Annotated in this window: 231 protein-coding genes, 7 tRNA genes and 1 pseudogene (1 of these 239 only partly in view); 106 read left to right on the forward strand and 133 right to left on the reverse strand. The window is 64.4% G+C overall.

Annotated elements, in window-relative coordinates:
• Together IB274_RS01515 and IB274_RS01520 are read left to right on the forward strand one after the other, a co-directional pair.
• Positions 1 to 1,049, forward strand: partial view of a 5-guanidino-2-oxopentanoate decarboxylase gene (locus IB274_RS01515; protein WP_192430352.1) — the 3' portion only. Its footprint begins 553 nt before the window's first position; 1,049 of the gene's 1,602 nt are visible here — the last part of the coding sequence; its start codon lies beyond the left edge, outside the window; it ends in the stop codon at positions 1,047 to 1,049.
• Positions 1,050 to 1,247: 198 nt separating this feature from the next.
• Positions 1,248 to 1,973 carry an MBL fold metallo-hydrolase gene (locus tag IB274_RS01520; protein ID WP_192430353.1) on the forward strand — a complete coding sequence of 242 codons (726 nt, stop codon included), beginning with the start codon at positions 1,248 to 1,250 and terminating at the stop codon, positions 1,971 to 1,973.
• 75 nt (positions 1,974 to 2,048) lie between these two features.
• Here the strand turns inward: IB274_RS01520 and IB274_RS29795 are convergent, their stop codons facing one another.
• The 4 genes from IB274_RS29795 to IB274_RS01535 all read right to left on the reverse strand — a co-directional run bounded on the left by IB274_RS29795 (position 2,049) and on the right by IB274_RS01535 (position 5,721).
• Positions 2,049 to 2,183, reverse strand: a complete 135-nt coding sequence (locus IB274_RS29795; protein WP_263866324.1) for a PA1414 family protein — start codon at positions 2,181 to 2,183, stop codon at positions 2,049 to 2,051.
• A 175-nt stretch (positions 2,184 to 2,358) separates the two neighbouring features.
• Positions 2,359 to 3,297, reverse strand: coding sequence for a DMT family transporter (locus IB274_RS01525; protein ID WP_192430354.1), 939 nt, complete (start codon positions 3,295 to 3,297; stop codon positions 2,359 to 2,361).
• A 184-nt stretch (positions 3,298 to 3,481) separates the two neighbouring features.
• On the reverse strand, positions 3,482 to 4,579 hold the full coding sequence (locus IB274_RS01530; RefSeq protein ID WP_192430355.1) for an extracellular solute-binding protein: 1,098 nt from the start codon (positions 4,577 to 4,579) through the stop codon (positions 3,482 to 3,484).
• A 101-nt stretch (positions 4,580 to 4,680) separates the two neighbouring features.
• Positions 4,681 to 5,721, reverse strand: coding sequence for a histone deacetylase family protein (locus IB274_RS01535; protein ID WP_192430356.1), 1,041 nt, complete (start codon positions 5,719 to 5,721; stop codon positions 4,681 to 4,683).
• Positions 5,722 to 6,015: 294 nt separating this feature from the next.
• Here IB274_RS01535 and IB274_RS01540 point away from each other — a divergent pair, with 294 nt between their 5' ends.
• The 3 genes from IB274_RS01540 (at position 6,016) to IB274_RS01550 (ending at position 10,381) form a co-directional block, all read left to right on the forward strand.
• Entirely contained in the window at positions 6,016 to 8,433 is a 2,418-nt protein-coding gene (locus IB274_RS01540) for a DUF3772 domain-containing protein (RefSeq protein ID WP_412548409.1), read from the forward strand.
• A gap of 199 nt (positions 8,434 to 8,632) precedes the next feature.
• A complete protein-coding gene (locus tag IB274_RS01545) occupies positions 8,633 to 9,679 on the forward strand; it encodes a class I SAM-dependent methyltransferase (protein WP_192430358.1) in 1,047 nt (348 codons plus the stop codon).
• 132 nt (positions 9,680 to 9,811) lie between these two features.
• Positions 9,812 to 10,381 (forward strand): hypothetical protein, encoded by a 570-nt coding sequence (locus IB274_RS01550; protein ID WP_192430359.1) that lies wholly within the window; start codon positions 9,812 to 9,814, stop codon positions 10,379 to 10,381.
• A gap of 78 nt (positions 10,382 to 10,459) precedes the next feature.
• Here IB274_RS01550 and IB274_RS01555 read toward each other — a convergent pair whose 3' ends face one another.
• The 4 genes from IB274_RS01555 to IB274_RS01570 all read right to left on the reverse strand — a co-directional run bounded on the left by IB274_RS01555 (position 10,460) and on the right by IB274_RS01570 (position 14,224).
• Positions 10,460 to 10,672, reverse strand: coding sequence for a DUF3079 domain-containing protein (locus IB274_RS01555; RefSeq protein WP_192430360.1), 213 nt, complete (start codon positions 10,670 to 10,672; stop codon positions 10,460 to 10,462).
• A 147-nt stretch (positions 10,673 to 10,819) separates the two neighbouring features.
• A complete protein-coding gene (locus tag IB274_RS01560) occupies positions 10,820 to 11,839 on the reverse strand; it encodes an AraC family transcriptional regulator (RefSeq protein ID WP_192430361.1) in 1,020 nt (339 codons plus the stop codon).
• Positions 11,840 to 12,062: 223 nt separating this feature from the next.
• Positions 12,063 to 13,244 carry a vWA domain-containing protein gene (locus tag IB274_RS01565; protein ID WP_192430362.1) on the reverse strand — a complete coding sequence of 394 codons (1,182 nt, stop codon included), beginning with the start codon at positions 13,242 to 13,244 and terminating at the stop codon, positions 12,063 to 12,065.
• A gap of 134 nt (positions 13,245 to 13,378) precedes the next feature.
• Positions 13,379 to 14,224 carry an AAA family ATPase gene (locus IB274_RS01570; RefSeq protein WP_015476360.1) on the reverse strand — a complete coding sequence of 282 codons (846 nt, stop codon included), beginning with the start codon at positions 14,222 to 14,224 and terminating at the stop codon, positions 13,379 to 13,381.
• Positions 14,225 to 14,518: 294 nt separating this feature from the next.
• On the opposite strand from IB274_RS01570, the gene cysK reads away from it, so the two are divergent.
• From cysK to IB274_RS01585, 3 genes are all read left to right on the forward strand, one after another.
• The gene (gene cysK / locus IB274_RS01575; RefSeq protein WP_192430363.1) at positions 14,519 to 15,493 is read left to right on the forward strand and encodes a cysteine synthase A; all 975 of its coding nucleotides are present in this window, start codon (positions 14,519 to 14,521) and stop codon (positions 15,491 to 15,493) included.
• A 211-nt stretch (positions 15,494 to 15,704) separates the two neighbouring features.
• A complete protein-coding gene (locus tag IB274_RS01580; protein WP_081520319.1) occupies positions 15,705 to 16,799 on the forward strand; it encodes a polyamine ABC transporter substrate-binding protein in 1,095 nt (364 codons plus the stop codon).
• Between the two features lie 621 nt (positions 16,800 to 17,420).
• Entirely contained in the window at positions 17,421 to 18,323 is a 903-nt protein-coding gene (locus tag IB274_RS01585) for a DMT family transporter (RefSeq protein ID WP_192430364.1), read from the forward strand.
• Positions 18,324 to 18,512: 189 nt separating this feature from the next.
• Here IB274_RS01585 and IB274_RS01590 read toward each other — a convergent pair whose 3' ends face one another.
• Both IB274_RS01590 and IB274_RS01595 read right to left on the reverse strand, forming a co-directional pair.
• Positions 18,513 to 19,418, reverse strand: coding sequence for a DMT family transporter (locus IB274_RS01590; protein WP_192430365.1), 906 nt, complete (start codon positions 19,416 to 19,418; stop codon positions 18,513 to 18,515).
• A gap of 85 nt (positions 19,419 to 19,503) precedes the next feature.
• Positions 19,504 to 20,001: a GNAT family N-acetyltransferase gene (locus IB274_RS01595; RefSeq protein ID WP_192430366.1), complete on the reverse strand. Its 498-nt coding sequence runs from the start codon at positions 19,999 to 20,001 to the stop codon at positions 19,504 to 19,506.
• Positions 20,002 to 20,177: 176 nt separating this feature from the next.
• Between IB274_RS01595 and aceK the strand changes: the two genes are divergently transcribed.
• On the forward strand, positions 20,178 to 21,926 hold the full coding sequence (aceK, locus tag IB274_RS01600) for a bifunctional isocitrate dehydrogenase kinase/phosphatase (protein WP_192430367.1): 1,749 nt from the start codon (positions 20,178 to 20,180) through the stop codon (positions 21,924 to 21,926).
• A gap of 101 nt (positions 21,927 to 22,027) precedes the next feature.
• Here the strand turns inward: aceK and IB274_RS01605 are convergent, their stop codons facing one another.
• From IB274_RS01605 to IB274_RS01620, 4 genes are all read right to left on the reverse strand, one after another.
• Positions 22,028 to 22,552 carry a DUF2937 family protein gene (locus IB274_RS01605; protein WP_045212366.1) on the reverse strand — a complete coding sequence of 175 codons (525 nt, stop codon included), beginning with the start codon at positions 22,550 to 22,552 and terminating at the stop codon, positions 22,028 to 22,030.
• A gap of 90 nt (positions 22,553 to 22,642) precedes the next feature.
• Positions 22,643 to 23,416: a class II glutamine amidotransferase gene (locus IB274_RS01610; protein WP_192430368.1), complete on the reverse strand. Its 774-nt coding sequence runs from the start codon at positions 23,414 to 23,416 to the stop codon at positions 22,643 to 22,645.
• A 3-nt stretch (positions 23,417 to 23,419) separates the two neighbouring features.
• The gene (locus IB274_RS01615) at positions 23,420 to 23,866 is read right to left on the reverse strand and encodes an HIT family protein (RefSeq protein ID WP_192430369.1); all 447 of its coding nucleotides are present in this window, start codon (positions 23,864 to 23,866) and stop codon (positions 23,420 to 23,422) included.
• A 64-nt stretch (positions 23,867 to 23,930) separates the two neighbouring features.
• Positions 23,931 to 24,401: a hypothetical protein gene (locus IB274_RS01620; protein WP_017518502.1), complete on the reverse strand. Its 471-nt coding sequence runs from the start codon at positions 24,399 to 24,401 to the stop codon at positions 23,931 to 23,933.
• Positions 24,402 to 24,500: 99 nt separating this feature from the next.
• Between IB274_RS01620 and IB274_RS01625 the strand changes: the two genes are divergently transcribed.
• Positions 24,501 to 26,561 carry a S9 family peptidase gene (locus IB274_RS01625; RefSeq protein ID WP_192430370.1) on the forward strand — a complete coding sequence of 687 codons (2,061 nt, stop codon included), beginning with the start codon at positions 24,501 to 24,503 and terminating at the stop codon, positions 26,559 to 26,561.
• The gene (locus tag IB274_RS29800; protein ID WP_192430371.1) at positions 26,561 to 26,896 is read left to right on the forward strand and encodes a CPCC family cysteine-rich protein; all 336 of its coding nucleotides are present in this window, start codon (positions 26,561 to 26,563) and stop codon (positions 26,894 to 26,896) included. Before IB274_RS01625 ends, IB274_RS29800 begins: the two co-directional genes overlap by 1 nt.
• Positions 26,897 to 26,904: 8 nt before the next feature.
• On the opposite strand, the gene IB274_RS01635 is transcribed toward IB274_RS29800, so the two are convergent.
• A complete protein-coding gene (locus tag IB274_RS01635) occupies positions 26,905 to 27,354 on the reverse strand; it encodes a YcgN family cysteine cluster protein (RefSeq protein WP_192430372.1) in 450 nt (149 codons plus the stop codon).
• Positions 27,355 to 27,601: 247 nt separating this feature from the next.
• Here IB274_RS01635 and IB274_RS01640 point away from each other — a divergent pair, with 247 nt between their 5' ends.
• Positions 27,602 to 28,195: a nitroreductase family protein gene (locus IB274_RS01640; protein WP_192430373.1), complete on the forward strand. Its 594-nt coding sequence runs from the start codon at positions 27,602 to 27,604 to the stop codon at positions 28,193 to 28,195.
• A 133-nt stretch (positions 28,196 to 28,328) separates the two neighbouring features.
• On the opposite strand, the gene IB274_RS01645 is transcribed toward IB274_RS01640, so the two are convergent.
• The 3 genes from IB274_RS01645 to rnd all read right to left on the reverse strand — a co-directional run bounded on the left by IB274_RS01645 (position 28,329) and on the right by rnd (position 30,994).
• Positions 28,329 to 29,261 carry a D-2-hydroxyacid dehydrogenase gene (locus IB274_RS01645; protein WP_192430374.1) on the reverse strand — a complete coding sequence of 311 codons (933 nt, stop codon included), beginning with the start codon at positions 29,259 to 29,261 and terminating at the stop codon, positions 28,329 to 28,331.
• Between the two features lie 249 nt (positions 29,262 to 29,510).
• Positions 29,511 to 29,804 carry a YcgL domain-containing protein gene (locus tag IB274_RS01650; RefSeq protein ID WP_045212389.1) on the reverse strand — a complete coding sequence of 98 codons (294 nt, stop codon included), beginning with the start codon at positions 29,802 to 29,804 and terminating at the stop codon, positions 29,511 to 29,513.
• Positions 29,805 to 29,854: 50 nt separating this feature from the next.
• On the reverse strand, positions 29,855 to 30,994 hold the full coding sequence (gene rnd / locus IB274_RS01655; RefSeq protein WP_192430375.1) for a ribonuclease D: 1,140 nt from the start codon (positions 30,992 to 30,994) through the stop codon (positions 29,855 to 29,857).
• Positions 30,995 to 31,128: 134 nt separating this feature from the next.
• On the opposite strand from rnd, the gene IB274_RS01660 reads away from it, so the two are divergent.
• Entirely contained in the window at positions 31,129 to 32,190 is a 1,062-nt protein-coding gene (locus tag IB274_RS01660) for an SMP-30/gluconolactonase/LRE family protein (protein WP_192430376.1), read from the forward strand.
• Between the two features lie 23 nt (positions 32,191 to 32,213).
• Here the strand turns inward: IB274_RS01660 and IB274_RS01665 are convergent, their stop codons facing one another.
• Positions 32,214 to 33,008 (reverse strand): lysophospholipid acyltransferase family protein, encoded by a 795-nt coding sequence (locus IB274_RS01665; protein ID WP_192430900.1) that lies wholly within the window; start codon positions 33,006 to 33,008, stop codon positions 32,214 to 32,216.
• A 79-nt stretch (positions 33,009 to 33,087) separates the two neighbouring features.
• Between IB274_RS01665 and IB274_RS01670 the strand changes: the two genes are divergently transcribed.
• The 4 genes from IB274_RS01670 to IB274_RS01685 all read left to right on the forward strand — a co-directional run bounded on the left by IB274_RS01670 (position 33,088) and on the right by IB274_RS01685 (position 36,841).
• A complete protein-coding gene (locus tag IB274_RS01670; RefSeq protein WP_192430377.1) occupies positions 33,088 to 33,942 on the forward strand; it encodes a sulfurtransferase in 855 nt (284 codons plus the stop codon).
• Positions 33,943 to 34,057: 115 nt separating this feature from the next.
• Positions 34,058 to 34,711, forward strand: coding sequence for a tetratricopeptide repeat protein (locus IB274_RS01675; protein WP_192430378.1), 654 nt, complete (start codon positions 34,058 to 34,060; stop codon positions 34,709 to 34,711).
• Between the two features lie 182 nt (positions 34,712 to 34,893).
• Positions 34,894 to 35,373 (forward strand): hypothetical protein, encoded by a 480-nt coding sequence (locus tag IB274_RS01680; RefSeq protein WP_192430379.1) that lies wholly within the window; start codon positions 34,894 to 34,896, stop codon positions 35,371 to 35,373.
• A 178-nt stretch (positions 35,374 to 35,551) separates the two neighbouring features.
• Complete coding sequence (locus IB274_RS01685) at positions 35,552 to 36,841, forward strand: outer membrane protein transport protein (protein ID WP_192430380.1); 1,290 nt, start codon at positions 35,552 to 35,554, stop codon at positions 36,839 to 36,841.
• 72 nt (positions 36,842 to 36,913) lie between these two features.
• Here the strand turns inward: IB274_RS01685 and IB274_RS01690 are convergent, their stop codons facing one another.
• Positions 36,914 to 37,483 (reverse strand): MarR family winged helix-turn-helix transcriptional regulator, encoded by a 570-nt coding sequence (locus IB274_RS01690; RefSeq protein ID WP_192430381.1) that lies wholly within the window; start codon positions 37,481 to 37,483, stop codon positions 36,914 to 36,916.
• Between the two features lie 114 nt (positions 37,484 to 37,597).
• Here IB274_RS01690 and IB274_RS01695 point away from each other — a divergent pair, with 114 nt between their 5' ends.
• Positions 37,598 to 37,822 carry a thioredoxin family protein gene (locus IB274_RS01695; protein WP_192430382.1) on the forward strand — a complete coding sequence of 75 codons (225 nt, stop codon included), beginning with the start codon at positions 37,598 to 37,600 and terminating at the stop codon, positions 37,820 to 37,822.
• A 10-nt stretch (positions 37,823 to 37,832) separates the two neighbouring features.
• Positions 37,833 to 38,114, forward strand: a complete 282-nt coding sequence (locus IB274_RS01700) for a Rho-binding antiterminator (protein WP_192430383.1) — start codon at positions 37,833 to 37,835, stop codon at positions 38,112 to 38,114.
• A 15-nt stretch (positions 38,115 to 38,129) separates the two neighbouring features.
• Here the strand turns inward: IB274_RS01700 and IB274_RS01705 are convergent, their stop codons facing one another.
• Complete coding sequence (locus IB274_RS01705; protein WP_192430384.1) at positions 38,130 to 38,669, reverse strand: DUF2058 domain-containing protein; 540 nt, start codon at positions 38,667 to 38,669, stop codon at positions 38,130 to 38,132.
• 162 nt (positions 38,670 to 38,831) lie between these two features.
• Here IB274_RS01705 and IB274_RS01710 point away from each other — a divergent pair, with 162 nt between their 5' ends.
• On the forward strand, positions 38,832 to 39,764 hold the full coding sequence (locus IB274_RS01710) for an aspartyl/asparaginyl beta-hydroxylase domain-containing protein (RefSeq protein ID WP_192430385.1): 933 nt from the start codon (positions 38,832 to 38,834) through the stop codon (positions 39,762 to 39,764).
• Positions 39,765 to 39,922: 158 nt separating this feature from the next.
• On the opposite strand, the gene mazG is transcribed toward IB274_RS01710, so the two are convergent.
• From mazG to IB274_RS01740, 6 genes are all read right to left on the reverse strand, one after another.
• Positions 39,923 to 40,756 carry a nucleoside triphosphate pyrophosphohydrolase gene (gene mazG, locus IB274_RS01715; RefSeq protein ID WP_192430386.1) on the reverse strand — a complete coding sequence of 278 codons (834 nt, stop codon included), beginning with the start codon at positions 40,754 to 40,756 and terminating at the stop codon, positions 39,923 to 39,925.
• On the reverse strand, positions 40,749 to 43,010 hold the full coding sequence (gene relA / locus IB274_RS01720) for a GTP diphosphokinase (RefSeq protein WP_192430387.1): 2,262 nt from the start codon (positions 43,008 to 43,010) through the stop codon (positions 40,749 to 40,751). The genes mazG and relA overlap by 8 nt, the downstream gene beginning before the upstream one ends.
• A gap of 89 nt (positions 43,011 to 43,099) precedes the next feature.
• Positions 43,100 to 44,470, reverse strand: a complete 1,371-nt coding sequence (gene rlmD / locus IB274_RS01725) for a 23S rRNA (uracil(1939)-C(5))-methyltransferase RlmD (RefSeq protein ID WP_192430388.1) — start codon at positions 44,468 to 44,470, stop codon at positions 43,100 to 43,102.
• Position 44,471: 1 nt separating this feature from the next.
• Positions 44,472 to 45,371 (reverse strand): cysteine synthase CysM, encoded by a 900-nt coding sequence (cysM, locus tag IB274_RS01730; RefSeq protein ID WP_081520291.1) that lies wholly within the window; start codon positions 45,369 to 45,371, stop codon positions 44,472 to 44,474.
• A 102-nt stretch (positions 45,372 to 45,473) separates the two neighbouring features.
• Complete coding sequence (locus IB274_RS01735; protein WP_192430389.1) at positions 45,474 to 46,820, reverse strand: sensor histidine kinase; 1,347 nt, start codon at positions 46,818 to 46,820, stop codon at positions 45,474 to 45,476.
• Between the two features lies 1 nt (position 46,821).
• The gene (locus IB274_RS01740) at positions 46,822 to 47,538 is read right to left on the reverse strand and encodes a response regulator transcription factor (RefSeq protein WP_192430390.1); all 717 of its coding nucleotides are present in this window, start codon (positions 47,536 to 47,538) and stop codon (positions 46,822 to 46,824) included.
• Positions 47,539 to 47,665: 127 nt separating this feature from the next.
• On the opposite strand from IB274_RS01740, the gene IB274_RS01745 reads away from it, so the two are divergent.
• From IB274_RS01745 to IB274_RS01760, 4 genes are all read left to right on the forward strand, one after another.
• Positions 47,666 to 50,437 (forward strand): response regulator, encoded by a 2,772-nt coding sequence (locus tag IB274_RS01745; protein ID WP_192430391.1) that lies wholly within the window; start codon positions 47,666 to 47,668, stop codon positions 50,435 to 50,437.
• Between the two features lie 16 nt (positions 50,438 to 50,453).
• Positions 50,454 to 51,443: a 2-hydroxyacid dehydrogenase gene (locus IB274_RS01750; RefSeq protein ID WP_192430392.1), complete on the forward strand. Its 990-nt coding sequence runs from the start codon at positions 50,454 to 50,456 to the stop codon at positions 51,441 to 51,443.
• A 62-nt stretch (positions 51,444 to 51,505) separates the two neighbouring features.
• The gene (locus tag IB274_RS01755) at positions 51,506 to 51,946 is read left to right on the forward strand and encodes a hypothetical protein (protein ID WP_192430393.1); all 441 of its coding nucleotides are present in this window, start codon (positions 51,506 to 51,508) and stop codon (positions 51,944 to 51,946) included.
• Positions 51,943 to 52,341 carry an META domain-containing protein gene (locus IB274_RS01760; RefSeq protein ID WP_192430394.1) on the forward strand — a complete coding sequence of 133 codons (399 nt, stop codon included), beginning with the start codon at positions 51,943 to 51,945 and terminating at the stop codon, positions 52,339 to 52,341. Before IB274_RS01755 ends, IB274_RS01760 begins: the two co-directional genes overlap by 4 nt.
• Positions 52,342 to 52,345: 4 nt before the next feature.
• Here the strand turns inward: IB274_RS01760 and dinB are convergent, their stop codons facing one another.
• Positions 52,346 to 53,404 carry a DNA polymerase IV gene (dinB, locus tag IB274_RS01765; protein WP_192430395.1) on the reverse strand — a complete coding sequence of 353 codons (1,059 nt, stop codon included), beginning with the start codon at positions 53,402 to 53,404 and terminating at the stop codon, positions 52,346 to 52,348.
• A gap of 219 nt (positions 53,405 to 53,623) precedes the next feature.
• Here dinB and IB274_RS01770 point away from each other — a divergent pair.
• From IB274_RS01770 to IB274_RS01795, 6 genes are all read left to right on the forward strand, one after another.
• A tRNA-Met gene (locus tag IB274_RS01770) sits at positions 53,624 to 53,700 on the forward strand.
• Positions 53,701 to 53,818: 118 nt separating this feature from the next.
• Positions 53,819 to 53,895 (forward strand) — tRNA-Met (locus IB274_RS01775).
• 117 nt (positions 53,896 to 54,012) lie between these two features.
• Positions 54,013 to 54,089, forward strand: a tRNA-Met gene (locus IB274_RS01780).
• 163 nt (positions 54,090 to 54,252) lie between these two features.
• Positions 54,253 to 56,886 carry a bifunctional lysylphosphatidylglycerol flippase/synthetase MprF gene (gene mprF, locus IB274_RS01785; RefSeq protein ID WP_192430396.1) on the forward strand — a complete coding sequence of 878 codons (2,634 nt, stop codon included), beginning with the start codon at positions 54,253 to 54,255 and terminating at the stop codon, positions 56,884 to 56,886.
• A 1-nt stretch (position 56,887) separates the two neighbouring features.
• Positions 56,888 to 58,162, forward strand: coding sequence for a virulence factor family protein (locus IB274_RS01790; RefSeq protein WP_192209745.1), 1,275 nt, complete (start codon positions 56,888 to 56,890; stop codon positions 58,160 to 58,162).
• 139 nt (positions 58,163 to 58,301) lie between these two features.
• Positions 58,302 to 58,865, forward strand: a complete 564-nt coding sequence (locus tag IB274_RS01795) for a cytochrome b (RefSeq protein ID WP_192430397.1) — start codon at positions 58,302 to 58,304, stop codon at positions 58,863 to 58,865.
• A gap of 90 nt (positions 58,866 to 58,955) precedes the next feature.
• Here IB274_RS01795 and IB274_RS01800 read toward each other — a convergent pair whose 3' ends face one another.
• Positions 58,956 to 60,080 carry a GNAT family N-acetyltransferase gene (locus tag IB274_RS01800; RefSeq protein ID WP_192430398.1) on the reverse strand — a complete coding sequence of 375 codons (1,125 nt, stop codon included), beginning with the start codon at positions 60,078 to 60,080 and terminating at the stop codon, positions 58,956 to 58,958.
• A 212-nt stretch (positions 60,081 to 60,292) separates the two neighbouring features.
• On the opposite strand from IB274_RS01800, the gene IB274_RS01805 reads away from it, so the two are divergent.
• Positions 60,293 to 60,541, forward strand: a complete 249-nt coding sequence (locus tag IB274_RS01805) for a hypothetical protein (RefSeq protein WP_192430399.1) — start codon at positions 60,293 to 60,295, stop codon at positions 60,539 to 60,541.
• Here the strand turns inward: IB274_RS01805 and IB274_RS01810 are convergent, their stop codons facing one another.
• Both IB274_RS01810 and IB274_RS01815 read right to left on the reverse strand, forming a co-directional pair.
• Positions 60,542 to 61,573, reverse strand: coding sequence for a glycosyltransferase family 4 protein (locus IB274_RS01810; RefSeq protein WP_192430400.1), 1,032 nt, complete (start codon positions 61,571 to 61,573; stop codon positions 60,542 to 60,544). It abuts the gene before it with no gap.
• A complete protein-coding gene (locus tag IB274_RS01815) occupies positions 61,570 to 62,379 on the reverse strand; it encodes a UDP-2,3-diacylglucosamine diphosphatase (protein WP_192224129.1) in 810 nt (269 codons plus the stop codon). The genes IB274_RS01810 and IB274_RS01815 overlap by 4 nt, the downstream gene beginning before the upstream one ends.
• Positions 62,380 to 62,513: 134 nt before the next feature.
• Here IB274_RS01815 and IB274_RS01820 point away from each other — a divergent pair, with 134 nt between their 5' ends.
• The 3 genes from IB274_RS01820 (at position 62,514) to IB274_RS01830 (ending at position 64,636) form a co-directional block, all read left to right on the forward strand.
• A complete protein-coding gene (locus IB274_RS01820) occupies positions 62,514 to 63,278 on the forward strand; it encodes a helix-turn-helix transcriptional regulator (protein ID WP_192430401.1) in 765 nt (254 codons plus the stop codon).
• A 74-nt stretch (positions 63,279 to 63,352) separates the two neighbouring features.
• Complete coding sequence (locus IB274_RS01825; protein ID WP_192430402.1) at positions 63,353 to 63,694, forward strand: tRNA-binding protein; 342 nt, start codon at positions 63,353 to 63,355, stop codon at positions 63,692 to 63,694.
• A 75-nt stretch (positions 63,695 to 63,769) separates the two neighbouring features.
• Positions 63,770 to 64,636 carry a DMT family transporter gene (locus tag IB274_RS01830; protein ID WP_192430403.1) on the forward strand — a complete coding sequence of 289 codons (867 nt, stop codon included), beginning with the start codon at positions 63,770 to 63,772 and terminating at the stop codon, positions 64,634 to 64,636.
• A 297-nt stretch (positions 64,637 to 64,933) separates the two neighbouring features.
• On the opposite strand, the gene rfaD is transcribed toward IB274_RS01830, so the two are convergent.
• Positions 64,934 to 65,926, reverse strand: coding sequence for an ADP-glyceromanno-heptose 6-epimerase (rfaD, locus tag IB274_RS01835; RefSeq protein WP_192430404.1), 993 nt, complete (start codon positions 65,924 to 65,926; stop codon positions 64,934 to 64,936).
• 124 nt (positions 65,927 to 66,050) lie between these two features.
• The gene (locus IB274_RS01840) at positions 66,051 to 66,335 is read right to left on the reverse strand and encodes a SelT/SelW/SelH family protein (protein ID WP_192430405.1); all 285 of its coding nucleotides are present in this window, start codon (positions 66,333 to 66,335) and stop codon (positions 66,051 to 66,053) included.
• A 70-nt stretch (positions 66,336 to 66,405) separates the two neighbouring features.
• Here IB274_RS01840 and IB274_RS01845 point away from each other — a divergent pair, with 70 nt between their 5' ends.
• Positions 66,406 to 68,610, forward strand: a complete 2,205-nt coding sequence (locus tag IB274_RS01845; protein ID WP_192430406.1) for a patatin-like phospholipase family protein — start codon at positions 66,406 to 66,408, stop codon at positions 68,608 to 68,610.
• Positions 68,611 to 68,706: 96 nt separating this feature from the next.
• On the opposite strand, the gene IB274_RS01850 is transcribed toward IB274_RS01845, so the two are convergent.
• The 6 genes from IB274_RS01850 to recQ form a co-directional block, all read right to left on the reverse strand.
• The gene (locus IB274_RS01850; RefSeq protein WP_192430407.1) at positions 68,707 to 70,950 is read right to left on the reverse strand and encodes a FimV/HubP family polar landmark protein; all 2,244 of its coding nucleotides are present in this window, start codon (positions 70,948 to 70,950) and stop codon (positions 68,707 to 68,709) included.
• 294 nt (positions 70,951 to 71,244) lie between these two features.
• Positions 71,245 to 71,679, reverse strand: a complete 435-nt coding sequence (slyA, locus tag IB274_RS01855; RefSeq protein ID WP_192430408.1) for a transcriptional regulator SlyA — start codon at positions 71,677 to 71,679, stop codon at positions 71,245 to 71,247.
• A 107-nt stretch (positions 71,680 to 71,786) separates the two neighbouring features.
• Entirely contained in the window at positions 71,787 to 72,803 is a 1,017-nt protein-coding gene (locus tag IB274_RS01860; protein WP_192430409.1) for a DUF2804 domain-containing protein, read from the reverse strand.
• Positions 72,804 to 72,900: 97 nt separating this feature from the next.
• Positions 72,901 to 74,097, reverse strand: a complete 1,197-nt coding sequence (locus IB274_RS01865) for a diguanylate cyclase (RefSeq protein ID WP_192430410.1) — start codon at positions 74,095 to 74,097, stop codon at positions 72,901 to 72,903.
• Between the two features lie 67 nt (positions 74,098 to 74,164).
• Positions 74,165 to 74,437, reverse strand: coding sequence for a hypothetical protein (locus IB274_RS01870; RefSeq protein WP_192430411.1), 273 nt, complete (start codon positions 74,435 to 74,437; stop codon positions 74,165 to 74,167).
• A gap of 103 nt (positions 74,438 to 74,540) precedes the next feature.
• Positions 74,541 to 76,685, reverse strand: a complete 2,145-nt coding sequence (gene recQ, locus IB274_RS01875; RefSeq protein WP_192430412.1) for a DNA helicase RecQ — start codon at positions 76,683 to 76,685, stop codon at positions 74,541 to 74,543.
• 196 nt (positions 76,686 to 76,881) lie between these two features.
• Here recQ and IB274_RS01880 point away from each other — a divergent pair, with 196 nt between their 5' ends.
• The 4 genes from IB274_RS01880 to lapD all read left to right on the forward strand — a co-directional run bounded on the left by IB274_RS01880 (position 76,882) and on the right by lapD (position 80,738).
• A complete protein-coding gene (locus IB274_RS01880; protein WP_192430413.1) occupies positions 76,882 to 77,469 on the forward strand; it encodes a YecA family protein in 588 nt (195 codons plus the stop codon).
• A 51-nt stretch (positions 77,470 to 77,520) separates the two neighbouring features.
• Positions 77,521 to 77,919 carry a YbaN family protein gene (locus IB274_RS01885; protein ID WP_192430414.1) on the forward strand — a complete coding sequence of 133 codons (399 nt, stop codon included), beginning with the start codon at positions 77,521 to 77,523 and terminating at the stop codon, positions 77,917 to 77,919.
• A gap of 149 nt (positions 77,920 to 78,068) precedes the next feature.
• Positions 78,069 to 78,770 carry a cysteine protease LapG gene (lapG, locus tag IB274_RS01890; protein WP_192430415.1) on the forward strand — a complete coding sequence of 234 codons (702 nt, stop codon included), beginning with the start codon at positions 78,069 to 78,071 and terminating at the stop codon, positions 78,768 to 78,770.
• Between the two features lie 12 nt (positions 78,771 to 78,782).
• The gene (gene lapD, locus IB274_RS01895; RefSeq protein ID WP_192430416.1) at positions 78,783 to 80,738 is read left to right on the forward strand and encodes a cyclic di-GMP receptor LapD; all 1,956 of its coding nucleotides are present in this window, start codon (positions 78,783 to 78,785) and stop codon (positions 80,736 to 80,738) included.
• A gap of 549 nt (positions 80,739 to 81,287) precedes the next feature.
• Here the strand turns inward: lapD and pap are convergent.
• Complete coding sequence (gene pap, locus IB274_RS01900; protein WP_192430417.1) at positions 81,288 to 82,793, reverse strand: polyphosphate:AMP phosphotransferase; 1,506 nt, start codon at positions 82,791 to 82,793, stop codon at positions 81,288 to 81,290.
• A 107-nt stretch (positions 82,794 to 82,900) separates the two neighbouring features.
• On the opposite strand from pap, the gene mnmC reads away from it, so the two are divergent.
• Complete coding sequence (mnmC, locus tag IB274_RS01905; RefSeq protein ID WP_192430418.1) at positions 82,901 to 84,868, forward strand: bifunctional tRNA (5-methylaminomethyl-2-thiouridine)(34)-methyltransferase MnmD/FAD-dependent 5-carboxymethylaminomethyl-2-thiouridine(34) oxidoreductase MnmC; 1,968 nt, start codon at positions 82,901 to 82,903, stop codon at positions 84,866 to 84,868.
• 55 nt (positions 84,869 to 84,923) lie between these two features.
• Positions 84,924 to 85,673 carry a sulfite exporter TauE/SafE family protein gene (locus IB274_RS01910; protein WP_192430419.1) on the forward strand — a complete coding sequence of 250 codons (750 nt, stop codon included), beginning with the start codon at positions 84,924 to 84,926 and terminating at the stop codon, positions 85,671 to 85,673.
• 16 nt (positions 85,674 to 85,689) lie between these two features.
• Here IB274_RS01910 and IB274_RS01915 read toward each other — a convergent pair whose 3' ends face one another.
• The gene (locus tag IB274_RS01915) at positions 85,690 to 86,169 is read right to left on the reverse strand and encodes a MarR family winged helix-turn-helix transcriptional regulator (RefSeq protein WP_192430420.1); all 480 of its coding nucleotides are present in this window, start codon (positions 86,167 to 86,169) and stop codon (positions 85,690 to 85,692) included.
• A 132-nt stretch (positions 86,170 to 86,301) separates the two neighbouring features.
• Between IB274_RS01915 and IB274_RS01920 the strand changes: the two genes are divergently transcribed.
• The 4 genes from IB274_RS01920 (at position 86,302) to IB274_RS01935 (ending at position 91,457) form a co-directional block, all read left to right on the forward strand.
• Positions 86,302 to 88,071 carry an N-acetylglutaminylglutamine amidotransferase gene (locus IB274_RS01920; protein WP_192430421.1) on the forward strand — a complete coding sequence of 590 codons (1,770 nt, stop codon included), beginning with the start codon at positions 86,302 to 86,304 and terminating at the stop codon, positions 88,069 to 88,071.
• Positions 88,072 to 88,146: 75 nt separating this feature from the next.
• Positions 88,147 to 89,946: an N-acetylglutaminylglutamine synthetase gene (ngg, locus tag IB274_RS01925; RefSeq protein ID WP_192430422.1), complete on the forward strand. Its 1,800-nt coding sequence runs from the start codon at positions 88,147 to 88,149 to the stop codon at positions 89,944 to 89,946.
• Positions 89,943 to 91,166: an osmoprotectant NAGGN system M42 family peptidase gene (locus IB274_RS01930; protein ID WP_192430423.1), complete on the forward strand. Its 1,224-nt coding sequence runs from the start codon at positions 89,943 to 89,945 to the stop codon at positions 91,164 to 91,166. Before ngg ends, IB274_RS01930 begins: the two co-directional genes overlap by 4 nt.
• 60 nt (positions 91,167 to 91,226) lie before the next feature.
• Positions 91,227 to 91,457, forward strand: coding sequence for a YheU family protein (locus IB274_RS01935; protein WP_192430424.1), 231 nt, complete (start codon positions 91,227 to 91,229; stop codon positions 91,455 to 91,457).
• A gap of 184 nt (positions 91,458 to 91,641) precedes the next feature.
• Here IB274_RS01935 and IB274_RS01940 read toward each other — a convergent pair whose 3' ends face one another.
• From IB274_RS01940 to IB274_RS01985, 10 genes are all read right to left on the reverse strand, one after another.
• Positions 91,642 to 91,971, reverse strand: a complete 330-nt coding sequence (locus IB274_RS01940) for a YnfA family protein (protein ID WP_192430425.1) — start codon at positions 91,969 to 91,971, stop codon at positions 91,642 to 91,644.
• A gap of 31 nt (positions 91,972 to 92,002) precedes the next feature.
• A complete protein-coding gene (locus IB274_RS01945) occupies positions 92,003 to 92,428 on the reverse strand; it encodes a hypothetical protein (protein ID WP_024766159.1) in 426 nt (141 codons plus the stop codon).
• 328 nt (positions 92,429 to 92,756) lie between these two features.
• On the reverse strand, positions 92,757 to 93,569 hold the full coding sequence (locus IB274_RS01950; RefSeq protein ID WP_192430426.1) for an SDR family oxidoreductase: 813 nt from the start codon (positions 93,567 to 93,569) through the stop codon (positions 92,757 to 92,759).
• A gap of 167 nt (positions 93,570 to 93,736) precedes the next feature.
• Positions 93,737 to 94,036 (reverse strand): hypothetical protein, encoded by a 300-nt coding sequence (locus IB274_RS01955; protein ID WP_192430427.1) that lies wholly within the window; start codon positions 94,034 to 94,036, stop codon positions 93,737 to 93,739.
• A 375-nt stretch (positions 94,037 to 94,411) separates the two neighbouring features.
• Positions 94,412 to 94,570: a DUF3309 family protein gene (locus tag IB274_RS01960; RefSeq protein WP_017522017.1), complete on the reverse strand. Its 159-nt coding sequence runs from the start codon at positions 94,568 to 94,570 to the stop codon at positions 94,412 to 94,414.
• Positions 94,571 to 94,689: 119 nt separating this feature from the next.
• Positions 94,690 to 95,316 carry a 3'-5' exonuclease gene (locus IB274_RS01965; protein ID WP_192430428.1) on the reverse strand — a complete coding sequence of 209 codons (627 nt, stop codon included), beginning with the start codon at positions 95,314 to 95,316 and terminating at the stop codon, positions 94,690 to 94,692.
• On the reverse strand, positions 95,313 to 97,103 hold the full coding sequence (locus IB274_RS01970) for a DUF294 nucleotidyltransferase-like domain-containing protein (RefSeq protein ID WP_192430429.1): 1,791 nt from the start codon (positions 97,101 to 97,103) through the stop codon (positions 95,313 to 95,315). The genes IB274_RS01965 and IB274_RS01970 overlap by 4 nt, the downstream gene beginning before the upstream one ends.
• A gap of 74 nt (positions 97,104 to 97,177) precedes the next feature.
• Positions 97,178 to 98,833, reverse strand: coding sequence for a cation acetate symporter (locus IB274_RS01975; RefSeq protein ID WP_192430430.1), 1,656 nt, complete (start codon positions 98,831 to 98,833; stop codon positions 97,178 to 97,180).
• The gene (locus IB274_RS01980) at positions 98,830 to 99,141 is read right to left on the reverse strand and encodes a DUF485 domain-containing protein (RefSeq protein WP_024763446.1); all 312 of its coding nucleotides are present in this window, start codon (positions 99,139 to 99,141) and stop codon (positions 98,830 to 98,832) included. The genes IB274_RS01975 and IB274_RS01980 overlap by 4 nt, the downstream gene beginning before the upstream one ends.
• A gap of 212 nt (positions 99,142 to 99,353) precedes the next feature.
• Positions 99,354 to 100,208, reverse strand: coding sequence for a glycine betaine ABC transporter substrate-binding protein (locus tag IB274_RS01985; protein WP_192430431.1), 855 nt, complete (start codon positions 100,206 to 100,208; stop codon positions 99,354 to 99,356).
• Positions 100,209 to 100,491: 283 nt separating this feature from the next.
• On the opposite strand from IB274_RS01985, the gene IB274_RS01990 reads away from it, so the two are divergent.
• Both IB274_RS01990 and IB274_RS01995 read left to right on the forward strand, forming a co-directional pair.
• A complete protein-coding gene (locus tag IB274_RS01990; protein WP_192430432.1) occupies positions 100,492 to 100,713 on the forward strand; it encodes a DUF2061 domain-containing protein in 222 nt (73 codons plus the stop codon).
• 74 nt (positions 100,714 to 100,787) lie between these two features.
• Positions 100,788 to 102,347, forward strand: coding sequence for a beta (1-6) glucans synthase (locus tag IB274_RS01995; protein WP_192430433.1), 1,560 nt, complete (start codon positions 100,788 to 100,790; stop codon positions 102,345 to 102,347).
• A gap of 1 nt (position 102,348) precedes the next feature.
• Here the strand turns inward: IB274_RS01995 and IB274_RS02000 are convergent, their stop codons facing one another.
• Complete coding sequence (locus tag IB274_RS02000; RefSeq protein ID WP_192430434.1) at positions 102,349 to 102,714, reverse strand: hypothetical protein; 366 nt, start codon at positions 102,712 to 102,714, stop codon at positions 102,349 to 102,351.
• 111 nt (positions 102,715 to 102,825) lie between these two features.
• Between IB274_RS02000 and IB274_RS02005 the strand changes: the two genes are divergently transcribed.
• The 5 genes from IB274_RS02005 (at position 102,826) to IB274_RS02025 (ending at position 107,200) form a co-directional block, all read left to right on the forward strand.
• Positions 102,826 to 103,392, forward strand: a complete 567-nt coding sequence (locus tag IB274_RS02005) for a hypothetical protein (RefSeq protein WP_192430435.1) — start codon at positions 102,826 to 102,828, stop codon at positions 103,390 to 103,392.
• Between the two features lie 69 nt (positions 103,393 to 103,461).
• On the forward strand, positions 103,462 to 103,947 hold the full coding sequence (locus tag IB274_RS02010; protein WP_192430436.1) for a GNAT family N-acetyltransferase: 486 nt from the start codon (positions 103,462 to 103,464) through the stop codon (positions 103,945 to 103,947).
• An 85-nt stretch (positions 103,948 to 104,032) separates the two neighbouring features.
• Positions 104,033 to 105,382: a serine/threonine protein kinase gene (locus IB274_RS02015; RefSeq protein ID WP_192430437.1), complete on the forward strand. Its 1,350-nt coding sequence runs from the start codon at positions 104,033 to 104,035 to the stop codon at positions 105,380 to 105,382.
• 4 nt (positions 105,383 to 105,386) lie between these two features.
• A complete protein-coding gene (locus IB274_RS02020) occupies positions 105,387 to 106,199 on the forward strand; it encodes a VacJ family lipoprotein (protein ID WP_192430438.1) in 813 nt (270 codons plus the stop codon).
• Positions 106,200 to 106,339: 140 nt separating this feature from the next.
• Positions 106,340 to 107,200, forward strand: coding sequence for a pirin family protein (locus tag IB274_RS02025; RefSeq protein WP_192430439.1), 861 nt, complete (start codon positions 106,340 to 106,342; stop codon positions 107,198 to 107,200).
• Between the two features lie 120 nt (positions 107,201 to 107,320).
• Here IB274_RS02025 and IB274_RS02030 read toward each other — a convergent pair whose 3' ends face one another.
• Positions 107,321 to 108,517 (reverse strand): patatin-like phospholipase family protein, encoded by a 1,197-nt coding sequence (locus IB274_RS02030; protein ID WP_318652841.1) that lies wholly within the window; start codon positions 108,515 to 108,517, stop codon positions 107,321 to 107,323.
• A 45-nt stretch (positions 108,518 to 108,562) separates the two neighbouring features.
• Complete coding sequence (locus tag IB274_RS02035) at positions 108,563 to 109,495, reverse strand: lipid A biosynthesis lauroyl acyltransferase (protein WP_192430440.1); 933 nt, start codon at positions 109,493 to 109,495, stop codon at positions 108,563 to 108,565.
• A gap of 144 nt (positions 109,496 to 109,639) precedes the next feature.
• Between IB274_RS02035 and minC the strand changes: the two genes are divergently transcribed.
• The 5 genes from minC (at position 109,640) to IB274_RS02060 (ending at position 113,831) form a co-directional block, all read left to right on the forward strand.
• The gene (minC, locus tag IB274_RS02040; protein ID WP_192430441.1) at positions 109,640 to 110,587 is read left to right on the forward strand and encodes a septum site-determining protein MinC; all 948 of its coding nucleotides are present in this window, start codon (positions 109,640 to 109,642) and stop codon (positions 110,585 to 110,587) included.
• Between the two features lie 61 nt (positions 110,588 to 110,648).
• A complete protein-coding gene (gene minD / locus IB274_RS02045) occupies positions 110,649 to 111,464 on the forward strand; it encodes a septum site-determining protein MinD (protein ID WP_017522034.1) in 816 nt (271 codons plus the stop codon).
• On the forward strand, positions 111,461 to 111,715 hold the full coding sequence (gene minE / locus IB274_RS02050; protein WP_015478210.1) for a cell division topological specificity factor MinE: 255 nt from the start codon (positions 111,461 to 111,463) through the stop codon (positions 111,713 to 111,715). Before minD ends, minE begins: the two co-directional genes overlap by 4 nt.
• 76 nt (positions 111,716 to 111,791) lie before the next feature.
• Entirely contained in the window at positions 111,792 to 112,427 is a 636-nt protein-coding gene (locus IB274_RS02055; RefSeq protein ID WP_192430442.1) for an RluA family pseudouridine synthase, read from the forward strand.
• Positions 112,428 to 112,541: 114 nt separating this feature from the next.
• Positions 112,542 to 113,831 carry a M18 family aminopeptidase gene (locus tag IB274_RS02060; RefSeq protein ID WP_192430443.1) on the forward strand — a complete coding sequence of 430 codons (1,290 nt, stop codon included), beginning with the start codon at positions 112,542 to 112,544 and terminating at the stop codon, positions 113,829 to 113,831.
• A 53-nt stretch (positions 113,832 to 113,884) separates the two neighbouring features.
• Here the strand turns inward: IB274_RS02060 and IB274_RS02065 are convergent, their stop codons facing one another.
• Positions 113,885 to 114,601: a UTRA domain-containing protein gene (locus IB274_RS02065; protein ID WP_192430444.1), complete on the reverse strand. Its 717-nt coding sequence runs from the start codon at positions 114,599 to 114,601 to the stop codon at positions 113,885 to 113,887.
• Positions 114,602 to 114,926: 325 nt separating this feature from the next.
• On the opposite strand from IB274_RS02065, the gene IB274_RS02070 reads away from it, so the two are divergent.
• From IB274_RS02070 to IB274_RS02095, 6 genes are read left to right on the forward strand one after another with little or no spacing between them, the layout of a single operon-like run.
• Positions 114,927 to 115,985, forward strand: a complete 1,059-nt coding sequence (locus IB274_RS02070) for an ABC transporter substrate-binding protein (RefSeq protein ID WP_192430445.1) — start codon at positions 114,927 to 114,929, stop codon at positions 115,983 to 115,985.
• A 57-nt stretch (positions 115,986 to 116,042) separates the two neighbouring features.
• The gene (locus tag IB274_RS02075; RefSeq protein WP_192430446.1) at positions 116,043 to 116,852 is read left to right on the forward strand and encodes an alkaline phosphatase family protein; all 810 of its coding nucleotides are present in this window, start codon (positions 116,043 to 116,045) and stop codon (positions 116,850 to 116,852) included.
• Positions 116,849 to 117,691, forward strand: a complete 843-nt coding sequence (locus tag IB274_RS02080; protein ID WP_192430447.1) for an ABC transporter permease — start codon at positions 116,849 to 116,851, stop codon at positions 117,689 to 117,691. The genes IB274_RS02075 and IB274_RS02080 overlap by 4 nt, the downstream gene beginning before the upstream one ends.
• Positions 117,675 to 118,463, forward strand: coding sequence for an ABC transporter permease (locus tag IB274_RS02085; protein WP_192430448.1), 789 nt, complete (start codon positions 117,675 to 117,677; stop codon positions 118,461 to 118,463). The genes IB274_RS02080 and IB274_RS02085 overlap by 17 nt, the downstream gene beginning before the upstream one ends.
• Positions 118,460 to 119,455 (forward strand): ABC transporter ATP-binding protein, encoded by a 996-nt coding sequence (locus IB274_RS02090; protein ID WP_192430449.1) that lies wholly within the window; start codon positions 118,460 to 118,462, stop codon positions 119,453 to 119,455. The genes IB274_RS02085 and IB274_RS02090 overlap by 4 nt, the downstream gene beginning before the upstream one ends.
• Positions 119,455 to 120,108: an HAD family hydrolase gene (locus tag IB274_RS02095; RefSeq protein WP_192430450.1), complete on the forward strand. Its 654-nt coding sequence runs from the start codon at positions 119,455 to 119,457 to the stop codon at positions 120,106 to 120,108. Before IB274_RS02090 ends, IB274_RS02095 begins: the two co-directional genes overlap by 1 nt.
• A gap of 77 nt (positions 120,109 to 120,185) precedes the next feature.
• On the opposite strand, the gene IB274_RS02100 is transcribed toward IB274_RS02095, so the two are convergent.
• Complete coding sequence (locus IB274_RS02100; protein WP_192430451.1) at positions 120,186 to 121,148, reverse strand: NAD(P)H-quinone oxidoreductase; 963 nt, start codon at positions 121,146 to 121,148, stop codon at positions 120,186 to 120,188.
• A gap of 138 nt (positions 121,149 to 121,286) precedes the next feature.
• Between IB274_RS02100 and IB274_RS02105 the strand changes: the two genes are divergently transcribed.
• Positions 121,287 to 123,365 (forward strand): carboxy terminal-processing peptidase, encoded by a 2,079-nt coding sequence (locus tag IB274_RS02105; RefSeq protein ID WP_192430452.1) that lies wholly within the window; start codon positions 121,287 to 121,289, stop codon positions 123,363 to 123,365.
• Between the two features lie 89 nt (positions 123,366 to 123,454).
• Complete coding sequence (locus tag IB274_RS02110) at positions 123,455 to 125,203, forward strand: bifunctional diguanylate cyclase/phosphodiesterase (RefSeq protein ID WP_192430453.1); 1,749 nt, start codon at positions 123,455 to 123,457, stop codon at positions 125,201 to 125,203.
• Between the two features lies 1 nt (position 125,204).
• Here IB274_RS02110 and IB274_RS02115 read toward each other — a convergent pair whose 3' ends face one another.
• From IB274_RS02115 to IB274_RS02125, 3 genes are all read right to left on the reverse strand, one after another.
• Positions 125,205 to 125,621 (reverse strand): sel1 repeat family protein, encoded by a 417-nt coding sequence (locus IB274_RS02115; protein ID WP_225614658.1) that lies wholly within the window; start codon positions 125,619 to 125,621, stop codon positions 125,205 to 125,207.
• A gap of 70 nt (positions 125,622 to 125,691) precedes the next feature.
• Complete coding sequence (locus IB274_RS02120) at positions 125,692 to 126,057, reverse strand: hypothetical protein (RefSeq protein WP_081520209.1); 366 nt, start codon at positions 126,055 to 126,057, stop codon at positions 125,692 to 125,694.
• Positions 126,054 to 126,371 (reverse strand): helix-turn-helix domain-containing protein, encoded by a 318-nt coding sequence (locus tag IB274_RS02125; RefSeq protein ID WP_192430454.1) that lies wholly within the window; start codon positions 126,369 to 126,371, stop codon positions 126,054 to 126,056. Before IB274_RS02125 ends, IB274_RS02120 begins: the two co-directional genes overlap by 4 nt.
• Before the next feature lie 85 nt (positions 126,372 to 126,456).
• Here IB274_RS02125 and IB274_RS02130 point away from each other — a divergent pair, with 85 nt between their 5' ends.
• A complete protein-coding gene (locus IB274_RS02130) occupies positions 126,457 to 127,215 on the forward strand; it encodes a transporter substrate-binding domain-containing protein (protein ID WP_192430903.1) in 759 nt (252 codons plus the stop codon).
• On the opposite strand, the gene IB274_RS02135 is transcribed toward IB274_RS02130, so the two are convergent.
• The 4 genes from IB274_RS02135 to IB274_RS02150 all read right to left on the reverse strand — a co-directional run bounded on the left by IB274_RS02135 (position 127,203) and on the right by IB274_RS02150 (position 129,195).
• Entirely contained in the window at positions 127,203 to 127,628 is a 426-nt protein-coding gene (locus IB274_RS02135) for a YkvA family protein (protein WP_045210318.1), read from the reverse strand. The genes IB274_RS02130 and IB274_RS02135 overlap by 13 nt on opposite strands.
• Before the next feature lie 374 nt (positions 127,629 to 128,002).
• On the reverse strand, positions 128,003 to 128,743 hold the full coding sequence (locus IB274_RS02140) for an FKBP-type peptidyl-prolyl cis-trans isomerase (protein ID WP_192430455.1): 741 nt from the start codon (positions 128,741 to 128,743) through the stop codon (positions 128,003 to 128,005).
• A gap of 286 nt (positions 128,744 to 129,029) precedes the next feature.
• Positions 129,030 to 129,106 (reverse strand) — tRNA-Asp (locus IB274_RS02145).
• A 13-nt stretch (positions 129,107 to 129,119) separates the two neighbouring features.
• A tRNA-Val gene (locus tag IB274_RS02150) sits at positions 129,120 to 129,195 on the reverse strand.
• 177 nt (positions 129,196 to 129,372) lie between these two features.
• On the opposite strand from IB274_RS02150, the gene rdgC reads away from it, so the two are divergent.
• From rdgC to IB274_RS02170, 4 genes are all read left to right on the forward strand, one after another.
• Positions 129,373 to 130,293, forward strand: a complete 921-nt coding sequence (rdgC, locus tag IB274_RS02155) for a recombination-associated protein RdgC (RefSeq protein WP_192430456.1) — start codon at positions 129,373 to 129,375, stop codon at positions 130,291 to 130,293.
• A 71-nt stretch (positions 130,294 to 130,364) separates the two neighbouring features.
• Positions 130,365 to 131,321 (forward strand): bile acid:sodium symporter family protein, encoded by a 957-nt coding sequence (locus tag IB274_RS02160; protein WP_192430457.1) that lies wholly within the window; start codon positions 130,365 to 130,367, stop codon positions 131,319 to 131,321.
• 133 nt (positions 131,322 to 131,454) lie between these two features.
• Entirely contained in the window at positions 131,455 to 131,769 is a 315-nt protein-coding gene (gene sugE, locus IB274_RS02165) for a quaternary ammonium compound efflux SMR transporter SugE (protein ID WP_017522056.1), read from the forward strand.
• 205 nt (positions 131,770 to 131,974) lie between these two features.
• Positions 131,975 to 132,184 carry a cold-shock protein gene (locus IB274_RS02170; protein WP_138215253.1) on the forward strand — a complete coding sequence of 70 codons (210 nt, stop codon included), beginning with the start codon at positions 131,975 to 131,977 and terminating at the stop codon, positions 132,182 to 132,184.
• 63 nt (positions 132,185 to 132,247) lie between these two features.
• Here IB274_RS02170 and IB274_RS02175 read toward each other — a convergent pair whose 3' ends face one another.
• The 4 genes and pseudogenes from IB274_RS02175 to IB274_RS02190 all read right to left on the reverse strand — a co-directional run bounded on the left by IB274_RS02175 (position 132,248) and on the right by IB274_RS02190 (position 138,167).
• Complete coding sequence (locus IB274_RS02175) at positions 132,248 to 134,122, reverse strand: MFS transporter (protein WP_192430458.1); 1,875 nt, start codon at positions 134,120 to 134,122, stop codon at positions 132,248 to 132,250.
• A gap of 168 nt (positions 134,123 to 134,290) precedes the next feature.
• Positions 134,291 to 136,456, reverse strand: a complete 2,166-nt coding sequence (locus tag IB274_RS02180) for a TonB-dependent receptor family protein (protein WP_192430459.1) — start codon at positions 136,454 to 136,456, stop codon at positions 134,291 to 134,293.
• 205 nt (positions 136,457 to 136,661) lie between these two features.
• Complete coding sequence (locus tag IB274_RS02185) at positions 136,662 to 137,513, reverse strand: helix-turn-helix transcriptional regulator (protein ID WP_192430460.1); 852 nt, start codon at positions 137,511 to 137,513, stop codon at positions 136,662 to 136,664.
• A gap of 67 nt (positions 137,514 to 137,580) precedes the next feature.
• Positions 137,581 to 138,167: pseudogene (locus IB274_RS02190) on the reverse strand (GNAT family N-acetyltransferase).
• 244 nt (positions 138,168 to 138,411) lie between these two features.
• On the opposite strand from IB274_RS02190, the gene IB274_RS02195 reads away from it, so the two are divergent.
• Positions 138,412 to 141,888, forward strand: coding sequence for a PAS domain-containing hybrid sensor histidine kinase/response regulator (locus IB274_RS02195; protein ID WP_192430461.1), 3,477 nt, complete (start codon positions 138,412 to 138,414; stop codon positions 141,886 to 141,888).
• A gap of 129 nt (positions 141,889 to 142,017) precedes the next feature.
• On the opposite strand, the gene IB274_RS02200 is transcribed toward IB274_RS02195, so the two are convergent.
• Positions 142,018 to 142,476, reverse strand: coding sequence for a DMT family transporter (locus IB274_RS02200; protein ID WP_192430462.1), 459 nt, complete (start codon positions 142,474 to 142,476; stop codon positions 142,018 to 142,020).
• Positions 142,477 to 142,559: 83 nt separating this feature from the next.
• On the opposite strand from IB274_RS02200, the gene IB274_RS02205 reads away from it, so the two are divergent.
• Positions 142,560 to 143,474 carry a LysR family transcriptional regulator gene (locus tag IB274_RS02205; RefSeq protein WP_192430904.1) on the forward strand — a complete coding sequence of 305 codons (915 nt, stop codon included), beginning with the start codon at positions 142,560 to 142,562 and terminating at the stop codon, positions 143,472 to 143,474.
• A gap of 4 nt (positions 143,475 to 143,478) precedes the next feature.
• On the opposite strand, the gene IB274_RS02210 is transcribed toward IB274_RS02205, so the two are convergent.
• Positions 143,479 to 144,177, reverse strand: coding sequence for a MerR family transcriptional regulator (locus tag IB274_RS02210; RefSeq protein WP_318652846.1), 699 nt, complete (start codon positions 144,175 to 144,177; stop codon positions 143,479 to 143,481).
• Positions 144,178 to 144,569: 392 nt separating this feature from the next.
• Between IB274_RS02210 and IB274_RS02215 the strand changes: the two genes are divergently transcribed.
• The 4 genes from IB274_RS02215 to IB274_RS02230 all read left to right on the forward strand — a co-directional run bounded on the left by IB274_RS02215 (position 144,570) and on the right by IB274_RS02230 (position 149,558).
• On the forward strand, positions 144,570 to 145,454 hold the full coding sequence (locus IB274_RS02215; protein WP_192430463.1) for a M24 family metallopeptidase: 885 nt from the start codon (positions 144,570 to 144,572) through the stop codon (positions 145,452 to 145,454).
• Complete coding sequence (locus IB274_RS02220) at positions 145,451 to 147,223, forward strand: SDR family oxidoreductase (protein WP_192430464.1); 1,773 nt, start codon at positions 145,451 to 145,453, stop codon at positions 147,221 to 147,223. Before IB274_RS02215 ends, IB274_RS02220 begins: the two co-directional genes overlap by 4 nt.
• 8 nt (positions 147,224 to 147,231) lie before the next feature.
• Positions 147,232 to 148,122 carry a metal-dependent hydrolase gene (locus tag IB274_RS02225; protein WP_192430465.1) on the forward strand — a complete coding sequence of 297 codons (891 nt, stop codon included), beginning with the start codon at positions 147,232 to 147,234 and terminating at the stop codon, positions 148,120 to 148,122.
• An 89-nt stretch (positions 148,123 to 148,211) separates the two neighbouring features.
• Positions 148,212 to 149,558 (forward strand): NAD(P)/FAD-dependent oxidoreductase, encoded by a 1,347-nt coding sequence (locus tag IB274_RS02230; RefSeq protein ID WP_192430466.1) that lies wholly within the window; start codon positions 148,212 to 148,214, stop codon positions 149,556 to 149,558.
• A gap of 34 nt (positions 149,559 to 149,592) precedes the next feature.
• Here the strand turns inward: IB274_RS02230 and rmuC are convergent, their stop codons facing one another.
• From rmuC to IB274_RS02250, 4 genes are all read right to left on the reverse strand, one after another.
• Positions 149,593 to 150,957 (reverse strand): DNA recombination protein RmuC, encoded by a 1,365-nt coding sequence (rmuC, locus tag IB274_RS02235; RefSeq protein WP_192430906.1) that lies wholly within the window; start codon positions 150,955 to 150,957, stop codon positions 149,593 to 149,595.
• 568 nt (positions 150,958 to 151,525) lie between these two features.
• Positions 151,526 to 151,735 (reverse strand): hypothetical protein, encoded by a 210-nt coding sequence (locus IB274_RS02240; RefSeq protein WP_192430467.1) that lies wholly within the window; start codon positions 151,733 to 151,735, stop codon positions 151,526 to 151,528.
• Between the two features lie 76 nt (positions 151,736 to 151,811).
• On the reverse strand, positions 151,812 to 152,576 hold the full coding sequence (locus IB274_RS02245; RefSeq protein WP_192430468.1) for an RES family NAD+ phosphorylase: 765 nt from the start codon (positions 152,574 to 152,576) through the stop codon (positions 151,812 to 151,814).
• Entirely contained in the window at positions 152,577 to 152,945 is a 369-nt protein-coding gene (locus tag IB274_RS02250; RefSeq protein ID WP_192430469.1) for an antitoxin Xre/MbcA/ParS toxin-binding domain-containing protein, read from the reverse strand.
• Between the two features lie 265 nt (positions 152,946 to 153,210).
• Between IB274_RS02250 and IB274_RS02255 the strand changes: the two genes are divergently transcribed.
• On the forward strand, positions 153,211 to 153,657 hold the full coding sequence (locus IB274_RS02255) for an RcnB family protein (RefSeq protein ID WP_192430470.1): 447 nt from the start codon (positions 153,211 to 153,213) through the stop codon (positions 153,655 to 153,657).
• Positions 153,658 to 153,663: 6 nt separating this feature from the next.
• On the opposite strand, the gene IB274_RS02260 is transcribed toward IB274_RS02255, so the two are convergent.
• The gene (locus IB274_RS02260) at positions 153,664 to 154,098 is read right to left on the reverse strand and encodes a hypothetical protein (protein ID WP_192430471.1); all 435 of its coding nucleotides are present in this window, start codon (positions 154,096 to 154,098) and stop codon (positions 153,664 to 153,666) included.
• Between the two features lie 125 nt (positions 154,099 to 154,223).
• Between IB274_RS02260 and IB274_RS02265 the strand changes: the two genes are divergently transcribed.
• The 6 genes from IB274_RS02265 to IB274_RS02290 all read left to right on the forward strand — a co-directional run bounded on the left by IB274_RS02265 (position 154,224) and on the right by IB274_RS02290 (position 157,768).
• A complete protein-coding gene (locus tag IB274_RS02265) occupies positions 154,224 to 154,706 on the forward strand; it encodes a GreA/GreB family elongation factor (RefSeq protein WP_192430472.1) in 483 nt (160 codons plus the stop codon).
• Positions 154,707 to 154,849: 143 nt separating this feature from the next.
• On the forward strand, positions 154,850 to 155,197 hold the full coding sequence (locus tag IB274_RS02270) for a carboxymuconolactone decarboxylase family protein (RefSeq protein ID WP_017522075.1): 348 nt from the start codon (positions 154,850 to 154,852) through the stop codon (positions 155,195 to 155,197).
• A 100-nt stretch (positions 155,198 to 155,297) separates the two neighbouring features.
• Positions 155,298 to 155,666, forward strand: coding sequence for a hypothetical protein (locus tag IB274_RS02275; protein WP_192430473.1), 369 nt, complete (start codon positions 155,298 to 155,300; stop codon positions 155,664 to 155,666).
• Between the two features lie 356 nt (positions 155,667 to 156,022).
• Positions 156,023 to 156,394, forward strand: a complete 372-nt coding sequence (locus IB274_RS30040; protein ID WP_192430474.1) for an SLOG family protein — start codon at positions 156,023 to 156,025, stop codon at positions 156,392 to 156,394.
• Between the two features lie 50 nt (positions 156,395 to 156,444).
• On the forward strand, positions 156,445 to 157,068 hold the full coding sequence (locus tag IB274_RS02285; protein WP_192430475.1) for a hypothetical protein: 624 nt from the start codon (positions 156,445 to 156,447) through the stop codon (positions 157,066 to 157,068).
• Between the two features lie 10 nt (positions 157,069 to 157,078).
• Entirely contained in the window at positions 157,079 to 157,768 is a 690-nt protein-coding gene (locus IB274_RS02290) for an SOS response-associated peptidase (RefSeq protein WP_192430476.1), read from the forward strand.
• 1 nt (position 157,769) lies between these two features.
• Here IB274_RS02290 and IB274_RS02295 read toward each other — a convergent pair whose 3' ends face one another.
• Both IB274_RS02295 and IB274_RS02300 read right to left on the reverse strand, forming a co-directional pair.
• Positions 157,770 to 158,030 (reverse strand): hypothetical protein, encoded by a 261-nt coding sequence (locus tag IB274_RS02295; protein WP_192430477.1) that lies wholly within the window; start codon positions 158,028 to 158,030, stop codon positions 157,770 to 157,772.
• Positions 158,031 to 158,096: 66 nt separating this feature from the next.
• Positions 158,097 to 158,357: a hypothetical protein gene (locus IB274_RS02300; protein ID WP_192430478.1), complete on the reverse strand. Its 261-nt coding sequence runs from the start codon at positions 158,355 to 158,357 to the stop codon at positions 158,097 to 158,099.
• Positions 158,358 to 158,445: 88 nt separating this feature from the next.
• On the opposite strand from IB274_RS02300, the gene IB274_RS02305 reads away from it, so the two are divergent.
• Positions 158,446 to 158,781 carry a GrlR family regulatory protein gene (locus IB274_RS02305; RefSeq protein WP_192430479.1) on the forward strand — a complete coding sequence of 112 codons (336 nt, stop codon included), beginning with the start codon at positions 158,446 to 158,448 and terminating at the stop codon, positions 158,779 to 158,781.
• Positions 158,782 to 158,816: 35 nt separating this feature from the next.
• Here IB274_RS02305 and IB274_RS02310 read toward each other — a convergent pair whose 3' ends face one another.
• The 17 genes from IB274_RS02310 to IB274_RS02390 all read right to left on the reverse strand — a co-directional run bounded on the left by IB274_RS02310 (position 158,817) and on the right by IB274_RS02390 (position 174,490).
• Positions 158,817 to 159,074: a hypothetical protein gene (locus tag IB274_RS02310; protein ID WP_192430480.1), complete on the reverse strand. Its 258-nt coding sequence runs from the start codon at positions 159,072 to 159,074 to the stop codon at positions 158,817 to 158,819.
• Positions 159,071 to 159,442: a hypothetical protein gene (locus IB274_RS02315; RefSeq protein ID WP_192430481.1), complete on the reverse strand. Its 372-nt coding sequence runs from the start codon at positions 159,440 to 159,442 to the stop codon at positions 159,071 to 159,073. Before IB274_RS02315 ends, IB274_RS02310 begins: the two co-directional genes overlap by 4 nt.
• Positions 159,439 to 159,954 carry a hypothetical protein gene (locus IB274_RS02320; protein ID WP_192430482.1) on the reverse strand — a complete coding sequence of 172 codons (516 nt, stop codon included), beginning with the start codon at positions 159,952 to 159,954 and terminating at the stop codon, positions 159,439 to 159,441. Before IB274_RS02320 ends, IB274_RS02315 begins: the two co-directional genes overlap by 4 nt.
• A 56-nt stretch (positions 159,955 to 160,010) precedes the next feature.
• Positions 160,011 to 162,080 (reverse strand): tail fiber domain-containing protein, encoded by a 2,070-nt coding sequence (locus IB274_RS02325; RefSeq protein ID WP_192430483.1) that lies wholly within the window; start codon positions 162,078 to 162,080, stop codon positions 160,011 to 160,013.
• 6 nt (positions 162,081 to 162,086) lie between these two features.
• Positions 162,087 to 162,602, reverse strand: coding sequence for a hypothetical protein (locus tag IB274_RS02330; protein WP_192430484.1), 516 nt, complete (start codon positions 162,600 to 162,602; stop codon positions 162,087 to 162,089).
• Entirely contained in the window at positions 162,603 to 163,139 is a 537-nt protein-coding gene (locus IB274_RS02335) for a hypothetical protein (RefSeq protein ID WP_192430931.1), read from the reverse strand.
• 7 nt (positions 163,140 to 163,146) lie between these two features.
• On the reverse strand, positions 163,147 to 163,719 hold the full coding sequence (locus tag IB274_RS02340; RefSeq protein ID WP_192430485.1) for a hypothetical protein: 573 nt from the start codon (positions 163,717 to 163,719) through the stop codon (positions 163,147 to 163,149).
• A gap of 55 nt (positions 163,720 to 163,774) precedes the next feature.
• Positions 163,775 to 164,479: a hypothetical protein gene (locus tag IB274_RS02345; RefSeq protein ID WP_192430486.1), complete on the reverse strand. Its 705-nt coding sequence runs from the start codon at positions 164,477 to 164,479 to the stop codon at positions 163,775 to 163,777.
• A 9-nt stretch (positions 164,480 to 164,488) separates the two neighbouring features.
• On the reverse strand, positions 164,489 to 166,339 hold the full coding sequence (locus IB274_RS02350) for a hypothetical protein (RefSeq protein ID WP_192430487.1): 1,851 nt from the start codon (positions 166,337 to 166,339) through the stop codon (positions 164,489 to 164,491).
• On the reverse strand, positions 166,336 to 166,719 hold the full coding sequence (locus IB274_RS02355) for a hypothetical protein (RefSeq protein ID WP_192430488.1): 384 nt from the start codon (positions 166,717 to 166,719) through the stop codon (positions 166,336 to 166,338). The genes IB274_RS02350 and IB274_RS02355 overlap by 4 nt, the downstream gene beginning before the upstream one ends.
• A 2-nt stretch (positions 166,720 to 166,721) precedes the next feature.
• Complete coding sequence (locus IB274_RS02360) at positions 166,722 to 168,455, reverse strand: hypothetical protein (RefSeq protein ID WP_192430489.1); 1,734 nt, start codon at positions 168,453 to 168,455, stop codon at positions 166,722 to 166,724.
• Entirely contained in the window at positions 168,456 to 168,971 is a 516-nt protein-coding gene (locus tag IB274_RS02365; protein ID WP_225614616.1) for a hypothetical protein, read from the reverse strand. It lies immediately after the preceding gene.
• Between the two features lie 40 nt (positions 168,972 to 169,011).
• The gene (locus IB274_RS02370) at positions 169,012 to 171,843 is read right to left on the reverse strand and encodes a tape measure protein (RefSeq protein ID WP_192430490.1); all 2,832 of its coding nucleotides are present in this window, start codon (positions 171,841 to 171,843) and stop codon (positions 169,012 to 169,014) included.
• A gap of 102 nt (positions 171,844 to 171,945) precedes the next feature.
• Positions 171,946 to 172,257 (reverse strand): hypothetical protein, encoded by a 312-nt coding sequence (locus tag IB274_RS02375; protein ID WP_192430491.1) that lies wholly within the window; start codon positions 172,255 to 172,257, stop codon positions 171,946 to 171,948.
• 490 nt (positions 172,258 to 172,747) lie between these two features.
• Entirely contained in the window at positions 172,748 to 173,407 is a 660-nt protein-coding gene (locus tag IB274_RS02380) for a Rha family transcriptional regulator (protein ID WP_192430492.1), read from the reverse strand.
• Entirely contained in the window at positions 173,404 to 174,354 is a 951-nt protein-coding gene (locus IB274_RS02385; protein WP_192430493.1) for a Bro-N domain-containing protein, read from the reverse strand. Before IB274_RS02385 ends, IB274_RS02380 begins: the two co-directional genes overlap by 4 nt.
• On the reverse strand, positions 174,332 to 174,490 hold the full coding sequence (locus tag IB274_RS02390; RefSeq protein WP_192430494.1) for an Arc family DNA-binding protein: 159 nt from the start codon (positions 174,488 to 174,490) through the stop codon (positions 174,332 to 174,334). The genes IB274_RS02385 and IB274_RS02390 overlap by 23 nt, the downstream gene beginning before the upstream one ends.
• Before the next feature lie 93 nt (positions 174,491 to 174,583).
• Between IB274_RS02390 and IB274_RS02395 the strand changes: the two genes are divergently transcribed.
• Positions 174,584 to 174,937 (forward strand): Arc family DNA-binding protein, encoded by a 354-nt coding sequence (locus IB274_RS02395; RefSeq protein ID WP_192430495.1) that lies wholly within the window; start codon positions 174,584 to 174,586, stop codon positions 174,935 to 174,937.
• A 129-nt stretch (positions 174,938 to 175,066) separates the two neighbouring features.
• Here the strand turns inward: IB274_RS02395 and IB274_RS02400 are convergent, their stop codons facing one another.
• The 13 genes from IB274_RS02400 to IB274_RS02460 all read right to left on the reverse strand — a co-directional run bounded on the left by IB274_RS02400 (position 175,067) and on the right by IB274_RS02460 (position 185,176).
• Positions 175,067 to 175,843 (reverse strand): hypothetical protein, encoded by a 777-nt coding sequence (locus IB274_RS02400; RefSeq protein WP_192430496.1) that lies wholly within the window; start codon positions 175,841 to 175,843, stop codon positions 175,067 to 175,069.
• 3 nt (positions 175,844 to 175,846) lie between these two features.
• A complete protein-coding gene (locus IB274_RS02405) occupies positions 175,847 to 176,020 on the reverse strand; it encodes a hypothetical protein (RefSeq protein WP_192430497.1) in 174 nt (57 codons plus the stop codon).
• A gap of 38 nt (positions 176,021 to 176,058) precedes the next feature.
• Entirely contained in the window at positions 176,059 to 176,520 is a 462-nt protein-coding gene (locus tag IB274_RS02410) for a hypothetical protein (RefSeq protein WP_192430498.1), read from the reverse strand.
• A complete protein-coding gene (locus IB274_RS02415) occupies positions 176,517 to 177,083 on the reverse strand; it encodes a phage tail protein (RefSeq protein ID WP_192430499.1) in 567 nt (188 codons plus the stop codon). The genes IB274_RS02410 and IB274_RS02415 overlap by 4 nt, the downstream gene beginning before the upstream one ends.
• The gene (locus IB274_RS02420; protein WP_192430500.1) at positions 177,080 to 177,394 is read right to left on the reverse strand and encodes a hypothetical protein; all 315 of its coding nucleotides are present in this window, start codon (positions 177,392 to 177,394) and stop codon (positions 177,080 to 177,082) included. The genes IB274_RS02415 and IB274_RS02420 overlap by 4 nt, the downstream gene beginning before the upstream one ends.
• Entirely contained in the window at positions 177,394 to 178,389 is a 996-nt protein-coding gene (locus IB274_RS02425) for a major capsid protein (RefSeq protein ID WP_192430501.1), read from the reverse strand. The genes IB274_RS02420 and IB274_RS02425 overlap by 1 nt, the downstream gene beginning before the upstream one ends.
• Positions 178,390 to 178,427: 38 nt before the next feature.
• Entirely contained in the window at positions 178,428 to 178,790 is a 363-nt protein-coding gene (locus tag IB274_RS02430) for a head decoration protein (protein WP_192430502.1), read from the reverse strand.
• Positions 178,791 to 178,796: 6 nt separating this feature from the next.
• Complete coding sequence (locus IB274_RS02435) at positions 178,797 to 180,191, reverse strand: S49 family peptidase (RefSeq protein WP_192430503.1); 1,395 nt, start codon at positions 180,189 to 180,191, stop codon at positions 178,797 to 178,799.
• Positions 180,192 to 180,237: 46 nt separating this feature from the next.
• The gene (locus tag IB274_RS02440) at positions 180,238 to 181,692 is read right to left on the reverse strand and encodes a phage portal protein (RefSeq protein WP_192430504.1); all 1,455 of its coding nucleotides are present in this window, start codon (positions 181,690 to 181,692) and stop codon (positions 180,238 to 180,240) included.
• Positions 181,692 to 181,922 carry a phage tail protein gene (locus tag IB274_RS02445; RefSeq protein WP_192430505.1) on the reverse strand — a complete coding sequence of 77 codons (231 nt, stop codon included), beginning with the start codon at positions 181,920 to 181,922 and terminating at the stop codon, positions 181,692 to 181,694. Before IB274_RS02445 ends, IB274_RS02440 begins: the two co-directional genes overlap by 1 nt.
• Positions 181,922 to 184,033, reverse strand: coding sequence for a phage terminase large subunit family protein (locus IB274_RS02450; RefSeq protein ID WP_192430506.1), 2,112 nt, complete (start codon positions 184,031 to 184,033; stop codon positions 181,922 to 181,924). The genes IB274_RS02445 and IB274_RS02450 overlap by 1 nt, the downstream gene beginning before the upstream one ends.
• Positions 184,011 to 184,532: a DUF1441 family protein gene (locus tag IB274_RS02455; RefSeq protein WP_192430507.1), complete on the reverse strand. Its 522-nt coding sequence runs from the start codon at positions 184,530 to 184,532 to the stop codon at positions 184,011 to 184,013. The genes IB274_RS02450 and IB274_RS02455 overlap by 23 nt, the downstream gene beginning before the upstream one ends.
• A gap of 272 nt (positions 184,533 to 184,804) precedes the next feature.
• Positions 184,805 to 185,176, reverse strand: a complete 372-nt coding sequence (locus IB274_RS02460; protein WP_192430508.1) for a hypothetical protein — start codon at positions 185,174 to 185,176, stop codon at positions 184,805 to 184,807.
• A 180-nt stretch (positions 185,177 to 185,356) separates the two neighbouring features.
• On the opposite strand from IB274_RS02460, the gene IB274_RS02465 reads away from it, so the two are divergent.
• Together IB274_RS02465 and IB274_RS02470 are read left to right on the forward strand one after the other, a co-directional pair.
• Positions 185,357 to 185,536, forward strand: coding sequence for a type II toxin-antitoxin system HicA family toxin (locus IB274_RS02465; RefSeq protein ID WP_192430509.1), 180 nt, complete (start codon positions 185,357 to 185,359; stop codon positions 185,534 to 185,536).
• A gap of 43 nt (positions 185,537 to 185,579) precedes the next feature.
• Positions 185,580 to 186,011 carry a type II toxin-antitoxin system HicB family antitoxin gene (locus IB274_RS02470; RefSeq protein ID WP_192430510.1) on the forward strand — a complete coding sequence of 144 codons (432 nt, stop codon included), beginning with the start codon at positions 185,580 to 185,582 and terminating at the stop codon, positions 186,009 to 186,011.
• A 212-nt stretch (positions 186,012 to 186,223) separates the two neighbouring features.
• On the opposite strand, the gene IB274_RS02475 is transcribed toward IB274_RS02470, so the two are convergent.
• The 11 genes from IB274_RS02475 to IB274_RS02530 all read right to left on the reverse strand — a co-directional run bounded on the left by IB274_RS02475 (position 186,224) and on the right by IB274_RS02530 (position 192,554).
• Positions 186,224 to 186,595, reverse strand: a complete 372-nt coding sequence (locus tag IB274_RS02475; RefSeq protein WP_192430511.1) for a hypothetical protein — start codon at positions 186,593 to 186,595, stop codon at positions 186,224 to 186,226.
• Positions 186,596 to 187,391: 796 nt separating this feature from the next.
• On the reverse strand, positions 187,392 to 187,766 hold the full coding sequence (locus IB274_RS02485) for an antiterminator Q family protein (RefSeq protein WP_192430513.1): 375 nt from the start codon (positions 187,764 to 187,766) through the stop codon (positions 187,392 to 187,394).
• Positions 187,767 to 187,775: 9 nt separating this feature from the next.
• A complete protein-coding gene (locus IB274_RS02490) occupies positions 187,776 to 188,090 on the reverse strand; it encodes a hypothetical protein (RefSeq protein ID WP_192430514.1) in 315 nt (104 codons plus the stop codon).
• A 258-nt stretch (positions 188,091 to 188,348) separates the two neighbouring features.
• Positions 188,349 to 188,783, reverse strand: coding sequence for a VRR-NUC domain-containing protein (locus IB274_RS02495; RefSeq protein ID WP_192430515.1), 435 nt, complete (start codon positions 188,781 to 188,783; stop codon positions 188,349 to 188,351).
• Positions 188,780 to 189,157, reverse strand: coding sequence for a Ref family recombination enhancement nuclease (locus IB274_RS02500; protein WP_225614617.1), 378 nt, complete (start codon positions 189,155 to 189,157; stop codon positions 188,780 to 188,782). Before IB274_RS02500 ends, IB274_RS02495 begins: the two co-directional genes overlap by 4 nt.
• Positions 189,154 to 189,387, reverse strand: coding sequence for a hypothetical protein (locus IB274_RS02505; RefSeq protein WP_225614618.1), 234 nt, complete (start codon positions 189,385 to 189,387; stop codon positions 189,154 to 189,156). Before IB274_RS02505 ends, IB274_RS02500 begins: the two co-directional genes overlap by 4 nt.
• On the reverse strand, positions 189,380 to 190,222 hold the full coding sequence (locus tag IB274_RS02510) for a hypothetical protein (protein ID WP_192430516.1): 843 nt from the start codon (positions 190,220 to 190,222) through the stop codon (positions 189,380 to 189,382). The genes IB274_RS02505 and IB274_RS02510 overlap by 8 nt, the downstream gene beginning before the upstream one ends.
• Before the next feature lie 19 nt (positions 190,223 to 190,241).
• Positions 190,242 to 191,081, reverse strand: a complete 840-nt coding sequence (locus IB274_RS02515; protein WP_192430517.1) for a helix-turn-helix domain-containing protein — start codon at positions 191,079 to 191,081, stop codon at positions 190,242 to 190,244.
• The gene (locus IB274_RS02520) at positions 191,078 to 191,812 is read right to left on the reverse strand and encodes a phage antirepressor KilAC domain-containing protein (protein WP_225614619.1); all 735 of its coding nucleotides are present in this window, start codon (positions 191,810 to 191,812) and stop codon (positions 191,078 to 191,080) included. Before IB274_RS02520 ends, IB274_RS02515 begins: the two co-directional genes overlap by 4 nt.
• Positions 191,813 to 191,871: 59 nt before the next feature.
• A complete protein-coding gene (locus IB274_RS02525; RefSeq protein WP_192430518.1) occupies positions 191,872 to 192,306 on the reverse strand; it encodes a phage regulatory CII family protein in 435 nt (144 codons plus the stop codon).
• A 65-nt stretch (positions 192,307 to 192,371) separates the two neighbouring features.
• A complete protein-coding gene (locus IB274_RS02530; RefSeq protein ID WP_192430519.1) occupies positions 192,372 to 192,554 on the reverse strand; it encodes a hypothetical protein in 183 nt (60 codons plus the stop codon).
• A gap of 11 nt (positions 192,555 to 192,565) precedes the next feature.
• Here IB274_RS02530 and IB274_RS02535 point away from each other — a divergent pair, with 11 nt between their 5' ends.
• From IB274_RS02535 to IB274_RS02545, 3 genes are all read left to right on the forward strand, one after another.
• Positions 192,566 to 193,471, forward strand: a complete 906-nt coding sequence (locus tag IB274_RS02535) for an XRE family transcriptional regulator (protein ID WP_225614620.1) — start codon at positions 192,566 to 192,568, stop codon at positions 193,469 to 193,471.
• 83 nt (positions 193,472 to 193,554) lie between these two features.
• Positions 193,555 to 194,526 carry a hypothetical protein gene (locus IB274_RS02540; RefSeq protein WP_192430520.1) on the forward strand — a complete coding sequence of 324 codons (972 nt, stop codon included), beginning with the start codon at positions 193,555 to 193,557 and terminating at the stop codon, positions 194,524 to 194,526.
• On the forward strand, positions 194,513 to 195,214 hold the full coding sequence (locus IB274_RS02545; protein ID WP_192430521.1) for an HIRAN domain-containing protein: 702 nt from the start codon (positions 194,513 to 194,515) through the stop codon (positions 195,212 to 195,214). Before IB274_RS02540 ends, IB274_RS02545 begins: the two co-directional genes overlap by 14 nt.
• Before the next feature lie 49 nt (positions 195,215 to 195,263).
• Here the strand turns inward: IB274_RS02545 and IB274_RS02550 are convergent, their stop codons facing one another.
• The 3 genes from IB274_RS02550 to IB274_RS02560 form a co-directional block, all read right to left on the reverse strand.
• On the reverse strand, positions 195,264 to 195,599 hold the full coding sequence (locus IB274_RS02550; protein ID WP_192430522.1) for a DUF1654 domain-containing protein: 336 nt from the start codon (positions 195,597 to 195,599) through the stop codon (positions 195,264 to 195,266).
• A gap of 483 nt (positions 195,600 to 196,082) precedes the next feature.
• On the reverse strand, positions 196,083 to 196,322 hold the full coding sequence (locus IB274_RS02555) for a hypothetical protein (RefSeq protein WP_192430523.1): 240 nt from the start codon (positions 196,320 to 196,322) through the stop codon (positions 196,083 to 196,085).
• Positions 196,319 to 196,831, reverse strand: a complete 513-nt coding sequence (locus IB274_RS02560) for a hypothetical protein (protein WP_192430524.1) — start codon at positions 196,829 to 196,831, stop codon at positions 196,319 to 196,321. Before IB274_RS02560 ends, IB274_RS02555 begins: the two co-directional genes overlap by 4 nt.
• Positions 196,832 to 196,914: 83 nt before the next feature.
• On the opposite strand from IB274_RS02560, the gene IB274_RS02565 reads away from it, so the two are divergent.
• The 6 genes from IB274_RS02565 (at position 196,915) to IB274_RS02590 (ending at position 199,769) form a co-directional block, all read left to right on the forward strand.
• Complete coding sequence (locus tag IB274_RS02565) at positions 196,915 to 197,157, forward strand: hypothetical protein (RefSeq protein ID WP_192430525.1); 243 nt, start codon at positions 196,915 to 196,917, stop codon at positions 197,155 to 197,157.
• Between the two features lie 236 nt (positions 197,158 to 197,393).
• Complete coding sequence (locus tag IB274_RS02570) at positions 197,394 to 198,038, forward strand: hypothetical protein (RefSeq protein ID WP_192430526.1); 645 nt, start codon at positions 197,394 to 197,396, stop codon at positions 198,036 to 198,038.
• Positions 198,039 to 198,055: 17 nt separating this feature from the next.
• Entirely contained in the window at positions 198,056 to 198,316 is a 261-nt protein-coding gene (locus IB274_RS02575) for a hypothetical protein (protein WP_192430527.1), read from the forward strand.
• Positions 198,316 to 198,831, forward strand: a complete 516-nt coding sequence (locus IB274_RS02580; RefSeq protein ID WP_192430528.1) for a hypothetical protein — start codon at positions 198,316 to 198,318, stop codon at positions 198,829 to 198,831. The genes IB274_RS02575 and IB274_RS02580 overlap by 1 nt, the downstream gene beginning before the upstream one ends.
• A complete protein-coding gene (locus IB274_RS29570; protein ID WP_225614621.1) occupies positions 198,831 to 199,328 on the forward strand; it encodes a hypothetical protein in 498 nt (165 codons plus the stop codon). The genes IB274_RS02580 and IB274_RS29570 overlap by 1 nt, the downstream gene beginning before the upstream one ends.
• Positions 199,329 to 199,388: 60 nt before the next feature.
• Positions 199,389 to 199,769: a hypothetical protein gene (locus IB274_RS02590; protein ID WP_192430529.1), complete on the forward strand. Its 381-nt coding sequence runs from the start codon at positions 199,389 to 199,391 to the stop codon at positions 199,767 to 199,769.
• Positions 199,770 to 199,831: 62 nt separating this feature from the next.
• On the opposite strand, the gene IB274_RS02595 is transcribed toward IB274_RS02590, so the two are convergent.
• Complete coding sequence (locus tag IB274_RS02595) at positions 199,832 to 200,113, reverse strand: hypothetical protein (RefSeq protein ID WP_192430530.1); 282 nt, start codon at positions 200,111 to 200,113, stop codon at positions 199,832 to 199,834.
• 586 nt (positions 200,114 to 200,699) lie between these two features.
• Between IB274_RS02595 and IB274_RS02600 the strand changes: the two genes are divergently transcribed.
• The 7 genes from IB274_RS02600 to IB274_RS29575 all read left to right on the forward strand — a co-directional run bounded on the left by IB274_RS02600 (position 200,700) and on the right by IB274_RS29575 (position 204,115).
• Complete coding sequence (locus IB274_RS02600) at positions 200,700 to 201,020, forward strand: DUF4406 domain-containing protein (RefSeq protein WP_192430531.1); 321 nt, start codon at positions 200,700 to 200,702, stop codon at positions 201,018 to 201,020.
• A complete protein-coding gene (locus tag IB274_RS02605) occupies positions 201,017 to 201,514 on the forward strand; it encodes a hypothetical protein (protein WP_192430532.1) in 498 nt (165 codons plus the stop codon). Before IB274_RS02600 ends, IB274_RS02605 begins: the two co-directional genes overlap by 4 nt.
• A gap of 88 nt (positions 201,515 to 201,602) precedes the next feature.
• Positions 201,603 to 201,800: a hypothetical protein gene (locus tag IB274_RS02610; RefSeq protein WP_054908792.1), complete on the forward strand. Its 198-nt coding sequence runs from the start codon at positions 201,603 to 201,605 to the stop codon at positions 201,798 to 201,800.
• 3 nt (positions 201,801 to 201,803) lie between these two features.
• A complete protein-coding gene (locus IB274_RS02615) occupies positions 201,804 to 202,991 on the forward strand; it encodes a hypothetical protein (RefSeq protein WP_192430533.1) in 1,188 nt (395 codons plus the stop codon).
• Complete coding sequence (locus IB274_RS02620) at positions 202,984 to 203,565, forward strand: hypothetical protein (RefSeq protein ID WP_192430534.1); 582 nt, start codon at positions 202,984 to 202,986, stop codon at positions 203,563 to 203,565. Before IB274_RS02615 ends, IB274_RS02620 begins: the two co-directional genes overlap by 8 nt.
• Positions 203,558 to 203,815: a hypothetical protein gene (locus tag IB274_RS02625; protein WP_192430535.1), complete on the forward strand. Its 258-nt coding sequence runs from the start codon at positions 203,558 to 203,560 to the stop codon at positions 203,813 to 203,815. The genes IB274_RS02620 and IB274_RS02625 overlap by 8 nt, the downstream gene beginning before the upstream one ends.
• Positions 203,816 to 203,869: 54 nt before the next feature.
• Positions 203,870 to 204,115 carry a hypothetical protein gene (locus IB274_RS29575; protein ID WP_225614622.1) on the forward strand — a complete coding sequence of 82 codons (246 nt, stop codon included), beginning with the start codon at positions 203,870 to 203,872 and terminating at the stop codon, positions 204,113 to 204,115.
• Here the strand turns inward: IB274_RS29575 and IB274_RS02630 are convergent.
• The 6 genes from IB274_RS02630 to dapA form a co-directional block, all read right to left on the reverse strand.
• Complete coding sequence (locus tag IB274_RS02630; protein ID WP_192430536.1) at positions 204,112 to 205,086, reverse strand: tyrosine-type recombinase/integrase; 975 nt, start codon at positions 205,084 to 205,086, stop codon at positions 204,112 to 204,114. The two genes, IB274_RS29575 and IB274_RS02630, sit on opposite strands and share 4 nt — an antisense overlap.
• Positions 205,087 to 205,195: 109 nt before the next feature.
• Positions 205,196 to 205,285 (reverse strand) — tRNA-Ser (locus IB274_RS02635).
• Between the two features lie 95 nt (positions 205,286 to 205,380).
• Positions 205,381 to 206,091, reverse strand: coding sequence for a phosphoribosylaminoimidazolesuccinocarboxamide synthase (purC, locus tag IB274_RS02640; protein ID WP_045210340.1), 711 nt, complete (start codon positions 206,089 to 206,091; stop codon positions 205,381 to 205,383).
• A 29-nt stretch (positions 206,092 to 206,120) separates the two neighbouring features.
• Positions 206,121 to 206,879 carry an MBL fold metallo-hydrolase gene (locus IB274_RS02645; RefSeq protein ID WP_081520173.1) on the reverse strand — a complete coding sequence of 253 codons (759 nt, stop codon included), beginning with the start codon at positions 206,877 to 206,879 and terminating at the stop codon, positions 206,121 to 206,123.
• On the reverse strand, positions 206,818 to 208,008 hold the full coding sequence (bamC, locus tag IB274_RS02650; protein WP_192430537.1) for an outer membrane protein assembly factor BamC: 1,191 nt from the start codon (positions 208,006 to 208,008) through the stop codon (positions 206,818 to 206,820). Before bamC ends, IB274_RS02645 begins: the two co-directional genes overlap by 62 nt.
• A gap of 13 nt (positions 208,009 to 208,021) precedes the next feature.
• Positions 208,022 to 208,900 (reverse strand): 4-hydroxy-tetrahydrodipicolinate synthase, encoded by an 879-nt coding sequence (dapA, locus tag IB274_RS02655; RefSeq protein ID WP_045210343.1) that lies wholly within the window; start codon positions 208,898 to 208,900, stop codon positions 208,022 to 208,024.
• Between the two features lie 171 nt (positions 208,901 to 209,071).
• On the opposite strand from dapA, the gene IB274_RS02660 reads away from it, so the two are divergent.
• The gene (locus IB274_RS02660; protein ID WP_081520171.1) at positions 209,072 to 209,629 is read left to right on the forward strand and encodes a glycine cleavage system protein R; all 558 of its coding nucleotides are present in this window, start codon (positions 209,072 to 209,074) and stop codon (positions 209,627 to 209,629) included.
• A 25-nt stretch (positions 209,630 to 209,654) separates the two neighbouring features.
• Positions 209,655 to 210,128, forward strand: coding sequence for a peroxiredoxin (locus tag IB274_RS02665; RefSeq protein ID WP_192430538.1), 474 nt, complete (start codon positions 209,655 to 209,657; stop codon positions 210,126 to 210,128).
• 58 nt (positions 210,129 to 210,186) lie between these two features.
• Here the strand turns inward: IB274_RS02665 and IB274_RS02670 are convergent, their stop codons facing one another.
• Together IB274_RS02670 and IB274_RS02675 are read right to left on the reverse strand one after the other, a co-directional pair.
• Positions 210,187 to 211,266, reverse strand: a complete 1,080-nt coding sequence (locus tag IB274_RS02670) for an AI-2E family transporter (protein ID WP_192430539.1) — start codon at positions 211,264 to 211,266, stop codon at positions 210,187 to 210,189.
• Positions 211,267 to 211,320: 54 nt separating this feature from the next.
• The gene (locus tag IB274_RS02675; RefSeq protein ID WP_192430540.1) at positions 211,321 to 211,572 is read right to left on the reverse strand and encodes a sulfurtransferase TusA family protein; all 252 of its coding nucleotides are present in this window, start codon (positions 211,570 to 211,572) and stop codon (positions 211,321 to 211,323) included.
• 226 nt (positions 211,573 to 211,798) lie between these two features.
• Between IB274_RS02675 and IB274_RS02680 the strand changes: the two genes are divergently transcribed.
• Positions 211,799 to 213,235 (forward strand): M48 family metalloprotease, encoded by a 1,437-nt coding sequence (locus tag IB274_RS02680; RefSeq protein WP_192430541.1) that lies wholly within the window; start codon positions 211,799 to 211,801, stop codon positions 213,233 to 213,235.
• A gap of 62 nt (positions 213,236 to 213,297) precedes the next feature.
• On the opposite strand, the gene nadA is transcribed toward IB274_RS02680, so the two are convergent.
• From nadA to queE, 4 genes are all read right to left on the reverse strand, one after another.
• On the reverse strand, positions 213,298 to 214,356 hold the full coding sequence (gene nadA, locus IB274_RS02685; RefSeq protein ID WP_192430542.1) for a quinolinate synthase NadA: 1,059 nt from the start codon (positions 214,354 to 214,356) through the stop codon (positions 213,298 to 213,300).
• 158 nt (positions 214,357 to 214,514) lie between these two features.
• Positions 214,515 to 214,590: transfer RNA gene (locus IB274_RS02690), tRNA-Lys, on the reverse strand.
• 59 nt (positions 214,591 to 214,649) lie between these two features.
• Complete coding sequence (gene queC, locus IB274_RS02695; protein WP_192430543.1) at positions 214,650 to 215,342, reverse strand: 7-cyano-7-deazaguanine synthase QueC; 693 nt, start codon at positions 215,340 to 215,342, stop codon at positions 214,650 to 214,652.
• 20 nt (positions 215,343 to 215,362) lie between these two features.
• Positions 215,363 to 216,010, reverse strand: coding sequence for a 7-carboxy-7-deazaguanine synthase QueE (gene queE, locus IB274_RS02700; protein ID WP_192430544.1), 648 nt, complete (start codon positions 216,008 to 216,010; stop codon positions 215,363 to 215,365).
• Positions 216,011 to 216,078 lie beyond the last annotated feature (68 nt).

Consider the following 216,078-nt stretch of genomic DNA (forward strand, 5'->3'; position numbering starts at 1 on the left):
CCCCGGCCCGCTCGCCGCTGCATGAAGCCGCCGCCAAGCTGGCCAAGGCGCAGAAACCGCTGCTGCTGCTCGGTGGCGGCTGCGTCGCCGCCCAGGCAGAAGCCCGCGCCCTGGCCATCGCGCTGGACGCACCGACCGCACAGACCATCAACGCCAAGGGCCTGCTGCAGCCGGACCACCCGCTGCTGATCGGCAGCAACCAGTCGCTGATCCCGGTCCGTGAACTCGCGCTGGAAGCCGACGTGGTGCTGGCCATCGGCACCGAGCTGGGTGAGACCGACTATGACGTGGTGTTCGACGGCAACTTCAAGATCGGCGGCGAGCTGATCCGCATCGATATCGATCCGCAGCAGCTGATGCGCAACTTCGCGCCGACCATCGCCATCCAGGCCGACGCCCGCACCGCCATGCGCGCCCTGCTGGAACTGCTGCCGGCCCGCGAGGCCGACGCTACCAGCCCTGGCTCCCAGCGCGCGGCCAAGGTGCGTGCGCAACTGGCCGAGGACTTCAGCGGCTGGGCACACTACCGCACCCTGTTCGACAAGATCCTCGAAGTGCTGCCCGACGCCCGCTTCGTCGGCGACTCGACCCAGACCGTCTACAGCGGCAACCACCTGGTGGAGCTGGACGGCGGTCGTCGCTGGTTCAACGCCTCCACTGGCTACGGCACCCTGGGCTACGGCCTGCCGGCCGCCATTGGCGCCAAGCTCGGTGAGCCGGGCCGCCCGGTGATCAGCCTGATGGGCGACGGTGGCCTGCAGTTCACCATGACCGAACTGGCCAGCGCCGTGGAAGCCAAGGTGGGCATCGTCGTGCTGCTGTGGAACAACCACGGCTACGGCGAGATCAAGCGCTACATGGAACGCCGCGACATCACCCCGCTGGGCGTGGACATCTACACCCCGGACTTCCTCGCCATCGCCAGGGGCTTCGGCTGTGCCGCCGAGCGCGCCCGCGACCACGACCACCTGCAGGAGCTGCTGCGCACCGCGCCGAGCGATCGCCCGCTGATCGTGGAAGTGATGGAAGCGGCGCCGTTCGCGCCGTAATCAGCGCACCGGGAAGTCCTGCAGGAGCGAGCTTGCTCGCGAACCGCCCAACCCGGGAAGTGTTCGCGAGCAAGCTCGCTCCTACGAAGAGCTCCAGCACGCCGGGCTTGGCCCTGGCGCCAACGAATGGCACGGTGTACCGGCGTACAACTGCAAACGGTTTTACGCCCTACGCTCAGCACGACAAGGCGCGAATCCATGAAGATTGTCACCCGTGACCGCTGGTTCGAGGTCCGCCACTGCTACGACGGCGTCAGCCTGATCCACGAGCCCTACGTCCGCCCCTTCTACCGCTGCAACATGTGGCACATCCAGGGCCGCGAGCGCGACGTGCTGGTGGACAGCGGCTCCGGCCTGGTCAGCCTGCGCGAGCAACTGCCCTGGCTCACCGACCGTCCGCTGCTGGCGGTGGCCAGCCACACGCACTTCGACCACATCGCCGGCCACCACGAGTTCGACGAGCGCCTGGTGCACCCGGCCGAAGCCGACATCCTCGCCAGCCCTGACGGCGAGCGCACCCTGGCTACAGCCTTCGTCGACGACGAGATGTTCGACGCGCACCCGGACTGCCCGCTGTGCTATGCCGAATACCGCGTCAAGGCAGCGCCGGCGACCCGAACCATCGATGAAGGCGACGTGCTCGAGCTCGGCGACCGCACCCTCCAGGTCCTGCACACTCCCGGCCATTCGCCGGGCGGCATCAGCCTGTGGGAAGAGAAGACGCAGACGCTGTTCTCCGGCGACATCATCTACGACGGCCCGCTGATCGAGGATGCCTACCACTCCAACCTCGACGACTACGCCGCGAGCCTGGCGCGCCTGCGCGAGCTGCCGGTGCGTACCGTGCATGGCGGGCACTTCGACAGCTTCTCCGGGGAACGGCTGAAGGTGATGATCGACGACTGGTTCAAGGCCCACGAATAACGGGCAATCCGTGAAGAACCAAAACAAAAAACCCGCCAGCTGGCGGGTTTTCCTTTTGCGATGGGCGGGGCGCGATCAGTAGCGCCGGCGCAGCTCCATCAGGCGACGTTGCTCGTCGCTGCGGATGGGGATGGGTTGCAGACGTGGAGGCTCGATCAGGCCGAGCGTGACACCGAGTTTCCACGCAATGCTTTGCAGCCAGACTTTCATGGAATGCCTCCTTGTACGAATTCAGGTCGGGCGGCCCGTTACCACCATGGGCCGCCCTAGGAAGAATAGCCCGGCGTCCCACTCTCCGCCCGTGCCACTCACTCCTTGATACAAAGCCTATCGTCTTCCCTCGGCGCAGCGCCTGACCTGAATCAAGAGCGCGACATTTCCCCCATCAGCGGCGAAGCATCCGCCGGATCCACTGCTCGCTGCTTACCAGCGTGATGCCCGCCAGCACCAGCACGGCGCCCGCGACGAAATTCAGGGTCAGCGGCTCGCCGAGAATCAGCACGCCGAAAGCGATGCCGAACATCGGCGTCATGAAGGAAAACACCGCCAGGTTCGACGCCAGGTAGCGGCGCAGCAGCCAGAACCAGGTGAAGTAGCTGAAGAACGACACCACCAGCCCCTGGAACAGCACGCTGCCCACGCCGATGGCGGTGAAGCTGACGTCATGGGTCTTGCCCAGCGCCAGCGCGGCGAAGGGCAGCAGCAGTGCGGCGATCAGCAGCTGGTAGAACAGCGTGAGGATCGGCTTGGCCTCGGACAGCCGCGTAGTGCGAACCGCTACCGTGGTCATGCCCCAGGCGAAGCCGGCGAGCACGCCGAAGGCATCGCCCAGCAGCATGCGGCTGTCCATGCTGGCGAAGTCGAAGCCACCGCCGAAACACATCGCGATGCCACCAAAGCACACGCCGATCCCCAGCCACTGCAGCGGACGCAGGCGTTCGCTGGGCAGCAGGAAATGCAGCGCCAGCGCCGAGAAGATCGGCGCCGTGTAGATGAACACCGCCATATGCGAGGCCGACGTATAGACCAACCCCTGGGCGATGAAGAAGAACTCGGCGGCGAACAGCACGCCGGCCAGCAGCCCGCCCTTGAGCGTGCCCTGGCGCAGGAAGCCTTCCCAGCCGCCGCGCCAGCACATGATCAGGCCCACCGCCACCGCGGCCACCAGGTTGCGCCCGAAGGCCTGCATGATCGGCGCGATATCCGGCGCGGCCAGTTTCACCATCACCGCCTGGATGCCCCAGATCACGCAGAGGCCGGTCATGACCTGGATGGCGAAGGCGTCGGCGCCCTTGCGCTCGACTATGTTGGCGGGCGTGTTCATGAACGCCTCCTTGCGAAGGCGTGTGCAACGTTCGGGCAGGTCATGGCAAGGCTCGGCAGTTCAACAAAAGCGGGAAGCCCAAATGAGAATCGGCGGACTTCCTCGAGGAAAGTCCGCCGATCATGCCAGTTCGCGACAGCTGCCCGCCAACGGAAATCCGCCGTTCAGAGCGCCGCGGGCGACATTATTTCCCGGATTTCACCTGGGTCCAGGTGCGGGTACGGATGCGCTCAAGCTTGGGCGGCAGCATTTCCACCGAGAACAGCTTGGCCTGCACATCCGCCGGCGGATAGACGTTGGGATTGTCGTGCAGCTCCTTGGAGATCAACCCGTCCGCCGCCTGGTTGGGGTTGGCGTAGGCGACGTAGTCGGAGATCGGCGCGACCACTTCCGGGCGCAGCAGGTAGTTGAGAAAGGCGTGGGCCTGCTCGACGTTCTTCGAGTCCTTCGGAATCGCCAGCACGTCGAACCAGGCGGCGGCGCCTTCCTTGGGAATGCGGTACTCGATGTGGATGCCGTTGCCCGCTTCCTTGGCGCGGTTGGCCGCCTGCATCGCCCCACCGGACCACGCCAGGGCCACGCAGACGTCGCCGTTGGCCAGATCGGTAACGAACTTCGAGGAGCTGAAGTAGGTGATGTTCGGGCGCAGCTTTGCCAGCAGTTCCTCGGCCTTCTTGTAGTCGTCCGGATTGTGGCTGTTGGGCGACAGGCCCAGGTAATGCAGGACCTGCGGGATCACCTCGGTGGGCGAGTCGAGGAAGGCCACGCCACAGGATTTGAGCTTGGCGAGATTTTCCGGCTTGAACACCAGGTCCCAGGAGTCCACCGGCGCGTTGTCGCCGAGCACCGCCTTGACCTTGTCGACGTTGTAGGCGATGCCGTTGGTGCCCCACATGTAGGGCATCACGTACTGGTTGCCCGGGTCCTTGCTCTCCAGCACCTTGAGCAGTGCGGGATTGAGATTCTTCCAGTTCGGCAGCTTGCTCTTGTCCAGCGGCTGGAACACGCCGGCCTTGAGGTAGTTGGGGAGGAAGCTGTCGCTGGGCACGACCACGTCATAGCCCGAGTGCCCGGAAAGCAGCTTGGCTTCCAGCACTTCGTTGCTGTCGTAGACGTCGTATTGCGGCTTGATGCCGGTCTCGCCCTGGAAACCCTTGAGGGTGTCCGGGCCGATGTAGTCGAACCAGTTGTAGATGCGCACTTCCGGTGCAGCGCTGGCGGCGCTGGCCGTGACGAGGGTGGCGGCGGCGAGCAGGCCGCGCAGCGCGGTGTTCTTGTTCATGTCCTTCCCCAGCTGGATGCGCTCGCACTGTGACCACTAAAAAACGGGTTGCGAGCAATGAAATGCAATCGGGCGGATTCTCATCCGCCCGATTCGTCTTATCAGCGTGCAGCGCCTTCGTAGCCCTGCAGCACGTTCACCGCGTTGACGCCGATGGCCTCCACCGCGTAACCGCCTTCCATGATGAACAGGGTCGGGATACCCAGTGCGGCGATGCGCTCGCCCATCTTCAGGTAGTCCGGGCTGTCCAGCTTGAACTGCGAAATCGGGTCGTCCTTATACGTATCCACGCCCAGCGATACAACCACCGCGTCCGGCGCGTAGTCCGCGATCTTCCGGCAAGCGTCGTCCAGCGCGGCGAACCAGCCGTCCCAGCCGGTGCCATGGGGCAGCGGGTAGTTGTGGTTGTAGCCCTCGCCGGCGCCTTCGCCGTGCTCGTTGGCGTGACCAAGGAAGTACGGGTACTCCACCAGCGGGTCGCCATGGATCGAAGCGAACAGCACATCGTTGCGGCGGTAGAAGATGTCCTGGGTGCCGTTGCCGTGGTGGTAGTCCACATCGAGGATGGCCACGCGCTTGGCGCCCTGGTCGAGGAAGGCCTGGCTGACGATGGCGGCGTTGTTCAGGAAGCAGTAGCCGCCCATGAAGTCGCTGCCGGCATGGTGGCCCGGCGGACGGCACAGGGCGAAGGCGGTGCTGGCGCCCTGGCGCATGTGGTCCTGGGCGGTCAGCGCGACCTGGGCCGAGCTATACACGGCTTGCCAGGTGCCGGCGGTGATCGGCGCCTCGGTGTCGAAGCTGTAGTGGCCCACTTCACCCATCAGCGCGGTCGGGATGGGGCCGTCACGCAGCAGGCGGCGCCCCGGGAAGGTGGTGGAGACCAGGTCGCCGGTGTGACCTTCGGCCGCCCAGCGGGCCCAGGCGCCCTTGAGGAATTCGACGTAGCGGGTGTTGTGCGCGCGCAGGATCGGCTCCATGCCAAAGTCCTTGGGCTCAATGATTTCGCCCAGGTTCTGCGACTTCACGCGGGCCAGCACGGTGTCCGCGCGGCTGGGCATCTCGAAGCAGGGCTGGAGTTTGCCGTCGACCAGTTCGGACTGGCCGAAATGCAGGCGGTGATCATCGCTGTACACGGTAAGCATGGGAGTACCCTCTGAAGGATTCTTGTTGTCCGGTGACGGGAATTCTGCCCAGCGACCGCCTCGCACAGAACAGCGGAAGCGGCCAAAAGGGGATTGATGTGGCCAGAATTTCTGACCCTTAACCATCTGCATGCGCTGATTATCCGCTTTCGCCCGGCAAAGACCCACCGCAGCGGCGCTATGCTCAGGGAATTGTCCCGGCCGTGGACCGGTCGAACATCATCAAGGGTTGTGACCACAGGATGGGGGAAGATGCGGGAAACCTTCGTACGCGCCTGCAGCCGTGCGCTGCTGATGCTGACCCTGTCGCTGGCGGGCGTTGGCGCCGTGCTGGCGGACGAGCCGACCGATGTCCAGGCCGGCGATTCCATCCAGCTGCCGGAGCTGCCCGAGGATGCTGGCGTCGAGCAACTGAGCGCCCGTCTTGAGCTGATCCGCCAGCGCGTCTCCGCCGACAGCGACGATGGCCTGCTGTCGAACCTGCGGCAGTCCGCGCTGGCCGTTCAGGCGCGGGCGGAACAGAACGCCACCGACATCGGCACGGCGCTGTCGCGCACCGAGGACCAGCTCAAGGTGCTCGGCCCGGTCACGCCCAACGAGGCCGAAAGCCTGACCCGGCAGCGCAACGACCTGACGGATGCCCAGAAAGACCTGCAGAAGCAGCTGGAACGCGCCAACCAGCTGGACAAGAACGCCCAGGACCTCGCCGTGCAGATCGTCAACCTGCGCCGCAGCCAGTTCAACTCGCAGATCGCCACGCGCTACCCGCCGCCGCTGAGCCCCAGTTTCTGGTCGAACCTGATCCGCCCCACCGACGATGACCTGACGCGCCTGCAATCCATGCGCGCGCAGATTGGCGATGCCTTCGCCACGATCTGGCAGCCCGAGCACCGACCGCCCTTCATCGCCAGCTTGATCGTTGCCGTGCTGCTGTGGATTCCCGGGCGGCGCCTGCTGGAACAACTGCTGACCAAGGCGATGATCCGCTGGATTCCGGTCGGTCGCCTGCGCCGCAGCGCCCTGGCGGTGGCGGTCGGCCTGGCCACCATCCTGACCCTCGGCGGCGGTGCCGCGGTGATCCACGAGGGCATGAATTGGCACCACCAGCTCAGCGGCAACATGGACAACCTGGGCGACCAGTTGCTCTCGCTGGTGATCTTCTGCACCTTCACCGCCGGCCTGGGCCGTGCGTTGCTGGCCGTGCAGCGGCCGTCCTGGCGACTGCCCGACCTGCCCGACCCGGTAGCCACCGCCCTCTCCCCCTTCCCTTGGCTGATGGCCTGGCTGCTGCTGGCGCTGGGCACGCTGGACCGCATCAACAGCGCCAGCGGCGCCAGCCTCGCCCTGACCGTGGCCGTCAACGGCCTCACCGCCCTGGCGACCGCCGTGCTGTTTGGCATCGCGCTGTATCGCTATCGCGTCGCTCGTCGCGAAGCCGAAGGCCACAAAACCTCACCGCTGGCCAGCATCCTGGTGTTCGCGATGCTGCTGACTGTGCTGCTGATCGTGCTCGCGCTGGTCACCGGCTACCTGTCACTGGCCTACTTCTTCGCCGGCAAGCTGCTTTGGGCCAGCGTGGTATGCGCCACCGGCTACCTGCTGACGAGCCTGTTCGTCGACCTTTGCGAGGTACTGCTGTCGCCGCGCCAGCCGATCGGCGAGCGACTGGCGGAGAACCTCGGCGTCGATCCGCGCCACCAGGCGCAGTTCGTCACCCTGCTGACCGGCGCCGGGCGCACGCTGCTGGTGCTGTCCACGCTTCTGATCGCCTTCTCCACCTCCGGCACCAGCCCCGGCGAGCTGCTCCAGGGACTGGTGCAGCTGGTTGAAAGCGGCCAGTCGCTGGGACGCCTGAACATCGTCCCGCAGGACATCCTGCTGGCCCTCGGCACCCTGGCCGCCGGCCTCTTCGGACTGCGCCTGCTCAAGCGCTGGCTGGCCGACGAGCTGCTGCCGGAAACCCGCATGGACGCTGGCATGCGCGCCTCGCTGGTGACCCTGGTGGGCTATATCGGCATGGTCATCCTGGTGCTGCTGGTACTCTCGGCGCTGCGTATCAACCTCACCAGCCTGACCTGGGTGGTCAGCGCCCTGTCGGTGGGTATCGGTTTCGGCCTTCAGGCCATCGTGCAGAACTTCATCTCCGGCCTGATCCTGCTCACCGAGCGCCCGGTGAAGGTGGGCGACTGGGTCAGCCTGACCGGCGGCGTGGAGGGTGATATCCGGCGGATCAACGTGCGCGCCACGGAAATCCAGATGTCCGACCAGTCCACGGTCATCGTGCCCAACTCCCAGTTCATCTCGCAGAACGTGCGCAACGTGACCATGGGCAGCGCGCTGGGCGTGGTCGGCATCAACCTCACCCTGCCGCTGGACACCGACGTGCAGAAGGTCCGCGAACTGATGCTCAAGGCCTACAGCGAACACGAGAACATCGTCGAGACGCCGGCCCCTTCGGTGACTTTCAAGGACCTGGGCGCCACCGGCCTGACCCTGGCCGCCTCGGGTAACGTCAGCAGCCCGCGCGCGGTGTACTCGACCAAGAGCGACCTGCTGTTCACCATCTTCAGCGGCCTGCGCGAGGCCGGCATCAGCCTGAGCACGCCGCAGAACCTGATCCTGCAGCGGCCGCAAACGGCCCGCGCAGAGCCCGCCGACGAAGCGGCAGCACCGCAAGTCGGCGATGACACCGGGCCGAATCCGTCGCCGTAGAATGAAGAGGTTACGCCGGCGGGGCAGCCGCCTCACCGGCCTTCGCGCAACAGTCCCGCGCGGGAGTTGGCGTTGCGCCCGCAGCGTCCCGTGCCCGCCGTTGGCCGGCGCCCGTCGCGGCACGCGGCACCGCCGCCTGCCGCCTTCCTTCCTCGGTTGCCGCCGGGCCTCCCCGCTGCGGCGCACGGGAGATCGCGCGATGGACGAAGCCAGACTCAACGAATTCATGGGCAAGCTGGTCACCGACATGGGTGGCGCGGCGATGCTCGCCAACATCATCCTGGGCGAAGAACTGGGCCTCTACAAAGCCATGGCCGACGGCCAGTGGCTAAGCCCGGCGCAACTGGCCGAACGCAGCGGCTGCAATGCCCGCCTGCTGCGCGAATGGCTCAGCGCCCACGCAGCCTCCGGCTACATGGAGCACCAGGACGGCAACTTCCGCCTGCCCGAGGAACAGGCCATGGCGCTGGCCATCGAGGACTCGCCGGTGTACGTCGCCGGCGGCGCGTCGGTGGTCGCCGCGCTCTACCACGACAAAGACAAGCTGGTCGCCGCCATGCGAGGCGACGGCGCCCTGGCCTGGGGCGATCACCACCCGTGCATGTTCTCCGGCACCGAGAAGTTCTTCCGCCCCGGCTACCGCGCGCACCTGGTGGCCGAGTGGCTGCCGGCCCTGGACGAAGTGGTCGGCAAGCTCGAACGCGGCGCGCGGGTCGCCGATGTCGGTTGCGGCCACGGTGCCTCCACCATCGTCATGGCGCAGTCCTTCCCGGCCTCGAACTTCGTCGGCTTCGACTACCACCAGCCGTCCATCGAGGTGGCCAACCAGCGCGCCGACCAGGCCGACGTCGCCGCGCGCGCCAGCTTCCAGCGCGCCAGCGCCAAGGACTACCCGGGCAACGACTACGACCTGATCTGCTTCTTCGACTGCCTGCACGACATGGGCGACCCGGTGGGCGCCGCGCAACACGCTCGCCAGGCACTGAAGGCGGACGGCACGGTGCTGTTGGTGGAACCCTTCGCCAATGACCACCTGGACGACAACCAGAACCCGGTCGGCCGGCTGTTCTATGCCGCCTCGACCTTCATCTGCACGCCCAATTCGCTGTCCCAGGAAGTCGGGCTGGGGCTGGGTGCACAAGCCGGCGAAGCGCGGCTGCGCAAGGTATTCGAAGAGGCCGGCTTCAGCCGCTTCCGCCGCGCGGCGCAAACGCCGTTCAACCTGATCCTCGAAGCCCGCCCGTAACGCCTCCCCGATCAGCTACAGCGCCCGGAATACGGGCGCTGTACCACGGAAGCAATTCGTCATTTGGACGTCATCAATTCGTTATGTGGCCCGTTGAAACTCGCAGGCTTTCAACCCAGGGAAGCCCCCAAGATGTTCAATAAAAAGACTGCCAACAAAGCTGCATCTCTCGCTGTGCTCGTCGCCGCCCTCGCCGGCTGCGCCGCTCAGGCTCCGGTCGCCAGCAAGGAAGCCACCCCCAACAACGACGACTGGTACCTGGTCCGCACCGACGAGACCCTCTACCTGTTCGATGACGCCACCGTTTACCGGGACTACATCGTGACCGGCAAGACCACCTACACCAAGGAAGTCGGCGAGAAGGACAAGTTCGGCCAGAACGTCGTGCTGGTCGTGCGTGCCGAAGACAAGGACAAGGACGCGAAGAAGATCGCCTCCTACCAGTTCTACAAGCAGAGCCTGCCGCCGGCGGCCGGCTTCTACGGCGAAATCCGCCAGGAAGGCGTGATCTACGTGGCCCAGCGCTACGGCGACATGATCGACATGAACGGCCTGGGCGAACCGATCTTCCGCCACACCGAAATCGCCAGCGGCCCCAATGGCGAGCGCGTGGTGTACCTGATGCAGAAGGAAGAGAAGAAGCCGGTCGGGCTGATCGCCCGCTTCCAGAAGATCTACGGCATCACTCCCGCCAAGGGCTGATGACGAAAAAGCGCGCACTCCGGGGAGGGAGTGCGCGCTTTTCACAACTGACCGGCGCCGCAACGGCGCGGGTGCGGCTTAGCTGGAAGACTCCAGCTGCACGGAAATCTTCTCCGGCACTTCGATGCCCCAGTCACCAAACTGGTACCAGTCATCGCCGAGCATTTCGGCCGGGTGCATGGTGCGGTCCGCGCCATTGCCGCAGGCCAGGTTGGTTGCCGGGCAATATCGGTCGCAGCCCCAGCAGATGCGCTCCGGGTGCGGCGGATTGAGGGGAAATTTCTTGGCCATGGTCAGGCCCTCGGGCTTCCTTGTGGGACTCCTGAAGGCTATGCCTGTCAGACCGACCTGAGCCTTGATCCGCGACAATTCCGCGCGCAATTCCTGCGCGGTGCTTGGTGCGCGAATATTTATGCTCGGCTCTTTATGCACGGCTCTCTATGCACGGAAGTGGCTCGGCGGCTGGCCGCTCCAGCGCTGGAAGGCGTGGCGCAGGCTGGCGGTCTCGCTGAAGCCCAGTTCCTCGGCGATGCGGTAGATCGGCATGTCGCCGTCCTGCAGCAGTTCCTTGGCGCGGGCGAAGCGCAGCTCGTCGAGCAGTTGCTGGTAGCTGGTCTGCTGTTGTTGCAGGTGGCGGCGCAGGCTGCGCGAGGAACAGTTCAGGCGCCGTGCCAGTTCCTCCAGGCCCGGCGGCTCCTGCAGGCGCTCGCCGAGGATCGCACGCACCTTGTCCAGCCAGGCACGGCGCGCCGCCAGGTCGATGTTCTGGCGGCGGCATTGTTCGAGCATCTCGCGGTGAGTCACCGCGTCGGCCAGCGGCAAGCGCATGTCCAGCCAGCTAGCGGGGAAGCCGATGGCGCTGCGCGCGCAATCGAACTCCAGCTGGCAGCCGAACAGCGTGGCATAGGCTGCGCGGCGGTCGGCCGGGCCGGCGTAGTCGAATTCGGCGCGCACCAGCGGCAGCGGCTGGCCGAGCAGGTCGGCGCAAGCCACCTTCAGCGAGCCCAGGCACAGCTCGGTGTTGAACGGGCGCATCTCCTCCTCTTCGCCGTAGCCGGTGGCGACCAGCCAGGCCATGTCGCCTTCCACTTCCAGCGCGAGGTGGAAGTACGTACCCAGCAACACCGGGTAACTCAGCCCGATGCGCAGCGCTTCGCCCAGGGTCGGCGCGGAGATCAGCGCATAACCCAGAAGGCCGTAGGCGGTGATCCGCGTGCGCACACCCAGGCGCAGGCCAAGTGCCGGTTCGCCAGCGAGGTTCTGCACATTGCCGAAGACCTGCTGCTCCTGCCAGGGGCTGACCAGCCGGCGCAGGTCGAGCAGATCGTCGCCGGTGATGCCGCTGCCCTCGAGGATGGACTCGCGGCTGTGCCCCTCGGACTCCATCAGCGCGACGGTCAGCGAGGTCATGTGCAGGGAGTTGAGCCAGGTGGAGCGGGAGAAGGTCAGAGGATTCATTCGATGCCCATCGTAGACGCTACGGCGCGCCAGCGGATGTTACCGCGGCTGGCGCAGGTCTGGGGGAGGCAAGATGCGTGCCGGCCACCTGGCGTGGCCGTATCGATCCCCACGGGGCGGGGCTTGCGAGCCCGGACGGGAAATTTTCCGCCGGCTGCAGGGTTACCTTTGCGGACGCCAGGACGGTGCGGATGCACCGTCCTGGCGCTCGACCCTGTGTAGCTCAACCACGCGAGAGGAAGCGCATGCCCTCTTCCAGGCCGCTCAGGGTCAGCGGGAACATCTGCTCCTTCACCAGCTCGCGCACGAGGCCCGTGGAGGCGGTGTAGTTCCAGGTGTCCTTCGGGTACGGGTTGATCCAGATGAGCTTCTTGTACTTCTCCATGAAGCGCTGCATCCAGACGTAGCCGGCCTCCTCGTTCCAGTGTTCGACGCTGCCGCCGGCCTGGGTGATCTCGTAGGGCGCCATGGCGGCGTCGCCGACGAACACCACCTTGTAGTCCGGCCCGTACTTGTGCAGCAGGTCGAAGGTGGCGGTGCGCTCGTTGCCACGGCGCAGGTTGTTCTTCCACACCGATTCGTAGATGAAGTTGTGGAAGTAGAAATACTCCAGGTGCTTGAACTCGGTCTTGCAGGCCGAGAACAGCTCTTCGCAGACCTTCACGTGGGCGTCCATGGAGCCGCCGATGTCCAGCAGCAGCAGGAGCTTCACGGTGTTGCGGCGCTCAGGGCGCATCTGGATGTTGAGCAGGCCGGCATCCTTGGCGGTGTGGTCGATGGTGCCGTCGATGTCCAGCTCTTCCGCCGCGCCCTCGCGGGCGAACTTGCGCAGGCGGCGCAGGGCGATCTTGATGTTGCGCGTGCCGAGCTCGACCTGATCGTCGAGGTTCTTGTACTCGCGCTGGTCCCAGACCTTGGCGGCCTTGCCCTGGCGCTTGCCGGCGTCGCCGACGCGGATGCCCTCGGGGTTGAAGCCGCCGGAGCCGAACGGGCTGGTGCCGCCGGTGCCGATCCACTTGTTGCCGCCGGCGTGGCGTTCCTTCTGCTCTTCCAGGCGTTTCTTGAACTCCTCGATGAGCTTGTCCAGGCCGCCGAGGGACTGGATCTGCGCGCGCTCCTCGTCGGTCAGCAGGCGCTCGAATTCCTTGCGCAGCCACTCTTCGGGGATCAGCGCCTTGAGATGGTCGTCGAGCTTTTCCAGGCCCTTGAAGTAGGCGCCGAAGGCCCGGTCGAACTTATCGAAGTGGCGCTCGTCCTTCACCATGATGGTGCGGGCGAGGTAGTAGAACTCGTCCATGTCGGCGAACACGACGCGGTGCTTGAGCGCATCGATCAGGTCGAGCAGCTCGCGCACCGACACCGGCACCTTGGCCGCGCGCATTTCGTTGAACAGGTTGAGCAGCATGGATATGCCCTCACAGAAAATCGGACAGTCCCCTCCCCCATTGGGAGAGGGTCAGGGTGAGGGGGAAACACGGCGCGGTGGCCATGCCCTCACCCCTGCCCTCTCCCAGAGGGAGAGGGGGAAAAGCCAGAACATCAGCGACTGGCGCGACGGCTCATGAACGCCAGGCGTTCCAACAGCTGCACGTCCTGCTCGTTCTTCACCAGCGCGCCAGCCAGCGGCGGGATGGCCTTGGTCGGATCGCGCTCGCGCAGCACCGCTTCGCCAATGTTGTCGGCCATCAGCAGCTTCAGCCAGTCCACCAGCTCGGAAGTGGAGGGTTTCTTCTTCAGGCCCGGTACCTTGCGCACGTCGAAGAAGATGTCCAGCGCTTCGCTGACCAGCGTGCCGCTGATCTTCGGGTAGTGCACGTCGACGATCTTCTGCAGGGTCTCGCGGTCGGGGAAGGCGATGTAGTGGAAGAAGCAGCGGCGCAGGAAGGCGTCCGGCAGTTCCTTCTCGTTGTTGGAGGTGATGATGATGATCGGGCGCTGTTTGGCCTTGATGGTCTCATTGGTCTCGTAAACGAAGAACTCCATCTTGTCGAGTTCCTGCAACAGGTCGTTGGGGAACTCGATGTCGGCCTTGTCGATCTCGTCGATCAGCAGGATCACGCGCTCCTCGGCCTCGAAGGCCTCCCAGAGCTTGCCCTTCTTGATGTAGTTGCGCACGTCGTGGACCTTGTCCACGCCCAACTGCGAGTCGCGCAGGCGGCTGACCGCGTCATACTCGTAGAGGCCCTGGTGGGCCTTGGTGGTGGACTTGATGTGCCAGGTGATCAGCTTGGCGCCGAAGGACTCCGCCAACTGCTCGGCGAGCATGGTCTTGCCGGTGCCCGGCTCGCCTTTCACCAGCAGCGGGCGCTGCAGGGTGATGGCGGCGTTGACCGCCAGCTTGAGGTCGTCGGTGGCGACGTAGGACTGGGTGCCTTCGAACTTCATCGGTGAATCCTCGAACGGTAGCGGCCGGGGAAGACCCGGGCGGAAATGTGCGTTTGGGAGACTGCGACTATAACGCGCATGGCGCTCGACTGTGAACGCAGGACGGGCATTCAGTCACTGAATGCCCAGTCACCCTCGGTCCAGCCACGCACGGCATCGGCGACGGCCTGCGGTTTCCAGTGGAGCCCGACTCCGGCGGCGCCGCGCCCATCCTTATGCCGGTTCTGCGTCTGGACTGGAAGGCGGGCTGGGAATAGGCTTTCTGATCACCTTCGAGCGACAAGGACTCTCATCATGAGCCGCATCTACGCAGACAACGCGCAGTCCATCGGCAATACGCCGCTGGTCCAGATCAACCGCATCGCCCCGCGCGGCGTCACCATCCTGGCCAAGATCGAAGGGCGCAACCCGGGCTACTCGGTGAAGTGCCGGATCGGCGCCAACATGATCTGGGATGCCGAGTCCGGCGGCCGCCTGAAGTCGGGCATGACCATCGTCGAGCCGACCTCCGGCAACACCGGCATCGGCCTTGCCTTCGTCGCCGCCGCCCGTGGCTACAAGCTGATCCTCACCATGCCCTCCTCCATGAGCCTGGAACGCCGCAAGGTGCTCAAGGCACTGGGCGCCGAGATCGTCCTGACCGAACCGGCCAAGGGCATGAAGGGCGCCATTGCCAAGGCCGAGGAAATCCTCGCCAGCGACCCGGAGAAGTACTTCATGCCGGCGCAGTTCGACAACCCGGCCAATCCGGCGATCCACGAGAAGACCACCGGCCCGGAAATCTGGAACGACACCGATGGCGCGGTTGACGTGCTGGTGGCCGGCGTCGGCACCGGCGGCACCATCACCGGTGTATCGCGCTACATCAAGAACACCAAGGGCAAGCCGATCCTCTCGGTGGCCGTGGAGCCGATCTCCTCGCCGGTAATCAGCCAGGCGCTGGCCGGCGAAGAGATCAAGCCCAGCCCGCACAAGATCCAGGGCATCGGCGCCGGCTTCGTTCCGAAGAACCTCGACCTGTCGCTGGTCGACCGCGTCGCCACCATCGCCGACGAGGACGCCAAGAACATGGCCCTGCGCCTGATGCAGGAAGAAGGCATCCTCTGCGGCATCTCCAGCGGCGCCGCCATGGCCGCCGCCGTGAAGCTCGCCGAAGAGCCGAACATGCAGGGCAAGACCATCGTCGTGGTGCTGCCGGACTCGGGCGAGCGCTACCTGTCCACCATGCTCTTCGACGGCCTGTTCGAGGACCAGGAACTGGTCCAGTAAGCTCTATTCCACCCCTCTGCGGGGCGGTTTCCTACCTGCCGTTCCGAATCGGTGCGGCTCAGGTCACGTGCGCTGTCTGCGGACCCGCAGGCAGCCATGGCCCCTCGCCATGTTCCGGCAAAATGGTTAATTCTTGCGCAGCCCGCGACGAAGCGTCGCCCATCTTTCGCGGATGGCCCGGGCTTTCCGCACCGTTGTCAGGAACACAAGAATGAAAATTTCCGCCCCGTTGCTCTCCACCCTTGCACTCTCCCTCTCCGTTGCTGCCGGCGCCGCCCAGGCCGATAACGTGAAGATCTACAACTGGTCCGACTACATCGCCCCGGACACCGTGCCGACCTTCACCAAGGAAACCGGCATCCAGGCGACCTACGACGTCTACGACAGCAACGAGACCCTCGATGGCAAGCTGATGACCGGCAAATCCGGTTACGACATCGTGGTGCCGTCGAACCACTTCATGGCCAAGCAGATCCAGGCCGGCGCGCTGAAGAAGCTGGACAAGAGCCAGCTGCCGAACTGGAAGAACCTCAACCCGGTGCTGATGAAAGCGCTGGAAGTGAACGACCCGGGTAACGAGCACGGCTTCCCCTACCTGTGGGGCACCACCGGCATCGGCTACAACCCGGCGAAGATCAAGGAAGTGCTGGGCGACAACGCGCCGATCGACTCCTGGGACATCTTCTTCAAGCCCGAGTACATGGAGAAGCTGGCCAAGTGCGGCGTAGCGGTGCTGGACAACGGCCCGGAGCTGCTGCCGATCACCCTGAACTACCTGGGCCTGCCGCATCACAGCCAGAAGCTGGATGACTACAAGAAGGCCGAGGAAGCGCTGCTCAAGGTGCGTCCGTACATCCGCTACTTCCACTCCTCCAAGTATGTCAGCGACCTGGCCAACGGCGAGATCTGCGTGGCCGTCGGCTTCTCCGGCGACATCCTGCAGGCCGCTACCCGCGCCAAGGAAGCCAAGAACGGCGTGGAAATCCAGTACTCCACCCCGAAAGAAGGCTCGCCGCTGTGGTTCGACATGGTCGCCATGCCCAACGACGCGCCGGATGAGAAAGCTGCTTACGCCTTCATGAACTACCTGCTGCGCCCGGAAGTGATGGCAGGCGTGAGCAACTACGTGCACTACGCCAACGGCAACCTGGCTGCCGACCCGCTGGTGGACAAGGCAATCAAGGCGGACCCGGCGATCTATCCGCCGCAGGACAAGATGGCCAAGCTGTTTGCCCTCGAATCCATGCCGATGAAGATCGACCGCGTACGTACCCGTACCTGGAACACCATCAAGACCGGCAAGTAAGCGTCACCCTTGCCTGACAACGCGCGGCCCGGCCGCGCGTTGTCGTTTCTGTCGCTTGCACCGAGCCGGATTTCGCAGACAACGCCTGTTCGCATGAGAGATGCAGGCGGCAAGCTTCCTGTAGGAGCGAGCTTGCTCGCGAACGGGGCCCGCGACGAAATCGGTTCGCGAGCAAGCTCGCTCTTACGAAAGGCACCAGCCCACGAGCATCCTGCCTGCGCAAGCAATTTTGTCGCAGGAATCGCACTTTGCCGCACGACTTGCGCAGGGCTCGCCAGCGGCGATGCGGGCCGCTATAGTCAGTCCACGCAGCCCGGTAGCTGCCCCACTGAACAGGTTCGCCTTCAATGTCCCGATACCCATTGCCCGATCCGGCAATCAACGTTGCAGCCTCCCCGGCCTGCGGCGCGGGTGCGGGCGCGGCCTGCCCTCCTCCGCCTCCTGTCGTCGCTGTCGCGTCGCCTCCGCCTCCCGGTGCGGCCTATCCGCCACCCGGCGTGAGCTTCTGACGCCACACGCGTTTTCCATCGCCTGGTTTTCCGCGCTCGACTGACGCGGCTCCCGGTATGTGTCCGGCCCATTGGTGGCCGGTCGTGATCTGCCTGACGACAGGTGCATTGCATGATTTCGCTCAACCGTTCCTCCTTGGCCACCCTGGCCAGCACCTCCCTGTTCGTGCTGCTGTGGAGCAGCGCCGCCATCATCAGCAAGTGGGGCCTGGCCCATGCTTCGCCGATGGTCTTCCTCATCGCCCGCTTCGGCACCGCGCTGGTGGCGCTGCTGATCCTCTCGCCGCTGATCGGCCTGCGCTGGCCGCGCGAGCGCAAGCAGGTGCGCCACGCCGTGCTCACCGGCCTGGTGATGCTGGGCATCTACCCGATCTTCTACCTGATGGCGCTGGACCTGCACGTCACCCCCGGCGTCATCGCCACCGTTCTGGGCGTGCAGCCGATGCTGACCAGTTTCCTGCTCGAACGCCGGCATTCAGCGCCGCGACTGGGCGGCCTCGCGCTGGGGCTGATCGGGCTGGTGATGGTGGTCTACCAGAGCATCGGACTGTCGGGCCTGACCATTGCCGGCCTGGCCTGCTGCCTGCTGGCGTTGCTGTCGATCACCGGCGGCTCGATCCTGCAGAAGAACATCCGCGAGAACCCGCTGGGCACCCTGCCCCTGCAATACCTCGCCGGGCTGGTGCTGTGCGTCGCCGTCGCGCCCTTCCAGCCGCTGCACGTGGAGTGGAACGCCGCGTTCATCCTCAGTGCGCTGTGGATGGGCCTGATGGTCTCGGTGCTGGCCACCGTGCTGCTGTACCGGATGATCGCGGCGGGCAACCTGGTCAATGTCACCAGCCTGTTCTACCTGGTGCCGGCGGTTACGGCACTGATGGACTACGCGGTGTTCGGGAATCGCCTGTCCGCCCTCGGCCTGCTGGGCATGGGGCTTATCGTGGTGGGGTTGATGCTGGTGTTCCGCCAGGCAGCTCCGGCAAGGGACGCCGGGGCGGTGAAGGCTGTGGATAACTGACAGTCCTGCGTGGAGCTTGCTCCCTCTCCCCAGCCCTGGCTAAGCGCCCCGCTCCGAAGGGAGAGCAAGCAGTTCGGAGTATGAGGATAGCTCGACGCTCTCCGGAGGCAGAGGACAGTCCCCTCTCCCTCCGGGAGAGGGCTAAAGTGAGGGCAACCCGTTGCGCTGAAATCAAACGATTTCAGGCTCTCACCCCGCCGCCTCTATCTTCGGCTGCGGCGCCGGACGCAGCACCAGCCATAGCGCCAGGGCAATCAGCACGCCACCCTGCAAGTGCGCCCAGGACAGCGATTCATCCAGCAGCAGCACGCCCCAGAACACGCCAAACGGCGGAATCAGGAAGGTCACCGTCATGGTCTTCAGCGGGCCGATGCTGGCCAACAGGCGGAAGTACAGGACATAGGCGAAGGACGTGCAGAGGAAGCCCAAGCCAGCCAGCGCCAGCAGGATCTTCGGCTCAGCCAGCGGCGCGAGCGGCATGTCCAGGCTGGTGCCGAAGAAGAACGGCAGCAGACACAGGGTTGCGCCCGTCTGGCTGCCCAGGGCAGAGACGGCGAAGTCCAGGCCGCCCTGGTCGTTGATCCAGCGCTTGGTGAAATAGCCGGCAAAACCGTAGCAGGTCGTCGCCACCAGGCAGGCGGCGGCGCCCCAGAGCACCTGGGAGTCGAAGGGCACGGGGCCGGCGCGGGTCAGCACCGCTACGCCGGCCAACCCCAGCAGCACGCCGAGCGCCTTGCCGCCGGTAAGCGCCTCACCGAAGAACAGCGAACCGATCAGCACGCCCATCAGCGGCGTGGTGGCGTTGAAGATCGCCGAATACCCCGCCGGCAAAAACTGCGCCGCCAGGCTGTACATCAGGACCGGGATACCGGAGGCGATCACGCCGATCAGCAGAATGCGCATGAGTTTGCCGCGAAAATCCCAGCGGGTGCGCAGGGCCAGCATGATCACGACCAGCCCGACTGCCGACAACACGACACGGAAGAACGCCGTTGGCATCACGCCAATGGCAGGCACCAGTTGGCGCATGAACAGGAAGCTGGCACCCCAGATGGCGGCCAGCCCGAACATATTCAGCAGAGCAGCGGGATTCATCGCGAAAAGCTCCAGGGCAGGTAAGCCATCAGCCTACGCCGGCGGCAGACACCATCCATCCATAGCTGACTTTCAAAGTCCACCGTCAGAGGCGGCGCAGGCGGGCCATGCTCAGCACGTCGGCGTAAATACCGTCGCGTAGGGCGAATTCGCGCAGCGTTCCTTCCACCTCGAAACCGAACTTGCGGTACAGCGCGACGGCCGGCGCATTGTCGGTGTAGACGGTCAGCTCGACGCGACGCAGGCCCATCCAGTTGTCGGCCACTTCCATCAGTTCAGCCAGCAGTCGCGTGCCAACTCCCCGCCCCTGCCAGGCTACGGCGACACCCATGCCGATGCTGCCGCATTGGCTACGACGCACGCGGGGGAACTGTTCGAGGCTGGCACTGCCGATCACCTGGTCCTGGTGCATTGCCATCAGCGTGACGCGGCGCTCGTCATCCAGCACCAGTCGTTTGCGCCACAGCTCCGGCGCCTGGTGCGGCATCTGCAGCACCTGGCGGGCGACCGCCGGATCGTTGTAGAGGGCCGCGAGACCGTTGATGTGCTGCTCGGTACAACGCTCGATGCGAAAGTCTTCCATTGTGTGCCAGCTCCTTTCCGATGGACTTTTCCAGGGCTCTTTATCCAAGAGCGCGGCCGGCCAGCATACGCGTTAATTTCACGGGAAAGCGCCACGATCCTCCAGCGAAATCGCCCTTTCCCTCACCGTTCCCCATGGCTAAGCTCGCTGCACCAGAACCCAGCAGAGGCGCTCCCATGGCTCAGCACTGGCCGGCGACCGAGATCGCCACCCTGATCCTCGAAGGCTTCGACGACTACCGCGCGAAGTTCCACCAGATCACCGCCGGAGCACCCGCGCGTTTCGAACAGGCGCAGTGGCAAGAGGCGCAGCGCGCCTCCGCCGAACGCATCGAACTGTACGAGGAAATGGTTGCCGAGACCGTGGGCAGACTGACCCGCGCGATGGCCGGCATCGATCTGGTGGACGTGGAGCGCTGGCCCATAGCCAAGAGCGCCTACATCACCCTGATCGACCCGCGGCTGGACGACGAACTGGCGGAAACCTGGTTCAACTCGATCTTCTGCGGCCTGTTCAGCCACGACAACATCAGCGACGGCACGATGTTCGTACACACCACCCGGCCCTCGCTGCGCGCTCATTCGCGCGACCCGCACACCCGCATTTACCGCCCCGGCGGCAAGCTGCGCCAGGCGCTGGAAAGCATCTTCGACGACTACCGTTTCGCCGTGGACTACGACGACCGCGAGCGCGACCTGCAGCGCATGGACAGCCTGCTGCACGCCAACCTGCCGGACTGGGTGTGCAAGGACCCGACCCTGACCATCGAACTGATCGGCTCGGTGTTCTACCGCAACAAGGGCGCCTACCTGGTGGGCCGCCTGTTCACCCCGGAAGAGCAGTGGCCGCTGGTGTTCCCGCTGGTGCACCACGAAGGGCGCGGCATCCAGTTCGACACGGTGATCACCGATGAGGCGGAAGTCTCGATCATCTTCTCCTTCACCCGCTCCTACTTCATGGTCGACGCGCCGGTGCCGGCGGAGATGGTCGCCTTCCTCAAGCGTCTGCTGCCGGGCAAGCACATCGCCGAGCTGTACACCTCCATCGGTTTCTACAAGCAAGGCAAGAGCGAGTTCTACCGCGCACTGATCAATCACCTGGCGACCACCGACGACCGCTTCGTCATGGCCCCTGGCGTGCGCGGCATGGTCATGAGCGTGTTCACCCTGCCGGGCTTCAACACCGTGTTCAAGATCATCAAGGACAACTTCAACCCGGCCAAGACCGTGGACCACGCCACGGTGATCCAGAAGTACCAGCTGGTGAAGAACCACGACCGCGTCGGGCGCCTGGCCGACACCCAGCAGTTCGCCGACTTCCGCTTCCCGGTGCGCAAGTTCGACCCCGACTGCCTCGCCGAACTGCTGGACGTCGCGCCCTCCACCGTGATGCTGGAGGGCGATGTGGTGCTGATCCGCCACTGCTGGACCGAACGCCGCATGACCCCGCTGAACATCTATCTGGAGCACGCCACGCCGGCGCAGGTGGAGGAAGCGCTGAAGGACTACGGGCTGGCGATCAAGCAACTGGCGGCGGCGAACATCTTCCCCGGCGACATGCTGCTGAAGAACTTCGGCGTCACCCGTCATGGCCGCGTGGTGTTCTACGACTACGACGAAATCTGCTACCTCACCGAAGTGCACTTCCGGCACATCCCGCCGGCGCGCTACGAGGAAGACGAGATGTCCTCCGAGCCCTGGTACTCGGTGGGGCCGATGGATGTATTCCCCGAGGAGTTCCCGCGCTTCCTGTTCGTCGACCTGAAGCTGCGCCGGCAGTTCGCCAAGCTGCACGGCAACCTGTTCGACGCGGACTACTGGAAGGGACTGCAGGAGCAGATTCGCGCGGGGAAAGTGATCGACGTGTTCCCCTACCGCCGCCACGAATCGCCGGAGGAAGCATTGGGGCGTCAGGCCAACCTGTAGGAGCGAGCTTGCTCGCGAACAACGGCATCCCACCTGACATCGACACGTCGGGCTGATACCGGTTCGCGAGCAAGCTCGCTCCTACGAAGAGCCGTCGAGGTTCAGTTCCAGTGCCGACGCGAAGCGCGGCGGTTGTCTCCCAGGCCGACCAAAGCTGCCAGCGAAGCCATCAGCACCTCGGCGATCCACGCCAGCAGCAGCCCGCCGGCCAGCGCCCAGCCAATAGCCTCGGGCTCCAGCACCACCTGGTAGCGGTAGTTCTCGTAGGTTTCCTGCAGCAGCTCGTGGTTCGGGGCCGTGACCATGTGCAGTGCGCGCTGGTACCAGGAGCCCTGCAGGGCCTGCCACTCGTTCTCGAACAGCTGGGCACGGCGCATCAGACGCTCGATGTTGTCCGCATCACGCTGGAATACCGGGTCGGCACTACCGCGGTAATGTGCCACCAGGGCACTCAGGTCGCCCTTGAAGAACTGCCCCGATGTGTCCTTGAAGCCCTGCAGCGCTTGGGTAGCCTCGATGCGATGGGCGTCGACGCGTTGTGCGTAATCCTTGATGAAGCCCGGCACCTGGACGGCGACCATCAGCCCCAGTGCAAACAGCACCATGCGTACGTAGCTGCGCAACATTCTTTTCCCCTTCGTTCTTATGGATGTGCAAGGCGACGCCGGATTCTCCCGTTTGCCGCACCGGCATTCCGGGAATGCTTCACGTCCCGATCAGATGCGCCCCTGGGTGACGATCTCGCCACGCCACCAGAGCATCCATTCGCCACCTTGCATCAGGGTCCAGTTTTCGTTGTCGGTCAGCGGCTCGGTGGCGATCACCGTGACCACATCGTTGGGTGTGGTTTCCGACTGGAAGTCCACTGTCACGTCGGCATCACGCAGGCGTGCCGGGCCGAATGGCGCGCGGCGGGTGATCCAGGCCAGCTTGGTGCTGCAGAAGGTGAACAGCCAGTCGCCATCGCTGAGCAGGCAGTTGAACACGCCCTTCTCGCGATAGGAGGCGCAGGCGGTGACCAGGGTGGGCAGCAGCACCTCCACCGGCACGGGCTCGGGGAAGGCACGGCGCACGCGGTTGAGCAGGTCGCAGAAGGCCGCTTCGCTGTCGGTGTCGCCCACCGCGCGGTACAGACCGGATTCGGGATGGAAGTCGGCGAGCTGGCCGTTGTGGGCGAAGGTCCAGTAGCGCCCGCCCATTTCGCGCACGAACGGGTGGGTGTTGGACAGGCAGACCTTGCCGACGTTGGCCTGGCGGATGTGGCCGATCACCGCCTCGCTCTTGATCGGATAGCGCTGCACCAGCCGCGCGACTTCCGAATCGACGCTGGCGGACGGGTCCTGGAACAGCCGCACACCGCGCCCTTCATAGAAGGCGATACCCCAGCCGTCGCGGTGCGGGCCGGTGCCGCCGCCGCGCTGCATCAGCCCGGTGAAGCTGAATACGATGTCCGTCGGGACGTTGGCGCTCATGCCGAGCAACTCGCACATGAATCAGTTCTCCTCCATCAGTGCCTCGCGCAGCTGATGCAGCTCGCGCTCCAGGCGATTCTGCATCCTTTTCCGCCCCAGCGGCAGGAACCGCGTGAGCGCGCGCAGCAGCAGGGCCGGCAGGTCGTTCAGCTCACGCGGGATAAGGTGCAGATGAAAATGTTCGACGTGCTGGTTGGCCGCGGGGCCGTCGTTGACCAGCAAGTTGATGCCGACCCGCCCGTAGCCGGCACGGCGCAGCACGCGCTCCATGCGCTCGGCCAACGGGATCAGGTCCTGCTGCGCCGCTTCGGAGAGTTGGTGCAGGAAGGTCGCGTGCTCGCGAGCCAGCAGCAGCAGGTGCGCGGGGCGCAGCGGGTAGATGTCCAGCAGCACGATGAAATGATCGTCTTCGTAGAGGATACGGGCCGGCACGCGACCGGCCGCGATGGCACAGAACACGCAGTCCATGGGAACTCCTCGAAAGGCCGTTCAGTTCATGCTGGACGCGTGCGGGGCAGGACGCAAGGTCGGTCTACAGGCGCGGTTCGATCCGCGCGCGGTTGTCGCGGCGCTCGCTTGGGTGGGCGTCCACGCCCTCGACCAGCTCAGGCTGCATCAGCTGGCGCAGGGTCGGCTCGTCTTCCGCTTCCTTGTCCTGGCGGCGCTTCTTCAGCGAACGCTCCAGCGGCCAGCGGATCAGCACGAACAGCAGGTACAGGCCGAACGCGGCGAGCAGCACCAGGGCGAGGTCGGAGACGGCGCGCCAGGCGTTGTTGCCGACCTTGAACACCACGTCCAGCGCGGTGATGGCGATCGCCGGGGCGTACAGGTTGTTCGCCGGGTCCACCGGGGTCGGGGTGAACAGCAGGACGATGACGATCACCCGCAGGGGTTCGCGCAGCCAGCGCCACATCCAGCCGGTCATCAGAAACCAGACCAGGGTCAGGCCAAGGCCGGCGGCGATATAGGCGCCCCAGGCAAGCGTGTAATCGTGTTCGTTCATGCGCGTGCGTGCGGTGTCGACAGAGGGGTGCGTATGATAGCTGCTTTTCCCCATGGGTGCGCAGCCGGGCGTCATCCATGCCGTCCCCGAGGAATCGCCATGACCGACCGACAGCCCCCCATCGCCCGCCGCGAGGCCGCCGCCGATCCCTACGCCTGGCTGGAAAACCGGGACGCCGAGGACGTCCTCGACTACCTGAAAGCAGAAAATGCCTACCTGGAAGATCGACTTCATCCTCAGACGAAACTGCGCGAAACCCTGTTCCAGGAGATCAAGGGCCGGATCCGCGAGACCGACCTGTCGCTGCCCACGCCTTGGGGGCCCTGGCTCTACTACCAGCGCACCACCGCTGGCGACGAGTACCCGCGCCACTACCGCAGCCCGCGCCCGGCCGATGGTTCGCTGACTGTCGAGGAGAGCGCCGAGCAGTTGCTGCTAGACCCGAACGAGCTGGCCGGCGACGGCTTCCTGTCGGTCGGTACCTTCAGCATCAGCCCCGATCATTCGAAGCTGGCCTACAGCCTGGATACCAGCGGGGACGAGATCTACACCCTCTACGTGAAGGAATTGGCTGACGGCAGCGTCACCACCCTGCCCTTCGACGACTGCGATGGCAGCCTCACCTGGGCCAACGACAACCGCACCCTGTTCTTCGGTGAGCTGGACGACACCCACCGCCCGCACAAGCTCTATCGCCACCGTCTGGGCGAGAGCGGCGCGCAGCTGATCTTCGAGGAGCCCGACGGGCGCTTCTTCCTCAACTGCTACCGCGCCAGCTCCGAGCGCCAACTGATTCTGCTGCTGAACAGCAAGACCACCAGCGAAGCCTGGGTGCTGGACGCCAGTAAGCCCGAGGGCGAGTTCGTCTGCCTGGCGCCGCGCGAAGAAGGCCACGAGTACTATCCGGACCACGGCCGTCTGAACGATGACTGGGCCTGGCTGATCCGCAGCAACCAGACCGGCATCAACTTCGCCCTCTACCATGCAAGCGAAGCGCAGCCGACCCGCGCGCACTGGTTCGAGCTGGTGGCGCACCGCGACGACGTGATGCTCGAAGGCCTGACCCTGAGCGCCAGCGCCCTGACCCTGAGCCTGCGCGAAGGCGGCCTGCCAATCGTCGAAGTGCACCCGCACGGCAAGCCGACGCACCGAGTCGACCTGCCGGACGCCGCCTACAACCTCTACGTGCAGGACAGCCTGGAATTCGACAGCGCGGTGATCCGCCTGCGCTACGAAGCGCTCAACCGACCGGCGCAGATTCGCCAGCTGGACCTCTCCAGCGGCGAACAGAAAGTCCTCAAGCAGACCCCGGTTGAAGGTCCGTTCGACGCCGACGCCTACGAAAGCCGCCGTCTCTGGGCCGATGCGCCTGACGGCGTGCAGGTGCCGATCAGCCTGGTCGGCCGCCGCGAGGTACTGGAAGACATCGCCCGTGGCAAGCCCGCGCCGCTCTACCTCTATGGCTACGGCGCCTACGGCGAGAGCCTCGACCCCTGGTTCTCCCACGCCCGCCTGAGCCTGTTGGAGCGCGGCTTCGTCTTCGCCATCGCCCACGTGCGTGGCGGCGGCGAGTTGGGCGAAGCCTGGTACCGCGCCGGCAAGCTGGAGCACAAGCAGAACACCTTCAGCGACTTCATCGCCTGTGCCGAACACCTGCTCAGCCACGGCTACAGCACCGCGGCGCAGCTGGCGATCAGCGGCGGCAGCGCCGGCGGCCTGCTGATCGGTGCGGTGCTCAACCAGCGCCCGCAGCTGTTCGCCGCAGCCATCGCCGAAGTGCCCTTCGTCGACGTGCTCAACAGCATGCTCAACCCCGACCTGCCGCTGACCGTCACCGAGTACGACGAGTGGGGCAACCCGCAGGAGCCGGACGTCTACGCCCGCATCCGCGCCTACGCGCCCTATGAGAACGTCAGCGCGCAGGACTACCCCGCCCTGCTGGTGGTCGCCGGCTACAACGACAGCCGCGTGCAGTACTGGGAAGCCGCGAAGTGGGTGGCCAAGTTGCGCGTCAGCAAGACCGACGAGCACCTGCTGCTGCTCAAGACCGACCTGGGCGCCGGCCACGGCGGCATGAGCGGCCGCTACCAAGGCCTGAAGGACGTGGCGCTGGAGTACGCCTTCCTGTTCAAGGTGCTGGGCATCGAAGGCAACGCCTGATGCTCTACACCTGCCCGTGCTGCGGCTACTTCAGTTTCGGCGACCCTCCGGGGTCGTACGAAATCTGCGAAATCTGCTTCTGGGAAGACGATCACCTGCAGCTCTGCTTCCCCGACGCACGCGGCGGCGCCAATGCGGTGAGCCTGATCGAAGCGCAGGTCAACTTCGTGCAATGGGGTGCCTGCGAACGGCGCCTGCGCGCCCAGGTGCGCCCGGCGACCATCGATGAGGTAAAGGATGACCGCTGGTTCCCGCTTTGGGAAAAGCGCGTGGAGCTGCCGGACGAGGAAGCGCCGCTGGCCGGCGAAGAAGCCTGCTACTGGCTGCGCGGCTGACGCGAGGATCAGCCGGCGCGGAAGATCAGGTGCTCTTCCCAGTCGTCTTCAGGCACCGAGCCCTCGGCGAGCATGCGGCCGGACTGGGAGATACGCTCGTGGTGTACCGCGTCCCGATCACCGCAGACGAGGTGATGCCACAGCGGCAGGTCCTTGCCCTCGGACACCAGGCGATAGCCGCAGGTCGGCGGCAGCCACTGGAACTCGTCGGCCTGCGCCGGGGTGAGCTGGATACAGTCCGGGACGCTGGCGCGCCGGTTGGCGTAGTCGGTGCAGCGGCAGGTCTTCAGGTCCAGCAGCTTGCAGGCGATGCGCGTGTAGTAGACGGCACCGTCATCTTCGTCTTCCAGCTTCTGCAGGCAGCACAGGCCGCAGCCGTCACACAGCGATTCCCACTCTTCCTGATCGAGTTGGTCGAGGGTCTTGCGTTTCCAGAAGGGTTCGACTTTGGCGGCCATTTTTTGGTCAGGGGCAATTTCACGGGGCGCAAAGTCTAAGCCCGCCGCGACCGCAGGCCAAGCGCAGGCGACCATTGACCGTGCAGCGCTTGCCAGAGCGGGCCGCGCTGGTTAGTTTGATCGCCCCACGGGCCCGTTCCGCTTGCCTTCTACCAGCGCCGCGAGACCCGCCAACCGCCCGATCCCACCGCGATGCCCGGCCGACCACGGCACCATCGGCAGATTCCACGCCCCTCAAGGAGCCACCATGAGCGCCAACCCTCGCGTTTCCGAGCACCCGATCGACCCGCAGTTCATCAATCGCTGGTCGCCCCGCGCCTTCAACGGCGAAGCCATTCCCGAAGCCACCCTGCTGAGCTTTATCGAGGCCGCGCGCTGGGCACCGTCCTCCTTCAACTCGCAGCCCTGGCGTTTCCTCTTCGCCCTGCGCGACACGCCGAACTGGCAGCGCTACCTGAACCTGCTGGGCGAGTTCAACCGCAGCTGGGCGCAGCACGCCTCGGCGCTGGTGGTAGTGCTGTCCAAGACCACCTTCGCCCCGCCCGGCTCCAGCGAAGAAAAACCGGCCCTGTGGCACAGCTTCGACACCGGCTCCGCCTGGGGCTTCCTCGCCCTGCAGGCAAGCCTGGCGGGCTGGCACACCCACGGCATGGCCGGCTTCGACCGCGAACTCGCGCGCACCGAACTGAAGGTCCCGGCGGACCATGAAATCCACGCGGTGATCGCCATCGGCAAGCAGGGAGACAAGTCGATCCTCGCCGAGAGCCTTCAGGCCCGCGAAGTGCCCAATACCCGCCGCCCGCTGGCGGAGATCGTCGCCGAGGGTGACTTCTCGCTCTGATGCCGAATGTAGGAGCGAGCTTGCTCGCGAACTTGCACGGCACGGAACTATGCGGTTCGCGAGCAAGCTCGCTCCTACAGAAAAGCAAAAAGAAAAAGGCCCCGGATGGGGCCTTTTTTCATGTCCGCAGCGGTCAGTAACCGCGGGAGAAATCCACTTCTCCGCGCATGGCCTGCCCCGCCCAGAAGCGCGTGAGGTTGTCGCGGAACAGGTCGATCAGCAGGCTGGGCAACGTCGGCGCGGCGGTATGACCGGTCAGCAGCAGGCGCGGCGTATGCCAGAACGGGTGCGAAGTCGGCAGTGGCTCCTGGCGGCAGACGTCGATCACCGCGCCGGCCAGCTGATTGGCTTCCAGCGCCGCAACCAGATCCTCGTCCACAACCGAAGTGCCACGCCCGGCGTTGAGGAACAGCGCAGTAGGCTTCATCCGCTGGAACAGCGCGAGGTTGAATATATCCGCGGTTTCCGGCGTATCAGGCAGCAGGTTGATCACGTAGTCCGCGGTCTCGGCCAGACGCGGCAGGTCATCCAGCCCGCCCATGCGGCCGAAGGGCACCAACGAACGCGGGGTCTTCGCGACGCCCACCAACTCCACGCCGAAGGGCGCCAGCATGTGCGCCACGGCCTGGCCGATCTCGCCGGTGCCGACGATGAGAATCTGCCGGCCACTCAGGCTGCCCGGCGCGCGGTCGTCCCATTGCACGCCGACCTGGCTGGCCAGACGGCCGAGGAACTGGCGTTCGTGGGCAAGCATGTAGGTGAGCAGGTATTCGGTCATGACCTGGCCGAAGATGCCGACGGCGCGGGTCAGGGCGTAGTCCTTGGGCAGGTCGTCGGCCAGCAGCGGGGTGATGCCCGCCCAGCTCGACTGGATCCATACCGGGTGCACGCCCTGGCGCAGCAATTGCGCGGCCAGGGTCGGCTCAGCCAGCCACACGGGGCATTCGGCCGCCGCTTCCACAAGGGTGTCGGGATTATGGCCGGAGATCACCGTCAACCGGGGTTCGGCCGCCATCAGCAGGGCGGCGTAGAGGGCGTGTTCGCGATCGAGTACGAGCAGGCGCATGATCAGGCCTTTCGCTTCGAACGGTGGAGCATTTCCGGCTGGCGCATCTGGACTCGCTTCAAGGGAGCTTCCCTGGGGAAATCGTCGTCAGTTCTAGGGAAGTCAGGCGGCTATAGACACAGCCAGAGACCAAGCGTTCCGCTCCGTTGAACCCTTTTTACCCCTGCATAATGCGCTCAGGCCGCATATTTGCACAGTGCCAGCACTGAGCGAATACGCGGCCTGAAGGGAGTGACGATGCGGTCTCGATCAGACCGGGTCGTTCCGTCGCAGCAGTTCCTCGGGGAGGTGCTGGATGTATTCCTCCTCCGCCGGCGGCATCTGCAGGTGAAAACCTTGCTTCTCGATGTTTTCCAGCACCACGTTGATGTCTTCCCGGGCCAGCTGGCGCTCGGGGCTAAGGACCAGGTCGAAGGCATGCTGCGGCGCGCCGAAGGCGACGAGCAGCGCCTCGGGCACGCGGCTGAGGGCTTCGCGCTTGTCGACGTACAGGTACATCTCGTTCTTGCGCGGACTCTTGTAGATGGAGCAGATGCGTTTCATGTCGGTTCTTTCCGCGTTTGGAGTGGGCAGCGTATAAGGAGGGGGCCGCGTTATTCGGGGGTCTGGGCAGACAGGCTGTCCAGCAGAGCCTGCCCCATCAGCTCGCGGCGCCAGCCTTGCAGCGAATCGGGGAGGTGGTAAGGGCCATCGGGCCAGCCGGTTTTGAGCAGGGCTTCGAGAATCTTCTTGCGCAGCATCAGCTCCGGCGCCATTTCCAGGCGCTCAGCTTCCTTCTGGCCGACTTCACGCAGCTTCTTCAGTACCGGGGTGATCTCGCGCGGCAGCGGCTCGGGCAGAGGCTGCGGCCAGACCGCTTCGGGGAGCTTCGCCGCGTGGGCGATCAGTGCGATCAGGGTGTCGCCGTCCTGGCGCACGGTGCGCGGGTGCATGTCGTCGATGCGCGCCAGGGCGACCTTGTCGGCCGGCTGGAAGCGCGCCAGTGGCCACAGGGTGTGCTCGCGCAGAATGTGGTTGCGCGGCTTGTTGCGCAACCGCGCCTGTTCCTCGCGCCAGACACAGAGCTCACGCAGTACGGCCAGTTGCGGGCGATTGAGCTTCCACGCCAGCTTGACGTCGAGGTAGGCCTCCTGCGGGTCACTGACGCGGCTCTGGTTGCTGGTCAGGTCGGTGCCGTCGGCCAGCAGCCACTGCAGCTTCTCGTCGCTCAGGCGCGGGGCGAGCTTCACGTAGACCTCAGCCAGGTGCTGCACGTCCTCGGCCGCATAGCGCACCTGCATGTCGGTCAGCGGACGCTGCAGCCAGTCGGAGCGGGTTTCGTCCTTGGGCAGGTCGAGGCCGAGGATTTCCAGCACCAGCTTGGAATACCCCATGGAATGCGGCATGCCCAGGTAGGCGGCGGCCAACTGGGTGTCGAACAGCGGCTGCGGCAGGCTGCCGGTCAGGCGCTGGAAAACTTCCAGGTCCTCGCCGCAGGCATGGAACACCTTGACCACCACCGGCGACTCCAGCACGGCAGCGAACGGCGACCAGTCGCGGATCAGCAGCGGGTCGATCAGCCACACGCCGCTGCCATCGCCCACCTGCACCAGTCCGGCAGCCGGGTAGAAGGTATCGACACGCATGAACTCGGTATCGAGCGCGAGGTAAGGCAGTTCTTTCCAGTCCTGGCACTTGCGCTCCAGGGTGGCATCGTCGCGAATCCACTGAATGTCGAGGACAGTCACGAACATCTCCTTCGTTTCGGTGCGCGCAGTATATAGAGATGCATGATGTGCGAGCATTCCACTCGGCCATCGGTCTGTGACAACTGCATGGCAATCTCTACGCTTTGCCCCGCCCACAACAACAAGAAGGCAGCTTGCGCATGAAAAAGCTTCTCGGACTGGTCGTCCTGCTGGCCGTAGCCGTCGCGGTCTACCTGGCGCTCACGCCCAGCCCCATCGACCCGCTGGCCTGGACGCCGCCCAAGGCGCCACCGATGACCGGCGTGATGGAACCCAACGACACCCTGATGAAAGCCGAACTGCTCGCCCAGGGCCAGATCGTCGGCCCGGAGGACACCGCCGTGGATAGCCAGGGCCGGGTATTCGCCGGGCTGGATGACGGGCGCATCGTGCGCATCGGCGCCGACGGCAAGGCCGAGACCTTCGTCGAGACCGGCGGCCGCCCCCTGGGCCTGGCGTTCGACAAGAGCGGCAAGCTGATCGTCGCCGACGCCTGGAAGGGACTGCTGGAGATCGACCCGCAGGGCAAGATCCGCGTGCTGACCGATTCGGCCGACGGCATTCCCTTCGCCTTCACCGACGACCTGGACATCGCCAGCGATGGCCGCATCTATTTCAGCGACGCGTCCAGCCGCTTCCACCAGCCCGACTACATCCTCGACCTGCTCGAAGCCCGCCCTCACGGTCGCCTGCTGCGTTACGACCCGGCCACCGGCAAGACCGAAACCCTGCTCAAGGACCTGTACTTCGCCAACGGCGTGGCGCTGTCACAGAACGAGGACTTCGTGCTGGTCAACGAAACCTACCGCTACCGCATCACCCGTTACTGGCTCAAGGGCGAGAAGGCTGGTCAGCACGAGGTCTTCATCGACAACCTGCCGGGCCTGCCGGACAACCTCGCCAGCGACCGCAGCGGCACCTTCTGGGTCGCCCTGCCCTCGCCGCGAAAGGCCGATGCCGACATGATCCAGCAGTTGCCCTGGCTGAAGCGCCAGCTCACCAAGCTGCCGCGCGCCGTGCTGCCCAAGCCAGTGCCCTACGGCTTGGTGATCCAACTGAACGAGAAAGGCGAGATCGTCCGCAGCCTGCATGACACCAGCGGCCAGCACCTGCGCATGGTGACTTCGGCCAAACCGGTGAATGGCGTGCTCTACCTGGGCAGCCTGGAGAACGACCGCATCGGCCGGCTGCCGATCCACTGAAGGACGCCGGTTCCCGGGACGCTTCAGGCCGGCGCCTGCTCCTTCAGGGCAGGCGCCGATGCGGGCGCTGCGGCAGGTTCCAGCAACTCCAGCATGCGCTCGCGCACCTCGGCCATCAGCGCATCGACGCCACGTTTGGTGAACTGGGTGGAGTCGATCGGCGCGCCGACATGCACTTCCACCGGCATACCGAGGTTCAGCTTCAGCCCGCCAGCCGGCAGCAATTGCTGGATGCCGCGAATGGCCACCGGAACGATGATCGCGTCGGTCTGCTGGGCCAGGCGGAAACACCCCTTCTTGAACGGCTGCAGCTTGCCATCCTTGGAGCGCGTGCCCTCGGGCGCAGCCCAGAGCACGATGCCGCTTTCCATCATCTCCCGCGCCTTCGCCAGATCGGCCATGGCCTGGTGGCGGTTGTGCCGGTCGATGGACGGGAACTCCGCCGCGCGCATAGCCGCGCCCCAAACCGGCACGGCGAACAGCTCGCGCTTGGCCAACATGCGGATCGAACCGGGCATGGTCACGAAGATCGCCGGGATGTCGTAGAAGCTGGAATGGGTACAGAGGATCATGTAGCGACGACCATCGCCGAAGTCCGGCACCTCGCCGTGGCGACTCAGGCGCGCACCGGTCAGGCGCAGCAGGCTGCCGGACCAGTCGCGGGTGAAACCGTCGACCTTGGCGCGGCGCAGCCGGCCGATGGCGCCCAACGCCAGGACCCGGACGCTGTAGCCCAGGGTGATCAGAACGGTCGCCAAACCCACCAGGGCGACGCGCAGCGGGCCCGCCTTGCGCGGTGCCGATTGCTGGTCGTGCATGTTCGCCAACTCCCACCAACTTTTCATCGTACAAGCCTTATGATGCGCCTCAGCCCCGTCACGACACAGGAACGCGCCCATGACCCAAGCCCGCCTGCTCACGCCCGAGCAACTGGCCGCCCGCCTCGATGACCCGAATCTCGTCCTGCTCGACTGCCGTTTCGCTCTCGAAGACCCGGCCTACGGTGCCCGCAGCTACCAGGAAAACCACATCCCCGGCGCGCACTTCGCCGACCTCAACCGGGACCTTTCCTCCCCGGTGATTCCGGGTGTCACAGGCCGCCATCCGCTGCCCGATCCGCTGCATCTGCAGGAACATCTGCGCGCCTGGGGCCTGAACGACGACAGCGAAGTGGTGCTGTATGACGACGGCCCCGGCGCCTTCGCTGCCCGTGCCTGGTGGCTGCTGCTGTGGCTGGGCAAGAGCGAGGGCGTGTACCTGCTCGATGGCGGCCTGACCGCTTGGCGCAATGCCGGCCTGCGCCTGACCACTGCCGAAACGCCGCTGCGTCCGGGCGACTTCAAAGGCGAGCCGGACAACAGCCTGCTGATCAGCGCAAGTGAACTGGCCGCGAAACTCGGCTCTGCCGAACTGCCACTGATCGATGCCCGCGGCCTGCCGCGCTTCCGTGGCGAGATCGAACCCATCGACCCGGTCGCCGGACACATTCCCGGTGCCCAGTGCGCAGCCTTTACCGACAACCTCGGCAACGACGGCCGCTTCCTGCGCCCGGAGCACCTGCACCAGCGCTTCGCCGGGCTGCTGCGCGGACGTTCGGCTGAAGATCTGGTGGCCTACTGCGGCTCCGGCGTCACCGCCTGCCATAACCTGTTTGCCCTGAGCCTGGCGGGCTACCCGCTGGGTCGCCTGTACGCCGGCTCCTGGAGCGAATGGATCACCGATGCCCGCCGCCCGGTGGCCAAGGGCGACTGATCACCCCGCTCTGGCGGAAAAAACGGAAGGCGCTTCACACCAACGCCTTCCGTTCCTATGGATAGGTGTCAGGGCATCGGTCAGACTCGTGCCCATTCTTCAAAGGAGTGATCCCATGCCTTCGCGCATCCGCCAAACCCTGCTCGCCAGCCTGCTGTTCGGCCTGTGCAGCGCCACCCCGCTCTACGCCGCCGCACTGGAAGCAACGCCCTGCGACATCCAGGACCAGTGGTCCGACCTCTACGGCGAAGACCTGGTGAAAGCCGCCAAGGCCGGCCACGCCAGCGCCCAGTACAGCCTCGGCTTGGAATACGACTCCGGCAGTGACGAATACGACCAGGACTACGAGAAAGCCGCCTACTGGTACGAGAAGGCCGCCAAGCAGGGCCACGCCTGCGCCCAGTACAACCTCGGCAATGCCTACGATAATGGCGATGGCGTCGAACAGGACTCGGCCAAGGCGGTGTACTGGTACCAGAAAGCCGTCGACCAGGGCGACAAGGATGCCCAGTACAACCTCGCGATCATGTACGAGAACGGCACCGGCGTGACCCGCAGCTACAAGAAGGCCTTTGCTCTCTATCTGCTGTCCGCCGAACAGGGCGATGTGGATGCCGAGTACGAGGTAGGCGAAAGCTACGCCAAGGGTCGCGGCGTGGCGAAGAATCCCGCACAGGCCCGCGCCTGGTACCAGAAGGCAGCGGACCAGGGCCACGAAGAGGCCGAGGAAAAGCTCTCTGCGATGCCGGAGTTACCGCCGAGCATCTAATCGCCAGAAGGAATATGAACGAAAACTGCGCCGACGAAACAGTTTAAAAACAGGCCTTTACATCATCTTCATCGCACTACACTTCAATTCGAGCGGCTAAGTCCGCTTCCGGCGGGGCCGAGGATAATCATCAGAAGCTGCCAAGACGCCCAGCCCCGCCGGTCATTGATGACGAGGATGTCATGGGTATCGCCGCGAATGATCTTTGCCAGTATGTGATTCGCCCCACCCTGCACTATCTGGGGCGTCACAGTGTCGCGGCCGAATCGCTGCTGCTGGGGGCAGCGGCCTGTCAGTCGGCGCTGGGGAGCGCCCTCGATGACAGCCATGGCCACGGGCTGTATCGCATTGGTGATCAACAGCACCAGACGGTCTGGGATGGATTCCTGGCGCTGGACCCCGAGCTGGCCAGCCGCGTGCGAGGGCTGGCCAGCCAGCATGCCTTCCTCGACGCACCGCATCTCGAACTCACAGTCAACCTGCGCTACAGCACCGCCATCGCCTGGATGCTCGTGGAGGCGGAGCACCTGCCCCTGCCGCTCACAGGCGACCCCATGGAACTGGCCCGCGTCTGGCGCCAGGTATTCCACCCTCACGGCCGGCTTCACGACTTCGTCGACGCTTGGCACAGCTACGTCGGAAATTTCAGTCGAGTCGCGTAGGACTTTTTAACGTGACCAGTCGGTCAGAAATTATTTACATACAGCGACGAACGGCCATCATTCAGATGGAACGCTTGTTTGAGCCCGAAAGCCCAAGGTAGAGCGCCTGCCCACCACTACCCAAGACCCGGGAATCTTGGTAGCTTGCGCGCCGATAAACACAGGAGTTGCTCTTACAATGAAAACAACATGGCTCAAGACTACCCTCGCACTGACCATCAGCGCTGCCTCCGCTCAGGTGCTTGCCAACGGCATCGCCATCAACGAGCAGAGCGCCAGCGGCGCCGGTACCGCCTACGCGGGCCGCGCTTCCTCGGCATTGGACGCCAGCACCATCTACGGCAACCCTGCCGGCATTTCCAAGCTCAAGCGAACTGAAGTCAGCGGCGGTCTGGCCGTGGTGTCCGCCAAGGACGACATCAGCGACGCCCACAGCACTGCCTCGGGCTCCAACAAGGGCGACTCCGTCCCGATTGCTGCCGTTCCCTTCGGTTACTTCTCCACTCCGCTGGACGACAAGGTCAGCGTCGGCCTGGGCGTGTACGTGCCCTACGGCATCATCAACGACTACGAAAGTGGCTTCCAGGGCCGTTCCCACGGTTCCTACAGCAAAGTCCAGGTGATCACTGTCCAGCCGACCATCAGCTACAAGTTCAACGACGTGGTGGCTGTCGGCTTCGGCCCGACCATCAACCGCATCGACGGCAAGCTGGAAAACTACCTGAACACCGGCGCGCTGAACGGCGCTCTGGGCGGCAACGGTGACGACACCAAGATCAGCATCAAGGGCGACGACACCGCTGCCGGCTTCAACGTCGGCGTCCTGGTGACCCCGACCGAGAGCACCTCCATCGGCGCCACCTACCACTCCAAAGTCAAGTACAAGCTCGACGGCCATACCACCGTGTCCAACTCGCCGGCAGGCCTGTTCGACTCGCGCATGGACGCCAGTCTGGACATCACCCTGCCCGAGTCCCTGGACCTGTCGATCACCCAGAAGCTGGATGACCGCTGGACCGTCTACGGCGGCACCACCTGGACGCGCTGGAGCCGTTTGAAGTCCATCGAGGTGCAGAACACCGGCGCCCCGCTGGCCGCTTTCGACACCATCGGCGAAGACCTGAGCTGGCATGACACTTGGTCCGCTGCGATTGGTACCTCCTACCAGTTCAACGACCAATGGGTCCTGCGTACCGGCTTCGCCTACGATCCATCGCCGACCACCAATGAGCACCGCAACGTGCGCATCCCAGTGGGCGACCGCAAGATCTTCACCCTGGGCGCCGGCTACTCGCCTAACGCCGACATGACCTTCGACGTGGCCTACGCCTACCTGTGGGAATCCACCGCCGGCGTGAACCAGCCCGACGGCCAGGAACTGGCAGGCCTGCAACTGCAGCCGGCCTACAGCGCCAAGTACGACAACAGCGCCCACGGCCTGACCGCGCAGATGACCTATCGCTTCTGATAGCGTCTGCGCCATGAAAAAGCCGGGCAGATGCCCGGCTTTTTCTTGCCCGTTATTTTGCGAGAGGGCCGCTCAGGCAGCCTCGTCAGGCGTCGCGTGCTCGCGGCAGATCAATTCGCCTTCGTGCGCTGCCAGTCTTTCGCCCGTCAGCCCGCAGAGCGCACCGTCATCCAGCTTCTGATGGAAGCGACAGGTGCGGCACAGGCCGAACCCCGGCACGTTCTCCTGGCGTTGCACGGTCGCTAGCAGTTCTCGCAGTAGCTCGACCAGCAAGGCGCTGCGCTCCCCCAGCGCCTCTTCGGCGCGACGCAAGAATACCGGCGGCACCAGCGTATCGATCAGCCCCCGCCCCTCCTGTGTCAGTTCCAGGTGCACGCTGCGGCGATCCAGGGCGTCCGGGCGCTTCTCGATCAACCCTTTGGCCTCCAAAGCCTTGAGCGATTGGGACACCGTGCCCTTGGTCAGCCCGAGGAAATCCGTTACCCCCAGCGGCGTATTCGAATAACGGTTGCAACGCGCCAGGTAGTTCAGCGCGCTCAGCTGGATCGGCTGCAACTCCGCCATCAGCGGCTGCTCGCGCGCCCAGGCGCGCATCAGGCTAGCGATGCGTTCGAGGTAGTCGAACAGGGTCGTATCGGTCATGGGCTGATCCCTCCGATAGATAGTATCGATCAAAAACCAGTTTGACAGAAGGTCATTTTCAGCCGCAGACTGAAACAGTATCGATTCGATACTTAATTAATCAGGAGAAGGACCATGAGCAAAGCCGTTTACTACCATGCTGGCTGCCCCGTTTGCGTCGAAGCCGAGCGCTCCCTGCTGCCCTTACTGAACCGCGAAATCGAAGTGGTGCACCTGGGCGAGCAGTCGCCACGCGTGGCCGAAGCCGAGGCGGCCGGGGTCAAATCCGTACCGGCACTGGTGGTCGATGGGCAGGTGCTGCACCTGAACTTCGGCGCCGCCCTGGTGGACCTGAAATAGGCCGGGCGGCATGAGCGACTACCAGCCATTGCACTGCGATCTCCATGACTTTCTGGAGATCGCCTGCCTCTATCGCTACTGGCTGCGTCTGGAACTGCGTGACGGCCTGGTGTTCGACGCCCTGGCCTTCACAACGCATACGCGAAGGAACGCGGGCGGAGTGCTGGAAGAGTTTCTCGAAGTGCGCGTGGACGATGCCAGCCGGGAACTCCGGCTGGACCGTCTGCACGCCATTACGCCCTTGTCGACGCAGGCGCTGTTCGGAAGGGTGGAGCTGGATGCCGCCGGCTGAGCGACTGCACCGACCTCACCACATGAGGTCGTCGGGCACCACGTAATCCTTGTACGGATCGTCTTCGTCCGGCTCGCCGCTGGGCTCGCTGAGGACGATGATGCGGCGCTCGTCGCGCTCCTGGATACGTAGCGCGGCATCGCGCGGCACGATCTCGTAGCGACCGTCATAGCTGACGATGGCCAGGCTTCCGCGGCTGAGCTTGTCGCGGAGCATGTCGTTGACCGCAATACGCTTGACCTTCTTGTTGTCGACGAAGTTGTAGTAATCGTCCGACTCCAGTTTCGGCAGGCGCGTGCCTTCGATCAATTGCTTGATCTGCGCGGCCTTGGCCTTCTTTTCGGCCTTCTCCTGCTGCTGGCGGTTCAGCTCGGCGTCGCGGGCCTGCTTCTCGGCCTGGGCCTGCAGGGCCGCCTGACGCTGGCTGTCGTCCTTGGCCACCTGGTTCTTGTGTTCCAGGCGCTGTTGCTTCTGCTTCTGCTTGCCGGCCTGTTTGGCCTGCTTCTCGTTGACCAGCCCAGCTTTCAGCAACTGGTCACGCAATGACATGCTCATGAATCGAGGCTCTCCAACAGCCCATATTGATGCAGGACAACTCCCAGACCAACGCATAGGTGCGGCGGGATCGTCCTCAGGGGGTATAATCCTCGGGCCTGTGCCAGCGCAGCGCAAGTGCCTGGCTCGAAATCACTCATCTGGAGCGGACTCGCAACCTCCATGCTGAAGCTCATCGTTCTCGCGGTACTGGCCATCTTCCTCATTGCCATTCTCTACGTGCATCTGCGCGGCAAGGTGCGCTTGCCCTTCCTGCGCCAGATCGTGAACCACTCCGCCTGGTTCGCCCCCTACAACTCGCTGATGTACCTGAACTCCAGCGTGCCGTCCAAGCCCTACCTGGACCGTGAGCGCTTCCCTGAGCTCGACAAGCTGCGCGACAACTGGCAGATGATCCGCGAGGAAGCCGAGCAGCTGTTCGACGAGGGTTACATCCGCGATGCCCTGAACAACAACGAGGCCGGCTTCGGTTCCTTCTTCAAGAAGGGCTGGACGCGCTTCTACCTGACTTGGTACGACGGCCCCTTGCCCTCGGCGCAGCAGTTGTGCCCGAAGACTGTGGAACTGGTGAGCAGCATCCCCAACGTCAAGGGCGCAATGTTCACCCGCCTGCCGCCGCGCAGTCACCTGAACAAGCACCGCGACCCCTATGGCGGTTCGCTGCGCTATCACCTGGGCCTGGCCACGCCGAACTCCGACGAATGCCGCATCTTCGTCGATGGCCAGCCTTACGCCTGGCGCGACGGCCAGGACGTGATGTTCGACGAGACCTTCGTCCACTGGGTGAAGAACGAGACGGACGAGTCGCGCCTGATCCTCTTCTGCGATATCGAGCGCCCGCTCAAGTCGCCGCTGCTGACCCGCATCAACCGTCGCGTCAGCGCCTTCCTTGGGCGCGCCACGGCGCCACAGAACGTCGAGGGAGAGCGCGTCGGCGGGATCAACCAGGCCTACTCGGTGCTGATCCGCTTCGGCAACGCCGTGGGCAGCAATGTGAAAGTGTTCAAGCGAGCCTATCCCAAAGCCTACCGCATCGGCCGGCCGGTGCTGGCGGTGGTGCTGCTGGTGCTGATCCTGCGCTGGTTGTTCGGCTGAGACCCGGGTATCGGTAGGAGCGAGCTTGCTCGCGAACAGATTTTCCGGCAGCGCCGGCGTCAAGCGGTTCGCGAGCAAGGACTAGGCGTCCCCCTCGTTCCTACAAAATCCAATAAAAAAGCCCCGCGATTGCGGGGCTTTTTTATTGGAGCGAGAACTTATCCACAGCTGAGCGGGCTCTTCTCGTCGCGCTTGGCGGCGCCCCACAGTTCGTCCATCTCTTCCAGGTTGCTGTCTTCCAGGGTGCGACCCTGGTCGCGCAGGGCCGTTTCGATGTAGCGGAAGCGGCGCTCGAACTTGGCGTTGGCGGCACGCAGGGCGGTTTCCGGGTCAACCTTGAGCTTCCGCGCCAGATTGACCACCACGAACAGCAGGTCGCCAACCTCCTCCGCCTGGGCCTCGGTGTCGCCACCGGCCATGGCCTCGAGTACTTCGTCCAGTTCCTCGCGCACCTTGTCCACTACCGGCAGGGCGTCGGCCCAGTCGAAACCGACCTGGGAGGCACGCTTCTGCAGTTTGGCGGCGCGGCTCAGCGCCGGCAGGGCGTTGGGTACATCATCCAATAGGGACAGTTGCACCGGCTCGGCGGCCTTGGCGGCGCGCTCCTCGGCCTTGAGCTCTTCCCAACGCTGCTTGACCGCCGCTTCCGCCAGCTTCGCCGGGTCTGACTCGCCGTACAGGTCGCCGTCGGGGAACACATGGGGATGGCGGCGAATCAGCTTGGTGGTGATGCCATCCACCACCGCATCGAACTCAAAGCGCCCCTCCTCCCTCGCCAGCTGCGCGTAGTAGACGACCTGGAAAAGCAGGTCACCCAGTTCCTCGCGCAGGTGGTCGAAGTCGCCGCGCTCGATGGCATCGGCGACTTCGTAGGCTTCCTCGAGGGTATACGGCACGATGGTCGCGTAGCTCTGCTTGAGATCCCAGGGGCAGCCGTGCTGCGGGTCGCGCAGCCGGGCCATCAGGTACAGCAGGTCGTCGAGCTTATGCATCCTTGGCACCCGCGCCGCGGTCGCGCCGCGCCTCGATGATGTTGGGCAACTGGGAAATGCGCGCCAGCAGGCGGCCCAGCGAGTCGAGACCGGGGATCTCGATGGTCAGGCGCATGATCGCGGTGTTGTCTTCCTTGTCCGAGCGGGTGTTCACCGCCAGCACGTTGATGCGTTCGTTGAGCAGCATCTGCGAGACGTCGCGCAGCAGGCCGGAACGGTCGTAAGCACGGATGACGATATCCACCGGATAGGTGCTGACCGGCACCGGCCCCCAGCTGACCTGGATGATCCGCTCAGGCTCGCGCCCGGCCAGTTGCAGCGCGGTGGCGCAGTCCTGGCGGTGGATAGTGACGCCGCGGCCGAGGGTGATGTAGCCGACGATCGCATCGCCCGGCAGCGGCTGGCAGCAGCCAGCCATCTGCGTGAGCAGGTTGCCGACGCCCTGGATCTGGATGTCGCCGCGCTTGCCGTGGCCGATCTTGCTCGGCTTGCGCGGGATGAGTTCGAGCTGCTCGGTGCCGCGCTCGGGCTCGACCAGCTGCTGCGCGTAGTTGACCACATGGGCCAGACGCAGGTCGCCGGCGCCCAGGGCCGCGAAGAGGTCTTCGCCGGTCTTGTAGTTGGCCTTCTCGGCGAGCTTCTCGAAGTCTACCGGCGGCAGCGCCAGGCGACCCAGTTCGCGCTCGAGCATGGCCTTGCCCGCAGCCACGTTCTGGTCGCGCGCCTGCAGCTTGAACCAGTGGACGATCTTCGCCCGCGCTCGCGAGGTGGTTACGTAGCCCAGGTTCTGGTTCAGCCAGTCACGGCTCGGCCCGCTCTGCTTGCCGGTGATGATTTCCACCTGCTCGCCGGTTTGCAGGCTGTAGTTCAGCGGCACGATGCGGCCGTTGATCTTGGCGCCACGGCAGTTGTGCCCGACCTCGGTGTGTACGCGGTAGGCGAAGTCCAGCGGCGTGGAGCCCTTGGGCAGATCGATGGCGTGGCCGTCGGGGGTGAACACGTAGACCCGGTCAGGCTCGATATCCACCCGCAATTGTTCGGCCAGGCCACCGATGTCGCCCAGTTCCTCATGCCACTCGAGCACCTGACGCAGCCAGGAAATCTTCTCTTCGTAGTGGTTGGAGCTGGCCTTGACGTCGGTGCCCTTGTAGCGCCAGTGCGCGCAGACGCCGAGTTCGGCTTCCTCGTGCATGGCGTGGGTGCGGATCTGCACTTCCAGCACCTTGCCCTCGGGGCCGATCACCGCGGTGTGAAGCGAGCGGTAGCCGTTTTCCTTGGGATTGGCGATGTAGTCGTCGAATTCCTTGGGGATGTGCCGCCACAGCGTGTGCACGATGCCCAGCGCGGTGTAGCAGTCACGCATTTCCGGCACCAGCACGCGCACGGCGCGCACGTCGTAGATCTGGCTGAAGTCCAGGCCCTTGCGCTGCATCTTCCGCCAGATGGAATAGATGTGCTTGGCCCGGCCGGAGAGGTCCGCCTTGATGCCGGTGGCGGCCAGGGCATCCTTGAGCTGCTGCATCACGGTGGCGATGTACTGCTCGCGGTCCAGCCGGCGCTCGTGCAGCAGCTTGGCGATCTGCTTGTACTGGTCGGGCTCGAGGTAGCGGAAGGACAGGTCCTCCAGCTCCCACTTGATGTGACCGATGCCCAGACGGTGGGCAAGCGGGGCGTAGATATCGAAGACTTCGCGGGCGACGCGCATGCGCTTTTCTTCGTCGGCGTTCTTCACCGCGCGAATGGCGCAGGTTCGCTCGGCCAGCTTGATCAGCGCGACGCGAACATCATCGACCATGGCCACCAGCATCTTGCGCAGGTTCTCGATCTGCGCCTGGGTGCCGAGCACCAGGGACTGCCGCGGGCTGAGGCTGGTACTGATCGCCGCCATGCGCAGCACGCCCTCGATCAGCTTGGCGACGACGGGGCCGAAACGCTGCGCCACGTCCTCAAGCTTGACCTTGCCCTCGCGCACGCCGCGGTAGACCACCGCGGCGACCAGCGATTCCTGGTCAAGCTTCAGGTCCGCCAGGATTTCGGCGATCTCGAGCCCCGTCTGGAAGCTGGAGGTGCCGTCCGCCCAGGAGTTGTCCGTCGTGCTGACCGCCTTGTGCTCCACCTCGCGGGCGAATTCACAAGCTTCCAGCAGGACCTTGCGATCCAGTCCCGGGACCAGGGTCTGGACATGGTCCAGCCAGGCCTCGAGATTGATGCTGCCGTCAGTGTTGACCGGCTGGTGCGCTCTCACCTGTACCATCGTGTCTACCCTTCCCCACGGTGCGCCACAACACACCGCTCACTGCGCCGGCCTTTCTTGCTTGAGCCGGTCGGATTGCGCAGGCCGTCCTAGCCTGCCTCGAACAAAGCCATGGCCTCGACATGGGCCGTCTGCGGGAACATGTCGAGAATGCCGGCGCGCTTCAGACGATAGCCCTGTCGGGCCAACTCGCCAGCGTCACGCGCCAGGGTCGCCGGGTTGCAGGACACATAGAGTACCCGCTCCGCGCCCAGTGAACGCATCTGTCGCGCCGGCTCGAAGGCTCCGTCACGCGGAGGGTCGAGCAGCACGGCGGTGAAATCCTCCGCCGCCCAGGGGGCGTCGGCAAGCGGTTTCATCAGGTCTGCCTGATGGAACCGGGTATTGGCCAGGCCGTTGGCCCGGGCGTTGGCAGCGGCGCGCTCGACCATGGCCTGCACACCTTCCACGCCCACCACCTCGCGCACCTGGCGCGCCAGCGGCAGGGCGAAGTTGCCCAAGCCACAGAACAGGTCCAACACGCGCTCGTCGCTGCCCGGCTTCAGCCAGTCCAGCGCCTGCGCGACCATCGCCTCGTTCACCGGCTCGTTCACCTGAACGAAGTCGCCGGGGCGGTAGGCCAGGGTCAGGTTCCAGGCTTCGAGCCGGAAGCCGAGCTCGCGGTTCCCGCTGTTTTCTGCAGCATCGGAGCAAAGCGTCGGTTCGCCGTCACCCTGCAACCACAGCTGCACATCCCGTGCCGAACAGAATTCCAGCAGTCGCGCACGGTCGCTATCGGACAAAGGTTCGATATGCCGCAGCAGCAGCGCGCTGGAAGAGCCGTGGAACAGCTCGACATGGCCAAGGCACTGCGGCTTGGCGAAGCCACGCAGCAGCTCCGGCAGCTCGCGCGCGAGAACCTGCAGCTCGGGCACCAGTACCAGGCAGTCGTCAAAGGCGACGATGGCCTGGCTGGCGGCGGCGCGGAAGCCGACCTCCAGGCGCTTGGCCTTCACGTCCCAGCGCACGGCGAGGCGGGCGCGGCGGCGGTAGCCGAATTCCGGCCCGACCAGCGGCGCCGCCCACTCCTGCGGGACCAGGCCGGAGAAGCGCTCCAGCTGCTCCGCCAGGGTGCGCTGCTTGAGCGCCAGCTGATCGGCGTGGGACAGGTGCTGCAGGCTGCAGCCGCCACAGGTGCCGGCCACCGGGCAAGGCTCGGTGCGGCGGTTGGCGGCGGCGGTGAAGATACGTTCGCTACGGGCGTCGACGATCTGCGCGCGGGCGGACAGCACGCGGGCTTCCACCGACTCGCCCGGCAGGGCGTTGTCGACGAACCAAGTGCGCCCGTCGATGTGGGCGATGCCGCGGCCGTCGTGGGACAGGCGCTCAATGTTCAGGCGCTGTTTCTTGCCCACCGGTACCGCAGGGCTGCGCGCTCCGCCACTGGGCTGGAAGCGCAGACCGGATCTCTGCTTGGCCATGTCAGTTGGAGTCGAACACGCCCGAGGACAGGTAACGGTCGCCACGGTCGCAGATGATTGCCACCAGGGTCGCGTTTTCCAGCTCGCGCGACAGGCGCAGCATGGCCGCCACCGCACCACCGGAGGATACGCCGCAGAAAATGCCCTCTTCGCGGGCCAGGCGGCGCATCACGTCCTCGGCTTCGTTCTGCTGCATATCGACTACGCGGTCGACGCGAGTGGCATCGAAGATCTTCGGCAGGTATTCCTGCGGCCAGCGGCGGATGCCGGGGATCGCCGAGCCTTCCATCGGCTGCAGGCCGACGATCTGCACGTTGGGGTTCTGCTCCTTGAGGTAGCGCGACACGCCCATGATGGTGCCGGTGGTGCCCATGGAGCTGACGAAATGGGTGATCTCGCCGCCGGTCTGCTGCCAGATTTCCGGGCCGGTGGAGTGATAGTGGGCGATCGGGTTGTCGCCGTTGGCGAACTGGTCGAGCACCTTGCCCTGGCCTTCGCGCGCCATCTGGTCGGCGAGGTCGCGAGCGCCTTCCATGCCCTGCTCCTTGGTCACCAGGATCAGCTCGGCGCCATAGGCGGTCATAGCGGCCTTGCGCTCGGCGGTGGAGTTGTCGGGCATGATCAGGATCATGCGGTAGCCCTTGATCGCCGCCGCCATCGCCAGGGCGATGCCGGTGTTGCCGGAGGTGGCTTCGATCAGCGTGTCGCCGGGCTTGATGTCGCCGCGCAGTTCAGCACGGGTGATCATCGACAGCGCCGGGCGATCCTTCACCGAACCCGCGGGGTTGTTACCCTCGAGTTTCACCAGCAGGGTGTTGGAAGTTTCCCCGGCCAGGCGCTGCAGGCGCACCAGCGGGGTATGGCCGACGCAATCGGCGATAGTCGGGTACTGCACGGTCATGGAAGCACTCGGATCTGGAACAGGGCGCCCTATGATACCGGCAAAAACCGCCCCGCCATACGAAACTTCCTAACAAGCCATGTGCAGGGGCCCACCTCCCGCTCAGGCCACCGCCGCGGCGGGCAGGCGCAGGTGCACGCGCAGACCCGCCTCGGCGCAGTCCGCCCAGAGTTCGCCGCCCTGCATGCGCAGCGAGCTGCGGGCAATGCTCAGGCCCAGGCCGAAGCCTTCGCCGGTACGCGCGTCGGAGAGCCGGGTGAAAGGCAGGAAGATGCGCTCCAGGTCACTTTCAGCCACGCCGGGACCATCGTCTTCCAGCCACAGATGCCAGCCGCCGGACTCGCGCCGGCCGCTCAGGCGGATGCGACCGTTTTCCGGCGAATGACGGATAGCATTGCGCAGCAGGTTTTCCAACGCCTGGGCCAGGCCGTTGAGATGGCCGCGAACGCGGCAGTCCGCCGGCACCTGATAAAGGAAGCGCTCGGTACTCCAGCCCGCCTCGAAGCGTGCGTCGTCCACCAGCAGGTCCCATAGCGAGCGCAGGTCGATCTCTTCCAGTTCCACGCGCGGGCGTTCGGTGTCCAGCCAGGCAAGCTCCAGGGTATCGGCGACCAGGCGCTGCATCACCTCCACTTCCCGCTCTACCCGCTGGCGCAGCGCGGCTTCGCTGATCGGGCTGTCGCCCGCTACCCGCAGGCGGCTGAGCGGCGTACGAAGTTCGTGGGACAGGTCGCGCAGCAACTGGCGCTGCAGGCCGACGTGGCCGCGCAGGCGCTCGGCCATGTGGTCCAGCGCGCGCCCCAGTTCGCCGAGTTCGTCGCGGCGGGCGATCAGCTCCGGTCCGGCGACCGAGCCGAGGTTATCCGCCTGCAAGGCGTTAGCGTGCTCGCGCAGACGGCCGAGCGGGCGCACCAGTCGGCGATAGATCAGCCCGCAGAGCATCAGCGCAAGGATCGCCGGCACCAGCGCGTGGCTGATGGACTGGCGCAGGAAGCTCAGACCGCCCGGCAGGTAGCGCTGCGGCAACTGGACGACCAGCCGGCCACCGCCCGGTTCGTCCGGGAAGGGAATACCGATGTACGGCAGGTTCACCGAGCGCGAGCTTACCGGCCAGTCAAGCCCGCGCTGGAATGTCAGGTGCGCCACGTCCTCTATCGACAGCGGCTGCGTGCCCAGCGACTGCAGGCGCGCATCTACCACAACCATCCACACCGGCTCGCGCTGCTTCATCTGCGCCAGCCAGGCATCGACGCCTGCCGCCCCGCCGGTGCGCCAGGCTTGCTGGGCCTCGTCGGCATAGCCTGTGAGCACCTGCTGCGCCGCCTCAGAGAGGAAGTAGCTGTCGCGCTCCATCTGCTTGCCCCAGTTCCAGGACAGCCAGATCACCGACAGGCACAGCGCCACGAGGGCGATGGCAAGCTTCCAGAACAGCGAGTGACGGCCGGGCATGTCAATCCTCGGCCTCGGCGAACACATAGCCCTTGCCCCAGACCGTGTGCAACTGGTGGCGGACGTAGCCGATGGCCTGCAACTTGCGGCGCAGGTGGCTGACGTGCATGTCCAGGCTGCGGTCGTGGGCGGTGAAGGCGCGATGCAGCACGTGCTGATAAAGGAAGGGTTTGCTCAGGGTCTCACCCTGGCTGCTGAGGAAGGTTTCCAGCAGACGGTACTCGGTGCCGGTCAGGCCGGCCCATTGGCCGTCGAGTCCCACGTCGTCCTGCTGCGGGTCCATCTGCAAACCAGTCGGCGTAGGCGTGCTGCTCAGCGACTGGCTGCCGCGCTCCAGCGCCACCCGGCGCAGCACGGCGTCCACGCGCACGCTGAGTTCGGCAAGACTGAAAGGCTTGGGCAGGTAGTCGTCGGCGCCCTGGGAGAAGCCGGCAATGCGGTCCTGCTCGGCGCCCAGGGCGGACATCAGGATCACCGGCACCGCGCGCTCGCGGCGCAGGGTGCGAAGGATATCCAGGCCACCGGTGCCGGGCAGCATGATGTCCATCAGTATCAGGTCGTAGTCGCCGCCGCGGGCCTGGGCTAGGCCTTCGTCGCCGTCCTGGCACCAGGTGACCGCGAAGCCGCGTTCGCTCAAGTGGGAAGACAGGTGGGCCCCCAGAGTCGGGTCGTCCTCAATGGTCAGCAGACGCAGGCCGGGCGAAGCGAAGTTGTTCATATCAAATAAGAGTGATTAGCAATTGCGCGAAGTATTCACGATTCCGCTCATTCCCGGCAAGGCAAAGGGCTTCCGACGCAGGTCTGAACCGCTACACTGCCGGGGATAAACGCATTGGAGGACGCGCGTGTTCAAGGATCTCGGCATCAAGGGACGGGTACTGCTGCTCACCCTGCTGCCCACCAGCCTGCTGGCGCTGGTGCTGGGCGGTTATTTCACCTGGGTGCAGCTGTCGGACATGCACGCCCAGTTGATCGAGCGCGGGCAACTGATCGCCGAGCAACTGGCGCCGCTGTCGGCCCCGGCCATGGCCAACCACAACAACGAGCTGCTCGAGCGCATTGCCAACGAAGCGCTGGACCAGCCCGACGTGCGCGCCGTGACCTTTCTGGGACCGGATCGGGAAAAACTCGTCCACGCCGGCCCCAGCATCCTCACTCCCATGCCCTCGGGCGACGGCTCGCACCTGAGCATGGCGAGCAACCTGGACACCACCCACTTCCTCCTGCCGGTACTGGGTAAACACCGCAGCCTGTCCGGCGACCCGGACGACGACGCCGAAAAGCTGCTGGGCTGGGTCGAGCTGGAGCTTTCGCACCACGGCACCCTGCTGCGCGGCTACCGCAGCCTGTTCACCAGCCTGCTGCTGATCGGCGCGGGCCTGGCTGTTACCGCCCTCCTCGCCCTGCGCATGAGCCGCGCGATCAACGCGCCCCTGGGGCAGATCGCCCAGGGCGTCGCCCAGCTCAAGGAAGGCCGCCTGGAAACCCGCTTGCCCGCGCTGGGCAGCCACGAACTGGACGAACTCGCAGGCGGCATCAACCGCATGGCCGAGGCGTTGCAGAGCGCCCAGGAAGAGATGCAGCACAACATCGACCAGGCCACCGAGGACGTGCGGCAGAACCTGGAAACCATCGAGATCCAGAACATCGAGCTGGACCTCGCCCGTAAAGAGGCCCTGGAGGCGAGCCGGATCAAGTCCGAGTTCCTCGCCAACATGAGCCACGAGATCCGCACCCCGCTCAACGGCATCCTCGGCTTCACCAACCTGCTGCAGAAGAGCGAGATGACCAGCCGCCAGCAGGATTACCTCTCTACCATCCACAAGTCCGCCGAAAGCCTGCTGGGGATCATCAACGAGATCCTCGACTTCTCGAAGATCGAGGCCGGCAAGCTGGTACTGGAGAACATCCCGTTCAATCTGCGCGAACTGATCCAGGACACCCTGACCATCCTCGCCCCTGCCGCCCACGAGAAGCACCTGGAGCTGGTCAGTTTGATCTACCGCGACACCCCGCTGCAGCTGGTGGGCGACCCGCAGCGCCTGAAGCAGGTGCTGACCAACCTGGTGAGCAACGCCATCAAGTTCACCCACGACGGCAGCATCGCCGTGCGCGCCATGCTCGAAGACGAGAGCGACGACCGCGCGCAACTGCGCATCAGCGTGCAGGACACCGGCGTGGGCCTGACCGACGCCGACCTGCGCGCGCTGTTCCAGGCCTTCAGCCAGGCCGACAACTCGCTGTCGCGCCAGGCCGGCGGTACCGGCCTCGGGCTGGTCATTTCCAAGCGACTGATCGAGCAGATGGGCGGCGAGATCGGCGTGGAAAGCAGCGCCGGCGATGGCTCTGAGTTCTGGATCAGCCTCAACCTGCCCAAGGCCCGCGACGACGGCGACGACCTGCCGCACGCGCTGGCGGGCGGCCTGCGCGTGGCACTGTACGAACCCCACGAACTGACCCGCACCGCGCTGCACCACCAACTGGAAGACTGCGGCCTGGAAGTCACCGAATTCCCTGATCTCGTCACGCTGGAGAAGACCCTGCTGGAGGGGCCGTCGGACAAGGCACCGATCACCCTGGCGCTGCTCGGCGTGACCGCCGCCGACCATCCGCCCGAGGCGCTGCGCCAGTCCATCCGCGAGCTGGAACAGCACGGCTGCAAGAGCCTGGTGCTCTGCCCGACCATCGAACAGGCGCACTACAACGACGTGCTGCCCGATGCCCAGGTACAGAGCAAACCTGCCTGCACGCGCAAGCTGCAGCAGGCATTGAATGAATTGCTGCACCTGCGGCCGGCGCGCAAGGACAAGAACGTTAACGGCAAGCTTGAACGCATTCCACGCCTGCTCTGCGTCGACGACAACCCGGCCAACTTGTTGCTGGTGAAGACCCTGCTGACCGACATGGGCGCCGAGGTGACCGCCGTCGATAGCGGTCTCGCCGCCGTCGAGGCGGTGCAGCGTGAGCGCTTCGACCTGGTCTTCATGGACGTGCAGATGCCGATCATGGACGGCCGCCAGGCCACCGAAGCGATCCGCCAGTGGGAAGGCGACCGCGAGGTCAGCCCGGTGCCGATCATTGCCCTCACCGCCCACGCCCTGGCCAACGAGAAGCGCGCCCTGTTGCAGGGCGGCATGGATGACTACCTGACCAAGCCGATCGACGAGCGCCAGCTGGTCCAGGTGATCCTCAAGTGGACCGGGCTGGCGCTGGGTGAGCCACGTGACGAGCGTCCGCGCCAGGCCCAATCCTCGCTGGACGGCCTCAGCGTCCTGGACCCGGAGGAAGGCCTGCGCCTGGCCGCCGGCAAGCCGGAGCTGGCCGCCGACATGCTCGGCATGCTGCTCGCATCGCTGTCCGCCGACCGCCAGGTGATCCTCCAGGCCCGCGAGCGCAATGACCGCAATACCCTGCTCGAACGGATCCACCGCCTCCACGGCGCGACCCGCTACTGCGGCGTGCCGATGCTGCGCGCGGCCTGCCAGCGCGCCGAGACATTGCTCAAGCAGAACGATCCGGACGGCCCCGCAGCGCTGGACGAGCTGGACAAGGCCATAGCCGAGCTGGCACAGGCAACCGAGGGCCATCTGGAAATCGAAGCCGGCCAGACGCACTGAAGACGGAATTCAATTGATGCGCATCATCCTGTTCAGCAACCAGACCTACGACCGCGACAGCTTTCTCGCCGCCAACCATGGCCGCGGGTTCGAGCTGCATTTCCAGCAGGCGCAACTGCGTGAGGACACCGTCGCCCTGGCCATGGGATTCGAGGTTGTCTGCCCCTTCGTCAACGACGACCTGTCGCGCCCGGTGCTGGAGCACCTGGCCGCTGGCGGCACGAAACTGATCGCCTTGCGCTCGGCCGGCTACAACCATGTCGACCTCGCCGCCGCCCACGCGCTGGGTCTGGCCGTGGTGCGCGTACCGGCCTATTCGCCCCACGCGGTAGCCGAACATGGCGTAGGACTGGTCCTAGCACTGTGCCGGCACCTGCACCGCGCCTACAACCGCACCCGCGAAGGTGATTTCTCGCTGCACGGCCTGACTGGCTTCGACCTGCACGGGCGCACTGTCGGAATCATCGGCAGCGGGCAGATCGGCGAAGTCTTCGCCCGCATCATGAGCGGCTTCGGCTGCAACATCCTGGCCTACGACCCTTACCCCAACCGCGCCATTGAGGCCCTGGGCGGGCGCTTCGTCGAGCTGGACGAGCTGCTCGCGCAGTCCGACATCATCAGCCTGCACTGCCCGCTCAACGAGGCCACCAAACACTTGATCAACGCCGACAGCCTGCAACGCATGAAGCGCGGCGCCATGCTGATCAACACCGGCCGCGGCGCGCTGGTCGACACCCCGGCGCTGATCGAGGCGCTGAAAAGCGGCCAGCTCGGCTACCTCGGCCTGGACGTCTATGAAGAGGAAGCCGACATCTTCTTCGCCGACCGCTCCGACCTGCCGCTGCAGGACGACGTGCTGGCGCGTCTGCTGACCTTCCCCAACGTGATCATCACCGCGCACCAGGCCTTCCTGACCCGCGAGGCGCTGGCCGGAATCGCCCAGACCACGCTAGCCAACATCGCCGCCTGGCAGGCCGGCCATCCGGTCAACCTGGTGAAAAACTGAGCAGAAGGCGCTCGCATCCGCACGCCACGCGCCCTAGAATGCCGCGCTTTCCCGGAGGACCCATGGCCCAGCACGATTTCCGCTATACCCTGCTCAACCCGCAATTCACCCTCAACGAGTGCCGCGCGCTGACTCCGGGCCGCTACCAGGTCACCGGCATCGGTGGCTCGATCAAGGCCGGCGACACAATGCTGGTCAGCCTCAAGGGCAGCAAAAGCCTGAGCATGACGCTGGAAGTGGAAAAGGTCCGCCACCTGATCAACCCACCGGGACAGTGGATGGCCGTGGCCAAGGGCCCGGTGTTCCGTGAACTGGGTATCCATGAATGGAAGGTCAACTGCGACGGCTGCGCAGCTACACTGGACTTCGAATTCGCCGTCGATGCCACCCACGGAAAGGCTGCCCAGCAGCCCGCCGCCGAGCAGCGCATCGCCGAACTCGGATGGGCCAAGGTCGGCAATCGCCACCTCTGCCCGGATTGCCAGAGCAAGGAGATTGCATGAAAGCCCTGATCGCCAGCGCCTGCACCGCGCTGGCTTTGGCCGGTTGCGCCAGCAAGCCGGTCCCCGAAGCGGAACAGACCTACCGCGTTGAGTGGGTCGGTGAGCACCCGCTGATCGACTACACCCACATCAGCCTGACCCTGGACGGCAACGGCCGCGCCTACGGCAGCGCTGGCTGCAACCACTGGTTCGCCAGTTACAAGCTCGAAGGCGACCAGTTGACCTTCGGCCAGCCTGGCGCCACCCGCAAGCTGTGTGCCGACCTGGTGATGGAGCAGGAACAGCAGTTCCTCCAGATGCTCGGCGAAGTGCAGCGCTGGGATATCACCGAAGAAGGCGAGCTGCGCCTGTGGCCCGCCAGCGGCCGCGCCATGCGCATGTGGCCGGAAGGCTGAGCAACTAGAACAGACTGAGCTGCTCGTGGGCGCCGCGCAGATCGACCAGGCGCACGCCCACACCGATCAGCCGCACCGCCTTGTTGCCGCGCTGGAAGGCCTGCCCCAGCAAAAGCCGATAGCTTTCCAAGTCCCGCGCGGCGCCCGCCTGCTCCAGGGTGGTCTGGGTGAAATCGTGGAACTTCAGCTTGATGAATGGCTTGCCCGGCCGGTAGCTGGCGTCCAGGCGCGTCATGCGCCGCTCCAACTCACTCAGTAGAGACGGCAACTCTTCCTGGCAAGCGGCCAGATCCGGCAGGTCCTGATCGAAAGTATTCTCCACGCTGATCGACTGACGCCGGCTATCCACTTGCACCGGACGCTCATCGATACCCCGCGACAAGCCCCAGAGCCGCTCGCCGAAGCTGCCGAATTCCTTCGCCAACTGAATCCGCGACCAGTCGCGCAGGTCCGCGCAGGTGCGAATCCCCAGGCGGGCCAGCTTCTCGGCGGTGACCTTGCCCACGCCATGCAGCTTCTTCACCGGCAGTTCGGCGACGAAACCATCCACCTCGTCGGGCGTGACCACGAAAAGGCCATTGGGCTTGCGCCAGTCGCTGGCGATCTTGGCGATGAACTTGTTCGGCGCCACCCCGGCGGACACCGTGATGTGCAGGGTTTCCCAGACCCGCTGGCGAATCTCCCGGGCGATCCGTGTAGCGCTGCCGCCGCAGCGGTCGCTGTCACTGACGTCAAGGTAGGCCTCGTCCAGGGACAACGGCTCGATCTGGTCGGTGTAGTCGCGGAAGATCGCGTGGATGTCCCGCGAAGCTTCTCTATATACGTCCATGCGCGGGCGCACGATGGTGAGATCGGGGCACAGCTTGACCGCCGTGCGCATGGCCATGGCCGAATGTAGCCCGTAGGCACGCGCCTCATAGTTGCAGGTCGCGACCACGCCACGCTTGTCCGGCGATCCACCCACGGCCAGCGGCTTGCCCGCGAGGGTCGGGTCGTCGCGCATCTCGATGGCGGCGTAGAAGCAGTCGCAATCGATGTGGATGATCTTTCTTTGCCGAGTCACGAAGAAGGCGCCTGCATCACCATCGGAAGCCGCCCCAAAAGGCGGCGGAAAACCCGGCCATGGTAATGCAAAACGCCGCCGCTTCGGTTATCCACAGCCGGGAAGATTCCGCCCCCGGACCACTGCCCTGCCACTATCCGCCGGGGCTAAATATTTGAAAGAAAATCACTTTTTCCCGATTTTCATTGACACACCAGTCCATCGGCGTAGAATGGCCGGCGCGGGATGGAGCAGTCTGGTAGCTCGTCGGGCTCATAACCCGAAGGTCGTAGGTTCAAATCCTGCTCCCGCAACCAGATACAAGAGAAAGGGTCACTCTTCGGAGTGGCCCTTTTTCGTTTGCGCTCGATTTAAATTATTGATCGAAAGCTAAATATCGATTGACAAGACCTTTCATGTCCGTAGAATGGCCGACGCGGGATGGAGCAGTCTGGTAGCTCGTCGGGCTCATAACCCGAAGGTCGTAGGTTCAAATCCTGCTCCCGCAACCAGACACAAGAAAAAGGGTCACTCTTCGGAGTGGCCCTTTTTCGTTTGCGCGCGTTTAAATTATTGATCGAAAACGAAATATCGATTGACACAAGTCTTCATATCCGTACAATTGCCGCCGCGGGATGGAGCAGTCTGGTAGCTCGTCGGGCTCATAACCCGAAGGTCGTAGGTTCAAATCCTGCTCCCGCAACCAGACACCAAGAAGAAAGCCACTCTTAGGAGTGGCTTTTTTCGTTGTGCCCGAAATATCTTCGCCCACGGGTGGCGTCTCGCGGATCAGGAAAATACTCTTCCGGGGACTTGGGAATTCGCGTCAGTGCCCCTACTCTGTCGCGCTAAATCGTTTGAGGTGCCCGATGAGCGCCAACCCCACCACACCCGATACCCCTGCCGCCGAAGACGCTCCCAGCCGAGCGACCTGGCTCAATTGGGTGAACGCCAACCGCCAGGCACTCGGCCTGGGCGTGACCCTGGTGTTGTTCAGCCTCGCGCTGATCGCCTGCTATCACCTACTGCGCGACATCGACGCCTATTCCCTGCACGACGCCCTGCTCGACGTACCTACCACCTCGCTGCTCGGTGCCTTCGCCGCCACCGCGGTCGGCTTCATCTTCCTGCTCGGCTATGAATGGTCAGCCAGCCGCTTCGCCGGCGTGAAGCTGCCCGTCCCGGCGCTGCTGACCGGTGGCTTCTCGGCGTTCGCCATTGGCAATGCCGTGGGTCTATCGATGCTCTCCGGCGGCTCGGTGCGCTATCGCCTCTATGCCCGCCAGGGGCTCGGCGCCGGCGACGTAGCGCTGATGACGCTGTTCGCCAGCTTGTCACTGGGCTGCGCTCTGCCGGTGCTGGCGGCGCTCGCCGCACTGAGCGACCTTTCCGACGCGTCCCTGGCCCTGCACGTGCCGGAGTGGCTGGTGGCGGTGCTGGCGCTGGGCGTCATCGCTTTCTGCCTGCTGCTGGTCGTCGGCATCGAACGTCGTCGCCTGCCGGAGCAACCCTCGCCCGATAGCCATCTGGTCCGCTTCGGGCGCCGCACCCTGCGCCTGCCGGGCCTGCGCCTGTCGCTGCTGCAACTGCTGATCACCGCGCTGGACGTGGCTGCCGCCGCCACCGTGCTCTATCTGCTGCTGCCGGAAGCGCCGCCCTTTGGTGCCTTCCTGCTGGTCTACCTGATCGCCCTGGCCGCCGGCGTGCTCAGCCATGTGCCGGGTGGTGTCGGGGTGTTCGAAGCGGTGCTGCTGGCGGCCTTCGCCAACCAGCTGGGCGCCGCGCCGCTGGCCGCAGCCCTGCTGCTGTACCGCTTGATCTATGTGGTCCTGCCGCTGATTGTCGCCTGTCTGTTGCTGCTGTTCCTCGAAGCCCGCCGCGTCCTGGTGGCCAAGCAGGCCGTGCGCATCACCTCCGGCTTTGCCGCGCAGATCCTCTCCCTGCTGGTGTTCATCTCCGGCATCGTGCTGCTGTTCTCCGGCGCCACGCCATCCATCGACACCCGCCTGGACGAAGTCGGCTTCCTCGTGCCGCACCGCCTGATCGATGCCTCGCACCTGGCCGCCAGCCTGATCGGCGTGCTCTGCCTGCTGCTCGCCTACGGCCTGCGCCGCCGCCTCTCCGCCGCCTGGGCACTGACCATCGGCCTGCTGATCGCCGGCGCCGCGCTGTCGCTGCTCAAGGGCTTCGACTGGGAAGAAGCGCTGATCCTCAGCTTCACCGCCGCCCTGCTGGTGATCTTCCGCAGCGCCTTCTACCGCCGCAGCCGCCTGATGGACCTGCCCTTCTCGCCGCTGTATCTGGGCGCCGCGGCCTGCGTGATCGCCGCGTCGATCGGGCTGCTGCTGTTCGCCTACCAGGACGTGCCCTACAGCCACGAACTCTGGTGGCAGTTCGCCCTGGATGCGGATGCCCCGCGAGGCCTGCGCGCCGCTCTGGGCAGTTGCCTGCTGCTGGCTGCGCTGGCGCTGTACTGGCTACTGCGCACCGCGCCACCGGCCATCCACGCACCGACCCGCCAGGACCTGGACACCGCCGCCGGCATCCTCGCCAATTCCGCACAGCCCGACGGCGGCCTGGCCCTGTCCGGCGACAAGGCCCTGCTGTTCCACGAGGGCAACGATGCCTTCCTGATGTACGCCCGCCGCGGCCGCAGCCTGGTGGCGCTGTTCGATCCGGTCGGCCCGGCCCAGGCCCGCGCCGAACTGATCTGGCAGTTCCGCGACCTCTGCGACCTGCACCACGCGCGCCCGGTGTTCTACCAGGTGCGCGCGGAGAACCTGCCGCTGTACATGGACATCGGTCTCACCGCGCTCAAGCTCGGCGAGGAGGCGCGGGTCGATCTGCGCCGCTTCGACCTGGAGAGCAAGGGCAAGGAGATGAAGGACCTGCGCTACACCTGGAACCGCGGCCAGCGCGACGGCCTGAGCCTGGAGTTCCATGATGCCGGGCAGGCGCCGATGGACGAGCTGCGCGCCATCTCCGATGCCTGGCTGGGCGGCAAGAACGTCCGCGAGAAGGGCTTCTCCCTCGGCCGCTTCACCCCTGAATACCTGCGTTATTTCCGCGTCGTCGTGGTCCGCTTCCAGGGCCGCGCCGTGGCCTTCGCCAACCTGCTGGAAACCTCCGGTAAGGAGCTGGCGAGCATCGACCTGATGCGCGTGGCCCCCGACGCCCCCAAGCTGACCATGGAATTCCTCATGCTCGGCCTGATCCTGCATTACAAGGAGAGCGGGCACACCCGCTTCAGCCTCGGCATGGTGCCCCTGGCCGGCTTGCAGCCGCGCCGTGGCGCCCCGCTGACCCAACGTCTCGGCGCACTGGTTTTCCGCCGGGGTGAGCAGTTCTACAATTTCCAGGGGCTACGGCGCTTCAAGGACAAGTTCCAGCCCGACTGGGAACCCCGTTACCTGGCCGTGCCCGCCGGATTGGATCCGCTGGTGGCCCTGGCCGATACGGCCGCCCTCATCGCAGGCGGCCTGAGTGGATTGGTAAAACGCTGATATGTTGAAACGACGCTGGCGACACCTGCTCGCCCTCCTCCTGCTGGTCATCATTGCCGTGGGTCTGCTGCTGTGGAGCCGACCGGCTTCCCAGGCTTCCCTCGAACACCGCCAGCTCGCCGACGGCAGTGCCGTCGCCCTGGCCATCCCCGGCAAGCAACCGAACGCCCGTGTACTGCTGGCCGTGCAGGCCGACCAGAAACTCGACGACGGCCAGTTGCTGGCCCTGGCCCACGACAGCGGCGCCCGCGTGGTGCAGTTCGTCTTCCCGGAAAAGGACTGCGCCACCCAGCAGGCCCGCATCAAGGCTGCCGGCGAGCTACTTGACGGCCAGCCAACCCTGGTCGCCGGCATCGGTCCGGGCAGCGCCTGGGCCTTCCGCTGGCTCGCCGGGCAGACCGACGACAAGGCCAAGGCCCTGTCGGTCGGTTTCTCCCTGGAGAAGCCCGACTGCGCCGCCACCCCGCTGCCGACGACGGCCGCCCACGGCCACTGGCTGGCCGCCTGGAACGACAACCCGGACGACGCCAGCGCGCGCTTCGCCCGCGGCCTGAAGAACGCCGAGACGGTGATCACCGACTACGACACCCCGCTGCCCAAGGTCCTCGCCGACCAACTGCGCCAGCAGCTGCAAGGCGGCGGTGACAACGTGCCGGTGGTGGAAGTCCCGGCCGCCAAGCCCTCGGAAACCGTCACTCTGTTCTATTCGGGCGATGGGGGCTGGCGCGACCTGGACCGTGACGTCGCCGCCCAGATGGCCGAGCTGGGCTATCCGGTGGTTGGCGTCGATGCCCTGCGCTACTTCTGGGAGCACAAGACCCCGGAGCAGAGCGCCGCCGACCTCGCCCTGCTGATGCAGCACTACCGCGAGAAGTGGGGTGCCAAGCACTTCGTGCTGGCCGGCTACTCCTTCGGCGCCGACGTGCTGCCGGCGATCTACAACCGCCTGCCGGCGGATGCGAAGAAGGACGTCAGCTCGGTGATCCTGCTGGCCTTCGCCCGCAGCGGCAGCTTCGAGATCGAGGTGCAGGGCTGGCTCGGCAAGGCCGGCCAGGAAGCCTCCACCGGCCCGGAAATGGCCCGACTGCCGGGGCCGAAAGTGCTCTGCGTGTACGGCATCGAAGAGAAGGACGAAAGTGGCTGCACCCAGCCGCAATCGGTGGGCGAGAACCTGCAGTTGCCCGGCGGCCACCACTTCGACGAGGACTACCCGGCCCTGGCCAAGCGACTGGTGAACGCCATCCGCTCCCGCCAGTCAGCCGACGACGAAGGCTGACCGACATCAAAAGGGCCGCACATTGCGGCCCTTTCACTTTGGCTTAACGGTTTTTCAGACACGCTTAAGGCTCTATGCTCAGACTGGCAGCCCCGTCGTCAGAGCGCGGCGTACGAATAGAGCCACACAAGGAACCGTCATGAGCCTGTCCAAGACCTCGTCCCGCTATGGCAGCCTGTCCATAGCCATGCACTGGATCATGCTAGTGCTGATCGCCGCTACCTACTTCTGCATGGAGTACCGCACCAACTTCCCCAAAGGCAGCGACACCCGCGCGCTGTTCTCGCAATGGCATTTCATGCTTGGCCTGAGTGTCTTTGTACTGGTCTGGCTGCGCATCATCGGCCGCTTCATCTATCCCACCCCGCCGATCGTCCCGGCGCCGCCGGTCTGGCAAATGGCGCTGGCCAAGCTTGCGCACCTTGCGCTCTACGGCCTGATGATCGGCCTGCCGCTGGCCGGCTGGATCATCCTCAGCGCCGCGGACAAACCGGTGCCGTTCTGGGGCCTGGAGCTGCCGCACCTGGTGGACAAGAACCCGGACCTGGCCAAGCAGGTGAAGTACTGGCACGAGACCATCGCTGTGCTCGGCTACTGGCTGATCGGTATTCACGCCCTGGCCGCGCTTTTCCACCACTACATCAGCCGCGACAACACGCTGGTGCGCATGCTGCCGGGCAAGGGCGAGGCGAAGCCGGAGTAAACCGTCAGCACCCGCGGGACGCCGGCCCTGCCGGCGTTTCGCGGGCGTGGCCCGCTCTTACAGGAAAATCCCAGAGTCGACCAACACGCGTCAATCCTGCCGATACGGCAGTGCCGCGCAGGCCTCTTCGGCGTAAGCCAGGATGCCCGCCCTCTCCCCGACCAGGAACTCCTCCACCGCGTCACGCAGCCCCGGATGGCCCAGGCGATGCCAGGAACGCGTGATCACCGGCTCGAAGCCACGGATCAGCTTGTGCTCGCCCTGCGCACCTGCGTCGAAGCGCTTCAGGCCATGGCCGATGGCGAAGTCCAACCCCTGATAGAAGCAGGTTTCGAAGTGCAGCCGGTCGAACTCCGCCAGGCAGCCCCAGTAGCGGCCGTAAAGCGTGTCGCCGCCCAGCAGGCTGAAGGCCATGGCCACGGGTCGGCCGTTCTGGTGAGCGAAGACCACGCGGATCGCCTCGGGCATGCGCTCGCCGATCAGGCTGAAGAATGCCCGGCTCAGGTAAGGCGTCTGCCCGCGCACCTCATAGGTGCTGCTGTAGCAGGCGTAGACGAAGTCCCAGTGCGCCTCGGACAGATCCCGCCCTTCCATCCAGACGAACTCCAGCCCGAGCCCGGCGACCTGCTCGCGCTCCTTGCGCAGCTGCTTGCGCTTGCGCGAGCTGAGCGCGTCGAGGAAGTCCTGGAAATCGCGATAGCTGCGGTTGCTCCAGTGATACTGGCAGCCAAGACGCTCCAGCCACCCATCGGCATCGCGCAGCAGCGCATCGGCGGTGGGGTCGGTGAAGTTCACGTGCACGCCGGAACAATGCCCCTCGTCCACCTCTCCCGCCAAGGCGCCGACCAGACTCAGCGCTGCTTCCGGGGCTCCTAGCAGACGAGCACCACCGACAGGGGTGAAGGGAATGCCCACCAGAAGCTTGGGGTAGTACGCAATGCCAGCTCGCAAGCAGGCATCCGCCCAGCCCCAGTCGAATACGTACTCGCCGTAGGAATGACTCTTCAGATAGGCCGGCACGGCGGCCAGCAGGCGGCCGTCGTCGCCCAGCAGCACACGATGGGACGGCTTCCAGCCGGTCCGACCACCGACACTGCCGCTGTCCTCCAGGGCGGAGAGGAAGGCATGGCGCAGGAACGGCTGGTCGTCCGGCAGCAGGGCATCCCACTGGCGGGCGTCGACTTCACAGAGGCGGGAAAGGGTCTGGATAGGCATGGCCGACAGTCTGGCGCGGGGCGCAGGCGAAGGGAAGATTCGGGCAGGAAATCTCCAGCGAAGGTGACATTCACGTTCGTCGGTATCCGACGGAAAGGCCTGTCGGGTGGACTATGTTGGGGTTAGCAAGGCTTGCCGGCGCGCGACGCCGGCACCGTTCCGCCGCCTGCCGCCCGCTTCGGGCCGCTGGCGAACCGCCAGGAGGACGCCCCATGAGCCTGATGCAATGCGAGTACCGCAAGTACACCATCACTGCCGATGTCGTCGAACACCCCGGCATCCCCACTCCCTGGGCCGCCGGCTGCCACATCACCGCCCCGGACGGGCAGACCACCAAACGCAAGACACTGCCGGTTGAATTCGCCTTCATGTCGGACCTTCAGAAGGCCCAGCACGCGTCCATCGCCCACGGCAAATGGCTGGTGGACCAGAGCCTGGACCACGATCGCCAGCTGTTCTGATCAGTTGTTCGCGTAGCCCGGTTCTTCACTGACGGGCAGTTCCGTCAGGCGTACCTGAAGCGCCAGGAATTCCTGCGCCGATGCCCGCCAGGTCTGCCTGCGCGCCCATTCCACGCAGGCCTGGCGATCCAGCTCCAGCGCCCGCAGGCAGGCACTGCGCAAGTTGGCGTCCATCACCCCGGTTACGCCCTGTTCCAGCACATCCAGCGGTCCCGTCACCGGAAACGCCGCCACTGGCGTGCCGCACGCCAGCGCTTCATACATCACCAGACCGAGGGTGTCGGTCAGCGACGGAAAGGCCAACACGCTGGCGGTGCGGTAAGCCTCGGCGAGGTCGTCGCCATGGCGATAACCGAGGAACTCCACCTGTGGATAAGTTGCTTGCAGCTCAGCACGCTGCGGGCCGTCGCCCACCACTCGCTTGCGCCCCGGCAGGTCGAGAGCGAGGAAGGCTTCGAGATTCTTTTCCCGCGCCAACCGGCCGACATAGAGGAACACCGGCTCCTCCGGCGATGCGCCCTCACCCGGCTGGAAGCGCTGGATATCCACACCCTTGCGCCAGAGCGCGAGGTTGTCGAAGGCGTGATCGACGAAAGTGCCGCGCATTCGTTCGCTGCTCACCAGCACGGCCTGGCTCGGCGCGTGGAAGCGGCGCAGGAAGGCATAGCCCCAGCCCAGCGGCAACCAGGGCCAGCGGGTGTTCACGTATTCGGGAAAGCGCGTGTGGATGGCGCTGCTGAATTTCAGGCCACGGCGCACCAGCCAGCGCCGAGCGGCCCAGCCCAGCGGGCCTTCGGTGGCGAGGTGAACGCAGTCGGGAGCGAAGCGAGTGATCTTCTCGCCCACCTTCCACAGGTCCCACGCCAGCGGAATCTCCGGGTAACTCGGGCACGGGCGGTGGCGGAAGTCCTGGGGTGTGAGCAGGCCGACCACATGGCCCAGCCCTTCCAGCTCGGCCACCAGTGCCTTCAGGCTGGTGACCACGCCATTGACCTGCGGTAGCCAGGCATCGGTGACGATCAGCAGCCTCATGCCGCCGACTCGACCACCACCGGCTCCTCGGCGCGAGCCTGCTCCTCGGCCAGTCGATAGAGCTGGATGCTGCCGTCCCAGTGCTCGATCAGCGCCGAGCAGGATTCCACCCAATCGCCGCAGTTGAGGTATTCCACCTCGCCGATCTGGCGGATTTCCGCGTGGTGGATGTGCCCGCAGACCACCCCGTTGAGGCCGCGCTTGTGCACCTCGTGGGCGATGGCTTCCTCGAAGTCGCTGATGAAGTTCACCGCCGTCTTCACCTTGTGCTTGAGGTACGCCGACAGCGACCAGTAGCCGTAGCCATAACGGCTGCGCCAGTGGTTGAGCCAACGGTTGAGGGTCAGGGTGAATTCGTAGGCGGAGTCGCCGAGGAAGGCCAGCCACTTGTGGTAGCGGGTGATGACGTCGAACTGGTCGCCGTGGATCACCAGCAGCTGGCGGCCGTCGGCGGTGGTGTGGACGATCTCGTCGACCAGGCGGATGTTGCCCAGCAGCAGCGAGGAATAGCGGCGCAGGAACTCGTCGTGGTTGCCGGTGACGTAGATCACCTCGGTGCCGCGCTTGCTCATGGTCAGCAGGCGGCGTATCACGTTGGTGTGCGCCTGCGGCCAGTAGATGCCGCCGCGCAGCTTCCAGCCGTCGATGATGTCACCTACCAGGTAGATTCGGTCGGCGTGGTAGCGCTTGAGGAAGCCGGCCAGGTGCTCGGCCTGGCAGTCGCGGGTGCCCAGGTGGACATCGGATATCCACAGGGTCCGTACCCGTTGTTTCTTCGTCGGCGTCATGCGTTGCGCGCTGCTCATCGTCGGCGACCTCCAGTGGGGTTTCTCCGAGTGTCGGCCCACGCGGTGAAGCGAACATGACCGACTGGCGACAGTCCCGTGACAGCCCGCGGCGCGCTAGACTGTCAGCCTGCCCGCCCGGAAAGTCGTATCGCATGAGCCAGATCCTCTCCCTGCGCCACTACAGCCACGATCACCTCGCCCATAGCCACAGCCATGCGCAGTTGGTGCTGGGGCTGTCCGGCAGCCTGGATTTCGAAGTGGGCGGCCGTGGCAGCCTGGTGACCCGGCAGACCTTCGCCGTGGTGCCGCGTGACGAGCACCATGCCTGCGCCAGCCCCGACGGCAGCCGCTGCCTGGTGGTGGACCTGGAGGACGAGGAAGACCTGCTCGGCGGTCTCGGCCTGCACAGCGATGCTGGCCGTCGCCTGCTGGAAACCCCCGGCCAGCGCCTGCTCAGCAATGACCAGGCGCAACTGGTGCACTGGCTCGCCGGCAGCTCGCTGCATGACCCGGTGCTGGCGCGCCAGGGCGCCATCCTGCTGCTGGCCAGCCTCGCCGCCGGCCAGCAGCGCATCGAGGAGCCGGCGCAGCTGCCGCTGACCAGTCTCGACAGCTACATCGACCGTCACGCCGCGCACCCGCTGCAGGTTGCCGATCTCGCGCGGCTCGCCGGGCTGTCCGCCGCGCGCTTCCATGCCCGCTTCCTCGCCGAAACCGGGCAGACGCCCATGGACTACGTACGCCAGCGCCGCCTGCAACTGGGCCGCGACCTGCTGCGTGGCTCGCACCAGTCGGTCGGCGAGATCGCCGCGCAGGTCGGCTACGCCTCGCAGAGTGCCTTCACCGCAGCGCTGGTGCGCCAGTTCGGTACTACGCCGCGCCAGCTGCGCCAGCAGGCACGCGACAATTCCCGCTAGCCGCGCGACAGACAGCCGCGCGCCCAGGGCCTAGACTGCCGGCCATCGAACTGAACAACCCAACGGGAGCAGCGATGTCGGCAGACACCATCGAGTGGCAGGATTTCGAGCGCGTCGAACTGCGCGTGGGCACCATCGTCCAGGCCGAACCCAACGTGAAGGCGCGCAAGCCCGCCTACATCCTCCAGGTCGACCTCGGCCCGCTGGGGATCAAGACCTCCAGCGCGCAGATCACCGCACACTATGAAGCCAACGAACTGATCGGCCGCCAGGTGCTGTGCGTGTGCAACTTCGAGCCCAAGTCCATCGCCGGCGTGCGCTCGGAAGTGCTGATCACCGGCGCCTACGACAGTGACGAGAAAGTAGTGCTGGCCGGCTTCGACAAGCCGCTGCCCAATGGCGCGCGCCTGGCCTGACCGTCTTTTCACCTCGTGCCGGCTGGGCCGGCACGCTTCACTTTCCCGACAAGGCCGCGCCACCGCACTCCAGGCATGAATCGCATTACCCAACTCACTCCCCGCGGCGCCCTGATCGGCCTGCACATCGGCGCCCTGATGTTCGGGCTGTCCGGCATCTTCGGCAAACTCATCCTCGCCGGCCCCCTGGTCATCGTCTTCGGCCGCGCGCTGTTCGGCTCGTTGTCACTGGCGGCGGTGTTCGCCGGGCATCTGCGGCAACAGAGGCGCCCCACGCTGAAGCAGGCCGCCATGCTGCTGGGCGGCGGCGTACTGCTGTGTACACACTGGCTGACCTTTTTCCTCGCGGTGAAGGTGGGCAACGTCGCCGTGGCCACCCTCGGTTTCGCCAGTTTCCCGGCCTTTACCGTGTTGCTGGAAGGGCTGCTGTTCCGCGAACGCATCCGCAAGGGCGAGTACCTGGTGGTGGTGCTGGTGTGCATCGGCCTGGCGATGGTCACGCCGACCCTGGACCTGCGCGACGGCGCCACCGCCGGCCTGCTCTGGGGTACCCTCTCCGGCCTGCTGTTCGCCCTGCTGTCGCTGGCCAACCGGGTGAGCGTGCGCGGAATAGACCCGATCCAGGCAGCGCTGTGCCAGAACCTGACGATCATCGCCTGCCTGCTGCCGCTGGTGCTCTTCGAGCTGCCCGCGATTCGAGGCATGGACTGGCTCTGGCTGGTGGCCCTGGGGGTGCTCTGCACTGGCGTCGCCCACAGCCTGTTCGTCGCGAGCTTACGGCTGATCAAGGCGCGCACGGCAGCGGTGATCTTCGCCCTGGAGCCGGTCTACGGTATCGCCTTCGCCACCGTACTGTTCGGCGAAGAGCCGAGCCTGCGCATGCTGGCGGGCGGCGTGTTGATCATCTTCGCGACCTTCCTCAGCGCCCGCGGCTCGCACTGAGCAGGGCTTTATGTAGGAGCGAGCTTGCTCGCGAACGCATCCTGCTCCGCTGCCAAGCGGTTCGCGAGCAAGCTCGCTCCTACAAGGGCGGAATCGGTGCGTGAGGCAAAAAAGAAGGCCGCCCCGCAGCGCGCGAAACTCGAACCTTGCCCCGGGGAGGGAATGCCAAGGATTCATCGCACGACAGCCTGCGTGGCGGCCTGTTCGTCGGGTGCCTGTGGATATTCTCGCGCGCGCTTCCCCTGCGCAGTGTCAGCACGGGGTAAAGACTGGGTAAAAAACCCGTTACACGCGGTGTCAGTGCTGCTGCAAAAGCCAGTGGCAATAGCGCTGCACGCCCTCCTCCACACCCATCATCGGCGCCCGGTAGCCCGCCTCGCGGAGGAAGGCGATATCGGCGCAGGTATAGCACTGGTACTTGCCGCGCAGCTCGTCCGGGAACTCGCTGTACTCCAGCAATCCGGCGCGGATCGCCGCATCCAGGGTCAGCGGCTGCAGGTCCTGCTGTTCGCGCAGGGTGTTGATCACCGCCATGGCCACGTCGTTGAACGGCTGGGCGCGACCGCTGCCAAGGTTGAAGATGCCGCTGCGCTCGGGATTGTCGAGGAAATGCAGGTTGACCTTCGCCACGTCTTCCACCGACACGAAATCACGCAGGTGACCGCCAGCGGGGTAGTCGCCGTATTCGCCGAACAGCCGCACCTTGCCCGTCTCGCGGAACTGGTTGAAGCAGTGGAAGGCCACCGAGGCCATGCGGCCCTTGTGCTGCTCGCGCGGACCATAAACGTTGAAGTAGCGGAAGCCGGCAACCTGGGTGCGAGCAGTGGGCAGCACCTTGCGCACGCGCTGGTCGAAGAGGAACTTCGAATAGCCGTAGACGTTCAGCGGCTTCTCGCAGGAGCGCACTTCGCGGAACTCGTGGCCGCCGCCGTACACCGCTGCCGACGAGGCATAGAGGAACGGCACGCCCAGCGACAGGCTGGCGTCCAGCAACTCGCCGCTATAGCGGTAGTTGTTGTCCATCATGTAGCGCCCATCGCGCTCCATGGTGCTGGAGCAGGCGCCCTGGTGCAGCAGCGCGCGCACCACGCCGAAGTCGCCGCGGGCGTAGCGCTCGATGAAGTCGCGCTTGTCGAGGTAATCGCTGATGTCGCAGTCGGCGAGGTTGGCGAACTTGTCGCCTTCAGTCAGGTCGTCGACCGCAATGATGTCGGTCTCGCCGCGCTTGTTCAGTGCCTTGACGAGGTTGCTGCCGATGAACCCGGCAGCGCCTGTGACGATGATGCTCATGGCGGGCATCCTTTGCGGAGAATGGATGCCCCCAGACTAAAAGCGAGACGTAAGTCTCCTTTTGATATGAAGCAAAGAAGTTAGCCAGCTATCGAATTAGTCTGCCCAGCGGTACGCCGCCGCTTCAGGAACGGTCGTTGTGGCCCAGGTCGCGCTGCGGATCGATGCAGTCGCGCACCCGCTGCTTGAGCACCTTGGCCTCGGGGAAACCACCGTCGGCCTTGCGCTCCCAGATCTGCTCGCCGTCGCAGGTGATCTGGAAGACTCCGCCAGTGCCCGGCACCAGGCTGACTTTGCCCAGGTCGTCGCCAAAAGTGCTCAGCAGTTCCTGGGCCAGCCAGGCGGCGCGCAGCAGCCACTGGCACTGGGTGCAATAGGTGATGACGATTTCGGCTTTGGCTTCGGACATGAATCAGACTCTGCTGTAGGACGCGAACCTATAATACCGGTCTGAAACGCCCTACCGGACTCTTCTCTTCATGCGCCGACTGCTGTTCGCCCTCTTCCTGCTCCTTCCCCTCGGCGCCCTGGCCGCGAACACCCCACCGAAGATCGGCCTGGTCCTCTCCGGCGGCGCGGCGCGCGGCCTGGCGCACATCGGCGTGCTCAAGGCGCTGGACGAACAGGGCATCCATGTCGACGCTATCGCCGGCACCAGCATGGGCGCGGTGATCGGCGGCCTCTATGCGGCGGGCTATACGCCCAAGGAGCTGGAACAGCTGGCCCTGGGACTGGACTGGAAACAGGCGCTGTCCGACTCGCCACCGCGGGTCGACGTACCTTTCCGCCGCAAACAGGACGACCGCGACTTTCTGGTAAAGCAGAAGCTCAGTTTCCGCGACGACGGCACCCTCGGCCTGCCGCTGGGCGCGATCCAGGGGCAGAACCTGTCGATGCTGCTGGAAAGCCTGCTGGTCCACACCAGCGATACGCGCAACTTCGACCAGTTGGCGATCCCCTTCCGCGCGGTGGCCACTGACATCTCCACCGGCGAGAAGGTGGTGTTCAGCAAGGGCCACCTGCCCCAGGCGATCCGCGCCAGCATGTCGATCCCGGCGGTGTTCGCGCCGGTGGACGTCAACGGCAAGCTGCTGGTGGACGGCGGCATGGTCGACAACATCCCGGTGGACGTGGCGCGGCAGATGGGTGTCGACGTGGTCATCGTGGTCGACATCGGCAACCCGCTGCTGGACCGCAAGCAGCTGACCACAGTGGTGGACATGCTCAACCAATCCGTCACCCTGATGACCCGCAAGAACTCCGAGGCGCAGCTGGCCACCCTGAAGTCCAGCGACATCCTGGTGCAGCCGCCGCTGAGCGGCTACAGCTCCACCGACTTCGGCCGCGTGCCGCAGCTGATCGACGCCGGCTACCGCGCGACCAGCATCCTCGCCCCGCGCCTGGCGACGCTGCGCAAGCCCGCCGATGCCGAGGCGGTCGCGCTCACCGAAGCGCGCGCACCGGGCGAACGGCAACCGGTGATCGACCGGATCAAGGTGGAGAACAATTCCAAGGTCAGCGACGACGTCATCCTCCATTACATCCGCCAGCCGCTGGGCGAGCACCTGGACCTGGAGCGCCTGCAGCGTGACATGAGCACCCTCTACGGCCTGGACTACTTCGACCAGGTGCAGTACCGCGTGGTGCACAACAAGCCGGGCGCGGACGGCAAGTCCGACAATGTGCTGGTGATTCACGCGTACGGAAAGCGCGGCGGCACCGACTACCTGCGCCTGGGGCTAAACCTCTCCGACGACCTGCGCGGCGACAGCACTTTCAACGTCGGCGGAAGCTACCGCATGAACGGCATCAACCGCCTCGGCGCGGAATGGCTGACGCGCCTGCAGATTGGCGACCGCCAGGAACTCTACAGCGAGTTCTACCAGCCGCTGGACGTGGGCTCGCGCTACTTCGTCGCGCCCTTCCTGTTCAACCAGGCGCAGAACGTCGAGGCCACCGACAACGACGATCCCATCGCCGAATACCGGCTGGAGCGCTACGGCTATGGTCTAAACCTCGGCCGGCAGATCGCCAACAACGGCGAATTCCGCCTCGGCGTGGCCCAGGCCTTCGGCAAGGCCGACGTGCGCGTGGGCGAGCAGGACCTGCCCGACTACCACTTCAACGAAGGCTACGCCCAGCTGCAGTATTCCTTCGACACCATGGACAACGTGGACTTCCCCCGCGAGGGCGAGAACATCCAGACCTCCTTCCGCGAGCACACGCCGTCCCTGGGCGATGACGACCGCTACCGGCAATGGGAATTCCAGCTCGACAAGGCGCTGAGCAGCGGGCCGAACACCTGGGTGCTGGGTGGCGGCTACGGCCGAACCATCGATGACGCCAACGTGGTGGTGTCGAGCTTCCTGCTTGGCGGCGCGCGGCAGCTCTCCGGCTACCGTCAGGACGCGCTGGCCGGGCAGAACTACAGCCTCGGGCGGGTCATCTACTACCGACGCATGACCGAGCGCTCCTTCCTGCCGCTGGACTTCCCCTTCTACCTGGGCGGCAGCCTGGAGCGCGGGCGGGTGTGGAACAACGACAACAGCTACGATACCGGCTACGTCAACGCCGGCAGCATCCTCATGGGTTTCGAGACGCCCCTGGGGCCGCTGTCCTTCAGCTACGGTCTGAACGATGCGAGCGAGCACGCGGTGTACATCAACCTGGGGCGTAATTTCTGAAGCATACGCTCGGTGGCTCCGTGTAGGACCAGGAACAATTTCCCGCAGGTATGAAAAAGCCCGGCATTGGCCGGGCTTTTTCATACGCGGTGAGGCTCAGGCAATCAGCGCCAGCAGCTCTCTCGCTTCGGCCTTGGCCTTGGAGTCGCCGCTAGCGATCACCTGCTTGAGGATGCCGTAGGCCTCTTCCAGGTTGCCTTGGTCGATGCACTGGCGGGCGCGATCGAGGCTCGCCAGCAGTTCGTCGTGCTCGTGGCCGATATCGTCCGGCAGGTCGAAGGTCAGCTCCTCCTCCACGCCCATGGCCTTGCCGCCATGACCGAACATCTCGCCGTGCTCACCCAGGTCCAGCTCGGTGATTTCCGGCAGCTCATGCAGATTGCTGCGAAAGTCCGACGGCACTTCCTGCGCGGCTTTAGGTGCGGCAGCCTTGCCTTGCCTGTTGGAGTCGAAGGGGTTGTCGAGTTTGTCCCAATCCAGGTCCAGCGACAGGTCGCTCAGGTTCATCGCGAAGTCCGGTTGGTCCTGCGCAGCCTTGGGTTGTTCCACGGGCGTGGTCGCGGGTTCGCCGAGCTCCAGGTCGTCCCAATCGGTCAGAGTCTCGCCGGTGGGCGGCTGCAGGCTGTCTTCCGGACGAATCAGCATCGCCGGGTAACGCGACTTGAGCTGGTCAATCTGCTTCTGGTCTCCGCCGACAGCCACCAGCGCGTGCTCTTCCTCATGGAAGCCAGCCACATCGCCCAGCTCAGCCAATACCAGCAGCAGCTTCATGCGCAGCTCGCGGCGATTCGGCTCGGCGTTGACGGCCTTGCGCAGCATATCGCGGGCCTGGGTGAAGCGGCCGTAGGCGATGTAGATATCCGCACCTTCCAGGCTGTCCGCGCTGGCGGCGGGCAAACGGGCGACGCCGGGCTCCGGTGTCGCGACAACCACCGGATGCGGCGTCGGCACGGGAGCCACAACAGCAGCAGCCAGCGGCTTGACCTGCGGAAGCGGCTTCACCGGCTCAGGCGCGGCCGCGCGCAGGGGCGGCATCTCGACCGGTTTTTCCTCGCGTTTGCGGCGGGCGAACAGCAGCCCGACCAGCAGCGCGCCAAGGGCGCCGGCGCCCAGCCAGGGCCAGTAATTGAAACCGGAGCCCTGCGCATCCTGCGCTGGAGTTGCCGGCTGCGCGACGCTCGGAGCGTGATTGTCCTGTTGCGCCGGCACCACGGAATTGGGGGCGGCGGGCACGGCATTGGTCGAGGCGTTGCCGGTCGGTGCGGAGGCTGCCGGGGCATTGCCCACGGTATCCGTGCCGTGGCGGCGATCCAGTTCGGCCTGCAGCGACTGTACCTGCTGGTCGCGGCTCTGCAGGGCCTGCTGGAGGGATACCAGTTGCTTCTGCAGGTCGTCCATGCGCTGGTTCATCTGGTCGCGCTGGGCGTTGGCCAGGAGCAGGTCGGCTTCCACTTTATTGGCGACGTTCGCATCGGCGACCGGTGCGGCAGCGTTGCCCTGGGCCTGAGCCGGAGCGCTGGCCGCAGCAGTGGCAGGTGCCTGCGGTGCGCCATCGGCGGCCGGCGCGGGAGCGGAAGCAGCAGGCTGCGGCGCCGAGGCCGTGTTGGCGCTGCCGGCGTGCTGCTGGCCCTGCGGCAGGACCAGCGTTTGACCCACCTTCAGGCGGTGCGGGTCACCATTGACGAAGGCCTGCGGATTCAGCGCGACGATGCTGTCCATCAGTTGCGCGCGCGAGGCGCCACTGCCCGTCAGACGCGAACTGATCTTCCACAGCGTGTCATTGCGCACCGTGGTGTAGCGGCCATCACCCGCCGGCAGCGGCGGTTGTGCCGGCGCGCGGTGCACGGGCTCCGAGCGGTAGGCGTCAGGACGGTAACCCGAAGAGCGCGAAGGCGCGACGTCGCGCGCCGCGACATTGGCGGCCACGCTGCGGTTGGCGCTGTACTCCGGCGGATCGATCAGCACGGTGTACTCGCGCAGCATGCGACCGTTGGGGCGCTCCACAGCGATCAGGAAATTCAGGTAAGGCTCGTGTACCGGTTGCGTGGACATCACCTTGATGTAACCACGACCATTGCGGATCACCGGCGTGAAACGCAGGTTCTGCAGGAACACGAAGCGATCGACGCCAGCGTTCTCGTAGTCCTCGGGACTCGCGAGTTTGGCGATGAGTTCGTCGGAGGTCATGTCGCCGGTTTCGAGCAGGGCGATCTCGGCATCCAGCGGCTGGTTCAGCCCGGAGTGCAGCGTGATATCGCCGAGCCCGAGGGCATTCGCGTGAGCGGAGACAAAAACCGAAAGTGCGGCAAGCGTCAGCGGAATTCTATTTATTCGAGCCATAACCCCATCCCATTGTCCGGGTCTGCACGCCATTCCCTGACCACTCAAGAGCGGCAGGTTGAACCTGTCCACACACTGGACCCATGCCGGACTGCAGACCACAACGCACCACTCCTCTGTACCTTGCAGGGTACAGGCCGTCTGATATCACGGATTAGGTGGTGGCCAGGGTTTGGTCAAGATAAATCGTCGAAAAACCGGCGAATGGTTAGGGGGTGGATAGCGAATGGCCAGCGGCCCGGTAAGGGACCGCCAGAAAAATGGCTACTTTACCCGAATAACGTGACGAATTGCTCAGTTTCGCTCGAGATTGCCGAGAATCCGGCTGAGCGTTTTTTGACACAGCGCGATTTCTTCTTCCGATATCCCCGACAGCACTTCATTGCGAACGGCGGCGGCAATGTTTTCGATATCGGCGATAAGAACGTCTGCCTTGGGGGTGAGGGCGATGCGTTTGGCGCGGCGATCTTCGGCCACTGCCTGGCGACGGACCAACCCCTGGGCTTCGAGACCATCGAGCAGGCGGGCCAGTGTCGGACCTTCGACACCTACCGACTGGGCCAGCTCGCGCTGGGTCGGGGCGGCGGCGTGACGGGCCAGGTGCAGCAGCACCAGCCAGCGAGCCTGGGACAGGCCGAGGTGGCTGAGACGCCGGTCGAGTTCGGCCCGCCATGCACGCGAAGCCTGGGCCAGTTGGGTACCGAAATAGTGCTTATCGTTGTCTGACATTGTGCTGCGTACGGTAGGAGGTTGGTCGGCTAATTGATTTGACTAATTATTAGCCAGCTAATCAAGCCCGTACAATGACAGATTGTCGCAGGGTGTAAATCGTCGTCTCACCATTTCGCATACTGGTCTTCGACGAACCCCCAAAGATTCTCGATGCGCACCTCGGCTTGCCCCACCGGGCGCAGCACGCCGCTGAAGCGCCCGAATATCTGCTTGAAGTTGCTGGCCAGCACGCCGAGATTGAGGCGTTCCTGGTGCAGGCCGTGAGCCTCGAAGCACAGCTCGACCTGACCGTCGTAGGAACGAATGGTCCAGGGCTTGAGTGGATGGTCACGGTCGAACTCGAAGCGCACCGTGTCGACTTTCACCAGTTTGCCATCGAGCCAGTAGCAGTTCTCGGTAAAGCTGGTCTCGTTGACGCCACACGACAAGTTCAGGCCGATGCGCCGGCCCGCGGTCTCGCCGGACAGGCAGGCCCAGTTCCAGAACGTCTCGCGGCGCATGTAGCCGGCGGACCAGTCGTGGTGCGCGTAGGCATCCAGCTCGCGCAGGTCGTAGTTGCCCAGCGCGCTGCGTACCTCGCCGTGGCAGTGCACGCCGGCCACCTTGCGCGCGTAGACCCAGCCGTTCACCGCCGTCGGCGTGCAGATGCTCATGGGCTCGAAGACCGGTTCCTCCTCGCTGAAGCGCGCGTCTATGCGTGTGCCGTCGTCCAGTTCGACCAGCAGGCGCTTCTCGAAGGGCGAGGAGCTGTTCTCCAGGCGCAGCAGGTTGCGCCCCTGGCGCAGTTCACAGACGCCATCGTTGGGTGCCTGCGAGAAATTCGTCCCCATGCCCAGCGGGCACTTGAACTGGCGCTCGATCATCCGCCCGCTCTCGGGGTGGTAGAGGTAGACGAAACCGATGGTGAGCAGGCTGACATCCGCCAGTGCACATCCGCCGATCAGCGTCGGGCTGATCAGGCCGAAGTACTGGAACTGGTGAAAGCTGCGCCACTTGCTCAGCGCACCGAGGCGACGGCCCATCGGCGAGCGGAAGTCGAAGTCGCGGTAATTGATGGTCGCCGGGGTGCCGGGAAAGATGCCGTAGTGCGGTTGGCCGTTGGGCTGGATCAGCTGCTGCATGGGCTCGAGCTCGGTGGCGGGATGCGGCGCATGCTAGCACCGCGCCTGCGCGCGCCGCAGTCACGCACGGCGCCAGCTCGGGGGACCGAATGGGCCATCAGGCAACAACCTGATTACGCCCGAACGCCTTGGCCTCGTAGAGCGCACGGTCAGCATGCTCATAGATGCTGCGCAGCGGATGGCCGGTCTCCGGCCACAGGCAGGAGACGCCGATGGACAGCGTCACCTCGTCCGCCGTCAGCGACCCTTCGTGAGCGATGCCCAGCGCCTGCACAGACTCGCGAACTACCTCGGCGCGCTCTCTGGCCTCGCGCTCGCTGGCGCCGTAGAGCAACACGGCAAACTCCTCGCCACCCAGGCGCACAGCCATGTCCAGTGGACGCCGCGCGCTGGTCGCGAGCACCTCGCCGATGCGCTGCAGCACGCCGTCGCCTGCCTGGTGGCCATAGCGGTCGTTGTAGGCCTTGAAGTGGTCGACATCGCAGAGCAGCAGCGCCAACCCCACGCTCTCGCGCTGGGCTTGGCGCCACAAACGTTCCAGCTGGCGGTTGAAACTGCGGCGATTGTGCAGGCCGGTCAGGGCATCGTGCTCTGCCATCACTTTCAGCAAGCGGCTGATGAGGAAGTGCTGGCGCGACTTGTAGTCCAGCAAGTAGCAGCCCACCGCACCGACCAGGTTGGCCAGCAGCAGGAACACCACGTTGCTGATCAGCTCGGGCAGCGGCAACCCCGCGTACAGCTCGAAGCCCACGTAGGCCAGCAGGATCACCGACGCGCAGCCCACCGCCTCGGTGAAGCGCAGGCCGATCAGGAAGTAGGCCGCCATGCTGACCAGCAGCAAGCCTTCGTAGGGATAGCGCTGGTCCACGGTATGGGCGATGCCCACTACGGCCGCTGCGCCGATACCGACGCTGAGAATGCAGGCCAGGCTCAGCGGCACCAGCAGGTGGATATGCCGGCGCTGCAGGATCAACCCACCGCAGACGCTCAGCAGCACCAGCACGCCGATGCGCACGGCAAGCATGTCCCAGTGTTCTGCAGTCCGGATCAGGAGAAAATCGATGGCCGCCAGCGCCAGCCAGATCAGCACCCCGATGGTCAGCGCGGTGCGCTTGAGATCGAAGCTGTCTTCGAGCAGGTAATGGCGGTACTGGGTCTCGAGGTCGGGTTCGAAACGCAGGCGGCGAAAGCCCCGGGAGAGCTGTTCGGCATAGGCATTGGAGCGGACGTCGTCCAGCCAGCTTTGTTGTTGTGGCACGCTCACCTCTTCTCGTGGAGGTCTAAGTGCCACCATAGCCTTTCGGGACGCGCGTCACAAGTTTGTCGTTTTGCCCCGTCACTAAACTGACGGAGCAGCGCACTCACCAGCGATCGTCGCGAGAGTTCCGGTAACGGTCGTGCCCATAGTAGGAGTCGTGGCAGTAGCGGCGATCCGAATGCCCACGGTGCTTGCGGCACTCGCGAACCTCGTCATCGTCGTCCTTGGACATGATGACCAGCCCCGCCACCAGCGCGACCGCCGCAACGCCGATCAAGGCGTTCTTGCCGCCCTCGGTCGGCCCGCCGCCGCTGGCGCATCCACTGAGTTGCCCGACGACCAGCAGCCCCGCCACTACCCGCACCCAGCTCGCCATCTGTCACTCCGAAAGTGATTCGTTCTGACAGATAGGACTGATGGGAAACGGCGCCGTCGCTGGCACATTGATATTTCATCTGTAACGCCGCATTTCTGGGCGATCAGACTTCCAGCTCGGCCTGCAAAGCGGCGCGCACGCAGTGCAGGACGCCCAACGGCACGCGGCCTTCGAACAGCTCGGCGATGGCGCTCACCGGCGGCAGTTCGCCGTCCTCGTCGAGGAAGGCATCCTGGACTTCGCCGAGCAGTTCCTCGGGCAGGTCCAGCGCCTGCTCCAGGCTCAGCTGCTGGCGGCCGATGGCCTCGGCTAGCAGGCTGTACACATTCTTCTCGCTGCAATCGAGCTGGCGGGCGATCTGCGCCGGCGTCATGCCGGCGCGGGCCAGGGTCACCAGTTCGTGGCGCAGGTCGGTGACCGGGGCCGGGGTGTCCGGCGCCTTCTCCGACTCGGTGAGCACGTCGAGGAAGGCCTGGCCGTAGCGCTCCAGCTTGCGCGCGCCGACACCACTGACCTGGGCCATGGCAGAAAGCGTGGTGGGCTGACTGCGGAGCATTTCCAGCAAGGTCGCATCGGGGAATATGACGTAGGGCGGCACCGAGTGCTCCTCCGCCAGCTTGCGCCGCAGGGCGCGCAGGGCTTCCCACATTTCGCGCTCTTCCTGGCGCACCAGTTGGCTGGCGGGGCTGGCGCCACCGGAGGAGGAAGACTTGCTGCGCTGTGGCTTGGGATCGCGGCGCAGGGCCAGCGTCTGTTCACCGCGCAGCAGCGGACGGCAGGCCTCGGTCAGGCGCAGGCCGTTGAAGCCGTCGACGTCCACGTCGGCAAAGCCACGGGCAACCAGTTGGCGGAACAGCGTGCGCCACTCGTCCTCGCCACGGGACTTGCCGATGCCGAACACCGCCAGGTGCTGGTGCCCGACGCTGCGCACCTTTTCGGTGTCCTTGCCCAGCAGCACGTCCACCAGGTGGCCGACGCCGTAGCGCTGGCCGCTGCGGTAGATGGCCGACAGCGCCTGGCGCGCGGGCTCGGTGGCGTCCCAGGTTTCCACGCCGTCGACGCAAATGTCGCAGTGGCCGCAGGGGTTGGGCATCACCTCGTCGAAGTAGGCCAGCAGGGCCTGGCGGCGGCAGCGGGTTTCCTCGCAAAGCGCCAGCATGGCTTCGAGTTTGTGCCGTTCGACGCGCTTGTGGCGCTCGTCGCCCTCGGAGTTCTGCATCATCTGCCGCAGCAGCAGCACGTCCTGCAGGCCGTAGGCCATCCAGGCGTCGGCGGGCAGGCTGTCGCGGCCGGCGCGGCCGGTTTCCTGGTAGTACGCCTCCAGGCTCTTGGGCAGGTCCAGGTGCGCGACGAAGCGCACGTTGGGCTTGTCGATGCCCATGCCGAAGGCGACGGTGGCGACCATGATCAGCCCTTCCTCGTTGAGGAAGCGCTTCTGGTGGAAGGCGCGCAGGTCGTTGGACAGCCCGGCGTGGTACGGCAGCGCCGGGAAACCTTGGTTGGAGAGGAACTCGGCGACTTCCTCGACCTTCTTGCGCGACATGCAGTAGACGATGCCCGCGTCGCCGCGCCGCTCGCTGAGGAAGCCCAGCAGCTGCTTGCGCGGCTGCTCCTTGGGCACGATGCGGTAGAAGATGTTCGGCCGGTCGAAGCTGGAGAGGAACTGCTCGGCGTTCTGCAGGTGCAGGCGCTGGATCATCTCCTCGCGGGTGCGCATGTCCGCCGTGGCGGTCAGGGCGATGCGCGGCACATGCGGGAACAGCTCGGCGAGTTGGCCCAGCTGCAGGTACTCAGGACGGAAGTCGTGGCCCCATTGCGACACGCAGTGCGCTTCGTCGATGGCAAACAGGCCAATCTCCAGGCGCTGCAGGAAGGCCAGCATGCGCGGCTGCACCAGGCGTTCCGGGGCGAGGTAAAGCAGCTTGATCTCACCGCGCTGCAAGCGGTCGGCAATATCGCGCTGGGCTTCGGGGCTCAGCGAAGAGTTCAGTGCCGCCACTGGCACACCCAGCTCGTCCAGCGTGGCGACCTGGTCCTCCATCAGCGCGATCAGCGGCGAGACCACTACCGTCAGGCCTTCGCGCAGCAGCGCCGGGACCTGGAAGCACAGCGACTTGCCGCCGCCGGTGGGCATCAGCACCAGCGCATCGCCGCCGCCGGCTACACGCTCGATGATCCGCGCCTGATTGCCGCGGAAGGCGTCGTAACCGAAAACGTCTTTGAGGATGCGCAGGGCCTGATCGAGCATGAGGGACTCCGAATGAAGCCGCGCATTATACGCAAGCGATCCCGCTACGACCGGCACCTTGTCCGGGAAACCGCGGAAAAATCCGTCACATGCGTCCGAACCCCGTGTCGGCGCGGGCTGCAAGGGCATTTGGCTTTTGCCGCGAGCCAGCGGAAAGACTACAATTCGGGACCGATCACCTCCGAGGTAGTACCCGATGTCCTTCGCCGACCAATTGTCCCGCCTGCAAGCCTTTCTCGATGCCGATGATCTGCACGAGGAAGCCTTGGACTACGTGGCGGCACACGGCTACCTGACCGCCCTGGCGATCTGCCCGGAGGAAGTGCCGGAGCGCGAGTGGATCGATGCGCTGTTCGCCGAGCCGCCGCACTACCGCAGCGAAGAAGAGCGCAGCGAGATCGAATCCACCCTGGTCCAGCTCAAGGCTCACATCATCCGCCAGATGGCCGGTGACGAGGAACTGGAGCTGCCCTGCGAGCCCTACCTGGGCGACGAGCCGGACGACTCCGATATCCGCGGCTGGTGCATCGGCTTCATGGAAGGCGTGTTCCTGCGTGAAGCAGTTTGGTTCGAGCAGGCCGAGGAAGAGGTCAGCGAGCTGCTGCTGCCGATCATGGTCGGTTCCGGCCTGTTCGACGAACAGCCCGAGTTCGACGAGATCGCCAGCGACCGCGGCCTGGTGGACGACATGGTCGCGCAGATCCCCGAGTTGCTGACCAACCTCTTCCTGCTGTGCCAGGCGCCGGAAGAGAAGCCGGCGCTGCTGAAGCCGCGCACTCACTGATCCGCCACCGGAGCTGCGCCGCGCGGCTCCGGAATCGTTTCGCGCCAGTCGATGCCTCGAGAAATCCGCCAGAGCCGTCACGCCTGGGTTCGCTACTGCCTGCTCGGCGTCGGCTGGCTCAGCGTGGCGCTGGGCGTGATCGGCATCTTCCTGCCGGTGCTGCCCACCACGCCCTTCCTCCTGCTCGCCGCCGCCTGCTTCATGCGCAGCTCCCAGCGCTTCTACGACTGGCTGGTGAACCACCCCAGGCTCGGCCCGTGGATCCGCGACTACCTGGACGGCGAAGGCATCCCGCTCAAGGGCAAGGTCTACGCCATCGGCCTGATGTGGTGCAGCATCCTGATCTCAGGCTTTGTGGTGCAGCGCCCCTGGGCCTGGGCGTTCATGCTGACCAGCGCCACGCTGGTCAGCATCTATCTGATTCGGATGAAAACGCGGCGGCTGGACTGAGTCTTTTGCGGGCTCGAATACTGCCTCCTGCCCCTCCCTCTGAGCCCCGCCAAGCCCCGTGCTGCGGGGCCTTGCACCCAACGGCGATACGCCAGCGCAAGTTTTCGAAGAGCGCCTAGACTCCACACATCCCACATGGAGCGCTGGCGATGCAGCCACCCCGAGGAGCCCCCCGGCTGTTCGCCAGCCCGCTGCGTCTGCGGGCCGGCGTGCTGCTGCTCGCTCTCCTCGCACTGACAGCCGGCGCAGCCTGGAACTTTGACACCATCCTGAAGAACGCCGAGCAGAAGTACGGCAACCTCGGCACCGCCAAGACCCGCATAGAATCCTGGGGTCGCTTGATCCAGGACAGCGAAAACCTCGACGAGCCCACCAAGCTCAAGGCGGTCAATGCCTTCTTCAACGGCGCCCTGGTCTTCACCGACGACCGCACCGTCTGGCGCCAGGAGGACTACTGGGCGACGCCGGTGGAATCCCTCTACAAGGGCGCCGGCGACTGCGAGGACTACTCCATCGCCAAGTTCGTCACCCTGCGCCGCCTCGGGGTCGCCAGCGACAAGCTGCGCATCACCTACGTCAAGGCGCTGCAGCAGAACCAGGCGCACATGGTGCTCACCTACTACGCCTCCCCCACTGCCGAGCCGCTGGTGCTGGACAACCTGATCCCGCAGATAAAGCCCGCCTCCCAGCGCAAGGACCTCCTGCCCGTCTACGCCTTCAACGCCGAGGGGCTGTGGCTGCCCGGCCCCGGCGGCGGCAAGCGCACCGGCGACAGCAAGAAGCTGTCACGCTGGCAGGACCTGTTGACCAAGATGCGCGCCGAGGGCCTGGACCTCGACGAGACGCGATAGGAGAAACCCGGCATGTCATTGCTCAAGCAACTGTTCCTGGCGATCTGCCTGTTCCTCGTGGTGGCCTTCGCCGGCAGCTTCGCCGCCAGCCTGGAAAGCTCCCGCGAGCAACTGATCGGCCAGTTGCGTTCCCACGCTCAGGACGCCGCCACCGCGCTGGGCCTGTCGCTCACACCGCACGTGGACGACCCGGCGATGATTGAGCTGATGGTCAGCTCGATCTTCGACTCCGGCTACTTCGCCACCATCCGCGTGGTGAGCATTCCCGAGGGCAAGGTGATAGTCGAGCGTGACAGCGACACGCAGAACCAGCAGGTGCCGGCCTGGTTCGCCAAGCTGGTGAACCTCAAGGCCCAAGGCGGCGACGCCCTGATCATGCGCGGTTGGGAACAGGCCGCGCGGGTCGAGGTGGTCAGCCATCCGCAGTTCGCCCTGGCCAAGCTGTGGGACGGCGCGCTGGGCAGCCTCGCCTGGCTGCTGGCCTGCGGGCTGGTCAGCGCCATCCTTGGCGGCTGGCTGCTGCGCACCCAGCTCAAGCCGCTGGATCAGATGGTGCAGCAGGCCCACGCCATCACCCGCCGCGAATTCCTCACCCTGCCCAAGGAACCGCGCACCCCGGAACTCAAGCGCGTGGTGCAGGCGATGAACCAGATGGTCGACAAGCTAAAGGCGCTGTTCGCCGAGGAAGCCACCCGCAGCGAGAAACTGCGCGAGGAGGCCTACCAGGACAGCCTCTCCGGCCTGGCCAACCGCCGCCTGTTCGACGCGCGGCTGGATGCACAACTGTCCCCCAGCGAACAGAACGCCGCCGGTTATCTGCTGCTGCTACGCCTGAACGACCTCGCTGGGCTCAACCAGCGCCTGGGCGGGCAGCGCACCGACGCGCTGATCCGCGACGTCGCCGAGTTGCTGGAGCGTGAGCGCGAGACCCACGGCACCCCGGACTGGCTCGCCGCGCGCAGCCGTGGCGGCGAGTTCACCCTGCTCGCCCCCGGCGTCGACAGCGCCAGCGCCGAACTGCTGGCCGACCAGCTCAGCGCCGCCCTGGAGAACCTGCGCAGCACCGGCGCCAGCGATTGCAAGCCGGTGGCACACCTTGGCCTGGCGGCCTTCCGCCCCGGCGAATCGGCGGCCAGCGTGCTGTCCCGCGCGGACCAGGCACTGGCGCAGGCGCAGTCCTCGCCGGATCGTCCCTGGCAGCGCCTGGACAGCTCCGGCGGCCAGCCCGCGCAGGACTCCCGCGCCTGGCGCGAATGGCTCGACGATGCCCTGCAGAAAGGCAAGCTGCAGCTGTGGTTCCAGCCGGTGCGCGCCTGCGCCGAGAAGGGCGAACTGCTGCACCAGAAAGTCCTCGCGCGGCTGCTCGATCCCCAGGGCGAGGCCGTCGCGGCCGGGCAGTTCCTGCCGTGGATCGAGCGCTTCGGCTGGTCTGCGCGCTTCGACCTGGCGATGCTCGAACACGCCCTCGCCCACCTCGCCCAGCAACCGGCGCCGCTGGCCTTGTCGCTGTCGGCAGAAACCGTGCGCAGCGCCGAGCCGCTGCGTCAGCTGTTCGAGATCCTCCGCGCCCATCCGCAGGAAGCGCAGCTGATGATCCTGGAAGTGGACGAGCGTTACCTGCCGCCGCCGGCAGAGCTGGAGAAGCTCGCCCAGTCGGTGCAGGACGTCGGCGCCAAGCTTGGCCTGCAGCACTTCGGCGGACGCTTCAGCCTGATCGGCAACCTGACCCGCCTGGGCCTTGCGTACCTGAAGATCGACGGCAGCTACATCCGCGCCATCGACCAGGACAACGACAAGCGCCTGTTCATCGAGGCCATGTATCGCGCGTCCAACAGCATCGACCTGCCGCTGATCGCGGAGATGGTCGAGACCGAGGGCGAACTGGCCGTCCTGCGGGAGATGGGCATCGCCGGCGCGATGGGGCGGCTGGTCGGGGCGCCGAAGCCTTCGCAGAGGAATGGAGGGTAGAGGATCGCTGCCTGGTCGGCTCCTACAGGGGAATGCCGTGCCATGCGGTTCGCGAGCAAGCTCGCTCCTACGAAGACCCACTCCGCTCTGGCTCTGGCGTTGGCTTTGGCTCTGAAGACTTCCAGGGAAATATCCGCGCACTCCGACTGCCCCGTTCAGGAGGCCTCGTTGAGCGGGGTTTCAGGGGTTGAGCGACATGGATGTCGCGAGAGCGCTGTCGGGCCAAGGATGGCCCGTCAGCGCGTGCCCCTGAAACTTCGCTTCAACGAGGGAATTTTTCGCCTAAAGCGAAAAACCGGATGTTCGGGGCAACACTTTTTGGTTCCTTTTGTGAGGGCGGCTATCCGACGTTTGCCAAAAGGGACTCGCCGAGAGGCGAAACCAAATATCCCAGCGCATACCGATGCGACGCTGGAACATCCAGGCCAACGCAGCATCCCGACAAAACCGGAGCCAACGCCAGCGCGGTAATGACCCGTCTCTACCGCGAAGCGCCGACCGACACCGGTTCGCGAGCAAGCCCGCTCCTACAAAACACAGCGCGAAACCTCAGCCCTTCTTGCCCTTCTTCGCACTGGCGTAAGCCGCCTCCAGCGCATCGTTGATGGTCTTGAGGACCTTCACCCGCGCATAGCGCTTGTCATTGGCTTCCACCAGCGTCCAGGGCGCGATCTCGGTGCTGGTACGGTCGACCATGTCGCCCACCGCATCCACGTAGAGGTCCCACTTGTCGCGGTTGCGCCAGTCTTCCTCGGTGATCTTGAAGCGCTTGAAGGGGATCGACTCGCGCTCCTTGAAGCGCTCCAGCTGGGTCTCCTGGTCGATGGACAGCCAGAATTTCACCAGCACGATGTTGTAGTTCGTCAGCTGCTCCTCGAAGTCGTTGATCTCCGCATAGGCGCGCAACCAATCTGCATCCGAAGCAAAGCCCTCGACCCGCTCCACCAGCACGCGGCCGTACCAGGAACGATCGAAGATGGTGAATTGCCGGCGCGCCGGGATGTGCCGCCAGAAGCGCCACAGATACGGCTGCGCGCGCTCCTCCTCGGTAGGGGCGGCGATCGGCACGATGCGGTACTGACGCGGGTCCAGCGCATCGGTCACGCGACGGATCGCGCCGCCCTTGCCGGCGGCGTCGTTGCCTTCGAACACGGCGATCAGCGAATGGCTGCGGAAGCGCTTGTCGCGCATCAGCGTGGCCAGGCGCGCCTGCTCCTTGGCCAGCTGTTCCTTGTACTGGTCCTTGTCCAGCGACAGGCTCAGGTCCAGCGCATCCAGCAGGCCCTTGTTGTCCAGGCTGGAGACCAGCGGCGCAGCATGGGGCTGCGGGGTCGGGCGGTCCTTGCGCTTGAGCGCGGCCTGCAGGCTTTCGAGAATAGTGCGGCCGACCGTCAGGCTGCGGTAGCGCTCATCGGAGCCCTCCACCACGTACCAGGGCGCATAGTCGCGACTGGTGCGGCGCAGCACGCGCTCGCCGTAGCGCACGAACTTGTCGTAGACCTCGCTCTGCTTCCAGTCGATCTCGCTCAGCTGCCAGCTGCGGGTCGGGTCGTTCTCCAGCGCCTTGAGGCGCTCCTTGAGCTGCTTCTTGGAGAGGTGAAACCAGAACTTGAAGATCAGCGCGCCTTCGTCGGAATACATCCGCTCGAAGCGTTCGGCATCGCTGATCAGGCCATCGAGCTGGCTGTCCTTGATCTCGCCGGTGACCCGCGCATAAAGCATCTGGCTGTACCAGTTGCCGAAGAAGATACCGGTCGTACCCTTGGGCGGCAGGCGGCGCCAGAAGCGCCACTGCGGTGGCCGCGAGAGCTCCTCGTCGGTGGGCAGGAGGAAGCTCTCCACCCGGATCAGCCGCGGGTCCATCCACTCGTTGAGCAGCTTCACCGTCTCACCCTTGCCGGCGCCCTCGATGCCGTTGATCAGGATGATCACCGGGAAGCGCGCCTGCTGCTTGAGCTCGTACTGCGCCTCGAGCAGGGCTTCGCGCAGCACCGCGACTTCCTTCTCGTAGGTTTCCTTGTCGATGGAATGACCGATCTCAGCGGATTCGAACATGCAGCTCTCCTTGTTTCGAAGTGAATAGAAGGTAGCGGATGTGACGCAGGCTGTCTGCGCGGCGGATCGGCTAAACTGCCGGCTTCGTTTCACAACCCTGCCCCCACATGCCAGACATCAGCAGCGCCCAGATCGACTGGGACGAGAACGGCCAGCCGACCTCCCGCGTCTACGGCGACGTGTATTTCTCTCCCGTCTCCGGGATCGCCGAAACGCACCACGTGTTCATCGACGGCAACCGCCTGCCCGAACGCTTCGCCGCACTGCCCGCCGGGGGGCGCCTGTGCATCGGCGAGACCGGCTTCGGCACCGGGCTGAACTTCCTCTGCGCCTGGCAGTTGTTCGAAGAGCGGGCGCCGAGCGATGCACGGCTGCACTTCGTCAGCGCTGAAAAGTACCCTGTGGCGCCGGAGGACCTGCGCCGCGCCTGCGCCCTTTGGCCGGAGCTGGCGCATCTGTCAGAGCAGTTGCTGGAGCAGTACGTGGCGATCAACCCCGGCTTCCAGCGCCTGGTCTTCGCCGAGGGCCGCGTGGTACTGACCCTGCTGGTGGGCGATGTGCTGGAAACCCTGCCCGAGCTGGACGCACGCATCGACGCCTGGTTCCTCGACGGCTTTTCCCCGGCGAAGAACCCGGAGATGTGGAACGACGCGCTCTACGCCCAGCTCGCTCGCCTCTCGGCGCCGGGCACCACCATCGCTACCTTCACCAGCGCCGGCTTCGTCCGTCGCGGGCTGGGCGCGGCCGGCTTCAAGATCCGCCGCACCCTGGGCTTCGGCAAGAAATGGGAGATGTCCCAGGGCGAATTCCTTGGCAACGAACAGCCGGCCGGCAAACCCTGGTACAGCCGCCCCGTTCACTCCAAAGGCCCTCGGGAAGCACTGGTGATCGGTGGCGGCATGGCCGGTTGCGCCAGTGCCGCCAGCCTGGCCACGCGGGGTTGGAAAGTGACGCTGATCGAGCGCCACGCGGGCCTCGCCGAAGAAGCCTCGGGCAACCCGCAGGGCGTGCTCTACCTCAAGCTGTCCGCCCACGGCACCGCGCTGTCACGGCTGATCGTCAGCGGCTTCGGCCACACGCGGCGGCTGATCCAGCGCCTGCAGAAAGGCGAGGAATGGTCCGATTGCGGCGTTCTGCAACTGGGCTTCGATGACGCCGAGACTCAGCGCCAGGCGAAGCTGGCCGACGCCTTCCCGCCGACGCTGCTGCGTCAGCTGGACAAGGCCGAGGCGGAATCCATCGCCGGCATCGGCCTGCCGGCCGGCGGGCTGTTCTACCCCGAAGGCGGCTGGGTGCATCCGCCCGCGCTGTGCCGGCATCTAGCAGCGCATCCGAATATCCGCGTGCTGACCGGCAAGGAAGTCCTCCTGCAACGCGAAGCCGATGGCTGGAGTGCTTGGAGCGGCGAGCAGAAGCTCGCCGGCGCGCCCGTCGCCATCCTCGCCACCGCCGCCGAAGTGCGTCGTTTCGCAGGTGCCGAGTCGCTGCCGATGAAACGCATCCGCGGGCAGATTACTCGCGTGCCGGCCACCGCCGAGAGCGCCGTGCTGCGTACCGTGGTCTGCGCCGAAGGCTACGTCGCCCCGCCGCGTCACGGCGAGCACACCCTGGGCGCCAGTTTCGAATTCAAACGAGACGACACTGAGCCATCATTGGAAGAACACCTGGGCAACCTCGACCTGCTGGCGGAGATATCCACAGACCTGAGCGAGCGCCTGCACATCGCCCAACTAGACCCGGCAACGCTGCAGGGCCGCGCCGCCTTCCGCTGCACCACCCCGGACTACCTGCCGCTGGTGGGCCCGTTGGCGGACTGCGAGGCCTTCACCCAGGCCTACGCGGTGCTCGGCAAGGACGCGCGCCAGGTGCCAGAGACGCGCTGCCCCTGGCTCGACGGGCTGTACCTGAACAGCGCCCATGGCTCGCGCGGGCTGGTCACCGCGCCGCTGGCCGGCGAACTGCTGGCGGCCTGGATCGACGACGAGCCGCTGCCCGTGCCGCGCGCCGTGGCGGAGGCCTGCCACCCGAACCGTTTCTTCCTGCGCGACGTAGTGCGCGGCCAGAAGAACCCCTGAACACCTCGCAGCCCCTCGACAGGGTCGCGACCAGCTTCCAGAGCGGACTACCGACATGGATGCACTGCTGCTTGAATCATCCGCCATCGGCCTGATCCTCGGGCTGCTGCTGGGCCTGACCGGCGCCGGCGGCTCGCTGGTGGCACTGCCCCTGCTGCTCAGCCTGCACCTCCCACTGCACGACGCCATCGGCGTCAGCCTCGGCGCTGTCGCATTGTCGGCAGCCATCGGCGCGGTGCCGCGCGCACGGCAGGGCCAGGTGGCGTGGAAGCCGCTGTTCTGGCTGGTAATCACTGGCTGGCCGGGCAATGCCGTCGGCCAGTGGCTGGGCAAGTTCGTGCCGGACGCTTGGCTGATCGTCGGCTTCTGCCTGCTGGTACTGTGGTCGGCCTGGCGCATGTGGCAGGGCTCCAGCCAGCCACGCACCTGCGACAAGCCGATGCACAACGGGCCGCTGCTGGGCGTCGGCCTGGCGGTGGGCTTGCTGTCCGGCCTGATGGGCGTGGGCGGCGGGTTCCTGATCGTGCCGGGGTTGCTGTGGTTCACGCCGCTGTCGATGCTGGCGGCGACGGCGACCTCGATGGCGGTGATCGCACTGGTGTCCGGCGGCGGCTTCCTGCTCTATCTCACCCATGCACAGCCGCCGCTGCCTTTGCTGGCGTGCCTGGCAGCGGGCGGCGCGCTCGGCGTGCTATTCGGCAATCGCCTCGCGGTACGCCTGGGCGGCGCGACGCTGCAGCGCCTGTTCGCGCTGATGCTGGTGGCGGTCAGCCTGTCGCTGGCCGCACAGAAACTGATGAGCTGATTGTCGTCGAAAGGGCCTAGAACTCTTCTTCCTCGGCCTCGGCTCCCGGCGTCTCGAACAACTCGGCGGCGCGCAGCAGCCCGGCGAGGATGGCGTGCTGCTCCCACTCGGGCAGCCCGGCGAAACGCTCCAGGGCATGCTCCGGCAATAGCGCGGGGCCGTGTTTGAGGGCCTTGCGCCCGTCGGATTCGAGGCTCATCCACTGCTTGCGCCGATCATCGTCGTCGCGCCGGCGGGCCAGCAGCCCTTTGCTTTCCAGGCGAGTCAGCGCGCTGGAAATGGACGACTGCGACAGCGCCACCTGCCGCGCCAACTGACCAGCGGTTATCTCCCCCTCCAACTCCACCACCTGCAGGATCAGTAGCTGCAGCGGCGTCAGTTCGCCGTCGCGGCCCAGGCTCTTGGAGTGCACTTCCGCCGCCTGCTGCAGCCGTCTCAGGGCCTGCAGCATGGAGAGTGCGTGGGCGTTGCGCATCGAAGTCTTGCTGTCGGCCATCTCAGTCCACCTGCTGCTCCGTCATTTTTTCTCAATGAAATCAGATAGAACTCTCGCCAGATCGACGGGTCATCCCCTAAGGCGTTCCTGAGGCGCCACCCACTTCATCCCCAACGGAGATCCGGTAAGGACATGTGCGGAATAGCAGGAGAGTTACGTTTCGATAAACAGGCTGCGGACCTTGCCGCAGTCGAACGCATCACCCATCACCTGGCCCCGCGAGGTCCCGATGCCTGGGGCTTCCACAGCGAAGGGCCGGTGGCCCTCGGGCACCGGCGGCTGAAGATCATGGACCTGGCCGAAGCATCCGGTCAGCCGATGATCGACACTTCGCTGGGCCTGTCGCTGGTATTCAACGGGGCAATCTACAACTACCCCGAACTGCGCGGCGAGCTGGAAGCCCTTGGGTATCGCTTCTTTTCCGGAGGCGACACCGAAGTACTCCTGAAGGGATACCACGCCTGGGGCGAACAACTATTGCCACGCCTCAATGGCATGTTCGCCTTCGCCATCTGGGAACGCGACAAACGGCGCCTGTTCATCGCCCGCGACCGCCTCGGTATCAAGCCGGTGTACCTGTCGCAGACCGGCAAGCGCCTGCGCTTCGCCTCCAGTCTGCCGGCACTGCTCAAGGGCGGTGATATCGACCCGGCGCTGGACCCGGTGGCACTCAACCACTACCTCAACTTCCACGCCGTGGTCCCCGCGCCGCGCACCCTGCTGGCCGAGGTGCAGAAACTGCCGCCGGCTACCTGGATGACCATAGACGCTGATGGCCACACCGAGCGCCAGCGCTGGTGGACCCTGGACTACGGCCCGCTGCCGGATGAGCGCGAGCTGACCCTGGACGACTGGGAAGACCGCCTGCTGAGCAGCCTGCGCGATGCCGTGAGCGTGCGCCAGCGGGCCGCCCGCGAAGTCGGCGTGCTGCTCTCCGGCGGAGTGGACTCCAGCCTGCTGGTCGGCCTGCTGCATGAAGCCGGCGTCGAGAACCTGCTGACCTTCTCCATCGGCTTCGAGGATGCCGGCGGCGAGCGCGGCGACGAGTTCCAGTACTCCGACCTGATCGCCAAACGCTACGGCACTCGTCACCACCAACTGCGCATCGACGAGAACGAAGTCATCTCGCAGCTGCCGGCGGCGTTCCGCGCCATGAGCGAGCCGATGGTCAGCCACGACTGCATCGCCTTCTACCTGCTCTCGCGAGAAGTCTCGAAGCACTGCAAGGTGGTGCAGAGCGGCCAAGGCGCCGACGAGCTGTTCGCCGGCTACCACTGGTACCCGAAGGTGGCCGGCGCCAAGGACCCATTGCAGGCTTACCGCGCAGCGTTCTTCGACCGCACTCACGGCGAGTACCTGGACACCGTGCGCGAAGCCCTGCGGGTGGAGGACGTCGCCAGCGACTTTGTCCGCGAGCACTTCGCCCAACCCGGCGCGGATGACCCGGTGGACAAGGCCCTGCGCCTGGACAGCACCATCATGCTGGTCGACGACCCGGTCAAGCGCGTGGACAACATGACCATGGCCTGGGGCCTGGAGGCCCGCGTGCCGTTCCTCGACTATCGCGTGGCGGAGCTGTCGGCGCGCATTCCGTCGTGCTTCAAGCTCGGCGACGGCGGCAAGCAGGTGCTCAAGGCCGCCGCGCGCAAGGTCATACCCAGCGAGGTGATCGACCGGCCCAAGGGCTACTTCCCGGTGCCGGGCCTCAAGCACCTGCAAGGCAATACCCGCGCCTGGGTCAGCGAGTTGCTGCTGGACCCGAGCCAGGATCGTGGGCTGTTCGAGACGGCGATGTTCGACCGCCTGCTCAGCGACCCGGCAAGTGACCTCACCCCGCTGCGTGGTTCCAAGCTGTGGCAGTTGGCAGCCCTCAACCTCTGGCTGACGGAACAAGGCCTCTAGAGCTCGGCAGCGCCGCCTCGCGCGGCGTTGCCTTTTCCTTCAGCCCAGGACAGAAGCCTTATCAGGGAGCGCAAGATGAAACCCCATTCCAACCTGCCCCATCCCCACAACCAGCGGCTGCTGCGCGGCCAGACACCGACCTACGAGCGCCTGCAGGCGCGCTTCGCCGGGGATCACGCGGAAAGTCATGGCCCGCTGATCCTGCAGTGCGGCTGGGGTCGCCTGCTGATCGGTCACACCTTCTCCAGCCCGGACAAGCTCGCCGCCGAGCTGCTCAACGAACAGCCCGGCGAACGCGACATCGCCCTTTACGTCGCCGCGCCGCAGCAGGTGCTGGCCCACGCCCCGCAGCAACTCTTCCTCGACCCGTCCGACGCGCTGCGCCTGTGGTTCACCGACTACCGCCCGGCGCGCCGGCCCTTCCGTGGCTTCCGGATTCGCCGTGTGCACAGCGATGACGACTGGACGGCAATCAATCGCCTGTACCTGTCGCGCGGCATGCTGCCGGTCAACCCTTCCAACGTCACGCCGCGCCACCAGGGCGGCCCGGCCTACTGGCTGGCAGAAGACGCCGAAACCGGCACGGTGATCGGCACGGTCATGGGCATCAACCACGCCAAGGCCTTCCGCGACCCGGAGGGCGGCTCCAGCCTCTGGTGCCTCGCGGTAGATCCGCAGTCCAGCCGACCGGGCGTCGGCGAAGCGCTGGTGCGCCACCTGATCGAGCATTTCATGAGCCGAGGTCTTGCGTACCTGGATCTGTCGGTGCTGCACGGTAACCAGCAGGCCAAGTCGCTGTACCGCAAGCTGCGCTTCCGCGAGCTGCCGACCTTCGCGGTGAAGTGCAAGAACGGCATCAACCAGTCGCTGTTCCTCGGCCCCGGCCCGGAGGAAGGCCTCAACCCATACGCCAAGATCATCGTCGACGAAGCACATCGGCGCGGTATCGAAGTACAGGTGCAGGACGCCGACGCCGGTCTTTTCACCCTGACCCAGGGCGGCCGGCGCATCCGCTGCCGTGAATCGCTGTGCGATCTCACCAGCGCCGTGAGCATGAGCCTGTGCCAGGACAAGACCCTCACCCACCGCGCCCTCGACCGAGCCGGCCTGCGCCAGCCGCAGCAGCGGCTGGCTGGCAGCGAGCAGGAGAATGCCGAGTTCCTCAAGGAGCACGGCACGTTGGTGGTCAAGCCGGTGGACGGCGAACAGGGCCAGGGCGTCGCCGTGGACCTGCGCACACCAGAAGAAGTGGAGGACGCCATCGCCCACGCGAAGCAGTTCGACACCCGGGTGATCCTCGAGAGCTACCACCCCGGCCAGGACCTGCGCATCGTGGTGATCGGCTATGAAGTAGTGGCCGCCGCCATCCGCCGCCCCGCCGAGGTGATCGGTGATGGCCGGCACAGCATCCGCAAGCTGATCGAGGCGCAGAGCCGCCGTCGCCAGGCCGCCACCGGCGGCGAGAGCCGCATCCCGCTGGACGCCGAAACCGAACGCACCCTGAGCGCCGCCGGCTTCAGCTACGACGACGTGCTGCCCAGCGGCCAGCGCCTGGCCGTGCGGCGCACCGCCAACCTGCATACCGGCGGCACCCTGGAAGATGTCACCGAGCGCCTGCACCCGGCGCTCGCTGACGCCGCCATCCGCGCGGCGCGGGCGCTGGAGATTCCGGTCACCGGCCTCGATCTGCTGGTCACCGAGGCCGATAAGGCAGATTACGTGATCATCGAAGCCAACGAGCGGCCGGGTCTGGCCAACCATGAGCCGCAACCCGTCGCCGAGCGCTTCGTCGACCTGCTCTTCCCGCTCAGCCGCGAACTGCTGCACCGCGACAACCGTGACCAGCCACACTCCAACGTGGAGGCCCCGGCATGACCCAACTGCCACAACCGGACCTGAACTACCTGCAGCGCGTGCTGCTGGAAATGCTCGCCATCCCCAGCCCTACCGGCTTCACCGACACCATCGTGCGCTACGTCGCCGAGCGGCTGGAGGAGATCGGCGTACCCTTCGAAATGACCCGCCGCGGGACCATCCGCGCGACCCTGCTGGGCCGGCGCAAGAGCCCGGACCGCGCGGTCTCGGCGCACCTGGACACCATTGGCGCGATCGTCCGCGAGATCAAGCCCAACGGCCGCCTGGCACTGGCGCCGGTGGGCTGCTGGTCGAGCCGCTTCGCCGAGGGCAGCCGCGTCACGGTGTTCTGCGAGAACGGCGTGTTCCGTGGCAGCGTGCTGCCGCTGATGGCCTCCGGGCACGCCTTCAATACCGCCGTGGACTCTCTGCCGATCAGCTGGGACCACGTCGAGTTGCGCCTGGACACCTACACCGCCAGCCGCGCCGACAGCGAGTCCCTGGGCGTCGCCATTGGCGATTTCGTCGCCTTCGACCCGTTGCCGGAGTTCACCGAAAGCGGCCACATCAGCGCCCGCCACCTCGACGACAAGGCCGGCGTCGCCGCGCTGCTCGCCTCGCTCAAGGCCATCGTGGAAAGCGGCCAGGTGCCGCCCATCGATTGCCACCCGCTGTTCACCATCACCGAGGAAATCGGCTCCGGCGCGGCCGGCGCGCTGCCCTGGGACGTGAGCGAGTTCGTCGGCATCGACATTGCCCCGGTGGCCGAGGGGCAGAACTCCAGCGAGCACGCGGTGAGCGTGGCTCTCCAGGACTCCGGTGGGCCCTACGACTTCCATCTTTCCCGCCACCTGCTGCGCCTGGGTGAGCGCCATGAGGTCGCCGTCCGGCGGGACCTGTTCCGCTACTACCACAGCGACGCGCAATCGGCGATCACCGCCGGCCACGACATCCGCACCGCCCTGCTGGCCTTCGGTTGCGACGCCACCCACGGCTACGAGCGCACCCACATCGACAGCCTTGCCGCCCTGGCGAAACTGCTGACGGCGTACATGCTCAGCCCGCCGGTGTTCGACAGCGATGCGGAACCCAGCGAAGGCACACTGGAGCGCTTCAGCAAGCAGCTGGAGCATCCGGTACACATGGAAAGCACCACCCACGTGCCGCCGGTGGACGACCTGATAGACAGCGGCGATGGCTCGTCCGACAAGGGCAAGGAGCCGGACAAGGGCAAGAAGTGAAGCTGCGTTGAGCGCAGCGCGGGACTACAATCCCGCGCTGCGATTCACGAGTAGCCCGCCATGCTGATTCCCTTCGAGCTGATCGAAGCCGACACCCTCAACAACCTGCTGGAAGACTTCGTCACCCGCGAAGGCACCGACAACGGCGACGACACGCCGCTGGACGTGCGCGTGGAGCGCGCGCGCCATGCACTCAAGCGCGGCGAGGCGGTGATCGTCTTCGATCCGGAAAGCCAGCAGTGCCAGCTGATGCTCAAGGCCGAAGTGCCGAAGGAATGGCTGGAGGACTGAGCTGCCTGATGAAAATGGGCTTTTGTCAGAACGGTTTCACCCGCGACTTCGACAAACAGGATCAACCGCAACCCTCTCCCTGAAGGGAGAGGGTGTTCGCCGCGAACGACGAAGCATCCTGAAACAAGAATCAGGGCGTAGGGCGGATAACGCCAACGGCGTTATCCGCCGGATACTGAACAGCTCAGGGCGCCAGACGCGGCCCGAGCAGCACCACGCTGGCGCCGATCACGCACAGCGCCACGCCGACCCAGTCGCTCCACAGAGGACGACTCTTCTCGACGAAGGCCAGCCAGAACAGCGACGCGGCGACGTAGATGCCGCCGTACGCGGCATAGGCGCGCCCGGCGTAGTTCGCCTCGACGCGGGTGAGCAGCAGGGCGAAGACCGTCAGGCTGAAAAGGCCGGGAATTATCCACAGGGCGCTCTTGTCCAGGCGCAGCCATAGGTAGAAGGCGTAGCAGCCGGCGATCTCGCAGAAGGCGGCGAGGACGAACCAGAGGTAGTTGATCATGGGGTTCATTCCGTGACGGGAAGTACGCCGGTCAGCCGCGCAGGCCGCCCTCGCGTTCCCAGGCGCAGCGCACTTTCAGCTCACCTTCGCGGGGGCTGTGGAAGCCGTTCTCGGACTCCCAGCGGAAGGTGTGGCTGCCGTTGACTTCGGTTTCCAGATGCACCACCGCGCTGGCCCAGTAGAGGCGGCGCAGCAGGGCTTCGAACTGTTCGACCCAGAGTTTCCACTCGTACTCGATGGTCTGGTAGCTGGCGCCGAAATGGATCACCTGGGATTGGTAGAGGCCCGCGCCTTCGGTCTCGCAGCGGCTGAACATCTCGCGGCCGAGGAACGGCCAGGCCTCGCCCATGGGCAGGCTGTCGAGCACCTTGCGGTTGGCGGCACGGCGCAGGCGGCGCTCCATCGAGTCGCCGGGCCAGTCGCGGATGCAGCCATAGACGATGGATTCACAGTGCAAGCGGATTCTTCCTTCAATGACACCGGAGCCTTCTAACACAGGCCTGGCATGGCGCAAAGCGCGAATCCCCGCAGCTGCGCAGTAGCCCGAAAAAGCAAAAGCCCCGCGAAATGAGCGGGGCTTTCACCGGGGTCCAACGTACATCAGCCAGGCAGGCCGGTGACTAAAACTAACCCTTTGCACCGGCCTGGGCAAGCCCTCTCTTTCATTGCACCGAAAGGGGGCATATTCCTTGTTCAGAACCTGCTTTACGATCTTGCGAGCTAGAGCATTTCTCAGCTGCACTCAACGCAGTTATGCCGACGCGCAGCAGATCGTAATCAGGCTCTCAGCTCAGGCTACGGCGCTTGGCTTGCATCTTCTCGGCCATTTTCGCCATCTCGTCGTAGATCGCCTGGGGGTTCTGCTGCTTGATCTGCCAGGCCATGCGGCCCTGTTCGTGGGGCAGGATCATGAAGACGTCGCGGGCCACTTCCTGGTGGATGTAGTCGGCGATGTCGGCGGCGCTGATGGGCGAGCTTTCCAGCAGCTTGCCGACCTGGGTCTTCATTTCCGGACTCGGGCCGCGGAAGGAATCCAGCAGGTTGGTCTGGAAGAACGACGGGCAGACCACGTGGACCTTCACGTCCACCAGGCTGAGGTCGGCCAGCAGGCTTTCCGAGAGCGCCACCACGCCGGCCTTGGCGACGTTGTAGTTGCTCATCGCCGGGCCCTGCATCAGAGCGGCCATGGAGGCGATGTTGACGATGCGTCCCTTGCTCTTTTCCAGCAGCGGCAGGAAGGCCTTGCAGCCCTTGACCACACCCATCAGGTTGATCGAGATCTGCCAGTCCCAGTCTTCCAGCGACAGTTCGCTGAAGAAGCCGCCGGACGCGACGCCGGCGTTGTTGACGATGATGTCGATGCCGCCGAATTTCTCTTCGCAGGACTGCGCCAGCTGGGTCAGCTGGCTGTAGTCACGCACGTCGCAGCGCTGGGTGAAGCCGTCACCGCCGGCGTCGCGCACCAGCTTCAGGGTTTCCTGCAGGCCTGCTTCGTTTACGTCGGCCAGCGCCAGCTTCCAGCCCTCGCGGGCCCAGCGCAGGGCGATTTCGCGTCCGAGGCCGGAACCGGCGCCGGTGATCATGATGCGATTTTGCATAGGGGAGGTCTGCCTTTTCTTGTCTTGTTCGGGACGGGCAATCGACAGGGTTTGTCGACGACTGTGGGCCGAAGTGTAACCAAGGCTTTCTGCTCTCAGCGGCGAAATCAGGGCGCTGAATGCCCCTGGCAAACCGCCGGCGCACCAGCAGTTCGCGGGTTGCGCGGTCAGGCCTGGAGGAGCACGCAGAGCTTGCCCAGCACCAGGGCGATACCGGCGGAGACAAGAAGGTGAGCGGCGCAGTTGATGCGCTCGCGCTTGAGCTGGGCGAAACCGCTGATACGGTAGCGCAGCATGAAGACCCCCAGCGCCACGGGAAGGGCCGGGCCAAGGAAGGCGAACTGCCAATAGCGATCGGGGTTGACCACCGGGTCCAGAGTCATGGCTTCGGCCAATGGCGGCAGGCCCAGCCCGCACTGGACGAGCAACCACACCACGCCCAGCACAACCAGTACAACGCCCAGCATCCCTACGACTCCCTGATGGCAAAGGCCCAGTATGTTAGTACAGGAGCCCCACGAGGGCTGTGCGACGAATCACCCTGCGGCGTATCGGCGCTGTGACGTAGGTGGGGAAAACGGATACCCGCCGGAGCGAAGGCCGAACGATCGCGGACGACGTCCGCTCCTGCGCAGGTGAAGGATGCGGTGTATTCGTAGGAGCCACTGCTTTCTTCTGTAAGCCCGCACCTGGGATTGCCCTCTCCCCCACCCTGGCTGCGCGCCCCGCTCCGAAGGGAGAGGGAGCAGATCGTGCCAGCTGACGCCATGGTTTCACCGTCTGCACGACGGTCCCTCCCCCGCTTGCGGGAGAGGGTTAGGGAGAGGGCGCTCTAACAGCCTTCAGATCCGTCCGAGCAACAACAACACCAGCAGCACGACCAGCACCACGCCAATCACACCGGAGGGGCCATAGCCCCAGTTACGCGAGTGGGGGAAGACCGGCAGGCCGCCGATCAGCATCAAGATCAGGATGATCAACAGGATAGTCCCGAGTCCCATATCGTCTCTCCTCTTTCAGTCGACGAGGGGCGATGGCTCGCGGGATGCGATAGGCCAGCGCTTGTAGATACCGACCGAGGCGGCACGCGGAAGATTCAAAGAATCTGCGCGCGCCAGAGTCAGCTCAGCACGCGGGGCAGCGAGCCCTTGCGCAAACGCAGGAACATCAGCGCGGCGGTGCGCGCATCGCCGATGGCGGTATGACGGCCTTCGATGGGGATATCCAGATTGCGCGCCAGGGTGTCGAAGCGCAGGTCCAGGTGCAGGTCGGGAAAGCGCCGGCTCATCTTGCGGTGGTAAATCTCCGAGACCTCCACGCGAGGGTTGTCCAGCCGCGCATCGAACTGCTCGCGCAGGTGCCGGCGCAGCACCGCGACGTCGAAGGACAAGTAATAGCCCAACAATGGCCGCTCGCCGATGAATGCCTGCACCCGGCGCAACGCCTCCGCAAGCGACAACTGGCCTTCGAGGTCGGCCCGACGCAGCTTGTGGATGCGGATCGACTCGCCATCCAGCGACGGCGGCGGCTCCACCAGCAGTTCCAGGCGCTCGCCGAGGATCAGCTTGCCACGCCGGATCATCACCGCGCCGATGCTGAGGATGTCAGCCTTGCGCGGGTCGAGGCTGGTGGTCTCCAGGTCCAGCGAGACCAGCTCGTCCGCTTCCACCGGGTCGTGCCGCCACCAGTAGAGACGGCGGCGCCAGGCGGACCAGTGCGGATCGGGGGCAACGACGCAGGCGTTCATCGGGTCTCCAGGTGGAATTGGCGGGTCAGGCTCTGCTTGAATTTCTTCACCGTGTGCAGCCCGAAGCGCAGCAGGTCGCGCTCATGGCCGCTGAGACGGGAAACATCGAGCCCCTGTTCCCGTCCGTCGCGCTGGCCGTCCAATTGCTGGCGCAGGCGCAGCTGGAGGAACAGCTCGAAGGCTTCGGACAGGTTATCGACCAGCAATTCATCCAGCACGCCGAGCGCCTTCAGCGCGGCGAGGCGGCCGAGCGTGCCGCGCTCGTCCAGCCCTTCGCGCACGGCCAGCACGCGGGCGCCGTGAACGATGGGAAAGATGCCGCCGCGCTTCACGTCCAGTTGCGCGTCCCGGGTCTTCAGCTGGCCGAGGAAGGTCAGCGGCGTGTCAAATTGCAGGGCCGGCAGCGCCAGATCGCTCATCCAGCGGCCGCTGTCGCCGGCCAGTTCGTAGAGGCATTCGCGCAGGCTGTCGAACAGCCTTCGGTTGCCCGCCACCGGCCAGGCGTCGGAGAGGATCGACAGGCGCATCAGTTGTTCAGGACGTCCCTCCAGTGGCAGCTCGCGCAACTCTCGTTGCCACTCGGATAACGGCTTGCACCACTCCGGCCGGCTGGCCATCACACCGCCGGGACACGGCGGGTAACCGAACTCCAGCAACGCGGCGGAGAAGCGCTGCATCAGCAGCAGGCCCTGCTCCACCGGCAGGCCGTCGTCGAGTATCAGCGCGTTGTCCTGGTCGGTCTTGAGCAGTTGCTCCGCGCGTCCTTCGCTGCCCATCACCAGCAGGCAGCAGCGGCCGCGCAGCACCGGCGGCACCTGCAGTTCGAACAGGCGCTCGAGCAGTTGTTCATTGAGCGCGCTGACCAGCTGCATGATGAAGCGCAGGCGGATGCCATTGCCCGCCAGAGTCGCGATCAGCGTGTGCAGGGTCTCGGCGGCGGCGCGCAGCTCGGCCTCGCTTTCGGCGCGGGCGATGCGCAGCGCCAGCACGTGGGAATGGGTGGAGAACAGACTGAGCACCTGAGTCAGGTGCAGCAGGCCGACCACCCGGCCCTCTTCGCACACGGCCACGCGTTCGATGCGCTGGCGGGTCATGAGAATCATCGCGTCAAAGAGGAAATCGCCCAGCTCGACATGGCTCAGCGGACGGTGCGCCAGCGGGCCGATGGGTTGTGCCTCGCTGAAGCCGTCGCGGAAGTGCGCGGTCATCAGGTCGGTGCGGGTGACGATGCCCAGCGCCCCATCCTCGCGCACCAGCAGCGCGTCCGCACCACGGCTGAGTTGCAGGCGCGCCGCGTCGCCCAGCGGCAGGCCGGGCTCGACTTCGATGGCGGGCAACAGATGTTCGGGGGCGATGCGGGTGAGGATGAACTCGGCCAGGTTCTGCCCGTCGCGGCGCTCCAGCTGGCGCTTGCTGGCCAGGTCCGCGCGGAAGAAGCGGGCGAATTGCGGGTTGTCCGTGCACAGCTGGTGGAACACCGCCGCCGGCAGTTCGTAGACGATGCTTTCTTCCACCGCCTGGTAGCGGTGCTTGCTGCTGCCGGAGAACAGCCCGCGCACATCGAACAGATCTTCGGCGCCGTACTGGGCGAACAGCTTGCCGTCCTCGCCGCGCTCCTCGATCACGCCCTTCATCAGGATGAACAGGCAAGGCACCGGCGCACCGGCTTCGAGCAGCACTTCGTCGACCGTGTAGTAGCCCACGCTCAGCGCGTCGCGCAGCTGCTCGCGCTCCAGCGGGCGGAGCTGGTCGAAGGGCGGCGAGGCGAAATTGAAATCGTCGGACATCCGTAATCCATCCCTGTAAAAAAGCAGGGCCGGAGGTGTTTCCACCCCCGGCCCCGGCAGGTTAGCTCAGGCTATCAGTGGGCGGCTGCGCCACTGGCCCCCAGGCCGGTCTGCGAACGGATGAACTGCGGGAAGAAGCGCGCGCGCTCCTCGTCGGCAGCGGTCGACTTGTCGGTGATGGAGAAGAACCAGATACCGATGAAGGCCACGGCCATGGAGAACAGCGCCGGGTACTCGTACGGGTAGATGGCTTTCTCGTGGCCGAGGATCTGTACCCAGATAGTCGGGCCGAGGATCATCAGGGTCACCGCGGTGATCAGTCCGAGCCAGCCGCCGATCTTGGCGCCACGGGTGGTCAGCTTCTTCCAGTACATGGAGAGCAGCAGCACCGGGAAGTTGCAACTGGCGGCAATGGAGAAGGCCAGGCCGACCATGAAGGCGATGTTCTGCTTCTCGAACAGGATGCCGAGCACGATCGCGACGACGCCCAGGCACACGGTGGTGATCTTCGAGACGCGCAGCTCATCCTTCTCGTTGGCCTTGCCGCCCTTCAGCACGCTGGCGTACAGGTCATGGGACACGGCCGAGGCACCGGCCAGGGTGAGGCCGGCAACCACCGCCAGGATGGTGGCGAAGGCCACGGCGGAGATGAAGCCCAGGAACAGGCTGCCGCCCACGGCGTCGGCCAGGTGCACGGCCGCCATGTTGTTGCCGCCCAGGAGGGCGCCGGTGGCGTCCTTGAAGTCCGGGTTGGTGCTGACCAGCAGGATCGCGCCGAAGCCGATGATGAAGGTCAGGATGTAGAAGTAGCCGATGAAGCCAGTGGCGAAGAATACCGACTTGCGGGCTTCCTTGGCGTCACTGACGGTGAAGAAGCGCATCAGGATGTGCGGCAGGCCGGCGGTGCCGAACATCAGCGCGAAGCCCAGGGAGAACGCGGAGATCGGGTCTTTCACCAGGCCGCCGGGGCTCATGATGGCCTCGCCTTTGGGGTGAACCTTGATGGCTTCGGAGAACAGGGTGCTGATGTCGAAGTTGACGTGCTTGAGCACCATGATCGCCATGAAGGTGGCGCCCGAGAGCAGCAGCACGGCCTTGATGATCTGTACCCAGGTGGTGGCGAGCATGCCGCCGAACAGCACGTAGAGCACCATCAGGATGCCGACCAGCACGACCGCGACGTGGTAGTTCAGGCCGAACAGCAGCTCGATCAGCTTGCCGGCGCCGACCATCTGCGCGATCAGGTAGAAGGCCACCACCACCAGCGAACCGCAGGCGGACAGGGTGCGGATATCCTTCTGCTTGAGGCGGTAGGACGCCACGTCGGCGAAGGTGTACTTGCCCAGGTTGCGCAGGCGTTCGGCAATCAGGAAGAGGATGATCGGCCAGCCGACGAGGAAGCCGATGGAGTAGATCAGGCCGTCGTAGCCGGAGGTGAACACCAGCGCGGAAATGCCCAGGAAGGACGCGGCGGACATGTAGTCGCCGGCGATTGCCAAACCGTTCTGGAAGCCGGTGATGCTGCCGCCGGCGGTGTAGAAGTCAGCGGCGGATTTGCTGCGCTTGGAGGCCCAATAGGTGATGCACAGGGTCAGGCCGACGAAGGCGACGAACATGACGATGGCGGAGATATTCAGCGGCTGGCGCTGCACCTCGCCAGTGAGGGCGTCAGCCCAGAGTGCGGGGGCAAATACGGCCAAAGCGAGGGCCGCAGAAATTCGGCCTTTCATTGCTGGGCCTCCTTGAGGATTTCCTGGTTGAGGCGGTCGAATTCACCGTTCGCCCGGCGCACGTAGATGCCGGTCAGCACGAAGGCCGAGAGGATCAGCCCGACGCCCATGGGGATGCCCCAGGTGACGGACGAATCAGCACTGATCTTCGCGCCCAGCAACTGCGGCTGGAAGGCGATGAGCAGGATGAAGACCACGTACAGGCCCAACATGATCAGGGAGAGCAGCCAGGCGAATCGCTCGCGCTTGGCCACCAACTCTTTGAAGCGCGGATTGGTATCAATCCGCTGGTAGATGCTGTCGTTCATTTTGTTCTTGTCCTCACAGCGGGGATGACGCGGATGTCGTCGATCCCTAATTTATTTGAGCGCTGCAAGGGCTCCAGACGACTTTAGTCGTAGCGCTCAGTCAGACTTCGCGGAGAAGTCCGGAATAGACGCTGTGAAATAAAAAAATTCCCCGCGAACCGGGAGGTCCGCGAGGGATTATTCTGTGGCGCGTGTCAGTTCGATCTAGCTGCTTACAGCCATCCCTTCACGCGATCCGGGTGCGCCTCGACCCATTTCTTGGCGGCCACTTCCGGCTTCTCGCCGTTCTGTACGGCGAGCATGACTTCCCCGATTTCCTGGCCGTCCTTCCACTGGAATTTCTTCAGGAAGGCCCAGACTTCCGGTGCCTTCTTCTCCAGCGCCGGGTTGGCCACGCTGTCGACGTGTTCCTCTTCGCCGTAGACCTTTTTCGGGTCTTCGAGGAACTTCAGTTTCCACTTGGCAAACATCCAGTGCGGAATCCAGCCGGTGACGGCGATGGCCTTCTTGTCGTTCTCCGCGCGGGTCAGCTCGGCGATCATGCCGCTGCCGGAACTGGCCACCAGCTTGTAGTCCAGGCCGTAGTCCTTGATCGCCTGGTCGGTCTTGAGCATCACCCCGGCGCCGGCGTCGATGCCGACGATGCGGCCGTCGAAATCAGCCTTCTGCGCCTTGAGGTCTTCGATGCTGTTGGCTTTCACGTACTCGGGCACGATCAGGCCGATCTTCGCACCCGGGTAGTTCACGCCCAGGTTGACCACCTTGTCCTTCATCTTGTCGTAGTAGGCACCGTGGGTGACCGGCAGCCAGGCCGAGAGCATGGCGTCGAGCTTGCCGCGCGCCACACCCTGCCACATGATCCCGGCGGCGACGGGCATCAGCTTGACCTGGTAGCCGAGCTTCTCGCGCATGATCTCGGCGGCGACGTGCGTGGTTGCCACGCTATCCGACCAGCCGTCCACGTATCCGATGGTGATTTCCGGCTTGGCCGCCGCACCGGCCAGCCCGGCAGCCGCCGACAGCACCAGCCCTGCGCCCAGGCCCAACAGGCGTCGCATCATTTGCATGGTTTTCTCCCCGTGATTTTATCGGCGCGCCTGGGCGAACCCGGCGCATTTCGCGGTCTTGGCCGCCCCTTCATGATCGGCGCACCCTGATGGCGAACTGCTCTGAGAGCGACGCCAAACGGTCCGATCCGCGACAGAACCCGTCCATCCACGACCGCGCCAATCCAACCACGACGGACGTGACGGCCTATCGCCTTCATACAGAAGCTCGATTACCCGCGACGGCTGCCGCGCGATAGTCTTCCCGCAACGGAGAATCATTCTCGACTGGAGGAGCACCACCATGCTCAAGACCGTCACCTTCACCCTGATGCACTTCATGATCGCTTTCAGCGTCGCCTACGCTCTGACCGGCAGCATCACCGTGGGCGGCCTGGTCGCGGTGGTCGAGCCGCTGTGCAACGCGGTCGGGTTCCACTTCCACGAGAAGTTCTGGAAGCGCATCGAGGGAAACGCCGCAGGCAAATCGGTCCCGACGCACAACTGGGTTCACCGCCACGCCTGAGTGCCCCGCGTGGGCACTGACGGCGGCCGATGGCGTTGCTAAGATGCGCGCCTCGCCACGGTTCGCGTGCCCTCATGCCACAGTCCTCGCGCTTTCCAGTCCTTCCCTACTGCCTCGCCCTGCTGCTTGCCCTGATCGCCCTCTGCGGGCTCTGGTACGGACTGGGCAAACCGGTGGTCCTGCCCGACGCGGCCACACCCACGCACAAGCTGCAGTGCGCGTCCTACAGCCCGTTCGCCAAGGACCAGTCGCCCTTCGACCAACCTTTCGTGTTGCGCCCGGAGCAGATGGACGCCGACCTGGCCCTGCTGGCGACGCGCTTCGACTGCGTGCGCACCTATTCCATGACCGGCCTGGAAGGCATTCCGGCGTTGGCCCGCAAGCACGGGTTGAAGCTGATGCTCGGTGCCTGGGTCAACGGCAACCCGGCAGATACCGAGCGTGAAGTCGAAGCGCTGATCAAGGCCGCCAACCAGTATCCGGACGTGGTGCAGGCGGTAATCGTCGGCAACGAGACCCTGCTGCGCAAGGAGGTTACCGGGCGCTACCTCGCCGGACTTATCCACAAGGTAAAAGCCCAGGTGCGCCAGCCGGTGACCTACGCCGATGTCTGGGAGTTCTGGCACCAGCACCCGGAAATCGCCCCGGCGGTGGACTTCGTCACCATCCACCTGCTGCCCTACTGGGAAGACAACCCCAGTGGCATCGACGACGCCCTCGCCCACGTCGCGAAGATCCGCGAGGACTTCGGCCGCGAGTTCGCCCCCAAGGACATCCTCATCGGCGAGACCGGCTGGCCCAGCGAAGGCCGCCAGCGCGACACCGCCCTGCCCAGCCGGGTCAACGAGGCGCGCTTCATCCGCGGCTTCGTGCACATGGCCGAAGAGAAAGGCTGGCACTACAACCTGATCGAAGCCTTCGACCAGCCCTGGAAGCGCCAGAGCGAAGGCGCGGTGGGCGGTTACTGGGGCCTGTTCAGCGCCGACCGCGAAGAGAAAGGCGTGCTCGCCGGGCCGGTCAGCAACCTGCCGGGCTGGCCGCAATGGCTGGGGCTTTGCGCCGTGATCCTGCTCGGCGCCCTGCTGGTGGGTGGCCGCCCGGCCTCTGCCCGCAGTGCTTTCCTGCTACCGCTGGCCGGCGCGCTGGGTGCCGGCTGCATCGGCCTGTGGCTGGAGCTGTCGGTGATCACCAGCCGCTTCTGGGGCGAATGGCTCTGGGCGGCGGCGCTGACCGGCCTCAACCTGCTGGTGCTGCTGCACATCAGCCTGGCGCTGTCGACACGCGCGGGTTGGCGCTCGCAGGTATTCGACGCCCTGCAACGCCGCGCCGGCCTGTGGCTGGCGGCGGCCGGTTTCGCCGGCGCGGTGCTGATGCTCGGGATGGTCTTCGATGCGCGATACCGCAGCTTCCCCAGCGCGGCCTTGCTGTTCCCGGCGCTGGTCTACCTGTGCCGACCGGTCGAAGCGCCGCGCCGCGAAGCGCTGCTGCTGGCACTGATCATCGCCGTCGGGATTCCCGCACAGCTGGCACTGGAAGGCCTGCGCAATCTTCAGGCCCTGGGGTGGGCGGCGGTGAGCCTGCTGCTGCTGGGTGCGCTGTTGCGCGGGCTACACCCGGCACAGCCAAAGGCCTGACTCAGCGGGTCGGCGCGCGCACCAGGCGCAGCCCGGCCAGCACCACGGCGAAAACCGCGAGCCCGGCGTTGTAGAGCACCAGCGCGGGCAGCGTGACCAGCATGGCCAGCACAGCCAGCCACCAGCCAGCCCGACGCGGCACGAAGAAGGCCAGCAGCGAAAGCCCCAGCGCCAGCTTGCCGAACACGCCGAAGTGTATCGCCCAGCCCAGTTGCGAACGCGCGCCGCACTCCCAGCGCGTCGCTTCGTCGGCGCAGATGCCAACCCAGCGACTGTCCTCCATCAGCCCGAAACGCAAGCCATAACTGGCGGCCAGCCAGAGCGCCAGGGCGAGCAGCAGGAGGATCAGGGGCAAACGTCGGGGCATGGCGCCACTACTCCGGGAGGCAGGGAAATCGGCGCCCAGCATAACCAGCGCCGGGGCCGATGCAAGAGGGGCCTAACCCTGCCTAAACTTCCCTCACCCACGGAGCCCTCGATGAAGCGATCGACCCTGTTCCTGTTGGTCTGCGTGGCCACCAGCTTCTGGTGGCTGTGGCCGACCGAGCGCCCCCTGGCACCGCAACAGCAAAGCCAGGCCCTGTCCGGCGGCGGCTTCCGCGTCGAGCGCTATTCCATCTATCCATTGCAGGACTTCAGCATCGAAGCTCGCGTACTCAGCCGCGAGGATTACCGCCTGGGCCGCGAGGCCGAACTGTCGCCCACCGACCTCGCCTTGGGCTGGGGGCCGATGGATGATCCGCGCGTGCTCGCCGATATCCGCATCAGTCAGGGCAACCGCTGGTTCTACTGGCACGCCGACAAGCTGCCGATTCCCCGCCGCGAGCTGGAAACCCACGCCGCCAACATGCACATGATCCCCGCCAATGACGGCGTGGCGCGCACCCTGGCCCAGATCAGTGCCGGGGAGCATGTGCGCCTGTCCGGCAAGCTGGTGCGCGTGGAAGGCGACGACGGCTGGCGCTGGGTCAGCTCGCTGAGCCGCGAGGATACCGGCGCCGGCGCCTGCGAGCTGGTCTGGCTGGAGAGCCTGGAACGCTATTGAAGCGCCCTGTTGCCAGCAGCTCGGGGCATTGGGCATGCTCCTGAACATTCGCAGCACAAGGACTTTCCCATGCCCCGCGTCACCCTGCGCCCTGCCGCCCCCGACGACATCCCGCTGATCCTCGCGTTGATACGTGAACTGGCCGACTACGAAAAGCTGGTCCACGAAGTAAAGGCCGATGCCCAGCGCATGCACGATCACCTGTTCGGCCCGCGCCCCTATGCCGAGGTGCTGATCGGCGAAGTGGACGGCGAGCCCCAGGGCTTCGCGCTGTTCTTCCACAACTACTCCACCTGGCTGAGCCAGCCGGGCATCTACCTCGAAGACCTCTACGTGCGCCCCGCCGCGCGCGGCGCCGGACTGGGCAAGGCGCTGTTGACCGAACTGGCGCGGCTGACAGTGGAGCGCGACTGCGGACGCCTGGAATGGTCGGTACTGGACTGGAACGAACCGGCGCTCGGTTTCTACCGCAGCCTGGGTGCGCGCCCACAGGACGAATGGACCGTCTATCGTCTAACCGGCGACGCCCTGCATGACCTGGCGCGCAAGGGCTGAAACGCACATCGCACTTGTAGGAAATGTGCTGGTCTTAATGCGCGGTCACCTTAGAGTTGGCCTCCTCTTGAAAGGACTCCGAACCATGACATTTCTTCGCCGCGTGGCCGCCCTGATCGGCGGCCTCGCACTGGGACTTGCCGGGCCCGCTTTCGCCCGCGATGTGGATCAGGCCAGCTACGGCTATCCACTGCTCAACCCGTTCGAGGCGACCATCGCCACCACCCCGCCGGAGCTGCGCCCGCAGCTGCCGACGGATGACGACATCCGCCAGTCGGACTACGCCCTCAAGCTGCGCCCGGAGCGCGAGTACGAGCTGCCAAGCAACTTCTGGCCGGTGAAGAAGCTGCATTACCGGCTGGCCTGGCAGGACCACGAAGCGCCGCTGGTGTTCATCATCGCCGGCACTGGCGCCAACTACTCCAGCACCACGCCCGAGTACCTCAAGCGCCTGTTCTACAACGCCGGCTACCACGTGGTGCAATTGTCCTCGCCGACCAGCTGGGACTTCATGGTCGGCGCGTCCCGCGTCGCCACGCCAGGCTATACGCCCGACGACGCCGATGACCTGTACCGGGTGATGCAGGCCGTGCGTGCGCAGCATCCGGACCTGCCTGTCAGCGACTATTACCTGACCGGCTACAGCCTCGGCGCCCTGCACGCAGCCTTCGTCAGCAAGCTCGACGAAACCCGCCGCAGCTTCAACTTCAAGCGCGTGCTGCTGCTCAACCCGCCGGTGAACCTCTATACATCGGTGAGCAACCTCGACAAGCTGGTGCAGACCCACGTCAAGGGCATCAACGACACCAACACCTTCTACCAGGTGGTGCTGGCCAAGCTGACCCGCTACTTCGAGCAGAAGGGCTACGTCGACCTCAACGACGCCTTCCTCTTCGACCTGCAACAGTCCAAGCAGCACCTCTCCAACGAGGAGATGGCCATGCTGATCGGCGCGGTGTTCCGCTTCTCCTCCGCCGACATTGCCTTCACTTCGGACCTGATCAACCGCCGCGGCCTGATCACCCCGCCCAAGTACCCGATCACCGAAGGCACCAGTCTGACGCCCTTCTTCAAGCGCGCCATGCAGTGCGACTTCGAGTGCTACATGACTGACCAGTTGATGCCGCTGTGGCGCGCCAAGTATGACGGCGGCAGCCTGCCGCAGCTGGTCGACCAGGTCAGCCTTTACGGCGTCCAGGATTACCTGAAGGAGAGCCCGAAGATCGCCGTCATGCACAACGCCGACGACGTCATCCTCGGCCCCGGCGACATCGGCTTCCTGCGCCGCACCTTCGGCGACCGCCTGACGCTCTATCCTCGCGGCGGCCACTGCGGCAACCTCAACTACCGCGTGAACGCCCAGGACATGCTCGACTTCTTCAAGGGACACGATGCCACGGCCACCGGCATCGCCACCGCGCAGACAGGGAACTGACTCCATGCCACTTCGCCATTCCTGGACCCTCGCCCTGCTGCTGGCCTGCGGCCTCGCCCAGGCCGAGACACCGCAACCCATAAAGGCGCCGATCTCCACCGCCTTCGACATGGCACCGGACGAAGACGGCTTCAAGCACCCGCTGGACGCGCTGAAGTTCAACCCCGGCCTCGACCAGCGCGAGTTCGAGCGCGCCACCTTCGACGCCCTCAACGTCTACGACCCCTGGGAGTCATGGAACCGCCGGGTCTACCACTTCAACTACCGCTTCGACGAGTGGGTGTTCCTGCCCGTGGTGAATGGCTACGAGTACGTCACCCCGCGCTTCGTACGCACCGGCGTGAGCAACTTCTTCAGCAACCTGGGCGAGGTGCCGACCCTGCTCAACAGCGTCGCCCAGCTCAAGGCCGAGCGCGCAGCCAACAGCACCGCGCGACTGCTGTTCAACACCATCCTCGGCATCGGCGGCCTGTGGGACCCGGCCACGGCCATGGGCCTGCCCAAAGTCAGCGAGGACTTCGGCCAGACCCTGGGCTACTGGGGCGTGCCGGACGGCCCCTACCTCATGCTGCCGATCCTCGGCCCGTCCAACCTGCGCGACACCGGCGGCCTGGTTACCGACTTCATCGCCGCCCGCGAAGTGAATTACCTGGACTACTCCGACATCAGCCGCGAGTACTGGGAGCTGCCGGTGCTGGAGATCGTCAACAAGCGCTACAGCAACAGCTTCCGCTACGGACAGATGAACACGCCGTTCGAGTACGAGAAGCTGCGCTACTTCTACACCGAAGCACGGCGCCTGCAGATCCAGGAGTGAGCCGGAACCGCCGCCTTCGAGCGGCGGTTTTCTTTCCCATATAGCATCGAATATATCGATAGTTAGACCAAAAAACTCGCAACCATTTATCCATCAATTGGGACTAGGATGATCTCCATCCACAGATCAAGGAGGTCTTCATGACCCGCTTACGTACCGTGATCGACCAGCACATCGGCCACCCGGCCTCCGACGGCGCCGGCGTGCGCCTGACCCGAGTGATCGGCGGCCCCGGCATCGAACGTTTCGATCCGTTCCTGATGCTCGACCAGTTCGACACGCAGAATCCCGACGACTACATCGCCGGCTTCCCGGCCCACCCGCACCGTGGCTTCGAGACCGTCACCTACATGCTCGAAGGGCGCATGCGCCACGAAGACCACCTGGGCAATACCGGCCTGCTCAAGCCAGGCGGCGTGCAATGGATGACAGCCGCCCACGGCATCATCCACAGCGAGATGCCCGAACAGGTGGAAGGCGCCATGCGCGGCTTCCAGCTGTGGCTGAACCTGCCGGCGAAGGACAAGCTGTCCCCGGCCGGCTACCGCGACATCGAACCCGAGGACGTACCCCGCGTGACTACCGCGCAGGGCGTTGGCGTGACCGTGATCGCCGGGCGCTTCGACGATGGCCAAACCGTCACCGAGGGTGCCGTGCAACGACCGGGCACCGAGCCGCACTACTACGACCTGGTGCTGCCGGCGGGCACCTCCGTGGCTCCGCGCATTCCGGCGGGCCATCGGGTGATGCTGTACGTCTACGAAGGATCGCTCAAGGTGCCGGGCGAGCGCGGTGACGAGACCGTCGCTACCAATCGTCTGGTGCGCCTCGGCCAGGGCGACGAGATCCAGCTGTCCAGCGACAAGGGCGCCCGCGTCCTGCTGCTGGCCGGCAAGCCGCTCAATGAGCCGATCGTGCAGTACGGCCCGTTCGTGATGAACAGCCGCGAGGAAATCGAGCAGGCCCTACGCGATTACCGCGATGGTGTCTTCGCCGTCTGACGGCCCGCCCGCTCCTCGCTTTTCATGTAGGAGCGAGCTTGCTCGCGAACAGGCCCCGTGCCACGCGGTTCGCGAGCAAGGGCTAGGCGCCCCCCTCGGTCCTACGAAGAGCCGCTCAGATTACAGCGACCAGTCTTCCATCCCCAGAAAGCGCGCGATCTCCGCGCGCTTTTCCATGGCGTCGCGATACCCCAACTCGATCAACGCATTGCAGTAGCCCGGCTCGAACAGCAGGTAGCTGAGCACGCCCGCCCCGCTCGCCTTGGTCGCCCCCGGCCCGCGCAGAAACAGGCGCAGCGGCTTGGGCAGTTCGTGGCGGTACTGTGCGGCGATCTCGTCCAGCGGCCGGCTCGGCGAAATCAGCAGCACATCCACCGGCGCCAGCCCCAGCGTCGCCCGACGCGCCTCTTCGGGTACCAGTGAGCTGAGGAAGTTGATGCGGTGCAGCAGCTCGATATCGCCCTCAAGGCTGTCGATGAAGGTGCTGTTCAACAGGTGGATGCCTACCTGCGCCAGGCTCGGCGGCTGGCCTGTCCGGTAGTTCGCCACCTGCTCGTTGGCGCTGCCCACCGTGGGGTTGCCGCTTACACCGATCACCAGCACCCGGTTGGCGCCCAGGTGCAGCGCCGGGCTGATCGGCGCCTGCTGACGCACAGCGCCGTCGCCGAAGAACTCACGGAGAATCTTCACCGGGCGGAACAGCAGCGGTATCGCCGAACTGGCCAGCAGGTGCTCGATCTGCAGCCGCGTCGGCACGCCGATGCGGCGGTGGCGCAACCAGGGATCGATGGTCGCGCGCCCTTGATAGAAGGTCACCGCCTGGCCGGATTCATAGCCGAACGCGGTGACCGCCACCGCACGCAGGTTGCGCCGGCGCACGGCGGCGGCAATGCCGGAGAGGTCCAGCTCGCGTTCGAGGAGATAGCGCAGCGGCGTGCTGTCCAACAACGCCACCGGCTCGCGCTTGCCCAGACCCAGCAGGCTGTGGCCGAGGAACTTGAAAGCCTGGCTGAACACACCGGGCCAGTCGGCGCGGTATACCTGCCCGGTGCGAAAGCCCTTCCAGACCTTGGTCAGGCGCTCTACCGCGCCGGTGAAGGACATCGCCCCGCACGCCAGCCCGACAGCATTGATGGCACCGGCGGAGGTACCGACGATGACCGGAAAGGGATTCTCCGCGCCCTCGGGCAGCAGTTCGGCGATAGCCGCCAGCACGCCGACCTGATAGGCCGCCCGCGCGCCGCCGCCGGATAGGATCAGGCCGGTGACGGCCGATGATCCTGGGTGAATAGCGGGGGGAATGGCGGAGTCGGTCACGGCAGAAGTCCTTGTCTCGTCGATTCCAGCGTAGCCCGCCCGCCACTACTTCTTCTTGTCGTAAAGCTTTGGCTCGCCTTCGGGACGGCTCTTGAAGCGGCGGTGCGCCCAGAGGTACTGCTCGGGCTGGCGGCGAATCTCGCTCTCCACCCACTGGTTGATACGAATGCAGTCGGCCTCTTCGCTCTCGCCGGGAAAGTCTTCCAGCGGCGGGTGGATCGTCAGGCGGTAGCCAGAGCCATCGGCCAGACGCGACTGGGTAAAAGGCAGCACCAGCGCGCGGCCCAGGCGGGCGAACTTGGTAGTGGCGGTAACGGTGGCCGCCTGGATGCCGAACAGCGGCACGAACAGGCTCTGCTTGGCGCCGTAGTCCTGGTCCGGCGCGTACCAGATGGCACGACCGGCGCGCAGCACCTTGAGCATCGCGCGGACATCCTCGCGCTCGATGGCGGTGGCGTCGGCATTATGCCTCTCGCGGCCGGTACGCTGGACGAAATCGAACACCGGGTTGTCGTGCTCGCGGTACATGCCATCGATGGTCTGCACCTGGCCCAGCAGCGCGGCACCGATCTCCAGCGTGGTGAAGTGCATGGCCATGAGGATCACGCCCTTTCCTTCGGCCTCGGCCTTCTTCAGGTGCTCGATGCCTTCGATATGGGCCAGTTTCGCCAGACGGGCCTGCGGCCACCACCAGCTCATGGCCATTTCGAAGAAGGCGATGCCGGTCGAAGCGAAGTTTTCCTTGAGCAGGCGCTTGCGCTCGGCGGCGGAGAGCTCCGGGAAGCACAGCTCCAGGTTGCGCGCGGCAATCGCCCGGCGGCTGCCCACCACGCGGTACATCAGCGCCCCCAGTGCACGCCCCAGGCTCAGCAGTGCCGGGTACGGCAGTTGCACCACCAGCCACAGCACGCCAAGGCCGAGCCAGAGCGGCCAGTGGCGGGGATGGAGGAATTCTTGGCGAAAGGTGGGGCGGTCCATGGAACTTTCCGGTCACGATCAAAGCCCGACATTCTACCTTGCGCGGGCGCGCCGTGCCTGCCTTGCGCCCTGGCTATGCGCCACGCTTGCGGCTGCCGGGGCGGTCCGCTATAAGTCCAACCATTTTGATGACGCAGTCCGACCATGAGCCAAGCTGACCTTCTCGACCACGATCCCGTATTCCAGCTCAAGGGCAGCATGCTGGCCGTCACCGTTCTGGAACTGGCCCACAATGACCTGCCGCGCCTGGACCGCCAGCTCGCCGACAAGGTCGCCCAGGCGCCCAACTTCTTCCGCGATACCCCGCTGGTGCTCGCGCTGGACAAGCTGCCCGACGGCGAAGGCCAGCTCGACCTGCAAGGCGTGCTGGACATTTGCCGCCGCCACGGCCTGCGTACCCTGGCCATTCGCGCCAGCCGCGAGGAAGACATCCGCCTGGCCACCATGTTCGACATCCCCGTGCTGCCGCCGTCGGGTTCATCCCGCGAGCGCGCGGTCGAGCCCAAGGACACCGTCCCGCAAGTGACTGGCGCCGCGCCAGTACGGCGCCCGCGTGGCGAGAAGCTCTCCGAGAAAGTCGTCGAGCAGGCAGCCGGCGCTGGAGTGCAGGCCGAGAAAACCGTGGAGAAGCCGGCTGAGCAACCCGCCGAAGCTAAACCCGAGAAGCCGATCGAAGCTGCCGCCGAGGCAACAGTCGAAGCGCAGGAAGCCGCTGCGCAAGCTGCTGTGGAAAAGCCTGCCGAACCGCCGGCGCCGGTCGTCCGTCCGACCAAGCTGGTGACCACCCCGGTACGTGGCGGCGTGCAGATCTACGCCGCCGGCGGCGACCTGATCGTGCTCGCTCCCGTCAGCCCCGGTGCGGAACTTCTCGCCGACGGCAATATCCATGTGTACGGTCCGATGCGCGGTCGTGCCCTGGCCGGTGTCAAGGGCGACACCAGCGCGCGGATTTTCTGCCAGCAACTGGCCGCGGAACTCGTGTCCATCGCTGGTAATTACAAGGTCGCCGAAGACCTTCGACGCAGTCCGCAATGGGGGCAGGCGGTGCACGTCAGCCTGTCGGGTGACGTGTTGAACATCACCCGCCTTTAACGGATACTGCCGCGACTTTCAGGGACCAGAATTCTTCGTTTTTTCTTTGGGGTGAATCACCTTGGCCAAGATCCTCGTAGTCACTTCCGGTAAGGGTGGCGTCGGTAAAACCACCACCAGCGCAGCCATCGGCACCGGCCTGGCCCTGCGCGGCCACAAGACCGTCATCGTCGACTTCGACGTAGGCCTGCGTAACCTCGACCTGATCATGGGCTGTGAACGCCGCGTGGTTTACGACTTCGTCAACGTCATCAACGGCGAAGCGACCCTCACCCAGGCCCTGATCAAGGACAAGCGCCTCGAGAACCTGTTCGTGCTGGCCGCCAGCCAGACCCGCGACAAGGACGCACTCACCCAGGAAGGCGTCGGCAAGGTTATCGAAGAACTCAAGCAGTCCTTCGACTACGTGATCTGCGACTCTCCGGCCGGCATCGAGAAAGGTGCCCACCTGGCCATGTACTACGCCGATGAGGCGATCGTCGTGACCAACCCGGAAGTTTCCTCGGTCCGCGACTCCGACCGCATGCTCGGCCTGCTGGCCAGCAAATCCGCCCGCGCCGAGAAAGGCGAGGACGCGATCAAGGAACACCTGCTGCTGACCCGCTACAACCCCGAGCGCGTCACCAAGGGCGAAATGCTCGGCGTCGAAGACGTCGAGGAAATCCTGGCCATCCGTCTGCTCGGCGTGATCCCGGAATCCCAGGCGGTGCTCAAGGCATCCAACCAGGGCGTACCGGTCATCCTCGACGAAGAAAGCGATGCCGGCCAGGCGTACAGTGACGCCGTCGAGCGACTGCTGGGCAAAGAAATGCCCCACCGCTTCCTCGACGTGCAGAAGAAAGGATTCCTGCAACGACTGTTCGGAGGACGTGAATGAGCCTTTTAGATTTCTTCCGCAGCCGGAAGTCGCAAAACAGCGCATCCATCGCGAAAGAAAGACTCCAGATCATCGTCGCCCATGAGCGCGGCAACCGTTCCCAACCGGACTACCTCCCGCAGTTGCAGAAAGACCTGCTGGAAGTGATCCGCAAATACGTACCCATCGACCAGGAACAAGTCCAGGTCGAGCTGGCCAACCAGGGCAGTTGTTCGATCCTGGAACTCAACATCACCCTGCCGGAGCGTTGATCCGGCCCGGGTGAACCTGCGGCGGCCTCGGCCGCCGCAGTCGTTTCTGTCTTACTTACTTCGCGTACGAGTTTCCATGCCGCTTTCCCAGATCGAATTCGTCCATGAGGACGCCGCCCTCCTGGTGGTGAACAAGCCCACCCTGCTGCTCTCCGTGCCCGGCCGCGCGGACGACAACAAGGACTGCCTGATCACCCGCCTGCAGGAGAACGGCTACCCGGAAGCGCGCATCGTCCATCGCCTGGACTGGGAAACCTCCGGCCTGATCGTGCTGGCCCGCGACGCCGACAGCCACCGCGAGCTGTCCCGCCAATTCCACGACCGCGAGACCGAGAAGGCCTACACCGCACTGTGCTGGGGCGAGCCTGCGCTGGACAGCGGCCGCATCGAAGCGCCGCTGCGCTACGACCCGCCGACCAAGCCGCGCCACGTCGTGGACTTCGAGCAGGGCCGGCATGCGCTGACCTTCTGGCGCGTCATGGAGCGCCACGGCAACTGGAGCCGCGTCGAGCTCACGCCGATCACTGGCCGCTCGCACCAACTGCGCGTGCACATGCTGACCATCGGCCACCCGCTGCTGGGTGATCGCCTGTATGCCGAAGGCGAAGCCCTGGAACTGCGCGACCGCCTGTGCCTGCACGCCAGCATGCTGGCGCTGACCCATCCGCAGACCGGCGAGCGCCTGCGCTTCGAGTCGCCTGCGCCGTTCTGACCGCTCTCTGATCGGCGTGCAACCGTAAACGGTTGTACACCCGACACCCCGTCCCAGGCCGCAGATTCGTGCATTTACGTTAAACTTCCGGCCATTCGCTGTCCGGAGTTACCCATGCGTACAGAACTCAACCAGGGCCTGATCGATTTCCTCGCGGCCTCCCCCACTCCTTTCCACGCCACCCAGGCCCTCGCCCTTCGTCTTGAAGAGGCCGGCTACCAGCGCCTGGACGAGCGCGACGCCTGGCGCACCGAAGCCGGTGGCCGCTACTACGTCACCCGCAACGACTCCTCGCTGATCGCCTTCAAGCTGGGTACTTCTCCCTTGCTGGAGAACGGCCTGCGTCTGGTCGGCGCGCACACCGACAGCCCCTGCCTGCGCGTCAAGCCGAACCCCGAGCTGGTACGCAACGGCTACTGGCAGCTGGGCGTCGAAGTCTATGGCGGCGCGCTGTTCGCCCCCTGGTTCGACCGCGACCTGTCCCTGGCCGGCCGCGTCACCTTCCGCCTGGCCGGCAAGGTCGAGAGCAAGCTGATCGATTTCAGGGCGCCCATCGCGGTGATCCCGAACCTGGCGATCCACCTCAACCGCGAAGCGAACATGGGCTGGTCGATCAACGCGCAGACCGAGCTACCGCCGATCCTTGCCCAGGTCGCCGCCGGCGAGACCCGCGACTTCCGCGACCTGCTCGGCGAACAGCTGCAACTGGAGCACGGCATCACCGCCGACGCCATCCTCGACTACGAGCTGAGCTTCTACGACACCCAGCGCGCCGCCGTGATCGGCCTCGATCAGGCCTTCATCGCCGGTGCCCGCCTGGACAACCTGCTGTCCTGCTTCGCCGGCCTGCAGGCCCTGCTGAGCAGCAGCGACGAGCAGAGCGGCGTGCTGGTCTGCACCGACCACGAGGAAGTGGGTTCCTGCTCTGCCTGCGGCGCCGACGGCCCGTTTCTGGAGCAGGTGCTGCGCCGCTTGCTGCCCGAGGGCGATGCGTTCACCCGCACCGTGCAGCGCTCGCTGCTGGTTTCCGCCGACAACGCCCACGGCGTGCACCCGAACTACGCCGACAAGCACGACGGCAACCACGGCCCGAAGCTCAACGGCGGCCCGGTGATCAAGATCAACAGCAACCAGCGCTACGCCACCAACAGCGAGACCGCCGGCTTCTTCCGCCACCTGTGCCTGGAAAACGAAGTGCCAGTGCAGAGCTTCGTGACCCGCAGCGACATGGGCTGCGGGTCCACCATCGGCCCGATCACCGCCAGCCAGATCGGCGTGCGCACCGTCGACATCGGCCTGCCGACCTTTGCCATGCACTCCATCCGCGAGCTGGCCGGCAGCCAGGACCTGCACTACCTGGCCAAGGTACTCAGCGCCTTCTACGACAGCGCCGACCTGCCCTGACCCAACGCCCGGCACAAGCCGGGCGTTTTTCTCCCAGCACTCCGCTTCTGCAATCAGTCCGGAACTTCCACGCTCACGTGGATGGCATCGTGCCGCCAGAACTCGAGGTCGCAATCGATGATACGGCCGTGCTGGTCGCCGTTGCTGCGGGTGATGCGCAGCGCCGGGCTTCCCTCGGCGACGCGCAGCACGCTGGCTGCCTCACCGTGCAGGGCGGTGGGCACCATGTCGAAGCGCACGCGGCCGTAACGGATGTCATAGCGGCTGGCGTAAAGCTCAGTGAGCGAGCAGGTCAGGTCGCTGTCGAGGATGCCGGGGAAGTACGCCGGGTTGAGGTAGTGCTCGACGTAGAGCACCAACCGCCCGTCCACCCGCCGCAGCCGGCGAATCTGGTAGACGCTGGACAGCGCCGGCAGCTCCAGCAGCTCACAGATCGCCGCACTCGCCGGTACCTGCCGGGCCGACAGCACTTCGGTCGCCGGCACTCGCCCCTGCCCTTCCACCATGGCGTGGAAGTGGCTGCGCACCAGCGGGTTGTACAACAGGCGCGGCGGCGAGACGAACCAGCCGCGGCGTTCCTCGCGATAGATCAGCCCCTGCGCCTCCAGTTGCCCCAGCGCCTCGCGCAGGGTGATCCGCGTGGTGTCGAACAGCTCGCTGAGCTTGCGTTCGGCCGGCAGCTTGCCGCCGGCGCTGAGCAGGCCGCTGTCGATCTGTTCGATCAGGGCGCGGCAGATCGCCGTCACCGTGGGTAGCGCCGTATCGCGCATTCGCTTGCCTCTTTTGGACTAGTCCAGCCCCAGAACAGGGCATTTCTTTCACCCGACGGGGTGCGGTCATCCTAGGAAAGCCCGATGACCGTCCCGTGACAACGCCTTTTCAAGCAGCCGCCATGCCAGTTAACGACACCAGCGTAGACCAGGCGGATCAAGGCATTGGCGATGGTCTACGCTCTTCCCCGACGACTCGCTGGCAGCGCGCGGCCGGGTCAGCGCGCCTGGGGTTTACATCAAACTGTCATCCGCCCCGCTTAGATTGGCCTGCGTCTTGCTGATCTAGACCACACCTGAAAACACTGAACCGAAGGAGCACCGAATGAAACGCTTGCTTGCTTCACTGCTGGGATCGGCCATTGCCTTGGGCAGCGGCCTCGCCATGGCGGCCACCGCCGATCTGCAATCGCTGGAAGCCGCCGCCCGCAAGGAAGGCCAGGTAAACAGCGTGGGCATGCCCGACAGTTGGGCGAACTGGAAGGACACCTGGAAGGACCTGGAAAGCAAGTACGGCTTGAAGCACATGGACACCGACATGAGCTCGGCCCAGGAGCTGGCCAAGTTCAAGGCCGAGAAGGAAAACGCCAGCGCCGACATCGGCGACGTCGGCGCCGCCTTCGGCCCCATCGCCCTGCAGATGGACGTCAGCCAGCCCTATAAGCCCAGCACCTGGGACCAGGTCCCGGAATGGGCCAAGGACAAGGACGGCCACTGGGCGCTCGCCTACACCGGCACCATCGCCTTCATCGTCAACAAGCAGTTGGTGAAGGATGTTCCGCACAGTTGGGCAGACCTGCTCAAGGGCAAGTACAAGGTCACCATCGGTGACGTCAGCGCCGCCGCGCAGGCGGTCAACGGCGTACTGGCCGCGAGCATCGCCAACGGCGGCGACGAGAAGAACATCAAGCCGGGCCTGGAGTTCTTCGCCCAGTTGGCCAAGCAGGGTCGCCTGTCGCTGACCAACCCGGTGATCAACACCCTGGAGAAGGGTGAAGTGGAAGTCGGCATCGTCTGGGACTTCAACGGCCTGAGCTACCGCGACCAGATCGACCCGTCGCGCTTCGAGGTGCTGATTCCCTCCGACGGCTCGGTGATCTCTGGCTACACCACCATCATCAACAAGTACGCGAAGAACCCGAACGCCGCCAAGCTGACTCGCGAGTACATCTTCAGCGACGCCGGGCAGATCAATCTGGCCAAGGGCAACGCCCGTCCGATCCGCGCCGAGCACCTGACCCTGCCGGATGACGTGAAAGCCAAGCTGCTGCCCAACGAGCAGTACGCCAAGGCCCAGCCGATCAAGGACCCCAAGGCCTGGGAAGAGACCTCCAAGCGTCTGCCGCGCCTGTGGCAGGAAAACGTCATCATCAACATGCAATGACGCCCAGCCGCCCCGGTTCGCGCCGGGGTGGCCGCGTTTCAACGAAGGCCCCGCCCCATGCGCCACGACGTCATCCTGGTCGTCCTCGACGGCCTCAACTACAGCGTCGCCCACGATTGCCTGGGTCACCTGCAGGCCCTGTGCAACGCCGGCCGCGGCCAGCTCTACCGGCTGGAATGCGAGCTGCCTTCACTGTCGCGCCCGTTGTACGAATGCATCCTCACCGGCGTGCGCCCGATCGACAGCGGCATCCTGCACAACGATGTGTCGCGCCTGTCCAACCAGCGCAGCCTGTTCCACTACGCCCGCGATGCCGGCCTGACCACCGCGGCGGCGGCGTACAACTGGGTCAGCGAGCTGTACAACCGCACACCCTTCGACCCGGCGCGCGACCGTCATACCGACGACGAATCCCTGCCGATCCAGCACGGCCACTTCTACTGGACGGACCACTACCCCGACTCGCACCTGTTCACCGATGCCGAGTCGCTGCGCCGCCGGCATGCGCCCAACTGCCTGCTGGTGCACCCGATGAACATCGACGACGCCGGCCACAAGCACGGCCTGGGCACGCCGCAGTACCGCAACAGCGCGCGACACGTCGACATCATCCTCTCCGAGTACCTGCACCAGTGGCTGGCCGCCGGCTACCAGGTGATGGTCACTGCCGACCACGGCATGAACGACGACCGCAGCCACGGCGGCATCCTCCCCGAGGAGCGCGAAGTGCCGCTGTTCGTCTTTGGCGAGGCGTTCAGCCTCGATGACCAGGCGCGCCCGCGCCAAGTCGAACTGTGCGGCACGCTATGCGAGATCCTCGGTGCTGCCCACGACAAACCGGTCTGCCGGGAGCTGCTCAAGGCATGAGATCGAACACCGGAAAGCTCTTCGCCCTGCTCTGCCTGCTGCCCTTCGCGCTGTTCTTCTTCGCCTTCCAGCTCGCGCCATTGCTGTGGGTGATGATCAACAGCGTGCGCACCGGCGATGGCTGGGGCCTGGCCAATTTCAGCGAGATATTCGGCTCGCCCTTCTACCGCCAGGCGATCCGCTACAGCCTGGAAATCTCGCTGTGGTCGAGCCTGATCGGCCTGTTCATCGCGATCCTCGGCAGCTACTCGCTGCGCCAGGTGGACAGCAGGCTGCGCGACTTCGTGATGGCCTTCGCCAACATGACCAGCAACTTCGCCGGGGTGCCGCTGGCCTTCGCGTTCATCATCATCCTGGGCTTCAACGGCGCCATCACGCTGCTGCTGAAACAGGCAGGGATCATCGAGGACTTCAACCTCTACTCCAAAACCGGCCTGATCATCCTCTACACGTACTTCCAGATTCCCCTGGGCGTGATGCTGCTCTACCCGGCCTTCGACGCCCTGCGCGAGGACTGGCGCGAATCCGCAGCCCTGCTGGGCGCCAGCCAGTGGGCGTTCTGGCGGCACATCGGCATCCCGGTGCTGACGCCAGCGCTGCTGGGCACCTTCGTCATCCTGCTGGCCAACGCCCTGGGCGCCTATGCCACGGTCTACTCGCTGACCACCGGCAACTTCAACGTGGTGCCCATCCGCATCGCCGGGCTGGTCTCGGGCGACGTGTTCCTCGACCCGAACATGGCCAGTGCGCTGGCGATGGTGCTGGTCGGCCTGATGAGCATCATTACCCTGGCCCACCAGTGGCTGCTGCGCCGGAGCTACCATGTCGAGAAACGCTAGTCCGCTGTACCACCGCGTGGTGGTCTACGCGCTGTTCCTGATCCTGCTGGTGCCGCTGGCCGCCACCCTGCTCTATTCGCTGGCGACCTCGTGGAGCGCCAGCGTGCTGCCCGACGGGCTGACCCTGAAGTGGTTCCTGACCCTGTGGAGCGACCCGCGCTTTCTGGTCGCCTTCGGCCAGTCGCTGCTGGTGTGCTTCGGCGCGCTGATCCTCAGCGTGGTGCTGGTGCTGCCGCTGATGTTCGTCATCCACTACTACTTCCCGCGCCTGGATGCGCTGATGAACGTGCTGATCCTGCTGCCCTTCGCAGTGCCGCCGGTAGTGTCGTCGGTCGGCCTGCTGCAGCTCTACGCCTCGGGCCCGGTGCCCATCGTCGGCACACCGTGGATCCTCATCGGCTGCTACTTCACCATCGCCCTGCCCTTCATGTACCGGGCGATCAGCAACAACCTGCAGGCGATCAACCTGCACGACCTGATGGACGCCGCCCACCTGCTCGGCGCCAGCACCTGGCAGGCCGCCCTGCTGGTGGTGCTGCCGAACCTGCGCAAGGGCTTGATGGTGGCGCTGTTCCTGTCCTTCAGCTTCCTCATCGGCGAGTTCGTCTTCGCCAACCTGCTGGTGGGCACCCGCTACGAAACGCTGCAGGTGTTCCTCAACAACATGCGCAACAGCAGTGGCCACTACACCAGCGCTGTGGTGGTCTCCTACTTCCTCTTCGTCCTGCTGCTCACCTGGGCAGCGAACCGTTTAAGCAAGGACAAGACATGAGTTTCCTCAGCGTCGAGACACTGAACAAGAGCTACGGCAGCACCACGGTTTTCCAGGACATCGACTTCGCCGCCGAACGCGGCGAGTTCGTCACCCTGCTCGGCCCCAGCGGCTGCGGTAAATCCACCCTGCTGCGCTGCATCGCCGGCCTCACCGCGGTGGACAGCGGGCGCATCCTGCTGGACGGCGAAGACATCGTGCCCAAGAGCCCGCAGAAGCGCGGCATTGCCATGGTGTTCCAGAGCTACGCGCTGTTCCCCAACATGACCGTGGAGCAGAACGTCGCCTTCGGCCTGCGCATGCAGAAGGTGCCGGCAGCAGAGTCCGCCCAGCGCGTGCGCGAGGCGCTGGAGATGGTGGAGCTCGGCCCGTTGGCGGCGCGCTATCCGCACCAGCTGTCCGGCGGCCAGTGCCAGCGCGTCGCCCTGGCCCGTTCGCTGGTCACCCGCCCGCGCCTGCTGCTGCTCGACGAGCCGCTGTCGGCGCTGGACGCGCGCATCCGCAAGCACCTGCGCGAGCAGATCCGCCGCATCCAGCAGGAGCTTAAGCTGACCACGGTGTTCGTCACCCACGATCAGGAAGAAGCGCTGACGCTGTCCGACCGCATCGTGCTGATGAACGCCGGGCGCATCGTCCAGAGTGGCGACGCCGAAACCCTCTACACCGCGCCGGAGAATGCCTTCGCCGCCGGCTTCATCGGCAACTACAACCTGCTTGATGCCGCCCAGGCGACGAAGCTGCTGGACCGTCCTTATCGCCAGCAGGTGGCGATCCGCCCCGAATCCCTGCGCCTGAGCGTGGAACCCGGCGAAGGCATCCCGGTTCAGGTACTCTCCCACAGCCTGCTGGGCAACGTGATCCGCTACCGGGTCGACGCCAGTGGCATCGAGCTGACCGTGGACGTCCTCAACCGCAGCGCCGAGCGTCTGTACCCGGCCGGCACCCAGCTCGGCCTGCAAATCGATAGTGAAAGCATTCGGGAGGTGGCCTGATGGCCCTGGTGATATTCGACCTCGACGACACCCTGATCGACGGCGACTGCGCGAGCCTGTGGAGCCAGCGCATGGCCGATCTCGGCTGGGTCGACGCGGAGTCGTTCCTCAAGCGCGACGCCGAGCTGATGGCGCTGTACGCGCAGGGCAAGCTACCCATGGAGGACTACATGGCCTTCGCCCTGGAGCCGATGGCCGGGCGCAGCGTGGACGAGATCGAGCGTGAAGTCGGAACCTTCGTCGAGGACGTGATCGAGCCGCTGATCCACACCGACGCCTGCACCACCCTCGCCCGCCACCGCGAGGCGGGTGACCGTCCGCTGGTGATCTCCGCCTCGGGCGTGCATCTGGTCCAGCCCATCGCCGAACGCATCGGCATCGACGAAGTACTGGCCATCGACCTGGAAGTCGTCAACGGCCACTATACCGGCCGCACCGTGGGCGTGCTGACGTACCGCGAAGGCAAGGTGCTGCGCCTGCTCGACCTGCTGGAGGGCGACGACAGCCCGCTGGCCAAAGCACATTTCTACTCCGACTCGCGCAACGACCTGCCGCTGCTCAAGCTGGTGGGCAAGCCGCACGTGGTAAACGCCGACCCGGTGCTGCTGGAGCACGCGCAGAAGATGGGCTGGGACGTGCTGAACTGGAAGTGACTTCTTCCACAGAAAAAGGGCCGCATCAGCGGCCCTTTTCTTTTGCTTTTCCTGGAGGAGCGAGCTTGCCCGCCCCCTCAGTTCAGGCTCTCGTCGATCAGCACCACCACCTTGCCCTGCACCTGGTTGCTCGCCAGGGCATCGAACGCGCTCTGCGCGTCGCGGACCGGGAAGGTGCGCTCCAGTTGCGGGCTGAGCTTGCCTGTCTCGAACAGCGGCCAGACCTTCTGCCCCAGCTCGGCGATCAGCTGCGCCTTATAGTCGGCGTCGCGCGAACGCAGAGTCGAGCCGATCAGCTGGATGCGCTTGCCCAGCAGCAGGGCCAGGTCCAGCTCGGCCTTGCGACCGCCCATCAGGCCAATGACCACCCATCGACCGTCGCGGCCGAGGATTTCCAGGTCCAGCTTGGCGTAGTTCGCGCCTACGGGGTCGAGGATCACATCGAAGGGCGCGAAATCCCGAAGCGATTCGAGGCTCTCCCCTCGAAGCGCGCCGCCCTCGGCGCCCAGCGCTTCGCAATAGGCCAGGCGATCGGCCGAACCGACGCTGACCCAGCACGGGCTGTTGAAAGCCTTGCACAACTGGATGCCGGCCGAGCCGACGCCGCTGGCGCCCGCGTGCAGGAGGACTTTCTCACCGGGCTGCAGCGCGCCGAGCATGAACAGGTTCAGCCAAGCCGTGGCGTAAACTTCGGGCAGCGCAGCGGCTTCGGCCAGGCTCAGGCCGGCGGGCACCGGCAGTGCATGGCGCTCGTCCACCACCACTTCCTCGGCCATGCCGCCACCGGCCAGCAGGGCGCAGACGCGGTCACCCACCTGCCAGGTGCTGCCGGCCCCGACCTCGGTCACTACGCCGGAACATTCCAGACCGATGATGTCGCTCGCCCCCGGCGGCGGCGGGTAGAGACCGGCCACCTGCAACAGGTCAGCGCGGTTGAGTCCCGCGGCGGCGACCTGGATGCGGATCTGTCCCTGTGCGCAAGTCGGGTTCGGGCGCTCGGCCCACTCCACTCGCCCTTCGATGCCTTGCAATGCGTTCACGCTGCCTCCATAGTGACTTCGCAGGGCCCGATCCGTAAGGTCGGGCCCTTTCTTCGCGCCGAATTCACCTGCGATTGAACCCGGCGCCGCCAATTAAGGCCTAATATGCGTCATAACTCCGCGATCAGTCGAATCAGCATGAAGCGATTTTTGCCCCGTACCGCCCTGTTGTTCATCCTCGGCGCAACTGCCTTTTCCTCGTTCGCGGCGACCACCAGCCCGAACGTCTGGGACGGCCTGCAGCCCGACCGGGATCAAGTGATCGCCAGCCTCAACATCGTTGAGTTGCTCAAGCGCCATCACTACAACAAGCCGCCGCTGAACGACGAGCGCTCGGCGAAAATCTACGACAGCTACCTGAAGACTCTCGATCCGGCGCGCATGTACTTCACCGCCGCCGACATCGACCAGTTCGCGCCCTGGCGCACTCAGTTCGACGACTTCCTGAAAAGCGGCGAACTGGAGCCCGGCTTCACCATCTACAAGCGTCACCTCGACCGCCTGAAGGAGCGCCTGGACTTCGCCCTGGCCACCCTGAACAAGGGCGTCGACAAGATGGACTTCAACACCGACGAATCACTGGAAATCGACCGCGAGAAATCGCCCTGGGCGAAAGACAGCGCCGCGCTGGACGACCTGTGGCGCAAGAAGGTGAAGGACGAAGTCCTGCGCCTGAAAATCGCCGGCAAGGACAACAAGGCCATCCAGGAACAGCTGACCAAGCGCTACAAGAACCAGCTGATGCGCCTGGAGCAGACCCGCAGCGAAGACATCTTCCAGGCCTACATCAACGCCTTTGCCCAGACCTACGATCCGCACACCCAGTACCTGTCGCCGGATAGCGCGGAAAACTTCGACATCAACATGAGCCTCTCGCTGGAAGGTATCGGCGCCGTACTGCAGAGCGACAACGACTACGTGAAAGTCGTGCGCCTGGTACCGGCCGGCCCCGCCGAGAAGAGCAAGCAGATCGCCACCTCCGACAAGATCATCGGCGTCGCCCAGGGCAAAGGCGAGATGGTCGACGTAGTCGGCTGGCGTCTGGATGAAGTGGTCAAGCTGATCCGCGGTCCGAAGGGCTCGCAGGTCCGCCTGGAAGTGATCCCGTCGACCAACGCGCCGAACGACCAGACCAGCAAGATCGTCACCATCACCCGCGAGGCTGTGAAGCTGGAAGACCAGGCGGCGAAGAAGTCGGTGATCACCATCGACCACGAAGGCAAGAACTACAAGCTGGGCATCATCGACGTGCCCGCGTTCTACCTCGACTTCAAGGCCTACCGCGCTGGCGACCCGGACTACAAGTCCACCACCCGCGACGTGAAGAAGCTCATCGCCGAGCTGCAGAAGGACAAGGTCGACGGCATCGTCATCGACCTGCGCAACAACGGCGGCGGCTCCCTGCAGGAAGCCACCGAGCTGACCGGTCTGTTCATCGACCAGGGTCCGACCGTGCTGGTTCGCAACAGCGACGGCCGTGTCGACGTGCTCAACGATGACGAGGGCAAGGCTTTCTACACCGGGCCGATGACCGTGCTGGTCAACCGCCTGTCCGCCTCGGCTTCGGAAATTTTCGCCGGCGCCATGCAGGACTATCACCGCGCGCTCATCGTCGGTGGCCAGACCTTCGGCAAGGGCACAGTGCAGACCATCCAGCCGCTCAACCACGGCGAGCTGAAGCTGACCCTGGCCAAGTTCTACCGCGTCTCCGGCCAAAGTACCCAGCATCAGGGTGTGATCCCGGACATCAGCTACCCGTCCATCGTCGACGACAAGGAAATCGGCGAGAGCGCCCTGCCCGACTCCATGCCGTGGGACACCATCAAACCCGCACTGAAGGCCCAGGCCGATCCGTTCAAGCCGTTCCTCGACCAATTGCGCACCCGTCACGACGTGCGCACCGAGCACAACGCGGACTTCGTCTATGCCCGCGAGCGTCTCGCCCTGGCCCAGGAGCTGATGAAGGAAAAGACCGTCAGCCTCAACGAAGCCAAGCGTCGCTCCCAGCAGACCAGCATCGAGAACCGCCAACTGGCCATGGAGAACGCTCTGCGTAAATCCAAAGGCCAGGAGCCGCTCAAGGAGCTGAAGAAGGAAGACGAGAACGCCCTGCCGGAAGAGGACAAGACCAAGCCGCAGGACGACGCCTACCTCACTGAATCCGGGCACATCCTGATCGACTACCTGAATCTGGACTCCCAGGTCGCCAAACACTGATCGGATGTAATCAAACAGTCATGACGCTGTCGTGAAATGCACAGGGCCGGGAAACCGGCCCTTTGCTTTTCCAGCCACCGAGAACCGTCATGACCGTCACCGAGCAGTTGAGCGCCCTGGACCAGATCCTCGCTCACGGCGACCTGCACTGCCTGTTCCAGCCCATCCTGTCGCTATCGGAACGACGGCTGGTGGGCTACGAAGCCCTTACCCGTGGCCCGTCCAACGGCCCACTGCACTCGCCCCTGCCGCTGTTCAGCATCGCCCGCAGCAGCGGCCGCCTCAGCCAGTTGGAGCTGCTCTGTCGGCGCACAGCCTGCGCGCGCTTCCGCGACCTGAAACTCGAGGGCAAGCTATTCCTCAACGTGTCCCCGGAATCCCTGCTGGAACCGACCCACCAGCCCGGCCGCACGTTGCAACTGCTGCAGACCTTCGGCATCTCGCCCAGCGACGTGGTGATCGAGCTGACCGAGCAAACGCCCATTGAGGACTTCACCCTCCTCGACACCGCGCTGCACCACTATCGCGCCATGGGCTTCTCCATCGCGCTGGACGACCTGGGCGCCGGCTACTCCAGCTTGCGCCTATGGTCCGAGCTGCGCCCCGACTACGTGAAGATTGACCGCCACTTCATCGAAGGCATACACCTCGATGCGGTGAAGCGCGAGTTCGTCGGCTCGATCCTGAAGATGGCGCATGCCTCCCGCGCCCAGGTGATCGCCGAAGGCATCGAGATTCCCGAAGAGCTGGCCGTGCTCTCGGAGATGGGCGTGGACCTCGTGCAGGGCTACCTGCTCGGCCGCCCCAACGAAACGCCGCCGCGCGATGCCCGTGCCCTGCTGCCGGAAGTCGACAACGCCGGCGCTCTGCTCGCCGAGGATCAATCCGATCTCGAACCGCTGCTGCTGGAACAACAGGCTGTGCGCGACAGCACGCCCATTGGCGACGTGCTGGAAGCCTTCCGCGCGCAGGCCAACCTCAACTCCCTGGCCGTGCTGGACCGCGACGACCAGCCAGTGGGCATCGTCCACCGGCACGCGCTGTCCGATGCCCTGCTCAAGCCCTTTGCGCCGGAGCTTTACGCGCGCAAGCCGATCAGCCGGCTGATGAGCGACGACTTCCTCGCGGTAGAACGCAGCCAGTCGCTGCAGCAGGTCAGCCGCCTGCTCACCAGCCGCGCGCGGCAGCGCATCGAGGAAGATTTCATCATCACTTTGAACGGCCGCTACCTCGGCCTGGGCCGGGTGATCGACGTGCTCAAGCTGATAACCGAGCAGAAGATCCGCCAGGCCCGGCACGCCAACCCGCTGACCCTGCTGCCGGGCAACGTGCCCATCCAGCAGTGCCTGGCGCGCCTGCTGCAACAAGGCCGCGAAGCCGTGGTCTGCTACGTCGACATCGACAGTTTCAAGCCCTTCAACGATCTCTATGGCTATGCGCGCGGCGACGAAGTGCTGCTCTGCCTGGCGCAGTGCCTGGGCGAACGCGTGGACCCGACGCGGGACTTCGTCGGCCACATCGGCGGCGACGACTTCATGCTGGTGCTGGGGACGCAGGACTGGCGCGAACGCCTCAATCACCTGCTGGAAGAGTTCCAGGGACAGTGTCGGCGCTTCTACAGCCGCGAGCACCTGGACGCGGGCTGCTTCGTCGCGCACAACCGTCAGGGGCGGCGCGAGGAATATCCACTGCTGTCACTGTCGATTGGCGTGGTGCACGTGAAGAGCGGCGCCGGGCAGCGCCTGGACGCCAGCCAGTTGGCCGGGCTGGCCTCGGAGGCAAAGCGCCACGCGAAGAACATGCCGGGTTACAGCCTGCACATCCTCACTGCGGAGTGAGTCAGAGGCCCAACTGTCGGGCACGCGTTTCGTAGCGCTCGGCCTGGGCATCGTCGGGTTCCAGCCCCGGGCCGCCGCTGCGATACAACTCGCCGAGTTTGCGTGCCGCCAACGGGTGGCCCGCTTCGGCTGCCTGGCCCCAGTAACGCGCGGCTTCCCGCGCATCAGCGGCATGGCGGGTATCACCCTTGAGCGCTTGCACACCCACTTGGTAGGCCGCCTTGTGGTCTCCCGCTGCAGCAGCCAGACGCAGCAGACGCAGGCCCTCTTCGCGAGCGCCGAAACCCTGTCCGCGGAACAGCAGCAGGTGCCCGTAGAAACTCTGCGCGCCCACATCCCCCAGTGCTGCCATGCGCGAAAACTGGCCCTGCATCCAGGCCCAGGAACGCGGCTGGCGAACCATCCAAGGCCAGCCCATCAGGCGTCGCGCCACGGCGTAACTCAACCGCGCACGCAGGCGCCAGAACAGCTCGCGGGGTGTCGCCACGTCAGAGCTCCTCGGGGTACTCGAACTCGAAGACGCGCGCCACTTCCGCCGCATGCCAACCGGCGGCAGCGGGCCCATCCGGCGCGCCGGAGAAGCGGCCCAGGCGCTCGACGTATTCGAAGAAGCCGGTTCGCGGCAGGCGACTGGCGCCCTGGCTGATCACCAGCGAGCTGCGCAGCGGACGACCACCGCGGGCATCCAGCGCGGCCAGATGCTCCAGCGCGGCGGTCAGCACGGTCATCGCCGGGGTCGGCAGTTGCAGGCGCTCGATCAGCGCGCGGTAGGTGAGCAGATGGCGTTGGCGGCGGGCATCTTCCAGCTCGCCGAGCAGGCCTTCCCAATGCTTGCGACTGATCTGCACGCTCAAGAAGCGGACTCCCCAGTGCCCAGGGCACGACGCAGGCCATGCTGGATGGCGTCGCTGGCTTCGCGTTCGCCGTTCTCGATCTGTCCGAGGTAGGACGGGCTGATGCCCACCGAACGCGCCAGCGATTCAATGGACAGGCCACGGGCTTCACGCAGTGCTTTCCAGTCCGGCTTCTCGTCGAGTGCCGGGGCGGCAACGGGTTTGACAACCTGGGCGACACCACGGCCGGCGGCAGCCAGCAGGGCCTGGTATTCGGCCCAGGGAACCACGGCGTACTCCGCTTCGCCGTCACGCATGATGACTTGAACGTTCATGACAACACTCCTTGCAGGCGGCCATCTTAACAGCCTGATGCGCGCCTGTGCCGGCTATACTGCGGACCGCCTCTCGCCACCAGACATGGGGACCGATTTGCCGCGATTCCTTCCGTTCTGCCTATGCCTGGCCAGCGCCCTGTGTGGCGCCGAGGAGCTGCGCTGGGGCTATTCGCCAAGCAACGGCATGCCCTACGCGGAAAGTATCGACCATGAATTGGCACCTGGCTTCATTCGTGATCTGGGCGAAAGCGTCGGACAGCGCCTGGGGCTCGAGGTTCGCTTCGTGGAAACGCCGGACAAGCGCGCAGAACCGGCGCTCGCCCAGGGTGCGATCCATCTGCTATGCATCAACAATCCGCAGTGGATGAAGGCGCCGGAGAAGCTGCACTGGTCGCCGAGCCTGTTCGAAGAAGAGGATGCGCTGGCCCAGCGCGCAGACACGCCGCCGGTGGAAAACCTGGCGCAGTTGCACGATATCCGCATCGGCACCAATCTGGGCTATGTCTATCCCGCCCCACTGATGCAGGCCTTCGCTGAAGGTCGGGTTAAGCGCGCCGACGTGCGCGATCTGGATACCCGCCTGCACATGCTCGAAGCCCGTCGCCTGGACGCATTGATCGAGATGCGCCGCCCCCTGGAATTCCTCCTCGCGCAGCATCGCGAACTGCCCGTGGCGATCAACAGCAGCAATGTGCAGCGCTACTCGATCTTCTGCTCGTATGGCCCAGCGCTGCCGATCCCCGCCGAGCGACTGGATGCGGTGCTGGAGGCGATGGTCAGCGACGGCTCGATCCAGCGGCTGCTTGGCCAACAGACGGCACGGATGCGTCAGAGGCGCTGAATCGCTTCGGGCGGCGGGAGTTGCTTCAGGGCTTCGCGGGTTTCCACGCCTTGCGCATCGCGCCAGACCTTGAAGGCATCGATCTCCGACTGCCAGCGGCGGATCACCCAGGCCAAGACCGCCAGGTCGTCGAGGAAACCGACGCCCAACAGCCAGTCAGGCACCAGATCCACTGGCGAGAGGAAGTACAACAGCGCCGCCACCACCGAGACCAGTGCCTGGGAACTGATGCCGCGGTAATCACCACGCACCCAGGCCACCAGCAACTCCTGCAGCAGCTTCAGGTCGGTCTTGGCCAGCTTCACCCGACCACTCTTGCGCGACACCGCGAACAGCAGCGCCGGCAATCTCCCGCCAGCGATAAAACGGCTGGCGAGCTTCAGGAAACGGTCAAATCCCGGAGGCTTTTTCATCGATTCACCTCGATAGGAAAGTTCGTACAAGACAGGTTCAGGTTATCCACCTTTCCTGTGGATAACTCTGTTGAAAGCCACCCTCGATACCCCCAGAAGGCCCGAACCATGAGGGCTGCAGACAGATCGGCGATTTTTTGTTCACCCCTTTAAATGCGTTAAAAATCATGCAGTTGCGGCTAAGCGATGGGCTCACCAATGTCAAGGGGAGGACATTGTTTCATCTGCGTCAAATATGTGCATAAGGGTAACACCGGCGCGAAGGTTACTCCCATTCAGACCCGGCGGTCAGCGCAGCGTTCCAGAGCGCTTCCCGCACAAATGAAAACGCCCCGTGGGTAACGGGGCGTTTTCTCTGGTACGAAGGTACTCAGTTACTTCTTCGGTTCTTCCGCCGGAGCTTCTGCAGCGTCAGGCTGGTTCGGATCCTTGATGGCCAGCAGTTCCAGGTCGAATACCAGGACCGAGTTGGCCGGGATGGTCGGGCTCGGACTCTGGGCGCCGTAGGCCAGCTCGCTGGGGATGAAGAGCTTGATCTTCTCACCGACGTGCATCAGTTGCAGCGCCTCGACCCAACCCGGAATCACGCCGCCCACCGGCAGGTCGATCGGGCTGCCACGCTGGATAGAGCTGTCGAAGACCGTACCATCGACCAGCTTGCCTTCGTAGTGAACGGTGACGACGTCGGTGGCCTTGGGCTGCGCGCCGTCGGCTTTCTTCACGACTTCGTACTGCAGGCCGGACTTGGTGGTAACCACGCCCTCACGCTTGCCGTTTTCCTCAAGGAATTTCTTGCCGGCTTCCAGGGCCTCGGAATTCTTTTTAGCGACTTGCTCTTCAGCGCGCTTCTGCAGGGCGGTAAAGGCTTCGGTCAGCTCTTCGTCGGTCAGCTTCTGCTTCTGTTTGCCGACGGCGTCTTCGATACCCAGGGCGACGGCTTTTGAATCCAGGTCATTCATGCCTTCCTGGGCGAGGCTCTTGCCCATGTTCAGGCCGATGCCGTAGGAGGCTTTCTGCGCAGGAGTCTTGAGTTCCACTTCGGCGGCCTGTTTGTCGCAGCCCGCGAGAACCAAGCCGACCAGCGCGATCGCTGCCGCCAACCGATGTTGTTTCATGCTGAATCCTTGTCTTTGCGCCGTCATGGCTGAAGTAATGAAGCCGCGAGCTTATCAGGCGCTCGTGGCCAGTGGCTATGGGCAATAGGAACCACTACCGGGGGAGAAGTTCCCACAGCAAACTTATAAGAAAATTAACAGGATAAGTCAGACGGCCAGCACGCAATCGCTGTGATCGAAGCGGGCAACTTTCGACGGGAAGTTTTCGCAGGAAAGCCTGCCGCCAATAAAAAGGCAGACAAAGAAAAAGCCCTCAGGCATTGCTACCTGAGGGCTTTTCGAATTATGGCGCAGCGGACGGGACTCGAACCCGCGACCCCCGGCGTGACAGGCCGGTATTCTAACCGACTGAACTACCGCTGCGTCGGACCTCGAGTGGTGGGTGATGACGGGATCGAACCGCCGACCCTCTGCTTGTAAGGCAGATGCTCTCCCGGCTGAGCTAATCACCCTTCGTCTCGAAGTGGGGCGCATTCTACGGAGGACATTTACACCTGGCAAGCCCCCGGATGAAAAAAATTTTCAGATGTTCCAAAGGCTTAGATGAAGAGAGCGAATGACGAAACGGGGTTGGCCTGAACCGCGCCGAGCGGAATAATGCATCCTTTGTGTCCAGGAGTTAGCCCCTCATGTGGTTCCGCAATCTGCTCGTGTACCGACTCACCCAGGATCTGCAGATCGACGCCGATGCCCTGGAGAAAGCCCTGGCCAGCAAGCCGGCGCGCTCCTGCGCCAGCCAGGAACTGACTACCTACGGTTTCTCCGCACCTTTCGGCAAGGGCCCGGATGCCCCGCTGGTGCACGCCAGCGAAGGCTTCTTCCTGGTCAGTGCGCGCAAGGAAGAGCGCATCCTCCCGGGCAGCGTCGTGCGTGACGCGCTAAAGGAGAAGGTGGACGAGATCGAAGCCGCGCAGATGCGCAAGGTCTACAAGAAGGAGCGCGACCAGATCAAGGACGAGATCGTCCAGACCCTGCTGCCGCGCGCCTTCATCCGCCGTTCGGTGACCTTCGCCGCCATCGCCCCGAGCCTGGGGCTGATCCTCGTCGATACCTCCAGCGCGAAAAAGGCCGAAGATCTGCTCTCCACCCTGCGCGAAGCCCTGGGCTCGCTGCCAGTGCGCCCGCTGACCGTGAAGACCGCGCCGACCGCCACCCTGACCGACTGGGTGAAGACCCAGGAAGCCGCCGGCGACTTCTTCGTCCTCGACGAGTGCGAGCTGCGTGATACTCACGAAGACGGCGGCGTGGTGCGTTGCAAGCGCCAGGACCTGACCAGCGAGGAAATCCAGCTGCACCTGACCTCCGGCAAGCTGGTCACCCAGCTGTCCCTGGCCTGGTCGGACAAGCTGTCCTTCGTCCTCGACGACAAGGTCGCGATCAAGCGCCTGCGCTTCGAAGACATGCTGCAGGAGAAAGCGGAGCAGGACGGTGGAGAAGACGCCCTCGGCCAGCTCGACGCCAGCTTCACCCTGATGATGCTGACCTTCGCCGAGTTCATCCCGGCGCTGATCGAAGCACTCGGCGGCGAAGCGATGCCCGAAGGCATCTGATGCCCCGGCAGGCGCCGCCTCCGTGCGGCGCCTGACACCATAAAAGGCCCACATAAAAAGAAGGACGGCCCATGCGTGCTCTCATCCTGCTCAGCCGCTTCATGGGCAACACCTTCGCCCTCTGGGTGCTGCTCTTCGCCATCCTTGCGTTCTTCGTCCCCTCCCTGTTCACTCCGCTCACCGCCGCCATTGTGCCCATGCTCGGCGTCGTGATGTTCGGCATGGGCCTGACGCTCAAGGTCGAGGACTTCGCCGAAGTCGCCCGGCATCCCTGGCGCGTCACCCTCGGCGTGATCGCCCATTTCGTCATCATGCCAGGCATGGCCTGGCTGCTCTGCCAGCTGATGCACCTGCCGTCGGAAATCGCTGTGGGCGTCATCCTGGTCGGCTGCTGCCCCAGTGGCACCGCCTCCAATGTGATGACCTGGCTCTCGCGCGGCGATCTGGCGCTATCGGTAGCCATCGCCGGCGTGACCACCCTCCTCGCCCCGCTGCTGACCCCGGCGCTGATCTGGCTGCTGGCCTCGGCCTGGCTGCCGGTATCCTTCGGCGCGCTGTTCTGGTCGATCCTCCAGGTCGTCGTGGTGCCTATCGTTCTCGGCCTCGCAGCCCAGCGACTGCTCGGCGCGCGGGTGCGCCATGTGGTAGACGTGCTGCCGCTGATCTCGGTGATATCCATCGTCATCATCGTCGCCGCCGTGGTCGCCGCCAGCCAGGGGAAGATCGCCGAGTCCGGCCTGCTGATCATGGCCGTGGTAATCCTGCACAACGGCTTCGGGTTCCTACTCGGTTATTTCACCGCCAAGGTCTTCGGCCTGCCGCTGGCGCAGCGCAAGTCACTGGCCCTGGAAGTTGGCATGCAGAACTCCGGCCTTGGCGCGGCGCTGGCCAGCGCGCACTTCTCGCCGCTGGCGGCAGTTCCCAGCGCACTGTTCAGCGTCTGGCACAACATCTCCGGCGCGACGCTTTCCACCTGGTTCCGCCGGATGACCGAGGCGCCAGCCACCCAGGAAAAGCCCCCACAATAGGGCAGAAAACGAGCGCCGGCTTGCCCGGCGCACCGATTTTGTGCAAAATACTGCACATTGTGAGGACGACCTCACCACCTTCCGGTGCTCCAGCGGGGACGGCCCTCATACCATCCACCGTCTGGAGAGCTCCATGTCCTGGATCATTCTGTTCGTCGCCGGCCTGTTCGAAGTCGCCTGGGCCGTCGGATTGAAATACACCGAAGGTTTCACCCGTCCGATACCGACCGCTCTGACCGTGCTGGCGATCATCACCAGCATGGGCCTGCTTGGCCTGGCGATGAGAAACCTGCCGCTGGGCACCGCCTACGCCATCTGGACCGGCGTCGGCGCGGTGGGCACCGTCATCGTCGGCATCGTGCTGTTCGGCGAGTCCATGGCGCCGGTGCGCCTGCTCAGCGTTGCGCTGATCCTGTGCGGACTGGTCGGCCTGAAATTGAGCCACTGACGCTGTATCGGTTCTCGATACCGGCGGGCTGTCGCTTTCCCGAAAATTTGTCGGTATGCTCCGGACCACTGTGTTTGCTTGGGTCACTGTGGCTCGTGACCTGGTGGGGCCATTCCCCATCACCCGGCTTCGACTGCACCTTGCAACTCAGGAAGAGCGCGGACTGTTCCGCAAAACAATATTCAATAGTTCAAGGTGTATCTCCATGTCGAATCGTCAGACCGGCACCGTCAAGTGGTTCAATGACGCCAAGGGCTTCGGCTTCATCACTCCGGAAAGCGGCAACGATGTCTTCGTTCACTTCCGCTCGATCCAGGGCAACGGCTTCAAATCGCTGCAGGAAGGCCAGAAGGTCTCCTTCGTTGTGGTTGAAGGCCAGAAGGGCCTGCAGGCTGACGAAGTTCAGGTGATCTGAACCGCGACACGCCCATGAAAAAGCCCCGGCAATGCCGGGGCTTTTTCTTTGCCGCGAGAAAAGTCAGCGCGCCGCACCACGCAGCGCAGCGACCTGTTCCTGCAGCACCAGGCGCTTGGCCTCCTCCGGCGCCATTGGCTGGCCGGCCACCAGGCAGACCCGCGACCACAGGCGCCGGAAGAAGCCCTTCTGCGGGTCGCGGCTGAAGAAACTGCCCCACAGTCCCTGCAGCGCCATCGGGATCACCGGCACCGGGGTCTCCTCGATGATGCGCTCCACGCCGCCGCGGAACTCGTTCATCTCGCCATCCAGGGTCAACATACCCTCGGGGAAGATGCATACCAGCTCCCCTTCCCGCAGATACTCGGCGACCTTGGCGAAAGCCCTCTCGTAGGTCTGCGCATCTTCGTTGCGCCCGGCGATGGGTACGGCGCCCGCGGTGCGGAAGATGAAGTTAAGCACCGGGATGCGGAAGATCTTGTAATACATGACGAAGCGTACCGGGCGACGCACGGAGCCGGCGATCAGCAGCGCATCGACGAAGGACACGTGGTTGCATACCAGCACGGCCGGACCTTCGTCGGGGATGGCTTCGAGGTTGCGATGGTCGACCCGGTACATCGAGTGGGTCAGCAGCCAGACCAGGAAGCGCATGGTGAACTCGGGCACGATCTTGAAGATGTACACGTTCACCGCGACGTTCATCAGCGAGAGCACGAGAAACAGCTCGGGGATCGACAGCTTCGCCACCGACAGCAGCAGGATCGAGACGATCGCCGCGACCACCATGAACAGCGCGTTGAGGATGTTGTTGGCGGCGATCACCCGCGCACGCTTGTCCTCCTCCGTGCGCGCCTGGATCAGCGCATACAGCGGCACAATGTAGAAGCCGCCGAAGATGCCGATGCCGAGGATGTCCGCCAGCACCGCCCAGGACTGCGAGTGCTCCAGCACTGCCAGCCAATTGTAGGGCTGCTCGCCTTGCGGGAAGCCGCCCGAATGCCACCACAGGAGGATGCCGAACAGGCTCAGGCCGATGGAGCCGAAGGGCACCAGGCCGATCTCCACCTTCTTGCCGGAAAGCTTTTCGCAAAGCATCGAGCCCAGCGCGATACCGACTGAGAACACGGTGAGGATCAGCGTCACCACGCTCTCATCGCCGTGCAGTAACTCCTTGGCGTAGGTCGGGATCTGCGTCAGGTAGACCGCGCCGAGGAACCAGAACCAGGAGTTGCCCACCAGCGAGCGCGACACCGCCGGACGCTGGCGCAGGCCGAGCAGGAGGATGCTCCAGGACTGGCGGAAGATGTTCCAGTCGACCTTCAGGTCGGGCAGCGCGGCGGCGGCGCGGGGGATGTTGCGGCTGGCAAGGAAACCACAGACCGCCACCAGCACCACCGCAACGCCGACGCCGGCGGCGTAGTCCTGCCGCGACATCAGCACGCCCGCACCGATGGTGCCGCAGAGGATGGCGAGGAAGGTGCCCATTTCCACCAGGGCGTTGCCGCCGACCAGTTCGTCCTCGCGCAGGTGCTGCGGCAGGATCGAGTACTTCACCGGGCCGAACAGCGCCGAGTGGGTGCCCATGGCGAACAGCGCGAGGAACAGCAGTGGCAGGCTGCCGAACACGAAGCCGGCGGCGCCCACCGCCATAATCACGATCTCGGCCAGCTTCAGCGCGCGCATCAGCGCGTCCTTGTTGAACTTCTCGCCGAACTGTCCGCCCAGGGCGGAGAACAGGAAGAACGGCAGGATGAACAACAACGCGCAGAGGTTGACCAGCAGGTTGCGGTCGCCGCTGACGGTGAGGTGGTAGAGGATCGCCAGGATCAGCGACTGCTTGAAGATGTTGTCGTTGAACGCACCCAGCAGCTGGGTGATGAAGAAGGGCAGGAATCGCTTGGTGCCCAGCAGGGCGAATTGCGAGTGTTGAGACATCGTCCTTGTATACCTGCGTAGCGGCCTTGAGCCGGAATGACAGCACGGATATGACGGCAACCGCATGGAGAAAAGCCACATTTCCCGCACAAATCCATTCGAACAGCGCAATTCGTGCAAGAAAAAGCCCGTCGCGAAGGACGGGCTTTCCAATGGACCGGCGCGACGTCAGAAGCCGACGCTGCCCTGCACGTAGAAGGTGCGCGGCTCGCCGAGGTAGATGCCGGCGTTGTTGTCGCTGGAGCGGGTGTAGTTCATCTGGTCGAAAATGTTCTTCACCCCGGCGGCGACCTTCAGGTTCGAGGCCTGCGGGCCGAAGTCGTAACCGACGCGGGCATTCCACAGCACGTAGCCGGGAATGTCGCCGTACTGGCCGTCTGCGGTCGGCTCGGTGATGTAGTTGCCGGTGAAGCTGCCGTTGGCGTTGGTGATCGGGCCGGGCGCGCGCTGCTTCGACTGGGCGAAGCCGTCGAAGTTGTAGGTCCAGCGGTCATGCTCGTAGCGCAGGCCGATGGTCGCCACCTGGCGCGAGTACAGCGGTAAATCGCGGCCCTGGAAACCGGGGATTTCGCCTTCGTAGGTCGCGCGGGTGTAGGTCAGGGTGCCATAGGCGGTCAGGCCGGCGAGCACCGGGTCGAGCGCGGCCATGTCGTAGTGCGCCGAAGTCTCGATGCCCTGGTGCTTGGTCGCCCCCAGGTTGGTCCAGCCCACGTCGTTGCTGATGTACTGCAGCTCGTCGTCGAAGTCGATGTAGAACAGCGTGACTTCGCCACCCCAGGTGCCGTTGTCGTAGCGGGTGCCCACTTCGTAGGTCTTCGCCTTCTCCGGCTGCAGGCCGCTGGCGGTGTCGTTGCCGCTGCCGCCCTGGCCGAGCTGGAAGTACTGCAGGCTGCCGAAAGAGGTCTCGTAGTTGGCAAACAGCTTCCACTCGTTGGACAGGTGATACATCACCGCCAGCGCCGGCAGCGGCTCGTTGTAGTCCTTGCTGCGGTTCTTCTCCTGGACTGGCTTGCCCTTGTTGTCGAGCACCGGGCGCTCGTGCCAATCGGTGGAGATGCGCTCGAAGCGGATGCCCGGGGTGACGGTCCAGTTGCCCACGTCGATCTTGTCGTCGAGGTAGATGGAGTTCGCCTCGGTGCCGCCGGTGCGGTCCTGGTAGGTGTGGCCGTCGGCGCCGGGGATCGGCGTCGGGATATTGTTGACCAGACCTACCTGGCTGGCGCGCTCGTGCATCGCCTCCTTCAGGTAGCGGTAGCCGATGCTCGCTTCCTGGGTAGTCGGGCCGACCATGAAGATCTTCGACACGCGCGGTTCGATACCGAAGGTGTGGTAATCGCGCGGGTACGACGCCAGGGTCTTGAGGTCGCGGTTGGCGATGGTGCTGCCGCGGAAGCTGTCGCTGTAGTAGGTCAGCACCTCGACCTGGGTGAGGTCGTCGATCTGCCGCTTGTACTTGAGCGAGACGTCCTTGCGGCGGCCGGTGAAGTTGTCGTAGTCGCGCACCGACTGGTACGGATCCTTGTCAAACTGCGCCTGGGTCAGGCCGCCGGGCATGTCGGCGCCGCCGTCGTAGTAGTGGAAGTTGGCGGAAAATTCGTCGGCGTCGGTGGGCGCCCAATGGGTCTTGAACATCACGTCGTCGATGTCGGTGGCGTCGTTGCCGTCGCGATAGCCCGCGCCTTTCACGCCCGAATACAGCAGCGCAGCGCCCATGCCGTTGTCGGCGGTGCCGCCGAGGAAGGCGTTGTAGAGCTTCTTCCAGCCGCCGTGGGAAGCGGTTTCCACGGTGCTGCCGACATCGCCGGAAAACTCCCTGGGGATCGCGCGGGTGACAAAGTTGATCACCCCGCCGACGTTCTGCGGTCCGTAGCGCACGGAACCGGCGCCACGCACGACGTCGACGCTGTCGAGGTTACCCACCGACAGCGGGAACATCGACAGTTGCGGCTGGCCGTAGGGCGCCACGGCGGCCGGGACGCCATCGATGAGCACGGTGGAGCGCGGCGACAGGCGCGAAGTCAGGCCGCGCACGCCAACGTTGAGTGACACATCGCTGCCGCCGGTGCCGTTGTTGTCCTGCACCTGCACGCCGGGGATGCCGCGCAGTACGTCGCGCACGTTCTGCGCGCCTTCTTCGATCATCTGCTCGCGACGCACCACGGTGCGCGCGCCGGGGTGGTTCTGCACCACTTGCTGATCGGCCTCGCCAAGCCAGTCACCGACCACGGTAACGGTCTCCAACTCCTTGGTCTCTTCCTCAGCCTGCGCAGGCACCAGAGGTGTGGCCAGGGCCACGGCGATCGCCAGGCGCGACCAAGAACGAACGTGCGACATACTTCCCCCTCCCCGGGTACTTCGTTAAGGGGCGGGAAATTAGAACTGATTGTAAATTTTGTAAATGCAAATATATCGCAAATGAAAAAATATTCCGGTTGACTCAAATTCTCTTTTCGGCATCTCGAACGACTGTTCATCAGCCTCGGCAATCGGCCAGCAGCCTTTCGGTGGCGGGGTATGGCTGGTAACGGTGCAGGAAGAATCAGACGGGACTGAAAGACCGCGTACAGGCCTGACGGTACTTGCCGGGACCGACCCCATAGGCCTGCTTGAACTGCCGACTGAGGTGGCTCTGGTCGGCGAAGCCCAACTGCATCGCCACGTTAACCGGCATGCAACCCTGCTTGAGCAGCGCCCGCGCCTGTTCCAGCCGGCGCTGCTTGAGCCAGGCGTGGGGCGGCAGGCCGGTGGCCTTGCGGAACACGCGAGCGAAGTGGAAGGGGGACAGCCCGACGGCGGCGGCCAGTTCTTCCAGCGATGGCGGCTCCATCAACCGCGAACCGAGCAGTTCGCGGGCGCGGGCCACGGCGACGGGCTCGTTGCCGGCAGCCGGTGCCTCGGGAATCCGCGCGTGGCGCTGGAACAGCAACAGCAGCGCCTCGCGCCAGCAGGTCTGGCGTTGCAGCACAGTGGCATCGGAATCCACCAGACTGTGGGCGGCGAACAGCGCCTGCACCAGCTCGGGGTCGAACACCACGCTGGCGTCGAACGACGGCGTGCCACGTCCCCCCAGCTCCAGCTCTTCCAGCACGCCGGAAACCTGCGCCAGCTCCGGGTAGAACCCGCGATAGCGCCAGCCGGCGTCGTCGGCCTTGGAGCCGGTATGCACCTCGTCGGGGTTGATCAGCACCACGCTGCCCGCCGGCGCGAAATGCTCGGCGCCGCGATGGTGGAAGCGCTGGGCGCCCTGCTCGATCATCACGAAGGCGAAGCCTTCATGGACGTGGGGCGAGAACACCTGCTCGATGTAACGCGCGTGCAGCAGCTCGACGCCGCCCAGCTCCTGGGCGCGCCAGAAACGGGTGCGTTCGCCGCTCGCGTGGTGTTCTGCCATGGTCCTGCCTCGATGCCGCACCGCTGCTCTGCAGACCGCGCGGGGTCGATCACCTTACACCGCCCCTTCAGCCGTTGAAACCGGCTTCCAGCGCAGCCTTCACCTGCGGCCATTCCTGGTCGGTGATGCTGTAGAGGATGGTGTCGTCCAGCCGCCCGCCGGCCAGGCGCCGGTGGTTGCGCAGCACGCCCTCACGCACCGCGCCGAGCTTCTCGATGGCGCGCTGGGAGCGCTCGTTGCTGGCGGCAGTCTTGAACTGCACGCGGACCATCTTCCAGCTGTCGAAGGCGTGGCGCAGCATCAGGTACTTCATCGTGGCGTTGAGGCCGCTGCCGTGCTGGGCCTGATCCAGCCAGGTGGCGCCGATCTCGCAGGCCGGCAGCGCCGGGAGGAAGTCCATGAAGCGCGTGGTGCCGACGATCTGGTTGCCCAGGCGCACCACCAGCGGCAGGGCGCGGCCCTCGCGCTGGTCCGCCAGGCCCTGGCGGTACCAGTCCGGGCGCCCCGGCGCACTCATGAACTGCAGGACATCGCGGTTCTGCTCCGCCAGCGTCACCAGGTCCGGCACGTCGGCCTCCACCATCGGCTCCAGGCGCAGGGCCCCGCGCTGCAAGGTGATGGGTAACGGTCTGAACATGGCGCCCTCCTCGACACACGACGCGAAATCATCGCTCACATCAGAGCGTAGCGGCCTGGCGAAGTGCCGCGCGCCGGCAGGCGCACGACAGACGGACCGCGAAAAGGCCGGCAAGCTACCAGCCCGGCGCTCCGTCCTCAAGTGTGAAGCGCGGCACAGCGCCACTGAGACATTGGTAGCAGGCGTCTGACAGTTCCGGACTTTGGTGCGAAACTGCTGCGAGCGCTCCTGCGGGGGAGCCAGTTCACTTCCGGAGTCAGCATGTCGTTGTCCAGTGGGTTGATCGCAACGGTCGCCCTGCTTTACATGGCGGTCCTGTTCGCCATCGCGTTCTATGGCGACCGCCGTCGCGCCCCTCTTTCGCCGCGTGTCCGCGCCTGGGTCTACAGCCTCTCCCTGGCGGTCTACTGCACCAGCTGGACGTTCTTTGGCGCCGTCGGCCAGGCCGCCGACCAGTTGTGGTCCTTCCTGCCGATCTATGTCGGCCCGGTGCTGCTGATGCTCTTCGCGCCCTGGGTGCTGCAGAAGATGATCATGATCAGCAAGCAGGAGAACATCACCTCGATCGCCGACTTCATCGCCGCGCGCTACGGCAAGTCGCAGGCGCTGGCGGTCGTGGTGGCGCTGATCTGCGTGGTCTGCGTGCTGCCCTACATCGCCCTGCAGCTCAAGGGCATCGTCCTTGGCGTCAACCTGCTGATCGGCGCCGGGCCCGACTCCACCGGCATCCGCGCCCAGGACACGGCCCTGATCGTGTCGCTGATCCTCGCGCTGTTCACCATCGTCTTCGGTACCCGCAACCTGGACGTCACCGAACACCACCGCGGCATGGTGCTGGCGATCGCTTTCGAATCGCTGGTCAAGCTCACCGCCTTCATCGCCGTCGGCATCTTCGTCACCTACGGCCTCTACGACGGCTTCGGCGACCTGGTCGACCAGGCCCGCGTCGCCCCGCAGCTCAACGAGTACTGGAAGGAGACCGTGCACTGGCCGGCGATGCTGCTGCAGACCGGCGTGGCGATGACGGCCATCATGTGCCTGCCGCGCCAGTTCCATGTGCTGGTGGTGGAAAACATCGAGCCGCGCGACCTCAACCTGGCGCGCTGGGTGTTCCCGATCTACCTGGTGCTGGCCGCGCTGTTCGTGGTGCCCATCGCCCTCGCCGGGCAGATGCACCTGCCCGCCGGTGTGATGCCGGATTCCTTCGTGATCAGCCTGCCGCTGGCCGAGGCACATCCGGCCCTGGCCCTGCTGGCTTTCATCGGCGGGGCTTCGGCGGCCACCGGCATGGTGATCGTGGCCAGCGTGGCGCTGTCCACCATGGTCTCCAACGACATGCTGCTGCCCTGGCTGTTGCGCCGCAAAGGCGAAGCCGAGCAGCCGTTCGAGGTGTTCCGCCACTGGCTGCTGACCGTGCGCCGGGTGAGCATCGCGCTGATCCTCTTGCTGGCCTACGTCAGCTACCGCCTGCTGGGTTCCACCGCGAGCCTCGCCACCATCGGCCAGATAGCCTTCGCCGCCATCGCCCAGCTCGGCCCGGCCATGATCGGCGCGCTGTACTGGAAGCAGGCCAACCGCCGCGGCGTGTTCGCCGGCCTCGCCGCCGGCTCGCTGCTGTGGGCCTACACCCTGGTGCTGCCGGTGGTCGCGAAGGGCCTGGGCTGGCCGCTGCAGGCCTTTCCCGGCCTTGCGTGGCTGGCCGGGCGCCCGTTCGGCCTGTCCATCGAGCCGCTGACCCTTGGCGTGCTGCTCTCGCTGATCGGTAACTTCGCGCTGTTCGGGCTGGTCTCGGTGTTCTCCCGCACCCGCGTCTCCGAGCACTGGCAGGCCAGCCGCTTCATCGGCCAGGAAATCTCCCAGAAACTCAGCTCGCGCTCGATGCTCGCGGTGCAGCTGGAAGACCTGCTGATGCTCGCCGCCCGCTTCGTCGGCGAAGAACGCGCGCGGCAGAGCTTCATCCGCTTCGCCTACCGCCAGGGCAAGGGCTTCACCCCCAGCCAGAACGCGAATGACGAGTGGATCGCGCACACCGAACGCCTGCTCGCCGGCGTGCTCGGCGCCTCCTCTGCGCGTGCCGTGGTGAAGGCCGCCATCGAAGGCCGCGAGATGCAGGTGGAGGACGTGGTGAAGATCGCCGACGAAGCCTCCGAAGTGCTGCAGTTCAACCGAGCGCTGCTGCAGGGCGCCATCGAGAACATCACCCAGGGCATCAGCGTGGTCGACCAGTCGCTGCGCCTGGTGGCCTGGAACCACCGCTACATCGAACTGTTCGAGTACCCGGACGGGCTGATCTACGTCGGTCGGCCGATTGCCGACATCATCCGCTACAACGCCGAGCGCGGCCTGTGCGGGCCCGGCGACCCCGACCTGCACGTGGCCAAGCGCCTGTACTGGATGCGCCAGGGCACGCCGCACACCTCCGAAAGGCTGTTCCCAAACGGCCGGGTGATCGAGCTGATCGGCAACCCAATGCCCGGCGGCGGCTTCGTCATGAGCTTCACCGACATCACCAACTACCGCGACGCCGAGCAGGGCCTGAAGGACGCCAACGAGAGCTTGGAACAGCGAGTGCAGGAACGCACCTTCGAGCTGTCGCAGCTCAACCAGGCGCTCACCGAGGCCAAGGGCACGGCCGAGGCGGCGAACCAGTCGAAGTCGCGCTTCCTCGCCGCGGTCAGTCACGACCTGATGCAGCCGCTGAACGCCGCGCGGCTGTTCTCCGCCGCCCTCGCCCATCAGGAAAAACTGCCCGAGGAGGCCACCGAACTGGTGCGCCACCTGGACTCGTCGCTGCGCTCGGCGGAAGACCTGATCACCGACCTGCTGGACATCTCGCGTCTCGAAGGCGGCCGCGTCAGCGCCGACGTCACGGCCTTCCCGCTGAGCAACCTGTACGACACCCTCGGTGTGGAATTCCGCGTACTGGCCCAGGAACATGGCATCGACTTCCACGTGCGCGGCAGCAAGCTGCGCGTGGAAAGCGACATCAAGCTGCTGCGCCGCGTGCTGCAGAACTTCCTCACCAACGCCTTCCGCTACGCCAAGGGTCACGTGCTCCTGGGCGTGCGCCGGGAGGCCGGGCACCTGCGCCTGGAGGTCTGGGACCACGGTCCGGGCATACCACCGGACAAGCTGCAGGTGATCTTCGAGGAATTCAAACGCCTGGACAGCCACCAGACCCGCGCCGAAAAAGGTCTGGGCCTCGGCCTGGCGATTGCCGACCGGCTGTGCAAGGTGCTCGGCCACCGCCTGGAAGTTCGCTCCTGGCCAGGCAAGGGCAGCGTGTTCAGTGTCAGCGTGCCGCTGGCGCGCCAGCCGGCCCCGGCGCCGCTCAACGGGCACAAGGTGGAAACCCCGGAACAGCTCAACGGCGCGCAGGTGCTTTGCGTCGACAACGAAGACAGCATCCTCACCGGCATGAACAGCCTGCTGACCCGCTGGGGGTGCCGTGTGCTCACCGCGCGCAGCCGCGAAGAATGCCAGGCGCTGCTGGACGAGGATGCGCGCCCGCAACTGGCGCTGATCGACTACCACCTGGACGACGGTGAACTGGGCACCGACCTCATGGCCTGGCTGCGCACCCGTTTGGGCGAGCCGGTGCCGGGCGTGGTCATCAGCGCGGATGCACGCCCGGAACTGGTGGCGCAAATTCACGCGGCCGGATTGGATTTCCTGCCCAAGCCGGTGAAGCCGGCGGCGCTGCGGGCGCTGTTGAGTCGGCATTTGAGCCTGAGATAAGTCGCCAAGCCGAGCTTTGGCAGCGGCGGCGGTTCGCGAGCAAGCTCGCTCCTACAGGTGCGGCATACGCGCTCTTCGTAGGAGCGAGCTTGCTCGCGAACCTACCCAGCGCCATCAGCAAGCCCCTCCTCAAGCCACCCGTCCCCGCCACTGCAACAACACCACCCCGGCAATGATCAGCCCGACCGCCAGCAGGCCCTCGACCGACAACCGCCGCACCGGGAATCCAGCCCAGCCGAACTGGTCGCACAACGCCGACATCAGCATTTGCCCCGCCACTACACAGGCGAGGAAGGTGGCCGCACCCAGCTGAGGCGCCAGCATTACCGCGACGGTCAGGTAGGCCGCGCCGAACAGCCCGCCCAGCCACCCCCACCACGGCGTTGTGGCGATGCCGGCTGCCGGCGGAAGCGGCACGCGAAAGGCCAGCAGCGCGATGATCACCGCCGCCAGACTCACGCCCAGGGAAGTCAGGCTGGCACTCAGCGGATGGCCCAGCTGGCGGCCGAGCAGCGAGTTGCTGCCGGCCTGCAGGGCGACCAGGCCGCCCACCCCAATGGCGGGCAACAGCAGAAGCAATTTCGACATCGAGGGTTCTCCATGGCTTGTCGATAGGCGCCAGCTTCTGCTATCCATCCAGCGCATGGAAATGAATGATCGGTACAGCACAGATGCACTCAATTCATGACTTGCGCCGCATCGACCTCAACCTGCTGGTGATCCTCGATGCCCTGCTGGACGAGCGCCACGTCTCCCGCGCGGCCGAGCGGCTGGCGATGACCCAGCCGGCGGTGAGCCATGCGCTCAATCGTCTGCGTGACCTGCTCGACGACCCGCTGCTGGTGCGCGCCGGCAACCAGATGCAGCTGACCCGCCGCGCCTTCGAACTGGCCGGGCCACTGCGTGAAGTCCTTGGCGGCGTCCGCCGGCTGGTACTGGGCGACGATTTCGACCCGACCAGCGCCGAGCTGGAATTGCGCCTGGGCATGTCCGACTACGGCGCCTGGGTGGTGCTGCCGGCCCTGCTACCGCTCCTGCGCCGCGAAGCGCCGGGCATTCACCTGGACGTGCGCCAGGCCTCGCGTGTGGGTATGGCCGAGCAGGTGGCGAGCGGCGAGCTGGATGGCGCGCTGGGGGTCTTCCCGATGTTGCGCGAAGGACTGCGGATGCAGCAGTTGTTCGAGGAACGCTTCGTCTGCCTGTGCTCAAGGGAAACCCTGGGCGCAAGACAGCGCCTGGACCTGGACGACTACCTCGCCGCCCCGCACCTGCGGGTAGCCCTGCAGCAGAGCCCGGCGGAAGAGATCGACAGTCACCTGGAAAAACTCGGCCGGCGCCGTCAGGTAGCCGCCACCGTGCCGCACTTCAGCGTCGCACCCAGCCTGCTGGCGGGCACCGATCTGGTCCTGACGATTGCCGCGCGGATGCTTCCGGACGATCTCGAAAGCCATGGCCTGACCAGCTTCGAACCGCCACTGAAACTGGCGCCTTTCGACTTCGTGCAGATCTGGTCGGATACCAGCGAGGACGAACCCGCGCGGCGCTGGCTACGGGGAAAACTGGCCGAGGTGGCCGGCCGGACCTGAGCCACTACTCCGGCGTTTCCAGCCGGCGGAGGATCTCCCCGACACGCTCGCCGAGCATCTCGTTGGCCGAGCGCTTCAGGCCGCGCGCCAGCTCCACCAGTACCACCTGCTCGGCTACCGGCCGCAGGCGCTGGAAGACTTCGGCGAGACGCTCGAGATCCGCCGCGCCGGGCAGTAGGTCGGCGCCTGGCTTGTCCACCAGATGGGTCACCACCAGCCGCACGATGCCGGCGGCCAGGTGTTCGGTGTCGGTGCGCAATACCGCCAGATGATCCAGCAGTGCCGCCAGCGGAATACCGGCGCGGTACAGCTCGACGCCGGCATTGAACAGGCGCGGGCTGGGAATGCTGATGCGCTCGCCATCGAATGCCAGCAAGCCCTGCGACAGCGCCTGGTCGATCACCGCGTCATTGAGCTCATCGCCGAAGAGTGTCTGCAGGTCGCTGAACTCGATGCTGCCGGGGGACTCCAGGTTCCACGGCCCGACGATAGCTTCGTCGAGGCCGAGCACGTGGTCCAGGTCGTGGCCATGCTCCCAGCTCTGCAGCAGCTCCTTGATATTGGCGATGTTGTAGCCGCGCTCCAGCAGGCGGTTGATCAGCCGCAGCCGGCGCAGGTGGCTGGCGAAATACACCCCGGCGCGGCCACGGCGCTCGGGCGGCGGCAGCAGGCCACGATCCTGGTACGCGCGCAGGTTGCGCACCGTGGTGCCGCCCTCGCGGGCCAGCTCATCCACCGTGTATTCGCGCTCGTCCTCCACCGCGGAAGGCGCGTCGTCCGGGCGTTGCAGCAGGCGCTGCAGAAGATTCAGGGGTGTGCTCATGGCGCGGATGATAGTCACCGTTGCGCCCTCAGAACAATCGAAAGCACTAGTCCCAAAGTGACCCGCCGCACAGCCCGGCAGCCCAACCAAAGACGGGAACTGCGCCCGCTGCAAATCCCACTCCCCTCTACAACCCGCGCCGCCAGCGGCTCCACGCCGCGGTAACACTCAGGGACCGACGCGCACAGCGTGGCGCAACGCCCGCTGATGGGTCAGCATCGATCGTGACATTGTTCAATGTCACGATAACAATAACCAGCCTGGAGAAAGTCATGTCCCAAGGCGCCTGGGTGCCCACCCAAGAAGACCTGCGGCACTTCCGCGAGACTCAGCAACTGGCCTACCGCTGCTGCGAAACCATTGCCGGCGAACTGCGCCCAGGCATCAGCGAACGCGAGACCGCCGCCCTGATGAAGACCTGGCTGCTCGATCACGGCGTGCGCGACTGGTTCCACCAGCCCTTTGCCTGGTTCGGCCCGCGCACCTCGTTCAAGGGCTTCGACGGCCTGCGCCACCTGGGCGGCTTCAACCTGGCCTTCTACCCCGGCAAGCAGCGTCTGGAGGAAGGCATGCCCTTCATCCTCGACTGCGCGCCGACCCTGGGCGCCTACACCGCCGACGTCGGCTACTCCGGCGCGCTGGGCCACAACCTGCTGGTGGAGCGCCTGATGGACGACCTGCTGGCGCACCGCAACCTGATCGTCGAACAGGTGCGCCAGCGCCTGCCGCTGGCCGAAGTCAGCCAGTCGGTCGACCGCCTCTGCCAGCGCCAGGGCACTCTGCCGCGGCACAAGGCCTACCCCTTCGAAGTGCTGGCCCACCGCGTGGAGAAACTCGGCGCGCGGGACAGCGGCCCTTCGCTGGCGCGCTTCGGCGTACGCAACATCGCCACGCTGATGAAGAACGCCCTGATCACCGGCCGCCGCGAAGGCTGGTCGCCGCTGTGGTCGAGCAATGACCGCTCGCAACACGCCCCGACGCCCGGCCTATGGGCCGTCGAGCCACACCTGGGGCTGCGCGGCGTGGGCGCCAAGTTCGAGGAGCTGCTGGTGGTCACCGACGACGATGCCTACTGGCTGGACGACGACCTGCCCCACGTGCGCCGCTGGATCGCCCGCGGCCTGATCAGCGCCCCGGCGCGGCGGGAGGTGGCATGAACGCGATGCTGGAGAGCGCGCTGCCGACGCCCGAACGCCTGGAGGTGCAGTCCGGCAACGTGCGCCTGGCCGTTTGGCGTTGGGGTGAACCGCACCTGCCGATGGTGCTGTTCGTCCACGGCTACCCGGACAACCATGAAGTCTGGCTGCCGCTGATCCGCCGGCTGTCCGGGCGCTACCAGTTGGTCGCCTACGATGTGCGTGGCGCCGGCGAATCGGACAAGCCGCGCAAGACCCGCGACTATCGCCTGGAGCTGCTCAGCCAGGACCTCAAGGCTGTGCTCGATGCGGTCAGCCCGCAGCGCGCGGTGCACCTGGTGGCTCACGACTGGGGCTCGATCCAGACCTGGGAAAGCGTCACCGATCCGCAACTGCGCGCCCGCATCGCCTCCTACACCAGCGTCTCCGGCCCCTGCCTGGACCACGTCGGCTTCTGGATGCGCGACCGCCTGCGCCGTAAGACGCCACGCGCGTTGCTGCAGATGATCAGCCAGCTGCTGCACTCCTGGTACATCTACTATTTCCACCTGCCGCTGCTGCCGTCGCTGTCGTGGCGCTTCGGCGCGGCGAAGGCCTGGCCGCAGTACCTGCGCAAGGTCGAAGGCATCCGCAACCCGGCACGCAACCCGCACCAGGCCAGCGACGGCGAGCACGGCGTGAAGCTCTACCGGGCCAACTTCATCACCTCGATCTTCAAGCCCCGCAAGCGCCATACCGAAGTGCCGGTGCAACTCATCGTGCCGACGCAAGACCGCTACGTCGGCCAGCAACTGTTCCAGCAACTCTCGCTGTGGGCACCGCGCCTGTGGCGGCGCGACGTCACCGCCGGGCACTGGCAATTGCTTGCCGAACCGACCCGCCTGGGCACCTGGATCGACGAGTTCGTCAGCCATATCGAAGGCGGCGAAGCCACGCCGGAACTGCAGCGCGCCGCGCTGAAGCCCGGCACCGGTCCGTTCGCCGGCAAGCTGGTGGTGGTCACCGGCGGGGGCGGCGGCATCGGTCGTTCGACCCTGCTGAGCTTCGCCGAACGCGGCGCCAGCGTGCTGGCCGCGGACATCGACCCGGCCGCCGCCGAGCGCAGCGCCGAACTGGCCCGCGCGGTGGGGGCCAACGCCTACAGCTATTGCGTGGACGTGGGCGACAGCGCCGCCATGGAGCGCTTCGCCCAGTGGGTGAAGAGCAGCCTCGGCGTGCCCGACGTGGTAGTCAGCAATGCCGGCATCGGCATGGCCGGGCCAATGCTCAAGACCACTCCAGAGGAATGGGAGCGCCTGCTGCGCATCAACCTGTGGAGCGTGATCGACGGCTGCCGGCTTTTCGGCAAGCAGATGGTCGAGAGCGGCAAGCCGGGGCACCTGGTCAACGTCGCCTCCGGCGTGGCCTTCGCGCCGTCGCGCAACTACCCGGCCTACGCCACCAGCAAGGCGGCGGTGCTGATGCTCAGCGAGTGCCTGCGCGCCGAACTGGCAGGCAATGGCATCGGCGTCAGCGCGGCGTGCCCGGGCTTCGTCGATACCGGCATTGTCCAGGCCACGCGCTTCGCCGGCCTGGATGACGAACAACAGGCGAAACACCGCGCGAAGGTACAGCGCTTCTACCGTCGGCGCCGGCTCAGCCCGGACACCGTTGGAGAACGCATCACCCGCGCGGTGGAACGCAACCAGCCGGTGGTGAAGGTTGGCAGCGAAGTGCACCTGGGCGCCCTGCAATGGCGCTTCATGCCCTGGCTGTCGCGCCTGTTCGCCCGCCTCAACCTGACTGCCTGAGAATCCCCATGAACGACCATCATCACAAGCTGGTGCAACGCAAGGTGCAGTTCGACTACAGCGACTCGCCACTGCACTGGATTCCCGGCGAGGCCGAGGCGTCCCACACGATCAACGTCATCCACATGATGCTGCCGGCCGGCGAGTTGTGGTTCTGCCGGCTGTACAACAAGGCCCTGCCCTTCGTGAAGGAAGGCAACCTGCGTGATGACGTGCAGGGATTCATCCGCCAGGAAGCGATGCACGCCCGCGCCCACAGCGGCGCGCTGGAGCGTTACCTGAGCCATCACGGTATCGACTCGACGCGCTACCTCAAGGTCATGGACTACCTCTTCGAACAGTTGCTCAGCGATACGCCGCTGGGCTTCACCCTGTTCAACCGCAACGCCTGGCTCAGGCGCTGGTGGATCGGCCAGCGCTGCGCCATCGTCGCGGCGGTGGAGCACTTCACCTGCGTGCTCGGCAAGTGGATCCTGGAGGCCGATGCGCTGGACCGCGCCAAGGCCGATCCGGTACTGCTGGACCTGTTCCGCTGGCACGGCGCCGAAGAGGTGGAGCACCGTAACGTCGCCCACGACCTGCACGTGCACCTGGGTGGCACCTTCGTCAGCCGCCAGCTGTGGATGTTCGTGGTCTGGCCACTGATCATCTACTTGTTCGCCTTCGGCACCCGCACCCTGTCGCGCCAGGACCCGAGCATCGCCCGACCGCGTTCCTTCGCCGCCATCTGGCGCGACGGTTCGCGCAACGGCGTGCTGCCGAAGATCAGTTCGGTGGCCACCAGCTTCCTGCGCTACTTCAAGCCCTGGTACCACCCCGACCACGAGGCCAATACCCAGGAAGCGCTGGACTATCTGGCCCGTTCGCCGGCCGCCAGCCGGGCCGCGCGCGCATCCTGAAGGCCTGTCGGCGCGCCCGCGCAGTGGATGCGCGGCGCACGGCAATCGCATACTGCGGCATCCGTTACTCGATTCAGGGACGCCGCCGTATGCCGATGGGAACCTATCCGCTTCACCCCGCCCTTTCCTCCCGCGTGGAGCGCCTGCCGGAGCAGGTGGACGTGGTCATCGCCGGCAGCGGCATCATGGGCTGTGCCACCGCGTGGCAGCTCGCCGGCCTGGGCCTGAGCGTGCTGGTGCTGGACAAGGCCGGCCTCGCCAGCCAGCAATCCACCCGCGCCTGGGGCTTCGTCCGCCAGCAGGCGCGCGACCCGGCGGAAGTGCCGCTGATGATGGCCGCCATCCCGCTGTGGGAACGTCTGGAAGAGGAGCTGCAACTACCGCTGGAATGGCGTCAGGGCGGCTGCCTGTACCTGGCCGAAACGCCGGAGCAGCAGCACAAGTACGAGGACTGGCTGAAGGTCGCCGCGAACTTCGGCCTCGGCACCCGGCTGCTGGGCCGCGCGGAAGTCGCACAGCTGATGCCGGCGCTTAGCGATCCGGCACTCGGCGCTCTCTACACCGCCAACGACGGCCAGGCCGAGCCGCGCCGCGTCGCTCCCGCCTACGCGCTGCGCGCCATCGAGCGCGGCGCCGTATTCGTCGAGGGCTGCGGCGTCACCGGCATCGACCGCGCCGCCAGCGCCATTTGCGGTGTGCAGACCGAACGCGGCTACGTGAAGACCCGGCAACTGCTGGTCTGCGCTGGCGCCAGCAGTTGGCGCCTGTTGCAGAGCCTCGGGCTGGCGCTGCCGCAACAGGCCGTGCGGTGCACCGTCTCGCGCACCAGCCCCGGTCCGGATGTCGGCGCGCAGAGTTTCATCGGCCACGGCATCGGCTTCCGCCAGCGCGCCGAAGGCAGCATCAACCTCGCCGACGAAACCCAGGCCGATATCGACCTCAACCTCGATTACCTGCGCGGAGCAAAACATTACCTGCCGCACCTGCCGGAGCACCGCGCGGGCTTCTCCTTCAAGCTCAACGGCGCGCTGTTCCACGACCTGCGCCAGCGCCTGCCCGGCTCGGAACGAAGCGTGAATGGCCCGGTCCTTGGCGAACGCGATCCGCAGGTGAAAGCCAATACCTCGCGCGTGTTCCAGGCGCAGAGCAACCTCGCCAGGGCATTCCCGGCGCTGCGCGATGTGAAGGTGGTGGAAAGCTGGGCCGGCCTGATCGACGTGCTGCCCGACGGCATCCCCGTGCTCGACGCCCCGCCGGAAGTCCCCGGCCTGCTGATCGCCACCGGGTTCTGCGGCCATGGTTTTGCGATGGGACCCATCGTCGGCCAGGTGATGAGTCAGTGGCTGCATAACGGCGAGCCGGGGATGGACCTGCATGCCTTCAGGTTGCGGCGCTTTGCCGACCGGACGGCCGGCAAGCCCTACTCGTTATTCTGAAGGATCGCTTGGCTCCTACAAGGTCATTCCCGCGCTATTCGCCCTCTTCAACCACCGGCGCGTCATCGCTCAATGCCCGCTCCAGCCACTCGGTCGGCAGGTTCTTGCTGGCCCGAGCCCCGAGTAGCTTCACCTGTTCGGCGCGACTGATCAGGTTGCCGCGTCCTTCACAGAGCTTGTTGCGCGCGGCCGCGTAAGTCTTGTCCAACTGCTGCAGGCGGGTGCCCATCTCGTCCAGGTCCTGCACAAATAGCACGAACTTGTCGTACAGCGCCCCGGCACGCTCGGCGATCTCACGGGCATTCTGGTTCTGCCGTTCCTGGCGCCAGAGGCTGTCGATCACACGCAGCGTCGCCAACAGGGTGGTCGGGCTGACGATCACGATGTTGCGCTCGAAGGCCTCCTGGAACAGGTTCGGCTCGGCCTGCAGCGCCGCCGAGAAAGCCGCTTCGATCGGCATGAACAGCAGCACGAAGTCGAGGCTGTGTAGGCCCTCCAGTCGACGGTAATCCTTGTCGGAAAGACCCTTCACATGGCTGCGCAACGACAGCACGTGCGCCTTGAGCGCCTGCTGGCGGATCAACTCGTCCTCGGCGGCGATGAACTGCTGGTAGGCGGTCAGGCTGACCTTGGCATCCACCACCACCTGCTTGTCGCCGGGCAGGCGAATCAGCACGTCCGGCTGGAAGCGCTCGCCGTCCGGCGCCCGCAGGCTGACCTGGGTTTCGTATTCGCGCCCCTTCTCCAGGCCGGCATGTTCCAGCACGCGTTCAAGCACCAGTTCGCCCCAGTTGCCCTGGGTCTTCTGGCCCTTCAGCGCGCGGGTCAGGTTGGTAGCTTCCTCGCCCAGCCGCAGGTTCAGCTGTTGCAGGCGCTCCAGCTCCTTGGTCAGCGAGAAGCGTTCGCGGGCCTCGGCCTGGTAGCTCTCCTCCACACGTTTCTCGAAGGACTGGATGCGCTCTTTCAGCGGATCCAGCAATTGCCCGAGGCGCTGCTGGCTGGACTCGGCAAAACGCTGTTCGCGCTCGTCGAAGATCTTCCCGGCCAGCTCGGCGAATTGCGCACGCAGGTCGTCCTTCGCCGCTTGCAGATCGCCCAGGCGCTGCTGGTGATTCTCCTGCTGCTCGCGCAATTCGGCGGACAGTGCCGCGTGCTCGGCGGAGAGTCGGCGCAGTTCGACTTCCTTGTCGGCACGCTCGGCCTGCCAGTCCTGCTCAGCGTTGCCCAGGCGCGCGCGCTCATCCTTGCCCAGCTCGACTTCACGGCGCAGTGCCGCCGCCTCGGCGGAGAGTTCAGCGTGCCGGCCGCTCAGGCGCTGGAAGGCCTCGCGGTCCGCCTCGGCCTGGGCGGAGAGTCCGTCCTGCGCCAGTTGCGCCATGGCGAGGCGCTCGCGCAGCAGGGTCGCCTCCTGCTCCACCTCCACCCTGCGCGCCTGCAGGCGCCAGGCGAGCACCGCCATGGGCAGCAATCCGGCGAGCGCACCGAACAACAGGGCGGAAAGATCGAGGGGCATGCAGGACTCCGGGTGTGGCAATGGATCGCGCCAGTCTAACAGTCGCCCGTGCGAGGAGCCTCGTCCGCTGTAAAGGCCTTGGAACAAGGCTCCTGAGCAAGCGCTCGGGACAATCCACAGAAGCTGTGGATAACTCAGTGGAGAACTTGCTTAAAACAGCCCATACCCCCAGTGAACTGGGGCCGTGTGACAGATTGGTGATTTTTTCACCAATCGAAATTTACTTTATTTTTCAATGAGTTAAAAAACGCAAGGAAATTCGAGAGGTGGCCAACTGCAATGTTTCGGGGACTTGACAGAGTGCGTCAGCATTGTGCACAAGTGCGCGCCACGCAACAGCCGACCGCCCCGTTTCAGGGCAGTGGATAGGAAGTGTTCTCAGGCAGACAGTGCATTCATCCGGGTACAGCGCGCGCCGGAAGCTCCGTCTCCCGACGCCGATACCCGGAGAATTTCATGCGATCTGGACCTGCCGGCGCGGCAAGCGCTGCGGCCGGATGATGCGGGGTGGATCGGGAAGCTGGACCGCCTGCCGCTCGGCGGCGCTGACCCGCGCGTAAATGCGCTCGGCAGCACTGCGGCTGTTGCAGTCGTAGAAGAACTGGTTGAGGTACACGCGCCAGCGACGATCGTCGCTGGGATGGACGGCTATCCGTATATCCATGGTCTGGCGCTCCCTGCTTGGCCATCCCGAAACATACACCGCTCGCCATGACGCGACAGTGGCAAACGATGAACGGTCAGGCCGGATGCGGCAGCCTGCCATCCACCAGATACTGCTCGCGCCGGTACAGTCGCGGGCTGTCGGGCACCTGGGCATGCTTGAAGGCGACGTACTCGGAAGTCGTCTCGCACAGCCATGGCATCAGATTGCGCGGACGCTTCTCGGTGAAGGCCGAGGGAGCGAACAACGCCACGTTTACGCCACCGTTCGGGCAACGTGCCGAACGGTATTCAAATGCCTCAACCCCCGCCTCACGCATCGCGCTGCCCAGGCCCTGGGTCACGCTGTAATCCTGAGGATCGAGCAGCGCTTCGTGTTCCCGGAAAGGCGGCAGGTGCAGGCGCACGCCCTTCTGTACCTGGAAACGCGCCTCGAAGGACGCGTGTTCGGACAGGATTCGCCCACTGGGCGGCGGTGTCGCCATCCCTTCCCACAGCACGAAGCGGTAAAAGGCCGATTCCGCCATCGCCGTTTCCAGCTTGAGCGCGCCGTAAAACAGGCTCGGCTCATGGCGCCGCCCGAAGCGCGAGCCCCAGCGCAGCGGTGGATAGCGGAATGGTGTCTTCAATAGATAGTGCAGCGGCTCGGCGGGTGGCGGCATGCGCGGCTTGCTGGTTTCCAGCAATTCCTCGAGCAACGCCTGCTCCTCCAAGGTGTCCACCAGCTGCAAAGTCGCTACCTGGCCCTGGCTTTCCACCAGGCGCACCAGGCGCCCGCGGATGGGAGCGACGACCGAATCCTCATACTTCGCCCAGAGACGGGCGCCAGCTGTGAAGGACATTCAGACCTTGCCCCGGATAGCGTCCAGGTACTCGACCACCGCAACCAATCCCTGCACCTGCTCCATCAACTGCAACGGCACGCCGCCGAGGTGACGGTTCTCGGTGCGCAGGAAGTGGCGCATGTCTTCATGATTGCCGCCAAACAGCGCGAAGAGTGCGCGGTAGATGCGCACCAACAGTAGTGCCAGCTCGCCGGTCTTGCTGTCCACCCGCAGGCCGTTCTGCTTCCAGCGACTCACCGCGCTGCGGTCCACGCCGACGATGGCAGCCAGTTCCTGCTGGGTCATTGCCAGGTGCTCGCGCGCAGTCAGCACTGCCTTCGCCAGGACGGCATCGGCAGCCGGGTTTTCCTTCAGCAGAGCGCTCATGGCAGAACTCCATTCAGTGCATTCACTGCAAACATACCATTAAATGCTGCAATCGCACAAAGACGAAACAGCGCAGCCCGACTTAGGTCGACTCACGCACGGCCTTGTATCCACGCGCTGAAAAAGTGGAAAAACTCTTTACCAGACATTTACTTCGCCTTGGCATTCATTGACGCGGTGCTGCGGTCAGATGAAGTACCCGGATCGTCCGGGACGATGAAAGTGGAAATACGTACCGCGATAGCGCTTGCGCCAGGAGAACACCATGAAGAAGTCCGTCGCCCTGCTCTGTGCCGCCCTGATGCTTGGCAGCCCGCTGGCCAGTTTCGCCCAACCTGGCCCCGGCCCGGACAACGGCCCTAACCGGCACGAAAACCGCAGGCCGCAGCAACCGCAGTACCAGCAGCACCAATCGCAACATGCGCCCCAGAGCAGTTACAACCAGCAGGCTCGCACCGGCCAGAACAACACTCACGCCTATCGCAACCCGGACTTCCGCCCGCAGCCCGGCATGCCGGTGCCCCACCGCGACTGGCGCCGCGGCGTGGTCGTGGAGCCAAACTATCGCGGCGATCGCTACTGGGTCACTGACTGGCACGCTCGCCACCTGTACGCACCGCCGCGCGACCATCGCTGGCTGTACGTCAACGGCGACTACATCCTGGTCGCCATTGCAAGCGGCGTGATCGTCAACATCCTCAGCGGTTACTGATTCATTTCAGGCGCTGTCGCTAACCATCGAGCCGCTGCCACTGCCGCCTCCCCGGCGGATCGCGTCGGCCAATGCCGCGGCGGTCTGCTGCATGGCCGCGCTGGTGCTGGCGATACGGCTCTGCAGCGCCATCAGTGCAGCGGTCCGCTCGGCGTCGGAGGAGTAATGACGCTGCTGCGCCTCCGCCAACTCGCGCTGTTCCTCCTGCAATTGCCTCTGAAGCTCCTTCAGGCGCTTCTGCAACTGTTCGACGGTCGTGCTGGCGCCTCCGGAACTACCGGAACTCTTGCTACTGGGCGCCACGCCGCCGGCTTGCAGGCGCGGGCTCTGGGCATTACTGCCGGTGTCTTCGCTGGCGGCTCCAGCCGATGCGCCGGCATCGCTCCCCACGCGAAGCTGGGTGGCAAACGTCTGGATGGCGGGGGTAATGGAAAGGCTCATGCCGGATGTCCTTTGTTCCGGGAATTCAGCCGATCTATCGGCCACAGCGGGAAAATCTTGAAAGCTCCTTCGCACAGGCTGGCAAAGCTCCTAGGATAGGCGCCTTTATTTCCCAGCCTGTCGCCATGGACAAGAAACGCGCCTACCAACTGATCCTCGCTCGCCTCGCCGAAGACCTGGAGATCGCCGTGCGCGCCGCGCAAACGGCCCACGAGACCGCGACCCACGAGGAGAACATTGCCGAAAACAAGTACGACACGCTCGGCCTGGAAGCGGCTTACCTCGCCGCCGGCCAGTCGCGCCGCGTGGAGGAGATCCGCCACGCCCTGGCGCTGTTCGAGAACCTGCAGCTACGCGACTTCGATGAAGAACAAGGCATCCAGACCAGCGCCCTCGTGCAACTGGTCAACGAGCAGGACCAGCAGCGCTGGATCTTCCTCGGCCCGGACGGCGCCGGCCTCAAGGTGCAATTAGAAGGCAACGAAATCCTCGTCATCACTACCCGTGCCCCACTGGGCAGCGCCCTCCTTCATCGCCACCCCGGCGACGAAGTGGAAGTCGGCACCGGCAGCGCTCGTCAGCGCTACGAAATCCTCGACGCCCACTGACAGGCCATGCGTCCGGCTGCCGCAAAGCAGTCGAGAGCATCGATGAAAAATCTGAGCGGAACAGACAATACCCGGCACGCCGGCTGACGCAGACTAAGCTTCAAGGCCACACCCCATCCCTATCGGCCTCAAGGAGAAGCACCATGCTGTTCAACTGGTCCGAATACGTCCCCGCCGTGAAGAAAGCCTTCGGCGCGCTGGGCAAGAAACACCCGAAGATGATCGCCGCCTACCAGGCTCTGGAAGCTGCCGCCGCGGACGGCGACGCCCTGGACGCCAAGACCCGCGAACTGATCGCCATCGCTGTGGCCATCACCACCCGCTGCGACGGGTGCATCGGCGTCCACGCCGAAGCCGCACGCAAGGCCGGCGCCACCGAGGCCGAGATCGCCCAGACCCTGGCCACCGCCATTTCCCTCAATGCCGGCGCCGCCTACATCTACTCCCTGCGCGCCCTCGAAGCCTACGAGTCCGCCGCCGCTCCGAAGTAAGTCATCGCCCGCGACGCCCTCAAGTGTCGCGGGCCTGCCCCTTTCCCTCCACGGCACATATGGGTTATCAGTGGCGCTCCACACATCTAAGCCTGCGCCAATGCCACAGCCCACTCTCGGTTTCTGGAAATTCACTTTCGCCATCGCCGCCGGAATCTGGCTCGGCTGCCTGGCCGTCGCCGCGACCGCCTGGCTAATCTGGCCCGACCTCCCGCCCGCAGTCGTCTCCCGCCTCGCGCAACCACCCGCGGCAACTCCCACCAGTCCCCCGCCGCCGAACAGCAACGAAGAAATGTTCCAGCAGTATCTGCAACGCCAGCAGGCCATGCAGGAACAGCAGAATCGACAAGTGAAGAAATCGGAGCAGGAAAAGCGCTTCAGCAGCGCGCCGTGCCAATTCTGGCGGCAGCAGTACCAGGCGAATCCCACGCAGGGGAATCGAGAGAAGATGGATGGGTATTGCGGGTGATGGCGTACGGGATGGGATTTTCAGAGCGCAGAAAAGACAAAGCCCCTGAAACTCTAAGAATTTCAGGGGCTTCAGCCATTGCAATAATGGCGGAGAGATAGGGATTTGAACCCTAGGAACTGTTGCCAGTTCAACGGATTTCGAATCCGTTTTTTACCCTTATTTTACGGGCTCTCCAGAATCGCGACCCAGCAATTACGGGGCATTCACGCATCTTCATTCATGACCATGATGCAACGTTTGGGGGATTCATTCCCCCAGAATTCCCCCATCCCGCCCGTCCCGGGCAACCTCTTCCCTCCCCTTGATCGCTTCACGTAAGCTGTATATCCATACAGCACAATTGGTATACCGCAATGCCGGTTCGCATCATCGTCTGCGGATCCGACCGCTACGAGAACCGAGACCATGTCCGCGTCGCTCTCGATCACGTCCATGAATTGCGAGACGTCCGGACGATAATCCTGACCAGTTCGCTCGGCGTCGCGCAGTTCGCACGAGCCTGGGCAAGGTATGCCCGTGCTGAAGTCATTGCCTGCAGCAGCGTCGCAGAAATGTTTCAGCACCAGCCCAACGGAGTCGTGGCCTTTCCTGGTGGCTCGCACACACGCGCGACGCTTTATGCAGCCGGTCGGGCCGGAATCCCTGTGTACGTCGCTCCCCCGCATGGCGTGCTGCATGACGGCTATTGCGCGCTGATGCCGCCGCCCGGGTCCAATCAGCGATGAACCCAGAACTGTCCCAGTGGCACACTAAGCTCAACAGCCGGTGTGACCTGATGTCTCATCCCGAAGAACACCGCCAGGCACTGACCGACGGTGCTCGGGGTCTGCTCGCCCGGGGTGTGATCACTCCTGACGAATGGCTTGAGCTCTGCGACCTGGTCACTGGCGCCTACTCCTTCGCCATCGAGCAGCGCGCCGCCGAACTGTTCCACCAGTCATCCGCTTACGAGGTCTTCGATTCCGACTGGAACAAGGTCGGTACGGTAACGCGGAGCGTTCTGCTGTTCAGCGGCGCAAGGTGGCCGCTGCTGATCCGGTACGGCGACGAGGGGCTACTGCAAGCCTTTAGCGGCCCAGCATTCAACTGCCTATCAGCCACACTGCAAGGTCTAGCGCTGATGATGGAGAACGGACGGCGATTCACCCTGGTTGAGGTCGGCCGCTACCTGGATGGCGGAGTATTCGTCGAGGCGATCACCGATCCCGAGGACTTCCTGCTGGTGCTTCATGCCGCGGCGGCGGCGCGCGAGGACAGCGACCTGGCCAGAGCGCGACACCTCCAGCAGCGGGCGCGAGTGAGCCCATTCCGGGTCTGCCCTGCCTGCCGGGCCAACTTCGCCATTTTGGACGAATGTACCCGGTGCGCCGGGCTAGGCTTCATTCGGGTTACGGTTTGAGGGTCTGGGAATGTGCGGGAGATACGTGACGCCAGAGGAAGCCGCTATGGAGCGGTACTGGCATATCGGGCGGGGGAACGCCGGGCGCTGGATTGATCGGGCTTACAACGTCGCGCCGACCAGTCAGGTGCCCATGGTGCTCCTGAACGAGAAGGGAGAGCAGGAAGTAGTGGCCGCCCGCTGGGGGCTGATCCCGTTCTGGTGGAAGAAGGACAAGTTGCCGCCGATGACCTTCAACGCACGGAGCGAAGAGGCACCAACGAAGCCAATGTGGAGGGACGCGATCAGGCGCAAGCGCTGCCTGATGCCGGCGGCGGGCTGGTACGAGTGGAACGAGAAGGAACCGGTCAAGAACAGTGCCGGCCGCGCCGTGAACCAGCCCTACTACCACCACGCCATAGACAACGGCGTGCTAGCGATCGCCGGCATTTGGTCGACCTGGACGCCGCCGGATGGTGAACCGCTCACGTCATGCGCGCTGCTGACCAAGGAGGCTGAGGGCCTGGTTGCCGCCGTGCACCATCGGATGCCTGTGATCCTGACGCCGGAACAGTGGGCGACCTGGTTGTCGCCGGAGACCTCGCTCGAGCAGGCGTATGACACCATCGCCCTCGCCCGTCAGGACTTCGAGGCCTACCGGATATCAACGGCGGTGGGCAGCGTCAGGAACCAGGGCGCGCAGCTGATCAAACCCCTTTAGATCAACGACGGTTGTACTCGTCGATGACGCCCTGACGCAGATCTTCACCACCTTGCTGATAAGCACCGTCTACAAGCCGGCGAACCTCATCAGCGGAATAGCTTTGTCCCGACGATCCGGAGCCACTGTATTTCGCCCGCCGGGCCTTCTCAGCTCTCTCGCGGCGCTTCTGTGGCTCGTTCATGACATCCAGCACCCAAAGGGCGCCTGAACCGATTTTCGCCAGCCAGCCTTTTGATGCGACAACCTTGCCCTTGCTCACTGTGGAACTCCCTCTCTGAAACTATCTGTGCCAGCACGCTATCACGAAGTTGCCGGCAAGTCGGGCTCACTCGTACTTGGCAATTCCGCGACCGATGGGGCGCCACTCTTCTTGCGGAGCGCTTGCGGTCAGAAGGGCGAACATCTCAACCTCCTGCCCTTCCTTCGGCTCGGCCGGCGAAAGCGCGGCGTGGCGGCCAGCCTGAAGCCCTTTGAACATCTCGGAGTTGGCGGCGACGTGGAAGTCCCAGACGCCGTACTGGCCGGACTTGGTGACCAAGCGCTCCAGTTGAAGGCGGGTCCCGCCATTCACTTTGATTTTCAGCATGCCGACCTCCTGTGATCAAGGCGGCGATCATAACCGAAGCGGCGTCGTCGACTATGATCTAAGCGCCACACACCAAAGGAGCCACAACATGTCACAAGGAATCTTCCACGTTCAGTTTCGATCAAGCATTGGCGATCACGGAGACGGTCTAGTAGTAATCACTGATGGACACGTCAACGGTGGAGACGCTCACTTCCTCTACCAAGGCATTATCCCAGCGGCTACGGGTGAAGTCTCAGCCCGGCTCACCGTTTCGAAATGGCGAGGAGGAAACACATCCGTGGTGAAGATCGACAACTACGCGCTGGACGTGAAAGGCCACGTTGATTACGAGAACGGAACTCTGAATTTGAACGGTACCGTGGTCGGTCACTCCAACCTCACCATTGGCATTGAAGGCAGGAAGGTTGCCAACACGGTCTAATCACTGTCGCCGGGTGTGATCCACCCGGCATCCTCTCAGCGGCAGGCCTGGACCGCCGCGACCAACTGCAGCTCGTAGCCCTTCCGCTGCTCCAGCTCGGCCAGCAGCGCACGCACCTTGGTCTGTAGGCTGTCGCCCTTCTGCAGCGATGCCGTTGCCCAGGACGGCACCTCGACTGCTGGCGCCCGGCACGGGACCACCACCGGAACCTCCACGCGCACCGTGCGCGGCTCAGGCTCGGCCTGGCCAGCGCATCCCGCCAGCGCGACAACCAACACCAGAAGCCACTTCATAGACCCAACTCCTTGTCGATCAGCGCCTCGGCCACGGCGGCCGGGTCGCCCTCGGCGCGCTCCTGCTGCAGCCGCTGGGCGGCGGCGTAGTGCTGGCCGGCTTGCTGCTGGGCGGCGGCGACCGCCTGGGCCGCCTTCGCCTGCCGCTGCTCGGCCTGGTTGGCCAGCTCGCCAAGCTTGGCCCCCTGCTCGGTGACCAGCGCCAGCACATTGTCGCGCGCCGCAGTGCACGCCGTTAGCTTTTCGCCCTGGTCCTTGAGTTGCGGGGCGTATTGCTCAGAACTGAGCCATACCCCGCCGGCGGCGCCGATCCCGATCAGAAGTGCCGCGGCGAGCGCCAGCGCTGCTGCCTTCCACCCGCCAGTCACTGGACAACCTCCAGCGCCGCGGCGTAGTTCGCCGCCCACTTCTTCCGCAGGGCTGCGCGTTGCGCTGCATCGCCTCGGGTGTAAGCCCCTGGCCTCCAGGTGCGGAGGTACAGATCCCAGGCGCCGGACTCATCTCCAAGCTCCGGCAGGCGTGCCGGGTCGGTGTACAGCAGCAAGCGCGCCAGGCCGGCAGCGAGGATGTCGTCACGCTCGATGGCCACCCATATCTCTGGCGCGGCCGGCACTACGCCACGACCTACGCACAGGCCTACAGCGAGATCGCGCACGCCTTGGATGCGGTAGTTCAGTAGGCCAGTGATCATGCCGCCGCCCTGCTCCGCCTGCCAGAGCGAGCGGGCCGGGCCAGTCGGCCACTGTCGGCGCCGCTGGTCCGGGTCTTCCTGGCGCGTGATCGCCAGCAGCATGACGACAGCCTGCGGGCTTTCCATTCTCGCAGGCAGCAGCAACAGCGCCGGCTCGATGATCGAGCGGCGTATCTCTCGCAGATTCATAGGGGCTCCAGAAACGAAAAAACCCGCTGATGCGGGCGGGGTGATGGCGCTGGCGGTCAGGCGGACAGTCGGTCGAGCAATTGCAGCAGTTGCTCCGTCAGGTCCTCAATTCGCGCGTCCTGCGCGGCGGCGCGCTCTTCCAAGGCGATGATCTTCGTCTTGGCGGTCTGAAGGTTGAGGATCAACTCAGGAACGGGGCGCTGCCAATCAACGATCTGCGGGATGATCTGTTCGCGCGTTTTCACCCATCGTGTGCCAGGCAGCGGGTCCATCTGTAGGAGGTAGTCTGCGTCCTGTACCACCTCGACGAAGCCTGTGAAGTTCCAATACCCGCTGTGGTCGTTGGGCTCCTCTACCTCCGAGGCCAACAGACGACCCTCTGCGTCGTAGAAGTCTCCCACCGGGCGCATCGCGTACAGCACGCCATACTCGGCCACGGCGTCTTGCTCACCGAACACCATGTCGGGATTGGCCAGTGCGAGCTCGTCGGCTACCCCGGTGAACTCGACGAGTTTGTCGGGGGCTGACTTGAACCGCAGGCTGCGGATTTTGTATTTGTCCAGCCGTTCCCAGGCTTTATCCGGGTCAGCCAGATTGATGTCGGTCTTCAGTCGGCGATCCGAAGTCGTGCCGTACGCAGTGTTGGTTCCATCAGTGGTGATGGCGCCGATCTGCGTAGTCGAGTTCTTGACGAACTGGACAAGATATCCCGCGTCCGCTCGGCCTACGTAGGCGGGGGAGCCGCCAGAGCCGTTAGCGCGGAACGCCCGAAGCGATCCGCTGCTCATGGCCCCGCCACTGATTGCGGCGCCGATAGGGTCGGTAGTACAGCCGAAGAAAATGCCTCCCGCGGTGTCCAGCCGCATGCGCTCGCCGCCGCCAGTCGAGAGGGTGAACGGCAGGTAGGTAGACGTCGTAGAGTTAGCTCCGATGCCCATCGTGGTTGCGGTCGTGAAGAACGCCGCCCACGGGCCAGTGCGGTTGCTATTGGTGTACAACGACCATGCTGCGTCGTTTGACGTTCCGTTCGGTATGACCGGGACATACGAAGGGGAGTTTGCTGCGCTGCCGACGAAGGCGGTAGGGTTCGCTGAGCTGAAGTCTCCGCGGAGTCGACCTCCAGCGCTCCAAGTAGCCGTCGCCAAGGCGTTGAGGTCGGTGATGTCGCTGTTGTTCCCAGCGTTTGCCTTGCCGCCCATCGCGGTGTTGATCGCGTTGATCTGCGCCTGAGCCTTACCCATGCCCACCAGCACGGAGTCAGTCGCGATGATGGCGGTGGCAGTAGCAGTCGACAGCCCACTAAGCGCCGCAGCGCGCACGGAGGTGGCGAAGTCGGTCCAAGCCTTCAGCCCGTTCCAGTATTGCGCCGCTGTACCGCCGGTGACCGTCGGTTCTTTCCCGCCCACCGCAGTGCTCAGGGTGTCTATCTGCCCCTGCGCCTTCCCGAACGCCGCTAGCACTGTGTCGCTCGCGACGATGTTGGAGTTCGTCGCGCTGAACCCCAGCAGGGAGACTGCGCGCACCGCGGTCGCCAGGTCCTGCCAGGTGTTGTCCCCGCGCCAAAAGTCGGTCGTTGCCCCGGTCAACCCGCTGACCGTCTGAGACACGGTTATACCTGTCTCGTCTGTAATCAATGTAATTGACCAGCCGTTCGCCCAGTCGCTGCTCATCCCCGCTGCTGCGCCCAGGAACTCCTGCACAACCGCCTTCGGGTTAGACCATGCAGTAGTGGTAGCGCCGATCAGAATGCAGCAGCTCGTACCGTCATGACCGAAGCGGACTTGACTGAACGGAGCGCGCCCGAATAGCTGCGCACCCGAAACGGTCCAGGCAGACGAACTGAAGAAGTTGAAGCCGCTCAGCATCAGCTCCCACGCTTGGGGGGATACGTGGTTGTACCCGATCACCCTCAGCCGCATCATGGTGCTGGTCCACGACACGGGGAGAGTGATCTTCAGCGTGCCAGTTACGCTGCCGCTGGCTGTGTAGCTCGCCACGTCCTCATGCCGCTGCATGCCGCTAGTCCCGGCGACAAACAGCGTGCCGATCTTGGCATCCAGCACATCCTCAGGCGGCAACTCGCGGGAGTATCCGCCCTGGTTGGAGAAGGGTTTACGCCAGGCCATGAGTCATTACGCCAGAATGATGGGTTGGCCCAACTCGACGTTCACTGCGGCGGCCGCGACCGCGACGCCGAGTTTCTGCTGGATGTTGGTGGAGGCAGTCGGCGGGGTGGCCACACCCTTCCCGGGGGTGCTCGCGCTCAGCCAGACGTCACCGGGAGTCATGCCGCTGACCTGGGTGTTGGTGCCCTCGAAGTAGACCGTGGCGGCGGAACCCGAGGCGACACCCGCCAAGACGAAGCCGTGGGCCTGCTTCGCCACGCCGCCGCTGGCATCAGCCTTGCGCACCGCAAAGGCGCTGGCGTTCGACCACACGTTCACATAGTCGCCGGCGGCCAGTGCCTCGCTCGCAGTGATCACCGCAGTGTCAGCGCCCAAGCCTACGGGCATCATCGAACTATCGAGGCGTCCGCTTGCGTCCAGAGCCGGAATGTCGCCGGCATTCGCGGCGCCAGTAGAGGTCTGGGTTGCGGCCACTTCCTGCAGGTTGCCGTTGTTGTTCGTGATGTACTTGTCACCAGCCATTTATAAAGCCTCCAGCGTGATCGCCACGCCCTGGTCGAGAAAAAGCGTCGTTGGGTTCATTGCGAAGCCGACGATCAGCGAGAACAGCGCCGTCGGCGGTAAGGACTGGGTCAGGCTGCCTTCATGGCCGAGGAACACAGGCCCGTCCGTCCAGGACCAGCCGCTGTGGATAACCTCGCCGGAGCGCTGGACATTCACTTGAGCACCCGCATCGGCTGCGCCGAGGGTCATCCCCAGCGTGTTCGCGCGGTTGGCCAGGTTCCCGCAGTCGGCGTAATCGACGGCCAGGCCTTCGGTGGAGAACACCATGCGGTGGCCGCTGAGCGGCACAGCGGCCACCTTCTGCAGCGCGCTGCCTCCGCTCGGGCCGGGAATCCCCTGCGGCCCCGGCGGGCCTTGCTCGCCGAGGGTGACGATCACCAGCTCGGTCGGCGCATAGACCGTGACCGCGTATTCGTTGATGTGCTCGAGCACAAGCGGTTGGTCATCGCCCTCGATGACCACGGCCCATGGCTCTATCTGTTCGGTTTCAGTCATGGCGGCCTCACTGCTCGACGGTGACCTGGCCCCGGAAGAAGCGGCTTACCGTGCCGTCTGAGAACGTGACGTCCAGGTGGTACCAGCCATCGGTCCAGCCGATAGCCGCGGTATCGGTCGCGGACATCTCCACCACCAGAGTTCCGGGCGGGCCGGCGGTGATGCCGTTGCCGGTGGCCAGCACCAGAAGCTCGGTGCCGCCCTCCTCCTTGTCGCGCACCACCAGGCGCGCGGTGGCGTCGGTCAGGTCGACCGGGGCCTGATAGATGAGCTGTCCACCGGACGGCTTCTGGCCGACACCGCTGATCGCGTTGATTTCTAGCGTGTCGGCGTCAACGACCTCGACCCGGTGGGGCAGTTGCCGAGGTGGCTCGCGGTTCAAGCTGCTCATCCCGGCCACTCCGGACATCCAGGCGAGCCAGTCGCCAGACAGACCGTGCCCAGGCGCGGTGAAGCGCAGCGGGGCCGAGGCCTGAATGCTGGTGATGTTCCGGTACTCCCGGAGCGGCTGCATCAGCCGGATGGTGTTGCGAAGGGTGGCGCCGCGAACAATGCGCAGCGCCGCGCAGGCTGGTTGCATCGTGCTCTCCAGAACGAGAAAGCCCGCACTTGGCGGGCTTGGTAGCAGGGGCTGATCAGGTCAGGTCGAGCGACAGATATTCGCTGTAGTCACTGATTTCGAGCGTCAGCATCCCCAAACCCTGGACGCGTAGGCGGTAGTAGCCGGCACTGGTCGGCGGAAGGGTCAGGATGTACATGGTGTTGTCGGGATCCCGCTCGGCCGTGGCGCCATCCGGAACCTTTATCCTCAGCCCACTGCCGACAACGTGCAGAACGGTCGGCGACGCACCATCCCAGCTCTGCAACTCAATGAAGGCATCCACTGGCTGGCTCCCGATGTAACCCGAGAGAAAGTTCAGGTTTAGCTCCAGGAACGGAAACTCATCCTGTGGCGCCCACACCCATCCACCTGTCTGCGGCTGCAGGCTCTGCCCTTCTTCGCCGCGCGTTCTGCCGAGGCCCTGGGTCAGCGCCAGAAGGGTGTTGGCTGTCAGGTTGCAGCTGATGATCGAGCCAGCCGGCCACTCCTTCGCGACAGTACCTTCGTAGCCGCGCAGGATCGGGTACTGGCCCACGGTGTTGTCGGGCTGATAGCGAATGATCTCCCAGGAGCTCTGGTCGGCCGCTGTCACGGTGAGAATGAAGTAGTCGTCCGTGGCGTACATGAGCGCCGCGAGCTGAGCGATCGCCTCGCCTGACAGGGGCAGGACGTAGCCCTCGTCGGCGGCAAAGGTCGACAGCGTTTCAACGCTGAAATTGTTGATGAACAGCTGGGACATGCGCCCCTCCTATATCCAGAAACCGCGCTCGCGGTTGCCTTCCGTCCAGTCGACATCGACGTGGATCGCGTGCGTGAAGGGTTCGTAACTGCCTGTCATATGGGTGCGGTCCGGCGGATCGGTGTCGCCGGTGGCTTTGGTGTTATCCCAAGGCACCCCTGCCGTCGGCACGACCTTGGTCGACTTCGCATAGGTCGGCTGCGCCGAGGTGCTGACAGGTTGGTATTGCTCGAAGCGCAGCGCACTGAGGTGGTTGCTCAGCCGCATCGCCGTGATTGCGAGCCGATACGAGTCGGCGCTGCTGATCTCCAGATCGGTCGCCGCATCCAGGCGCAGGAGCGGCATGAACGAACTGTCAGCGGTCTCGAAGAACCGTCTCTGGAAGGCCTTGTTATAGAGCTCCTTCCCGTCCATCGTTGCGGAGCAGTTCAGGTTCCACCAGTCGCCGTCGGGGATGTTGTCGCCCGGTCCGCCGGCGCCGATCATGTACAGCGCTCTGCCGGACACAGGCGAGAACGCCAGCTCGGTAAAGGCACTGATGAAACTGTCGGTCAGCGGCAGGTCAACGGAAAGCGTGTAGTCGGACGAAGTCGTCGTGTTCAGGGTGAAGCTGGAGATCACCTCACTGCCGCGCTTCAGCCGCACCCGGCGCTCAAAGTCCCCGTCAGCGTGCAAGGCGATATCCGCATGGACACTGCCAGTCCTCGATCCCGCCACCGCAGAGCCGGTCACCAGCGTGTACCCGCCAGAGGCGGTGACCACTGGCGTCGCGTAGTTCAGGTGATCCTCCTCCTCCCAGTCCAGCCGCACTTCGACTAATTGATCCTGGTCGTCGTAGGTCAGCGCAACCAGGCGGTCGTGCATGTAGTAATTGCGCGAGCTGTTGCCGGTGGTGAAGTTGAGCGAGGTGGTGCTGTAACCGTACTGCCAGCCAGGATCGCCTGGCTGCAGCGTCGTGAAGGTGGTCGGTTCGTACAGCGCTTCGCCATGCAACAGGTTGCCGGAGCCGTCGCGTTCCTCGATCAGTACCGTCCCATTCAGGTCCATGTGGATACGGCCGGCGAGCTTCAGGCCACCAGTGACGGAGGTACTGAACTCGCCGAAGCACTGAGCGCGCGAGCGCAGCACCGTCAGCGTCACCACGAACTCCGGCCCAGGCCCGGCCAGCTCCAGCAGCAGGAAGCCATAGGGCAGGTCGCGGCAGTCCGGCGGGTTGGTCTTCGTCGGCAGCAGCGAGATGATCACCGACCGCCCATGGCTGGCGACGCTGGCCACTCGCATGGACAGAATCGAGCCGTTGGGAGGCGACAGGCCGGACGGGTTGGCCTGGCCCAGGTCGTTCAGCGTGACGCCGACCTCTACCGGCGCGACCTCCTCGGCGCCTTGCTCGAAGTAGCCATACGGCCTGACCTCGAAGGTGAAGGTCAGCGGCCCGGAGGACGATACCGTGCCGTAGCGCGGCGAGAGCGTGCCCGCCTTCGGTTTGATCCACCAACGCTGGCCGTCCGGGTCGATGCAGATCCAGCCGCCCATCTGCTCACCGAGCAGCGCCAAGGGGCTGCCGGAGAGCAGTGCATAGTTCTGCCAGGCTCGGCCGGCGGCGCGCTCGGCGGCGATCTCCTCCGGGGTCATGTCCAGCTCGCCGATCCCCGGTACCTTGATCAGGTGCGTGCTGCCCTCGTCGTCGCGCGGGATGCCGGCGGACGCATCGAACAGAGAGGCGGCGATGGCTTCATTCAGCGGCCACTTCGCGGCATCGATCATCAGGCCGGTGGTGGCGCCGAACATCAGCGCAAGCCCGTGGTGGTGATTACCCCAGACCCTGATCTCGCCCAAGCTCAGCGGGTGGAAGTCGTTCATGGGGTCTCCGTCGGCGGCTGCGCGTAGATCATCTTCACCTCGGCGTTATTGGCGTCGCGCATGTACACCTCGTGGATCGGCTTCACCTTCCAGCTCAGCAGGCCGTCGGTGCTCTTGATCTCGATTTCCGGGTGGTAGGTGCGCTCGGTGAAGTTCGATTCCTGCAGCGGGCTGGCGATACCGCCAGAGCTGGCGGCCTGGGGCTTGTAGACGGCACGGCCAGGCGTAGCCGGTCGAGCACCGCGGCGCTCCAACTCGTTGAGTGCACCGATCTGCCGACGCTGGCTCTCCAGCGATTGCAGGTCACTAACCAACTGCTGTGACTGGCGAGCGGCGGTGATGCCATTTCCGATCGCGCGGCGCTCATCCGCAAGGGTCATGGCTATAGCCTCAGCAAGTCATTGGGGATGGCCACCCGGTAGGTCTTGGCCGTCTCGGCGGTGAACTCGTCGCGGTGCTCGGCCGGCACTTCCGGCGCGGTCGTCTGGTGGCGCCGCGGGAACTCCTCGGTGGGCGTGCCGATGTCCAACTCGTCGTAGTTGCCCGAGAAGCCGTCCAGCGTGTCGTCGTAAGTCATCTGGCCGCGCCCGCGCAGCTGGGTCGGCAGTTGGATCAGCGCCGGGATGGTACCGGTGACATCGCTGGCCGGTGGCGCCGGCAGCGTGGTCGGGTCGTCGATCGTGCCACCGCCGCGGCTGATGGCCAGCGTGATGGTGCTGATCGCTGTCTGCCCCTGCAGGTCGAACTCATCGATCAGGGAGAACACCTTGCCCTGAGCCTGGATGCGGTCCTCCATCAGCACGGTGTGCACCAGGTCGATCCCCAGCGCCATCGTGGTCGGCACCTGCCAAGCCACCTTGTTTCCCCGGTGGGCGCCCAGGATCGAAACCCGCGCACCCTCCAGCAGGCAACTGGCGGCAGTCGCAAGGCGATCCTCCTCGCGCAGGTCCACCAGGTAATCCTCGATCGCGTCCTGCACCGCATCCGGCTCCGGGTCGGTGAACTCCGCCGATTCCCAGTCTTCCGACCGCTTTAGCTCGCTTTCCAGCGCCTCGCCGTCACGGCGCAGTACCGGCCCAGCCTGGGCGACACTGGTGGGTGCCTCCACGGTGAGCACGTACTTCTCTGTGATTGGCTGAACCCAGCGCATACCACCGACCACGTTGGCCGCCAGCAGTAGGTTGTTGAATTGGTTGTTCCAGGCCTGCGGCGGGTCGCAGTAAACCCCGGACAGCGGCACGGTTAGAAACTCCGCGCCGGAGAGCAGCTTGTAGCCAGCGGAGTTCAGCGCTTCCTCCACCATTTCAATGGTCGGCAACTCAGTCGAGTTGCCGCGCCAGATGCAGAAGCTGTTGTCCACCGACCAGCCCTGGATGTCCGGGTGTTGCCAGTTGTAGGCCTGGTGCCGCTCGCGCAGCCGGCTGAAGCGATAGCTGAAGGTGATTTCCACCTGGTTGATGCGGTCGGATAGCTTGGCCAGATCGACCGACAAGGAACCGTCGATGGTGCTCCCCGGTCCGAAGCGCTTCAGCGGCGCCTGAGCCTTCCAAGGGGTCACCCTGAGAACGCCCCCCACCGACCGATCGAGACTCCCAGCCACGGACGCAAGGCGCTCGGTGGCATAGTCCCAGCGGCTACGGCCTTCCGTTGCCTCGAATACGTCCGCCGTCCAGGTTCCGCCGACCACGGTATCGATCGCATCGATCTCCATGGCCTCGACCAGGTCCTGCAGGCGGTCGGTCGCTGCGCACGACACGATGCGGTTGCGAGGGTCATAGCTCGGCTGCTCCAGCCAGCCATCGAAGCGCTCCTCCTCGATCCAGCCGGACTCCCGGCTCTCCAGGTAGAAAATCTCGACCGAACGACCGGTCCAGCCTACGACGTCGACGCCATCGTCGGGCAAGTAGAGCGAGAACTCGGCGATGGCCGCCGCGCCTTCCTCCCGCTCAACTCGCACCTTGCCCGCCACCTTGGCGGTGACGTCTTCAGTCCCCAGCATCACCCGGCAGGACCAGAGGACCGACTGCGGGACCGCTACGGGCTCCATCGCTGATCCCTGGCCGCCGCCCAGGGTGTTCAGCGCGACGGTGTTCAGCGCGGCGCCATTGATCAACATCTACAGCTCCTCGCAGGTGATCTGCCAGCCGTGCGGCGTGGCGCCGTTTCCGGGGTCCATGTCACCCTGTGGCCGCTTCGCCGAGACGGTGAACATGGGCATCCACAGCACCTGGTAGAGGCTCGCGCCAGGTACCTCGGCGACCTCCGCCGCGGCACCGGTCAGCACCACTTCCGCGCCAACCCACTCCTTGCCTACCAGCGCCAGCGCATAGACAGGAAAGTCCGGCCGAGGCGTGCCGATGATCTGGAAGCTGCGGCCCTCGCTGACGATGCTCAGTTGCTTGGTGCAGCGCAGCTCCAGGGGCTGGGTGTAATCGAGCCCGTCCAGCCCCGGAGGCATCCAACCGGAGCCGCTAAGCGCGATCGCCGAGCGCTGCCAGTGGGTCTGCTGCACGCCCGCGCCGCTGGTGAGCCGTAGGATTTCCGGGCCGCCCAGCGGAGTGATGGACTGCGCCACGGTGCCGGCGTGCAGCACGATGGGCAGGCCGCCCAGCATGACCATGGGTAGAGACATTCAGGTGCTCCAGAAAAGGAAAGCCCCGCGGGTGCGGGGCTCAGTTTTTGCGACGGTGGCCTTTCTTCAGTGACTCGCGGTGCAGGCTTTCGAACTGCTCACGTGGCGCCTGCATGGTGAAGGACTGGCCATTTAAGTTCAGGATCACGGTCCCAAGGCTTTCGCCGCCGGCCATCCCATCGACGAGCGACGACGCCAGCGCTGGAATGCTCGGAACCATCCTGGGAGCGACAAGGCCGCCAGTTGCGTAACCGCGCCAGCCACTTCCCAGCTTGGCCCGAAGCCCCTGCATGGTGTTCTGGAAGCCATTGCGCCGAATCAGCTCAAGGAAGCTGAGCGCGCCGGGCTCCCTGACCACTTCCTGTGGCTGGACGTGCTCGCCACGGTGGACAACGCCAGCCGGCTCGTACTTGCCGCCAGGACCGGTATAGCCCCCGACATCGAAGCCGGTTGAAGCTCCGGGAAAGCTAACCTGAGGGTTCATCGTCCCTGGCGCTTGCATTTCCGAAGGAGCTTGCAGGGTTACCGGAATGATCATTTGCTGGGCAAGGCCGGCTGCAATCTGCTCCAGCTGCTCTCTGAGCAGATCGAGGCTCTCTGTATTCAGTCCAAAAGATACCTCGACGTTCTGGATGCGACTGATGCGCTGCTCCAGATCATCAAGTCCAGACTGGTTGATGGCTTCGACAGCCTTTGCGTTTCCCGTCTCGATCTCTGCAGCTTTATTCGCAATGCTCTCGAGCTCCTTCGCAACCCCGTCGAACCCGTAGGTATTCCCGCCAGCATCCTTCAGTTGCTGAAGGGCCTGCATCGCTCGGCGAGCTTCCTCGACAGCCTTCTGGGAATCGCCACCTTGCAGAGCCGTTCTTGCAGATGCCTTTGCCTGGACAACGTCACCAAAATCGACCTCACCACCAGTGACCGTGTCGCCAAGCGAGCTGCGGAGGTCTGCAAACTCCTTCTTGATGGAAACCTGTCGTGCGAGAGCAGCTTGAAGGTCCTTCGTTGACTGGCTTAGCAGGGCCTTGGTCTTCTCGACCTGTTCGCTCAGATCCGCAACCATCTGCGCCTGAACGCGCTTCAGATTCCCCTGATTGTTCTTGAAGGCCTCCTCTCTCGCCCGCTGCTCTCTGCGGATAGCCTCCGTTAGGTCACCCTCCTTCTTGACCACCAAGTTATGGGAGCCGTTGATCGACTTTGCGAGATCATTGATGGAGCCGGCAATGGCATCGCTGGCCCCTGACTCTTTCGCGTAGCGACCCCAGTACTTCCTCGTTTCGGAGAAAAGGCGACCCGTGGCGGCCCCGATCTCGGGAGTGAACGAGTCGATCTCCTGGCGGAGCTTGGGCAACTCGCCACGCAGCGCACCGACTACCTGCTCCGTGCTCAGCTGCCCCTCTGTGGACATCTTTCGCAGTTCGCCTACGGTCACTCCAAAGGAGTCCGCCAGCGCCCCAGCGAGACGGTCGGAGCCTTGAAGCACCGAGTTAAATTCTTCGCCGCGAAGAACGCCGCTGGCCAACGCCTGGGAGACTTGTTGAATGACGGACGCCGTCTCTTCAGCCGACGAACCGCCAACCTTCAGGCCTATCGAGATTGCCTCGACAGTTTCAAGCGCAGCGTCCTGCTCCATTCCGGCGTCGCGAAGCGGCCTCTGCAATCTGGAGAAGAGACCGATCAGGTCTTCGACATCGCCCTGGGTCCTGTCGGCAATGCGATCAAGTTCCAATTGCGCGTCATTGAACTCCTCTTGAGATTTGGTCGCCAGTCGCAGCCGCGAGTCCATCCGTCCAACCTGGTCAGCACCTTCTGCGACTTGAGCAACACCAGCCGCCAGAGCTGCCACAGATGCAGCACCGACCGCCGCCGCGCCGCCACCACGAAGACTACCCAGAATCGGAATTGCGCCGGTGGCACCAGAAAGGGCATTTGCCCCAATGCCACCACCCTTGGAAAGCTTTTTCAGCTCCGCATTGGTCTCGGAAATTCGAGTCTTGAGAACTCGCTGAGCCTGCGCCAATTCTTTCGTACTGAGGTTCCCGCTGCTGCGCAATAGCTGATACTGCTGCGTCAACTGAGCAACTGCAGTCTGAAGCTGCCTTGATCGCCCGATGCCCAGCGCGCTCTTGGCTTCCTCAATGTTGAACCGACGCTGTTCATTCGCAGCGAGGCGAAGTGCAGCGGCTTGCTGACGAACGCCCTGGGCCGCCAGTTCACGCTGTGATACCGGCTGCTTGGTAATGGAGCGCATCTCGCGGAGTCGGACCAAGGTGTCGGAGACGCTTTTCCGGTAGTTCGCCTGGGCGAGCGCCAAGTCGCGAGAGGAAAGTACCCCGGCCTCTTTGACCAAGCGGAACTGCTCACGAAGCTCTACAAGCTTGCGCTGAGCCTGAGCAATCTGATTGACACCAAGAGCCTGGGAGGCTCGACTCAAATCGGCCTCGGCCGCCCCGGAAGAGATGCGTTGGCTCAGCTCCCTGCGCAGCCGCGACTGCTCAGTGGCAAGGTTGCGCGTATCGATCCCCGCGGCCTGCAAATCAGCCCTCATGGCCGCCAGACTCACCCGGCGCTGCACCTCGACACGGTCGAGACGCTGAAGCTCTGCGGTGGCTGCTTTGTAGGAGGCCTGCAGTTCTTTACTGGGTGACGCGGAGCGCGCGAGCTCATTACCCAGATCGCGCACTCGGCGCCGAGCCTCCTCGGCCGCCCGCGCACCTTTATCAAGCTCCTCCTCCAATGACCGGAACGAGTTCACCTGGCGAAGGGGCTTCTCAACCTCGCGAACTAGCTTCTGCCACTCCGAACGAAAGGACCCCACGTTTCGAGTAGCGGCATCAACATCCGCAGAAAGCCGGAGCTCAACATCAGTCATGGAATTAGCCCTTCAAGGAGCGCAGAAAAAGGCGCCACGGGTACGAAAGAACGTTGGAATGCCCAACACGAACCAGAGCGCAGATGGACTTTTCCAAGCAAATCAGGGCATCGCCTGGCGCTTGGCCAGTCTCGCCCCCATCTCGAAAAAATGGCGGTTCATCGCCTTGCACTCAGCTAACACCTCCTCCAAGTGGCTGGGCAGCATTTGCTCAACCTGGTCCTTGGTCAGAGTGGTGAACGCCATGAGGTCGCACAGCCGCAGATCCGGCAGAAGGAAGTCCCCGAGAGCGTCGTCCTCGTTCACCGCCTCAGCCGAGCTGAGCAGCGCCCTTATCTCCGACACGCACAGCTCCTTCACCGTAAGTTCGAATGGCCCCGCCTTGATGACCTTCCTTCCCGCTACTTCAGACATACCAATCTCCTGGCAATAAAAAACCCGCCGAAGCGGGTTGCTGTTTACTTGGTCAGTCAGCAGGACTTATCTGACTTGGTTATCACCATTTTTTCGTCGGGCTTGCTGCAAGAAATGAGCACACTCCCATCCACCGTACAGATGCGAGTCACGGTCATCTGCGAAGTATTTACGATGTGAACGATGTCCGAGGGAGAGACGTTTAGTTGAGCAACAACCCTGGACTGGGTCGCCAAACACTCATCGAACGTAGCTCTGACAGATTGAGAAGACGCCTCCGCCAACGCACCGCCTGACGCTACTGCAAACAAAAGCCCCGCAATAATTCTCGAAGACATTGGCATCCCTCCCAGTTGAAATGGGTGGAATGTATCACCGAGCAAACACGAATACCCAGCGCTTGGCTGGGGTGAAGATCAAGTGCCCATCCCTAGGCTCTCGGGCGCTGACTAGCCTTGGGGTGGTGAAACGCCACCCCACAAAGCGACACTCATGCGGCAACCTTCCCGATCAGCAAGGCTCCGGCGTGCCGGACAAACTCAACCGTCGCATCGCGCGCCTTTTGTGCCGCCACCCGGTGGACGTCGCCGGCCTCCAGGCTTTCATGCAGGGCCCGGCGGAACACAGCTTGGACCGATGTCAGCAGCAGGCGCTGCTCTATCGTCAGATCGGTGCGCTGCCCGCTCGTCAGGCCCAGCGCGGCATTGATGGCCTTGTTGGCATTGATGTGGAAGATGCGTTCGGGCGTTGTGCTGCCGCAATCCTCCGCGCGCTTAGCCAGGAGCTTCACTTCGTCATGCAGAGCCCGGTAGAGGGGCAGGTACTGCATGTCATTGATGGCCGTTCCCGCTCTTGCACTCCGGAATGCCTTGACCAGTTTCACCTTGAGGGCCCGGACCCTCTTGGTATTACGGCTGTACGTTAAGAGCAAGTAGGCTTGGTCCTCATTGAGCATGGCGAACTTCTCAGGCTGTCCGCGCCCTACGATTTCTCCGATTTCAAATCGGAGTATTCCAAGCTCCTCAAAGTCAGCGCTGTACGCCGTAATCAACTTCATCGAGCTTTCGTGCTGATTACCCAGGTCTACTGCAAGGGCGCGAGAATCAACACGCGCCTCACCATTCGACTGAACGATCTCGATAGCGCTCATGCCAGTGCACTCCCCTGCCAGTCCAGCTCGTTGGCACAATGCTTCTTCAGGTGGGCGGCCGAGCCGAGGGAGTCATAAAGGAAGCTCGCAATCTCCATACCTGCGCTGCATCCCAGGCTACTGAGATGATGGCTGAGCCGGGAACGCTCCATGATCTTCCAGGACTGCTCGACGTTGTTGATCAGGGCGGCGATGTTCGACCAGGTGCAGATGTCCACAGTCGAGGCCTGATCAACCTTCGGCAGCCACTCGCCGGACACGGAATACGCGGCGATGAAGTTACAGGCGGCTTCGAACTGCCTAGCCGGAATCAACTCCGTGCGCGGCACATTGAACCGAGTGTGCAGGCGGTTGTGCATGGCCAGCTGGAAGCCCTGCCGGCGGTCAGCAGGGACGGCCTGGGCCTTGTCTCGGATCACCCCCTTGATGACGCCCAGCTCGGACATGCCGATGACTTCATCCAGGAGCGTCGCCATCTTTCCGGCGTCCTCGTAGCGACCGTGCTTGCGGATTGCCGGGAGCACCTCTGCGGTCACCCACTTCTTGAAGCGCTTCGCCTCGGGCTTACGACTGCGAAGGATCGCCGAGTAAAGGCCCGACTCATTGATGACCAGCATCTCCTGATCCACCGATCCGAATTCGCCATGCTGGTTTTTGGAGGGGGTACGCACAATCTGCGTACCCCTTTCATCATCATCCAGATTACGAGTCATATCGGCCGCCATCCGGTAATCCAGCGCGGCGGACACATCGGCGGCAACGAACCAGGGCTGGCCATCGACGAGCAAAGTGCGGACCTGCTGCCTGCCAAACTCGAAGGGGATTACACGGTGCAGTGATATGCTATGATCACTCATGACGTTTTCTTCCTGATCGATGACGACGTTATCCGAAGCCCTGGTGCCTGGCCGCACCGGGGCTTTTTTATGCCTGCTTGATTTGTTCATCTCTTTGCTTTGCCTCCGCGATAAGCCCCAAGACCTCAGCCTGCATGCTGTGAAATCGACTCTTAGCCTTTGTCTCCAGCCAAGCCTTCATTTCCTGCGGCATCCTCATTTTGAATTGCGCTTCAGTGTGTTTCATATGCCCTCCATGAGCGGACCTATTAGGTACGTTTAGAGTAGAACCTAATAGGTCCATTTACGTCAAGACCTAAATGGTCCATCCTTCTGCGCCATGAAGCAGACCGACCCCCAATACAAGCTCCGTATCCCAGAGGACGTTAAGTCTGCGCTGGAGGAGGCGGCCAAAGAGTCGAAGCGTTCCCTTAACGCGGAGATCGTCGCCAGGCTCGAACGCAGCATCGAGGCCGACAAGATTGGTCTTACAGCGGACCTAATGGACACCCTCGCACTTCAGGCAATCCTCACGTTGACGCTACTGAATGACCTCGATACCGAGAAAATGTCGGGCTCCCAGTTGCTGGCGATTGACGGGCTCCGCCAAGTGTCTGAGCGGGTAGCCAAGCGTCTTCAGATCAACAAGAAGTCGCCCTACTTCGTCAGCGTCGTTAAGGACAGCGACGACTAGCCTGAGGGACGATAACCATGCCGAAAGGCTCGTGCCAGATGGCTTTTTGTCCATGCACGCTGCAGTGATATCGCAGCGAGTAGTCAGCTACGAACCAAAGGGTCTTCACAATGTGAAGACCCTTTTTCTTTACGCCGCAGCCAGTTCCTTCTTGATGCGGAAGTACTTCGACAGGCCGCCGCCGACCTTGGTGGAGTCACGGAGCACCTTCGCGGTTGCCTGGAATCCGCCGAAGTCTTCGGTGTTGATCCAGTCCATCTGGGTCGCCAGGTTGAGTCGGCACTGGAAGAAGCGAGCCTCGACGCGCTTCTGGGTGCCGGCGGCGTTCTCGCCCTCGAAGAGGAACTCGAAGGTCTTGCCGCTGTTGGTCAGCGCCTCGATGACGTCCACCGCGGCGGAGCTGTAGTCCACGCTCACCTTAAAGGGGGTGCCCGGGGCGGCCTTGATCGCGGTTTCCAGTGCGCCGCCGGAGACAACCTCGATGCCAGAGCCAGTCATCACCCAGTCATCGAACTCGTCGTAATCGGTGGTGCCAGCTTCGTTGCTCACGTTGGAGATGGTGAGAGGCATCTGCGCCAGAGCAATGGTGCCGTCCACATCGGCGACATGCTCTTCACCGGTTACGGTGGTCGCGGCGACGCTGGTGACGTTGCCCCAAACCAGCGCAGCCAGCACCCAGCTGAAGATCTCGCGGAAGTTGATGGAGAGCGACACGCTGGTGACGCGGTCCAGGCTGTCGTACTCACCGCCCTGAGGGGTGGTGGTGTCGGCCAGGGTCAGGCTGTTGGTTTCGGTGGCATGCTGGATCGTGGAGACCAGGCCGACTTTCTGGAAAGGCAGCCCGGAGCCAACCTCGCGCGCCTTGAGGTGGCCGCCGATGACGACCGTCTCTTTGACAATGGCCATGGGTTAGGCCTCCTTCACAGTGTGGGTGGCACCATCGACCTTCTTGGTTTCCTCGAGGAAAGCCTTCTGGCGCGGGGTTACCTTGATCTTGTCGCCGGCCTTGTAGGCGACGCCCTTGTGGGTGTGCTCGCCGGCGAGTTTGACCTCGACCAGCTGCACGGCTTTCTCTTCGCTCATCGGTGAGCTTCTCCTGATGGTTGGTGCGGTTGGCAGATTCAGCCGAGTACAACCCAGAGCAGCAGCGGGATCGCCACCACGCCCTTGGGAAGTTCGGTGTCTGGGAGGAGCTGATTTGAAGCTTTGAAGGTGACCTTGTAAGGCCCCCTACTACCCCACGGCTTGACGGTCCCCTCCGGCACCATCAAGGCGCGCAGAAGATCGGCAAAAACGTCGTTGAGAGTTGCCAGCGTCTCGTCGGGATCACTCGGGTCGGCAAGAGCGATGACCTTTCGCCCGAGCTGTACTGCCCACTGGGTAGCACCCAGCGTCGGCGGCGGCGTTTCGTCAGGCTGAATGACGATGGTTGGATAGGCCGCCTCTTCGTCGTCGATGACCTGCTGAGCGAAGCCGAAGCGAACTCTCGTGCCGACATCGGTGAAGTAGCCGTTTGACGGGGTGATCTGCGCCAGCCGGTCCCGCAGAGCCTGGTCGGCCTGGTTGAGAGGGTTCGTGTTCACAGGTCTGCTCGCTCAAGCTGTCGAAGCACCTCGCGACGCAGTACCCGCTCCCCTTCCTCCCGATAGTCCGGAAGACGGGTATTAAGTATTTGCGATGGAGAGGGGCCGTAGAGGACTTCGATCGGGAGGCGGTCTTTGCCAGTGCGTCGAGCGATCAGGCCGTCGGTCTTCGACGAGCCCATTGACGGCACGATGAATGCACCTGGCAGGTTCTTCTCCGTACCGCCGACATTGACGCGGATGCCAGCTCGAACGCGCTTCCCTTTCTTCCGGGTGCGGTACATCTGCTTGTGAGGGAAGTGGCTTAGCACCAGACCCCGCTTCAGCGCCCAGATCCGCACGGCGTCGGCGATGCGGCGGGCCTTGGTGAGGCGGACCCGGTCTCGCAGAACTGGCCGCTTGATGTTCACCGTTTCGCCCATCTCCTTAAGGATCTGGGCGCGCAATGTTTCCCCGGTGTCGTTCAGAGCCATCAGGGCAGCGCGGTTGATCTTCTTCGGGACCTCATCCAGGCGACTCAACTGTTCCTTGAGGCCTGACAGGCTGACCTTAACTCCACTCATGCTGACCTCACCGCCGCGGTGACGATGGTTCCGTCGTTGCGGACCTGCTCGAGCACGACCCAGCGCTTGCCGCACACGGTGAAGATGCCTTCTCGGCGGACCTTCTCCAGCTCTTCTGCAAGGACACTGATCTGCGTCTGGTCAATGGAAAGCACGCCATCCGGCCCCACCCGCTCGACGTCATGCAGCAGGATCAGCTGCAGGTCGTCGACTGGTGCCTGGGTGGAGTCGTGGTAGCGGCCGCGTTCGATTTCGCCGAGGCGGCGCAGGATGTCCCGCGCCGCCCGAGCCTTCAGCTGCCGCCGGTCCATCACTTGGTCAGCTTGATGATCGCCGCCGGCTGGGTGCAGAGGTTCAGCGGGTTCTTCTGCGCTTCCAGCTCGACGCCGCGATTCATCGGCAGCGGCTCCTGGCGGGAGTACAGCGGGAGGCCCAGGGTGTTGACGGTCTCCATGTAGTCCGCCGGTGCGTTGCGGGTGATGAACAGGTCGGCGACGCCTTCCGGCACCAGGTAGGCTTCGTCCGGACCGATGAAGGCCTCGCTGCCCACCTTGCCGCGGTACTCCTCCCACAGCACGTCGGCGAAGAGGAAGCCGCCGCGCACATCGTTGCGCAGCATCTCGCCCTCGTTGTAGCGCTCCCAGGCCTTGACCACCTTGGCGTGGTCAGTGAAATCGTCGAAGAAGCTGGAGCCACAGAATGCGCGGTAGCCGGTCACCATCGCGGCACCCAGCGCGTCTTCCGACTTGCGCTTCGCCTCCATGACCTTGCCGCGGACGTTGGTACCAGCGTTGCCCAGGGCGAGGGAAACGACGGTCTGGTCAATGCCGAACTCGTCGTAGAGGTCGTAGATGACGCTCACACCGTCGGCATCCAGGATCAGGCCCTTGATCGCGCCGATACGGTGGAATTCGAGGGTGGTCTCGAGATCGCGGCCGAACTTCGCCAGGCGCTGGCTCACGACGTTTTGCACCGCCTCCAGCTCGCTTTCGCTGCCGAAGGCGCGCAGGTTCTGGATGGTGTCGGCGAGCAGCGAATCGCCCACTTTCAGATGCGGCACGGTGAAGGAGCGCAGCGAACGGGCATCACGCTCTGCCGGCTTCACCGGTTGGCCGCGTTGTGCAACCGGGACGAGGGAAATCTTGCCCTTGTTGTACTCGATGGTGACGGTGGTGGTGGTGACGCCTTCTTCCTGGAACAGGCCCAGCGCGCCGATGCGACCGGGCTGATAGTCCTGCTGGTTGATGGCGGCAGTGAGGGACGCAACGCTGAAAGCGTCGTTGTTGAAGATGTCCATATGGGCCATGTAAACGGTCTCCTGAAAGGGTGCAGGTCGCGGCGGGATCAGCGCGCGAGGATGAACGCGCCGGCCAGTACCTGGAGCGCTTCGGTTTTGTCTTCGTCGCTGATGCCGACGGGCCAAACGAGCAAGTCGGCGCGGACTTCGGCCAGGCGGGTGTAGCCCACAGCGTTGACGTCGCCAACGGTGGCGTCCGCGTGGGCGCGCAGGACCGCGGCAGCGTTCTGGCTGCCATCGGTGGCGGCCGGCGCAAGTGCGACGTGTTTGCCGGTGGCGGTGACCTTGCCGAGCACGGTGCCGGGCAGGTGCACGCCGGTGTCGATGACGATCGAGTCGCGCGACAGGTTGCCGTTGGCTTCGGAAAGCACGAAGTCGCCGGCGCGGCGGGATTCATTCAGTACGGGCATCTCTTCTTACCTCGCGTTGCGCCGCTTGTAGGTCGCGGCATAGATGGAGCCGGAGGCAGACGCCCCGGTATTGGCATCCGCTTGTTGGCGGCTGCTGATCTTGGAGCCGCCTTCCAGGCGGCTCGCCAGTTCCTGGCGCACCACCTCGACACCCGTTCGGGCGTTGATGTAGCCGGTGGCCAACTGAGGCATGCCGGCGGCGGTGCACAGGTTGCGGATCTCCTTGGCGCCGTCGGCAGCTGCAGTCATCTGAGACGCAGTCCACTTTTCGCGGATCGCCAACGAGGTCATGTCGCCGAGGCCTGCGGAGGCGCACTGCTCCGCTAGGAGAGCAGGGTCGAGAGGCTGATTTGCTGCGGCTTCTGCAGCCGCCTGCTCTTGAGCCGCCGCAGCAGCGGCTGCAGCGCCAGCGGCATCATCGTCGACCGCTGCGCCCTCGCTTTCAGCCGTGCTGGCGGACTCTTCGTCGTTCTCTTTCTCAGGCTCTTGCGCGGTGACGCCGGCCGCAGTGCCCGATTGCATGGAGGCTCGGCGGCGGGTGTAGGTACCGCCCTGCAGCTCAGCCATCAATTCACGAAAGGTGCCCAGGTGATCCGCCAGGCCGGCGTCGATGGCAGCCTGCCCGAAGAACAAGCCAGCCTCGGTGCCCCGCACTGCAGAGACATCCATGCCGCGGTACGCCGCCACGCTGCTGGTGAACAGTTCGTGGATGCGATCGGACTCCGCCTGCATGAAGGTGCGCGCAGAGTCGGAGAGCGGCTCGTTCGGGTTGCCGGCAACCTTCATGGCGCCGGAGTGGACGTAGGTCCACTTCACCCCTTCCTTGGCGTTCTTCTCGGAAACGTCCTTGTGCCCGATCACCACGCCGACACTGCCGACGCCACCGGTGCGGGTTAGCCAGATTTCGGAGCAGGCTGCAGCCAGGCCGTAGCCGCCCGAATAGGCGTAGTCGTCGACCATCGCGATGAGGGTCTTGGTCTTGCGCAGCTCCACCATGCGGTCAGTGGTGTCGAACAGCTGAGCGGCCTCGCCGCCGGGCGTCTCCATCCGAAGCACGACGTGAGTGATGTTGGCGTCGGCCTCCAGGTCATCGAAGGCGAGCATCAGGCCTTCGTAGCTGACTGGGGCGGCGCCACAGGCGGGCGCTTCGGCCAGACGCGAGACCAACGGCCCGGAGACGTCCAGCACTGCGATGTGCCCAACCTTCTCCATCACCTCGCGGGGCTCGCCGGCGGGGCCAGCGTCGACGCGACCATGCAGCCAGCCGTCGATCAGGGTTTCTGCCATGCCCGGCTCGACCAGCAAAGGCCGGTTGATGGCGCGGGAGTAGATCTGCGACACCAGCGGGCCGCCCTGACCACGGCTGAAGAGCCGAGCCAGCAAGGAGGTCGATTTCGACATGTAGTGCTCCAGAATGAAGAAGGCCCGCAATCGCGGGCCTGGGTGGTTATTGCTCGTCCTTCACCGGTATGGGGTCGTGGCTGTAGCTGAGCCCCAGTCGTTCCGCTCGGTCAGCGTCGCGCCGGTTCTGCATGTCGATCTCCTCGACGTCATAACCGCGATCGGCCGCGGCGGCCTCTCGAGAGCCCAGACCACCAGCAATCAGCATCAGCTCGCCCTGGGCATCCTGCACCGGGTGCAAGTAGCGCCAGGCCTGCGGCCGCCAGGAGCAGGCGACGTAGTCGTCTCGCCGCGTGGCGAAATCAGGGGCGCGCAACAGGCCTGCGAGCACTGCGGCGTCGATGAAGCTCTCCCACATCCACTGGCATAGCTGTGGAATGGTGTAGAGCCACTGATACTGCTCAACTCGACGGTGATACTCGTTGAGGATCGCCCGCAGGATTCGGTCGTTGACGTTGCGCATGTCGCCGGACAGCAGCTCGTAGGGAATACCGCCCATCGACGCAGCGACACCGAGCAGCTGTTGCCGCATGAAATCGCCGTAGTTTCCGCCCTGGTCGCCGTCGAAGAGTTTGATCTCTTCGCCCGGCATCAAAGCAGGGAAGGATCCCGGCTGCATGTTCACTACTGGAACACCGCCGTCGTCGCCCAGTGGCTCACCAGTAAAGGGATCGAACTTGAAATCTTCCTCGTCGTACTGCTGCCGCGTGATCACACCGGTGTAGTCCGCGCGGGTCTTCTTGCGCGTCAACTCGGCGTCGTCGTACTCGTCGAAGTCCCGCGCCTTGATCAGCGCCTGGACGGTCTCGGCGATTCCGCGCACCTGACCGGGCCGCAGGGGAGCGAAGTGGTGCGCCACCTGGCTTGCCGGAACCGGTACTGGCTGAGTCATCCCTGTCGAGGTGTCGCTGGGATGGCGCGGGTACATCCAGTACGCATGGCGCTTGCCGCCCCGGAACTCGACGCCTGCCACAATTTCGCTCTCGCCGCGCACCTCGTTGAGGTTGTGCGGAACCTGGTCGCCCTCGATGAGTTGGAACTGGATGGGCACCATCCGGCCGTTGAGCGGCAGGTGGTGCCGCTTAACGAAGATTTCCCCGGCTTCCTTGCGGGAACGCACGGCCAGGGCCATCAGGCCGTAAACGTCGAGCTGCTCGTCGAAGTCAGCGGCCTGGCGGAAGGTGTTCTCCCACAGATCGTTGGCCATCGCAGCGAACTCGCGATCCTTGCAGGCCGAGCGCGGCTTGATGCCGGTGCCGATCTCGTTCGCGGTCCAGTTGCCGACCCCGTTGGCGATCCAGCCATTGTTCCGGACCGCATCGCGAGAGCGAGAGCGCACCGTACTCAGGTGGCTGATGACCGACCGCGTGGGGCCTGCACTTCCGGGCGTCCAGCTCTTCAGCCGGCGGCCCGAGCTCGCCGCGTCGTAGTTCGCCTGCGGCTTCAGCGGCTGGCCATCGATTTGAAAGCCACGATTTGCCAGGGTTTCGAATTCATCCATCACAGCCCCCTGGAGTGGTTCAGTCGGTAGCCGCGGATTCTCCGGCCATTACCAGCGGCTAGGACCTCGGCCTTGATCGTGTCGCGAAGCTCGAGGAGCTGCGGCAGTTCAGCCGTTGCATAGCGGGTGGAATCGTTGGGGCCGAAGCGAACCTCGACCACGCGCTCACCTCGCGCCAGGTCCACGATCGCCTGTTCGACCTGGGCGAGGTGATCTTTCGTGTATGCCATCAGCGGGACACCTGCATTCGCACCCTGCGGGTGGCGGTTTTCTTGATTGGTTTGGCTGGTGGTTCCAGAGGCCGGGGCTTGACCACCTCAACGTCATTCACCTGGTGGACGTGTGGGTTTTCGTCCCAAGGCCTGGCAAACGGCTTCGGCCGCTCCCAGTCCATCTGCTCCAAGCCCAGCTTGATCGCGCCGGCTCGGGAATAGCAGAACAGGTCAAACGCCTCGTTGGCGCCCTTGGAGGGCTTCTCCCAGCGCTGGGTCTTGCGCACCTCGCAGGTCAGCTCTTCAAACCACCACTCCCCCAGCCACTCAGGCAAATGGACGTAGCCGGGACCGGGTTTCGCCCGCTGCAGGTCGTTGTTCACCGCATCCTTCAGCAGAGTGGTGTTCAACAGCCACACCGGGATTTCCCCCCGAGCCTTGGCCTTCCGGTCCTTCCGCTCGCTGTCTGGGTAGCTCTCGCGCAAGCGCGGCGCGTTGGCTTGGCTCCCCCCCTTCACGAGCATGAACTGCCGGTGGAGGCTGCGCCGCTTGAGTTTGCGGTAGAAGTCGTAGGCCTTCTCGGTAACGCCTGCCTTACCACCCGAGTCGCATACCACTAGCGCCGGCAGCATGGCGCGCCCGCTGCCGTCGGACAGCGGGTAGGCCTTCTGCATGACGTCGCTGATCAGGAGCTCCCAGTCTTCCAGGTAGGCAGACGGATCGACCGGCAGCGGCTCCCCGTCCTCCCCTTTGCGCCGGCTGGTGCGGATGTTGTATCGATCGACCAGCCACTCTTCGCCATGCGCCCCGTAGCCGTGGACCTGAACGACGAAGCGCGGTTTGCCGCCGGCCTGGACGTCCACTGAGGGAACGATGAAGCGGACGCCCTCGGGAATCTGGTGCTTAACCACCTCCTCTCGGCGATCGATCAGCACATCGGCCGATCGAACAGACTCTGAGCGCTGCGGCATGTAGGGCGCGCCCTGGTCGAGGTTCGTTGTGCCCTTCAGCTTGGTCTCGTCACCGGTGGTGACGTAGGCGTGCACGCCCTCCAGATAGCGCAGGCAAATCGACTCCCAGCTCTGGAAAGCTGCCGGCATGCCACCCAACCAGAAGCTGGCCATCTTGCTCTGGCGGGCCTCGCCGGATATCTCACCGCCGCGGCTGATCCGCTGACCTTCAATCAGCCAGCGGCCACTGCGGTTCATCTCACGCTTGTGCTTCTCACTGATCAAGTCACCGCAGTGCGGACAACTGAAGTAGGCGCTACGCGCCGCAAGCTTCATCAGGTCGGCACTGCGAATGGTCTCTTTTAGCTCCTCGAAGCTCGGAAGCGCGAAGGAGCTGATACCCGGCTCAGGCTCGCTGTACTCACCGCAGGACGGACACGCCCAGTACCAGCGGCGGCGGTCGCCAGTGTTGTACAAGCCAATGATGCCAGTGCAAGGCGGAGCCTCATGCGGCGTTTGCTTGCGCCAAGTGGGATCGGTGATCTCGCGGCCTGGCGATGACTCCGCGCAGCACATGCCGCGCGACTTGAAGGTCTGAGTTCGCTTGAGAGCGAGCGACCACAGGCTGCCCTCCCCCTCGATGTCGTCGACGATGCGGTCGTAGTCGGTGACGTCTACCCAGCGGATAGACTTCGACGAAACCTGCGACACTGCGGGCCAGCCGATCTTCAACACCTGGCCGGTCTTGAAGAACTTGTCGAAGACGTTGTCGTCCGCGCGCCCCGCCGAGAGTCGGGCCTTCAATGCCGGGCTGTGGCGAATGGCGCGGTCGACCCTGGTGCGCGAGAAATCGCGCGCTGACTCCTGGCTCATCTGCACGATGAGCGCGTCCCCTGGGTCCGACGTGATGGTGTAGGCCATGCCCCCGTCGACAAGCGCCTGCGTCTTCAGCGATCGCGCCGGCCCGACGAAGACCACACCCTCGAAACGGCGGCTGGCCTTCAGGTCCATCGGTTCGCGCATGTACGGTGCGACGTCCAGGGTGAACTTGCCCTGATAGCCGCCCGGTTCGTTAAGCACCAGATGCTCTTCGGCGGCTTGGCTGACCGAGACCCTGCGCGGTGGTCGAATCAGCTCGGCGATGTTGCGGACGATGTTAGCTGGGCTCGCGTGCATCATCGTTCACTTCCATCATGTCGCAGAGCTCGATGAGCTGCTGATAGAGCCCCTCACGGATTCCGTCGATGACCTCAATCGTGCGCTCGACTTCTGCGGCGCCGAGAGCGCAATCGTTCTCCAGCACGTCGGGGATCGTGTCGAGTCCCTGGGAGAGCGCTTTGAACGCGCTCGCCACCACGCGCTCGACCTCCGGGGCCGGGATGCTGATGCGCTGCTCCGCTTCCCACCGAATCTTCTCCCGTTCAGCGCGGTAGTGGCTCAGCCGGTCAGTGGGGTGAAGCTTGTCGGGGTCATACCCCTCGGGGTCGTCGGCGACCTGCGCGCCCATCACCGCGACGGCAACGTCCCGAAGACGCCAGGCGGGGTGGCCGTTGGTCTCGCCAGCGGGCGGAATGCCCTCCACGCGGCGCTTCACCGTCCGGCGATCGACGCCGAACTCCTCCGCCAGTGCGCTGATGGACCACAAGCGCGCCCCCGAATGTACAAGGGTCACACTCATGAAGACTCCTATTCAGCCCAGCAGCGACGGGGCTTACAGCGATTCGTGTGTGACGTTCACCCTGTACATCGGTGCGAGGCAAAATGCTCACCCTGCCCACTTGCGGAGAATCGCTGCAGCCCCCAAACGACGGGGCCTGTAGCGAATCACGAGAAGGCCTGTGGTGGAGCATCCTAAAAATCGAAAAATTCTGCCTTACCGCGCGGCTCGACGCCTCCCCCGTGGGGGTGGGGGGTGGGCCAGGGTCCCCGCCGTCGCACCACAATGGTGCGTCAAAGTCCCGTCCGCTCGCGGAACTCCTTCGCGAGGTCGGGCAGGCCGACGCCCTTGCGCGCCTCGCTCCAGGCGAACCATGCGCGGACGATCACCCATGCAGGCAGGCCGCAGACGAAGATGATCCCGCAGATGGCGATCATGCCGACGTCATCCTGCACCCAGCTCCCGAGGTCGAACCAGCGGACCACGAACGCCCCGCCGCACATGCTCGATACCACGGTGCAGGTCATGGCCACGACGAACTCTCGTACCGTCTTGGGCAAGGTCATAGCCATCACCAGGATGGCGGCGAGAATGGCGAAGAAGCCAAAGGCTCCGAGCTTATAGAGCGCGATCCCGCCAACTGCAGTCGAGGCCGGCTCGGTCATGGTGTGATTCCTCATGAGGGTGTCCCCAGGCTTGGCCAGCCCTGGCACTACGTGAATAGAAAGGCCCGCGCGTGCTGCGGGCAAAGGCGCAAGTAGCGCGCACCTAGACACAACAAATCTGTTGTATTACCACAAATGTGTGGTAATCTAGCCCCCATCAACAACGAATGAGACGAGGTGATGAAGTTCAGCGAATTCAGAAGATGGTTGAAGGCCCAAGGGGTGACCTTCGAAGCAGGCAAAGGAAGCCACTTCAAGATCACCGCCCCGAACGGCAAGACAACGACCTTCGCGGACCACGGCGCCAAGGAAATGCCTGAACCAACCCGCAAGGCGATCATCAAGCAACTGGGGCTCTAAGAGCCCCCTCTGATGAACTTCGTCACCCAGATAGGGGACAGCTATGTACGATTACGCAATCCGATTCGAACAGGACGACAGCGCTCCTGGCGTTGCCGTTTTCTGCCGCGATCTGCCCGAGCTGAACAGCTTCGGCGATGACAAAGAGCATGCTGTTCGCGAGGCTCTAGACGCCATCGAGACCACCTTGTCGATCTATGTAGACCAACGCCAGGCGATCCCAGAAGCGAGCAGGCCGCAAGCCGGCGAGCACGTCGTTCACCTCCCGGCGGTGACCGTGGCCAAGATCGCTCTGTGGAACGAGATGGTGAAACGCACTATGCGCAAGGCCGACCTTTGCAGGCTGTTGGGTGTAGCCCAGACCCAAGGCGACCGCCTGGTGGACTTCCTTCACACGTCCAAAATGGAACAGCTTGAAGCCGCACTCGCGGCTCTGGGCCTTCGCTTAGCCGTCAGCATCAAGGCCGCAGCCTGATGACTCCGTTATCGCCGCAAGATCAGCTAGACCTGAAGCGATTTATCCAGGAGATGATTCAGGTGAAGGACGAGCAGATGCGCGGATGCTGGAAAAGTGATCCGACGCGCGCGAGCCAACTTAGGAAAGACAAGGAGTCTCTTCGAAGCATCTATGCTCGATTCCCTTGAGACAAAGCCCGGCGAGAGCCGGGCTTTTCGTCTAGCGATCTGCTACCTCAACTGGTGCAGGATTCGCTCAATCTCTCCACGAGAGATGTCAGCTTGCATCGACTGGAAGACCTCGACGCCACGACGACTCGACAGCCGTTGATACAGCTCCTCTCCGAGCGGAGTGAGGACAGACGATCCAAGCGATGGCGACTCCGTATCGCTCAAGAAACCGACTCGCATGCAATCCGCCGCTCGAAGTGCCTGCGTTGCGGCCTCTGCTTCGGCGAGCAAGTCATCCAAATCAGGAGTCGAATCAGCGGCTGTATCGACAAGGTTGCGGTGATAGTCGGTTGCGACCATCCCGGGTGAGTAGAACTCGCCTACCTTCTCGGCCTGCTGCAGCAGTCGCCGAACAAGTTCCCAATCCCACATGACCAGTTCCTTCTATCGGTCGAACAGCGATTACAGAAAACCCGGCGCGGGGCCAGGCTTCTGCTGACACTCTGCGGACAAGCAGTGTCAGTTGAGGATTTAGGCTGGAACTAGTGTCGCTAGTTCAAATCGCGCACGTTTTCGCTCTCTACCGTGTTCCCATTCACAGCCTGCAAGATCATTTCTTACAGAGCCAGGAATCTTAGTAAGGCCAGTTCTTAAGCTCGCCATCGACATGCCGCCGACTTCCATAGGTCCTGTCTGGAGTACAAGCATCGCGGGTCCACCTGAAGCGAGACGTACTAGCTGCCCCTCTGAGATTTGGTGGCTCTCAGCGCCGCGCACCAGCTCCAAATGAGCGACCTGATACTTTCGCGTGCAGGCCTCGCCCTTTTCAAACCACTTGCAGACGACGAGGTCATTTCTAGAGGTACTGGAAGTCGTCTGGAGGCCTCGGCTGGTCACGCCAATCGGCACACCACCAACAGCAATAGGCCCGGTCTTAGTCACCGTCATTTCCATGCTGCCTGCTTTGTAACGAACTACGTCACCAATTCTAAAACTGCCCATGCGAACCTCCTTATTGCGCTCCTCTTCATATATCCATATTGAACGGGAGATTCAAGAAAAAACATATCGTAATTTCGGTAAGCTATATGGGTCAAAAAGAAAAAGCCCGACTCACTGGTCGGGCTGTATGTCGTGCGAAGGTTCGCCGAAGCGGCAAAACCGCAATATGCCGCAAACTCTACTTCCGCTGATTATCACTGTCAATACATCCAGTCTGGATATTTATTCAGGCCGCCTTCCGCTCCTCCATCAGGAAACACGCCGTGATCGCCGAGAGACCTGCTCGGACGAGCATCCGCGCGTCTGCGTAGCTACGGCTCATGCGGTCGCCAACCTCGCGATAGGTGAGCCCATGGACGAAGTAGTAGGTCATGCTCTCTACGACCTCGGGATCATCCTTCACCAGGCTGGCTAGGAATCCATCCACCTTCAGAGCTCGGTCATCGCTGATCAGCAGGTCAGGCGACTTGAACCGCTTCTCGTTCGCCGGGTTGCGCAACATGATCGCCAGCAAGGGCGAGGCGCAGCGCGGCACGCCGTTGTCCCGCCAGACCCAGAGGCCGTACTGCTCCATCAGGAACTCGGTCGCTTTGATCTTCATCTTTCCCCCTCAGTCCCCAGTGAAATGCGAGCCGCCTGGGCCCTTGCCGTTGTTCCATTTGCTGTCGCGTCCGCCAGACAGCCTTCCGATATGCGCCCGCTCCGCCAGCGATCGCTCTGCCTTAGCAGCACGAATACCGAGCGCTCGGGCGATGTCTTCTATTGGCGCCTCAACACCACCTCTCGCCACCCATCCAACACCGGAACATCCATCGCACGGCAGCTCGTAACTGATGCCCTGGGTGACCGCCGCACCGCGGCAGACCTTGCAGGTTTCAACCTGGATGACCGCGCGCTTGAAATCAGGCCCGTGCTTTTTCTGCATCCGCCCTCCTCCGCACTTCTGCTCGAACCATCTCTGAGTCACGACTGAGCGCTCTGCCCTCCTCGCGTAACTTCTCCTGACGTTGGCGATTCGGCTTGGCAACGCGCGTGATGCGCCGCTTCGTGCCACCCCGCAACGACTTGCTCACCGTGCCACCGGCAGCGATCTCGGCCCGTAAGTTCTGGCGCCAGCGGGCAGCAAGGTCATCACCAAGAGCTGCCAGCTGATCGGAGCTCATTGCCTCGAGTTCGCTATGCGTCAGCACTTCACCGCCTCCGTCCTGGGCAGCGCCAGGTATTGCTCAATCACGCGCAAGGCCTCATCGATCCCGCGGCAAACGGTGGCGTAGTAGCCCTGCTGCTCCATGCGGAGAAGGAAAGCGTTCTGCTCTGGTGAGACCCGGGAGTCGTTCGGCGGAGCTGCCTTGAACTCGATGAAGAGGCCGAACCAACCTCCGCGCGCCATAGGCAGGATGATGTCGCTGACGCCAGCCTTAACGCCCTGGCGCTTCATCTCGGCGGCAACCTTGATGTGGCGATGGCCACCATTCGGAACGTGGAAAGCGAGGCGAGCCACCTCTGGGTGCTTCACCGCGAGGATGGCGAAGAGGGCAGCCTGCTCCTTGCCCTCCCAGTCGATCTTCGGCTGACGAAGGGGGCGCGGACTGCGCGCCAGCGGACGAAGAGACTTCATGCCATCACCTCCGGACCATCCAGCCAGGCGAGGAAGCCAGCCGGCACGTCATGGCCCTCCTCCGCGACCAGCTTCGCGCAGCGGGCGAGCAGACCGGCCTGGGTGCCGTAACGCTGTTCGAACTGAGCCTTGAAGGGGTGGACGGGGATGCCAGGGAAGCCAGCCGGGCCCGTGCCGTTCTGGTGGTGGCCAGCGCACAGCGGCAGCACGTACCAGTGCGCATGGGGCTTGGTGCGACCGTCGACGTGATGGATGCTGCAGTGGTCGTTCAGCTCGTCATGGCCGAAGCGGCAGGCAGCGCAACCGACAACGCGAACGAGTAGGTCATGCCAGCGCTTCTGCTCGGCGGTAGGGTTTCGACCCTTCATGCTCATGCCGGCACCTCGCTGGCTGCCATGTCGGCCCTGATGATCGCCACCACCTCGTCGCTGGTGGCCAGGTAGAACGATGGTTCGCGACCACCCGGGCGAGTCACCGTGTAGCGGGTCTCCGGAAGCCGGCAGACTGCAACGGTGTAGCCGGCATCGGTCATCCAGCAGTCCTTGATCTGGTCGCCGTCGGCATTACGCTTGGCGCGCCACTTCAGGGGCGTCAGTTCACGCATTGGGTACCTCCTGGGCGCTCCTGATGGCGCGTTCGGTGATTTCGGTAATCTCGCCGGCGAGGAGCTGGTCAGCCTGCGCCTGAGCAGTGAGCAGGCCCTCGAGCAGCTGTGCCGACCTGGCCTCGCCTCTCTCGCGGAGGGTGGTGCGCTGCTCGTCGGTCATGTCCATGCCGGCGGCGCGGCGCTCCTGGGCGCGCTCCCGGCTGAGGCTTTCCAGCCCCGAGCGGATGGCGGCAAGACGGCCACGGATCGCGGCGGGTGCCTGGACGGTGTCGCCAGTCAGCAGCCCTGCGATGGCTCTGCCGCCAGCGCCAGCCGGCTCGAGGTTGTGGTGCGCGAGGAGCAGGGTCGCGGCCGGTGCAGGGAGGCGGCCCAGCACGCGTGCCTCCTGGATTGCCCTGGTCCTGCTCACCTCGTCATGCCCCAGGGATAGCTGCCATTCCAGCGGCTGCGCAGTCTGGCGGGCGGCGAAGGTGAATCGCTCGTAGGCGGAGATGAAAGCCATGCGCGCCCCCACCTTGTCGCCGGCCTGATAGATCGGCGCAGCAGCGGCGGCGGCCTTCTGAATCTCTGGCGTCATCAGGACCGTTTCGGCCTCGTCCATCGACTGCATGGCAATCGCCCAAGCCTCATTTGGCTCGGGGCGGCCGTCGGCGCCGTGGACGCGCTGCAGGATCGCGGCAAGCGTGAGCTTCCCGGTCAGCTCACGGCGGCAAGCGCGCAGTGCGTTGCCGATCAGCTCGGCAGGGTGCTCTGCCAGGTCTTCGGCGATCATCTCGGCCGCCTTCGCGCTCATCAGCTGCCCGAGCACCTCAGCGGTGGCTACGATGGCCATGGCCAGCTCAGCCTTCTGGTCAGAGGAAAGCATTCTTGCCGCCCTCCCCCTTGCCCCGCAGGTTCTTGGCCGCGGCCAGCGCCGCGTTGGCGTTCGCCTGGGTCTGCTCGATCTGGCGAGCAGTGGTGCCGTTGAGCTGGGCGCCGGTGGCCCACTGGGTCCGGTATGCCTCCGCCTTGACCAACAGATCACCGATGCTGTGGCAGCCATTGATCAATCGGGCGTCGTTGATCCCGACGAAGTACGCAGCGACAGCCGGCGCTTCCTCGGCCCCCAGGCGCTTCAGCAGGTCACGAACATTGCGGTTGACCTTGGCGTTGCGGACAGGGGCTGTGCCGTAGCGGGTGTGGTACGCCGCCGAGTACGCCGCCCAGATCGCCCGGCAGGCTTCCTGGCACATCGCCTCGTCATCCGGCTGGCCGGAATCGGCCGGCAAAAGGTTCCCTGTTGGTTCTACTGACGGTTCTATTACGGTTCTGGGTGCAGCAGCTGCGGGGGTGGGGTGCAAATCCTGCGGGGGCTGGGGTGCAGCAGGTTCGGGGGTGGGTGCATTTGCTGCGGGGGTGCATTTCTTGCGGGGGCGCACTTTCTGCGGGGGTGCAAATGCTGCGGGGGTTACGGTGAACATGGTCGACCGACCCTGACGCCCCTCGATGCGCAGTACCTTGCATTCGCTGAGTACCTTGATCGCCTGCTGCACGGCGCGCTCGGAGAGGCAGGTGCGCTCGCCGATCTTCGCCACCGACGGCCAGCACACACCCTCGTCGTTCGCGTTGTCCGCCAGGCTGATGAGGACAGACTTCTGAGCAGGGGTAAGGCCCTGGAGCGGCCAGCAGGCCGACATGATGATCGTGCTCACTGTCCACGCTCCAGCTGGTGTTCTGCCCAGAGGCTGGCAACCCACTGCACGCCCTTCGTGGTGAAGCGCGCCTGGGTGTAGGCGTGGCTGTTGTGCTCGCTGGTGCCTGTCCGGGTCTCGAACCGGCCGGCGGCGATGTGGTTGCTGTGGGCGGTGAGCGTGCCGTTCAGGTAGTACATCACCTTCCGCTTGATCAGCATCTCGCGCAGCTGGTGCTCGTTCGCCTTGAGCAGCTTGGCCACCTGACGGAAGCCCATCGAGCCCTTGGTCTCGACATAGCGGTCGACGAACTCAACCTTGGGTGCTGCGATCATCAGGGCCTGCTCGGCGACCTGACGCTGTTCGAACTGCTCAGCCCAGGCGCGAGCCGCCTCTGCCGGGTTCGCGAAGTTCGGCAGGGCCAGCGCAGGCGCCTGCATCGCCTCAAGCTCCTGCCACCGATCAACGATGCGGGCGGTGAATTCCGGCGAAAGGCGCGCCACCAGCACCAGGCTGTCCCGCTTCGACAGCAGGTGTTCCGGGTACTCCTGACCGTTCTGCTCGTGGATGTAGGGGGTCTCCACAGATTGTGTAACCCCCTGCTCTACCAGTTCCCGCGCCGTGCGAAGAACCTGGTCGTGGCGGCGGCCGGTGAGCTCGGCGATCTCGCGCGAGGTCATCGTCATCCGCGCCACGTTTTGCGCAACGTGAAAACGTGGCGCGGCATTGCTGATATCAGAAGTGGTGTGCATACTGCCTCCTGTGTTCTGAACCCCGGCGCCGTGTCCCCACACCTGGCCGGGGTTTGTTTTTATCGGGCCCCGGCTTTCGCCTTGGCGGTGGCGATTACGACGTCGATCTTCATCTTCGCCTCCTCCCCTTCCCGCTCGATCCGCTTCGCCTCGATCCGAGTAACCACCCCATCCTCCAGCGCCTCGATGGCTGCCTTTGTCACGTCTGCCGCTTCGCTGGCCATGGCCAAGGTCGCGTTCGCCAGGCACTCCGCCGGGGTCACCTCGCGCGCCACCAGATGGAAGCCGAAGGCATGCGCCAGCTCCTGAAGCGGGCGCAGGTCCTTGGTGTGCAGCAGGATCTGGTACAGGTGGTTGATGGTCAGCTTGTGCGAGTCGTTGTCCGGGTTCGCGCGCTGCAGCAGGCTCACATGGGGCAAGCCCATCTTGGCCGCCAGCTCCTTGGCCCCCGCGTCCTCTACTGCGTCGTGGCACGCCCTCAGGAACTCTTGCATTCGTAAATCCTCTGGATTCTTTCCGTGGAGCCCGGACTGGGCTGCTGGCAATCTGTAGTTACAGGTCAGGCGGCGGAGGCAACGCGCTCTCTGTAGAGCCGCTCAATTTCCTTCCCGGTCTCGTACCGGACCCCCGCGCCTTTGGATGCCCTGTGGATGGTGGGCTGGGTAGTTCCCGCTAGGTCGGCAATGGCTTTCTGCGAAAGCCCCTTCTCGACCAGCGCGGCGATCATTTCCTTGACGGTCATGGAGACCTCCAATGCGCTTTCGTATTGGTGATAATACGCACACGTATCGATCCGAGCAATACACTCGGGCAATACGTTTTTCTATTGGCGAAATCATGAACATTGGCGAACGGATCGAAGCCGAAATGCAGAAGCTCGAGTGGAGCGAGGGAGAGCTCGCCCGCCGCGCTGGCATCAATCAGCCCACCGTACACCGCATCATCAAAGGCGAGTCGAAAAGCCCCAGGCGCGACAACGTAGAGGCAATCGCCAAGGCCTTCGGCTGCTCGGCCGAATGGCTATGGACCGGTGTTGGCACTGCGCCCCTAGGAAGCCGATCAGGGTCGGCACCGACCAGCTCGGCTGCCAAGGTTCTGGAAATGCTGGAGAAGCACGGCAAGGGTCTCGGCGCCGCTGCGCGCGAGCAAATCTTGCAGGCAGCCGCTGAGGACGTTCAGGCGGCCGTCGGCTCGAACGTCATCGTCGCAGACTTCTCCCGGCCAGGCCCGGTTGGCGACGAGATCAGCATCGCGCACTACGACATCCGCGGCGCCATGGGCAACGGCCAAGTACCGGCCGACTACCCGGAAATGCTGCGCGACGTGAAGGTCAGCCAGGAACAGCTGCGCAAGCTCGGCGTCACCTTCGATGACCCGAATCACCTGAAGATGGTGTACGGCTGGGGCCACTCGATGGCTCCCACGATCAAGCACGCCGATCCGATGATCGTTAACATCAACATTCGCGAGTTCGACGGCGACGGGATCTTCATCTTCACCTGGCAGGGGCACCTCTACATCAAGCGCCTGCAGGTCCAGGATGCCGAGCACTTCGAAATGATCTCGGACAACAAGCAGCACAAGGACAGGGTCATCCGGATGGATGAGACCTATATCCATGCCAAGGTATTACTGGTTTGGAATGCGCAGTTGGTTTAGTGAAGGCCGGCCAGACTCATGCTGTTAAAAACCTCAAACCATGGCCACTCAATATCCCGTCACATTAATAAATCAAGACGAGAATGATCCAGCTAAACCCAATTGACATTTCAGAGTGGGGGCGACATGTTGAGTTCTCTGAGGCGTACCCTGAAGGTGCGCGCCCCAAAAGAATCGTTATATCTCCCGCGGAGCCCCTGCAGGAGATAATACGGCCTTCGTGGCAATACATGTTCAAACTCTCGGACCCAAAATATCCAGAGCAGTTCTGGTCAGAACTCATTGCCTATCAGATAGGGCTTCTATTAGATGTCCCTGTCCCTCCGGCACATGCCGGCTTTGACAGAATGACAGGAGAGTGCGGATCATTGAGCGAGTGGTTCTACGAACCCAATGAAGATGTATTCTACGCGGCGGGCCATTTCTTTTATCGCGACATCAAAGGATTCGACAAAGAAAAAGGCACTCAGCACAACCTACTGACTGCCCAAGAACTTAACGAAACCTTTATCGGAAAAGACCAGATATATGACTTCTGGTCAATGATGCTTTTTGACTCCCTAATCGGAAACACCGATAGGCATCAAGAGAATTGGGGATATCTTCTAAACACTCTACCGTACTCAAAGAGTGTTGCAAGAAGAAAAAACGAGCCATACAGAGTCCAGCTAAAATTCGCCCCATGGTTTGATAACGGAACAAGTCTAGGATACCAAATTATCGCCAGAAAGTTCCTGCAATGGGACAACACAAGGCTTGATAATTTCATTAAAAAAGGGACCCACCACTTCCGCTACGCAATGGATAATCTGACCCAGATTGGCCATATAGAGTCAATGCAATTTATCTCAAAACACAACGCCGATGTCAGGCACCTACTGCAACTTAGGCTGAAGCAATTTGATATCGAACAGTTCTCTGTCGTAATGACAAAACTTGTTGACCTCCCGATGCCTAAAGATGCTAGACTTACCAAAGACAGAGCAGATTTTATAGTTAGACTAACATTACGCAGATTAGAAATGATTATGGACACATTAAATGGCAACCATTAATCATACATTCGAGCCGTCTCGCCTGCTTCTGGTGTGGCACCACCTACGTGATGACTCTCCAAGGCATCGCCGCGTCGTCGGCGAAATATACAAAGACGGCAGTCACTTTTGCTTCAGATACACTAAGTCCACAGAAGATTTCAGGCTGGCAAAGCTGGAGGGATTCATTGGATACCCGGCGTTTACCATGAACTCCTCTGAGCCGTTTATGGATGTGCTTGATGTATTCACCAAGCGACTCCCCCCCAGAAAGCGTGCGGACTTCGGCAAATATCTTTCGCAGTATGGTCTTCCTGAAAACTTTTCCGGATCAGAAATGGCTCTTCTTGGATATACGGGAGCCAGACTAGAAAGTGACAGCTTTGAGCTCTGCCCTGACTATTCGGAAATTTCCGGACCTGCGGACTTAATATTTGATGTATCTGGTGCGAGTTATCACGTAACACCTAAAAATCTTCCAGAGGAAGAAGCACCAGTACAGTTCGAACGAGATCCAGAAAATATTCACGACAGCAGCGCCATAGCTATCTACTGTAACGCTCAACTGATTGGATACTTGAACAAGGCGCTTACAAAGGGATTCAGGCACCTCCTAGAAACCATGACTATTTCCGGAAAAATCCTTAAAGCACAAGTCAAGCAAAGCAAGATACAAGTACTTGTGCATGTAAAGTGCAGAACAAAGTAGATAATTCGGGCGCCGACTATGCGTCGGCGCCCGACCTCATCCGGCCCGCCTAAAATGGAGCCGTCTCCTCATGAGCCCTCTGCATCCCCCCTATCTCCGCCTCAGCAATCTCCTTGCCCCCCATCTCGCTCTCCTCGCATGAAGTCTGCCACTCCAGAACCGCAGTTCCGTCCTCGAGCTTGGTAACGACCAGGCCGTCAGTCTCCGACAGCTCATCCATCACCTGGCTCCACGCCTCGTCCGTGTCGCTGTCCAGGCGCCAGATAACCGCGCGCCGATCCGCCTGAGCCTTCGGGCTACCCACCATCGCCGAGATCCGCAGGCGCAGTCGGTCCAGCTCATGGATGCTGCTTCCCTTGGATGCTGAGACTGCTTGCTTCGTCATTGCCATAGCTCCTTGCCAATACTGTATGCACATACAGTATTCAGAAACGAATCGCCCTTCAACCGGTTTCCAGACTTCCGACGTCCTGCAAATTTCGATACGTATACGTATTGACATGCTCAATACGTGTTCGTATTGTTTATCCAACGCCAGCGTATTACGGCGCCAGGCCACAGAGCCGCGCTCTTTAACAACGCAGATCGCCTAGCTGGCAGATGCATAGCCAGCGGACCTACCGCGCAACGGTAGGCGGCAGCGGACAACACTCCGTGCCGGGCACAGGAAGACTCAGCGAGGAATCACCGATGAGGTGGTTTTGCGAGGAGTAACGGAACGGCTACTGAGGATTGCGCCCAGGGCACCGTGAACGCCGCAGCGGGAAAGCGACCGCAGCCTGTGCAAGAGCAAGAGAGATACCGGCACGTAATGCGCGTGCCGGCCGCTCTCCAGATCACCTTGTATCAGGGCGATCTGGACAGTGGATCATTTACGACGGTTCGATCCTGGTGCGCCACCTGGTACAGGGCGCCGCGGGGTGCGATAGCCGGATAGTGCGTGAATTTCTTCGCGCTTTATACGTGCCTCTAGCGCCTGTATTTCAAGGACAAGGCCGCCACCACGGCCAGAAGGACAAGACTCTAAACGCACATAGAGGCTCGCGAGATTTCGCTTCAAGCGCGCAATAAGCTCCAAATGCGTTTCGTTCGACTTGTTCTTGGTCATTTGCGCTTCCCTGATCCTGGCGCGCCACCGGGGACCACCTCGATTTCCGAATACTCCGTACGAGTCTTTGACCTGAATCCAGAGGCCAAAGCCTCGGCGCGACTTTCACAACTTCTACAGAGCCTTGGCAGATTCACCTCCCCCTCGATTCGGGGTAGCTCCATCTTGCAATCGGGGCAGCGAAGCACGGGTGAGAGCATGCGTCGCCGGAGGGTTTCAGTCGCAGCACGAACAGCCTCGGCGGACTTCGTTTCTTTCTCTTGTGCTGCCTTCGCGGCCTTCTCAGCCTTCTTGATGGCACGGCGCGCGGCTTTATCGAGCGGCGCTGAGGAGTCAGACGGCAATCGCCCAGGGTTCTCGAAAGTGCGATTGATCTCCGAAAGCCGCTTCAGGTAGTCGGCTGAGCTCATCGCGACCTTCTTCTTTTTTTCCTTCTTTGGCGGACCTTCAAGGGCCTTCAGCAGATCGTCCTTGAGTCTTCGCCACGCTTCATCACTGCGCTCAGACATTCCAATGCCTCGATTTCCTTCCCGGCTCGAGATTACGCCAGCGGGAGAGCTAAGGCCATGGGCGCCAAAACGAGGAAATGACCATGCAAGGAACCAATGCCCAGGCCTGGACGCAGCCCTTCCAGCACGTCAGCCGTCTCGGCACTCCAGGTGCTGCGCGCTGGGCCACAGTCAGCAGCTACTCCCGCGCCCTGCATGTGCTGAGTCGCTGGCAGCCAGGCTGTGGCCTCACCCCTGACACCGACAACTTCGAAAGCCTCGATGACGCCCAGCGCGCCGGCGAGGAATGGACCAATGGCGCCCGTGCCGTTCCCGCGGGTGGATAGCAGGAGGACGCAGCCATGTAACCGACAGCCCTGGTAGTTCGGCAACAAACCGGGCGAGCCGCGAAACGCTCACCGACATAAGGCGGACGTGAGCACAGGAAAGCCCAGGCCCTAACTGGGCTTTCCACCTTCCCTACCTGATCCCTTTCGAGAGCACTCCTCCGCGGCGCCCACCGGCGCATAGCCGCGCGCTGGAGTGCTGCCCAAAGGAAGCCAACCCAACCGAGGACACCGCCATGCCCAACTGGGTCACCAACGAGATCAGCGCTCCGCGCCAGGTTCTCGAATCGATGATCAATGCCGACGGCAAGATCGACTTCAACCGAGTGATCCCTTTCGAGGGTGAGCTCCTGAACGGCGTTTTCGGTGATGCGGAGACCTGCGCCGAGAAGGTGCTCGATCTCCCGCTCGACGAGCACCCGCTGATCCGCAGCCTGCAAATGGGCAACCGCGCCCGCGCCAAGGTTCAGGACCTCGGCGATGAGAGCTTCGAGCAGTTCGTCACCCTGCTCCGTAACCATCGCAAGACCGGCCACATGCACTCGATTGACTTCGGGCGCAGCTGCTGGGGAACGAAGTGGAACGCCTGCGACCAGGCCATCGCCCTCGAAGATGAGCTGCTCAGATTCGATACCGCCTGGAACTTCCCCGAGCTGGTACTGCTGAAGCTGAGCGAGCTCCACCCGGATGCGCTGATCGAAATCCGCTACGCGGACGAGGACATCGGCTCCAACTGCGGAGCAGTCCTGATGAAGGGTGGCCAGATCATCGGTCGCGACGAAGCCGGTAAGTGGGATGAGATGGCCGAGGCGGATCGTGAGAAGTGGAAGGCCTTCGCCATCCAGGTGAAGCGCTGGGAGCCTGAATCAGACGAGGATTGATCCTCCTGGAGATCGCCATGCAACAGCTGAACATTCGCCCGCAGCTGGCCGAGCTGCTCCCGCTTACTGCCGCCGCACGCGCCGCCTTCGAAGAGCGCCGCACCGTGGTGGTGGAGAAGCCTGCCTACCAGATCCGCCCCACCGGTCGCGGCTTCTTCCACATCATCGACACCGCCACCGAAAAGGCTGCAGGGTTCCGCCGCTCCCATGCTGAGGCCCTGGCCTACGCCGATATCCTGACGATCCGCAAGCGCGATGACATAGGAGCGGAAGGCTGATGGACAGCACCGAGTTGGACGGCGCCGTAAGCGCTTTCCTGAAGGCTGGCGGGGAAGTGCTGCAGGTGGACGGCTTTACCGGCACGGCACCTATCCGCCCCCGGCGCGAAATCCCGCGCTCGCCCAAGCCGCTGAAGCGCCCACGCACTCGGCCGAAGTCGCATCGGATGACCGCCGAGGAGGAAGAAGCGCTCGTTTGCAAGATCCGCGCTTTCGCGGCCGAGGGTTCGACGCAGAAGGCTGCACGCGAAGCCATCGGCATCAGCCAGATGATGTTCGTCTGCCTCTGCTTTGAGCACCAGATCAAGTTCCAGAAGAACAACCAGGACCATCGCCAGGCGGCCAACGAGAAGACCTCGCTCAAGGCGAAGGCCAAGCGCGACGAACTGGCACCCAAGGTCGCCGAGTATGCACACCTTGGGACGAGGGCCTGCGGGGAGCTCCTTGGCATCAGCGCCGGGAACGTCAGCCGGATCGCGCGTGAGAACGGCATTCCATTGAAGAGGTATCAGTAATGGCCAAGTCCCAGAAGGAACGCAGCAAGGCCTCCGCCGAGAAGCGCCAGCGCCTGGACGAGACCGAGCTGCGCCACCGGGTGCGCCGCGGTACCCGCTCCATGCTGGAGAACCTGATGCGCTGGCACGGCCTGCCCGAACAGAGCGAGGCGATACAGCTCCTTGTCATGAATGCGCACGCCGTTGGAGAAATTGCCTCCGCTGATTTCTTCCGCGAGCGGATTCCAGAAGGCGCCAGCTTCGATGAAGACCTTCGGCACCGGCTTCGACCTGGGCCTCGGCGACAGCTTGCAGAACTGCAAGGCTGGAACGGCATCGAGGAACAGGGCGAGGCGATAGAGCTGCTGATCATGCATGCGCATGACCTGGGCCCAGAAGGCTCCGCTCCCCTCCTCGCCATTCCGCGCCACGATTTCACGCCATCGGATTTCGTGGCGCGACAGCTAGAAAGGCTCGGCCGGCAAGAAGCCGCGCGACTCGACCAGCAGGACCAGTAACCCATCACCACGCCATCCGCTGCACCTGCGGCGCGGCGGCGCTCTACCTGGAGAAACCCAATGCAAGCAGTCATCTACGCAGGCCTGCGCAATCCAGGCCGTGACCAATCGATCGTTGATGCCCTCGCCGGCAAGACGGTCAGCGAAGTGGCGGAAGAGTTTCGCTGTGCGCCAAGCACCATCCGCGCAGCAGCCAAGCGCATCGCCGACTTGAATGTCTACGAGCTCCGCCTGACAGGGGGGGGTAAAGACTTGCCAGTTGGCAAGGTGGCAGCCAAGTCATTCCGTCGCGCCGCCCTGGGCGCTTATCGACACTTCTGCGGCACCTTCCGACATCTGGAACTTCCCAACTGGTCGGTAACAGACGGCACGAACACAATCTTCATTCAGGATCTGCGCAACCTGGACAGCGGCTGCGCTTCGGTTACTGAGGACGACTGAGAAACGGGAACAGCAAGGCTATTCCCGTGGTGCGGTGGATTGGGCGGAGGCTGATGGCGCAGTTACTTGTCTAGCCAGCCACCGACTCTTTCCTTAGCAATGGCGAGCGCGGTTTCTGGGAATACCCGGATCGAGCCCGCTGCTGCACGGAGAGCTGGTTCTTGGATGCGCTCCTCAAACCGGCAGGAGCCATCCTCTAGGTACATGCCCACGAAGACCTCTTCCACGATGTCATAAAGCATGCCGATTCTGATCTCGCAGACTCGGCCGTTGCCTTCCAGTTCGTGCACATCAGCAGTTGGGTACTTCGCCTCAAAATCATAGAAAACGCCAGTGCGCTGCATCTCATCACTCCTTGATCCGGCCCCATGCCGGGCCATCCGAACCTACCCCACTCCATGCCATTGCGCCACTACAGCACAAAAAAGCCCGGCAGTACCGGGCTTATGGAGGATCAGGCGCGCTGGATTGCGCAGTAGGGTTGCTGTGGTGGATCAGCTGTCTGCCCCGACGACATGAGGATCAGACCGACCAATGCGAGGTTCTTGAAAAGGTACTTGCAGCTGCATACGCAGCGCCTATGCTTGGGCATGAGTGATGTCTCCTATGGCCTTACTCATTTGGGCCCTCAGGTGTTGCAACCACCTGGGGGCCTTTTATTTCTGCGCCCCTCGGACCTGCATTCAAGGATAGTTCGTTCTTTGGTGTGTAAAGGACGAAAGAGCGAGAAGTTACAGATTTACCGAAGGGGAATTTCTCCCCTTTTGCCTCAGCTTTCACTGCCCCGCCACAGATATCTCAGGCCTTTGGCCTCCTCCCCCTAAACGAGTCAATCACGCCTCCAAAGCGGCTTCAGCTTGGCTGGAGTTGCCGTGATAGCGACGAGCAATCCTCAAATCATCAAGGCGCCATCAGGCGAAAGGATTTGTCATGTCCAGAATTTACCTCGCCGGCCCCATGACCGGCCTGCCGGAGTTCAACTACCCGGCCTTCCACGCCGAGGCCGCGCGCCTGCGTCAACTCGGCTACCACGTCGAGAACCCGGCCGACCACGGCGTGATCGACGGCTTCGAGTGGGCCGACTACCTGCGCCTGGACCTGCAGAAGCTGATCACCTGCGAGGCGATCGCCCTGCTGCCGGGCTGGGACAAGTCCAAGGGCGCCCGCCTCGAGTACCACGTCGCCAGTGAACTGGGCATGCAGGTGTTCACCGCCAGCCAGATCACCGAGCCCGCAAGGACCGCAGCATGAATCCCCGCATCCTGAAGAAGCTGAGCAAGCGCGTGGTTGCCATGGGTCTGTACCACGAAGGCGAGCTGTATACGGAGACAGATCGGTACGAATCCACCGAATACGCACCCGCCGGCGCCAGCCGCAAGCCTTCGCATCGAAATGAGCGCTACACGTTCGACCGGCCGCGCGATCGCCACCGCATGGGTGACATGCGCGTGCTGAGGGGCACTCCTGGGGTGTGGTGGTCGAGCCATACCGAATGCGGCACCGAGTACGACAGCGCGAACGCCTGGGCGCACGCCGAGCGGAACGTGATCGACGAAATCATGTGGGGTGCCACTGACTGGGACGACGACGGGAACGAGAGCTGGAAGGACGGCATTCCGCCGAAGTACCCGCGCAGTACGCCGGCCATGCTCCGCGCGATCGAGGGCTACGCCGCGGAACAGAAGCGCCAGCAAGAAGAGCGGAGGCAGGAGAGTCTGCGGTGGCGCGCGAGGCTCACAGCATGACCCGCCCCACCTTCTGCCGCCGCACCCTCCGCCCCATCCCCGAATGCGACTGCCTGCGCTGCAGGCCTGTCCTCCAGGAGCGAGCACCATGCAAGCCATCCAACTGACCGTCGAGCACCGCCAGGGCCGCGACGGGAAGCCGTACCTGTTGATCGACGGCCTGCCACGACTCGGCGCCGAACTCGATCCCGACCAGGCCCACGCGCTGGGCCGCCAGCTTATCCAGGCCGCAATCGACTCCCGCCAGGGCGAGCGCGGCACCATCCAATACCCCGTAGAGGGCTGAACCATGACCGAACAACAAGCCTGCACCCTTTGCGGTGCGGGAGGGCACACTGCTGCCCAGTGCAATTGGAACACACCTCTGGAGCTGCTACGGGAGTATGAACAGCACGGACACAGCGAGGGCTGGTGGCACAAGGTGACCGCCTTCCTCGCCTCAAAGCAGGACGAGCAGCGCGCTGAATTCCGCCGGCATCTGAGCGAGTGCGCAGCCGAGGTTGCGACTTGGCCTGCCTACAAGCGCGACTCGCTGGGTGTGATCATCAACGGCCACCAGCTGCGAAACGCGCTGGAGTTCCTCGCACCGGACAACAGCGCCGAGCAGCTCGGCGAAAACCTGGTGATCGAACTGCACGCCAAGGATGACGACTTCCCGGTGGCCGGCCTGTACGCCTACCACAGCGAATGCCCGGAGGAAGGTGCGATCTTCCTCGACGACACGGCACAGCACCCCGAGCAGGCAGAGGGCGCGCAGGGGGAGCGGGAGGATTGGTCAGCCTTCGATGACGGCATTGATTGGTCCTGCTTCCCTGGCTACCTGATCGACCACTGCGAAGGCGACACCATCACCGAAGAAGGATTGCAGTTCGCTCTGTCTGCAATGCTCAAGGACGATGACTACCTGCGCATTCAATCAGAGAAGGCCCGCGTCGCCCTGGCGCAACCCTCCCCGGCGCCGGAGCTGGAGCGACCGGAGGTGGTGGGCTACTGCGATCCTAACCATATCCAGCGGATGCGTGACGATCAGATCAGCGGCTACATGGTTCACGATGAGAAAGGCGTCTATACCTGCGAACCCCTGATGACCGTAGCCCAGCACAAGCGGATTCAGGCTGCCTGGAAAGAGCGAGTTCGGAGCACCTACGTTGACCTGACTCGCCGCAACAACGAGCTGATCGTAGAGCGCGACGCCACCCAGGCCAGGGTGGCGGAGCTGGAAGCTTGGTTCAAGCTCTACAACGAACGTCAGAAGCTTGCCGAGAATTTCCCTGATGACCCGGTCGCCCAGGCTGGGCAGGTGCCGGATGCTCTTCGCGAAGCGATCAAATGGGCGGATCACCTGCTCTTTGAGTGTGGCGCCTTGGTGCAGACCCGCGCGCCATCGGTCCACGTTTACAACCAGACCTATGCAGCAGTTGAAGCGGCCAAGGCCATGCTCGCCGCCGCGCCGGCGCAGGGAGAGAACGATGCCTGACCTCTCCGATTCCGATGTCCTGGATATGTTCGTCTACGACAGCGAGTCAGGCCTTCTGACTCGCAGGAAGTGGACCAGCAATAAAGCAGTAGGCGCGCCAGTCGGCAGTCCTAAAAAGGACGGCCATCTAGAGAAGGCGCTTGACGGCTATCTTTCGGCTGGCATTGCTGAGCTTGAGCGCGAACGCGATGCGGCGCGGGAGGAAGTCGCAGCCCTACGCTCCGATGCCAACAGCTACCAGACTGGCTACGACGAGGGTCGCCGTATGGGCACCAAGCACCGGCAGAGCGAGGTCGAGCAACTGAGGCGCGACCTGGAAGCCCTGCGCGCAAGGGTGGTAGTGATCCCTGATCGTGCACAGCATGACGACGGCGACAGCGAGCATTCGGACGGCTGCGTCCGTGGTTTCAATGACTGCCTCGACGAACTGGCGCGCCTCAACGGCAAGGCGGTGAGCGAGGGGCTTCTGCTGCGATGCCTTGAAGCTATCCGCGAGCATAAACACCTGCGGTACGTCGAAGAGATCGTCTACGAACTGAGCGATGCGCTCGGCGAGGGGAAGGAGCATGAGTGATCTTATCTGCCGCAAGACCATGATGCGCTGTCAGACGCCTGGGATGTGCGCTCCATATGGCGGTTGCCGGGATGAGGCAGCAATCCCCGCCGACCAAGTGCTGGTGCCGCGCCGTCTGCTCGAGGACATCGAGATGACCTGGCGGATATGGGACAGGCACGCGAAGCCTTTCAACGAGCTCGGCGAGCGAAAAATTAGAGAAGGCCTCGAAGAGCTGCGATCGCTGCTAAAGCACACCGCGAAGGCATGACTACACCCCAACACTGAACCCGCCGGCGCCAGCCGGCGTGATGAGGCATTGCCTATGGAACCGGAAATTATCCATATCCCCGAGTTGGCAAAGCTGCTCGGGCGAACCGAATCGTCTATCCGCAGTGCAATCCAGGCGCGACCGGACTGGCTGCCGCCCTACTTCAAACAAGGGGTGAGGGTGTGCTGGAGGCTGGAGACTGTGCGCACGTTCCTGCGCGAATACGAGGCGGGAGAGCACAAGGCTCCGAAGGTGGGAAGGCCTCGGCGGGAACCGCCGAAGCTGCTGAAGGCGAGCTAGCCGAGCTTGTCGGCCAGGTCATGCGGGGAAAGGTGGGTGTAGCGCTTGAGCATGGCCAGGGTCTTGTGACCTGTGATCGACGCTACCTCCATCATCGAGAAGCCCCGCTCAAAGAGTCGGGAGGTGGCTTCGTGGCGCAGGTCGTGGAATGTCAGGCCTTGAACCCCTGCCGCCTGGCAGGTCTTGGCGAAGTAATTGCTCACGGTGTCCGGGGCCAAGCTGAAAACCTTGCCATCGATTCTGGCGGGCAACGACTTGAACAGCTCTCGAGCCCTCGAGGACAGAGGCACAGTCCGGCGCTCTCCGTTCTTCGTGTCCTCCAGGATCGCCACCTTCTCGCGCACCTGCTCTCGGCGCAGCAGCAGAAGCTCAGAACGGCGCATCGCGGTATCGGCCGCCAACTCGATGATTACCGGCAGCTCGGGATGCAGCTTCGCAGCCTCCTCATAGACCTTGCGCAGTTCCTTGGTGGTAGGCCTGCGATCGCGTCCCTTGCTGTTCTTCGGCATGCGCAGGTTCTTGCAAGGATTCGTCAGCCCTTCCAGGCGCCATTCCTTAGCGGCGATGGTGTAGAGATGGCTGATGACTGCCATATTCAGACGGACGGTAGACGGCGCGGCACCAGACTTTAAGCGCTCGTCTCGATACTCGGCCAGGTCGGACGGCGTGATCTCCCCCAGCGCCTTGTCGGCCAGCGGATGCTCGAGCCAGCGCGCAATCCGAACTCGCTCCTGGGCGGCGCCCTTCTTGTGCTCGGTCACCTCCTCCTGATATTGCTTCAGGGCCTTGCCGAGCGTTGTCCGCATCGCTGCCCTGGTGTCGACGAAGCGCGAGCGCGACATGTCGCCCTCGATCTCGGCCGCCCAGCGCTGGGCTTCTGCCTTGGTATCGAAGGTTGCAGTAAGAGTGGGGTGTCCTTTGCGGCGAATCTGCGCCCGCCAGGCGCTGCCGCGCTTTTCGTAGTACGCCATGCGGCGAACTCTAGTGGGGGAATGGGGGAATGTCACGCAAAGTCATTCCCCCAAAATTCCCCCAAAAGAAAAGGGCCCCAGAGGCGAAAACCTCTGGAGCCCTTATATATGGCGGAGAGATAGGGATTTGAACCCTAGGAACTGTTGCCAGTTCAACGGATTTCGAATCCGTCCCGTTCGGCCACTCCGGCATCTCTCCGTGCGGCGCGCATGATACCAGCTTGAAGCCTGAAGGCGAAGCCCTTATTCAGGATTTTTTCGCGTGGTATCAGACGCTTGCGTGCACTGGTGGAATCAGAGCGGTACGCCGAGGCGGTGGGCCACTTCTTCGTAGGCTTCGATGACGTCGCCCAGGCCCTGGCGGAAGCGGTCCTTATCCATCTTCTTGCGAGTCTCCTTGTCCCACAGGCGGCAGCCGTCCGGGCTGAATTCGTCGCCCAGGACGATCTTGCCGTGGAACAGGCCGAACTCGAGCTTGAAGTCCACCAGCAGCAGGCCGGCGTCGTCGAACAGCTTGTTCAGCACTTCGTTGACCTTGAAGGAGTAGGCCTTCATTTCGGCCAGTTGCTCCAGGGTCGCCCAGCCGAAGGCCTGGACGTGGGATTCGTTGATGAACGGGTCGCCCAGGGCGTCGTTCTTCAGGAACAGTTCGAAGGTCGGCGGAGTGAGCTGCAGGCCCTCTTCCACGCCCAGGCGGCGCACCAGGCTGCCGGCGGCGTAGTTGCGCACGACGCACTCGACCGGAATCATGGCGAGCTTCTTGACCAGGACTTCGTTGTCCGACAGCAGGGCGTCGAACTGGGTCGGGATGCCGGCGGCTTCGAGCTTCTGCATGATGAAGGCGTTGAACTTGTTGTTCACCATGCCCTTGCGATCGAGCTGCTCGATACGCTTGCCGTCGAACGCCGAGGTGTCGTTGCGGAACAGCAGGACGAGGCGGTCGGCGTCATCGGTGGTGTAAACCGACTTGGCCTTGCCGCGATAGAGTTCTTCGCGTTTTTCCATGATGGGCTCCGCTTGCTTAGGGGGTGGGCTCAGGCGATGGTGCGCCAGTCGAGTCCAGAATGCTGATCGGCTACCTGCAGCCAGTCCGGGTCGCACCCGAGGGTGTCGACGAAGCTTTGCCGGGCCAGCTGCGGCGAGTTGTTCTTTTCGCTGAGATGCGCCAGCACCAGGTGCTGCAAGCTTTCCCAGCCCAGCTGGGCCACGAGTTCGGCGGCCTGCCGGTTGTTCAAATGTCCCCACTGGCCGCCTACGCGGACCTTGAGTGGGTAGGGATACGGACCGCGGGCCAGCATGTCGGTATCGTGATTCGCTTCGATGATCAACGCATCGAGGCCACGATAGCATTCCAGCACCTGCGCCGTGGCGGCTCCCAGATCGGTGAGCTGGCCAAAGCGCTTCCGGCCATCGGAAAACACGTACTGCAGGGGCTCCCGCGCATCGTGGGAGACGCTCACTGCAGTGACTTCCAGGTCTTTCAGTACCAGGCGGTCGCCGCATTTGAGCAGCCCCGCCGGGGTCACCGGCTTGCGCATTCCCTGCAGGGTGCCGGCGCTGAGGTACACGGGTATTCGATGGTGCCGGGCCAGCAGTTCGACGCCGTTGATGTGATCGGAGTGCTCGTGCGTCACCAGTACCGCGTCCAGCTGCCCGGGCTCCACGCCCAGGCGTGCCAGACGGCGGATGGTTTCACGCAGCGGGAAGCCGCAATCAATCAGTATCCGGGTGTCAGAACTGCTCACCAAGGCCGAATTGCCCCGGCTTCCGCTCCCCAGGACCGCGAAGTGCATTCCGCATACTCTCCTGGAGTTTTTCCAACACACCCTGCGCCACGTCAGCCGGTGCGGAGGTGTTGATGTCTTTGTCGACGGTGATCTGGACGGTGTTGCTCACGCTGGTCAGGCGAACCTGGTAGCGCTGGGCCTTGGCGTCCTCTTCTTCCTTGGTCTTCTCGCCACCGCCGAACAGGCGGCTGAAGAAGCCAGGCTTGTCTTCGTCCTTCTTCTTCGCGCCTTCGGCGATGTTGACGTAGTACACGCCCAGGCTGCGGTTGAGGTCGTCGACACGGATGTCGGCACGATCCAGCGCACGGCCGACGCTGACCCAGGCACGGTCGAAATCGGAGTCGACGGTCAGCACCGGGTTGCCGCTGCCGTCCTTGGTCAGCTGGACGGCACCGGGGGTGTCGTAGTCCGAGTGCGCGGCGAGCAGGGAGACGGAGCCGCCCTTCTCGGCGCTGGTGGCCATGCTGGCGATCATTTCGTCGAGCAGCGCGGCGTCCAGGCTCGGCACGGCCGGCTTGGTCGGCCAATCGCCAGTGGCGGTGCTGCCGGCCGGGCGGGTTTCGCTCAGCACGTAGACTTCACTGGTGTTGGTCTGCACGCCGGGCTCGATGCGCACACGAACGCGCGCTTCGCTGTCAGGCTCGACGCCCGACACACGGCTGCTCAGGCGACGCGCCAGGGGCGCGGAGAGCTGCGACAGCGGCTGCCAGTTGGTGCTGAATTCGCCAGTCTGCGGACGTTCGTTGGCGATGGAGAAGCCGTTGTCCTGGAAGAACTGGTGAGCGACCGGCCAGACTTCGGCCGGCGGACGCTGGGCAACCAGCCAGCGCGAGTCGCCGCTCTTCTGCAGGCTGAAGTCGCTGACTTCGCCGGCGCCGGACAGCGGCTGCGGACGCGGCACTTCGAACTCGCCTTCCTTCTCGGTGCTGGTGGCGACGTTCATCGGAATCGGCAGCAGCGGGTCGAGCTGCTTGCTCTGCATGCCCTCGGGCACCTTCATCGGTGCGGTTTCGCGGGCGTTGAGGTAGTCGTCGCCACGGTCGCGGAAGTAGCCTTCCGGGCCCCACAGCCAGCCGCAGCCGGAGGTGTTGCCGATAACCAGGGCGAGCGCAGTCAGTCCTGCCAGTCGCTTCATGCGAGGGAGCTCCTTAAGCCAGGACGCCGGTCTGGCGCATGGCCTGACGCAGCGGTTCGTGGCAGCGCGGGCTGAGCCAGGTCAGAGGCAGGCGGATGCCCTCTGGAATCAGCCCCATTTCGTGCAGGGCGAACTTGACCGGGATGGGGTTGGATTCGATGAACAGCGACTTGTGCAGCGGCATCAGGCGATCGTTGATGGCACGGGCAGCGGCGGCGTCGCCACGCATGGCGGCGGCGCAGAGGTCGCTCATGGCGCGCGGGGCGACGTTGGCGGTCACCGAGATGTTGCCCTTGCCGCCCATCAGCATCAGCTCGACGGCGGTGGCGTCGTCACCGGAATAGACGAGGAAGTCCTTGCCGACGCGGTCCAGCACTTCCTTGCCGCGCTGCAGGTCGCCGGTGGCTTCCTTGATGCCGACGATGTTCGGCACCTTGGACAGGCGCTCGACAGTCTCGGGCAGCATGTCGCAGGCGGTGCGGCCCGGCACGTTGTAGAGGATCTGCGGGATGGCCACGGCTTCGGCGATGTGGCGGAAGTGCTGGTACAGGCCTTCCTGGGTCGGCTTGTTGTAGTACGGGGTTACCAGCAGGCAGGCGTCGGCGCCACCGGACTTCGCAGCCTCGGTCAGCTCGACAGCCTCGCGGGTGGAGTTGGCGCCGGTGCCGGCGATGACCGGGATACGGCCGTTGACCTGGTCGACGACACGACGGATGACGTCCAGGTGTTCGTTCACGTCCAGAGTGGCCGATTCACCCGTGGTGCCGACCGCTACGATGGCATTGGTGCCTTCCTGCAGGTGGAAGTCCACCAACTTGGCGAGGCTGTCCCAATCCAGTCGACCCTGAGCATCGAAGGGGGTGACCAGCGCCACCATACTGCCCGCAATCATGCAACCGCTCCTGCCGGAAAAAGAAAGCCGTAATGGTACTGTCGCCACCGGCCACGCACAAGGTGACGCAGCGACCCGCGAGCGGCCAGACATTCCCCTCATCGGCGCTTTTCGCTACCCTTTCTCCTTTGTCGATGCGGCCCGCTTGGCCGCCACTCCCAGGAAAGCTGCATGTCCACCTCTCACCCTCGTGAACAATTCCTTCTGATCAGTGCTCTGGGCCCGAACCCGATGGAGTTGACCAGCGTGCTGTGCCGCACCTGCGTCGACAACCGCTGCTCGGTGGTCAGCAGCCGCCTGACCCGTCACGGCGAGTTCAGCGCGCTGATCCTGCAGATCTCCGGCAGCTGGGATGCCCTGGCCCGCCTGGAAGGCGGTCTGCCGCCCCTGGCTAAGCGTCACGGCTTCACCCTCAGCGTCACGCGCAGCAATGTCCACGTCACCCGCGCCCAGGCCCTGCCCTATGTGGCCTATGTCAGCGCCGTCTATCGTCCGGACATCCTCAACGAGCTATGCCAGTTCTTCATCGATCACAACATCGAGCTGGAAAACCTCACCTGCGACACCTACCAGGCGCCGCACACCAACACCAGCATGCTCAACGCCACCATCACCGTGACGCTGCCGGCCGGCACCCAGATCAGCTGGCTGCGCGATCAGTTCCTCGACTTCGCCGATGCGCTGAACCTGGACGCGCTGATCGAACCCTGGCGTCCGCAGCATCCGTAAGGATGCTCTCAAGGAGAAAATTCCAATGGCAGTCGAACTGAACAAACCCGTCGCCGATTTCCAGGCCCCGGCCACCAGCGGCGTCGAATTCAGCCTGTCCGAACTCAAGGGCAAGCAGCTCGTCCTGTACTTCTACCCCAAGGACAGCACCCCTGGCTGCACCACCGAGGGCCAGGGCTTCCGCGACAAGATCGAGGACTTCGCCAAGGCCAACACCCTGGTATTCGGCGTCTCCCGCGATGGCATCAAGTCCCACGAGAACTTCAAGGCCAAGCAGTGCTTCCCCTTCGAACTGATCAGCGACAAGGACGAAGCCGTCTGCCAGCTGTTCGACGTGATCAAGCTGAAGAAGCTCTACGGCAAGGAATACATGGGAGTGGACCGCAGCACCTTCCTGATCGACGCCAAGGGTGTGCTGCGCCAGGAATGGCGCGGCGTGAAAGTGCCCGGCCATGTGGACGCCGTGCTCGCTGCCGCCCAGGAACTGAACAAGGGCTGAGTGACCGCACGCAAGAAAAAGGCCGCTTATCAGCGGCCTTTTTCTTTTCCCGGCTTCATCACATCAACGGGCTGACTTGCGGCTGCGGCGCGGGTTGCCGCGGCCAGGCGTCGAGCACGGCCTTCACCAAGGTCGCCAGCGGGATGGCGAAGAACACCCCCCAGAAGCCCCACAACCCGCCAAACAGCAGCACCGCACAGATGATGGCGACCGGGTGCAGGTTCACAGCCTCGGAGAACAGCAAAGGCACCAGGACGTTGCCATCGAGCGCCTGGATGATCGCATGGGCAACCATCAGGTAGATGAACTGATCGCTCCAGCCCCACTGGAACAGCGCGATCATCGCCACCGGCACAGTAACCACCACCGCGCCAATATAAGGCACCACCACCGAGAGGCCGACCAGCAGCGCGAGCAGCGCCGCGTAGTTGAGCCCCAGTACCGCGAAGGCGATGTAGGTCGTCACGCCGGTAATGAATATCTCGATGACCTTGCCACGGATGTAGTTGGCGATCTGCTGGTTCATCTCGTTCCACACCTGCTTCATCAACCCTCGCTCACGGGGCAGGTAGCGGCGGAACCAGTGGTAGAAGCGGCGGCGGTCCTTAAGGAAGAAGAACACCAGGATCGGCACCAGGACCAGGTAGATCATGATATTAACCACCACCGGCAGCCCCGACAGCGAGAAGGTCAGCGCCCACTGACCGAGTTGACCCAGTTCGTTGCGCGCCGCCTCGACGGTGTGCAGCACCTGCTCTTCGGTGACCATGTCCGGGTAGCGTTCGGGCAGCATCAACAGCGTCGCCTGCCACTCGCCGAGCATGCCGGGCAGCTCGTTGAACAGGGTGAACAACTGCTTCCAGAGCAGCGGCACAAGCACCAGCAGGAACACCGCCAGCAGCCCGAGGAACAGCGAATACACCAGCCACACCGCAAACAGGTGCGGCACGCGCAGGCGTTCGAGCACGCCGACCATGCCCTGGATCAGGAAGGCGATGACCATCGCCGCCAGCACCGGCGCGAGCATCCCGCCAAAGGCCAGGATGACGGTGAATCCCAGCCCGAGAATGACCGCCAGCACTATCGCCTCCTCGTCGGAGAAATAGCGCTGCATCCAGTCCTGCAAAACCTTGAGCATCAATGAAACCTGCGAAACGAATGGGGTAACATCGCGGCAACCCGCGATCGGGGGCTACTTCTTGCGCAGCCAGTAGCGATAGACGCCGGCTTCGACCTCTTCACGCAGCAACGAGTGCCCGGCAAGATCGGCGAAAACGCGGAAGTCTCGCTGGGAGCCAGCGTCGGTGGCGATCACCTTGAGCACCGCTCCGCTGGGAAGGCGGTTCAGCTCGAGCTTGGCCTTGAGCAGCGGCAATGGACAATTGAGACCGCTGGCGTCCAGCTCCGCGTCACAGACGGGGACGGACGGCGTGGAATCGGACATCGAAACGAACTCCGGTCAGGGCGCCCAAGAATACCGAAAGCGTTGGAAAAGTAACCAGGCCCTGCAGAGTCGCCATGCATGAATGAAATCGTCAGTCTCGGGGGTTGAAAGGGCTACGGAGCGGAAATACCCGTTTCGAATTGCGCCGTACTTCCTCCCTGCAAACTAGGCATAGGCGTCAGCGTGCGGCTAAAGTAGAGCCTTTCTCGGAACGAGCCTCGTGTACATGAAAGTACTCCGCCCTGCCCTGCTGTCGCTCGCTATCGCCTTCGCCATGCCGGCCCTGGCGGACGACCTGCCCTCACTGGGGGACGCAAGCTCGTCCATCGTCTCCCCGGAGCAGGAGTTCCAGCTCGGCCGCGCCTGGCTGAGCATGCTGCGCAACCAGGTCGACACGCTCAACGACCCGCAACTCAAGGACTATGTCGAGTCCAGCGTCTACCGCCTGGCCGAGTCCAGCGAACTGCAAGACCACCGCCTGGCCTTCATCCTGATCCGCGACAAGCAGATCAACGCCTTCGCCGCCCCCGGCGGCGTGGTCGGCGTCAACGGCGGCCTGTTCATCTACGCCCAGACCGAAGGCGAATACATCGCGGTACTGGCGCACGAGCTCGGCCACCTGAGCCAACGTCACTTCGCCCGTGGCATCGAAGCGCAACAGCGCATGCAGATTCCGGTGATGGCCGCCATGCTGGCCGGCATCGTCGCCGCCGCAGCAGGCGCCGGTGACGCCGGCATCGCCGCTATCGCCGGCACCCAGGCCGCGGCCATCCAGAACCAGCTGCGCTTCTCCCGGCAGAACGAGCAGGAAGCTGACCGCGTTGGCGTTGCCACCATGGTCCGCGCCGGCTACGACCCGCGATCCATGCCCAACATGTTCGAGCGCCTGGCCCGCCAGTACCGCTACGAGGGCAAGCCGCCGGAATTTCTGCTGACTCACCCGGTCACCGAATCGCGTATCGCCGACACCCGCAACCGCGCCGAGCAGTACCCCAAGGGCGGCAAGGAAGACTCGCTGCGCTACGAGCTGATGCGCGCCCGCGTCCAGCAGATGTTCGAAGACACGCCGGGCATGGCCAGCAAGCAGTTCCGCGCGCAACTCGACGAAGACCCGAAGAACGACGCCGCGCGCTACGGCCTTGCGCTGTCGCAGACCAAGATCGGCCAGCTCAACGACGCCCGCAGCAACCTCCAGCAGTTGCTGGCCAAGGCGCCCAACGACATCAGCTACAACCTGGCCATGTCCGATCTCGACATCACCGCCAACAAGCTGCCCGACGCCCAGGCGCGGGTGCAGAAGATGCTCGGCCAGTACCCGGACAGCTACCCGCTGATCCAGGCCAATGCCGACCTGATGATGAAGACCAACCGCGCAGCTGACGCCGAGAAGACGTTGTTCAAGCTGTCCCAGCGCCGCCCACTGGACCCGGACGTGTGGAACCGCCTGGCGGACGCCTGCACCCTGAGCGGCAACGCCATCGGCGTATACCAGGCCAGAGCGGAGTACTACGCGCTCACCGGCGACTACAAGCAGGCTATCGAGCAGTTGGACTTCGCCAAGCGCCGCGCCGGCGGCAACTTCACCCTGGCCGCGCGCCTGGATGCCCGCCAGCAGGAGTTCCGCGAGCAGGAGCGCATACTCAAGGAAATGATGGGCCGCTGAGCCCCTCTCCCGCCCACAAAAAAGCCCGGCATCTGCCGGGCTTTTTCATTCACGCATGCTGATCAGGCATTGCCCGCCAGCTTCAACTTCGCCGCCTGGGTAAAGTCGAGCATGCGCTTGAGCGGCTTGATCGCCTTGGGAATCAGCGCCGGGTCGACGAAGATTTCGCCCGAGCCGTCCTTCAGGCACGCCAGGGTGCGCTCAAGGGTGTTCATAGCCATCCACGGGCAGTGCGCACAGCTGCGGCAGGCAGCGCCGTTGCCGGCGGTGGGCGCCTCGATGAATTCCTTGTCCGGGCACAGCTGCTGCATCTTGTAGAAGATGCCGCGGTCGGTGGCGACGATGAAGCGTTTGTTCGGCAGTGTTTGCGCGGCCTTGATCAACTGGCTGGTGGAGCCCACGGCATCGGCCAGGTCCACAACGGCTTCCGGCGATTCGGGGTGCACCAGGATCGCGGCGTCCGGGTAGATCGCCTTGAGGTCTTCCAGCTGCTTGGCCTTGAACTCCTCGTGAACGATGCAGGCACCGTCCCAGAGCAGCATGTCGGCGCCAGTCTCGCGCTGGATATAGCGGCCCAGGTGCTGGTCCGGCGCCCAGAGGATCGGCTCGCCGTTGTCCATCAGGTGCTCGACGATTTCCACGGCGCAGCTGGAGGTCACCACCCAGTCGGCGCGCGCCTTCACGGCTGCCGAGGTATTCGCATAGACCACCACGGTGCGCTCGGGATGTTGGTCGCAGAAAGCGGAGAACTCTTCCACCGGGCAGCCCAGGTCCAGCGAGCAGGTCGCCTCCAGGGTCGGCATCAGCACGCGCTTTTCCGGGTTGAGGATCTTCGCGGTCTCGCCCATGAAGCGAACACCGGCGACCACCACGGTCTGCGCCGAATGCTGGTTGCCGAAGCGGGCCATTTCCAGCGAGTCGGAAACGCAGCCGCCAGTTTCTTCGGCCAGCGCCTGGATCACCGGGTCGCAGTAGTAGTGCGCGACGAGTACAGCGTTCTGCGCCTTCAGCTCGGCAGCGATGGCAGCACGGTAGTCGGCCTCTTCCTGCGCGCTCAGCACCCGCGGCTGCTTGGCTGCCAGATGGGCCTGGACCAGAAGGCGTTCGGAAATCTGGGACATCGTGTGAAAACCTCAACAGGCACGGTCTGATTATGCCGGCGATTTTATCACCACCGCCTTACGACGCGGTGCACCGTGGATGGCCATACGGCAGACTTTTTCCGGCACATGGCAAAAGCCCCGTGATCTTTCGATCACGGGGCTTTTGTCTTACATGTTGGTGGGTCGTGTGGGATTCGAACCTACGACCAATTGGTTAAAAGCCAACTGCTCTACCGACTGAGCTAACGACCCAACGTGGGGCGTATAATACTGATTTCTAACGCAAAAACAACACCCTTCGAAAACTTTTTTCAGAAATACCGCGTCGGGTCGGAAATTCCCGCGGCCCAAAAGCCCTCGGAACGCAGTCGACAGCTATCGCATTTACCGCACGCCAGCCCGTCATCATCAGCCTGATAGCAGGAAACGGTCAGGCTATAGTCCACGCCCCGGGCGATACCCGCCTCGATGATCTGCGCCTTGGAAAGGAACTGCAACGGCGCCTGGATGCGGAAGCCGTCGCCCTCCACACCGGCCTTGGTCGCCAGGTTGGCCATGCGCTCGAAAGCCTCGACGAACTCGGGACGACAATCCGGGTAGCCGGAATAATCCACGGCGTTCACGCCGATGAAGATATCCCGCGCACCGAGCACCTCCGCCCACCCCAGCGCGAGCGAAAGGAAAACGGTATTGCGCGCCGGCACGTAGGTGACCGGGATACCTTCGCTGGGTGCCTCGGGCACATCGATGCGGCTATCGGTCAGGGCGGAGCCGCCGATGCCGTTCAGGTTCAGGCCGATCACCTTGTGCTCGATCACGCCCTGCTGGCGAGCGACCCGCTCGGCCGCCTGCAACTCGGCGCGGTGACGCTGGCCGTAGTCGAAGCTCATGGTGTAGCAGTCGTAGCCTTCAGCCTTGGCCATGGCGACCACGGTCGCGGAGTCCAGGCCGCCGGAGAGCAGAATCACGGCTTTCTTGTCATTCACAGTCTTGTTGACGGACATAAACAGGGTTTCCTCCGCGCTCAATGGCCCGGCTCGTCGTTCCAGAGAATCTTGTGCAACTGCAGTTGCAGGCGCACCGGCAGGTTGTCGCTGACGATCCAGTCGGCCAGGGCGCGGGCGCTCACTTCGCGGTGACTGGGCGAGAACAGCACCTCCCCGGCGCGCAGCTCCAGGCGGTACTCGATCAGCTTGGAGACAGCCCAGTCATAGTCCTCGCGGGAGCAGATGACGAACTTCACCTGATCGTTTGACGTCAGCTCGCCGATGTTCTCGTAGCGATTGCGCACCACTTCCCCGGAGCACGGCGTCTTCAAGTCGAGGATACGGCTGACGCGGCGGTCGGTGCCGGAGATGTCCAGTGCACCACTGGTTTCCAGCGACACCTCATAACCGGCATCACACAGGCGCTGGAGCAGCGGGATGCAGTTGGGCTGTGCCAAAGGCTCGCCGCCGGTCACGCAGACGTAGCGCGGGAGGTACTGAGCAACCTGATCGAGGATAGCGTCGAGGGTCTGGATCTCGCCGCCACTGAAGGCATAGGCGGTATCGCAGTAGTTGCAACGCAGGGGGCAGCCAGTCAGGCGTACGAACACGGTCGGCAAGCCGGCGGTGCGCGTTTCCCCCTGCAACGAGTAGAAAATCTCGGTAATGCGCAGGGTCTGTTGCATATCAGCCACGGGCGTGACGGCTACACAGGCCATCCGCCTCCGTTGCGTTGGAGTCGTGGGTACGGTGG

It is taken from the genome of Pseudomonas sp. PDM18, assembly GCF_014852585.1.
GTDB lineage: Bacteria > Pseudomonadota > Gammaproteobacteria > Pseudomonadales > Pseudomonadaceae > Pseudomonas.

What these genes read in the sequence shown, in the direction of transcription:
- IB274_RS01520 (WP_192430353.1), top strand. Translation starts at nt 1,248, where the DNA reads ATGAAGATTGTCACCCGTGACCGCTGGTTCGAGGTCCGCCACTGCTAC.
- IB274_RS29795 (WP_263866324.1), bottom strand. Translation starts at nt 2,183, where the DNA reads ATGAAAGTCTGGCTGCAAAGCATTGCGTGGAAACTCGGTGTCACGCTC.
- IB274_RS01525 (WP_192430354.1), bottom strand. Translation starts at nt 3,297, where the DNA reads ATGAACACGCCCGCCAACATAGTCGAGCGCAAGGGCGCCGACGCCTTC.
- IB274_RS01530 (WP_192430355.1), bottom strand. Translation starts at nt 4,579, where the DNA reads ATGAACAAGAACACCGCGCTGCGCGGCCTGCTCGCCGCCGCCACCCTC.
- IB274_RS01535 (WP_192430356.1), bottom strand. Translation starts at nt 5,721, where the DNA reads ATGCTTACCGTGTACAGCGATGATCACCGCCTGCATTTCGGCCAGTCC.
- IB274_RS01540 (WP_412548409.1), top strand. Translation starts at nt 6,016, where the DNA reads ATGCTGACCCTGTCGCTGGCGGGCGTTGGCGCCGTGCTGGCGGACGAG.
- IB274_RS01545 (WP_192430358.1), top strand. Translation starts at nt 8,633, where the DNA reads ATGGACGAAGCCAGACTCAACGAATTCATGGGCAAGCTGGTCACCGAC.
- IB274_RS01550 (WP_192430359.1), top strand. Translation starts at nt 9,812, where the DNA reads ATGTTCAATAAAAAGACTGCCAACAAAGCTGCATCTCTCGCTGTGCTC.
- IB274_RS01555 (WP_192430360.1), bottom strand. Translation starts at nt 10,672, where the DNA reads ATGGCCAAGAAATTTCCCCTCAATCCGCCGCACCCGGAGCGCATCTGC.
- IB274_RS01560 (WP_192430361.1), bottom strand. Translation starts at nt 11,839, where the DNA reads ATGAATCCTCTGACCTTCTCCCGCTCCACCTGGCTCAACTCCCTGCAC.
- IB274_RS01565 (WP_192430362.1), bottom strand. Translation starts at nt 13,244, where the DNA reads ATGCTGCTCAACCTGTTCAACGAAATGCGCGCGGCCAAGGTGCCGGTG.
- IB274_RS01570 (WP_015476360.1), bottom strand. Translation starts at nt 14,224, where the DNA reads ATGAAGTTCGAAGGCACCCAGTCCTACGTCGCCACCGACGACCTCAAG.
- cysK (WP_192430363.1), top strand. Translation starts at nt 14,519, where the DNA reads ATGAGCCGCATCTACGCAGACAACGCGCAGTCCATCGGCAATACGCCG.
- IB274_RS01580 (WP_081520319.1), top strand. Translation starts at nt 15,705, where the DNA reads ATGAAAATTTCCGCCCCGTTGCTCTCCACCCTTGCACTCTCCCTCTCC.
- IB274_RS01585 (WP_192430364.1), top strand. Translation starts at nt 17,421, where the DNA reads ATGATTTCGCTCAACCGTTCCTCCTTGGCCACCCTGGCCAGCACCTCC.
- IB274_RS01590 (WP_192430365.1), bottom strand. Translation starts at nt 19,418, where the DNA reads ATGAATCCCGCTGCTCTGCTGAATATGTTCGGGCTGGCCGCCATCTGG.
- IB274_RS01595 (WP_192430366.1), bottom strand. Translation starts at nt 20,001, where the DNA reads ATGGAAGACTTTCGCATCGAGCGTTGTACCGAGCAGCACATCAACGGT.
- aceK (WP_192430367.1), top strand. Translation starts at nt 20,178, where the DNA reads ATGGCTCAGCACTGGCCGGCGACCGAGATCGCCACCCTGATCCTCGAA.
- IB274_RS01605 (WP_045212366.1), bottom strand. Translation starts at nt 22,552, where the DNA reads ATGTTGCGCAGCTACGTACGCATGGTGCTGTTTGCACTGGGGCTGATG.
- IB274_RS01610 (WP_192430368.1), bottom strand. Translation starts at nt 23,416, where the DNA reads ATGTGCGAGTTGCTCGGCATGAGCGCCAACGTCCCGACGGACATCGTA.
- IB274_RS01615 (WP_192430369.1), bottom strand. Translation starts at nt 23,866, where the DNA reads ATGGACTGCGTGTTCTGTGCCATCGCGGCCGGTCGCGTGCCGGCCCGT.
- IB274_RS01620 (WP_017518502.1), bottom strand. Translation starts at nt 24,401, where the DNA reads ATGAACGAACACGATTACACGCTTGCCTGGGGCGCCTATATCGCCGCC.
- IB274_RS01625 (WP_192430370.1), top strand. Translation starts at nt 24,501, where the DNA reads ATGACCGACCGACAGCCCCCCATCGCCCGCCGCGAGGCCGCCGCCGAT.
- IB274_RS29800 (WP_192430371.1), top strand. Translation starts at nt 26,561, where the DNA reads ATGCTCTACACCTGCCCGTGCTGCGGCTACTTCAGTTTCGGCGACCCT.
- IB274_RS01635 (WP_192430372.1), bottom strand. Translation starts at nt 27,354, where the DNA reads ATGGCCGCCAAAGTCGAACCCTTCTGGAAACGCAAGACCCTCGACCAA.
- IB274_RS01640 (WP_192430373.1), top strand. Translation starts at nt 27,602, where the DNA reads ATGAGCGCCAACCCTCGCGTTTCCGAGCACCCGATCGACCCGCAGTTC.
- IB274_RS01645 (WP_192430374.1), bottom strand. Translation starts at nt 29,261, where the DNA reads ATGCGCCTGCTCGTACTCGATCGCGAACACGCCCTCTACGCCGCCCTG.
- IB274_RS01650 (WP_045212389.1), bottom strand. Translation starts at nt 29,804, where the DNA reads ATGAAACGCATCTGCTCCATCTACAAGAGTCCGCGCAAGAACGAGATG.
- rnd (WP_192430375.1), bottom strand. Translation starts at nt 30,994, where the DNA reads ATGTTCGTGACTGTCCTCGACATTCAGTGGATTCGCGACGATGCCACC.
- IB274_RS01660 (WP_192430376.1), top strand. Translation starts at nt 31,129, where the DNA reads ATGAAAAAGCTTCTCGGACTGGTCGTCCTGCTGGCCGTAGCCGTCGCG.
- IB274_RS01665 (WP_192430900.1), bottom strand. Translation starts at nt 33,008, where the DNA reads ATGCACGACCAGCAATCGGCACCGCGCAAGGCGGGCCCGCTGCGCGTC.
- IB274_RS01670 (WP_192430377.1), top strand. Translation starts at nt 33,088, where the DNA reads ATGACCCAAGCCCGCCTGCTCACGCCCGAGCAACTGGCCGCCCGCCTC.
- IB274_RS01675 (WP_192430378.1), top strand. Translation starts at nt 34,058, where the DNA reads ATGCCTTCGCGCATCCGCCAAACCCTGCTCGCCAGCCTGCTGTTCGGC.
- IB274_RS01680 (WP_192430379.1), top strand. Translation starts at nt 34,894, where the DNA reads ATGGGTATCGCCGCGAATGATCTTTGCCAGTATGTGATTCGCCCCACC.
- IB274_RS01685 (WP_192430380.1), top strand. Translation starts at nt 35,552, where the DNA reads ATGAAAACAACATGGCTCAAGACTACCCTCGCACTGACCATCAGCGCT.
- IB274_RS01690 (WP_192430381.1), bottom strand. Translation starts at nt 37,483, where the DNA reads ATGACCGATACGACCCTGTTCGACTACCTCGAACGCATCGCTAGCCTG.
- IB274_RS01695 (WP_192430382.1), top strand. Translation starts at nt 37,598, where the DNA reads ATGAGCAAAGCCGTTTACTACCATGCTGGCTGCCCCGTTTGCGTCGAA.
- IB274_RS01700 (WP_192430383.1), top strand. Translation starts at nt 37,833, where the DNA reads ATGAGCGACTACCAGCCATTGCACTGCGATCTCCATGACTTTCTGGAG.
- IB274_RS01705 (WP_192430384.1), bottom strand. Translation starts at nt 38,669, where the DNA reads ATGAGCATGTCATTGCGTGACCAGTTGCTGAAAGCTGGGCTGGTCAAC.
- IB274_RS01710 (WP_192430385.1), top strand. Translation starts at nt 38,832, where the DNA reads ATGCTGAAGCTCATCGTTCTCGCGGTACTGGCCATCTTCCTCATTGCC.
- mazG (WP_192430386.1), bottom strand. Translation starts at nt 40,756, where the DNA reads ATGCATAAGCTCGACGACCTGCTGTACCTGATGGCCCGGCTGCGCGAC.
- relA (WP_192430387.1), bottom strand. Translation starts at nt 43,010, where the DNA reads ATGGTACAGGTGAGAGCGCACCAGCCGGTCAACACTGACGGCAGCATC.
- rlmD (WP_192430388.1), bottom strand. Translation starts at nt 44,470, where the DNA reads ATGGCCAAGCAGAGATCCGGTCTGCGCTTCCAGCCCAGTGGCGGAGCG.
- cysM (WP_081520291.1), bottom strand. Translation starts at nt 45,371, where the DNA reads ATGACCGTGCAGTACCCGACTATCGCCGATTGCGTCGGCCATACCCCG.
- IB274_RS01735 (WP_192430389.1), bottom strand. Translation starts at nt 46,820, where the DNA reads ATGCCCGGCCGTCACTCGCTGTTCTGGAAGCTTGCCATCGCCCTCGTG.
- IB274_RS01740 (WP_192430390.1), bottom strand. Translation starts at nt 47,538, where the DNA reads ATGAACAACTTCGCTTCGCCCGGCCTGCGTCTGCTGACCATTGAGGAC.
- IB274_RS01750 (WP_192430392.1), top strand. Translation starts at nt 50,454, where the DNA reads ATGCGCATCATCCTGTTCAGCAACCAGACCTACGACCGCGACAGCTTT.
- IB274_RS01755 (WP_192430393.1), top strand. Translation starts at nt 51,506, where the DNA reads ATGGCCCAGCACGATTTCCGCTATACCCTGCTCAACCCGCAATTCACC.
- IB274_RS01760 (WP_192430394.1), top strand. Translation starts at nt 51,943, where the DNA reads ATGAAAGCCCTGATCGCCAGCGCCTGCACCGCGCTGGCTTTGGCCGGT.
- mprF (WP_192430396.1), top strand. Translation starts at nt 54,253, where the DNA reads ATGAGCGCCAACCCCACCACACCCGATACCCCTGCCGCCGAAGACGCT.
- IB274_RS01790 (WP_192209745.1), top strand. Translation starts at nt 56,888, where the DNA reads ATGTTGAAACGACGCTGGCGACACCTGCTCGCCCTCCTCCTGCTGGTC.
- IB274_RS01795 (WP_192430397.1), top strand. Translation starts at nt 58,302, where the DNA reads ATGAGCCTGTCCAAGACCTCGTCCCGCTATGGCAGCCTGTCCATAGCC.
- IB274_RS01800 (WP_192430398.1), bottom strand. Translation starts at nt 60,080, where the DNA reads ATGCCTATCCAGACCCTTTCCCGCCTCTGTGAAGTCGACGCCCGCCAG.
- IB274_RS01805 (WP_192430399.1), top strand. Translation starts at nt 60,293, where the DNA reads ATGAGCCTGATGCAATGCGAGTACCGCAAGTACACCATCACTGCCGAT.
- IB274_RS01810 (WP_192430400.1), bottom strand. Translation starts at nt 61,573, where the DNA reads ATGAGGCTGCTGATCGTCACCGATGCCTGGCTACCGCAGGTCAATGGC.
- IB274_RS01815 (WP_192224129.1), bottom strand. Translation starts at nt 62,379, where the DNA reads ATGAGCAGCGCGCAACGCATGACGCCGACGAAGAAACAACGGGTACGG.
- IB274_RS01820 (WP_192430401.1), top strand. Translation starts at nt 62,514, where the DNA reads ATGAGCCAGATCCTCTCCCTGCGCCACTACAGCCACGATCACCTCGCC.
- IB274_RS01825 (WP_192430402.1), top strand. Translation starts at nt 63,353, where the DNA reads ATGTCGGCAGACACCATCGAGTGGCAGGATTTCGAGCGCGTCGAACTG.
- IB274_RS01830 (WP_192430403.1), top strand. Translation starts at nt 63,770, where the DNA reads ATGAATCGCATTACCCAACTCACTCCCCGCGGCGCCCTGATCGGCCTG.
- rfaD (WP_192430404.1), bottom strand. Translation starts at nt 65,926, where the DNA reads ATGAGCATCATCGTCACAGGCGCTGCCGGGTTCATCGGCAGCAACCTC.
- IB274_RS01840 (WP_192430405.1), bottom strand. Translation starts at nt 66,335, where the DNA reads ATGTCCGAAGCCAAAGCCGAAATCGTCATCACCTATTGCACCCAGTGC.
- IB274_RS01845 (WP_192430406.1), top strand. Translation starts at nt 66,406, where the DNA reads ATGCGCCGACTGCTGTTCGCCCTCTTCCTGCTCCTTCCCCTCGGCGCC.
- IB274_RS01850 (WP_192430407.1), bottom strand. Translation starts at nt 70,950, where the DNA reads ATGGCTCGAATAAATAGAATTCCGCTGACGCTTGCCGCACTTTCGGTT.
- slyA (WP_192430408.1), bottom strand. Translation starts at nt 71,679, where the DNA reads ATGTCAGACAACGATAAGCACTATTTCGGTACCCAACTGGCCCAGGCT.
- IB274_RS01860 (WP_192430409.1), bottom strand. Translation starts at nt 72,803, where the DNA reads ATGCAGCAGCTGATCCAGCCCAACGGCCAACCGCACTACGGCATCTTT.
- IB274_RS01865 (WP_192430410.1), bottom strand. Translation starts at nt 74,097, where the DNA reads ATGGTGGCACTTAGACCTCCACGAGAAGAGGTGAGCGTGCCACAACAA.
- IB274_RS01870 (WP_192430411.1), bottom strand. Translation starts at nt 74,437, where the DNA reads ATGGCGAGCTGGGTGCGGGTAGTGGCGGGGCTGCTGGTCGTCGGGCAA.
- recQ (WP_192430412.1), bottom strand. Translation starts at nt 76,685, where the DNA reads ATGCTCGATCAGGCCCTGCGCATCCTCAAAGACGTTTTCGGTTACGAC.
- IB274_RS01880 (WP_192430413.1), top strand. Translation starts at nt 76,882, where the DNA reads ATGTCCTTCGCCGACCAATTGTCCCGCCTGCAAGCCTTTCTCGATGCC.
- IB274_RS01885 (WP_192430414.1), top strand. Translation starts at nt 77,521, where the DNA reads ATGCCTCGAGAAATCCGCCAGAGCCGTCACGCCTGGGTTCGCTACTGC.
- lapG (WP_192430415.1), top strand. Translation starts at nt 78,069, where the DNA reads ATGCAGCCACCCCGAGGAGCCCCCCGGCTGTTCGCCAGCCCGCTGCGT.
- lapD (WP_192430416.1), top strand. Translation starts at nt 78,783, where the DNA reads ATGTCATTGCTCAAGCAACTGTTCCTGGCGATCTGCCTGTTCCTCGTG.
- pap (WP_192430417.1), bottom strand. Translation starts at nt 82,793, where the DNA reads ATGTTCGAATCCGCTGAGATCGGTCATTCCATCGACAAGGAAACCTAC.
- mnmC (WP_192430418.1), top strand. Translation starts at nt 82,901, where the DNA reads ATGCCAGACATCAGCAGCGCCCAGATCGACTGGGACGAGAACGGCCAG.
- IB274_RS01910 (WP_192430419.1), top strand. Translation starts at nt 84,924, where the DNA reads ATGGATGCACTGCTGCTTGAATCATCCGCCATCGGCCTGATCCTCGGG.
- IB274_RS01915 (WP_192430420.1), bottom strand. Translation starts at nt 86,169, where the DNA reads ATGGCCGACAGCAAGACTTCGATGCGCAACGCCCACGCACTCTCCATG.
- IB274_RS01920 (WP_192430421.1), top strand. Translation starts at nt 86,302, where the DNA reads ATGTGCGGAATAGCAGGAGAGTTACGTTTCGATAAACAGGCTGCGGAC.
- ngg (WP_192430422.1), top strand. Translation starts at nt 88,147, where the DNA reads ATGAAACCCCATTCCAACCTGCCCCATCCCCACAACCAGCGGCTGCTG.
- IB274_RS01930 (WP_192430423.1), top strand. Translation starts at nt 89,943, where the DNA reads ATGACCCAACTGCCACAACCGGACCTGAACTACCTGCAGCGCGTGCTG.
- IB274_RS01935 (WP_192430424.1), top strand. Translation starts at nt 91,227, where the DNA reads ATGCTGATTCCCTTCGAGCTGATCGAAGCCGACACCCTCAACAACCTG.
- IB274_RS01940 (WP_192430425.1), bottom strand. Translation starts at nt 91,971, where the DNA reads ATGATCAACTACCTCTGGTTCGTCCTCGCCGCCTTCTGCGAGATCGCC.
- IB274_RS01950 (WP_192430426.1), bottom strand. Translation starts at nt 93,569, where the DNA reads ATGCAAAATCGCATCATGATCACCGGCGCCGGTTCCGGCCTCGGACGC.
- IB274_RS01955 (WP_192430427.1), bottom strand. Translation starts at nt 94,036, where the DNA reads ATGCTGGGCGTTGTACTGGTTGTGCTGGGCGTGGTGTGGTTGCTCGTC.
- IB274_RS01960 (WP_017522017.1), bottom strand. Translation starts at nt 94,570, where the DNA reads ATGGGACTCGGGACTATCCTGTTGATCATCCTGATCTTGATGCTGATC.
- IB274_RS01965 (WP_192430428.1), bottom strand. Translation starts at nt 95,316, where the DNA reads ATGAACGCCTGCGTCGTTGCCCCCGATCCGCACTGGTCCGCCTGGCGC.
- IB274_RS01970 (WP_192430429.1), bottom strand. Translation starts at nt 97,103, where the DNA reads ATGTCCGACGATTTCAATTTCGCCTCGCCGCCCTTCGACCAGCTCCGC.
- IB274_RS01975 (WP_192430430.1), bottom strand. Translation starts at nt 98,833, where the DNA reads ATGAAAGGCCGAATTTCTGCGGCCCTCGCTTTGGCCGTATTTGCCCCC.
- IB274_RS01980 (WP_024763446.1), bottom strand. Translation starts at nt 99,141, where the DNA reads ATGAACGACAGCATCTACCAGCGGATTGATACCAATCCGCGCTTCAAA.
- IB274_RS01985 (WP_192430431.1), bottom strand. Translation starts at nt 100,208, where the DNA reads ATGCAAATGATGCGACGCCTGTTGGGCCTGGGCGCAGGGCTGGTGCTG.
- IB274_RS01990 (WP_192430432.1), top strand. Translation starts at nt 100,492, where the DNA reads ATGCTCAAGACCGTCACCTTCACCCTGATGCACTTCATGATCGCTTTC.
- IB274_RS01995 (WP_192430433.1), top strand. Translation starts at nt 100,788, where the DNA reads ATGCCACAGTCCTCGCGCTTTCCAGTCCTTCCCTACTGCCTCGCCCTG.
- IB274_RS02000 (WP_192430434.1), bottom strand. Translation starts at nt 102,714, where the DNA reads ATGCCCCGACGTTTGCCCCTGATCCTCCTGCTGCTCGCCCTGGCGCTC.
- IB274_RS02005 (WP_192430435.1), top strand. Translation starts at nt 102,826, where the DNA reads ATGAAGCGATCGACCCTGTTCCTGTTGGTCTGCGTGGCCACCAGCTTC.
- IB274_RS02010 (WP_192430436.1), top strand. Translation starts at nt 103,462, where the DNA reads ATGCCCCGCGTCACCCTGCGCCCTGCCGCCCCCGACGACATCCCGCTG.
- IB274_RS02015 (WP_192430437.1), top strand. Translation starts at nt 104,033, where the DNA reads ATGACATTTCTTCGCCGCGTGGCCGCCCTGATCGGCGGCCTCGCACTG.
- IB274_RS02020 (WP_192430438.1), top strand. Translation starts at nt 105,387, where the DNA reads ATGCCACTTCGCCATTCCTGGACCCTCGCCCTGCTGCTGGCCTGCGGC.
- IB274_RS02025 (WP_192430439.1), top strand. Translation starts at nt 106,340, where the DNA reads ATGACCCGCTTACGTACCGTGATCGACCAGCACATCGGCCACCCGGCC.
- IB274_RS02035 (WP_192430440.1), bottom strand. Translation starts at nt 109,495, where the DNA reads ATGGACCGCCCCACCTTTCGCCAAGAATTCCTCCATCCCCGCCACTGG.
- minC (WP_192430441.1), top strand. Translation starts at nt 109,640, where the DNA reads ATGAGCCAAGCTGACCTTCTCGACCACGATCCCGTATTCCAGCTCAAG.
- minE (WP_015478210.1), top strand. Translation starts at nt 111,461, where the DNA reads ATGAGCCTTTTAGATTTCTTCCGCAGCCGGAAGTCGCAAAACAGCGCA.
- IB274_RS02055 (WP_192430442.1), top strand. Translation starts at nt 111,792, where the DNA reads ATGCCGCTTTCCCAGATCGAATTCGTCCATGAGGACGCCGCCCTCCTG.
- IB274_RS02060 (WP_192430443.1), top strand. Translation starts at nt 112,542, where the DNA reads ATGCGTACAGAACTCAACCAGGGCCTGATCGATTTCCTCGCGGCCTCC.
- IB274_RS02065 (WP_192430444.1), bottom strand. Translation starts at nt 114,601, where the DNA reads ATGCGCGATACGGCGCTACCCACGGTGACGGCGATCTGCCGCGCCCTG.
- IB274_RS02070 (WP_192430445.1), top strand. Translation starts at nt 114,927, where the DNA reads ATGAAACGCTTGCTTGCTTCACTGCTGGGATCGGCCATTGCCTTGGGC.
- IB274_RS02075 (WP_192430446.1), top strand. Translation starts at nt 116,043, where the DNA reads ATGCGCCACGACGTCATCCTGGTCGTCCTCGACGGCCTCAACTACAGC.
- IB274_RS02080 (WP_192430447.1), top strand. Translation starts at nt 116,849, where the DNA reads ATGAGATCGAACACCGGAAAGCTCTTCGCCCTGCTCTGCCTGCTGCCC.
- IB274_RS02085 (WP_192430448.1), top strand. Translation starts at nt 117,675, where the DNA reads ATGTCGAGAAACGCTAGTCCGCTGTACCACCGCGTGGTGGTCTACGCG.
- IB274_RS02090 (WP_192430449.1), top strand. Translation starts at nt 118,460, where the DNA reads ATGAGTTTCCTCAGCGTCGAGACACTGAACAAGAGCTACGGCAGCACC.
- IB274_RS02095 (WP_192430450.1), top strand. Translation starts at nt 119,455, where the DNA reads ATGGCCCTGGTGATATTCGACCTCGACGACACCCTGATCGACGGCGAC.
- IB274_RS02105 (WP_192430452.1), top strand. Translation starts at nt 121,287, where the DNA reads ATGAAGCGATTTTTGCCCCGTACCGCCCTGTTGTTCATCCTCGGCGCA.
- IB274_RS02110 (WP_192430453.1), top strand. Translation starts at nt 123,455, where the DNA reads ATGACCGTCACCGAGCAGTTGAGCGCCCTGGACCAGATCCTCGCTCAC.
- IB274_RS02115 (WP_225614658.1), bottom strand. Translation starts at nt 125,621, where the DNA reads ATGGGCTGGCCTTGGATGGTTCGCCAGCCGCGTTCCTGGGCCTGGATG.
- IB274_RS02125 (WP_192430454.1), bottom strand. Translation starts at nt 126,371, where the DNA reads ATGAACGTTCAAGTCATCATGCGTGACGGCGAAGCGGAGTACGCCGTG.
- IB274_RS02130 (WP_192430903.1), top strand. Translation starts at nt 126,457, where the DNA reads ATGGGGACCGATTTGCCGCGATTCCTTCCGTTCTGCCTATGCCTGGCC.
- IB274_RS02135 (WP_045210318.1), bottom strand. Translation starts at nt 127,628, where the DNA reads ATGAAAAAGCCTCCGGGATTTGACCGTTTCCTGAAGCTCGCCAGCCGT.
- IB274_RS02140 (WP_192430455.1), bottom strand. Translation starts at nt 128,743, where the DNA reads ATGAAACAACATCGGTTGGCGGCAGCGATCGCGCTGGTCGGCTTGGTT.
- rdgC (WP_192430456.1), top strand. Translation starts at nt 129,373, where the DNA reads ATGTGGTTCCGCAATCTGCTCGTGTACCGACTCACCCAGGATCTGCAG.
- IB274_RS02160 (WP_192430457.1), top strand. Translation starts at nt 130,365, where the DNA reads ATGCGTGCTCTCATCCTGCTCAGCCGCTTCATGGGCAACACCTTCGCC.
- sugE (WP_017522056.1), top strand. Translation starts at nt 131,455, where the DNA reads ATGTCCTGGATCATTCTGTTCGTCGCCGGCCTGTTCGAAGTCGCCTGG.
- IB274_RS02170 (WP_138215253.1), top strand. Translation starts at nt 131,975, where the DNA reads ATGTCGAATCGTCAGACCGGCACCGTCAAGTGGTTCAATGACGCCAAG.
- IB274_RS02175 (WP_192430458.1), bottom strand. Translation starts at nt 134,122, where the DNA reads ATGTCTCAACACTCGCAATTCGCCCTGCTGGGCACCAAGCGATTCCTG.
- IB274_RS02180 (WP_192430459.1), bottom strand. Translation starts at nt 136,456, where the DNA reads ATGTCGCACGTTCGTTCTTGGTCGCGCCTGGCGATCGCCGTGGCCCTG.
- IB274_RS02185 (WP_192430460.1), bottom strand. Translation starts at nt 137,513, where the DNA reads ATGGCAGAACACCACGCGAGCGGCGAACGCACCCGTTTCTGGCGCGCC.
- IB274_RS02195 (WP_192430461.1), top strand. Translation starts at nt 138,412, where the DNA reads ATGTCGTTGTCCAGTGGGTTGATCGCAACGGTCGCCCTGCTTTACATG.
- IB274_RS02200 (WP_192430462.1), bottom strand. Translation starts at nt 142,476, where the DNA reads ATGTCGAAATTGCTTCTGCTGTTGCCCGCCATTGGGGTGGGCGGCCTG.
- IB274_RS02205 (WP_192430904.1), top strand. Translation starts at nt 142,560, where the DNA reads ATGCACTCAATTCATGACTTGCGCCGCATCGACCTCAACCTGCTGGTG.
- IB274_RS02215 (WP_192430463.1), top strand. Translation starts at nt 144,570, where the DNA reads ATGTCCCAAGGCGCCTGGGTGCCCACCCAAGAAGACCTGCGGCACTTC.
- IB274_RS02220 (WP_192430464.1), top strand. Translation starts at nt 145,451, where the DNA reads ATGAACGCGATGCTGGAGAGCGCGCTGCCGACGCCCGAACGCCTGGAG.
- IB274_RS02225 (WP_192430465.1), top strand. Translation starts at nt 147,232, where the DNA reads ATGAACGACCATCATCACAAGCTGGTGCAACGCAAGGTGCAGTTCGAC.
- IB274_RS02230 (WP_192430466.1), top strand. Translation starts at nt 148,212, where the DNA reads ATGCCGATGGGAACCTATCCGCTTCACCCCGCCCTTTCCTCCCGCGTG.
- IB274_RS02240 (WP_192430467.1), bottom strand. Translation starts at nt 151,735, where the DNA reads ATGGATATACGGATAGCCGTCCATCCCAGCGACGATCGTCGCTGGCGC.
- IB274_RS02245 (WP_192430468.1), bottom strand. Translation starts at nt 152,576, where the DNA reads ATGTCCTTCACAGCTGGCGCCCGTCTCTGGGCGAAGTATGAGGATTCG.
- IB274_RS02250 (WP_192430469.1), bottom strand. Translation starts at nt 152,945, where the DNA reads ATGAGCGCTCTGCTGAAGGAAAACCCGGCTGCCGATGCCGTCCTGGCG.
- IB274_RS02255 (WP_192430470.1), top strand. Translation starts at nt 153,211, where the DNA reads ATGAAGAAGTCCGTCGCCCTGCTCTGTGCCGCCCTGATGCTTGGCAGC.
- IB274_RS02260 (WP_192430471.1), bottom strand. Translation starts at nt 154,098, where the DNA reads ATGAGCCTTTCCATTACCCCCGCCATCCAGACGTTTGCCACCCAGCTT.
- IB274_RS02265 (WP_192430472.1), top strand. Translation starts at nt 154,224, where the DNA reads ATGGACAAGAAACGCGCCTACCAACTGATCCTCGCTCGCCTCGCCGAA.
- IB274_RS02270 (WP_017522075.1), top strand. Translation starts at nt 154,850, where the DNA reads ATGCTGTTCAACTGGTCCGAATACGTCCCCGCCGTGAAGAAAGCCTTC.
- IB274_RS02275 (WP_192430473.1), top strand. Translation starts at nt 155,298, where the DNA reads ATGCCACAGCCCACTCTCGGTTTCTGGAAATTCACTTTCGCCATCGCC.
- IB274_RS30040 (WP_192430474.1), top strand. Translation starts at nt 156,023, where the DNA reads ATGCCGGTTCGCATCATCGTCTGCGGATCCGACCGCTACGAGAACCGA.
- IB274_RS02285 (WP_192430475.1), top strand. Translation starts at nt 156,445, where the DNA reads ATGTCTCATCCCGAAGAACACCGCCAGGCACTGACCGACGGTGCTCGG.
- IB274_RS02290 (WP_192430476.1), top strand. Translation starts at nt 157,079, where the DNA reads ATGTGCGGGAGATACGTGACGCCAGAGGAAGCCGCTATGGAGCGGTAC.
- IB274_RS02300 (WP_192430478.1), bottom strand. Translation starts at nt 158,357, where the DNA reads ATGCTGAAAATCAAAGTGAATGGCGGGACCCGCCTTCAACTGGAGCGC.
- IB274_RS02305 (WP_192430479.1), top strand. Translation starts at nt 158,446, where the DNA reads ATGTCACAAGGAATCTTCCACGTTCAGTTTCGATCAAGCATTGGCGAT.
- IB274_RS02310 (WP_192430480.1), bottom strand. Translation starts at nt 159,074, where the DNA reads ATGAAGTGGCTTCTGGTGTTGGTTGTCGCGCTGGCGGGATGCGCTGGC.
- IB274_RS02320 (WP_192430482.1), bottom strand. Translation starts at nt 159,954, where the DNA reads ATGAATCTGCGAGAGATACGCCGCTCGATCATCGAGCCGGCGCTGTTG.
- IB274_RS02325 (WP_192430483.1), bottom strand. Translation starts at nt 162,080, where the DNA reads ATGGCCTGGCGTAAACCCTTCTCCAACCAGGGCGGATACTCCCGCGAG.
- IB274_RS02330 (WP_192430484.1), bottom strand. Translation starts at nt 162,602, where the DNA reads ATGGCTGGTGACAAGTACATCACGAACAACAACGGCAACCTGCAGGAA.
- IB274_RS02335 (WP_192430931.1), bottom strand. Translation starts at nt 163,139, where the DNA reads ATGACTGAAACCGAACAGATAGAGCCATGGGCCGTGGTCATCGAGGGC.
- IB274_RS02340 (WP_192430485.1), bottom strand. Translation starts at nt 163,719, where the DNA reads ATGCAACCAGCCTGCGCGGCGCTGCGCATTGTTCGCGGCGCCACCCTT.
- IB274_RS02345 (WP_192430486.1), bottom strand. Translation starts at nt 164,479, where the DNA reads ATGTCCCAGCTGTTCATCAACAATTTCAGCGTTGAAACGCTGTCGACC.
- IB274_RS02350 (WP_192430487.1), bottom strand. Translation starts at nt 166,339, where the DNA reads ATGAACGACTTCCACCCGCTGAGCTTGGGCGAGATCAGGGTCTGGGGT.
- IB274_RS02355 (WP_192430488.1), bottom strand. Translation starts at nt 166,719, where the DNA reads ATGACCCTTGCGGATGAGCGCCGCGCGATCGGAAATGGCATCACCGCC.
- IB274_RS02360 (WP_192430489.1), bottom strand. Translation starts at nt 168,455, where the DNA reads ATGTTGATCAATGGCGCCGCGCTGAACACCGTCGCGCTGAACACCCTG.
- IB274_RS02365 (WP_225614616.1), bottom strand. Translation starts at nt 168,971, where the DNA reads ATGTCTCTACCCATGGTCATGCTGGGCGGCCTGCCCATCGTGCTGCAC.
- IB274_RS02370 (WP_192430490.1), bottom strand. Translation starts at nt 171,843, where the DNA reads ATGACTGATGTTGAGCTCCGGCTTTCTGCGGATGTTGATGCCGCTACT.
- IB274_RS02375 (WP_192430491.1), bottom strand. Translation starts at nt 172,257, where the DNA reads ATGTCTGAAGTAGCGGGAAGGAAGGTCATCAAGGCGGGGCCATTCGAA.
- IB274_RS02380 (WP_192430492.1), bottom strand. Translation starts at nt 173,407, where the DNA reads ATGAGCGCTATCGAGATCGTTCAGTCGAATGGTGAGGCGCGTGTTGAT.
- IB274_RS02385 (WP_192430493.1), bottom strand. Translation starts at nt 174,354, where the DNA reads ATGAACAAATCAAGCAGGCATAAAAAAGCCCCGGTGCGGCCAGGCACC.
- IB274_RS02390 (WP_192430494.1), bottom strand. Translation starts at nt 174,490, where the DNA reads ATGAAACACACTGAAGCGCAATTCAAAATGAGGATGCCGCAGGAAATG.
- IB274_RS02395 (WP_192430495.1), top strand. Translation starts at nt 174,584, where the DNA reads ATGAAGCAGACCGACCCCCAATACAAGCTCCGTATCCCAGAGGACGTT.
- IB274_RS02400 (WP_192430496.1), bottom strand. Translation starts at nt 175,843, where the DNA reads ATGGCCATTGTCAAAGAGACGGTCGTCATCGGCGGCCACCTCAAGGCG.
- IB274_RS02405 (WP_192430497.1), bottom strand. Translation starts at nt 176,020, where the DNA reads ATGAGCGAAGAGAAAGCCGTGCAGCTGGTCGAGGTCAAACTCGCCGGC.
- IB274_RS02415 (WP_192430499.1), bottom strand. Translation starts at nt 177,083, where the DNA reads ATGAGTGGAGTTAAGGTCAGCCTGTCAGGCCTCAAGGAACAGTTGAGT.
- IB274_RS02420 (WP_192430500.1), bottom strand. Translation starts at nt 177,394, where the DNA reads ATGGACCGGCGGCAGCTGAAGGCTCGGGCGGCGCGGGACATCCTGCGC.
- IB274_RS02425 (WP_192430501.1), bottom strand. Translation starts at nt 178,389, where the DNA reads ATGGCCCATATGGACATCTTCAACAACGACGCTTTCAGCGTTGCGTCC.
- IB274_RS02430 (WP_192430502.1), bottom strand. Translation starts at nt 178,790, where the DNA reads ATGCCCGTACTGAATGAATCCCGCCGCGCCGGCGACTTCGTGCTTTCC.
- IB274_RS02435 (WP_192430503.1), bottom strand. Translation starts at nt 180,191, where the DNA reads ATGTCGAAATCGACCTCCTTGCTGGCTCGGCTCTTCAGCCGTGGTCAG.
- IB274_RS02440 (WP_192430504.1), bottom strand. Translation starts at nt 181,692, where the DNA reads ATGGATGAATTCGAAACCCTGGCAAATCGTGGCTTTCAAATCGATGGC.
- IB274_RS02445 (WP_192430505.1), bottom strand. Translation starts at nt 181,922, where the DNA reads ATGGCATACACGAAAGATCACCTCGCCCAGGTCGAACAGGCGATCGTG.
- IB274_RS02450 (WP_192430506.1), bottom strand. Translation starts at nt 184,033, where the DNA reads ATGATGCACGCGAGCCCAGCTAACATCGTCCGCAACATCGCCGAGCTG.
- IB274_RS02455 (WP_192430507.1), bottom strand. Translation starts at nt 184,532, where the DNA reads ATGAGTGTGACCCTTGTACATTCGGGGGCGCGCTTGTGGTCCATCAGC.
- IB274_RS02460 (WP_192430508.1), bottom strand. Translation starts at nt 185,176, where the DNA reads ATGACCGAGCCGGCCTCGACTGCAGTTGGCGGGATCGCGCTCTATAAG.
- IB274_RS02465 (WP_192430509.1), top strand. Translation starts at nt 185,357, where the DNA reads ATGAAGTTCAGCGAATTCAGAAGATGGTTGAAGGCCCAAGGGGTGACC.
- IB274_RS02470 (WP_192430510.1), top strand. Translation starts at nt 185,580, where the DNA reads ATGTACGATTACGCAATCCGATTCGAACAGGACGACAGCGCTCCTGGC.
- IB274_RS02475 (WP_192430511.1), bottom strand. Translation starts at nt 186,595, where the DNA reads ATGTGGGATTGGGAACTTGTTCGGCGACTGCTGCAGCAGGCCGAGAAG.
- IB274_RS02485 (WP_192430513.1), bottom strand. Translation starts at nt 187,766, where the DNA reads ATGAAGATCAAAGCGACCGAGTTCCTGATGGAGCAGTACGGCCTCTGG.
- IB274_RS02490 (WP_192430514.1), bottom strand. Translation starts at nt 188,090, where the DNA reads ATGCAGAAAAAGCACGGGCCTGATTTCAAGCGCGCGGTCATCCAGGTT.
- IB274_RS02495 (WP_192430515.1), bottom strand. Translation starts at nt 188,783, where the DNA reads ATGAAGTCTCTTCGTCCGCTGGCGCGCAGTCCGCGCCCCCTTCGTCAG.
- IB274_RS02500 (WP_225614617.1), bottom strand. Translation starts at nt 189,157, where the DNA reads ATGAGCATGAAGGGTCGAAACCCTACCGCCGAGCAGAAGCGCTGGCAT.
- IB274_RS02505 (WP_225614618.1), bottom strand. Translation starts at nt 189,387, where the DNA reads ATGCGTGAACTGACGCCCCTGAAGTGGCGCGCCAAGCGTAATGCCGAC.
- IB274_RS02510 (WP_192430516.1), bottom strand. Translation starts at nt 190,222, where the DNA reads ATGGCCATCGTAGCCACCGCTGAGGTGCTCGGGCAGCTGATGAGCGCG.
- IB274_RS02520 (WP_225614619.1), bottom strand. Translation starts at nt 191,812, where the DNA reads ATGCACACCACTTCTGATATCAGCAATGCCGCGCCACGTTTTCACGTT.
- IB274_RS02525 (WP_192430518.1), bottom strand. Translation starts at nt 192,306, where the DNA reads ATGCAAGAGTTCCTGAGGGCGTGCCACGACGCAGTAGAGGACGCGGGG.
- IB274_RS02530 (WP_192430519.1), bottom strand. Translation starts at nt 192,554, where the DNA reads ATGACCGTCAAGGAAATGATCGCCGCGCTGGTCGAGAAGGGGCTTTCG.
- IB274_RS02535 (WP_225614620.1), top strand. Translation starts at nt 192,566, where the DNA reads ATGCGCTTTCGTATTGGTGATAATACGCACACGTATCGATCCGAGCAA.
- IB274_RS02540 (WP_192430520.1), top strand. Translation starts at nt 193,555, where the DNA reads ATGATCCAGCTAAACCCAATTGACATTTCAGAGTGGGGGCGACATGTT.
- IB274_RS02545 (WP_192430521.1), top strand. Translation starts at nt 194,513, where the DNA reads ATGGCAACCATTAATCATACATTCGAGCCGTCTCGCCTGCTTCTGGTG.
- IB274_RS02550 (WP_192430522.1), bottom strand. Translation starts at nt 195,599, where the DNA reads ATGACGAAGCAAGCAGTCTCAGCATCCAAGGGAAGCAGCATCCATGAG.
- IB274_RS02555 (WP_192430523.1), bottom strand. Translation starts at nt 196,322, where the DNA reads ATGACCAAGAACAAGTCGAACGAAACGCATTTGGAGCTTATTGCGCGC.
- IB274_RS02560 (WP_192430524.1), bottom strand. Translation starts at nt 196,831, where the DNA reads ATGTCTGAGCGCAGTGATGAAGCGTGGCGAAGACTCAAGGACGATCTG.
- IB274_RS02565 (WP_192430525.1), top strand. Translation starts at nt 196,915, where the DNA reads ATGCAAGGAACCAATGCCCAGGCCTGGACGCAGCCCTTCCAGCACGTC.
- IB274_RS02570 (WP_192430526.1), top strand. Translation starts at nt 197,394, where the DNA reads ATGCCCAACTGGGTCACCAACGAGATCAGCGCTCCGCGCCAGGTTCTC.
- IB274_RS02575 (WP_192430527.1), top strand. Translation starts at nt 198,056, where the DNA reads ATGCAACAGCTGAACATTCGCCCGCAGCTGGCCGAGCTGCTCCCGCTT.
- IB274_RS02580 (WP_192430528.1), top strand. Translation starts at nt 198,316, where the DNA reads ATGGACAGCACCGAGTTGGACGGCGCCGTAAGCGCTTTCCTGAAGGCT.
- IB274_RS29570 (WP_225614621.1), top strand. Translation starts at nt 198,831, where the DNA reads ATGGCCAAGTCCCAGAAGGAACGCAGCAAGGCCTCCGCCGAGAAGCGC.
- IB274_RS02590 (WP_192430529.1), top strand. Translation starts at nt 199,389, where the DNA reads ATGCAAGCAGTCATCTACGCAGGCCTGCGCAATCCAGGCCGTGACCAA.
- IB274_RS02595 (WP_192430530.1), bottom strand. Translation starts at nt 200,113, where the DNA reads ATGCAGCGCACTGGCGTTTTCTATGATTTTGAGGCGAAGTACCCAACT.
- IB274_RS02600 (WP_192430531.1), top strand. Translation starts at nt 200,700, where the DNA reads ATGTCCAGAATTTACCTCGCCGGCCCCATGACCGGCCTGCCGGAGTTC.
- IB274_RS02605 (WP_192430532.1), top strand. Translation starts at nt 201,017, where the DNA reads ATGAATCCCCGCATCCTGAAGAAGCTGAGCAAGCGCGTGGTTGCCATG.
- IB274_RS02610 (WP_054908792.1), top strand. Translation starts at nt 201,603, where the DNA reads ATGCAAGCCATCCAACTGACCGTCGAGCACCGCCAGGGCCGCGACGGG.
- IB274_RS02615 (WP_192430533.1), top strand. Translation starts at nt 201,804, where the DNA reads ATGACCGAACAACAAGCCTGCACCCTTTGCGGTGCGGGAGGGCACACT.
- IB274_RS02620 (WP_192430534.1), top strand. Translation starts at nt 202,984, where the DNA reads ATGCCTGACCTCTCCGATTCCGATGTCCTGGATATGTTCGTCTACGAC.
- IB274_RS02625 (WP_192430535.1), top strand. Translation starts at nt 203,558, where the DNA reads ATGAGTGATCTTATCTGCCGCAAGACCATGATGCGCTGTCAGACGCCT.
- IB274_RS29575 (WP_225614622.1), top strand. Translation starts at nt 203,870, where the DNA reads ATGGAACCGGAAATTATCCATATCCCCGAGTTGGCAAAGCTGCTCGGG.
- IB274_RS02630 (WP_192430536.1), bottom strand. Translation starts at nt 205,086, where the DNA reads ATGGCGTACTACGAAAAGCGCGGCAGCGCCTGGCGGGCGCAGATTCGC.
- purC (WP_045210340.1), bottom strand. Translation starts at nt 206,091, where the DNA reads ATGGAAAAACGCGAAGAACTCTATCGCGGCAAGGCCAAGTCGGTTTAC.
- IB274_RS02645 (WP_081520173.1), bottom strand. Translation starts at nt 206,879, where the DNA reads ATGCACTTCGCGGTCCTGGGGAGCGGAAGCCGGGGCAATTCGGCCTTG.
- bamC (WP_192430537.1), bottom strand. Translation starts at nt 208,008, where the DNA reads ATGAAGCGACTGGCAGGACTGACTGCGCTCGCCCTGGTTATCGGCAAC.
- dapA (WP_045210343.1), bottom strand. Translation starts at nt 208,900, where the DNA reads ATGATTGCGGGCAGTATGGTGGCGCTGGTCACCCCCTTCGATGCTCAG.
- IB274_RS02660 (WP_081520171.1), top strand. Translation starts at nt 209,072, where the DNA reads ATGTCCACCTCTCACCCTCGTGAACAATTCCTTCTGATCAGTGCTCTG.
- IB274_RS02665 (WP_192430538.1), top strand. Translation starts at nt 209,655, where the DNA reads ATGGCAGTCGAACTGAACAAACCCGTCGCCGATTTCCAGGCCCCGGCC.
- IB274_RS02670 (WP_192430539.1), bottom strand. Translation starts at nt 211,266, where the DNA reads ATGCTCAAGGTTTTGCAGGACTGGATGCAGCGCTATTTCTCCGACGAG.
- IB274_RS02675 (WP_192430540.1), bottom strand. Translation starts at nt 211,572, where the DNA reads ATGTCCGATTCCACGCCGTCCGTCCCCGTCTGTGACGCGGAGCTGGAC.
- IB274_RS02680 (WP_192430541.1), top strand. Translation starts at nt 211,799, where the DNA reads ATGAAAGTACTCCGCCCTGCCCTGCTGTCGCTCGCTATCGCCTTCGCC.
- nadA (WP_192430542.1), bottom strand. Translation starts at nt 214,356, where the DNA reads ATGTCCCAGATTTCCGAACGCCTTCTGGTCCAGGCCCATCTGGCAGCC.
- queC (WP_192430543.1), bottom strand. Translation starts at nt 215,342, where the DNA reads ATGTCCGTCAACAAGACTGTGAATGACAAGAAAGCCGTGATTCTGCTC.
- queE (WP_192430544.1), bottom strand. Translation starts at nt 216,010, where the DNA reads ATGCAACAGACCCTGCGCATTACCGAGATTTTCTACTCGTTGCAGGGG.